The organism is Cyclobacterium sp. SOCE241 (assembly GCF_056867545.1).
In genome coordinates this window covers 4,786,723-5,017,408 of the sequence record NZ_CP149779.1, presented here as the reverse complement: position 1 = coordinate 5,017,408, position 230,686 = coordinate 4,786,723, and the positions used below count along the sequence as shown (strand labels likewise).

The window sequence follows — 230,686 nt, the reverse complement described above, 5'->3', positions numbered from 1 at the left end:
ATGAGGAAAAAGACGGAAAGGATCTTTCGTCTTTTTTAATGGGCGGAAATGCACCGGAAAGGGAGCTGCTGTTCTGGCATTACCCCCAATATCACGGAAGTGCATGGAAGCCGGGTTCTGCAATCAGGCAAGGCAATTGGAAGCTAATTCATGATTATGAAAGCGGAAGTAACCAATTGTTCAATCTAGAAACGGACCCCGGTGAAGAGCTAGACATTAGCCATGATTTTCCTGAAAAGACAATTGCGCTTGAAGAAAGGTTGATGGAAGAATTGAATAAAACAGGGGCTAAATTCCCTATCTTTAAATAAGGGCAATTGAACAATAGATCAAAACCACAGCACAAAGACCTTGGCACTTTCTGAGGTTCTTATGCAAACAAAATTGTATCATTTGAACCTTTCATGAATAAAGGGCTGTTAATGACAGGTTCCAAGTAAAATAATACCATGCTGGCAGAAAAAAAACAAGACATAAGAAAACTATCACTTCAAGAACTTGAAGCCTATTTTCTTTCTGTAGGAGAAAAAAGTTCAGGGCAAAGCAAGTATATGAGTGGTTGTGGAACAAGTCTTTGAAAAATTTTGATGAAATGAGTAATATTTCCAAATCAACCAGGGAAATATTAAAAGAGAATTTCACCATTAACCACATTCTTGTAGACCAATTTCAGCGGAGCACTGATGGCACCATTAAGAATGCGGTCAAACTATATGATAACAATATTGTGGAATCTGTGCTCATTCCGACATCCAAAAGAATCACAGCCTGTGTTTCTTCTCAAGTAGGATGTAGCTTGGATTGTAATTTCTGTGCTACTGCAAGGTTAAAAAGGATGCGGAACCTTAATCCGGATGAAATTTATGACCAAGTGGTAGCCATTCAGGAAGAAGCCAGTTTGTATTTTGACCGGCCCCTTACCAATATTGTATTCATGGGGATGGGTGAACCTCTTCTCAACTACCAGAACGTTCTTTCGGCTATTGAAAAAATATGTTCTCCGGAGGGACTTGGCATCTCTCCTAAGCGGATAACATTGTCCACAGTAGGTATTGGCAAAATGATTCGTAAACTGGCCGATGATGAAGTCAAATTCAATTTGGCCCTTTCTTTACACTCTGCCATCAATGAAACCCGAACAAGGCTAATGCCAATCAATGAAACCAACACTGTGGAAGATTTGGCCATGGCATTGAAATATTGGTATAGCAAAACCAAAAGGAAAGTCACCTATGAATATGTTATATGGGATGGTATCAATGATGACGAGAAACATGCCCGGGCATTGGCTAAATTCTGCAAACACATTCCTTCAAAGGTAAATATTATCCAGTACAACCCTATTGATGAAGGTGAATTTAGACAAGCTTCACAGGATAAAATTGATTTATACCTATCCATTTTGGAAGGGTCGGGTATCATCGCAAATGTCAGAAAATCAAGGGGACAAGATATAGATGCAGCTTGTGGTCAGCTGGCAAATAAAAATGAATTGTAAAGAAAATCTCAGAATTAATAAAAACACTCAGCCTCCTGCATTATAGGAACCAATCACGTTTGATGAAATTTAACTTTCATCGATTAAAAATTAACAAAAAACGGAATAATTTTTGTTTAAACCCATAAATTAGAGCAGTTGAAAAGGGTAGAATGAAAATTTCAAACTTCTTAATTTAAAGTAAAGTGATGCAACCCAATGAAATCATTGAGAAAGCTTTTCCAATAATAAATGAACAAGACTGCAGTAAATTGCAGTTGGAGGCTTTACTGGAAAAAGCTGAGATTTCTTTAGAAGAATTTTATCAATCTTTTGCTGACCTTGATGATTTTTTCGTCAAAGCTTTTTACAACTTTGTGAACATGCGAACGCATTGACTGAAGAAATAGATAAGCCCTCTTTTACCTTAGAAAAACTTTTTACTACAATAGTCAACATTTTCAAGTTGCAAATGAAGTACCGTTACTTGATGCTGAATTTATCCGCTCTGATCCAAAGCAATGAAACAATTAAAGACAAGTACCTGGAATTGACAGCTTTAAGAAAAGCACAGCTTATTCATCTATTTAGCACGTTGGAGAAGGAAGGTTATTTCTACAAAGAGAAATTCCCCGGTAATTTTGAAAATCTTTCGGTCCAAATCTTAATGTTATCGGATTATTGGCTCAGCCACAATTCAGCAGTCTTTGGACCCAATGACATTCAATTTTCCTATTACAGTAAATTGATTTTTTCTGCAGTACTCCCTTATTTGACAGATAAAGGATTGAAAGCTTTTAAGGGTACTTTAGGGTATGGCTAAATTCACCAATCTTTGTTAGCTGTCCTTATTGCTGAAATCAAAAAGCTTTCGTTTTTCCTCCTTGGTGAGGTTATCATAGCCTTTATCAGCAATCTTGTCTAAAATTCTGTCAATTTCTTCTTGCGTACTACTGCTAGATGACGCGCTTGATGAGGAATTTCCTCTTGTAGCTTTTTCTTGGTCGCGTCTGGGTCGCGTCTATAAGTAACCTTAACCTTCGGTTTTTGGGAAAATAATTTTTCAAAAATACCCCCACTGTCTGGACAGGTTTTCCGATATCAATGCCTTTATTCAATTGCAATATATAGACAAAACCCAAGGCTGCTCCTCCCAGATGCGCCAATTCTCCTCCCGCATTGGCTCCTGCTGAATTTGCAAAGGCTACCAACACATAAAAAATGGCTATATATTTGATTTTAACCGGGCCTAATAATAGCAAATGAAACTCTGTATCCGGACGTAACGTGGCCGCAGCCACAACTATGGCATATACTCCGGCACTCGCACCTAGCATTAAGGCTCCATCCACACGATCACTAAAATAAGGGGCGATATTATAAAGAACCATATAAAGTAATCCTCCGGCAATTCCACCTAGAATATACAAATTGACTAGCTTTCTGCTTCCCAAATACTCCTGAACCAACAAGCCAAACCAATACAGAAATAGCATATTGAAGATAATATGCAAAAACCCTTCATGCAAAAACATATAGCTGATGATGGTCCAGGGTTGCATAAGAAATTGAGGAATCGCTGCCGGCATCATAAAAAAAGATATAATGGAACGATAGGTAGTTTCGGAACCTCCTATGGTTAGAAATACCCGAAGCACCATCAATACCAAGAAAGCCAGTAAATTTATTGCTATAATCTTATACAGACCATTGTTTTTATGGTCAAATGCATGTCTGATATGGTACCAAAACCCTCCGTACATTTTTTCTCTTTTAATAAAAACTTTGCCTATCCTTTTTCCAAAAAGTAACCAAAACAGCTCCTATCAATAATCCTGATAGGTGGGCGAAATGGGCTACGTTGTCAGTGGGATTAGATACAAATATATTATAAACTGTGTATAGTCCATAGAACAATACAAGGTATTTTGCCCTTATAGGCATTGGGGGAAAAAGCAAAAACAACTGAGTGTTTGGGAAGAGCATTCCAAATGCGATCAGAACACCAAACAAGGCCCCGGAAGCTCCCACCATAGGGATATTTGCCTGCACATCTCTCACTCCCAGCATGCTTCTTTTTGCTCTGTCTACCAACTCAGGATTATCTGCATCACGGCTGTAATCATCGATAAAATCATAAATTACTGGATTAAAATAATGGCTATAGGCAGAGACGAATCTATTGAATTCCTCGGGATCGGGATCCTCACTAAAGGCTTCAATTCTATCATTTAATTGCCCCATATTATAAGCTACGTAACCCGAATACAATACCCCGGAACCTACCCCACAAACCATCCATAATATTAGCAGCTTTTTGGGACCAAGGAATTGTTCCAATAAGGGACCGAATATGAATAGACCAAACATATTGCTGAACAAATGCCAGAAATCTGCATGCATAAACATATAAGTCACAAACTGAAAAGGCATGAAATTTTTGCTCTCAATATAATATAAGGCAAAAAGCCCACTCAGTTGCGGAAGAAAAAAGGAAGCAATTACATGCATACCCACCGTAATTAACAATAGGTTTTTCACAATGGGTGTAAGGGCTCTAAACATAAATTCTTGTTTTAATTCAGGAATAAAAAAAGCGATCAATTTTATTTAAGTCCAACTTAATGAAGGTTTTGCTCCCTTCAGGACTATAATTTGGATTTTGACAAGCAAACAATTGGCCGGCGAGATTTTCCATCTCTTGGCTTTGTAGCTTGTCTCCTCTTTTATAGAGGTCTTTTTTGCCAGAGACCTGGCAAGGTTTTCTTTTTATTTAACGAAAGTTCATTTTTGAAATGCTTGAACTGCTCCAATAATTCTTCAAATAATATTTTTTCGCTAGTAATGTGAATATCAGCAGGCACCCCATTAATCAATATGGCATGCTGACCAAATTCTGACAGCTGAAAACCCAAGTCACTCAGCTCTTCTTTCAGATCCATCACCAGAGCAAAATCTGCAGGGCTAAGTCTGATGTTCTGAGGGAAGAGGCATTGCTGAGATGCTCCCTTGGACTGGTCCAATTGACTGGCGTACCGTTCATATAGGATGCGCTGATGCGTGGCCTGTTGGTCAAAGATCAGTAAACCGGAGGAGGTTTGAGTTACGATATAAGTTTGTTCCACCTGGAAGGTATTCCCACTTCCCAGGGTAGGTTTATTGATTTCACTTACAAGCGGTTCATCCTTGCTATTTACTTTGCTAGGAAACGTTTTAAGTTCCTGTTGCCCTGTATTGTTTTTTTCTGGATCAAAATTTATGGCTCGTTCCTCATGATCTTTTTGAAACAATTGCTCCCAACCTTTGGAATCTTTATTGGCCATCCCAGGCCCTCTATAAGTCCTGTAATTATTTTCTAAGCCTACCTCTTTTCTTTTTTCTGTATCTCTGCTCCAGGTATCCGTAAAGTTTACATCCAAACTAAAATCTATGGTGGGAACCACATGGTGCGCGCCTAAGGCTTGTTTTACCGCAGCCCTGACTACTCCATAGATGGTTCTTTCATCATCGAATTTAATTTCGGTTTTTGTGGGATGTACATTAATGTCAATATGCTTTGGGTCAATGTCTAAAAACAATACATAGAAAGGATGTTGATCCTGCCCTATTAACGATTCGAAAGCAGTACTGACCGCATGCCCTAAATAATTGCTCTTAATAAAACGGTTATTTACAAAGAAATACTGCTCTCCTCGAGATTTTTTTGCTTGTTCAGGTTTTCCTATATAGCCATGAATATTTATATGAGGGGACTCTTCCTGACAAACGATTAGTTTATCACGGTATTGTTTACCAAAAATCCCCACGATTCTTTTACTCAATTTCCCACCGGCCAATTTAAAAGCTCCATATCATTTTGATAAAATGAAAATGAAATCTTAGGATAAGCCAATGCCACCCGCTGAAATTCCTCTACCAGGTGTTTGGTTTCCACTGCGTTGGATTTGAGGAAATTTCTACGTGCCGGAACATTGCAAAACAGGTTTTTGACTGAAACAGATGTTCCTCTTTGGTAAACTATTGGCTCTTGTTTTTTAACCGTTGAGCTTTCCACCTGAATAAGTGTTCCCAACTCGTCTCCATCCCGTTTGGTTTTAAGTTCTACTTGTGCTACAGCTGCAATTGAAGCCATCGCTTCCCCTCTAAAGCCATGTGTCCGAATATTGAAAAGGTCATCTGACTTCCTGATTTTAGAAGTAGCATGTCTTTCAAAACACATCCGGGCATCTGTAATTGACATTCCAAGTCCATCATCGATTACCTGAATCAAAGACTTTCCGGCATCCTGTATCACCACCTGAATGGATTGGGCTTGGGCATCTATGGCATTCTCCAAAAGCTCTTTCAAGGCTGAAGCCGGTCTTTGCACCACTTCACCAGCAGCTATCTGGTTTGCAATGGCATCCGGCAACAACTGGATCATATCATTCATCTTTCTTTCTCCCTTTTAGCTTAAAAAAGCCAAACAATAAAGCTCCTCCGGTTGCAAAATAAAGTAGGTAATATAAAATTACAGGACCTAAATATATGTATCCGCCAAAGCCTCCCACCAGCAATACAATGATTATCATGCGGATCAATCCGGTATTGTCCATAATATTTGAAGGCTGCTTTTTTATCGGGCTTCCTCCGGTAAAAGCTCCCCTGATTCTTGAGGATCCTCCCGAAACTTGTCTTTCCAGTATTTGTTGTTCTTTAGGATTTAGCACACCTTCTATCTCCAAATCCTTCTTGATCATTTCCGTCCTGTTTTTTATTTCTTCCTTTACCGGATCGTAATGTCTAGGGTTGATATTAAACCTACTCGGCCGATTTATTCTGAATATGGATGGGAAATTCATAGTATTACATTTTAATTGTCAACTGCCTTTATGGCGCAAAACTTATCAACTGGGTTTCTATTGTTTTCAACAAAAGTCAAAAAAACAACTGAAACCTTCCTTATCTAACTATTGTTTTAAATAAAATTTCTCCTGTTCATCACTTTTACATAGGTAGAAGTAGGATATTTATGTAAGTTTGAATTAAACGTTGTGTGTTAACACAAAGTTATTCTTAAATTATTACCAATAAAATTTTAACACCCCCATGTGGCAAAAAGTTTACGTAATGTTTTTCTGCTGCCTCCTATTGATAGGTTTGGTATCCGGGCACGATGCTACAGAGCCCAGGGATCCTTTGATTAGTGATAACACTGTTGCACAGGAACACTGGGTAGACAGTGTTTTTAATAGCCTTAGCTTTGAAGAGCGCTTAGGACAACTTTTTATGGTTGCGGCCTATTCCAATAAAGGCGCAGCCCATGTAAACAGTATTTCAAAATTAATTGAGGAAGAAAACCTTGGAGGAATTATTTTTTTCAAGGAGGGCCTGTTCGCCAAGCAAACCTGACCAATCATTATCAATCCATTGCCAAAACGCCCTTGTTCATAGCAATGGATGCTGAATGGGGAATAGGCATGCGATTGGATAGCGTATTGAATTTCCCTAAGCAAATGACACTAGGCGCAGCTAAAAACGATGCTTTGGTTTACCAAATGGGAAAAGAAATTGCCCGACAGTTTAAGGAAATTGGAATGCATATAAATTTTGCACCAGTGGTGGATGTTAATTCCAACCCTCAGAATCCTGTGATTGGCTATCGCTCTTTTGGTGAAGACAAGCAATTGGTAAGTAATAAATCCCTAGCCTATATGCGAGGCATGCAAGACAATGGCATCCTTGCCAATGCCAAGCACTTTCCGGGTCATGGGGATACCAATTCAGACTCACACTACACTACCCCTGTCATCAATAACAGCAAGGCCAGAATAATGGATATAGACTTGCATCCATACAGAGAAATGATCGATGAGGGGCTGATGAGCATCATGGTTGCACACCTTCACATTCCAAGCTTGGGAAGCGAACCAAAACTTCCGACCACTTTATCCCCCAAGGTAGTAACCAATTTACTCAAGGAAGAAATGAAATTTAAGGGGCTTATTTTTACAGATGCGCTCAACATGAAAGGCGTCAGCAGCCTATACAAGCCCGGAGAAGTAGAACTCATGGCTTTGCTAGCGGGAAATGACGTATTGCTTTATGCTGAGGATGTCCCCAAGTCCAAGGCCTTGATAATGCAAGCCGTTCAGGACGGTAGGATAAGCCAAGAAGAAATCGACCAAAGAATAAAGAAGATTCTGAATGCCAAATACTGGGCCGGTCTCCACCAAAAGCAGGAGGTAAACACTCATAAACTTGTGGAGCGGCTTTCAAATTTCGGAACCAAAGCACTTATTGAACAAATGTATGCGGCTTCTCTTACAGTAGTAAGCAATGAAGATGAGGTAATCCCTGTAAAGCATTTGGATTTGGAAAACATGGCTTCGCTTACCATAGGCAGAAAAGGTGAAACCTTTAAAAAATACCTCAGTAAATACACTCAATTCAAACATTTCACTTTACGACCGAATAGCAACCAAAATAATTTTGCTGCCATGGAAAAAAACCTGGAAGGGTTCAGTACCATAGTGGTGGGTGTCATGGGCATGAGCAATAATTCCAGGCGAAATTTTGGATTAAAAGCTGACGAAATAGCTTTTATCAATCGCTTGCAAGAAAAGCATAAGGTAATAACAGTTGTATTCGGCAACGCCTATTCATCCAAAAATTTTAAGGATCAAAACAACCTGATTCTTGCCTATGAAGAAAATGATTTTACCGAAAGCATTGCCCCTCAAGTTATTTTTGGTGGTAGGGAAGGATCAGGAAAACTTCCCATAAGTCAAAAAGACGCTTGGCCTAAAGGGCATGGCATCGAAACTAACACGCTACATCGGCTCGCATATTCAACCCCTGAAGCTCAGGGCATGAGCAGTAGGGAATTAATGAAAATTGACACCATTATGGAAAAAGCCATTTCAGGTAAGGCTACTCCAGGTGGATCCATTTTGGTAGCAAAAAATGGGAAAGTGGTTTTCGAAAAAAATTACGGTTATTTTGATTATAACAAAGCGCAAGCAGTAGATGAGAAGACCCTGTATGACCTTGCCTCGCTAACCAAGGTAATGGCTACCACCCAAGCGATCATGTTTTTAAATAGTAGAGGAATAATAAATTTGGATGATCCACTAGAAAAACATCTCCCTGAACTAGAGGGAAGCAATAAGGGGAGCATCACCATACGAAATATTCTAACTCATGAGGCAGGATTGATACCATATATTCCCCATTTCACCAAGACTTTGGAAGGAAACCAATGGAAGACGGAATACTATAGTCCCCAAAAATCTGACAACTTCCCCATTGAGATTGCCGAGGGAATATATGGCAACAAAGCCCTTCCGGATAGTGTATGGAAATGGACCGTAGCTTCAAACCTTAGATACAGTGGCACCAAAAGCACCAAATACAGTTACCGTTATTCTGATGTTGGAATGTATCTCTTGCATCGATTGATCGAAAAAATGGTCAATCAGCCCATGGAAGATTTTTTGGAGCAACAATTTTATGCCCCTTTAGGAATGAATCGCTTTGGTTACCTGCCATTGAAAAAATTTAGTCCGGACCAAATTGCACCTACTGAGCAGGACAACTTTTTAGAAAAACCCTGGTGCAAGGGTATGTTCATGACCCGGGAGCAGCATTATATGGTGGAGTTGCAGGACATGCAGGACTTTTTGGCAATGCCAATGACCTGGCTAAAATGATGCAGATGATGCTTCAAAACGGGAAATATGGTACAGAAGAAATATTAGACCAAGCTACAATAGAGAAGTTTACCAACAAACAATCTTTCCGAAGCAGAAGAGGATTGGGTTGGGACAAACCCGACCCCAAAAAAGACAAAGGCCCAACAGGAAATCTTGCTTCTCCCGGTACTTTTGGACATACCGGCTTCACCGGAACGGCTGCCTGGGCTGACCCGGAACATCAGTTAATTTATATTTTTCTTTCCAATAGGGTCTATCCCAATGCCGGAAACAACAAACTTTTGAGGGACAATGTGCGTTCAGATATTCAAGACATCATCTACGAAGCGATAGAAAATAGATTTCTTTTGGCCAATAAATGAACAAAAAAGGGTAGATATCGTGTTTAAGGTTGAAATATTTAACCCACATCAAATATAATTAAAATGAAAATTGGGATTGTTTGTTACCCCACCTTTGGTGGCAGTGGAGTAGTCGCTACCGAATTGGGCAAAGCCCTGGCTGCTAAAGGTCATCAAATTCATTTTATCACTTACAAACAGCCCACTCGACTTGATTTTTTTAGTGAAAACCTTTACTACCATGAGGTAGACATAAAAAGCTACCCTCTATTTGATCATGCACCTTATGAGTTGGCCTTAGCCAGCAAAATGGTGAATGTAGTCAAGTACGAAGAATTGGACTTATTGCATGTCCATTATGCCATTCCACATGCTTCTGCTGCCTACATGGCAAAACAGATACTCAAAAAACAAGGAGTCATCATTCCTGTTGTCACCACACTTCATGGCACGGATATTACTTTGGTAGGCAAAGACCCAAGTTATGAGCCGGTAGTAACCTTTAGCATTAATGAATCGGATGGTGTAACAGCTGTTTCTGAAGATTTGAAAAAGAGCACATTGCTTCATTTTGATGTAAACACACATATTGAGGTCATTCCAAATTTTATTGACCTAAACCGGTTTAAACGACAAAAAAAGGAACACTTCAAAAAAGCCATCTGCCCTAATGACGAAAAACTAATGGTACATACCTCGAACTTCCGAAAGGTAAAACGAGTGCAGGATGTTATAAAGGTATTCTATGAAGTTAGAAAAACAATTCCTTCAAAATTATTGCTCGTTGGAGATGGTCCCGAAAGAGACAAAATGGAAAGGCTTTGCCGGGAGTTGGGCACCTGCGAAGATGTTCGATTTTTGGGTAAATTAGAAGCCGTTGAGGAAGTACTGTCTGTGGCAGACTTATTTATCATGCCTTCAGAGAAAGAAAGTTTTGGGTTGGCTGCCTTGGAGGCCATGGCCTGCCAAGTCCCAATTTTAACCAGTAATGTTGGCGGCATACCGGAGTTAAATATCGATGGAGAAACCGGATTTTTATGCGAGGTAGGAGACATTGACACCATGACAGAAAAGGCCAAATTTATTTTAGCTGACGAAAATTTAGCAAATTTTAAAAATAATGCTTTGGCCCGAGCAAAAACTTTCGATGTCACGGCCATACTTCCTTTATATGAAGATTTCTATCAAAAGACAATAAATAAAACTTATTCATCATTAAAAAACTGATATAAATCAGTGATAATTTTGATGCGAAAATGAAACTACTTGACGCATGAGAAACGTTAATTGAATAAATTATTACAAGTAGCCTTTCTTTTCCTTAAATTAGGCATCACATTTGAAAAAGATCTTTGGATAAAACCGCAGTCAAGAAATGAAAAAAATTGGAAGATTGGACCGGCCCGATAATAGCGGAACAGCTAAAATGTTCGCCAACCCAGTTTTGGAACGATTGAGTAGGACGCATATTAGTATCCCTATTGCTCTATTTTTAGGTGTAGGTATATACTCATTCTATGTCGGAATTTCCTCAACAAATATTCCTTTTGTTGAAGCACTTGGATTGTTTCTTGGAGGGTATTTTGTTTTTACATTGGTAGAATATCTTCTACACAGATACTTTTACCATATGATTCCAGACACCAAATTTAAGGACAAATTGCAATACAATGTCCATGGAGTTCATCACGATTATCCCAAAGACAAGGACAGGTTGGCCATGCCACCCTTTATTTCCGGATTGTATGCGGTGATATTACACTTTCTATTTAATTTTTTAATGGGGGAACTGTCTTGGTATTTTCTTCCCGGTTTCTTGGTTGGATATGCCTCTTATTTAGGAGTTCATTATATTGTTCATGCCTTCCAGCCTCCCAAAAATTTCTTAAAGGTGTTGTGGGTAAACCATGCCATTCACCACTATAAAGATCCAGATGTTGCTTTTGGGGTCAGTACACCTATTTGGGATTATGTTTTTGGAACAGCACCAAAGAATTAAACTAAAGAAAGTTTATTCCGGCATGCGGAATACCTAATTCCATAAAGCACCATAAAACCACCACATTTTGGTGGTTTTTGCATATTAAACTATGGACACTTAACTGTACTTTTATAATCTGATGATAAGAAGCCCTGAATAGCTCTTTTAAAACGATAAGGTTGTAAATTCTTAGTTTTAGAAATCATTGGGGATAAAAGCATTCGGTATTGTAAACAATATAAAAAGATGAAATGAAAGTTAGTATCATAGGAATGGGGTGGCTCGGGGTCCCATTGGCCGAGGCTTTAATAAAAGAAGGCATCACTGTAAAAGGAACAACCACCAATCCAGAAAAAAAGCATGCTTTAAGGAAACAAGGTTTTGATTGTGAGCAATTGCTGCTAAACCCTGAATTGGCAGATCCTGTTCCTAAGGGTGTTTTTGATACGGATATTTTATTTATAAACATCCCTCCTTCCACACGGAGTAAACCCATTACCTATCATCCAAGGCAAATTGAAATAGTCAAAGGGCTGGCCCAAGCGCAGGGGATAAAAAGAATAATATACACCAGTTCCACCTCAGTTTATCCCAACAAAAACCAAGTGGCCACAGAAGCAGAGCCAATCACATCAAGCAACACCGGAAATCCTGCCCTGCTAAATGCCGAAAATCTATTATGGGAAAACAAAACCTATGACCTGACCGTAATTCGCTTTGGAGGTTTATTGGGTGATGACAGAATCCCCTGCAAATATTTTAGTGGTAAAAAAAATGTTCCCGGACATCCTCCTGTCAACTACATTCATAGAAAAGATGCTGTTCGCGCTGTGCTATGGATTATAGAAAGGAATCTTTGGAATGAAACCTATAATATTGTATGTCCGAAACATCCGGCAAAAAAACTGTTATAGAAAAAAATGCTTTAGACTTAGGCTTTGCCCCACCTGTTAATTATGAAAATCCTGAAATGCAGCAATGGAAAGAAATTGCTGCTGACAAATGGTGCCAAACAAAATTTCAATTTATTTATGACAATCCCCTTGATTTCACCTATACTTCTAATGAATAGTTGATTCAAGCTTTTAGCGAACTATAAACTCCCTTTAGCTCCAAAAAAAGGCTGTTAAACTAAATTTTGAGCAAAAAAGAATAAAAAAATGGATGAATTTGCCCAATATCCTGAAAACAAGGGCCAATTAACCCGAAGCAACTTTCATAAATCGTAATGGATAAAAATTTTATTTTACTAGGTGTGATTTCACCATTCATTCTATGGTGGACGTTTATTATAAGTACTGATTATCAGCCTTATTCGCTTATCCGCATATACGGTTTTTATTAAATAACTTAATCAGCTAATTTTGCCCCCCAATAGAAAAATAACCCCATGGATAAATACTCTTATATTTCCAATGCCCATGTAGCTTATATCGATGAGCTGTATGAGGATTATAAAAAAGATCCGGAAGCTATAGATAGCAGCTGGAAAGCTTTTTGATGGATTCGATTTTGCCATAAATAAATTTGGTGAAGAAGAAAACGGAGGAGCCTCAGCAGTGGCACAAACTCCGGCAAACGGTAACTTGGCAACCAAAGGCACCATCATGGACATGGAGCAATTGCCAAAAGAGATTAAAGTAAGGGCATTGATTCATGCTTACAGGTCAAGGGGTCACCTCAGATCCAAGACCAATCCTGTAAGAGAGAGAAGAGATCGAAAAGCCTTATTGGATCTTGAAGATTTTGGCTTAGAAAAAGCTGATTTGGACACTGTATTTCAAGCAGGTAGCGAGATTGGTATTGGAGAAGCAAAACTTTCAAAAATAATTGACTCTCTTAAGATTATTTATGAAGGGTCTATGGGTTTTGAATACATGTATATCCGTGACCCGGAGATGCTAGATTGGTTCAGACTAATTATAGAGAAGGAGTCTTTAGAGTTCAACCCTCCACTGGAAGAGAAAAAAGAATTCTATTTAAATTAAATGAAGCAGTAGTATTTGAAAACTTTTTACATACCAAGTATTTGGGACAAAAAAGGTTTTCATTGGAAGGTGGCGAAAGCACCATTCCATTTTTAGATGCCTTGATCAACAAAGCCTCAGATTTAGGGGTAGAAGAAATGATGATCGGCATGGCCCATAGGGGAAGATTAAATGTCTTGGCTAACGTCATGGGCAAAACCTATGAGCAGATATTTTCCGAATTTGAAGGCACCGCTAAACCTGACCTTACCATGGGTGACGGGGATGTGAAATACCATATGGGCTTCTCATCTGAAGTCCCTACCACCAATGGGAAATTAATGATCTTGAAACTAGCACCTAACCCTTCTCATTTGGAGGCGGTAAATCCTGTGGTAGAAGGATTTGTAAGGGCTAAAATAGATGATCATTACAAAGGTGATGAGGACAAAGCTATTCCGGTACTTATTCATGGAGATGCCGCTGTGGCCGGACAAGGAATCGTGTATGAAGTAACACAGATGGCCAACCTCAAAGGGTACAATACTGGAGGAACCATCCATTTTGTAATCAATAACCAGGTAGGTTTCACTACAGATTTTGATGACGCCAGGAGCTCAATTTACAGTACTGATGTCGCTAAAATTATAGATGCTCCTGTCATTCATGTTAACGGAGATGACCCTGAAGCTGTAGTATTTGCTGCAAAAATTGCTGTTGAATTCCGTCAAAAATTCAACAGAGATATATTTATAGATATGGTCTGCTACAGACGACATGGCCACAATGAGTCTGACGAACCTAAGTTCACCCAGCCTGAACTATACAATTTGATCTCGAAACATCCTAATCCGAGAGAGATTTACAATAAGGCATTATTAGAAAGAGGCCAAGTGGATGCTAAACTTGCCAAACAAATGGATAAGGAGTTTCGTCAGCTTTTGCAAGACAGGCTAGCCATGGTAAAGGTAAAGCCACTCCCTTACACCATCTCTCCATTCGAAAAAGCATGGAAGGCTTTGAATTGGTCAAAACCTGAAGATTTCGAGAAATCACCTAATACTTCTATAAGTGAAGACGCCATAAAAAAGTGGCTGAGGCACTAACTGTACTACCTAAAGGATTCAAGCCGATCAAACAAATAGAAGCACAACTCAAACAAAGAAAGGAGATGTTCTTCCAAAACAAATCGCTCAACTGGGCTGCTGCTGAACTTTTGGCTTATGGTTCTTTATTGCTTGATGGGAAAACGGTAAGAATGACCGGACAGGATTGCGAGAGAGGCACTTTCTCTCATCGACATGCTGTCGTGCATGATGCAAGCACAAACAAACCGTATAACTCCTTAAAAGAATTAAAAGACAGCAAAGGACAATTCTATATTTACAATTCCCTTTTATCTGAATATGCAGTATTAGGTTTTGAATATGGTTATTCTATGGCCAATCCTAATGCCTTAAATATTTGGGAAGCTCAATTTGGTGATTTTGCAAATGGTGCCCAAACCATGATTGACCAGTTCATTACTTCAGGAGAATCGAAATGGCAAAAGATGAATGGTTTGGTAATGCTATTACCTCATGGATATGAAGGTCAAGGCCCAGAACACTCCAACGCTAGACCCGAAAGGTTTCTTCAACTGGCGGCTGAATACAATGTTATTGTGGCCAATATCACTGAACCATCTAATTTCTTCCATTTATTGCGTAGGCAACTGGCTTGGAATTTTAGGAAGCCTTGTATTGTCATGTCTCCTAAATCACTGCTTCGTCACCCTAAGGTATTTTCACCATTAGAGGAGTTTACAAGCGGTAATTTTAGAGAAATACTTTTGGATGAAACTGTTAGCCCTAAAAAGGCCAACAGGGTAGTACTTTGTTCAGGAAAAGTTTACTATGAATTAATTGAAATGAGGGAGAAAGAGAAAGTGGAAGACGTGGCCATCATCCGTGTCGAGCAGCTTCATCCACTTCCTAAGAACCAAATCCTTAAAGCCTTACAGTCTTACAAAAAAGGTATAGAAACTGTATGGGTACAAGAGGAGCCAGAGAACATGGGTTATTGGGCTTTTATCGTCAGGAATCTTTACAAAGATTTAGTGATGGATGTAATTGCAAGAAAGCCTAGTGCTTCACCGGCAACAGGTTACCATAAGGTACACTTGGAAGAACAAAAGCAAATTTTGGAAAAAGCTTTAAAAATAAATTCTTAATTTCCCATTTCTTTTATCATTTACACATAAAATATTGAAATTCTGACCTGGAAGCATTTTAACAACCGGGAAAAAATCAAATAACCGATGAGTATAGTAATCAAAGTCCCAGCAGTAGGAGAGTCCATCACCGAAGTAACCATTGGCCAATGGTTTAAAAATGATGGTGAATTTGTTGAAATGGATGAAGTCATTTGCGAACTGGAATCCGACAAGGCTACTTTTGAACTAACAGCAGAATCTTCAGGAGTGCTACACACAAAAGCAGAAGAAGGCGATACCTTAGAAATTGGCGCAGTAATTTGTGAAATCGATCCGGAAGGAAAAGAGGGAGACAGTCCTCAGCCTGCTGCAGCGATAGAAACTGAAAAGGCACCTGAAGAAAAAACTGCAAGTACATCTGAAGCCAAAAGCACCGGAGAAACAAAAGAAATGCATGTTCCTACTGTAGGTGAATCCATCACAGAAGTGACTTTGGCTTCTTGGATAAAAGAAGATGGAGACTATGTAGAGTTGGATGAAATAATTGCTGAAGTTGATTCCGACAAAGCTACTTTTGAGTTACCTGCTGAAGCAGCCGGAATCCTCAGACATGTAGCCGGAGAAGGGGACACCCTTGAAATCGGAGGCTTAATTTGCAAAATCGAAGTAATGGAAGGCGGGGCTCCCGAAGCTACTGAAGCAACAGAAAATACTACTGCTCAAGAAAGCAAATCAACTACTTCCTCCAACGAAACTTACGCAACGGGTCATGCCTCTCCTGCAGCAAGCAAGATATTGTCTGAAAAAGGCATTGATCCTGCCACTGTAAAAGGCACAGGAAAAGACGGCAGAATTACTAAAGAGGATGCTGAGAAAGCTGAAAAAACCAAGCCGGCGGCATCTGCACCAGCTAAACCCGCAGCAAAATCTAGCTCTGCAGAGACAAAAGACAGTCCTGCGAAGGGAGACCGTTCTGAGCGTAGAGAAAAATGACATCTCTAAGAAGAACCATTTCTCGCAGATTGGTGGCAGTAAAAAATGAAACAGCCATGTTGACTACCTTCAATGAAGTCAATATGAAGCCTATCATGGACCTCAGAAAGCAATACAAAGACAAGTTTAAAGAGCGATATGAAGTAAATCTTGGTTTCATGTCCTTTTTCACAAAGGCTGCTTGTATAGCTTTACAAGAATGGCCCGCGGTGAATGCTCAAATCGATGGAAATGAAATTATTTTCCATGATTATTGCGACATTTCCATAGCAGTATCTTCTCCAAAAGGATTGGTTGTTCCTGTCATAAGAAATGCAGAAAACTTATCTTTCTCAGGTATTGAGAAAGAGGTGGTTCGCCTAGCAGTAAAAGCCCGTGATGGCAAACTAACCATTGATGAAATGACAGGAGGTACCTTTACCCTTACCAATGGAGGGATTTTTGGATCCATGATGTCTACACCAATTATCAATGCTCCCCAGGCTGCAATCCTTGGCATGCACAATATAGTACAAAGACCAATGGCCGTGAACGGTGAAGTTAAAATCCTTCCCATGATGTATTTGGCATTGTCATATGATCATAGGATCATTGATGGAAGAGAATCTGTGAGCTTTCTCGTTCGCATGAAAGAGCTTCTTGAAGATCCCGCAAGATTAATGCTGGGAATTTAAACTTATTTGAAATAATTCCTTCCTATAATTTGAAACAGGAAAGGTTCTAAAATATGACAAACAATGTATGACCTAATTGTAATCGGATCTGGACCAGGAGGCTACGTTGCAGCTATTAGAGCAGCTCAACTGGGAATGAAAACCGCAATAATTGAAAAATATTCTACACTTGGTGGCACTTGCCTTAATGTTGGATGTATCCCTTCTAAGGCACTATTGGATTCTTCCGAACATTATCACAACGCTGCCCATACTTTTGAAAACCACGGGATAAACCTTAGTTCCTTGAAGGTCAATTTCAAGCAAATGGTAAGCAGAAAGCGTGATGTTGTAAAGCAAAACGTGGAAGGCATCCAATACCTGATGAAGAAAAATAAAATTGATGTCCATCAGGGTATCGGTTCATTCAAAGATAAAAACACAATAATCGTCACTAAAGAGGATGGAAAAACGGAAGAACTAACCGCCAAAAAGACGATCATTGCCACCGGTTCTAAACCGGCAAACTTACCCTTTATCAATCTTGACAAAGAACGAATAATCACTTCCACAGAAGCTCTTGAATTAAAAGAAGTCCCTAAACACCTGGTAATTATCGGTGGTGGAGTTATTGGGCTTGAGCTAGGTTCAGTCTATGCAAGACTGGGAGCGAAAGTATCTGTAGTAGAGTTTATGAATGGCATTATTCCAACCATGGATAAAACCATGGGCAAAGAACTACAGAAGTCCCTCAAGAAACTTGGTTTTGAATTCTATTTGCAGCATAAAGTAACTGGAGTAGAAAGAAAAGGTAAAGAAGTTACTGTAACTGCAGAAAACAGCAAAAACGAAACAATCAGCATTAAAGGCGATTATGTATTGGTTTCCATAGGAAGAAAACCATATACTGACGGATTAAATGCGGCTGCAGCCGGTGTTAAGATCAATGACAAAGGCCAAGTAGAAGTAGATGAAAACCTTAAGACTTCTGCGGACAATATCTACGCTATAGGTGATGTGGTAAAGGGGGCTATGTTGGCACACAAAGCTGAGGAAGAAGGCGTATTTGTAGCCGAAACTTTGGCCGGACAAAAACCCCATGTCAACTATTTATTGATCCCGGGGTAGTTTACACCTGGCCAGAAGTGGCAAGTGTAGGCTATACAGAAGAGCAACTCAAGGAAAAGGGGGTTAAAGTCAAAACCGGTAAATTCCCTTTTATGGCCTCCGGGAGAGCAAGAGCCAGCGGAGATGTTGATGGCTTGGTAAAGGTTTTAGCTGATGCTGAAACAGATGAAATTCTAGGTGTTCATATGATTGGACCACGTGCCGCAGACATGATTGCTGAGGCTGTAGTAGCCATGGAATACAGGGCATCTGCTGAAGATATCGCAAGAATGTCCCATGCACACCCCACCTATACAGAAGCTTTTAAAGAAGCATGTTTGGGAGCAACGGATAATAGAGCATTGCATTTATAATTGCATTGCATTCCATTTAATTTCACCCGAAATATTCAATAGATTATCAAATTAGCCTATTGTATATTACGGTCTTAAAGCCCTTTGATAGACATCAAGGGGCTTTTTTATTGGTAGTTTTTTGTCTTTTAATCTAAAGGAACGATTAGAACAGGTATTTTTGACTTTTTGATGATTTCTCCAGACACACTTCCCACAAAAGCCTTGTATAAAAACCCATGATCATGGTGACCTGCAATGATCAAATCAACATTCAGCTTTTTCGACTCTTCAATAATCATCTCTATAGTAGCTCCTTGAACCAGTAAACCCTCGGTATCCACTCCTCTGTTCTTGAGCGCCTCACTGTATTTTTGAATAAGTCTGTGCTCCTTTCTTAACTCAGAAGCCCTACTCTCCCTTATGTATTCGGGTCCAACATCATACCCTACAAAATCCGGATCAGGAGAAGCAATATGCATTAACCATAATTTAGAACCAAAAGCATTTGCCATTTGATATGCCTTCTCTATAATTAGCTCCTCACCTTTATCAAAATCTACTGTAACTAAAATATTTTTCATCTTATGTAAATTTAAAGTGCAATAAAGCTCACTTTGACCAAATTCCATGCTATAGTAGTGCTGCAAGGATTTAATCTCGGTATATTCACAGTTGGGTACGGCGTAAAGTTGGACCTAAGACCATAAGATAATAAGTAAAATCCATGAAAAGCACTAATGGATAACCAAGGGTGATTGCTAAACTCACCCCTGATTAAGCAATTGAATTTCTTTTACATAATCTGGATTTATAAAAAATTGAGCTACAATTAACCGAAAATTACATCGACTTATTGTAGCTCATTTTATAGGACGCTATTTATTTGAAGCAAGAGCGTTAACACAAATTAAAACAGATTGCCTGAGAATCTTTGGCCAACCTTACTTCTGAAGTTTTGTTGGGTTTGGAATTAAGGAACCAATACCAAATTGTTCAGATGTTTGTCAATAATTCCTACTTCTTCTTTGGTTAAACTTGCATCAGTAGATTTGGCATTCTGAATGGCTTGTTCGGCATTTCTAGCCCCAACCAAGGTTACTGAAATTCCGGGTTGTTCTAGGGTCCACAATATCACCAACTGAGCCAAGGTGATACTTTTTTCATCCGCTATAGGTTTAATTTTATCCAAAAACTCATTGGTACGTTTGAGGTTTTCATCTTTATAAAAAGCCCTGGTTGCCCGCTGATCTCCTTCACCAAATTTATACCCTGGCTTCATTTTGCCGGTAAGCAATCCTCTTTCCAAGGGACTATATGCCAAAATTCCTTTGCCATTTTCAAGACTATATGGCACAATTTCTTTTTCTATATCACGCAGAACCATGCTATATGGCACTTGATTAGATGCCAAATCAATGTATTTTTCAGCCTCACTCATTTGGGCAACATTGTAATTACAAACTCCTGCGTAACGCACTTTCCCTTGTTTGATTAGCTCAGCAACGGCTTCCATTGTTTCTTCTATGGGTGTGGTTACATCAGGCCAATGCAGTTGATAAAGGTCTATATAGTCTGTACCCAGTCTTTTCAAGCTATCTTCACACTCCTTAATTATGCTCTCTTTCCCGGCATACTTGTAAATGCCGATATCATTTCCATTTCCATCTTGGCTATTGAAAACCAATGTGCCCTTTTCCAAATCCCATCGCATTCCGAACTTTGTAAGAATCTGCACCTTGTCTCGGGGTAGATCTTTAATGGCATGTCCAACAATATCTTCACTTAAACCTTGACCGTAAATTGGGGCCGTATCAATGGAAGTCACACCCAAATCATAAGAGGCTTTGATGGCATCAACAGCAGCATTTTGCTCTGTACCTCCCCATAACCAACCGCCAATGGCAAAAGAACCAAAGGTTACAGCTGAAAGATTAAGATCCGTGTTTCCAAGTTTTCTGTATTTCATAAAGCTTTTAAAGTATAATAGTTGTTAATGATTACTCCATTTCAAATCCCATTGAAGAAATATGAAATGAACTTATGGTAAAAATGGGCTATTTGGGAGGTCTTGTGGGCTTAACTATTGCAAAAAATCATCAACCATAAGTGAAACACCTTTTGGGCTGTAATCATTCCTTATCTATCAATTAATTCCGGTGCAAAAAACAAAATAACTTTAACCTTGCTACTGAAATATATGTTGACGAATGCTATTCATTCAAAATGAAGCTTTTACAGCAATTCAGTATTTTAATGCTGTTTTTTCAAATTTATAATCTTTATTATCCTATCATAAAGAATTTCGGATAGACCTAAGGATAACCTTCAAAATCTGTAGGATTCACAACTTGTACCACAACCGAATCAATCTTCGGGAGGTATTTGGCAATACTTTGGTAGCCGGGAATCGGGCCGGTATGCTCCTACTTCCAAAGGGTTGAAGATCTCTTTTTGTATACATTGAAAATTATAGATTGCAAGTACCTTTTCCTTAATTTTAGTAACAAGTAGGTAGTTGGCATTTGAATATTCATAACTCTCCCCGGCTCAAAGTTAGCCGAGTGGTCAAAAATCAGATTCAAAGCTTCTTAACTATTTTTTGGTGGCTTCATCCAAAAATCTGGTGTATTGGTGTAATTGGGTATCCCACTCCTAAGCTCCACAAGCATCCGTAAGGTGGTTTTGCCTGCATTTTCAATTCTTACTAGCTCCGGCAAATAAATAGCCAACGACCCACCCAACGTTAAACGATTGGAATTAAACAGTTTAACTATAGTGACCGCATCATACAACTTATCTTTACTAGCGATTTTAAACAATGTCTTGGGATGGACTGGAATTCTCTTTTCCCTGTCCTGCCAACCTGCAGCACAAAACCCCGGTCCTTTACCTGCTTCATCCACCTAAACATTGATTCTTACAAGAGCATTATCTACCTCATCTTGAACTGTACCCTGTGATGGTGCCAAGCAAGAAATAAAGTCCAAGGCCTAAACCATAAAGAAATTAAGGTAACAACCGCCAATCCGATTCTCAGGATTGATTGAATGCTATTATTTTTCATGAAAGCTGTTATTCAAAGATTAGGTATTCCAAATATTTGAGCCCTGTCATTAGCAGGTTTTCTCTCTTCATGGCTTTATTTTTAAAGCTGTTAAGAACTTCATTGGACAGATATCTACCTTTAATTATCACGCTCTTTGGCTTACTTAATTCATCAAGGTCTATCAATGGGTTATTTTCTACCATAATCAAATTAGCTATTTTCCCCACCTCAAGGGTACCCACATTATTTAAAAAATCATGCGTTTGTGATGCATTTACTGTAGCTGTTTTCAAAACTTCAAAATTTGACATCCCTGCTTGCTTGTATAGATTAAGCTCTTCATGAATAGAAAACCCGGCAGGAGTAATGCCAATTCCGGCATCCGTGCCTGCTACAATATTCACCCCGGCCTTATGTAGTTTATTAATAGCCAATAAGTGAAAATTATGTTGGGCTTTAATTCTATTTACAATAGTGGCATCAGTCGATTTTGTTTGACTCCACCGATCAAACTGAGCTTTACTATCCACTTTCCTTATTAGTGGGTTCATAAAAGTTAGCTGCTTGGAATTTAATATTGAATCATCCATCAGCATTCGATAAATATTATGAAAGACAACCAAAGTAGGACAAAATGAAACATTCGGACCTGATTTAAACAGTGCAACTACCTCATTTAGTTTATTGGTATCTAAGCGATAATGCAATGGTTGTTGCACAATATCTTCCGCATGTTCTATCGTAACTACCTCATTCTCTATATGATAAAAATAAGGGACTTCTGAGCTGGGATGGGCCGCAATCTCTAGCCCTTGCTTCCTACTCTCTTTGATTACAGCATCATAAATATCTCTTGTTAGCCCATTGTAGGTTTTAATAAAATCATACCCTTTTAACTTATACTCCTTGACCTTATCAATGGCTTCTTGGGGGCTATTCATTTGGAGATTATCATCCCCAATATAAACAGGACCTGTTAATTTAGGACTAGAGGTAAAAAATAATGGGCCAATTATTTTTCTTCATTAATGGCTTGTTTCATCCTTAGATGCATGGGCTGTCCCCAAAGATTTCTAACTGCTGTCACTCCATTGGCCAAGTATACACCCAGTTCATATTCATCCCAAACATGGACATGCATATCAATTAATCCAGGCAAAATATAAGCCCCATCCCCATCGATAACCTTCCAATCACTTTCCGGGATATTTTGTGAAATATCTGAAATCTCCCCTCTTTAATCAATATCATTTGATTTCTTAGCAGGGTATCCGAGGACATTGGAATAACATTAACGTTTTTTATTAAATAAGTATTTTGATGAAAAAGGGCATTGTTTTCAATGTTTAGGTACATAAGATTATGTCTATCCCGTAAAAAGGTAAAAATCAAAATAGAAAGCAGAAGCAAAACCGCTACTCCAATCAATTGAAAAAATCTTTTAGTAAATTCATACCAATAACTCTTTTCTAAGTGACTCGGGAGTGCTACCTCCTTTAATAATTAACCAAAACCCTAGCCCAATTTCAGCCATTGCCATAGGTAAACTCAATATCAGCTCCACCATCATTATCCGCTCTCCCAATAATGGTAGGCTTATTTTCAGTAGATTGAGCAGCACGTAACATAAACCGGAAAAAATAATTAGATATCCAAATTTATTAAAATTACTTTTTAATTTAACCACAACAACACCTAATCCTATTAGATGAAATCCAAATATTATCAATGATTTTACCCACGTCAATTCAAAAGCCTTTAATTTCAACAAAACGGCTTCATGGTTATCTATATTGCCATTAAGGAGGGGAACAATATCCAATAAATGTAGGCTGGCATATGCCAGCCCAAAAGAGTACAATATTCTCAAGATTGATGAAAATAGGGATATCTTATAATTTAAATCTTTAAAAAAAACATATAGGGAACAGGCGACCAAAACATCCAAAAAAAATATGATCCCCCAACCAAAAATTCCTGCTACAAAAACACCATAAGCAGATTTCAGGTTGTTAAAAGTTTCAATTCCATTATTTTTAACAATCAATTTTTCAAATATATACCCATAACTAAACATGGCAATTACGGCCATCACCAAGACCGATGTGCCTGTAATCAATCCACAAGTTCTTTTACTTAAGTACATGACAATCTTTTTTAATGAATGAATAACTTTAAGCTTTTCTTAAATAATTAACCTCAGTTTTATTTACTCTTACAAAATTAAGATCAAGTCTTGTCTTAAATGTCCCGAAAAACTTATGATATATTCGGATTTATAAAATAGAACTTATTGCTACTTAATAGTGGTGATCCCTCAGTAGCTCGATTCCTCTTAAAGCAAAAAAAGGTTCAGGTAAAAAACCCGAACCTTTTTTCTGATTTACGGTAGACACTGACTACTAAAGGATCATTGTCTATGAGTGATTATTTTTAGTTTAATACCACATCATAATCGAAATGCATTTGGTTGTCCTTGTGATGCTCAGCCAAAGCATAATGTTCAAAAAGTGTTTTCGGTCCATCCTGATTTATCATCATGGCGAAAATACCATAATCTCCTCCATTGTCTGTTGTTGGATTGTTGGGTATTCTTGTAATGGTATGAACATGGTTGTAATCCGCTATGCTTCCCGAATTTGCCCCCGTTGATCCTTCAGTATTAAATTCAGCCCATAAATAGGGATTGTAAATTCTATAATAAAATTCTGAACTTGCTGTGGGACTGCTTCCTGAATCATTTATCCAGACAAAATAAGTATCATCAATATTGTCCATGATATCTTGCCACCATTCATCAGCAAAATTGTCAGATAAATTATATACATATTCTTTCATCACCAATAGCAAGTTGGCTTGCGCAGTGGCTGACATGTCAGAGTATTTCAAACCTGTCTCAAAACCCGAATAATCGTAAGCTCCAATATAGGGGTCTGGGTCTCCATTCCTATCTGCAGGACCAACCTCCAAAGATCTGGAAGTAGAAATTGAAGATGCCACTGTAAGCTCGGATTCGTCAAGGCTATTGTATAATGACAGCGCCAAATCTCTTTCATCGGAGAAAATATCAAAACGCTCTCCATTCCAAGTATCTGCTGCAGGCTCTCCGCCTAGAAATGCGGGGACGATGGAAACATTATCTCCATGAACCAAAAAATTTACCACACAATGGTGTCCATCAAGCTGAAATCCCCAAGAACCACTTGTCTCCGGATCCCCAAACATATCTATGGAGTAGAAATCAGGATCCCATACAGAACTCATTACATTGTGCAACCATCCTTCAGACAATTCTGTAATTTCATAAACTTTTTGATATCCGCCGGAACTTAAGAATTGTTGAAGAATATTCTTAAAAGCAATCAACTGGGCATCACTTAAATCCCCATAAGTTATCCCATCTCTATTTCCATCGTTGGCTGGTGTATTGTGCCAGAGATAAAATCTTTCATCGTCAAGGCAGTTTGAAGCTTCACTTAATAGAGAAGCTGAAAGGGTACTTCTAAAAGAAACCATTGCCTCCCTCATAGCTTCAATTTCAGAATTGGATGACTGATCTAAAGTACCTGAAGTAATACAGGTTTCATCAGTACTTACTGTATCAGGTTCGTCTTCCTCTTGCGTGCAAGAGGAAAAAGTCAATAAACTTACGGACGATACTGCCAGTAAAAAGTAATTTAATGATGACATTTTATTTTTGGTTTGGTTCAGTTTATTTAGACGATAAAAACCAAAACCATCCCTCGTCAACTAGGGTGATTTTTATTAATTATAATCGGATTATATAACAATATTCCTAGCGAAAGAAAACCTAAATATTATAAGGTTTTAACACAGCACGACAATCGTTACCCCTACAAATAGCATCGAGGTAAAAGATTCTACCAGGTAGTAGATGGTCTTCATATTCCGGATTAAACTAGTCCCCTGAAAGCAATACCGCTACTTTTGTGTTTTGCCCTTCAACTGTCCAAGCGGGAATTCGAATTTCCAATCTTTTCAAGTTGTCTTTTTTGAGATCTAAGTAAAAAGGAGGAGGGTTCAGTGAAATAACTGTAAAGCTAAACTCCGGATGCGAAAGATTTTTAATATTTAAACGCTTGCCTTCTTGAGTCAATATCGCTCCACCATCCACAATTTCTACATTGGCCTGCGTAATAAGTTGCCATGTTATCATCTCGGTTTCTTCGGACAATTTAACTTCATCTTCAATTAACAGGGATCTGGGGCCACTTTTTTTAAATCTTCTTTTAGCACTTTTCAATTGACCCTCAAAAACCGGAGACATATCAAATGTGGCTTCAGGGAAGCTTCCATTTTTGAAATCAATTATGCTTGCCTTCCCGTCTACAACATGAAGTTGATCATTTACGGAAAGAGTACTGTGTCCAAAATTATTTTTATTGATCAGTTTCCATCGGTCACAACCTTGGCACCTATCCCAGAGGTTAAAACCTGTCCTTTCAATAACTCCATAATGCTTGTTTTTCCCCAGGTCTATACTCCACCGCACACCATCTAATTCAAAAACAAAGGATCCGGCGTCCATATTCCCGTGACTGATATTTCCAAGACCTCCTTTTCCTCCAAAATAAAATTTATTGGGGTCATCTTCCTCGCCGGTAAAAAACACTACGGGGTTTGGTCCCCTGCCGGCCCATGCAGCAGGCACTGTTGACTCTCTCTTTTCCTCATACTGGGCTATCCAGACCAAGGCTGGGGCTAATAAACGTGAGAAATTACTATTTTCATCAATTGTCCGCAAAAATTTTCCCTCCTCAAAAAAGGTCTTATTCCCTGTCTTAGAGGCAAACCATGCCAACACTATATCCCCATTTTCACCACTGCTTTCACCACAGTCCCCAAAATTATAAAACAAACCCATGGGACTATCTGACAGCACTCTAAACATGGCACTCTCTTTAAATCCGGGATACTCAAGGATTCCAAAGTCTCTTCCAAACGCACTTTCAAACATTGCAGCGGTAAGTACGGAAAAAGAAGTACCATACCGCCAGTAGGTAGCTCCTTCAGGATATACCCCATCCGGTCCATATTGGCTTAAGGCATATCGCATACCATCAATGGCTCTGTAGATGGTTTTCGAGGCTAATTCTGGTTCCTCCTCAGCCACTACTATGGCAGCTGCAACCATTCCCCCATTGCATACCTGATTCCAATTATTACCTCCATAGACCCAGTTAAGAACCTTGCCATTTTCCGGCCAACTCGGTTTTAAGCCCTTTTCAATTAAGGCTGTTTTGCCCAATTTCACAGTAGAAGGTGGCAAATACTCCCCTACCCAATCGATGGCCAAAGCAACACCAAGTGACATTTCTCCTACATCAAGAAAATGTTTAGGGTTCCAAGATGGAAAATTGCAAGCTGCGATCAACTCTTCATTGATCCGATTTAAGACCTTAGCATCCTTCTCTATCCGATATACCATCGCTAGTATGCCCATTCTATGCAAAAGGTCTCTTGAAATGTCAAGCTGGTTATTCTGTGATCGTTCCTCTAATGGAATATCTAAATTTATGATAGGTTTATCAAAAATAGTTTCTACCCCAGCCTTTAAGCGCTTATAGACATGCTGCACTACCGGATCGGACCTAAGTTTTTGCTTCAAATTCTCCTCTATCTCCTTGTTTAGCACTAGCCTAGGTGAGTCCTTTCTTAAATTTTTCTTGAGATAAGTCTTAGAAATTGGATTATCTAATTTTGGAGGTAAATGCTGGGCATTTACTCTTAAGCCTAAAAGGATAAAAAGAAAATGGATGCTATGCAGCATAATTTATTGCAATCATATATTTTCATAAAAGGTTAGATTTGGGTTTAGGGTAATCGTTTTAATAGGCAAAATAATCATTGAAAAACAAAAGCTGATATTTGATTGAGTTGGCCCAATAATCCCAGCTATGACCTCCCGGACGTTCAGTATAATCATGCGGAATATTCCTTTCCAGCAATTTGGTATGCAATCGTTTATTGGCATCGAAAAAGAAATCATCTACTCCACAGTCAAAAATAAGTTTTAGATCGTCTCCCTTTAAAAGGTGGACCATATTGATCACTGTATTATTTTCCCAGTTCTCCTTATAAATAGCATAATCTCCCAGTCGCTTACTTAAATCCCAATTCTTTGGAAATGGACGTATATCTACCCCTCCACTCATACTTCCGGCCGCTCCCCACACCTCTTGGTGTCTAAAAGCAAGATAAAAGGCACCATGACCTCCCATACTAAGCCCTGTAATGGCCCTGCCTGATTTTTCGGCAATCGTATTGTAAGTATTGTCTATACTTTCTACCAACTCTTTAGAAAGATAGGTTTCATACCTCATTTTTTTATCGATAGGACTGTCAAAATACCAACTGGTGACATCACCATCAGGGCATACAATGATCATATCATATTGGTCAGCATATTCTTGGATGGCCGGCACTTTGGATAGCCAGTTCGTATGATCTCCACCTGCCCCATGAAGTAAATACAAGACAGGAAAACTTTCCTGGTGTCTAGAATAATTGTCCGGAACAATGACAATGTTAGCAATTGATTTGTTCATGGATGCACTGTTTACCATCACAGTATCGATCTGCGAGGCCTCAGCGAGTATACTTTGGCAGCAGATTAAAAGTAGAATTAATTTTAATTTCATTGTTTTCATTTAAAAGCTATCAGTAAGGTAAATCCTTTTGGTTTACCGTCTAAAACTACTTTTAAAAGTAACAATAAAAAAACAAAGAATCTGTCGCTCAAAATAAATCCAGGCCATTCAACCTAAGGGTAGCTAAAAACTTGAAACAGGGTTTACAATAATTGAAGAGCAATGTTTAACCAAGATCAGATCGGCTATCCTTAGCTTAGCATTGATCAAGTTCCGGTCCTTTTATTTGAGCCCCATAAAGCAAGCGTTGCCCACAAGACTCAATTGAGCCAACTCCCCTTTTAAAACAACTTGAGAGCAGTTTCAAATCGTTTGTATATCCCATTGCCTTTCGCAACAATCGTTTCTCATCTCTACTCCAAGGTTCATATGCTCTAGGATGTTTTTCTCGGGCAAGCTTTACATTTTCGGAAAGGTTTTCTATCTTATGTAGCCCTAAGGCATTTATTTTTTGCCTCAATTGGTCAATGGCCTTTTCAGATAAATTGCAAAAGGTAGGTTTTCGAAAAAAATCAATCTTTCTATAGGGATTGCTATCCTTATAATCTTTTTTGCCTAAAGGGTTCTCACTCAAATATTGAGTGAAAAAATCAAAAAGCTCTCCTTCTTATAGCGGTTTTGGTATTTTCCGTAATGCCTACTTGCATGGATTGTGTCATTTTTAAATTTTCTAATCCCGAGAAAAAAGCCAAGTAATTTGTTGGCAGTGACCAATTCTCCCTCTTTTTCAAACAGGTGAATTGCATCATCTAGGTCTTGTTTCTTAATGCTTATGTTTGAATTTCCCTGATGGATCTCCTTCTTAAGGTTATCTATAGCTATCTGTAGTGCACGGATTACCTTTCTCTCGTTTAGTACACTGTCATGGTCTATGATTTCTCCCGTTTCTGGAGATAATCCTGAAGCAAGGGTTTCTAAAATTTCTATCGTTTTATTTATATCCATCTTACTATCAAGCTAATACTAAGATAAAGAAAAAACTTAAAAAGGTCCAAAAAATGAATTGAAGGTGCGTGGCGCGGATTGCCAAACAGTACAAATTTCTATACCAAGTATAGCATAGAGAGCAAAAAAGTTATCCAAAAAAAGGCTGAATTCTGAATGCACTCCTATACTAGGAATGGCTTCAAAACTCAGCCTTTAAATTTATTCCTGAGGCAATGCTACTACTTTAGTAATTCATTACCAAACACTCTTTAAATTACTGACTTCCAACAGTTACACTTTTTCTTTTCGTATCAATACGAAAGAAGGTGGTTTGGTTTAGAAGTCATCTTTTTAAGCGGAGGCGCAAAATGAGTTAGTTTGATCCCCTTAACCGCAATCTTATACTCTTCAAGGGTAGGTGTTCTACCTAGAATAGCTGAAAGAATTACTACCGGAGTAGAACCAAGCAATGATTCTCCTTTTTTACGATCAGAATCCTTCACTACTCTTCCTTGGAACAAACGCGTAGAAGTGGCCATCACCGTATCACCTTTTTCAGCCTTCTCTTGGTTACCCATACATAAGTTACAACCTGGACGCTCAAGGTACAGAATATTGTCATACTCTGTTCTTGCACTACTTTTTGGAGCTGCATCATCAAATTCAAAACCGGAGTATTTTTGCAGAATTTCCCAGTCGCCTTCTTCTTTCAATTCATCAATGATATTGTAAGTTGGGGCAGTTACTACCAATGGTGCTTTGAACTCAACTTTTCCATAGTGATCTTCCATGTTTTTCAACATTTTGGCCACTATCTTGATATCTCCCTTGTGCACCATACACGAACCTACAAAGCCCAAGTCAATCTGTTTTTCTCCTTGGTAATAGGACAGCTCACGGATGGTATCATGAGTATAACGTTTAGAAACATCCTCATTGTGAACATCAGGATCCGCGATCATTGGCTCATCAATGATATCCAAATCAACTACAAATTCCGCATGGTATTTTGCATTCTCATCAGGAGTTAATGGAGGTTTTTTACCTGTTCTTATCTCCTCTATTCTTTTATTAGCTTTATCAATTAAACCTTGGAGTACTTGATTGTCATTGTCCATACCCTTGTCGATCATTATCTGAATACGACCTTTGGCTATTTCCAAGGATTCTATCAGCGTTTCATCCTCAGAGATACAGATTGAAGCTTTCGCTTTCATTTCTGCTGTCCAATCAGTGAATGTAAAAGCTTGGTCAGAAGGAAGCGTACCAATATGCACCTCAATCACTCTTCCTTGGAAAACATTCTCTCCTTTAAAAGCTTTTAGCATCTGAGACTGTGTAGCATGTACAACATCTCTGAAATCCATATGGTCTTTCATTTTACCTTTAAAGGTAACTTTTACTGACTCCGGGATTGGCATAGAAGCCTCGCCTGTGGCCAGTGCTAGCGCAACCGTACCTGAATCTGCTCCAAAAGCAACACCTTTAGACATTCTTGTGTGAGAATCTCCTCCAATGATAATGGCCCAATCATCAACAGTAAGGTCATTTAACACCTTATGGATCACATCCGTTAGGGGTGCATATTTATGTTTAGGGTCACGGGCAGTTATCAAACCAAAATCATTCATGAATTTCATCAATTTTGGTATGTTTTGTTGAGATTTTAAATCCCAAACAGAAGCGGTATGGCAGCCCGACTGATAACCGGCATCAACAATAGGAGAAATGACTGTGGCAGCCATCATTTCCAACTCTTGAGAAGTCATCAAGCCTGTAGTATCCTGAGATCCTACGATATTAACCTCCGCACGAACATAAGAACCTGCATGTAGAACAGCGCCAGTGGTACCAACAGCATTTGCATTGAAAATTTTCTCAACTGCTGTTAGACCTTGTCCTTTATGTGATATTTCTTTAGAAGGAGCATAAACTAATGGCAATTCTATGCCAAGAATTTTCGCGGAAATGGTTTGAAGTTTTTTACCAAATACTATGGCATATGAGCCTCCTGCTTTCATAAACTCCATCTTTTGTGGAGTAAAAGCAGATGAAATATCCATCAGTTCTTTATCTCCATCATAGAGTTTTTTGGTTTTAGTATTGATGGTCAATACAGTTCCTGTATCTACAGAATATACTTGCTCTAATACAGGCTCTCCATTTTCATCTACAATTAGATTACCTTCCGCATCGTATTTCTTTTTCCAATTTTTTAAGTCTAAGCCAATACCACCGGTAACACCAACAGTGGTAAGGAATATTGGAGAAATACCATTTGTTCCAGCCACTACAGGGGCAATATTGATGAAGGGGATATAAGGGCTGGCTTTTTCCCTATCCAAAGAGCAACATTGTTCACTCCGGACATTCTTGAAGAACCAACGCCCATGGTACCTTTCTCAGCTACCAACATCACCCTCTTGTCAGGGTGTTTGGCCTGTAGTTCTAGCAACTCTTTTTGTTGTTCTTTATTATGTTCGAACATGCATTGGCCATGCAATTGTCGATCAGATCTTGAATGAGCATCTCCTCCTGGAGACAATAAATCTGTTGAAATATCTCCGACACCTGCAACAAAAGTGACCAGTTTGATTTCCTCAGGAAGTTCAGGCAATTTCGTGAAAAACTCTGCTTTAGCGTAGCTTTCTAAAATATCCTTCGCAACAGGATTTCCCTCTTTAAAAGCTTTTTCTAAACGATCTGTATCTGCTTCATAAAGAAAAACCTGTGTCTTCAAGACTTTTGCAGCTTCTTCTGCTATGGAAATATTATCACCAAGTGCCAAATCCAGTAATACTTTTACTGAAGGACCACCTTTCATATGTGACAATTGTTCAAAAGCAAAGGCAGGTGAAATTTCCTCTAATACAGATTCACCAAGAATAATCTCTTTTAAAAACTTAGCTTTAACAATGGCTGCAGAAGTAGTACCCGGCAAAACATTGTAAATAAAGAAATTCAAAGAATCTTTCCTGTGCTCATGATGAAGATCTTTGATTTGTGCGATTATTTCAATTAATAAATCTGCACTATCAATTGGTTTCGGATCAAGATTATCCTTTTTCCTATCTTCTATCTCTTCTAGGTACTTACTATATTCACTCATAAATTTTTTTATCTCTGTTCACAAAGTTAAAAATTGAACGCTTTTTATCATAGGATTGCCCCTGTTATTTTTAATATGCTTAACATGCTTTTACTGTGTTAAATTCGTATTTGCTACATTTTTTTCAATAAACCCTTTTCAAGTAACCATTAGAAAATTATTTTGAGCAACATTTTACAACAGAGTGCTTGTTCGGGTCATGGGTGAAAGCTGCCCTTGCCATTCTTAAGTTCATGGCTTACACCCCATTCCTGCCCTTCATTTTTGGCGAACCCTAAATCGGGTCTTTTAAGCTCCCAAACATGAAAATTCGCCTTGATCAAACGGGCCATTTATTATTCTTTCTCCTTTGTACCCTCTTGTTGTTTTTTCCACTGCTCAAATGCTTCTCTATTTTCTTCCTTGGTAAGGGGATATAAACCTACAATGGTGTGTCCTGCCAATACCCTTTCTGTAACAAAATCTTCATAAAGAGTCATGTTTATGGCCTCCTCGGCTATTTCATCAGCCAAGTGGGCAGGAATAACCATTACCCCATCATCATCTCCGACAATCACATCTCCCGGAAAAACTGCCACATCCCCACACCCGATTGGCACATTGATGTCCATTGCCTGGTGTAATGTTAAGTTGGTGGGCGCACTCGCCCTATGATGATAGGAAGGCATATTCAACTTGGCAATTTCTGCGGAATCCCGAAACCCTCCATCTGTAACAATACCGGCAGCTCCCCTAACCATAAGGCGAGAAGCCAATATAGAACCGGCAGAAGCTGCCCTACTGTTTTTACGACTATCGATTACCAAAACCGCTCCTTTAGGGCAGGTTTCTACAGCCACCCTTTGAGGATGTTTGGGGTCTTGAAATACACTGATAGGGTTAAGGTCTTCTCTTGCCGGTATGTATCGCAAGGTAAAAGCTTCCCCAACCATGGTAGGTTTTCCCTTTGATAAAGGCTTAACCCCTTGAATGAATTGGTTTTTCAAACCTCGTTTGAATAAGGCTGTGGCAAGTGTGGCAGTACTAACAGTTTGTAATTTTTCACGTGTAGTGGCTAACATTGTCTATTTTTAATAAGGTTCAAATAATACTTTGGATTTTGGGCTGGTATCACCTATTTCTGTCATCCTTCTACCTTAAATTTCTGAGAGGGTAAGAGTCCTAGGCGAAAACAAAGTTTATGTCATTCCTTACTCTTTGTGATTCAATAAAAGTACTACAGAAAGCTAAACCTCAATAATGACTTTAAAAGTAATGATAAAGAAAGGAAACTATCTGCTTTCACACAAATTTTAAGGATTTCAGTTAAAATTTGGTTTACAACTGTAGCGCCTTCGGGTAGTAAAACAATCCCAAAATATGGAATTATTTTTTTTATCGGGGCATTGATTGACCAAAAGGATTTTTATAAAACTAAGCTTGTAATAAGAATATTTCTGTAAATTGCTTTCATAAATCTGACTGGATAAGCCTGATATTTAGCTCATGAATAAAAAACCATATCCCACTTTCACCTGAAATGAAAATCAGGCTTGGATTGACAGAGACTCAAGGGTTGCGTTGCTGTCTGTTTGTTTTGTCATGCTTTTTTCTTCGCCAATGGTTGTAAGCAAGAACTTGAACTAAAGGGCCCTACCAATCCCTTGGCGGAATTTGATCCCCAAGAAAGCACTTTCATCTGCTGGACACCTACCTTTCAGGAGATATCCCTCAAGCTTATCCAAGAGATAGCCAAAGTTGATCATGTCACACTTTTCTACAATCAACGTAACCAACAACCTGAAAAGCTGGAAGAATTATTAAAACAAAGAAAGATCAATTTAAAAAACGTCACTCTTACACCTTTTAAATTAGAAAACGACAATATCTGGATCAGGGATTATGGACCAATAATCATGCAGAACGATGAGGGCTACCATGAAATGGTATCTTTTAATTATCACCATGAAGAAAACCAAGAATACAACCTTTTCACTGAGCAGTATGCAACAAAAATGAGAATTCCGTTCATGAGAAGCCGCCTATTCAGCGCAGGAGGAGGTAGGGAGATCAATGGCAGGGGGACCATTATTTTAATTGAAGGACATGAAAAATACATTAACCCAAGCCTAAGTCTCAAAGAAATTGAAGAGGAATACAAACAAAAGCTGAATCAGAAAAATGTTATTTGGCTAAAAAAGGAATTCCGCAGGACGATCTTTTTGACAATGGGCCGGTGATTGACAATATTTATGGCAATGGCGTACATTGGCATGTGGACGAATTCTGTCGATTTGCTGACGCCCAAACCATACTTTTGGCCCAGGTAGATCCTGCAGATCTTGCTTTGGACCCATTTTACCAAGTAGTGCATGAAAGGTTGGAAGAAAGCTATCAGATTCTTAAAAATGCCAGAGACCAAAATGGTAAACCTTTTAAGATTATCAGGGTTCCTCAGGCTCCTATTATTTTTGATCAGGGCAACTACAAAGGCCAAGCAATTTTTTACACTCCAGTCACCAGTTATTTAAACTTTGTCTTAACCAATAACTTGGTAGTGATACCCTCTTATTATAATCCAGGTGACCCTGATTTTATACGCCAGAAAGACGATCAAGCCAGAAAAGCATTCCAGCAGGTTTTTGGTAGCAGAAAAGTGGTGATGATAAATGCCACTGAACTCAATTATAGCGGGGGTGGGCTACACTGTATCACCATGCACAAACCCAAAAAAAAAAACCTTCCAAGCTTAAGCTTAAATTGAATAATGCCCTCAAAAGATGGAAAGGTTAAACCCGCAATCAAAAAGTTTTCCAATAACGGGCCATTTAGAGGCAAAATGAAACCCAATCCCTAATAAGTAGAAAATAGACGTCAATAAAATTGGAGACTAATCTTCTAGCCAGCCAGGGGTTAAAGTTTAAGGAATATAAATTGTCCAAATAATCCACGAAAAAATTACCCGTGCGAAGGATTCTCTCTCACTCAGTCTAACCCGATTTACATTCCACCTGAGGAATTGGAATTAAATATAACTTTCCCGATTAGGCAGTTCTACCTTCAATTCAAAAAAAATAAGCAATTACCCTGTCACGAATCTTTCTTTGAATAAATGTAGGATAAAGGGAATGACTATTTCTACTTTTCATTTATTTCCAAGATTTAGCCATCAATCCCTCCCCTTTCCTGATTCTCTAATAGCATGGCAAAACAGCCTCCTGTCTTTACCTGTTTATTTTTCGAAAAATATTTAACTTAACTATTGACCTAATATTTTGAAAAACTCATTTCTATATTTTTCCTCTTCAAAACAGCCACCATATTCTATCGTTGTGGTAAAACTGTTTTTATCCTTAATCCCCCTTGATGAGACACAGAGGTGTTTGGCTGAAATCACCACAATTACATCTTCTGTCTCTAAAGCATATTGCAGGTCCTTTAAGATTTGCAAAGAAAGCCTTTCTTGAACTTGAGGTCGATGGGAATAATAATCCACCAGCCTGTTTATTTTCGATAAGCCGATTACTTTCTCTTTAGGAACATAAGCAATATTGGCTTCACCTGTAATTGGTAAAAAATGATGTTCACAGGAAGAGTCAATGGTTATGTTTTGCTCTACAAGCATTTTTTATAACCAAACTTATTCTCAAAAACAGATAGCTTTGGTTTTTTATCAGGATTTAAGCCGTAAAACAACTCTTTTACATACATTTTAGCAAACCTATAAGGTGTACCTGATAAACTGTCATCATTCAAATCAAGTCCAAGCTCTTCCATTATCTTTGAGAAATATTGCTGAATATTTTGAATTTTTCTTCATCAGATTTCTCAAATGCATCTGGGCGTAAAGGCGTTTGGACATTTGTTGAAAGATGATTATCACCTATATTTTCAATCTCATTTTTATCCATTCTGAGCACAACATGAGTTGGTTTTACATTGACAAAATTTTAAATTATATATATGGATTACTGCAAGTGAAATAGCTACTATATAGGTTATTATTTCTGGTAATGATAAAAAATGAAACTTTTCATTGATTATTAAAAAAACAAAACAGCCCAATTGATCCAAAGTAGGTATTTCAAAATCTGGTTTGCAGAATATTTAGCTGAGCGTGCAACAGCTAAAAATGAGATTATAATAAATAAATAATCTAAGTTTACCCACCAAAAAAAAGCCTCTTTAAACCCATTTTCTGGATAAGCTTGAGCTATAAAAATTAATGGTGTTGCCATGCAATGAATTAAACATAATGTACTTGCAAAGGCACCAAGAATGTCGGGTTTGTCTAAAATCATTCTCATAAAAACAAAACTATTAATGCAACCATGTTGCAAATTTAGTTTTTTAAATCATTAATGCAACAATGTTGTAGAAATATTGTTTTATGCAATTTTTAAATCAGCAGAGGCTCCTCTCATATTCACATGTATAATTCTTGAGACCTAAATATGCAATAGACAATTTATTTCGTGTTGAAATTTCGTAAACCTCAGTAGGAGAAAGTTTTAAAACAAAAATCTTTTATAGCTGAGATTGGGCGTCTACGTATCCATTCTTTTTTGAGAAAATGGCATGCTGTCGGTCTTCAAAAATCTTGTATACTATTTAGACTGCTTTCAGTTCAATTGACGAACTTTTAAATCAATAAAAATAGCTCCTAAAACTAGCTTAATAGCATTCAATGGGATTCCAAAAAGAATAAAGCATCAGCAGTTCTGCCAAATAATCGCTAGCTGGCAGAAAGAACAATACGCCTGTAGGAAGTAAGTGCCGGACTTCCTGAATCTGTCACTTGCAAGATTAAATGGATTTCTCCTGCTTTTATGTCTGAGGGAATTTCAAAAGTTAACTTAGCATCTTCCGGCTTATCTAAGGTGAGATTACCTGTATAACTACTGGCCTCCGGGTAATAAAACCATGAAAAATTTAGCTCTTGTCCTTCCGGGTCGTAAGATTTGGAGGCGTCAAACGCAACAAGCTGTCCTGCTCTTACTGAAGTGAGCATAATGAAGGTAGCGGATTAACGAATTCCCATCATCATGAGTCATGTCTGTCATGATTACAACTCGATACTTTTCAATTGTTTGCCCCCAAACCCAAGATTGACTTTTGAATAGAAAAAATAGAAAGGCAATCACCAATACGTATTTATTTAATTTCATATTACCTACTAAATATTAATTTTACCTTGGGCTGATGAATTTTCTAATTTACAAAATACACTAAAATTAATTCAAATATTCATAGAGAATAGATCATAAGATAGATTGTTACATTTTACTAAACGATCTTATATATAAATAGCTTTTGATTTCAACGCCCCTATTTAAACCATGTTAAAGTTTAATTTGTACCATAAAGTAGAAATAATATTGATACTGATAAGCCAATAAAAATCAGACACTTAAAAAATTTTAAGCGCTAATAGAATGTCGATAGCGTATTTCGAGCTTCATCACCCTACATCATTAAATAATGTTTTTTTTTACTCCACTAATCGTATTTATTGGGCAAAAAATCGTTTTTCTCCTCTTGCCAATTCGCTAGGACCTCTTTCAACTTGGATATTTCTTGGGAATATTCGGGGTTTTGAATTTGGTTGATAATTTCTAAAGGATCATTTTTAAGGTCATAAAATAGATATTCATCTGTACCATGCATCTCATTTTTTGAATAGTAGTGACGAATTAATTTAAATTGCTTGGTAGTAACGGATCGCTTTAAATCTGCCAAAGCTCCGAACATGTATTGATGTACAGCTGTTGAATCTCCTTTCAATATCGATAAAAAACTACTGGACTCAACTGTTTGTGGCACCTCTATTCCTACTATTTCACAAATCGTTGGGTAGAGGTCATATAGGTATACAAAGGCATCTGTTTTGGTGTTTTTAGGAATTCCTGACCCTTTAATAATCAAAGGAACATTTAAACTATGGCGATAAAAACTCATCTTACCAAGAAGTCCATGATGTCCCACTGCCAGTCCATTATCAGATGCATAAATAACAATTGTATTATCCGCTAACCCGCTATTGTCTAAAGCCTCCAAAATGCGGCCTATCTGTGTATCCATATGAGAAATCATCCCGTAATACAGCGCAATTTCATTCCTAACAGAATCTACATTTCTTGGGAAAGGCAGTAGTTTCTCATCTCGAATGTTTTTATACCCATCCTCATAAGGATATTCAGAATAAAAGTTTGCAGGCAAAGGCACTTCATTGGGCTTATACATATCCTTATATTCCTGAGGAGGAGTTCTAGGATCATGAGGAGCCGTAAAGGCAACTGTTAAGAAGAATGGTTTCGTTTGTTCTTCGTTTAAAAACCGGATGGCAGCATCTGCAAACAATTCAGAACTAAAGCCGGTAATGGATTCTCCATTTTCTTCAAAACTCATCATGTGAGGCCCCATTCCTCCCATATAAACCCTCGATTGCATATCGATTCCCCATCTTTCAGGACCACCATGAGCATTCCATTTTCCGGTCCAAAAGGTTGTGTACCCTGCGTCCTTCATTGTCTTGGGCCACTTTTCTAAACTTTCATTACCTGTACCTGAATACCTTGGATAGAAACTATTGTGCGTCAAAGAACTACAACCGGTCAATAAAGACGCTCTACTCGGAACACAAGTCGGAGTTTCTGTAAATGCCTGGGTAAAAGTTGTGCCTTCTTTTACTAATTTGTCTAAATGAGGTGTTTTAATGTATGGATTTCCCAACGCATTTATCAAATCCGATTGATGGTCATCAGAAAAGAGCAATAAAATATTAGGCTTTGTTTCAATATCTTTTGAGTCTCTTACCTCTTTGTTATTACAGCTAGCAGTAATAATTGCCAATAAAAATATAATTACATTAAAATGTCCCAACTTCATGATTTTTCGGTTATAAATAATTACCAATATAGCTATAATGAGGCTTATTTAAACCAGAAATTTGTTAAAGGCATTCTATTGGATGGTGTAATCAAAAGAAAAATAATACATTATTATGAATACTTTGGGAATCTATCCCTGAAAATATCCAAGTAGTAATTGCTTTCCTAACTGTAAACACACTTAGGCATGGTGCCCATTAATTCTTCAAAAATATTGGGGTTTTCCGATATGATGGCAACATTTTATTTTCTTTTGTATTATCATCATTTCAGTCCCATATCTCCGGGCGATCAATTTTCATTGCTCTTAAATACGAAAGGAAATGTCCAGCATGGACTGATTCGTGATACCCAATTCGCAACAAATATTTGGCAAGGATTTTCTTTTCTCCATTTCCTGGGTGAACAATTTCGGTTTCATTAAATTCCGTATCTGAAAAATGCCGAACACTTTCTAAAAACTGCCTCCTATAGGGCTTCGCAAATTCTAGCTCATCATCAACACTAATGAAAGGGCGATTTTTCCAAGGTGTTTTGTAATTTGACATATCTCCCTGATTAATAATAATATTCCAGCCATAATCAGCTTCCAAAACGTGCCTTATCATTGCTGACGCACTCATTGCTTTTCCGTCAGGTTTCCAATTATAATATTTCTCAGGTAGCCCTTTCCAAAGCTTAATGCTTCTTGTTCTTATTTCTTTGAAATTTAAAATAATAAGTTCAGATAGATTCATTTTATTTTTCTCGAGAATACAGTATTACATTACAAACATCGGTGTCTATTTAAAGCGCAACAGCTTTAGGTATGATTGATTATTCCTTGTTAATAGCAAGTTTCTTCTTCATTTGCAGTTTCTCTGTCAACAATTAATTAATTCATTGAAGCTCTAAAATTCACCCAAGTGAGAGATTCAAGGGGTTGAGCAATGTTCTTTGACTCTAATATTTATCTTACATTACAAGACACGGAAATACCACTAGCAGATACAGGCAAATCTATTAAGCCAGTTACTTCACTTTACACTGAGTTGGGATCGGAGGGCTTTTCAGCCCAAATTCCCACTCGGTGTACGGAACGCTCTCTAAACTCTTGCTTAAACGAAAGTAAGCAAGCCTTCCAACTTCATCCCCCTGCTTCCTTTGATTAGTATTTGGTAGTCTTCCAAATTGGAATCTCGGAGCCAGTTCCTTAGGGAAAAAGGATCAGGGAAATATAGGGCTTTAGGAGCCTTAGACAAGGCATATTGGGTATCCTTTCCTGTAAAACAGATTTTATCCAAACGCATTTGATTGACCAACTCTCCCACTTTCTCATGTTCAGCTTTGCTGTACTCGCCCAACTCATACATATCGCCAAGAATTACCATTTTATGTTTCCGTTTATCCAACTTATCGAAAGCCCTTAAAGCGGCTTCCATGCTGGAAGGGTTGGCATTGTAAGCATCCAATAAAATTATGTTGCTTCTTTTTCAATGACCTGAGATCGCATATTTTCAGGAACATAAGCAGCAATGGTCATTGCTGCCTCCTTTAATGACACTTCAAAATATTGGGCTACGCACAATGCTGCTGCAATATTGTCAAAATTATAGTGTCCTATCAGGTTGGACACATATATGGTCTGATCCGGAGGCAAGCTAAAAGTAACATGGGGGTTTGCTCCTTCAAAAGTTACTTGGCAAAAATCAGATGGTCCTGGAAATAGGACCGGCTGATCAAACCTTCTAATCATATTGGTAAAGATCTTCTGGGAGGAGTTAATAAATACTTGCCCTCCTGTTTCCAGCAAATATTGAAATAGCTCCGTCTTGGTCTTCAATACCCCCTCTGTTCCACCCATACCCTCCAAATGTGCTCTACCTATATTGGTAATCAGTCCATGAGTAGGCAATGCTATTCGACACAATTCATCAATATCCCCTTGCTTACTGGCACCCATTTCAATTATTGCCATTGAAGTCCCCGGTTTCAAACTCAATAAAGTCAAAGGAACACCGATGTGGTTATTGAGGTTACCATAAGTTGCTTGTACCACATATTTCCCGGACAGGGCCCTAACCAAAAGCTCTTTTGTAGTGGTTTTGCCATTGGAACCGGTCAATCCAATAACCGGTATATCCAATTGTTTCCGATGATGGTTCGCCAATTGTTGAAGAGCCACTAAAACATCTGCAACCAAAAAATAACGCTCGTCCACAACCACTTTCGGATCATCTACGACCACTGCCTTGGCCCCAGAGAGCAAGGCTTTTTCCGCATATTGGTTCCCATCAAAGGAAGGACCTTTTAAAGCAAAAAACAAGTCTCCTTTTTCAATAGTTCGGGTATCTGTAGACACACGTTTCGAAGACAGGTAAAGGTCATACAATTGCGCTATTTTATCCATTTTGCCTAATCATTTTTTTTGCAAAAAACAAACAAGTCCTTCTTTTACATTGAATACAAATTAAAGTAATGTATCTGTTTTCTACTAAATCTCGTTAAAGTTCAAAAATACCTTTCTTAATGGAAAGCAAAAAATTAATTTTAAGCCCTAAGAAGATTTAGCAGCCAAACCGCAATTATCCCCTATGTTGACAAAATCAATTCACCTGCTCTTGATGTTTATTTTCGTCACTCCTATGGTAAAGGCTCAATATGAATTTAAGTTTCAAACAAACCTTACGTTTCTGGATGAAAATGGGGAACCGCTACCCTTGGCTTTTACAGGGGGATAAACTCAGCTCAACTTCAGGAATTTGATAGCAATAATAATGGGGAAGAAGAATTGATAATCTGGGACATTAATTCTGAAACCATAAAAGTGTTTGAAAAAAGTGGTGCTTCCTACCGGTATCTTCCGGGAGGTAATTATATGTTCCCCGAAGATGTAAACGCTTTTTTGATCTTAGTGGACTTTGATGGGGATGGAAAAAAGATTTGTTTACAGGTTCTCCTTTTGGCATCAAAGCTTACAGGAATGTAAGTAATCAGGGCAGTACTATACCTACATGGGAAGTTGCCCAAAATTTTCTTCGATTGGAAAACGGCTCTAATCTAACAACCAATATATTAGATATCCCACTCATCGAAGACCTAGACAATGATGGCGATTTGGATGTACTTACCTTTAATTTTGCTTCAGGAGATTTTTTGGAATACTACCAAAATACCAGCATGGAAAGGAAGGGTACAGCGGATATTGACCAATTCAAAGCTTCTCAAAACCATTGGGGGAATTTTGAGTTTTGTGATTGTGGAGACATTAGCTTTGGTTTTAGTTGCGATGGAACACCGATCAAGAATGCTCGGATTTCTACTGACAACCTAAAAACCCTGCATTCGGGAGGACACAGTCTACTATATAAGGACCTTGATCGAGATGGGATAAAGGATCTTTTGATGGGAAGAGATGAATGCAATAGTCTTTATTTTTTATCCAATAAAGGGACAAATACTGAACCAATATTCAATACAATTAGTACCCACATACCTGAATTTGGCCCATTGCCTCAATTCCCCATTTTTCATGCCGGGTATGTATTGGATGAGGCATTGATCGTTTCTTCCCATTCTTCAGCCACTGCTTATACTTATACCATTGATTTTGCAAAAGCTTTGTATAGACTATCCCCTGAGCAAGAATCGGATGCTAGCCTATTTTTAAAAGAAGAAATGCTAGATTTTGGAGAAAATTCACGCCCTTTTTTTGTAGGCAATCAATACACCGGTGAGCTCTATATTGCGGCCAACACCAAGGTCGGAGATGAAATACAAGGTCGCATTTGGGCTTATGAACTAAGGGACAACCAGGCCCGATTGATCTCCAGCAACTACTTGAATATTGGGGAGCTTAACCTGACGGAACCAAGCTACCAAAGGTATACAACCAAAGACAATCAAACTTACCATATTGTTACAGGGGATTACTATGAAAACAATGTTCCTGAAAAGAAAATTTATCTGTCCACCATCTCTAACCCCGAGAACCGAACTGAATTAATCCTACCCTCGCTAATATTGAGAGGATTGGATCAGGTCCACTTTTTCCATGATGAGAGAGATGACTATTTACTTCTGGCAAGGCAGACGGGAGAACTTCTGCTTTTTTCATTTAACCCAAACAATGGTTATGGACTGGAATTGTTGAATAACGATTTCTTAGATTTCATCGACAATCCTGTGGCAAGAAATTTATCTGTTGCGGTACAATCAGGTGCATCTCCTTTTTTAATGGCCATCAACCAACAAGGTATTTTGTATGCCCTTGAGGATTTTATGAAAGAAACTGAGCGAGTTCAAGTATCTATTAATATGGGAGAGACCAGTTTTGAAGCTAGCAGGTTCGGTCGCAATACATCCATCACCTTTATACCAAACCTATTAGGTGAAGGTTTTGATCTGATACTTGGAAACAGGGCAGGTGGTTTGGAGTACCTGAGCCAGTTGGATGATGGAGGTACCGAACCCGGGGCTACTACTGAAATAGTACTGTTCCCCAACCCAACACATGGTCAGGAATTCAAAATTGTGATCAATCGAGCTGCTAAGCTGAATATCTACAGTACATCCGGAGCACTTATTATGGAAGGCATAGACTTGGTGAAAAATCAGGAAAATTTAATTAACGGCCATAACTTACCTTCAGGCTTGTACATGCTAGAAATTATAAATGACGCGAATGAAAGGCATTACAAAAAGCTGATTGTTAGCCCTTAACCGTACCTGTAACATTCCCTCCCTACTATGGCCGGGACATGCTTTGCTCTCTTTCCAAGGAGGAGTTGCGAATATTAGCAGAGAAGACAGAATCGGTATTAATGAATAGAAATGATCCAATTAAAATCCAGAAACATAGCTGCAATCTGAAAAGCACGAACTCCACCTTTTTTTAAAGGGGGATCAAGGGGGATTTTTACGAAATCTATTTTTTCACCAAATCAACCCAAAGAAAGCTTATCAGCATCCTTCCAAGCCGGAAACTTGGTTCTGTAATCTAATAGTGCTTTTCCATCAAGGGTAACAGTGGAAATCTTAGCTATTTCACCGCATTGAATCAATTCATCACCCTTGAATCCATAAGCCGCAGAATGTCCACAATAATTTACACCGTTTCCATCTTCACCTACACGATTCACCCCTACACAATAGCAAAGATTTTCTACAGCCCTTGCACGGAGTAAAGCATCCCATGCAGTCACTCTTGACGCCGGCCAGGATGCGATATAAAAAATCAAATCATAGTCCATCTCTCCCTCGGGGGTAGAGGCATTTCGGGACCATAAAGGGAATCTCAAATCATAACAGATTTGAGGTCTTATTTTCCATCCTTTACAAGTAAAGGTTTTATTTTCCATTCCCATGGAAAAGTAGTTGTCTTCACCGGCCATGCGAAAGAGGTGTCTTTTATCATAGTGGAGGAGCTCTCCTTCAGGAGTAGCCCAAAGTAGTCGATTATAATGCTTTCCACCTTCCTTAATGATCACACTCCCGGTAATGATCGATTTCAGTTGTGAGGCCATTTGGAGCAACCATTTGCTGGCATGAAGATTCATGGGCTCTGATTGATCCTCTGAATTCATGGTAAAGCCGGTGGTAAACATTTCCGGCAAGACAATGATATCCGCCTTTTCTTTTATCCCCCACAGCTTTTCCTCAAACATGGCAAGGTTAGCCGCACTATTTTCCCAATATATATCTGTTTGAACTAATGCTAAAGTAAGGTTTTGCATGTTAAAAATTAAGGGTGAGTAATCATTAAGGAAAAATCAAGGGTACATCATACGGTAGTCTGTAGGCACCTTCCCTTTGCTTATATCTATTAATTTACCCTTTACCATTCTTCTTTTAAGCCCTTTTAAATAATCAACAAAAAGTATGCCTTCTATGTGATCGTATTCATGTTGAATCACCCTTGCGGTCATTCCGGAAAATTCTTCCTCCTTGAGGTTCCAGTTTTCGTCAAAATATTCAATGGTCAATTTTTCTGGCCTTGTAATCTCTGCCCTCACTTCAGGAATGCTCAAACAACCTTCCTCGAAAACATACTTGTCACCATACTCATCTAGAATGATGGGGTTGATAAAAGCTTTCCTTATGCCTTTTTCTTCATCTTCCTCATCCAGCATAAGGTTACTATCAATCACAAAAAGTCGTATTCCTTTATTGATTTGCGGGGCTGCCAAGCCTACGCCGTTGGCTTTACCCATAGTTTCAAACATGTCATGAATTAACCCGCTCACCTCTTCTCCTTCATGAATTTCTTCTGCTTCTTTTTTAAGTACCGGGTGACCAAAAGCTACTATAGGGTATATCATTTTCTATCTAAATATGTTTGTAAAATTATAGCGGCACTAATTTTATCCAGATTGCCCGCTTTTTCTTTTCTATCTTTTTTCTTGCTTCCCATATTGATCATGGATTGCATGGCCATTTTGGAGGTAAAACGCTCATCTACCAGTTCCACAGGTATTGCAGGAAAAGTTTTCTTTAGTTTTTTTCCAATGCCAAGACCGGCTGGGTCATATTGGTAGCTGTCCCATCCAGAGATTTAGGCCATCCCAATACAATTGTTGATACCTCCTCGCTATTTGTATAGCGCTTCAAATATTCTAACAATTGATGCGTAGGTATAGTTTCTAATGGACTTGCCACAATCATCAATGGATCAGTGACGGCTAAGCCTGTACGCTTAGTCCCTAGGTCGATGGCCAAAACTCTACCCATCAATTGTTTTTTATTTGCAAACGAAGTCTTCTTAAAACTTCCCGCTCAAGTTCTACCGCCTTAGGGAACAGCAGGTCATTTTCAATTTTTGCGTGAATCATTAATTCCTTTTCCAGCTTTTGAAGTTCGATGAAAAGCACACGCATAGAAACACTTGCCTCACCTGATATTTCATAATCATTGGTGAGTTTTCGAATACCTATCATTTCATCGTCATGGGCATCATGTTCTTCTGCCATTTTCTGAATGGAGGGTAATTCAAACACTTTTATGGCTTCAACCAAGGGGATGGCACCGCCTTCTATTTCATGCAAGTAGGCGATCCTTTCAAACAAGGTATCTTCCTCTTCATGAATATGATGAATAAAATCATCAACAAACAGTGGAAACATCAGCCGAAGATCTGTAATCAAGCTTTTTTGGCTTTTTTCCATCTCTATGCCTTCCACCATACTGGTAAGAAAAGGCAAAGCTTGCCTAATAAAATGCCTATGCTTCTTCTTTAGGTAACCCACCAAAACCCCTATTGGGTGTAGAAAGAGCTCATCTTTGGTAGGCTCTACTCTACCGGCCCATTCTTCCAACTCAGCGATTACCTGAAAAGGACTCACTTTGTACTGTGCACATACTTCTTCTAAAGAGTGGTGCTCATGTTGAAAAAAACTTATTCCAAAATAGTGCAGCACTTCTGCTAAAACATGGTTTTCTGTAACCAATTCTGCAATGGATTTTCTATGTTTGTTTTTTGAAGAGTGCATTATCACAAAATTAAAAGAAATAAACGTAAAAAAGTAAGTTACAGCACCGATTTTAAAAATATTACGTTTATCTAAACGAAACGCCTTCAATACATGTTTAATTGTAATATTGGTAAAAAACAATTAAATTAAACGATGCTTTTCTTTGCATTAAAAATATAAATAGGAATAACGTGAGCATAAAGAAGAATACAAAATCACAGATACGACTACCCATTTTTTTGGCTTTGGGTATATCAGCAGGGATTTGGATAGGAGCTACCTTTGCGGCCCCCTCTTCAGACAGAAACGATCTAAAATCTGCAATTTATAAATTGCAGGAGATCATTACTTATATCAACAGGGATTATGTAGACAGTGTTGACACCAATGAGTTGGTAGAATTTGGGATAGAGCAAATGCTGGGAAAACTAGACCCACACTCAAGTTACATACCTGCAAAAGATGCGGCCTTAGCTAAATCTCAGTTAGAGGGTGAATTTGATGGTATAGGTATAGAGTTTGGTATTTTGAGAGACACCATTTACGTTGTATCACCGCTTACCGGAGGCCCCTCAGAAAAAATAGGATTACTGCCCGGCGACCAAATCATTAAAGTAGACGGCGAAACTGTAGCCGGTACAGGGGTTACCAACAGGGATGTATTTGATTTACTACGTGGTCCTAAAGGGAGTCAGGTAGAAATTGCCATAAAAAGGAAGCATGAATCGGAATTCCTTGATTTTAATATTACTCGGGACAAGATTCCACAATACAGTGTAAATGCTTCTTACATGATAGATGGACAAACAGGCTATATAAAAATCACTAGGTTTGCTGCCAATACTCATGAAGAATTTCGCAATGCATTGCAAGAATTAAAAGGCGAGGGCATGGAGCGTTTGATCATTGACCTTCAAGGAAATCCGGGAGGTTATATGGGTGCTGCCATAAACATAGCTGACGAGATGTTGAAAGACAAAGCGGTAATTGTTTCACAGATAGGAAAGCTTGACAGGTACAGCCAAGAGGCATTTGCCGTGCGGCCCGGAGCATTTGAAGAAGGCTCTGTAATAGTATTGGTCAATGAGGGAAGTGCTTCAGCCTCTGAAATTGTGGCAGGGGCAATTCAAGACAATGACAGGGGACTGATTGTCGGCAGAAGGTCTTTTGGAAAAGGGCTTGTTCAAATGCCTATTGACCTATCTGATGGTGCAGAACTGCGCCTTACCATCGCGAGGTATTACACTCCGTCAGGCAGATCCATTCAAAAACCTTATGGGGAGAATGATGAAGATTATGCCATGGATTACTTCAATAGATTGGAGCATGGAGAATTTTACAGTGCAGACAGCATTAATTTTAATGACAGTTTAAAGTACGAAACCCTTAAAGGAAGAACTGTTTACGGCGGAGGAGGAATCATGCCGGATTATTTTGTCCCAATGGATACCAGCATGTCAAGTTCCTATGTCAATAGGTTGTTCAGGTCCGAATCATGGAGAGAATACATTCTGGATTATTTGGACACCAACAAAAAGAAGTTTGATAAAATGCCTTTTGAGGAATACAATAAAAACTTTGAAATCTCTGACGCCATGTTGAACGACTTGGTGAAAATGGGAGAAAAATACAAGGTTGAATTCAATGAAAAAGATTTTAAAAAATCTAAACATTATTTACAGGTGCTCTTAAAGGCTCATATGGCAAGAAATATTTACGATGATGATGCCTTCTATAAAGTTATAAATGAAGTCAATGAAATCTATCAGCAAGCAATCAAGCTACTGGAAAATGCGGAATCATTGGCCTTCTTTGAAGAATAAGCTGTATTTCACTTAAAAGCCGGAGGAATAGAACCTCCGGCTTTTTTTATATTTTTGTTCGTTAAAAGGGTAATTTTCCCTTCGAAAACCGTTTATACTTAACTCAAATCATCCATTTTCCATGAGTGAATTTGCCCATTTAAAAGTCAATCACGTTGCGATCTATGCCAAAGACCTTGAGAAGACCAATCAGTTTTACGAGGAAATTATAGGACTACCTAAAATTGAAGACCCATTTAAAGACCACCTACATACGTGGTTTGGGATAGGATACGGGTTATCCATTCACGTAATCGCACGGGAGGTTCCTTGGAAGGAACAAAACATTGACAGAACCAACCACCTATGCTTTTGTGTCAAGGATATGGATGCATTTATCAAAAAGCTTCAAGAGAAAAATATACCGTTCGGGAACTCAGAAGGCCTCAATGGAAAAGTAAACCTGCGTCCTGATGGAATTCATCAAATCTTTTTCAAGATCCAAACGGCTACTGGATAGAAATCAATGATGATTTTATTTAAAAAAACGATAAATATAGGAACCCATTAATAAAGAAAAAAGGAGGAGCCTTGTAGCTCCTCCTTTTTCTTATTTATAAATTTCACTTGGCCATTTGTCATTGGCTATGTTGATATCCGGAAGGATTTTTCCGGATCAATCTCAACACCTACAAGCTGCTTATTAGATTTGTGTTGGTAATTCCAACTGTCTCCTCTTTGCCATATCTCTACAGGCAACACTATACTCTCTTTACTTCCATCTGCATAAGTAAGCCCTAACTTAACTGGCATTGGCACACCTCCTTTATTGCTAAGGATGACCACTTGATCATTGCCATAAGGCACCACATTTTCAATAGCCAAATCAATATTGTCAGTACCATAAAACCAAGATTTCCAGAACCATGAGAGGTTTTCTCCACCTACATTTTCCACAATATTGAAAAAATCATTGGGTTGTGGATGCTTGTAGGCCCATGCTTCTATATAGGCTTTAAAGGCGTTATCAAAACGCTCTTCACCCAAAATATATTCTCTCAACAACAATAAACCTATGGCAGGTTTCATGTAAGCAATCATCCCCAGATTAGATGTATTGGCTACATCAGGATAGGTGTCTATCCCTTCTCTGTCCTCACTGTTAAACCACTTGAGGTACTTTCTGGTTTGTTGCATAGTAGATCCATATTCTCCATCATTGAATGCTTCTGAACTGTAATGGTTGATAAAAGAATTAAAACCTTCGTCCATCCATGCATAACGTCTTTCATTAGAGCCAACAATCATAGGAAACCAATTGTGCCCAAACTCATGATCTGTAACGCCCCATAGCGACCCTTCCTTGCTTTTATAGCTACAAAAATTTAATCCCGGATATTCCATTCCATTAATATCTGCCGCCACATTTACAGCCGATGGATATGGGTAAGGATACCATTTATGGGAATAATGCTCTATGGATGCTTTACTGTATTCAGTAGACCTCGACCACGCATCTTGCCCATCACTCTCTTTAGGATATGCAGATTGTGCAATCGCTTTTTTACCTTCAGGCAAATTGATCCTTGCTGCATCCCAAATAAATGCACTAGATGAAGCAAAAGCCACATCCCTGGCATTCTCGATTTTAAAACGCCAAGTCAATGTTCCCTCTTGCTTGGGCCTGGTTAATTCCGGCTTGGTGACTTCATCAGGCTTTATCAATAAAACCGTTTCATCACTATTCTCAGCTTTTTCTAGGCGATCTAATACGGTTTTACTCAGCACTTCTTTGGGGTTTTGCAAGGCTCCCGAACCTACCACAATATGGTCATAAGGAACAGTAACTTGGTAATCAAAGTCCCCATACTCTAGGTAAAACTCACCTGCTCCGAGGTAAGGTTCTATGTTCCACCCCTCCACATCGTCAAATACAGCTACTTTAGGATACCATTGGGCTAAGGCATAAATGGTGCCGTCAGCTACATCCAATCTACCCATTCTATCCATTCCTTTAACAGGAATTTTAAACTCAAAATTCATAGAAATTGTGGCTTGCCCACCCTTTGCCGGAATGGGTTCGTCAAAAAAGACCTGCATTCTGGTATCCGAAATGATGTGCTTGGAAGAAACAGAACTTCCACGCTTGCTTAATTTTGCCTCTACATTATTGATAGCAAAACCTCCATCAACATCTCCTGAATACCTGTTCCCCTGTATTGGAGTAGTAAGCGTACCTCTTGAATCTGCTTTAAACCTGTTTTGCTCCAAATGCAACCAAACAAATGGAAGGCTTTCAGGGCTATTGTTCGTATAGGTAATATCTACTTTACCTGCAATAATATGTTCTACTTCATTCAGGGTTACTGCAATTTTATAGTCTGCTTTATTTTGCCAGTATTCTGGCCCCGGCTTTCCTGAAGCTGCCCTATAAGCTGAACCTTGCCTATAAGTAAATTCGTTGAAGTCACTTTGGTTATTTTCAGTCACCTGGGCAGAGACCCAATTGGCGGAAAACATCAAGGCTACAATCAGCCATTTGCTTAGATGATTATATTTCATAGTTCTTTTTTTGCTAAATTAAAAGAATCGCCCCACATAAATGGGTTTCAATCAAATAAATCCTTCTTCCCTCTACTTGAATTCACCCATAAACTGCTTTGATTCTCCCACATTATTGAAAGTTTATTTTGACAAAAAGTAGTCGTCTTCATCAAATTTTTACTTGACCTCCATAAACTCCTACAATCTTCGGATTTGTATTTGTGAATTTTTGAGGAGTAATTTGAAGCGCAAATAATTAATTTATGAAATACTTACTGTTTATCGCCTTTATATTCATTGCCACTTCGGCATCCTTTGCCCAAAATGACAGCACCATTCAAACCCTCAATGAGGTAATCATAAAAGAAAATCGGATGGAAATTCCATTTTCCAAAAGTTCAAGGAACATTAGCATTATCCATCGAAAGGATATTGAAACCGCCCCTGCCCGCAGTCTCCAAGAGATATTATCTTTCACACCGGGCTTGGATGTAAGACAAAGAGGAGTAAGTGGTGTGCAAGCAGATATCGGTATCAGGGGAGGCTCCTTTGAGCAAACCCTGATGTTGGTAAATGGCATTAAACTTTCAGATCCTCAAACCGGACACCATATGGTGAATATTCCTGTACCACTAGCAAGTGTACAGAGAATTGATATCCTTAAGGGACCTGCTTCTAGAATTTATGGGCAGAATGCCTATGCAGGAGCAATTAATATTATTACAGAGCTCCCTGAAAGTTTTAACCTACAGGCTGGACTTTACGGTGGTGACTTTGGCATGAGAGGTGGCTCTTTCCAAGTTTCCTTACCTATTGGGAAATTCAAGCAGAGCCTGGCTGTATCTCATAATGCCAGTGATGGGCACTGGCACAACAGTGATTATTCTATCAACACCATATTCTATGAAGCAGGCTTTGATGTGAATGCATTTCAGGAGATAAAAACCATACTTTCCTTCGCCAACAGAGATTTTGGTGCCAATGGTTTTTATTCAAGTTCATTCCCAGATCAATGGGAAAGCATACAGACCGGCTTGGCAGCCATCAGCCATACCCTCGAAAAGGGTAACACCTACGTTCAATCCAGAGCCTATTGGAGAAGCAATAAAGATGAGTTTCTATTGAAAAGAAACGACCCTTCTTTTTCCAAAATCAACACACTACGAATGTTTATGCACTTGAAATCAACGGGCGCCAAGAAACTAATTTCGGCACCTTGGGCTTTGGCGTGGAAGGAAGACAGGAAAAAATTGACAGCAATAATTTAGGGCTGAGAGAAAGGACCATTATGGGCGCCTTTTTGGAACACCGAACAAACTTCTCCAAGCATGGGGATATTAGAGCCGGACTATATTCCAACTATTACTCAGAATATGGATGGAAGCATTTTCCCGGTGCTGAGTTGGGCTATCAGCTCAATCCTTGGCTTAGGTCTTATGCCAATTTTGGGGTAAGCTTTAGAATTCCAACTTACACTGACTTGTATTATGTAGGGCCAACGAATATTGGCAACGACATGCTAGAACCAGAAAAAGCCGTTAATTATGAAGCTGGGTTTAAATTATCAAAAAATGGGTTCATAGCAGAATTGGTGTATTTCAACAGGCATACTGATAATCTGATAGAATGGACCAGAGAAGATTCCGAAGGCCCCTGGAAACCTCAAAATTTTAATGAAGTAACTTTTCAAGGTGTGGAAGCAGGTTTTCAGTACCGATTTGAAGGGACCCAAAATGATCTCCAGTTGCGAGAAGTAAGCTTAAGTTATAATTTCATTGATGCCAATCTCATTGAAAAGGAAGGTATTGAAACGAGGTACTCTTTAACAGCTCTTAGACACCAGCTAATATCCGGTTTTCAACTGGCCTTCAAAAACAATATTGAGTTGACAGCTAAAATGCGGTACATCGAAAGGATGAGCTTGGATCCATATTTTCTCTTAGATGCCCGATTGGATTTCAATCGTCTTAAGAAATTCAGCTTTTTTACCGAAGTTTCCAACATTAGCAATACCGATTATATTGAGGCAGGCACGGTACAAATGCCCGGAAGATGGGCAAGGGCTGGGATGAATTTCAGACTAAAATAAAATGCTATAGGCAAAACGAAGTTAAAGAATAGGATGGGTCAACCTGCCAAAAAGGGCCAATCGTTGACCTGAAATGTTTCCGGGACCGCAATCTTTGAGAGAGCGAAGCATTTCAGGATCCTTGTAATAATTATAAGCCATATACAATGCATTGATTCGGTTTGAGGTAAAACAGTGGGCCCCTTTGGGATTATTTATTACGAAATGGTAAGCTTTTCGCAGGGAACCGGAACCGTCTTTTTCAATATTGTCATAAATAGAATGATCCCCTAATCTTCTTAAAAATTCGGCGTGCGCTGTAAGGTGCTCGATATAGGTCATGGTATAATGTGTACCACTTCCTTCGGAAGGCAGATAATCACCATCTATGGGGTCATCCCCCTTCGGATTTCCTCTGGGATTGCTCCATTAGGTAAAATCCCCCAAAGATTCACTTTAGCATCTAACTTCCAATCGTCAGTCGTTTTCTGCCTGCCAATTTGTAACGCATTGTGTGCTGCAAAAGCCTCTTTGGGACTTAAACTTCGGTATTTGGGGCTAATTTCTTCAAGCTTCCAATCAGGATGATCCATCAGGTAATAAGCAATCAGAGCAGCAGAAAAAGAGCCTGCCACTCCCCAGTTGTTTTTCCTATAACGACTTGCCCAGGCCACTTTACTGTACATGACATCTCTTAACCAAACTTGGTAGGTTAATTTGTCTTTCACCGTCCATTGCTCCCAACCTTCAAGCAGGTCCGCTGCATAAATATAGGGTGTACCACCTCTGGCAAGATTAAGTATGCCCTGCGCTCCCCAGTCAAACCTCTTTTCTTCTGCATTTTGGTAATTGTAAGTAGAACTTAGATCTAAAATTAAGTCTCTGGCTTTTTGGGCATAAGATTCATCCCCTGTAAGGTGCCAAGCAATGGCCAAACCATAAACTAGCTTACCTCCGGTTGAACTTAGCTGGATAGGATGAGAGGAACTTCTCCCCACCACCTTCACTTCCTCCGGAAGTGGCTCCCATTGTTCTGACTCTTTGATCAGATCATCGATAAACATTAGAAATTCATCTAGGTTGGTGTGATAAGGTTCAATTCCTTTATTGGCTTTTTCTTTTATTTCCAATAGCTCTTTGGGAGAAACCAACACGCCAATCGGCTTATTGGGCAAAAGATTGGATTTAGGTCTCGATTTTATTCCTAAACACAAGGAAGCGGCAATCAATATCGCTAATAAAGAAATTCGTTTGGTGGCCATTTTAATTGAATTTAACTTTTAATCGACTAAAGATGATACAATATCGGTTTAAAAAAGAAAAACTATAAATCGAACAAAGCAAAAATCTCGAATGCATAGGTTTTAATGACAGGATAAAACCAAAAGCCCCAATCAACAGTATTCAACTATAGATTGGGGCTTTCTCAGTTCCAAAAGATGCTAATACTATTGCCTCATTTTATTTTTTTCGAGCTTCCAGGTACGCATCCAAGTATTTTTTATCATTGGCATCACTATCTCCATATTTTTCTCTTAGCTCTACCAGCCTTTCATGCATCATAGCCCTTACCTCTGCATATTCCGGATCATCGTAAATATTGTTCATTTCCGAAGGATCTTCTTTCAAATCATACATTTCCCATTCATCAATGTCATAGTAAAAATGAATCAACTTGTACCGGTCGGTAGCCACCCCATAATGACGTTTTACCATATGTACAGAAGGGTATTCATAATAAGTATAATAAACGGCATCACGCCAGTCTCCTGATTCCCCACTAACCAACTTACGGAAGGATTCTCCTTGCATTTCTTGTGGAGCATCAATTCCGGCATAATCAAGAAAAGTAGGCGCAAAATCTAAATTTTGAACCAGCTTGTCAATTTCAGTTCCGGGTTTAATTTCCTTAGGGTAACGCACCAACAAAGGTGTTCTAAAAGATTGTTCGTACATAAAACGTTTATCAAACCAACCATGTTCACCCAGATAAAACCCTTGGTCTGAAGTATAAACAACTATGGTGTTCTCTGCTAGGCCATTGGCTTCTAAATAATCCAAAACCTCTCCTACACCATCATCTACCGATTTGATAGTTCTTAAGTAATCTTTAATGTACCTGTTAAATTTCCAATGGGCGATTTGTTTCTTTTTGGCATCGCTAAAAGTGGACTCATCACCTTGACCAAAGGCCTTTAAAAAGGCTTCATTTTTAGGATCATAGGCAGCTTTCCATTTAGCCAACTGATCTGGATTGAGTCGTTTCAATTGATTGCTAAAACCGGTGCTGTCTCCATAGGGATCTATTTCCAATTTAAAATCATGGCCCCATTGCGCATGTCCGTCAATTTCCATTTCCTGGGTTTTGGCCGCAGTACCTCTATTTGCATAATTGGTTTCTTGGTCATAAAAATTTGCCGGTGGAGTGAAATCTCGATCATCATACAAAGTCAGGTATTCCTCCGCAGGTTTCCAGTTTCTGTGAGGGGCTTTTTGATGATACATTAAAGCAAAAGGTTTATCCTGATCCCTACCACTTTTTAGCCATTTCAAGGCTTCATCCGTCGTAATATCTGTTACATATCCTTCAAACCGTTTTTTTCGCCATTGACGAGAAAATCGGGATTGTAATAATGCCCTTGGCCCGGCAGCACCATGGAATAATCAAAACCCTGAGGCAAACCATTTAGATGTATTTTCCCGATCAATGCTGTTTGGTAACCATTGGCCTGTAAGATTTTAGGGAAACTCTCTTGATCCCAGTTAAAAGGCTGGACATTGTCTACCTTACCATTGATGAAACTGTGCTTACCGGTAAGCAATACGGCTCTACTAGGAGCACAGATAGAGTTGGTTACCGTGGCTCTGGTGAAGATCGCACCTTCATTGGCTATTCTGTCAATATTGGGTGTTTCATTCAATCCATGCCCGTATGCGCTAATGGCCTGATACGCATGATCATCAGACATGATAAACAAGATATTGGGTGGCTTTTCGTCTTCAATTTGCTTTTCTTTCGTTTGACATCCCATGGCAAAATAAGTAAGAGCCACTATGTAAAAGACTATTTTAAGTTTACAAAAATTCATTTTGTTTATTGTTTAATTTGATTTAATTCTTCCAGGTTCTCTTCTGTTTTCTCCGGTAATTCCCAATAAGTCATCACCAAGGTCTTTGCGTACCTCATTTGCTAATGCTGATAATTCCGCAACAATTTCTGGATTCTCTTCCTGAACATCATAACGTTCACCGGGATCTCTCCGCAGGTCATACAATGCCAGGTCGGTTTTGGCTTGTTTTGTGGGCCCATTCACGCCTTCCTTTCCGGGGGCAGACCCTTTATAGGTCCTGTGGACATGCGGAAACACCAGTTTCCAGTTGTCTCTCCTAATGGCTTCCAATGCATTTTTTGATAATAGTAGTTAAAAGTTTCTCTTGGTCTGGCTCCGGGTTTATTTTCCCAAAGTTCCAAAATACTTACCCCATCAATTTTTCTCTCAGGTAAAGGTACTTGCAAAATTTCCGCAAAAGTCGGGAAAAAATCAATTGTTGAGGCCAAATTATTATTTATTGTTCCTGACGGAATCTTTGCAGGCCATTTTACAATACATGGAACCCTTTGTCCACCTTCAAAACTAGTCCCTTTACCTTCTCTCAGTCCCCCAGCAGACCCAGCATGATCGCCAAAGTTTAACCAAGGGCCATTATCTGAAGTAAAAATCACAATGGTATTTTCTGACAATTCATTATCATCCAAGGCTTTGATTATTTCCCCTACCGACCAATCAATTTCCATGATCACATCACCATACAGCCCTTGATTACTTTTTCCTTTAAATTTTTCCGAAACCGCCAAAGGAACATGGGGCATAGAGTGAGGGACAACCAATAAAAAAGGACCGGATTGATTTTCTTTAATAAACCGAGTAGCTTCCTCTGTATATAGGGTAGTTAATTTTGCCTGATCCTCAAGGTTTTTGATATAAGCTCTTGTGGTATTCCCTTGCAAAAGGGGTAGTTCCGGATAACTTGCTTTTCTTGCATGGGTTTCAGGAGTTGCTAAATGCATGTCATAGGTCCATTTCCACATGTCGTTGGAATAAGGAAGACCAACAAATTCATCAAAGCCCTGTTGCAGTGGAAGAAAAGGCCTATGATGCCCCAAATGCCACTTACCAAATAAGGCTGTCTTATAATTACCGGCTTTTTTCACCAACTCTGCAAGAGTTTCTTCCGAAGGATTAAGTCCGATGATAGCGTGAGGATTCAATGCACCACTTAACCCTATTCGGTTAGGATAGGTGCCTGTCATGATACCGGCTCTTGATGCACTACAAACAGCCTGAGCTACTTCAAAGTTTGTGAAACGCATGCCTTCATTGGCTAACTTATCCAAGTTAGGGGTTTCAATATCAAGAGCTCCATAACTCCCTAAATCTCCATATCCTAAATCATCTGCATAAATCAATACTATGTTAGGAAGTCCAATCTCTTGGCCCCAAACATAAGAATGTAAAAACAGGCCGATAAATACAATTGTACACAAAAACTTATTATACATAATTTCGATTGGTAAAAGAAAAGAGAGTGCAAACCAATGCACTCTCCTATTCAGATAGGGTTAATACCCGGGGTTTTGGGTAAGTTCCGGATTTAAATCTATTTCCCTCTGAGGAATCGGCATCAATACCATATGGTCTTTAATATTTTGTGCCAATTCTACTTTGTTTGATTCGGCTACACTTGCTTCATATGCAGCATGGTCCTTCATTCGTTGGACAAACCTGCCTGTTCTAACCAAGTCAAACCAACGGTGTCCTTCCATAGCCAATTCCTTGTGTCGTTCCTCGTAAATAAGCGTCCTCATATCATCAGTGCTTAACCCAGAAACATTGTGTAAGGTTGAATTATAGGCTCTTTCCATGACTCTATTGAGAGGAATTGCAGCGGCCTCGGTCTGCCCTATTTCGTTCAATGCCTCGGCATACATTAACAATGCATCTGCGTATCGAATCACATTCATATTGGCATCGCTATTACTCGGATTGCTTTCATTTTCTTCCCAATATTTTGTGAAAATTGGAATGGTAGAGGTATGAATAGACCCATCAAGGAGACTTACAAAATCAGTCCTGAATGTCCCGGCTTTTCTCTCATCATCGTCAGTAAATCTATCATAAAGATCTCTTGTGGGGATATCTGCCTCATTTGAATTAACCAAACCTAGCACTGCAAAACCTCCGGGTAAAGAATACTTTGGTCCCTGTAACACCATCGCGGAATTCCCATTTCCCGGGGGATCCATAAACTCTATCCCAAATACCATTTCTTTTCCAGTCTCGGTGGCCGGACGCCAATTGTCTCTATAGTCTTCATGCAAACCATATCCATAATCTCCTTCATTATTGATTACCTCTGCCAATTTTTCAACTGATTTATTAAATTCTTTCATGGTCAGGTACACCTTTCCTAAAAGAATTTTGGCAGCTCCCTTTGTGGCTCTTCCTATATCATTTTCAGCATAAATTTCAGGTAAGCTACTCTCTGCATCCATCAGGTCATTGATAATTTGCTGATAAACCTCAGCACTCGCAACTCTGGGGCCTAAAGCATCTTCTACAGATTCAAGTTTTAAAATTAGCGGAACATCTCCGTAAAAACGTACCAAATTGAAATAATACAATGCTCTTAAAAATTTAGCCTCTCCAATTAGTCTGGCTTTTACGGTTTCATCCATCTCAATGGCAGGAATATTAAGAATGGCTGTATTTGCTCTAGCAATCCCATCATAGTTTTGTTGCCACATGGTACTCGTAAATTGATTTTCTGAGGTATGTCTCAAATATTCGAGGTTTTGAAGGTATTGATTTGGCATTCCCAAACCATTCTTTTCGGTATCTGCAGGGAGATCATTTAAGATGAACATATTTCGTTCATAGATGTCATATAATTTTCTGTAAACTGCTGTTACCGCCGCTTCAGCGTCTGACTGACTACTGTAGAAATTACCAATTACAAATCTATCTTCCGGAGCCTCTTTCAAGAACTCATCCATACAAGAAGTTGAACTTAGAAGTAGAAATAAAAATGCAATATGTTTTATATTTTTCATGTTTGTCTGCGATTTATTGGAAGTTAATTTTGGCCCCTATCATAAACGTTCTGGACTGTGGATAGCCTCCAAAATCTTCTCCTAACTGAAGGTTGGTTGCACCACGATAACTTACTTCCGGATCATAACCGGAGTAGTTGGTGAAAGTAAATAGGTTTTGACCTGTTATGTATAACTTTAATCCACTAAGTGCCTTGATTTCTGAAGCAGGGAAGGTATATCCTAAGGTTAAGGTTTTGATTTTTAGATAGGATCCATCTTCCATAAATACATCACTAAATACTGCCGACCTGTTGGTAGTGGCCTTGGGGTACTCATCACTAGGGTTGTTTGGGGTCCACCGGTTTACTAAATCACTGTAAACATTCTGCCCTCCGGAAGGTAACTCTAACTCCATGGCATTGTAATTAAAAATATCTGCTCCATATGAAAACTGTGTGAATGCATTCAATTCAAATCCTTTATAGGATATGGTATTGGTAAATCCTCCAAAAAATCAGGATTTGGATCTCCAATAATGGCTCTATCATAAGTGGCATTGACTACTCCATCAGGAACACCATTTGGCCCACTGATATCCAAGTACCTTCTTCCACCAATCCAATTGGTAGGACCTACAGGTCCGGCAGCCAATTCTTCAGCATTTTGGATAATCCCATCTGAAACATATCCATAAAACAAACCTATAGGCTGCCCAACTATTAAACGGTGAACGGATCCTGTTTTCAAGTGGCCGTCTCCACCTCCAACATCCTTGTAACTTTCACCACCCAATTCTAATACTTTGTTACGGTTAAAAGAAATGTTGAATGAGGAAGTCCATTTCAATTCAGTTTGTGCCAAGATATCTGCGCCAATCATTAATTCAACCCCTTGGTTTTGAATACTTCCTATATTTTGTAAAGAAGAACCAAATCCGGATACAAAAGGTACAGCTACATTATAAATCAAATCAATGGTTTTTTTGAAGTAGTAATCGGTTGTAAACCTTAACCTCTCATCAAAAAATCCAAAATCTAATCCGAAGTCAAATTGGGAGGTTTTCTCCCATCTCAAATTGGGGTTAGGAATTGAATTGGGGTAAAACCCTGTCGCCAATGCTCCTCCGATTGTATAAGTCGTATTCGTTAAGGTAGGCAAAGAGTTGTATAAACCTATCTCTTGGTTACCTGTTACACCATAACTTATCCTAGCTTTGAGGTTAGAGAAGACATTCATGTTTTGAATAAAATCTTCCTCAATTGCTCTCCAAGCCAATGCTCCGGAAGGGAAAAATGCATACTTGTTATTGTCACCAAACCTAGAGGAACCGTCTATTCGTCCATTTAGGGAAAGTAAATATTTTTCATTAAAGTTATAATTGACTCTACCTAAGTAGGATACCAAGCTCCATTCGGTTTTAGAAGATCCCGGCTGGTTGTAAACTGAACCTGAACCTAAGGCGTTTTCTTCCAGTGAATTATTTACGAAATCTTGCGAAGACGCCATTAAACTTTCATAGAAATTCTTCTGGAAAGTAATTCCCCCAAAAGAGACACACTGTGCAAATCACTAATTTTTTTATTCCAACTTAAAGTATTTTCATTCAACCAATTTGTTGTATACCCACCATTGACTGTAGCCTTTGCGATACCATTAGACTCAAAAATACTGGTAGGAATAAACGTATCAAATTTTGTATTTACTAGATCAGTACCGAAAGACACTTTTCCCACTAAGTTTGGCACAAATTCGTACTCCCCAAAAATATTACCTAAAACACGTAACATGGCACTTTCTCTAACTTGCTCGAGGGCAGAAGCAACCGGATTAGGGTAAATAATTCCCGGGCTGTTAACTTGGGTATAAATACCTAGTTCTTGGTTGGAGTATACAGGTAGAATAGGGTTAAATTTCATGGCTCCTGTTACCACGCCTCCAGATCCTCCGGCATCCGTTGGTACTGCATTCGACATGGTCTTACTTACATTAAAGTTGGTGCCTACCTTGAACTTATTGCTAATATTTCTTGCGATATTAACTCTACCGGAATAGCGTTTAAAACCCGAATTGATAATGACGCCTTCTTGGTTAAAATAATTTCCTGAAACCGCATAATTCGTCTTTTTATCCCCTCCTGAAAACGACAATTGGTAATTCTGCACAGGAGCAGCTCTAAATATTTCTTCTTGCCAATCTGTACCTTTAGGGTTGGCCTGAAGTTCAGCCATCTTATCTGCACCATATACGGGGCTTAAGCCATCGTTGGTATAAGCTTCATTGACCAAAGTGGCATAATCATAAGCGTTCATCACATCAATTTTCTGAACAACTTTTTGTACGCCATAATAAGCATCAAAAGTAACCTGATCACGCCCCTCTTTACCGCTCTTAGTCGTTATTAGTACAACTCCATTGGCAGCTCTTGCCCCATAAATAGCAGTCGCGGATGCATCTTTAAGTATTTCAATAGACTCAATATCTGCAGGATTGATGGTAGACAATCCACTCATCCGAGCATTACCTCCTGTTTCTCCAAAACCTGCCCCACTATAGACGGGGAATCCATCAATTACATACAATGGTTCATTTCCACCTTGAAGAGAACTTGAACCACGGATACGAATAGAGGCTACTGCTCCTGGCATTCCTGATGTTTGGGTCACCATTACTCCAGAGGCTCGACCGACAAGCCCTTGATCTATAGAAGTAATAGGTGTTTGTTGAATTTCACTGGCTTTAACAGAGGATACAGCACCTGTAAGATCACTTTTCTTGACGGCACCATAACCAATAACTACCACTTCATTCAGTGAAGCAAGGTTATCGGATAAAGTCACATTAATTTCTGTTTGTGTCCCAACGACTACTTCTTGGGGACTGAAACCTATAAAAGAAAATTCTAATACCGGGTTCTCTATATTGTCCGGAATAGTGATAGTATATGCTCCATCTAGATCAGTTACAGTTCCAATATTTGTCCCTTTCACCATTATTGTGGCTCCGGGTAATGGCTCACCACTCTCTTCAGTAATCACCCCTTTGATTACTGAATCAAAGCGCAGCTGGGAATGATCAATTTTATCTTCTTCATTCCCATTTTTTCTTCCCTTGAAAAAATAACGATATAATCTTTGCGGAGTTCTTTATAGCTCACACCTAAAGGTGCAAGCATCTCTTCTAGTCCTTTACCTTTATCTCCGGATAAACTAGGAGGGCTTACCAATTGGTGATCCAATAAGTCTTTGCGATACAAAAATGAAACCCCATAATGGTTTCCAAATTGCTCCATGGCCTTTTTGAAAGTCATGGTTTTTGCAGCTTCATTCGACTGCATATGATTGTCGAATTTGTTAAAAGAAAGCAACTCCTGCCCTAAGGAATATTGGTTGTTTCCTAAATTAAACAAGCACAGCAGTAATGCTATGGTGTAATAATAATTTCTCATAAATTGGGTTTTTATTGTTAATATTAATTGAGTAGTGCACGATTTGAGTTTGTCTCAATTGACAAATACAGTATCTCCTTCCATATGTATTTTAAGGTTTGTTGCCAATTTTAAGGCATGGATTAAAACATTGATTTCATTGGAAGGGACTTTCCCTTCAAGAATTATATCTTTGTCTGCATTATTTTTGAATACTACTTTCTTTCCGTAAACTGTATTGATGATCCGAGCAAGGTCTCCTAAGGTTTTGTTGTCAAGAATAATATAATTGTCCTTCCAAGAGGTATAGCCTTCTGTTACAACTGAGCCATGTTCCAGCTTATTATCAATTTTATTATAGCTCATGTACTCTCCCGGCAATAAAGGCAGCGTGGTCTCATTGGATAAAACCTTAACTTGCACACTCCCTCTTCCAATACTACTACTTCTTGATTAGACCTGTCTATAACATTAAATGCTGTCCCCAAAACTTCTACCTTCAAGTGCTCAGTAAATACTTGAAATTTCATATCCCCTTCCTTTGTCTTTCGTTTGACCACATCAAAAAAGGCTTCTCCTTTGAGGGCCACCTTTCTTTCCTCCATAAACCACCAATACAACCTTGAATACTTTAATTGGGAATTTCCATTGAGCGTTACTAAAGTTCCATCCGGTAATTGAACACTCGCAACCTCTCCGTAAGCTGTTTGATGCCTTACCTTATCTATGCTAAGGGCAGCCATCATACTTACAACCAATACGACAGCTGCCGCCGCATACCTAAAAATAGTGGTTCTCCAACTCTTCAATCCCACAGATTTTTTTCAAGGAGTGCATTATCGTTGGTTACCCTCTTTAGTAATTTATTTTTCTCTTGAGCAAGAACAGTTTTAGACAGTGTGCGTTTGGCAAAAACCATCTTGACAGGATTTTCGCCTTCTTTGGTCAGGTCCTCAAATATTGGTTTGGAATTCTTCAATTTTTTTGAATAATCAGTCTATCAATTACTTTAGCCAAAATCGTAGGCTTTTATATAAAGAGACTCATATCGTGCTCAGATACTCAAAAAATCAGAAAAAATTATGATAAATCTTATGCCAAACAAATAAATGCGAATATAGCCCATTCAAAAAGATTGACAATTAATGGGTTAGAACGTAGTGTATGTAGTGCCCTTTGTAAATTATTAAGGACTGACTGATAGGCAATTCCTTGGATTTGACTGATTTCCTCAAGATTTAACTTTTCATAATAACGCAAATAAATTGCTTCTTTTTGACGAGATGGAAGTCTATTAATCGCTGTTAAAAGCCTATCTTTTCTTTCCTCATTGGTTTCTATTTCAACTAAAAAATCTTCTTGTGAATATTGAAATAACATTCCATCTACCACTGTGGGAAAAGCCAAGTCAACAATTTGTTTTTTTTTATTGGACTTAATAAGATGATATAACTTCCTCTTGCCTGAAACAAATAGATACCCTTTGAGTGAATTGATTTCACCCAGCTTTGATCTTGACGCCCATAGGTCAACAAATAAATCCTGCACAGCATTCTGCACCAAATCTTTTTGAGAAGTGAACTTTAATAAATAAAAATATAGACCTTCATAGTATTGATCATATATCATAGATAGGGCTTCACTATCACCTTTCTTTAGGCCAAGAACAAGATCCTTTTCAGCTTTCATTGATTGAAGTAATGATTTGCATACAGCATGGGAATCAACAATTCTGGAAAAATTTCCGAAAAAATACATCCCTATTTAGTTGACCAGTCCTTTAGTTGAATGCCTTTAGCTATCTAACCCTAATTTAAACTTAGTTCCTTTTTTCCTAAAGATATTCAGGCAGACACTATTTGGACCTTCTCCTCGCGGATAAGTTACATACATTTTTTAAAAGGAAAAAAGGCCATTATTAAATGGCTTACCCTTCCAATGTTAAAAAAAGAAATTCCGGTGTTAATAAACCTTTCTTGTGGTTGGAATTATGCCTGCGAACTCTTTCTTTAAGTTCATCACAGGTCGCTCCGATATAATATCGATTTTTGCATCTGGAAAACAGTATATAAAAGTGACAGTGCATAAATGAAAAAGCCTTCTAAAAAGGCTTGTGGTGGGAGTTGAGGGATTCGAACCCCCGACCCTTCCGATGTAAATCGGAATGCTCTGAATCAAATGTCATGTTGAGCTTATTAGCGTCTCAATTTTCTTACGGCTTTTCCATTTTTTAACTTCCCGCTCTCTGGAGAAGGCTTCCTCCTTTGATTTAAAGTCTTCAGAATAAACCAACTCCCAGTCATTCACTGTTACCGTAAAGCCTTTCTTGTGGTTGGAATTATGCCTGCGAACTCTTTCTTTAAGTTCATCACAGGTCGCTCCGATATAATATCGATTTTTGCATCTGGAAAACAGTATATAAAAGTGACAGTGCATAAATGAAAAAAGCCTTCTAAAAAGGCTTGTGGTGGGAGTTGAGGGATTCGAACCCCCGACCCTTCCGATGTAAATCGGAATGCTCTGAATCAAATGTCATGTTGAGCTTATTAGCGTCTCAATTTTCTTACGGCTTTTCCATTTTTTAACTTCCCGCTCTCTGGAGAAGGCTTCCTCCTTTGATTTAAAGTCTTCAGAATAAACCAACTCCCAGTCATTCACTGTTCCCGTAAAGCCTTTCTTGTGGTTGGAATTATGCCTGCGAACTCTTTCTTTAAGTTCATCACAGGTCGCTCCGATATAATATCGATTTTTGCACCTGGAAAACAAAATATAAAAGTGACAGTCCATAAATAAAAAAAGCCTTCTAAAAAGGCTTGTGGTGGGAGTTGAGGGATTCGAACCCCCGACCCTTCCGATGTAAATCGGAATGCTCTGAATCAAATGTCATGTTGAGCTTATTAGCGTCTCAATTTTCTTACGGCTTTTCCATTTTTTAACTTCCCGCTCTCTGGAGAAGGCTTCCTCCTTTGATTTAAAGTCTTCAGAATAAACCAACTCCCAGTCATTCACTGTTCCCGTAAACCCTTTCTTATGGTTGGAATTATGCCTGCGAACTCTTTCTTTAAGTTCATCACAGGTCGCTCCGATATAATATCGATTTTTGCATCTGGAAAACAGTATATAAAAGTGACAGTGCATAAATGAAAAAAGCCTTCTAAAAAGGCTTGTGGTGGGAGTTGAGGGATTCGAACCCCCGACCCTCTGCTTGTAAGGCAGATGCTCTGAACCAACTGAGCTAAACTCCCAATATTTAAAACTTTTGACTATTATTCAGCCTTTCGCTTTCAAAGGCTTGTGGTGGGAGTTGAGGGATTCGAACCCCCGACCCTCTGCTTGTAAGGCAGATGCTCTGAACCAACTGAGCTAAACTCCCAATACTTTATTTCTTATTCTGAAATCACTTTAAATTTCAAACATTCCCATTTCGACTAATTTATACCGGATGAACAAGGTGCTCGATAAGCAATTGACAGCGGTAAATTCCCCGATTTGGATTGCAAATGTAGGGTTAAATTTTAATGTTGCAAAAATTAAACTGGGTTTTTTCTAATAAAAAATTCAACAAAAATGCTCCAGAACTACAAATCAATAGAAACTTCGCCACCAACTATCTGACTGGCTGATTTTTACCTATGGATTTATACTAAAAATACAACAACCCAAACCACATTAAATAAAAAGGCTACCAATCGGTAGCCTTTTTATCAATTATTGACTTACATTTTAAGAGATTATAGATCCAACTCGTAATAAGAGCGTTGACCATTTGGATAAACACCTAAAACAATTACTTCCTCGCCTTCATAGCTTTTAAGTGCTTTGACTACATCTTCACCATTAAGAATCTTTGTCCTACCTATTTTGGTGATAATAAAGCCTTCTTGCACTCCTGCTTCTCTCCACGCTTTGTTATCAATGGAGGTTATGGTTGCTCCACCTTCCAACTCAAGTCTTTCTTGGTATTCTACTTTCAGGTCTTCAAAAACCACACCTTCAAACTCAGTAATTTTTGGAATGACTTTAACCACTACCTTAGTGTCGCCTGAGGTATTCTTCAGCGTAGCAGTCGTTTCCATTTCCTTACCATCTCTAAGAAACTTAACAACAACTTTATCCCCGGGTCGCTTTCTGGCTACTCTTTCTTGCAAAGAAGAAGTAGTATAGGTGTCAACGCCATCAACACCTATGATAACATCCCCTCTCTTAAGACCAGCCTCTTCGCCACCACTACCTTCTCTAACCTCAACAACAAACACTCCTCTATCAGCTTTGATGTCTTCACCTAGCGTTTCTTCAAGGTCTGCGTTGACATCTTGGATGGTCACTCCTAAAAGCCCTCTTTGTACTGCGCCAAACTCTAACAAATCATCCATTACCTTCTTGGCAATGCTACTTGGTACTGCGAAGGAATAACCACTAAAACCACCCGTTCTGGAAGCGATAGCAGTATTTATACCAATAATCTCGCCATTAAGATTTACCAACGGCCCTCCGGAATTTCCGGGATTTACAGCTGCATCTGTTTGAATAAAAGATTCTACTTGTAAATTATTCTCATCTCTTAGAATACCAATATTTCGAGATTTAGCACTAATTATCCCGGCTGTCACCGTAGAATTCAACTCATACGGATTTCCAACTGCAAGTACCCATTCACCAATCTGTGCTTGGTCTGAATCCCCAAAAGGAATAAAAGGTAAGTTATTAGCTTCAATTTTTAATAATGCTAAATCCGTGGTTGGATCTGCTCCTATAACCCTTGCTGTATACCTACGGTTATCTTCCAAGGTAATTTCCACCTTAGATGCATTTTCTATCACATGATTATTGGTAACTATATAACCATCCTCAGAAATCACAGCTCCAGATCCTGAACTCCTTCCTTCTCTTGGAGTAGATTCACCTCTTGGAGACCTAAAACCAAATAACTCCTCCATTGGGTCTAAACCCTGTTGACTTCTACTCACCGAAACTGTACTTCTTACATGTACTACAGCAGGCGTAACCTGAGCCGCAGAGGCTACGAAATTTATCCCTTCAGGAACCACAAAACTTTCATCATTTAGCCATTTTACCAAACTAGCATTTTGCTTTTCTGTAAAATTGGTAGATGTATCTTGGTTGGTTTGCAATAACCCAACTCCAAGTACAGCCACCAAGCCCCCAATTAAAGAAGCAAGCACGATTCCAAGGAAAAATTGTTTTCTATTCATTGTATACCTTTCTTTTAATTTACATCAATTAATACCTAGTATTATTACTAAAATCACTTCTAAAACGATGCCACTTGGTCTTTAGGTTTAATATTTAACAGCATTTAACATAAAAACAGAAATTTCTTCTAACATATTCTATATTAAATAAAAGAAACCAAATAAAAACCTCATTCATTCAACCGTTAACCTCTTGTATATTATTAACATGATGTCATGTCAAAAGGTTGAAGCTTTGCATTACCTTTTGGTATTTTTTTCTAAAGCGTTCAATTAAACCTAATATATTAACAAAAACCCATAAAAATCAATTAAATCATTGAATGGAAAAACTAATCGATACCAAACCCCTCATTCAATTATAGACCTAGCTCATCATTGTAAAGGTTTCAATCCAAAACCATTCCAAATTTAATTATGAAAATGACTTATACGCGCAAAATGACAGATAGAACTGTCATTTTGGCAACATTTTAAGATCTACGGTATTTTAAGGAAGCATACGCATTAACTACTTCTTAATTATTGATTTGTAAGTAAGCCCTTTGGTCTGGCTTTTACTATCGGGAAAAATTAAACTAAAAATAAAACCTATTGCGACACAGCTTAACACACCTATTGCTCCATAGAGATAACCATTTACATCAGTAAATTTACTGACAAGAAAGGTTATACCTGCCCCTGAAAGCGTCCCAATCACCACACCTGTGGAATTGGCTCTTTGACTAAAAATAGCCAAAATAAAAACCCCGGCAAGGCAGCCACCAATCATCCCTAATAACTTTTGGAAAAAGTCAAAAATAAAACCTACTTCAGTAGCAGCTATCCAAATTGCTGTTAGGGTTCCAAAAACCCCCATGATGACGGTAATAGTTTTAGCCAATTTCAGGTATGCTCCATCTTTAAGCCCCGGCTTTAGGTACCGATGGATATCTGTTATGTATGCGGTTGCAATACTATTCATACTACTATCGAGCGAAGACATACTGGCGGCAAAAATTCCCGCAATTACCAATCCTGCTATCCCTAAAGGAAGCTCAGCTACAATATAATAGGGTAAAAGCTCTTCGGGATTGGCACTTCCTATTTTCTCCGGATTGGTAAGGTAATACACGAACAGCACCGTCCCCAACCCAAAAAATAAAAATATTCCGGGTATGGTAATTAACCCATTGGTCCAAAGACTTTTGGCTGCCTCCTTTTCATCTTTGACAGTAAGATAACGCTGTATCACCACTTGATCTGAGGAGTATGGGATTAAGTTTAAGAAAAAGAATCCAATAATTGCCACCCAAAACACCAGTTGGGTATAATCCCAAGACCAGTCTATAAGCTTGAATTTATCTAACCGCATCCCGACTTCAATAACAGTAGAAAATCCTCCATCAATATTGGCTATTGCAATAAATATGGAAAGCAGCGCACCTCCAAGTAAAACAACCACTTGAATTACATCCGTCCAAATAACTGCTTCCATGCCACCCAGTACGGTATAAATGGTACTAAATACACCCATTATAGCGATGCACAAGAAAATATCCATATTGGTTACGGAAGAGATGGCAATGGCCGGAAGATAAAGTACAACCCCCATCCGGGCAAGTTGTAGCAATATAAATGTCAAACTACCCAACAATCTTACACGAATATCAAACCTCAATTCCAAGTATTGATAGGCTGTTGTTATATTTAATCTTCTAAAAAAAGGCAGATAATATTTTACAATTAAAGGTACAATGGCAAGGATCATAAAGGAACCTACTGCCAAACGCCAATTGGTGGCATAAACGATGACAGGTATGGCCATAAAAGTAATCGCACTTAATTGTGTCCCGTAGATACTTAACCCGGCAGCCCACCAGGGTATCCTTTTCCCGGCCAGAAAATATTCAGTTGTGGTATTTTCTCTTTTTGAAAAGTAAAAGCCTATTCCCAACATGCAAGCCAAATAGGCTCCCAGTGTCAACCAGTTAGCCATTCCAAAGGGATTTTGTGTAGCCAAACCCATGACTTTAGGGGACCTTACTCCCGGACCTTTTTCCCCATTAGGAACAACCCAAAAACCTTTCCAAAAAGCAGATGGTGCTGTTACCCTTGAACTCCCTTCAGGCATATCTCCCATTTCTACCCATTTTTCAGCATTGGTATTGTAAGCTAACATTTTATCTAAAAAACCAGGATGACTTGCGGGGTCTGTGTGCTTTAAGGTTTCTTCATCTAAACCTCCGGCAATTAGAATATGGTCTCCACCTAGACTAAATGCGGGTGAAGGGGCGGCTGCAACTCCTCTAGGTAAATTATTTATTTGCTGCCATATACCCTCCTTTGGTTGCTCAGATGGAATAAACCTGTAGGCATCTTTTAGCAATTTCCTTCCCAAACTACCATCTGTATTATGATGAAGTGTAAAACCACTAAAAACATAAAAAACATCTTTGTGCGAAGCAGCTACAGCCTGTATTCTGGCCTTTCCCGGAAAAATAGGACCTTCAACCCATTTCATATCCTCTTTATTTCTATTTAAATCCAGGATATAAAATTTTGTTTCTGCCAAACCTGTAGGAGTCTGCTGTCCCCCAAAACGTATAAAATTCCGTTCACAATGGCTCCGGTCATATTGGCCAATGGGACCGGCAATTGAGGATAATCATTCTCAATTACGACTTCTCCGTTTTGGTAAGCCAAGCTGATCACCAAATCTGTATGCGCTTTAGCATCATTCCCACCAATCACCCATACCTTATTTTTATAGGTTCCGGAAACCATATAGCCCAACTTTTGAGGAAGTTTTTGCTTTGAAAGCTTCCAGCCGGTTTCAATGTCTTCCATAAAATAGATTTCATCATACCAAAACTTCTCTCCTCCTTCCCAAGGTCTCTTTTCAGGAAAATTAGCTCCTCCACCAACCAATAGCACTCCATTACTAGTTCCAGCAAACATCCCTGCAAATCCTTCTTTATCGGGAATAGCAGGTAACACCTCCCATACCACCTCCTTACCTACTGCTTGAAAAACGAAAAGAATTAAAAAAAAGCTGAGGAAAAAGGGTTTCTCTAAAGTTGAATACATTTTATTCTTTTGTTTTCTATTTTTTGATTTTAATTAAGCTTTATCGTCTTTCCGGAAGAAGCTGATTCAAAAGCTGCAAATAACACTTCCATCACTTTTAATGTTCGATTCCCGGAAGCCATTGGTTCTCTACCATTTAATATGGCCTCAGAAAATTCTTTCCATTGATTAACCAATCCTTCGTTCATCCAATCCCTTGAAAAAGAACCTGGTAGAAGTTGGTATTTTTGGTCTCTACCTAGAAATGCCCCCTGTGTATTGTCAAGCCTCAGACTCCCTTTGCTCCCATTGATATCAATGCTTATTTCATTTACTCCGTCTTTAAAACCGGTGTAGTGAAGTGAAGCCTTTTGACCATTCTTGAACCCCAAAAATATCAGTCCCCCATCGTCCACTTCATCTCCATGAAAAGCATTGGTCATGGAAGCGAATACAGAAGTAACCTCAGCAGGCACCAATGCGCATAGTGCATCTAATTGGTGAATGGCTACGGTGAGTAAATATCCTCCTCCTGATATTTTTTTTAAATGCCAGTCCTTCCTATCTCCATGTTTCCAAAAGGAGATTGAAGTAGCCTTTACCATTTGAATCTCTCCAATTTCCCCAGAGTCGATACATTTTTTTGCAACTTTGAACCCGGGAGAGAATTGCGCAACCTGCCCAATCATCAGAACTACTCCCGATTGATTACAGGCATCATTAATAGCTTTGCAATCAGCATACGTGGAAGCCATTGGTTTTTCCAGCAGCACATGCTTTCCAGCACCTGCTGCCTCTATAGCTATTTGGGTATGCAAGTGGTGAGGAGTAGCGATTAGCACTGCATCAATATCCCGATTGTTTATCAATTGACGATAATCTGTCTTCCCAACTAGCTTGTATTTATCCGTAAACATGGCCAATGCAAGTGGATCTCTTCTGCAAACTGCCTTGATTTCAATTGTCGGTATTTGATGAATTGCTTCAATATGCCTCGAGCTGAAATTCCTTGCGCCAATAATCCCAATTCTTATCATTCTTTCTCAGTTCCAATCTTTATATAGGCATCCCTTCGATGCCAACATGTATTCTACTAATTCTTCCCGGACCGGGCTCCCCAAACCACCTGTTATCCAAAGGCATCCATCTGAAAAGCACAGGTTACTGGTTAGAGGGATTCCTGAATCATAAGTAGCAAGCAGGTCTCCAGTTTCTGAAAGAACCTGAATGGCTTGCATTCCATAATGGGCTACCCACAACCTTCCATCAGCATCTATAGCCATACCATCAGGTAAATTTCCGGTAGCTCTGTTTTGATCATTGTAAGGGAGGTTGGCCAGCACTCTCAAGTAATTGGGGCTGGAAATAGGAAGTTCCAGATTAATGGCTAACACCCTATTTTTATAACTCTCTGCCACATACAAGCATTTTTTTCTTTATGGTAAACTATACCATTGGGAAAATCTATATCAGTAGCAACTGCATAAGCTTCCCCCATCCGACAAAATAAACCGCCCCTTTGTGTCGAATAGAGTCTGTAAAGTAAAATCCTTTATCTGTATGAACAGCAATATCATTGGGGCAATTGACCTTTACTCCATTTATAAATTCAGGGGAAACTTCTCCCAAAAATTCACCTTTAGCACTGTACCTTACCACTCTAGATGCTAGGCTGTCACAAAGCAAATGATCGCCATTTGCCATGATTGCTTGTCCGTTTGGCCTTTTTCCTTTTCCCCACACAATATAGCCCTTATCTTCATAGCGGCAGATCCCTTCTCCGGCTAGGGATGTAAAATAAAGGAAACCATCACCCCCTATAACAGGTCCTTCTGTATAATAATCCAAAGACAACATGATTTGAGGCTGGATGGTTTTTGGGTCAGGGAGTTGGTGGGGTTGGTGGTTTCCTATATTCATTTTACTTCAATTTTATCAAGCGGAAACAACGGTTTTCTTCTGTGTTTATAGTTCAAGCTTGCCATGTCTGCACGAGTCACGCCTGGAGTATTGGCTCTGATTATGGAATTGCATACAGGTTGGTAAGCCGCCAAAGGTGCATTTACTCCCTTTGCCACCAACACCCCATAGGTGGTAGGGTCTATATCAAAATGGATCAATTGCTGTAAGCTAAAAGGCACCATCCGTAAAGAGGTCAACATGATTGTATTGCCTGCTTTGCTGGTAACAATTGCCGTTTCCCCATATTGAAATTGACTTGCCCTCCATGTCGAGGTTCTTTTTCAGTAAACTTCCCATCTACTACCCTCTCAAGTTTCACCTCCACAACCATGGTTTCCCCATGTAAATCATCAGATTTCGCTCCTATTTTCACAGGGTAATAACCTTCAAAATCCTTGTTCTTTACTTCTGCTACAGCTTCCGGGTCATAGATACACATGAAACTTTTCACACCGGAACAAGTCTCCAAAACCTCCAATAAGAAAGTACTGTCTGCAGGTGATCCCCCACCTACATTGTCTCCCATATCCAATATCAATAAAGGTTTTTCAGCCTTGCTTATATGTTCTGGTAATTCTTCGAGTCCAATTTTATTTCCGGAAAAATCTTGATGATTTTTAAGCAGGTATTCATTTAATACATCAGCTTTATCATTTGCCAATTTTTCATCATTATTGGTAATCACAATGAAACTGGTACCCATTTCAGGTACATCCGCATATGGAAACCCCAAAACAACATTGGTAGACAATACTTCCGGTTCTTCTTGCATACTTTTCGCTAAAGCAAATAAACTCTGGCAAGGATCTGAACCTGTATGTTGCATCTCTATGCTAATGGCAACATTGGTTTGCAAAAGGACCATTTTAGGTTTCACCTTAGCATGGAGAGTATCTGCCATTATCCTAGCTGCCGACCTCCCTGCATCTCTTTGGTCAATATGTGGGTTGGTTTTATAAGCCACTAGCCCATCCAAAGCATCCACCATCTGATTACTCAAGTTACAATGCGGATCAATTGTCCCTATAATAGGAAGATCCGTTCCCATGATTTCTCTTACCGTGCGCAACCAATGTCCATCAAAATCTAAATAAGATACACTTACTGCCGCACCATGTGGCACCACCATCAAGCCATCTAAAGGAAGGCTTTCCTTTAACGTTCGGTTCAACTCATTTAGCAAATGTTCAGCAGTCTCTCTGGCAATTATCCCACCGGGAGTGGCCTCTGCATAGAAAATAGGAACAAGCTCAATGTCTTTTTCTGCACTCAAGACTTCTACTATTCCACCGATCTCATGGAAAGCAGTTTGGTATTCATCAATGATAGCCTGTCCATATAGCACATGCCCATTCTCAAAGTCTTCCCAGGTGGTTTCTTGGTCCAAAAAGTATTGGACTCATGGTATACACCAATAATCCCTATGCGTTTTTTTGGATCACCTTGCATGGGCCAATAAGTCTACTTCAAACTTCAGCAGTGTACCTAAACACCCAATTAAGGTTGTTCTTGCAGGATAAGGCTCTTGGAAATAATCTTTATAAATGACGTTAAATTCGGCCAAATCATCTTGATTAGCCACGTAATTCCTCACTTGGACCACATCACTAAAGTCCAAACCTGCTGCAGCCAATATCTTTCTGGCATTTTCAAATGATCTCCTTACTTCTCCTTCAAAAGTATCGTTAACTATTTTTCCATTTTCATCTACTGATGCTTGTCCTGAGACAAATACCAAATCATTCACTTTAAGCGCCGGAGAAAAAGGCAAGGCACTTTGTGGCACACCTTCACCGGAAACGATTTCTTTTTTTACCATAATATTAATGAATAGTTTTAAAATAATTTTTCACCTTTAAGAAAGGTGGTCGGTTTTCAAATTCAATTTACCAATCTAAAATGTCAAATAATGATTTTAAGCCATTTTATGTAAAAGAATCCCTTCGAAATTTTTACCAATGATTGATCTTAGCTTCCTAATTTGGAAGCTTTCACCACACGATCAATTAATTCTTCCACCTTCTTATCATCCCAAACTTTATTGGTATTTCCAACCGGGGCGATAGATGGACCAATATCCACACTGTACCTCATTTGAATAGCTTGCCTGAAAAAGGTCCATATATTGGGTAGAGATTCTGCGATAACCTCTTGGAACACCAACATAAAATCTGTTGCAAGTTTAACATTCCCCTTCACAAACTCATTCCGAACATGCTTACACTCACGTTCAAAAACATTGTAGTAAGACCCTATTGCACCTGTAGTGCCACACAAAGCAGCCTGACACATCAACTCATCTGCTCCACTAAAAAGCACCAACTTACCTTTTGAACTGTAAGAAACGGTACTAATTTCTAATAAATTATTGGTGGTTAATTTCATCCCCACCATATTAGGCATCTTTAGTAGTTTATTTATAAATTCTACCAAAGAAAAACTCGTTGACCCCAATTGGTAAGGGAAGAAAGGCAAGTCGGAGGCAGTGGCAATGGCTTCATAATGCGCTAAAGCCATTCCTGATGTTCCGTCTGTTGGTCCGTAATAGACAGGTGCCACAGAGGATATACCATCAACTTTGCATTTGGAAGCATGTTGGGCCAACCGTACTGATTCTGCAGTGGTCATGGATCCAACTTGAACCATGATTGGCACCTTACCTGCATTAACGCTTGCGGTAATTTCCGTTACCTTTTTCCTATCCTCTTCACTCAAGAGAAAGCCTTGCCCTGTAGAACCAAGTAGATACAAGCCATCTACCCCTTCGGATAATAATACTTCTACCCATTTCTCCAATTGCTTAAATGCCGGACGACCATTTCCGTCCATAGGCGTAAGCATTGCAGGCCACACCCCTTTCAAATTTTCATACATAATCTACTTGATTTATCTTTTACTTTCTAAAATATTGATCCATTTCATAATAATTCTCTAAATAACGTACCGGGTTTTTGTCAATCAAATTCTCTGTGGCTTCAGGGTCTTTAAAACCACTCCCCGATACAATACATACTGCATTGGAATTTTTATCCAGCTCTCCTGAAGTCACCGATTTCATAAAACCAGCCAAGGCCACTGCCCCTGCTGGCTCAGCATAAATGCCTTCCTTTATCGCCAATAATCGTTGGCAAGCAAATGTATCTTCATCCTTTACTAGGAAACCATTTCCTCCTGTATTTTTACAGGCCTGTAATGTTTCATTACCATCAATTACCACAGCTACCTGAAGACCACTCACTTTGGTGGTCGCATCATCAACCGCTTTTGCTTCAGTTAAACCTTTTCTCAGGTTTCCTGCTATGGTGTCATTACCATCCGGTTGCACACAATGCACCTTAGGCAGGCTGAAATCTGAATGCTTTTGCTTCCATGTCTGAAAACCTCTTGCAACAGCTAAAGTTAAGCCACCTCCACCAGTAGGGACAAACACATTGTCAACCTTACCCAAGTCTTCTGCCAATTCAAAACTGAGGGTTTGCACCCCTTCCATCCCTACCGGACTGTACTTGAAAGCACTCACTTGTAATTGGGTCTGATTTTCAGCAGCCACTTCTCCGAGCTTAGCAAACACCTTCTCTGTCACCTCTTTGTTTTTTCCAAAACCCTTGATAACATACAATGAGGCTCCATAGGCTCGCATTTGTTTTAATTTCCCTTCAGGGGCTCCATCCACTATGGCTATTTTACAAGGAATTCCTGCAGCCGCAGCATAAGCAGCAAGTGCCGCACCGGTATTGCCACTCGAGGTTGCCAAACAAAGTTTGCCATTATTTGCTTGGATATCTGCAAGGGCAAATGCTGCGAAGCGATCTTTATAGGAGCCCGATGGATTTGCTGATTCCAGTTTGAAATATAGGTTTGGAAACCCCAATTCAGGTCCAATTTTCCTTGATTTAATCAGTGGAGTATTCCCCTCCCTAAAGAAAAGGGCTCTATTCCATTTGGAAGATTTAATAGTTCTATGTATTTGTTGATACCTTTCAAAACTCGTTTGGAAATTGTTTCTTTTACTTTTATAACTATTGAAATTGTGGGCAAATCCCCCATCTATATCCAAGGAAGTACCATTGATAAATGAAGCTTTGTTGGAACTGAGCCAAAATACTCCCTCGGCTATTTCCTCAGGTGAGGCACTCCGCTGTAAAGGTGTCATATCCTCCATTTCTTCAACCAATAGTTGACTTATATTGCTTCCTTTGGAATCTTTAAAATCACTACTCATTGCGGTCGTTACATTTCCCGGGCAAACGGCCAATACCCTTATACCCGAAGGGCCGTATAATGCAGCCATTTCATAGGTTAAGCTTAGCAAAGCTCCTTTTGCGGCTATATAAGCCGGACTTGTTCCTCCTGCTCTGTTTGCCATTACACTACTTAAATGAATAATCACACCTCCCCTATTTCCGGATTTCATTTTTTTGCCGCCATTTTTGAAAGAAAAACGGGTGAGGTAAGACAAACCTTGAGGGTTTTCTCCCAATTTTCTCTAGAAATGGTATTTAAAGTCTCAATGGTTCGCCAGGCTGCGTTGTTGATCAAAACATCTATTTTCCCCCACTTACTGTAGGTTGCCTCTACAATTTCATCGACAAAATCATCGATAGCCAAATCTCCATCTAAAACCAATACATTATTCGGGTTAGAGACTGAAGCTGCTGTTTTTAGCAACTCATTCTTGTTTTCTGAAACCATTGCAACCAAATCGCCATTGTCCACAAAAGTTTCAGTGATTGCCTTGCCTATACCTCTGCATGCCCCTGTTACAATTATTACCCTTTGTCTATTATCTGCTTCACTTTTCATCATTTATTTTTTTATAGGTAAAATTCCGGCCAAAGCATCACCGGCTTTAGCCATAGGAACTGCCCTTTTTAAGAAAACCATTCCTGATTGTTGTGCTAAGACTTGTGTGCTTTTTTCACCCTTATCGTTTACAATATATCCTAATCCATCTCCCTCTTTAACAAAATCACCTAAGCTGACTTTTGCGATAAAAAAACCCCCTCATCAGGAGATGGATGCATCACTTGTAAATGCCCGCTTCCTGGCTTATCGTCTTCTATATTTACCATTGCTTTTTTTCTTTTTTTGTTGGGGCAACAACCCAAAAAGTTCCAAAACATTTTCACAACCATCCACCAACTCCTCCACCCCCTCTGTACGGTAAGCCCCTCCACCATTTTCAGTATAAATTGCAGGAATATTGCCATCTCTAGCCACGGATAAGGTCCTTCCTTCCAATTCAGGACTTGTCCCCCACACAATTGGCAAATTAAATGCTGCAGCCATCTCCCTTTGCTTTTGCAATACTGAAGGGTCATTGTGTAGCATATACCCTGATAAGGGAGAAATTTCAAACAAATTACCTCCGGTATGCATGTCAATAAAGAAATCTGCCTTTTTAATCAATTCACTAATTTTTGCAGCTACCCTTTCTGTGATGCTACCATTGGAATTACCGGGACAAGTTCTGGCGAGATCTAATCCGTCTTCTCCTACCCTACTTCCGGAAAAATACGCGTTTCTATTGGTTACAGGTACGAGGGTTATAGATCCTGAAATCAACCTCCCTTCCAATTTTTTTATTAATCGCATAACAGCCAATACAGGTTCGTATTCATCACCGTGAATCCCTGCTATAATAAGCCCATTGGGACCCTCTTTAGAGGATTTGATAATTTGGGAAGAAAATAATTCAGCCATTTTTTTTTAATATTTTACCCTTGTGATTTTCACTATTTCCTGGGTGATTTCACCTGCCATTAAAGCATGCCCCTTATCATTGGGATGCACCCCATCCAATAACAGCTCTTCTCCGGACTCATCCGTTTCATAATAGTCTGAAAAGAATTTAAAATTATCCACCAGCCCTGTTTTATATTTTTTCGATAATTTTTTCACTACTTCTACATATTGGTACAATCTCACATTTTGGAATTCCGGATATTCTCCTCGCAATCCATTAGGTGCTATTAAAAGCACGTCAATCCTTCTGCCCTGGAGCTCTTTTATCATAAATTTAAGGTTGCGTTGATACTCCTTTAATGGAATTCTTGATTTACCGTCAGGAATATCCTCATCGATATGTGCATCATTGGTCCCAAAACCTATGATGACCAAATCAGGGTTATGGGTCAATACATCGGTCTCGAACCGATCCATCCCATGTTTTATTTTAAATAAATTATGGTCTTTAATACTCCCCGTATGGCTGCCGGGAAGCCCGGAATTAATCACTTTTGCTTCGATACCTTCCGCTAGTAGAAGTGATGGCAATCTTTGGGCAAAAACCTGATCAATGGTATTTCTTGTTGCAGTTATGGAATTACCAAAGGCTACAATTGTTAGAATTTTTTCACCCAAAATAATCTTCCCATCTTCACCTGACTTCCCTGAATTGACCGGAAGTCCAGCCAAAAGCCTAAAGGAAATTATACATTGTAAAACCAAGACTATACATGTAATCTTTTGCATGGCAAGCTTAATGGACAAAATCATATTTCAAGACTTCTTCCCTTAATACATTCATTAATCCTCATAAACCCAGCCCAAATTTAATAGCTTTAGCCTAGTCACAGAAAGCCCAGTCCCAGCCGGTCTATTTCCGGCACAATAAGATAAGAGCATTTGATCCTCATTGACAAAATGAATAGCTGTATAACAATACCAGCCGTCAGGGTCATCCTCAAGTACTTTTTCTTTCTCCCAGGTTTTTCCTTCATCCTTGGAAATAGCAACGTTTAATGGGGTCCTTTTCCCTTTGTACAATCCTTCTTTCACCCCATTATTATTCCAAACCATAATTAGATCTCCGGTAGATGGTATCCTTGCGATAGTGGCAGGGGAGAGTGGTGATGCGATTTTTGTGGGTTTGGCGGGGGTCCATTTTTCTCCCAAATCTTTTGAGAAAGCGGCATATTGTACGCCATCATCTGTACGGATAATCATCATTAGTTTTCCATTTTTCAGTGCTATAAGGCCGGGTTCCTGGAAGATGACCTTTTTAGGATTCTTCACTTCTCTTCCCGACTTCCATGTTGCTCCATTGTCATCTGAAAAATAGGTAAATAATCGACCATTATTATTGAAATCCTCACCTTCGGATGTTCTATGTAAGGCAACAGGCATAATGAGTCTGCCATTATCCAATTGAAGCACCCTATTGTTGTTAAGCACAAAGTAACCTTCCCTATCAGTGATACAAGGGCTCGGTTCTGACCAAGTTTCTCCTTCATCTTTGGATATTCGCATTAAAGGAATGCAGTCACTTAAGCTATTTTTCCTGGCATAAAACAAGGCAATATCACCGTTTTGCAGCCTAAGTAAGGAAACCGACATAACATTCATTTTACCATCATTGGGTACGATGACCTTGTCCTGATCAGTCCAAGTTTGACCATTATCCCGAGAAAACCTTGCAGCCAAATGGGCAGAGCCAAAATCACTGCTTGAACTACCAGTGAAATGGGTGTAGATAAACATTATTCTCCCATCCTTCAAACGAATAAAATCTCCTTCACTGTTTCTAGGGTTGTTTTCTCCAGGATCCAATTGTAATACAGTTTTTATATTTTGCCCTGATACTTCTTCCAATAAATGAAAGCCAATGAATAGAAAAAGTAATAAAATTTTATAGCTAGTCTTCATATTAATTTTGTTCAGCATTTAATACATAATCCCCAAAATATTCCGGATAGCTCCAATGAAAAGCGGTGTCTTTTTGATAGGAGTGATTGGGATACAGCGTATTAATGGAGTCCACCTCTGCCTTGATCCTTTTAAACATTATTGGATCAATAAGTGGATCTCTAGTATTCATTCTCCAATTAGTAAGCACTAGCTTAAACCTCTCCATCTCCTCCTGATAATCGGGGATATCTGCTAAATTATTGAACTCCCAAGGATCAGTTTCGAGGTCGTAGAATTCATAAGCAGGAGGACTTTCCCATCTTTCATAAACTGCTTTAATTTCATCAGTGGATGAGGCAATTTCTGCCCTAGAAGATCCCGACAAGACTGTTGCATAAACATGATCTGTATATACTGTGAAATAAGGATCCCTCTCTCCACTATACAAATTGTGAATCAACTTATATTGTTTGTCTCGTACGCTTCTTTTAGGGTAAAAATATTTTGCCGTCCCTATCATTCCGCCAGCATAAATATAGTCATGCCCGGGCAGTTGATCCTTAGCAATTTTTATTAAAGACTTACCGGGAAGCTCTGCTTTTTCTTGAGATGAAACAGCGTCTACAATGGTAGGAAACAAGTCTACTACTGAAACCAATTCTTCACTTTTCAACTTTTTACTTTTTAAGCCCTTCGGCCAATTCATGATTAAAGGTATTTTCAGACCTGCTTCATAACTTGTGGTTTTACCCCTTGAAAACTGTGCTCCGTGATCACTGAGAAAAATCACTAAAGTATTTTCAGCCTTTCCTGAAGATTTTAGAGAATCCATAAGCATTCCAATTGATTCGTCGAGTCTATTAATTTGACTGTAGTAATCAGCAGTCTGTGCTCTCAATCGCTCTGAATCTACCCCCACAAATGGTAATGTGCCGGAGATCTGATTTTCATTAACTTCAATCGTAGGTAAACCGTCAACTTTCCTTAATAATGGAAAGTGCGCATCAGGAAAATTTACCATAAGAAAAAAAGGTTCCCCCCCGAAGAATTAATAAATTCAGCCGCTTTTATGGCATAATCCCCCATTTTTTCTTAGCAAAATTGGAGCTTTCAATTTCATGAAAGTCAAATGGAAATGAAGCTTCAGGGTTGACATGTAGCTTTCCTAAACAGCCTGTTTTATAGCCTTGATTTTTCAAATAAGAAGGGATATTCTCAAAGGACTTATACATTTCAAAGTCATGTGTAGCCAAACCAATTTGACCATTTTGATGCGGGTAAAGTCCTGTCAGAATTGAACTTCTCGAAGGGCTACAGACAGAATAGGTGGTATAGGCATTGAGAAACATTACGCCATTTTCAGCCAATAAGTCAATGTTGGGAGTTATCACAATCTCATTGCCATAAGCTCCTATATCTTGTCCGTGATCTTCCGAAACAATCAGAAGGATATTTGGTTTTACATCATCTGAGCTTTTAATCGCAGGTTGACATGAGAATCCTGCCATTAAAAGCAAAATGCCCAAACATAATATCCTTATTCTATTGTCTACCCCTTCTTCATCGCTTAATCCTCATAAAACCAGTCCGTTCCAAGCTTGGTAACCTTGGTAACCGAGAGTCCGGTACCTGCCGGTCTATTGCCTGCACAGTAGCCAAGTAAAACATCATCACCAATAAATTCCATAGCTATGTAGCAATACCAACCGTCAGGGTCGTTTTCTAAAGTCTTGTAGTTCGTCCACGTTTTACCTTCATCCTTTGAAATGGCCGAACTCAATGGTGTTCTTAACTTAGCTATATCTGGATCTTCAGACACATTATTGTTCCATACTGCCAACAAATCTCCTGTTCCTGGGATTCTTTCAATTGTGGCAGGAGAAACCGGTGAAACTAGAGTGCTTTCTTCTACTGCAGACCATGTTTTCCCATTGTCTTTGGAGTATGAATAGCACTGCACCCCTGCGTCGGTTCTAATAACCATTAATATTGATCCATCTGCTAACTCAACCAAGCCAGGTTCTTGTAAAACAATTTCTTTTGGATTGGGCACCATCTCACTTCTATCCCAAGTCTGTCCATTGTCGGTAGAGGAATAGGCATACAAATCAGCTCTACCTCTCCATTCCATGCCCGGACCGGCGTGTTTGGCAACCGCAAGCATTAATGTACCGTCCTCAAGCTGGACCACTCTGTCATTGTTTAAAACAAAATAACCTTCATCATCGGTAATACAGGCTATTGGGTCAGACCATGTTTGTGCCTCATCTTTAGAAATCCTCATGTAAGGAATGCAATCGTCAGTATTGTTTTTCCTTAAATAAAACATGGCAATATCCCCATTTTGCAGTCTAAGCAAGGATACAGACATCACATTCATACCTCCTTCATTGGGCAGAATTTCTACATCCTCATTTGTCCAGCTTTTGCCTTTATCTTCCGAATACCTTCCTGCCAAATAAGCAGTGGCATGATCACTGGATGATTCTCCGTAATAATGAGAATAAACAAAGAGGATTTTACCGTCTTTCAACTCAATAAAATCACCTTCGCTGTTTCTTGGATTGTTTTTTCCTGGATTGAGCACCAAATTTTTTGGGGCACTTACCCTTTCTTTATCAGGTAAGGTAGTTGTTTCATTCTGTTCCTCTACCGGCTTACCTCCACAGCCATAGCTTACGAATGCTATTAATAGAAGTATTTTGATTAGTCCGCTTATTTTGTTCATTGCCATATTCATATCATTTAGTCATAAAATTCATCCAAGCTTAATTTCCTAAGTACCAGAGGGATTTTCTCTTTTAATTTTTCACGTTCTGCAGCCATATAAGCAAGTAATACTTCACTGCCAATAAATGAAATTGCTGTATAGCAGAAGAAACCATCCGGATCATCTTCGAGTACTTTTAAATGGGTCCAACTTTTCCCTTCATCCTTTGAAATAGCCGCTGTAAGTGGAGTTCTATAAGCAGCTGTTTCTTTTACCAAACCTTTGTTATTGTTCCAAATCAACATAAGATCTCCGGTTTCAGGAATTCTCTTTAGGGAAGCTGGTGCCCTAGGTGAGGCAATATCTGAAGGATATACTTCTTCCCAAGTCAAGCCTTGGTCCTCCGATTTACTTAAGTATTGCACCCCTCTGTCTGTACGCAACCACATCAAAATCTTACCATTTTCTAATAAAACTACCCCCGGTTCCTGAACCACTACCCTATTTTTATTAGGCATTTCCATCCCCGAATGCCATGTTTTACCATTGTCATCAGAATAATAACAAAAAATTGATCCACGCATGCTAAAATCAACTCCTGCAGTTTTATGTAAGGATACAGGAGCCAATAATCTTCCTCCCGAAAGTTGTATTACTCGATCATTGTTCAGTACAAAGTACCCTTTCTTATCTGTGATTACGGGAACTGGATCAGACCAAGTTTTGGCCTCATCAGTAGAAAAACGCATATAGGGAATGCAGTCATCCAATGAATTTTTTCGCGCATAAAATAAAGCAATCGACCCGTCAATTAACCTCAGAAAGGAAACAGACATGACATTCATGCCTCCTTCATTGGATATGATTACCTCGTCTTTGCCGGTCCATGTATTCCCCCATCTTTAGAATAGCGGCCTGCAATCACCCCACTGGCGTGATCCCCTGAGCCTCCTTCAAATTTTGAATATGCAAACAATATCCTTCCATCCTTCAATTGGATAAAACTTCCTTCACTATTCCTCGGGGGATTACCGTCTTCTCCAATTTGAAGAACAATTTCTGATGTGTTTAACAATGCCTGGGCTTTGGAAAAACTCCCTAAACTCAGAAGAAATACACCTACTAATACTAATAACTTTGATTGTTTCATGATAATTGGTTGGTAGCTTGTCGTTTAATGTTCTCCTTCATAATAGGCACCTCCGCAGGTCGGAGCTGTAGGGTCAAAAATCCCTAAGGATTTAAACATTAATCTCGCTATTTCTGAATGGCCTCCACCATTCGGATGCAGAGGATCATTGAGCCATTCCTTAAAAACTTTTGCTCCATTTGGGGTTTCTAACTCTTCACTCCAACGACCATAATTATCAACTAATATCACCTGCTCTTTTTCAGCAATTGATTTTATAACCTTTACATATTCCTCTAGACTTTCTTTATTAGGATCTAAGGCTTCAATAATAGGATTAGGTGTATGTAGGATTGGAATGGCCCCTAGGCTTCTAAACTTCTCCACTAAACTGATAATATTTTTCTCATAATCTTCTAGGGTAACCCGCCCATTGGCACAGTCATTTGTCCCTATCATGATTGACACCACATTGGGCTTAAACTGCTTCACCCTCCATTCAAAATCGTCAAGGATATTCCTGCTTGTATTTCCACTGATTCCCGTATTGATGACAAGGTCTCTTACCCTACCTAATTCCCACCTTATCCGCTCCGAAAATATTTCAGGATAGGAGCGATACCCATGGGTATGTTTTGCGCCGTGAGTAATACTATCTCCTGTAAAAACCCAAATCAATGATGTTTTCCCCTTGAGCAATAGAGCAATTTTCTCTTTGTCGTTCTTTCCAGAATGAGTAAAAACAGAAACTGCCTTTTTCCTATAGAGCTTAGGTGAAAAAGATAAAATGGCCGGTATTGGCAGTAGACAAAGGCACCTTATAAAAAATCTTCTTCCTGAAAGTCTATTCATTCCTTCTATTATTACTGATTGATATCAAGCTATTAATTTCCAAGCCTATTTCTTTTTTATAAAATCCTTTTCATATAACCTGACCCGGAGCCCTCCTTGCATGGTAGTGACCCACAATTCACCGGGACTACGTTCAAAAACATAGGGATAGGAAATCCTTCTCAAAGGGGGATCCATTTTTTTACTGCTGTCAATTTTAGCAATTACTGAAGGAGCAGACCATGTTCTTCCCTCGTCTTCTGAAAAGGCTATTGACAGCTCATCTCTGTGGTTACTAGCGGCCACTTCTGACCATTGTTTATCCCCTCCAGTTAACGGGTAATAATCCGTGCCTTCCGGGAATCTCCTATTCCACACCAAAACCAACCTGCCACTTTCAAGCCTTTTAAGCAAACCGGGAGCAGAACTTGCAGGTATATCTGTTGGCCGGATACCATTCCATGTTTTTCCATCATCAGTGGAGAAGGCCTCCCAGAAAGTCCCCCAGTTGGTTCTCATTAACAGCCATAATTTCCCTTGAGGAAGTGATTCGAGCGTTGCTTCTGTCACCCCACTGTGATGCCCAATTCCTCCGAGATCGATAATATTAGACCTTTCCCAAGTCTTACCTTCATTACCCGACTTATAAGTCAACACCGTATGGTGTCCCGGGTGATGCCGCATCATCATGGAAGTAAAAACAATGTTTCCATTCTCCGTTTCTATCATGTCACGAATAGCACCGGTCCATTCATTATGGAGCTTTTGAACGTCTTGCCAAGTTTTACCCCCATCTAAACTCCTCACTGTATAAGTTGGCAATCTGGCACCGGGTGAATCGGAAATCTCTTCTTGCCAGTCCCAGTTTGCCCTTTCCTTTAAGTTCATAAATGCCAAAACGATTACACCATTACTGGTTGAAAGAATAGCACGCTCATCCGAAATCAAAAAACTTTCCGGGTTATCAAATACAGGAAATCTTTCCCAAGTCATCCCTTCATCCCTACTGATAATACAATCTGTTCCATCGACAGTTAGAATACCACCGTCAAACAATTTAACAAATGGCCCCATCATCATGCCTTTCAATTCATCAACCTCGGGGTAAACCAGTGCTCCAATTGAGATTGATTTACCATTGTTTGAATTTAAATAAGCATGCTGCGCCTTTCCGGAGTTGGAAAGGGCAGCCATGATCATGGTTAAAGCTAATACTCGGTGAATTATTAACATAGGCAAAAGGTTATTTATGGGTTTTTCACTGTCTTCTAATTACTGTTCGTAACCTGCATTTTGGCTTATTTTTGAATTCAAACTAATGGTTTCTAAGGTAATTGGCCAAACCAAAAGATAATCTTGCCCTTCTTTACCGTGTAAGGAAGGTACTTTCTCAAAGGCCTTGTCGAAACGAATCAGATCCCACCATCTTTTTCCCTCAAAAGCCAATTCAAACAACCTCTCCTGTAAAATAGCCTCGTCGTTTTCTTCTTGGGAGGAACTTACAAATTCAAAGCTAGAGAAATTCTCTCCATAAGCTCTTGTTCTTATCTCATTCATTTCAGCGGAAGGATCCTGACCCAGTGCATTTTTGGCTTCGGCGATAAGTAGTAATAATTCCGCATACCTATAAATAACAATATCATCCAAAAACCAACGGGTCCCTGATTCTGTATAACCATCCCCTTTCTTCACAATTGAAGTAATAAAGGTATTGTCCTCATCCGTGTCATAAATCTCGAAAAAGCTTCCATCTTTCCTACTGTCCTCATTACTAAATTGATTGCGCATGGTTGCTGATGGTGCCCACCAATTGAAACCTCCCGGAGTGCCAACAGTGGCAAGTGTTTCTTCACCATAAGACTCTTTTAAATCAAGAGAATTTATATACATGTCTGAATACATGTTATTGGAAACCTCAAAATCATTGAAATGTACTGAGAAAATTATCTCATTATTTCCCTTATTATCAAAATCAAAAATCCTGGAAAAATCATCCAAAAGAGTCAGGTCAGCAGATCTTACTTCGTTTAGCGCATTTAAAGCAACAGTTATATCAGATTCTCCACCCCCATGGTTTTGCCGGTCCACAAATAAACGTCTCCTTTAAGAGTATTAACAGCTGGTTTTGACCACATCGAACGGCCATTACCAAATACATTGTTTGGAAAAAGATCAATGGCCTTTTCCAAATCCGCTTTTATTAATTCAAATACGGAAGAAACAGCAGCCCTTTCCTGAAATGTAGTTTCTGCATCAAAACCTTCAACAGGTGTCGTAATTAAAGGAACACCCCCCAAGTCTTGGCAAGAATAAAATACATAAAGGCCCTCATGCTATAAGCCTGTGCCAGTAGATCATTTTTATTTTCTTCATTAGGGAAGGTAATATTGGGAACATTTTTTATTACCAAATTGGCATAATTAATCACTTTGTAAGACTGCAACCAATCGAGATCGGCATTACTTTCATTCATGTCATTTTCAAAATACTTTCTTCTATAATCCGCATTCTGAAGCCCCTCACTCATGATCTCGCTCCTTGATTCTCCCATAAAATAGAGTGTTCTACTTGACAGATCTCTAAACTGGTTGTACATCCCAATCAGTCCTCCGGTAGCATCTTGTTCAGATTGCCAAAAAGAGTTGGCACCTATCGAACTAATGGGGGCTAATTCCAAAGGCTCTGTACAGGAATAATTAAGCAGAAAAACAGTGATTCCTAGAAGGCATGTCTTTATATTAACTAATATTTTCATGATTTTTTATGTTTGATCAGGACTTAATTAAAGAGAAAGGTTGATACCTAACATGATATTGCGAGGAACAGGAAAACGCCCTCTATTCATTCCTCCTTCTTCAGGAGAAAGACCACTAAAATCAGTAAAATAAATCAAGTTGTTTCCTGTAAGATTGAGACGGATTCCTTCAATTCCAATCTTTCTATACCAGCCGGCTGAATAATCGTAACTTAAGGTAAGTTCCCTTAAAGCTAAAAAATCACCTTTCTCATAGTTCACAGAGCTTCCGGCACCATTGTCTAGGTTTCTTGGATCCCCTCTCCAATAGTTACTTTGGGCCACTTGATCTGCCCAGTAAAACTTAGGAACGTCGGTTACATCCCCTTGATTTTCCCAAGACCTCGCAATATTTGAGCTCATATTGGTATTTCCTACAAACTCACCATCCAAATTAGCCCTCACATAGTTATAAATAGTATGTCCGGTGGTATAGTCCATTCTCATATAAAGGTTAATCCCTTTATAATTTACATTATTCGAAAAGCCTCCGGTCCATTTAGGGAAAATATTGCCCATATAAACCCTATCTCTGGTATCGATCACATCATTACCATCCACATCCAACCAATTCACATCTCCACCATATCTGGTTCGGTCAGGACCGGCCATGATCAAATCCTGAGGTGCAGCAGCAGCTTCATCATCAGTGGCAAAAACCGACAAGTACTGATAGCCATACATTTCTCCAATCTGACCTCCTTCTTGTAAACCACCTTTCCAAACATAATCACCGACAGAAGGATCATAGACATTAAAACCTCCAATTCTATTGTTTTCATTGTCATTTTCCGGAAGCTCCAATATCTTATTTTTCACATACGAAGCATTGAATCCCAAATTCCACATCCAATCCTTTGTCTCTAGGATGTTAAAACTGACCTCTAGCTCTACACCTTTATTTTCTAAACTACCAAGGTTTGTCAACACACTGGTAAACCCGGTCAGTTTAGGCATGGCCAGAGTAGTGATTAAATTAGAAGTTTCTCTTTGATAATAATCAAACAATAAGCTGACGCGGTTATTGAACAAACTTGCATCAAAACCAATATCAAATGTTCTGGATTGCTCCCATTTTAGGTCAGGATTCGCAATGGTAGTATATTCCACAGCAGCGTTTCCTTGGTAAATGGCTCCCACACTATAACCGCCCTGGGCTTGAAAATCGCTAAGGTTACCCAGATTACCATTAAGGCCATAACTTGCTCTCAATTTGAACTTATCAATTGCTGCAGGAGCACTCCAGAAAGTTTCATTGTGTAAATTCCATCCCGCAGACACTCCAGGGAAGAAACCCCATTTGTAAGCAGAACCTAAGTTAGATGCACCATCATATCTGGCACTAACTGATAATAAGTATTTGTTGTCAAAATCATAATTTGCTCTGCCGAAATAACCCAGAATCAATTGCTTTCCTTTGGAACTGGAAACCTGTACTGGTTCTCCTGAAGCGTTTAATGTAGGTATAAGATCAGTAGCGGCTCCACGACCCTGAGCAAAAAGACTATAATTGTCTCTTTGATACATAGAATAACCGAGAGTAGCATTGAAGTTATGTAAGTCCGTAAAACTTTTCTCATAATTCAAAACTGCATCAAATTGTAATTGTTCCCAGTTGGTTTGACTTCCGGTAGCATTTCTATCTTCCACCAATTGAGTGGGTGAATTAAGATAGGACATCAAAAAGGTATTGGCCGTATTGGCTCGGGTAAACAACGAAGCAGAAGGCTCAAAACTCAGACCGGGGGCAAGTTCCCAATTTGCACCACCACTCAAGGTCATTAAGGTCAATGTATTGTCATTGGTACTGCGGTTTAAATGATAGGCAGGATTACCTAAAGAACGACTCACCCCCGGAGACAAGGTTCCATCTTCAAAGGTATACTTTGCAGTGGGAGGTGTGGCAATGGATCTTTCAAACAAGTTGTTTTCACTGTAAACCAAATTATCCGTGGACCGAGTAAAATTTAACCCTGCAAAAACAAATAATTTGTCACTTACTTGCAACCTACCGTTCATATTGGCAGTAAATCTTTTATAATTGGTAGTAATTGCTATCCCATCCATATCTGAGTAACCAACCCCTAAATTAAAGGTGGCTTTCTCCGTTCCTCCAGATAAGTTCAAATAATGATCTTGTGTCATGGCGGTTCTAAACAGCACATCTTGCCAATCTACCTCATCAAAAATAATGGTTTTGCTGGGGTCTACCGGATCAGGCATGCTTTGCCAGCCTTCACTTAGTTTGTATTCATTTTCAGGGGTTAAATATTGAGTAGTATAAGCCGTATTATTGGTAAGGTCATTCCCAATACCATAACCGAATGCTCCATCCAATTGAGCAAGCCTTGATGGAGATTTAATCCCTGTAGCAGCTACACCCAACCTTGAGTAATAGATATAATCCCTGGCAGATAATAAATCATATTTCTCACGTAGTTGTGAGGCTCCAATTGTATACCTATAGGTCACCTTTGTATCTCCTGCCTTTCCCGACTTAGTGGTCAAAATCACCACCCCATTGGAAGCTCTTGCACCATAAATGGCTGTGGATGCAGCATCTTTTAACACCTGCATGGATTCGATATCCATTGGATTGATCCCCTGTATATCGTCTCTAATTACACCATCTACAACGTATAAAGGTTCCGCTCCATTAGGATTGTTGATGGAAGTCCCCCTCTTACAATTATTCTTGGAGAGGCGCCGGGCTGTCCGCTCAAGGTTTGAACCCTTACTCCGGATACTGTTCCTTGTAATGCGGAAGCAGCATTTCCTAAAGGAATGTTTTCAAGTACCTTGGTATCTAATGTACTTACAGCAGATGTAAGTTTTTCTCTGGATTGTTCACCATATCCCACCACAATTATCTCATCTAAAGCCCCCAAGGCAGTTTCTAGTGTCACCTCAATATTGGTTTGATTGCCTACGGTGATTTCTTGTGTTTGGTAGCCTATGGCTGAAAATCTTAAAACGGTATTGTTACCGGAAATGCTAATGGAAAATTTACCATCCATGTCGGTTACAGTCCCCAATGCAGTGCCAACATTTATTATATTGACCCCGGGAATTGTCGTGCCATCTTCCTGGGAATAAACTGTTCCGGTTACAATCTCGCTTTGCGCCAACACAGTTTCGGTTTTGAAGGATAGGATCAGCAACATTATAAAAACAAATTGCCACCATTGTGTGTAGAGTTTCTTGATCATATTTGTCCTATTTTATTTTTATTTTGAAATTCATCAGCTATAAACAACTTATTTACAGCATTTAAAACACAATACAATATGTATTATTTATTCAAATATAATAAAAATTTATTCTCATCAAAATCCAATCATCCAAATCTTTGGCGATCCCCATCCATTTTCATTGATTCAAAACATTATTCTGCAAAAAATTAAATTATAAATGTAAAAAAACAGGTCAAAAAAATTATTATATGATAAAAACCTGAACAAACGAGATAATCCAATACGCAAAAATCACACACTAAACGCTGAAATATAAATACACCAATGGGTGCACCTATTTTTTATCAGACTTATCTTTATTTGATTTTACAATGACAATAACCATAAACTAGTAAACGGTTGGTCACTTTTTAAATACTTAAACAAAAGCATTTTATAGGATCAAACACATAGCTCCCTTTAAAATAAACCAGAAATGATTAATACATGAAAGCAACCAATCCACTATAAAAATATTTTATGTATTATTTATAGCTATTAAAACTATTATTTTTTGTAAATTTATCTTGACAGCGCTCGACAAGTCGTTTAAACCAAATGAATTAAGAGACATTTACCGTAATTCCATCCTTGTCTTTTTAGTGTTAACCGCCTTTTAAATGATCGGTTTAATATTACTTATTATATTTGTAACATTCGAAAATCAAAAACACACCAGTGAATACTTTCAATGTCAAGCCCAAACCTGTTCTAGACACATCTCTTTCTTTGGTAGATAGGGTAGAACAAAACCTTCGTGAATACTTTGCAGAAGCAAACCTTCAACCCGGAGATGCCATTCCAAAGGAATCAGAATTGGCCTTATCCATGGGAGTGAGCAGAACCGCCTTAAGAGAAGCTTTATCAAGACTTAGAACTCTAGGCTTAATAGAATCCAAGAGAAACAGGGGAATAATATTAACTCAGCCTGATATTTTAGGAAGTTTTGAACGTGTACTGAATCCAATGCTATTGGACAGTGCCACCCTTCAGGACATTTTTGAATTGAGGTTGGTTTTAGAAATGGGCATTACGGACCTCTTATTTATTCGAAAGTCCAAAGAAAACATTGAAAAGCTTGAATTACTTGTAGCAAAAGAAGAAGAAACCAAGGATAAGTTTCTAAAAAACAGGTATGATGCCGAGTTTCACTCCATGCTCTATGAGATTTCGGGCAACCAAACGCTTTTGAGGTTCCAGAAAATGTTACTCCCTATATTTAATTTGGTGCATAGCGGCCAGATCATAGGCAAAACAGAAGTTAAAAATGCTGTCACTCATCGTGATTTATTGACTGAACTACAAAAAGGGTCTCCTGCCTCTTTTAGAGAAAAAATGAGCGTCCATCTAAAAGTCTATCTTGACAAAGTTGATGAATAAAACACGGACAGAAATTTAATTCTACCCGTGTTTTTTTACTTATAATTTAAATTATCCTTGATAGTCTTCCGCAACTTGCTTAGATACACCTAAGCCATCAATTCCCAATTCCACAACATCTCCTGCTTTCAAATATCTTGGCGGCTTCAATCCCATTCCCACACCGGCAGGTGTTCCTGTACTGATGATATCACCCGGCAGCAAACTCATGTATTGACTGATATGGCTAACCAATTGAGGGATATTAAAAACCAAGTCAGAGGTATTACTGTCCTGCAACATTTCCCCATTCACCTTTAACCATAATCTTAAATTGTGCGGGTCAGCGATCTCATCTTTACTCACTAAGTTTGGCCCTAGAGGAGCGAAAGAATCTGCGCTTTTACCTTTTAACCATTGGCCACCGTGCCTTAATTGAAAGTCTCTTTCACTGACATCGTTGTGTACCACATAACCAAAAACATGGTCCATAGCATCTTCTTCAGAAACATAATTGGCTTTTTTACCAATTACTATTGCCAATTCAACTTCCCAGTCGGTAGCTTTAGAATTTTTCGGAATAACAATAGGATCAAAGGGACCGGAAAGCGCAAAGTGGCCTTCATAAACAAAACAGGTTGTTCAGGAACAGCCATACCACTTTCCTTGGCATGCAAGGAGTAATTTAAGCCTACACAAATGATCTTTGAAGGAAAAGGAACGGGGGACCCTAATCTGGCATCCGCAGAAATCTCAGGACAATCTGCAGCATTTGCTTCCAGCCATTCTTCCAATTCTTTTAGCTTACTGTCATCTCCTAAGAAATCAGCCGTCCAGTCTGAACCAAATGCTGAACAATCAATTTTTTTCCTTCTGAGGTTATTACTCCGGGCTTCTCCTGACCCACATTTCCAAATCTTATTAATTTCATCTTTTTATAATAGTTTTAAGTAATTACATTTTTAAGTTAGAGAACCCTCCATCTACCAAATAATCTGCACCAGTCAAAAACTTAGCCTCATCAGAGGCTAGAAAATAAGCCATACTGGCTACTTCTTCAGGTGTTGCCATTCTTCCGATTGGCTGAGTAGCTGCTAGCTGTTCAAACATCTCCTTCTCATTGCCGGGATATGTTTTTGAAATATAATTGTCTACAAAAGGTGTATGCACTCTTGCCGGAGAGATGGCATTGCAACGAATATTATCTTTTACATAATCCCTTGCAATGGTAAGTGTCATATTAAGTACTGCTCCTTTACTCATTGAATATGCGAAACGGTCTGGAATACCCACTGTTGCCGCTATTGATGCCATATTAATTATTACACCTCCACCGTTGGCTTTCATTCTACCAATCACCGCCTTGGAACAGTGGAAAACACCTTTAATATTTACAGCATATAAACGATCCAGATCTGCTCCCTCCGTAGACTCAAGATCCCCTATATGGGAAACCCCCGCATTGTTGATCAACACATCAATCTCGCCTGAAACTGAATCAATAACTTCTGTTACCTGAGATTGATTGGATACATCTGTCTGCTTAAAATAGACATCATAGCCCTTCTCTTTCAATTTTCCGGCTACTTCTTCTCCATTTTCTTTATTAAAATCCAATACATAGACACTGGCACCTGATGCAGCAAACTTCTCTACTATTGCCAAACCTATTCCACTGGCCCCGCCTGTGACCAAAACATTTTTTCCCTTCATTTATAGTAAAATATTATATCTTTTAATTGATCAATAGCCTAAATGGTCTATTTTCCTAACATTGGAAATAGTCGTTTTAATTCTTCTTCTGAAGGCTGAGTACCATATTCACAAACTTCAAAGGCCTCTGCATACTTTACCTGGGCTGCTTTGTTAGCCCCATACCATTTCACCAAACTTTCCCTTACAGAAGCATTGATCCTTCCACCTCTTTTTCCTTCAACCAAGCAATTCTTTCTTCTTTGCCTTCGGGAACTTCATCAGCATACCCTCCTATCCATGGCAACCACTCATAAAATTGCGATTCATGTGCGTCCAGTCCATGGATTTTTTTATCAATTACAGGTGTGATATCAATGGCAATATGTGGTTCGAAAGGGTTTGGTTTTTGGAAATGATCTTGGAAATACAAAAATACCGGATTTTTGTTAAGCGGGGGCGTATCGGCAGCCACATTGGGCACACCTACCATATAGGCCGCATCCTGCACCAACACCCCTGTATAACGATGGTCTGGGTGGTAGTCGTTAGGCCGTGGAGCAATGACTACATCGGCATCCCATTCTCTAATTTTACGAATAAGCTGAAGCCTGATTTCTAGCGTTGGCAACAATTCACCGTCGTGATTGTCCAGAACATCATAAGTTACTCCCAATCTTTTTGCCACTTCTTGGGTTTCTGCAATACGCCTTTTGGCTAGCATACCTCCTCCTTCTTCCATATGACCTGCATCACCATTGGTAACAGAAACGAACTTTACCTGATGCCCCATCTCCACAAAAAGAGACGCTGTGCCGCCACTTTTTATATCACAATCATCAGGATGGGCACCTATCATGATGATTTTTAAAGGTCTTTCTTGCGCCTCTACTATAGATACCGCAAATAGACAAAATAAAATTGCAATAAAACTTGATTTCATAATCAATATTTCTGTGGTTAAAATTTCAAGGTTGAAGATAGGCATTTAGGGCTGTTTTGCCAATCCACCCATCCAAATTATCAGTCATTCGCCCCCTTAACTCAGAACTTATTCCTTATCTTTGCATCCTAAAATCAAAACTTGCAAATCAAAGTATCAATATATGCTTCAGGTAAATGAAATAAGAGCAAACTTTGCGCATGCTTGCGAAAGGCTTAGCGCCAGGAATATTGAAAATCCTGAAGAATTGCTCGGGAATGTATTAAAGTTAGAAGACCTAAGAAAACAAATCCAACTCGACAGAGACAATCTTCAGGCTGAATCCAATACTATCTCAAAGCAAATTGGCCAATTAATGAAGGCCGGAAATAAAGCGGAAGCAAATAAGATAAAGGAGAGAACTTCTGAGATTAAGCAACAGGTAAAAACGCTTGAAGACCGTTATTCTCAGACAGAAAAAGAACTTACCCAATTACTCTATACCATTCCCAATATCCCTCATGCATCTGTCCCTGCCGGCAACTCAGAAACAGATAATGAAGTGGTGCTGGAAAATGGAACAATCCCCATTCTTGAAGACAGTAATAAAAGCCCACATTGGGATTTGATAAAAAAGTACGACATCGTAGATTTTGAATTGGGGGTCAAGATAACCGGTGCAGGGTTTCCTGTTTATAAAGGAAAAGGCGCTAAATTACAAAGAGCTTTGGTCAATTTTTTCTTGGATGAGGCAGAAAAAGCCGGTTATGCGGAGGTACAACCACCAATTTTAATCAATGAAGAAAGTGGCTACGCCACCGGCCAGCTTCTGACAAGGAGGGGCAAATGTACTTTGCCCAAGAAGATGGGCTTTACTTAATCCCTACTGCAGAAGTTCCCATTACAAATATGTACCGTGGGTCCATCTTGCAAGAGGAGGAATTGCCTATCAAAAACACAGGCTATACACCTTGCTTTAGAAGAGAGGCAGGTAGCTGGGGAGCCCATGTAAGGGGCTTGAATAGGCTACACCAATTCGATAAAGTAGAAATAGTACAGATAACTCATCCGGACAACTCTTACAAGACCCTTGACGAGATGAGCCTTCATGTACAAGGTTTGCTTCAAAAACTCGAATTACCATACAGGGTATTAAGGTTATGTGGGGGTGATTTGGGTTTTACTTCCGCCTTGACTTTTGACATGGAGGTTTTTTCTGCAGCGCAGGAAAGGTGGTTAGAGGTTAGTTCTGTTAGTAACTTCGAAACCTATCAATCCAATCGCTTGAAGTTGCGATTTAAAAATCAAGACAAAAAAAGTGTATTGGCGCATACGCTCAATGGTAGTGCCCTAGCTCTCCCAAGAATTATGGCAGCTATTCTGGAAAACAATCAAGGTGAAGAAGGAATCAAAATGCCTAAAGCTTTGGTACCTTATTTAGGATTTGACATCCTAAAATAAACCTTGTAGCTATCATGAAAATTTGGCCTGAATTTTCTAATTAGATTTGAAACGAGTGTTGTTATTAAAAGTAAATAAAGTGGTTTACCTCAGGTGATAGATTGTCTAAAACCTATTTCAGCATTAAGATTTAGATTAAAAAAAGGGCTTTCTCACAACAAGAAAGCCCTTTCCATTGGTTAATAGAGGGTTTGCTATATCGATAATTTTTGTTTCCAATCTTGAACTTCAGCATAACACTGATCAACAACGGCTTTTTGATCAGCGGTAAGAGGGTTTTTGGCACGCCTGCTAATCAACTCCAAATCTAAACCTTCCTTATTGAGGTAATACCGAGAAGAAATCATGTAATTTTTTGTTATCCTTGATTCCATGTCACGCAATTTTTCTTGCAACCAATCTACTTGCTCTTTTTTCCCTGAATTTTCAGCATATTTACATAGCCACGCTATAACCTCAGGGTAATAGTTTCCTGCAATAGGAGACAAACCTGCTCCTCCATTGCGAAGAGAAGCTGCAGCACTCCCCATATGGGCATTGTACAATCCAAGCTTACTTCCTTTGGCGGTTTCAAGTTTCGCTTTGATATTATCGATGTCCTCAGAAGTATCTTTATGGTATACAAACCTACCGGATTCCAATAAAAAGTTAAGAACCGGCTGTGATAGAATTCGCTTGTATGGCGAGGGACACTCATATGTTCCCAATGGAATATTTCCGGTCAAAGCCAGGTAGTCTTCCAGATTTTTGATTACCACATCATCAGATTCTCCTTTTTCTGCAAAGTGGGAAGTAATCATAATCACGGCATCTACGCCTGTATCTGCAATTTTTTTGTAAATTCAGCTTTCTCTGCTGCGGTATTACCAAAGGAACCTGTTGCTACTACAGGGAATTTCCCATTGACTTTTTTTACTACCGTTTTTGTCACCTTCAACCTTTCCTCCGGGCTAAGATCATACATTTCACTGCTCAGGCAATTGGCAAATAATCCTCGAGCACCTGATTCAAGATAATAATCTGTCAGTTTTTTCAACCCTTTATAGTCAACAGTCATATCTGGTTTATAAGGGGTTAGCATTACAGGAATAAAAGCTTTTTCTACTGCTTTTGCCTTAATTGGTGAGTTGGCCAATAAACTATTCCAAGGAGCCAGCCCTACCATCGTACCTAATGCCATTTTTCCTAAAAATTTTCTCCTGTCATTGTCAAAATTCATGGTTTTTTTAATTGAATTGAACCTAATAATCGGGATTCAAAAGGTTTACATATTAATTTCAGTGATAAATATACTTTTTAATAATAACCGTGAAAAGCCAAAAATAGACCAGTGGCAATTCATAAATTATCCTTATTGGGAGAAATTTTTATTCTTAGGTACCTATATTTGCTTTTACTATGTGGAAAGAAGTAGTATTACTGGTAAAAAAAGAAGCCCTATTGGAGTGGAGGCAAAAGTATGCCCTCAATGGAATACTTCTATACGTGACCAGTGCAGTATTCATCGCCTATTTAAGCATGGGAGCAGGCCAAGGCAAATTACAAGTTCCTATTTGGAATTCTTTGTATTGGATTATTATTTTATTTTCTGCAGTAAATGCAGTGGCAAAAAGCTTTGTTCAAGAACAACAAGGAAGGCAGTTTTACTATTTTATGATTGCTTCTCCGGAAGCAATTATTTTATCTAAAACCATTTACAATACCGGGCTCACCTTGGTATTAGCACTATTAGGCTACATTGTATTTGGAATTGTTTTTGGCAATCCGGTAGCCGACCAACCTTTTTTTCTATTAAACCTTTTGTTAGGAGCTATAGGGTTCTCAGCAGCATTGACAATGGTTTCGGCCATTGCCTCGAAGGCAGGCAATAATGGCACCTTAATGGCCATTTTGAGTTTCCCGGTGATGATACCCATTCTTTTAATGACCATTCAAGTTTCCAAAAGTGCAATCGATGGGTTAGACAGGGGTATAAGCGCAGAAAAGATACTAACATTGATGGCGATAAATGCCATCGTTACAGCTACCTCATACATCCTTTTTCCATATTTGTGGAGGAGTTAAAATTGCCAACCGCCGGCTGAGCTTGTCGAAGTCAGATGTGGTTTTTAATCGTCCATTTCCCCTCCAAATTTTGGTTAAAGCCTGATGAATTTACATTGCCCTTATAAATGGGCTACACCTAAACCTATTGAAGTAGTTTTTTTTTTAATCAATTGGTGAGGAAGGAAAGCTGGACTATTAAATGAATTTGAAAACATTCAGTTTTTTAGAACTAAGTTACGCTTCGCTAAATTTAGATCAGTACATCCCAATGCAGCACTGCAGACAAAAGTATTTCCTTTAGAGGACAGACAGGTCAAACTATCTGAAAGAAAACCAATCAATTCCACTTTTTAAAGAAATTTCCGCAACCAAATAAAATATCAGTATCCAGCACATTAACTAAAAAAGCAACCTTCCAAATGCTTCAAAAAGCAGTTTATATGCTTTCTCAAAGCCGCACTAAAAACGGCCCTATCATTTACATTTACCGGTAAGCAAATAAACGGGATAAAAGTAAATAAATCGCTTAATATGCCCTATTTTTGCGTGTTGATTCAATGAGGTCATAACTGATCCTCCAACCTGTACCCACTATTATTGTAAGGCAGGCATTCAATGTTTTAACTGAATGAAAGGAAGGGGAAAAACATGGCTCACTAAAAACACGTTTGCATATGAAGGCTTATTGGTGGAAAATACTAGCCATTGTACTACTGGCATATACCATTACCGCAGGTTTATTGATTGATGTTCCCAGACTTCCCATTCTGAATGAAACAATTAGAGGATTGTTCTTCCATGTAACCATGTGGTTTGGGATGTTATTAATGCTGATTGTAGCTGTTGTGTATGGGGTAAAACACTTGCGCTCCGGAAAACTAGAAGATGATGACATGGCAGTGGAATTTACCAATGCAGCCATATTATTTGGGGTAATAGGCATTACTACAGGTATGGTGTGGGCCAAATTCACTTGGGGAGATTTTTGGACAAACGACCCGAAACTGAATGCTTCTGCCATCGGCCTTTTGATGTATTTTGCCTATTTGGTTCTAAGAAACTCATTGACTGACGTTTATCAGCGAGCAAAGATTAGTGCTGTTTACAGTATTTTTGCATTCGCAGTATTTATCCCCTTGATATTTATCCTTCCTCGGTTAACTGATAGCCTTCACCCAGGTAATGGTGGCAACCCGGGATTCAATGCCTATGATATGGACAGCAACCTCAGAAAGGTTTTCTACCCTGCCATTATCGGTTGGACCCTACTAGGCGCTTGGATCAGCACGATCAGGGTAAGAATCAGGCGCTTGGAAAGAAATTTAGAAGACAAATTGATCAATCAGTAATATGAAAAAGTTCATTATCATTTTCCTGTTTTTTATCAGCTTTCTCGTAAAGGCACAGGACAAAATAGGGATTACAGAAGAGGATTACCAAAATTCGGATGTGCAGATGGCAGATAAAATGCGCGCTGAAGGAAAAATTTACGTATTAGTCAGCATAATTGGAATTGTTTTGGGCGGTATTCTGGTTTATGTGATACAAACTGACCGTAAAATCAGTGGTTTGGAGAAAAAATATAACGATTAAATCATGAAAAGAGGACATATTTTAGGCCTAGGCATTATCGCTGTTGCGATTGTTATTATTATCACTTCAATAGGTGATGCCAGCACATATGAAAGTTTTTCTACAGCCAAAACAATGGCTTTGAATGGAAAAACTGAAGCAATTCATGTGGTGGGTCAACTTAAGAAAGGTCAAAACGGTGAAGTAGAGGGTATTGAAGTTGGGGAAGACAAAACTTCTTTTACTTTCATTATGGTTGACAATGACGGAACAGAACAACAGGTCTATTACAATGAACCTGTTCCCGCAGACTTTAAAAGATCAGAACAAGTAGTGGTGATAGGCACTTACAAAACCAAAGAAATGTTTGTAGCGGAAAAAATCTTAATGAAGTGCCCTTCAAAATACCAGGAAACAGATGTAAAACCTAGTGCATCTTGATTACTTCCTGCACTATTATCCACTCAAAAAGAATCTTATAATGATAAATACCTTTATAGGTAACCTGGGGCATTTTATGGTAATTCTGGCTTTTGTCAGTGCCTTGGTCTCAGCTGTTTCCTACTATTATTACACCCATGCGAGTGAGTTGGATAAACCATCATGGAAAAATTTCAGTAGAATCACCTTTTACATTCACGGATTTGCTGCAGTTTCCATTGCTTTTTGTTTATTCGAAATAATTTACAACCATCGCTTTGAATATTTTTATGCCTACTCACATTCTTCAAAAGGCCTGCCAGTACACTATATGATTTCCAGTTTCTGGGAGGGACAGGAAGGGGCATTTATCCTTTGGATTTTCTGGGATGTAGTATTAGGACTGATTATAATCCATACCAATAAATTTTGGGAGGGGCCCGTAATGTTGGTATTTGCTTTAGTACAAGCATTTTTGGTATCCATGATATTGGGAATTGTAATTGGCGACCTGAAAATAGGCAGTTCTCCTTTTATGCTATTGCGGGATGTTTCGGAAGCTCCAATATTTCAAATCAATCCGGATTATATTCCTGAAGATGGTACAGGCTTAAATCCTTTGTTACAAAATATCTGGATGGTCATTCATCCTCCAACATTGTTTTTAGGCTATGCTTCCACCTTGGTTCCTTTTGCCTTTTTGATCGCTGGCTTGACACTCAAGCGATATTCTGAATGGATCAGACCCGCATTGCCCTGGGCAATTTTCTCTGCCATGATTCTAGGTATGGGTATCATCATGGGTGCCTATTGGGCCTATGTAACCTTAAATTTTGGAGGGTACTGGAATTGGGATCCGGTAGAAAATGCAGTCTATGTACCGTGGCTTATCATGGTAGCTGCCATACACACCATGATTACTTTCAAGAAAAGTAGTACAGCTTTGAAAACATCAATGGTGTTGGTAATTGCATCATTTATATTGGTTTTGTATGCCACCTTCTTGGTAAGAAGTGGCGTATTGGGAGATTCTTCCGTACACTCCTTTACTGACTTAGGGCTGTCCGGACAATTACTTATTTATATGTTGTTTTTCTTGGCCATTGCCATCTTTCTTACCGTTAAAGAGTGGAAAAACATTCCAACATCTGAGAAAGAGGCCTCGGTTTATTCAAGAGAGTTTTGGATTTTCATTGGAGCAACTACACTAGCCTTGATGGCCTTTCAGGTAATTGTCCCAACCTCTATCCCCGCATACAATGCATTGGTAGAAATATTTGGAGGGCTTTCAAACTTGGCACCACCGGCTGATCAAATAGGCTTTTACACGAAGTTTCAACTTTGGTTTGCGGTCGCGTTGGCTTTATTAACAGGGGTTGGACAGTTTTTCTGGTGGAATAAAATGTCGAAAGACGACCTAAAAAATGCTTTGGTCACCCCCTATATTATCTCTATGGTTTTTGCAGCCATTATTATTACCCTAGGAAAGGTTTACGACATTACTTATATCGTAATTGTTATTACGGGGGCTTTCACAATTGTAGCCAATGGGACCATTCTACTCAAATTGTTAAAGGGGAAAACATTCAAGTTGGCAGGGGGATCCCTTGCCCATATTGGCTTGGGTATGATTCTGATAGGCATTATGTTTTCTTCAGGGTATTCGGATACCATTTCTATTAATATGTCAGGATTGACATATAAAAAAGATTGGGAAGATGAATTGAATAAAGAAAACGTCCTACTATGGATCAATAAGCCCCTTCAAATGAAAGATTATGAAGTTATTTATAGAGGACGCTATAAGAAAGTAGTTGGCGTTCCGGGCTACGTAAAAGCCGATGCCATGGAATCCTTGGAAGGCATCAATGAAGCTTTGGCGCTTGAAAACATTGAAGTGGATGGAAAAACCTATTTTCAGAAAGGAGATACCTTGGATTTGGTCCTAGAGGAAAACTCTTACTTTAAAGTAGAGTATTACCAAGGTGAAGAATTAAAATTCACGCTTTTCCCAATGTCACAGCCCAATCCAACCATGGGCTTGATTTCTTCTCCAGATTCAAAAAGTATCTGACCAAAGACCTTTACACCCATGTATCTGCCATCAACGATTATGAAGAGCCGGAATGGAATGATGATCAATTCATTAATGCAGCTCCGGGTGAGCAGTTCTTTATCAATGACTTTGTAACCCAATTTGAAAGTGCAGATGTGGTCAATGAAATTGATGGAGTTGCTTTAGAGGAGGGAGACATTGCTGTAAAAGCGGTGCTTAGCATAATGGATTACGATGTTAGGAAGGAGCTTTCACCGGTGTTTTTGATTCGTGGAAATCAAGTCGGTAAAATTGATTATATCGACCATGACTTAGGTATCAAAGTGGAAGTGGATAATATTGTTCCAGAAGAAAATAAATTTGTATTTAAGGTCAATACCTATCAAAAAGACTACGTGGTAATGAAAGCAGCAGTAAAACCAATGATAAATGTGTTATGGCTGGGTACTGTCATTATGCTAATCGGTTTTTCGGTTGCTATCTACAGAAGGTTTGATGAATTTCAAAAAATGAAAGCAAAAGGCTTAGAGTAACCGCTTTTAAATAAAAAGTCTAAATTTTAACCCCTAACTAACATTAGGGGTTATTTTTTTATAAATTTATACACATGAAGCTTACGGTATCGGTCATTGGAACGGGAAATGTTGCTTGGCATCTGTCTTCTGCATTAGAAAATGCCGGGCATGAGATTTTGGAAATTTATGGCAGAAATATCCATAAAGCCAACCAGCTTGCCTCAAGGCTTTATGCCACAGAAGCACAAGATCATCTTGATTTTACAGAAAGCCATGCCAAGCTTTTTGTTATTGCGGTAAGCGACCAAGCCGTTCCTTCTATTGCAGAAGCTGTCCTGCTTCCTGAGGGGAGTATCTTGGTGCATACCAGTGGCACATTAGCTTTGGATATTTTATCCTATAGCTCTGCAGATTTCACCGGAATCTTATACCCTTTACAAGGATTTACAAAATCCAGAGAATTATCATTTGAAGACGTTCCATTTCTATTGGAGTCAGGAGATAAAGAGACTTTAAAAACATTAAAAAAGCTTTGCAAAAGCCTTAAATCTCCGGCATATGAAATCCGATCTAAAGAGCGCAAATCAATTCATGTAGCGGCTGTTTTTGCAGCCAACTTTACCAACCATATGGTCTATTTGGCTGAGTCAATAATGAAACGCCAAGATTTGGATTTCGAAATTTTAAGGCCGCTTATTGTTGAGCAAATGAATAAAACACTTCAATTAGGTGCAGCTGATGCCCAAACAGGACCGGCCATTAGAGATGATATCAATACGTTGGAAAACCATTATGACTTCTTGACCTATAATGAGCAGCTTGCAGAAATATACCGAAGTATCTCTCAAAGCATCATCGACAGGGGAGAAATTTAATTACTGATTATCAATTATTTACACCCATCAATAACCAATATAAAATTTGATCATAATTGCTAGATTAAACGTAATCTCATTAGTTTTGTAGCATGAAAAATCCAAAGGCGTCACCTGTATTTACTTTTGGTGGATTTATAAAAATTATCCGTCTAGAGAACCTCCTTATGGTTGCCTTTGCACAATTGATGACGGCATTCTTTTTAGTGGGTAAAACCAAAGCAGGACTACCTGTTTTAGAGGATTACCATCTCTATATGCTAATAATTTCTACCGTAATTCTTACCGCATCAGGTTATATGATCAATGATTATTATGATGTGAAAATTGATTATGTAAACAGGCCTAAAGCTGTGGTGATTGGCAAGGGCATGAAAAGGAGAATGGTGATGATTCTTCATACTGTAATGAATTTTATTGGTATATTGATAGGAACAGTGGTCCATCCTAAAATCGGGGCCATCACCTTTGTGGCTGCATTTCTATTATGGCTCTATAGTAATACTCTTAAACGCTTACCCTTTATTGGTAACTTAACTGTTGCATTCTTAACCGGCCTTGCAATTTGGATTGTTGGTATTTATTACCAAAAGTCTGAATTATTGATCCTCACTTATGCAATATTCGCCTTTTTCATTAATTTAATGCGTGAGATTCTAAAGGACATTGAGGACCGTAATGGAGATAGGAAGCATGGATGTAAAACCTTGCCAATAGTCTTGGGGTTTAGAAAAACCAAAACCGTAATATTTGTTATTGCTTTCTTTTTGTAGTATCAATTTTATTTGTCACTTTCAAAATTAATGAACCACTACTGTTTTTATATTTCGGTGGCTTAAGTTTATTTTTCACGTATTTTATGGTGAAAATATACAAGGCAGATCGTAAATCTCATTTTACTGAATTGAGTACCATTTCAAAAATACTTATGCTTACAGGTATTCTCAGCATGGGTTTCCTATAATCACTAATTCAAATTTTATTAACCATGAAAAACAACCTTCTACCTCTTTTTCTAATCTCCATCCCACTGCTCTTTTTTTCTTGTTCAGGAAAAGACAATCAATCAAACACCAATACACCTACCGAAGAAAAACCACAACTCTTCCCTGACGAGATCACTAAGTTTACCCCATTACAGGAGAACCCTATTTTTACAGCCGCAAAGGAGGGGGCCTGGGATAGTGGCATCAGAGAAAGGGGTTTTATCATGAAAGAAGAAGATGGCTACCATATGTGGTACACCGGTTTCGATAAATATGACGAAAATAGAATGCTTAAATTAGGCTATGCCTTCTCGGAAGACGGCATTGAATGGACTCGGTATAAAGACAATCCTATCTTTAGTGAAAGCTGGGTGGAAGACATGATGGTATGGAAAGAGGATGGAGTTTATTATATGTTTGCAGAAGGAAGAGGAGACATAGCCAAAATGCTAACCTCTACGGACCGAATCCACTGGGAAAATCAGGGTAATATTGATATAAGAAAAGTAGATGGAAGCCCAATAAGTGAAGGACCTTATGGTACACCCACAGTATGGGTAGAAGATGAAGTATGGTATCTTTTTTATGAAAGAGGAGATCTGGGAATTTGGCTAGCCACTTCTAATGATCGAAAGGTTTGGACAAATGTTCAGGATGACCCTATCATTAAAATTGGCCCCGAATCTTATGACAAATATGGTGTAGCCGTCAATAAAATCATTAAATATCAAGGAAATTATTATGCTTATTACCACGCCACTTCATTGGAGGACTGGAGTGACTGGACCATGAATATGGCGGTTTCGCCTGACTTAAAGACTTGGACTAAATACTCAGGAAATCCTATCATGGGTGAGAATAAATCCAGCGGTTTCCTGTACATGATGGTGAAAAATTCAGGTTTTACACCATGCATCCTGAAGTTGTCATCCATTATCCAAGTAAATAATATTTGTTTAAGTTCGCCTATTTAGAATTGAGATTAAACATTACTTTGTAATTTTAGAAAAAGGAATAAAACCAATTGAACATTGAAAAACATTGCCATCCTCGCTTCCGGTAGCGGTTCAAATGCGGAAAAAATAATCAATCATTTTCAGGGCTCTTCAAAAGCTAGGGTTACATTAATTGCTTCTAACAAAAAGACTGCCTACGTGCTTGAAAGGGCGAAAAAGTATGGCGTCCCCACACATACTTTCAACAAAGCGGAGTTGCAAAGCGGCCAACTTACTGAACTCCTAATCAACCAGAACATTGACTTTGTAGTTCTTGCAGGCTTCTTGCTTCAAATTCCCCAAGGCTTGATCAAAGCATTCCCCAATCGAATGGTAAATATCCATCCAGCCTTATTGCCAAAATACGGGGGTCGGGGCATGTATGGAGACAATGTTCACAAGGCAGTTAAAGCAGCTGAAGAAAAGGAAACAGGAATTACCATCCACCTCGTCAATGAACACTATGATGAGGGGAAAATAATCTTTCAAACAGCGGTTAAAATAGACAAAACAGATAGCCCGGACCAAATTGCTGAAAAAGTCCATGTTCTCGAACATAAATACTATCCAAAAATCATTGAAAGTCTGATTTAATGCCTTGATTTTCCTAACTTTGTCACTTCATAAAGTTAAGTTCAAAAGTAAACACCAAACAATCCCCTTTTCTATCGATTTATTTAAAATAAAAATTTAGAGATAGAACTGATTATAAAAAATTACTATAGTAATGGCTGAAAAAAAAATACAATCTGCGCTTATCTCGGTATATTATAAAGACAACCTGGAACCGATCATTGAACAGTTAAAAAACCAGGGTGTAACCATCTATTCTACCGGTGGTACCCAGAAATTTATCGAAGACCAAGGTGCTGATGTAATCCCTGTAGAGGAGTTGACAGGCTACCCTTCCATATTTGGAGGAAGAGTAAAAACACTTCATCCGAAAGTTTTTGGAGGCATATTGCATAGAAGAGACAATGAAGGAGATATAGGCCAAGCGGGAGAATATGGTATTCCCGCAATTGACTTGGTAATTGTAGACCTTTATCCTTTTGAAGAGACTGTAGCCTCAGGAGCATCTGAAGCTGAGATCATTGAAAAGATCGACATTGGAGGAATAGCCTTAATCAGGGCTGCTGCGAAAAACTTCAAGGATGTAACTATCATTGCTTCAAAAGCTCAATATGGTGAGCTAGAGGAAAAGCTCAAAAATCAAGACGGAGCACTTTCATTAGCTGATCGAAAATATTTTGCTGCGCAAGCTTTTAAAGTTTCTTCCAATTATGACACCCATATATTCAATTATTTTAATCAGGAAGAAAATATTCCGGCATTAAAAATTAGTGAGGAATCTGCCAAAGATTTAAGGTATGGAGAAAACCCACACCAAGAAGCGCGTTTCTATGGAGACATCAATGCATTGTTTGATCAATTAAATGGAAAAGAATTGTCCTTCAATAATTTGGTGGATGTGGACGCTGCTGTTTCCTTAATTGCTGAATTTCAAGAAGAAACTGCTTTTGCTATCCTTAAGCACACCAATGCCTGTGGCGTTGCCCTTGGAGAGAGTGTAAAGGAAGCCTATGACAAAGCCTTTGCTGCTGACACTATTTCTGCTTTTGGAGGAGTATTGATCACTAATAAAACGGTTGACTTGGCAGCTGCAGAAGCCATGCATGGGTTGTTTTTCGAGGTATTAATAGCACCGGATTTTGACCAAGATGCTTTGGATTTGCTTAAAGGGAAAAAAATAGAATCCTTCTGAAGCAAAAGATGAATATTACAGGAACCAAGCAAGTCAAAACATTATTGAATGGCTTTGTTGAGCAGGACAAGGATCTAAAAACAGAAACCAAAGATCAATTTAAGGTAGTGACCAAGATCTCTCCCACCGAAGCAGAAAAAGACGCTTTAGCCTTTGCTTTAAAGATCTGTAAACATACCAAATCAAACACCATTATTCTTAGCAACCACGACCAGCTATTTTCTAGTGGCGTAGGCCAAACAAGTAGAGTAGATGCATTGAAACAAGCCATAGAAAAAGCAAAAGCTTTTGGCTTTGACCTTAAAGGGGCAGTAATGGCTTCCGATGCATTTTTTCCTTTCCCTGATTGTGTAGAAATCGCAGGAAATGAAGGAATCTCAGCCGTGGTCCAACCAGGTGGTTCTATCAAGGACAAGGACAGCATTGCTTATTGTGATGCCCATGGAATGAGTATGGTGATGACGGGAGTCAGACATTTTAAACATTAATAGACCATACTACTCTTGGTATTGAATGCCAAGAGTAGTATTTATTGGATTCAATTGGAAAATACAATTTTCCAGTATTTTTCCTTTTAGATTGCCGGTAAATTTAGACTGGTATTTACAATTGGAAAAACGAATTTAAAATAAGGCTTGAAAGCTTCTGAAATTAGCCTATATTAAGGTTGAGTGATGAAAAAATAAGGAGGGGTAGAAAATAGCAGTTTTCCCAGTTAATCATAGCATAACTATTGCTTAATTCGTGATAAATCTGAAAACAACGCCTCGCCGGATCTTGGAACTTAAGCCGGCTTCGGATATTTATTCGGATTATATTGCGTTAGATTTAAAGTAACAATAAACATTTAATTTAGAACAGATCAAAATGGGATTATTCGACTTTTTCTCAAGTGACATCGCCATTGACTTAGGAACAGCCAATACGCTGATCAACATAAAGAAAAAATTATTGTGGATGAACCATCCATAATCGCTATAGATAAAACTACCAATAAAGTATTGGCAGTAGGTCGTGAGGCCATGAACATGCATGAAAAAACCCATGAAAATATCAAGACCATTCGCCCATTAAAAGACGGAGTGATTGCAGATTTTTATGCGGCTGAGCAAATGATCCGAGGATTAATTAAAATGATTCCGGGTCACAACAAAGGCATGTTCCCTCAGTCCCATAGAATGGTGATTTGCATCCCATCGGGCATCACTGAGGTGGAAAAACGAGCGGTAAGAGACTCGGCAGAACACGCCGGTGGTAAAGAGGTTTATATGATATATGAGCCTATTGCGGCTGCCATAGGTATAGGTATAGACATAGAAAAACCAATGGGTTCCATGATAGTGGATATCGGAGGAGGTACTACCGAAATTGCACTTATTGCCCTTTCCGGAATAGTTGCAGACCAATCCATTAGGGTTGCCGGTGACACTTTCACCAAAGACATATTGGATTATATGCGTAGACAACACAACTTGCTTATTGGAGAGCGATCCGCAGAAAAAGTAAAAATTGCAATAGGCTCTGCCCTAACAGAACTTGATGATCCGCCGGAGGATTATGAAATCAGAGGTAGAGACTTGATGACAGGTATTCCTAAGGTGATTAAAGTTTCTTATTCAGAGATCGCGTTTGCCTTAGACAAATCTGTATCTAAAATCGAAGAAGCTGTACTTAAAGCCTTGGAAATAGCACCGCCTGAGCTTTCAGCAGACATTTATGACAATGGTATCCACCTAACAGGAGGAGGGGCTTTGTTGAAAGGTTTAGACCGAAGGTTACATCAGAAAACCAAGTTACCTATACACATAGCAGAAGATCCATTAAGAGCTGTGGTAAGGGGTACAGGAAATGCCTTGAAAAACATCAACCAATTCAGAACTGTTCTCATGACTTAAAAAGAAAATGCAACAAATCTTTCTATTTTTATATAGACTAAGGGCATTTATTCTTTTTCTGATCCTGGAATTACTGGCATTGGGGATTATTTTCACGCATAATTCTCCACAGGGAGCAGTTTATTTTAATAGTAGCAATAAATTTACGGGACGATTATTGTCTTCAAAAAACAATTTTGTCTCTTATTTTACCCTAAATTCTACCAATAAAGCTTTGGCTGAAAAAAATGCCTCCTTGCTTAATCGGTTGGATAGGATGACTACTATTAGAGATTCTGCTCATTTCACATTAGACAGTTCCTTTAGTAATAATTTCAACTTCTGGTCGGCCAGAGTGATCAATAACTCTATCAACCTTAGTCAAAATTACATCACACTAAATAAAGGCAGTTTAGACGGTGTGGAAGAAGGTATGGGTGTTTTCAACGAGCAAGGAATTGTAGGTAGGGTAAAAGGTACGAGCAGTCATTTTTCCTCTGTTATATCTGTATTGCACACAGACCTTCTAATTTCATCCAAAATAAAAAATTTGGAAGTTTTTGGTTCTACTAAATGGGATGGATTAAACTCCAATGAAGCAAAACTACTCTACGTCCCTCGGCATGTAATGGTGGAGCCGGGGCAAGAAATTGTAACTTCCGGATACAATGCAGTTTTTCCCGAAGGCTTGCCCATAGGAAAAGTGAAGGAAGTTTCCCAAGGAAGCGAGACCAATTATTTAGACATTACGATAAGTTTGGGAGCAGACTTTAGTAAGCTTAACTTCGTATATCTGGTAAAAAATGATCTCCGGGAAGAAATAGATAGTTTGGAAATGGAAATGGTGACCCCTAATCAATGACAACAGTAAAAATACTCAGGTATAGCTTAAGCTTTTTTATTTACTTCCTTATTCAGGTATTTATCTTGAAGGATTTGGTGTTATTCGGTTATGCATTTAGCTTTTTATATGTGTTTTTCCTTCTAAACCTACCTCATGAAGTACCCACCATCCCTTTGTTACTGATTGGGTTTTTCTTAGGTTTTTTTATTGATTTATTTTACGACAGTATGGGCATTCATGCTGCTAGCACTGTTTTTCTGGCCTTTATTCGCAATACCTGGATTAAAATGATTATGCCCACTGGGGGATATGATGACAATGTTCCTCCTACTTTATTAAATATGGGAATAGGTTGGTACATTTTTTACAGCCTTCCATTAATCCTTATTCATCATTTTATATTTTTTTATATAGATAGTTTAGGAACACATTTGTACTTACCTCTCGTTATAAGAGTATTGAGCAGCATGGTTTTCACATTTCTATTGGGATCCATCGTTCAGGCTATATTTTACAAAAAAGAAAGGGTAGTATAAATGTACACAGGTAGGTCTTTAGTCGTTGCCATCACCATTGGGGTAATTGCTTTAATTTTATTGGGCAAATTATTTTTGATACAAGTAACGGATGATAGCTATCTAAGAAAAGCAGAGAGAAATGCCATTCAGAGAGTGGTAGACCATCCATACCGAGGCTTGGTGTATGACAGGAACAATTCTTTGATGGTATTCAATGATCCTGTATTTGACCTTATGGTGATACCGAAAGACTTCAGTCTAAAAGATACCACTAGGTTTTGTGAGTTATTTGAAATAGAGAAAGAAAGCTTAATAGAGAATTTCACCGCTGCTAAAAAATATTCTTGGGTCAAGCCTTATCCTCTAATTAAGCAAATTTCCAAGGAGGATTTTGCCAAGGTGCAGGATTTCCTCATTGATTACAAAGGCCTGTTTGTAATGACTAGGTCTGTGCGTTCCTATCCGAGATCTTCGGCAGCCAATGTGTTGGGGTATATTGGAGAAATAAGCGGTTCTCAACTTTCTCGAGACAGTAGTAACTACTATGTCCAAGGTGATTATGTAGGTCATAGTGGAATCGAAGCCTATTATGAACCCGAGCTACGGGGCAAAAAGGGAGTAAAATACAAATTGGTCAACGTAAGAGGAATAGAAAAAGGTGCATTTAAAAATGGTGACTTAGACACCCTTTCTATGCCCGGTGAAAACCTTCAATCTACCATAGACTTAAACTTGCAACTATATGGTGAATACTTAATGGAAGGCAAGCGTGGATCTGTTGTGGCGATAGAGCCAAAGACCGGAGAAATTCTCTCCATCATATCAGCACCCTCTTATGATCCAAATGTACTTACCGGAGCAAAGTTTGGGGAAAACTATGAGGTCCTGAACAAAGATCCCGACAAACCTTTATTCAATCGGCCAATTATGGCGATGTATCCTCCAGGTTCCATTTTTAAAATTGTACAGTCTTTGATCGGCCTTCAAGAGGGAATCATTACCCCAAACACAACCTTTGCCTGTAATAAAGCATTGGTTAATTGCCATAACCACCCTTCTCCTGTAAACCTATTTGGAGCCATCAGAAATTCATGCAACCCCTATTACCATCAAGCATTCAGGCAAGTAATCAATCAGGAAATTTCTTCCAACACCTATACGGATACTCAAATAGGATTAGACAAGTGGAGAGAGTCTGTACTTAAATTTGGGTTGAGTAATCGGCTTGGAATAGACACGCATGGTGAAAAGTCAGGCTCAATCCCTTCAAGTGCACTTTATGATAAAATATATGGCAAAGGCCGTTGGAAATATTCCACTATCTACTCCTTGTCTATCGGCCAAGGCGAAATGCTGGTAACACCTCTTCAAATGGCAAATCTTGCAGCTATATTTGCCAACAAGGGTTATTATTATACGCCTCACCTTATCAAATCCATCAACGATGATCCTTCCAGAATCCCGGATAAATTTAAAGAAAAAGAGATTCCGGAATTGATGCCAAACATTTCGATTTAATTCAGGATGCAATGGCCGAAGCATTGTATGGTACTGCAACAAGAGCCATTATGAAGGACATTGAAATCGCCGGAAAGACAGGAACAGCCCAAAATCCGGCAGGAGAAGACCATTCGGTGTTTATTGCTTTTGCTCCTAAAGATGATCCAAAAATAGCCATTTCAGTCTATGTGGAAAATGCAGGATGGGGAGGAAGAGCAGCTGCTAGTACTGCAAGTCTTTTGATCGAAAAGTACCTAACAGGGGAAATCAATAGACCGGAATTGGAGGAATATGTGCTAAAAGGAGATTTTATTTACTAAGTGAGACAGAAAGATACCAATTTACATAAAATAGACTGGGTAACCATAGGGCTATATTTTGCACTTGTTTTCATCGGCTGGCTAAACATCTATGCAGCCGTTTATGACGAACAAAATGCTACCTCCATATTCGACTTTTCCATTAATTCAGGAAAACAATTGATTTGGATTGGAACAGCAGTTTTATTGATCATTATCATTATGGTAGCAGATTACCGGCTATTCCATAATCTTAGTTTGGTCTTGTATGCCATATTTATCCTTATACTTTTGCTCACCCCTTTTATAGGAAAGGAAATCAATGGCCAAAGGGCTTGGTTTGAACTGGGGATTTTCAGGTTACAGCCTGCTGAATTCACCAAATTTGCCACAGCATTGGTTTTGGCCAAGTTAATGGAAAACCCAAGCTTTGATTTAAGTAAGCTTAAAGATCAAATGAAGGCTGTAGGACTGATCTTTTTACCCATCGCGCTTATCTTACTTCAACCGGATACAGGTACAGCCATGGTCTATAGTGCTTTTTTTATCATGCTATACAGAGAAGGCATGCCACAGAAGTACTATGTTATCGGGCTGGCTTTAGTGGGGCTGACAATCCTTACCCTCGCCATTGAAAACAATCTTTACCTGTTTGGTAGTATTGCTGCACTAATTCTTTTGCTGATAATATTGAGTAAAAAGTCTTGGAAAAATGCATTGGGATTTCTCCTTTTAGGCTGCATAATGACCGCCTATGCTTTAAGTCTGGACTATGTAGTAGAAAAACTCCCCGATCACCAACAAAACAGAATCATGGTATTGTTTGATCCGGGGGTAGACCCTTTGGGTGTAGGTTGGAATGTTACTCAATCTAAAATCGCCATTGGCTCCGGTGGACTATTTGGGAAGGGTTACCTTGAAGGTACCCAGACAAAGTTTGACTTCGTTCCTGAACAACATACGGATTTTATTTTCTGCACATTAGGAGAGGAATTTGGATGGATCGGCAGTTTGGTTATGATTTCATTATTTGTGGCTTTATTGCTTCGGCTGGTGTTTTTGGCAGAAAGACAAAAAACACGCTTTTCAAGGATATATGGGTATTGTGTTGTAAGCTTATTGTTTTTCCATTTCACCATAAATATAGCCATGACCATCGGCCTGTTTCCTGTGGTGGGTATTCCCCTTCCATTTTTTAGTTATGGAGGATCTTCCCTTTGGTCTTTTACCATTTTGCTATTTATCTTTATTAAACTGGACTCCAATAGAATTCAAATCTTAGGAAGGAGTTACTAGTTGAAAAACTAAACCTTGACACCCCAACTCTTAAATTAAACCTGAATGTCTTAGGTTCGCTAAGGGTGTATTACTCGCTAAAATATCAGCCTGTTTAAAATTTATATTACAACACCATCGTTTGGGTGAAATTGAATCGGCAACGAAGTGGCAGATTTTGAAGTAATCTCAGCAAATAACAGAATGTCTATTGTTAATTTTGGGCTAAAGACGCTTACTACCTCGGATTACTCTCTGACCTACAAATGATTTACAATTTGACGGTATTGTTGAAGAAGCAATACCGTCAAAATTAATCCAAACCTAGGGTTAGCTATTCCACCCATTGACCTTAAAATCCTTTATTTAGGTTGCTGGGGTGTTACCCAGAAGTAAAAATAGTCCTCCGGCTAAAGCAGCCCCTACGAGCGGTCCAACAATAGGCACCCAACTATAACTCCAATCGGAGCTACCTTTCCCCTTGATAGGAAGTAACTGATGCATAAACCTTGGACCCAAATCTCTGGCCGGATTGATGGCATAACCAGTAGTACCGCCTAAGGAAAGGCCAATAACCCAAACTAAAAAGCAACTGGCAATGCACCTATGGAACCCAAGCCAATAGGTGTTGCATTTCCATCATCTATCACCGGACCTGTAGAATAAAGGATAACAATAATAAGTACAAAAGTACCAACTACTTCAGATATAAAGTTTGAAGACAAGTTTCTAATGGCAGGCGCTGTACCAAAAGGGGCAAATTTTAACCCCGGATCATCTGTTATGTCAAAATGGTCTTTGTAGATCAAATAAGCTACTCCGGCTCCGAGCATAGCGCCCAAAACCTGGGATATAATATAACCTGGCACCAACTCCCATCCAAAATCTCCCACGACTGCCAAAGCCAGACTAACTGCGGGATTCAAGTGAGCCCCACTATGAGGTCCGGCAACTACCACTCCTATAAATACGCCTAAAGCCCATGCAGTGGTGATAACTATCCACCCTGAATTTTGACCTTTGGTTTTATTCAAAACTACATTAGCTACTACTCCTGACCCCATAGCCAAAAGCAAGGCTGTTCCAATAAATTCAGCTATATAAACGTTCATATTTAATCATTTAGCCAATTTAATGAACGCTCTACTGCTTTGTGCCAGTAGTTTAAAGTAGGAAGCATGCTTGTAGCATCCTGTTTGGGTTCAAAAGATTCATCCGCCTTCCATAAACTTCTTATTTCATCCAAATCATCCCAATAGCCTACCGCAAGTCCGGCTAAATAGGCTGCACCCAACGCTGTAGTTTCGATGATTTCAGGCCTCTTAATCGAACATTGATTTAGATCTGCTTGAAATTGCATTAAGAAATTATTAGCAGTGGCCCCACCATCTACACGCATTTCTTTGGTTTCTTCGCCTGCATCTTTTTCCATTGCCTTTAATACATCATGCACTTGAAATGCTATGGCTTCTAATCCGGCCCTGGCCATATGTGCTTTAGTGGTCCCTCTGGTGATACCAAAAAATGCTCCTCTGGCTTCTTGATCCCAATAGGGTGCTCCCATCCCAGTTAAAGCGGGAACAAAATACACACCGCCATTGTCCTCCAAACCTGATGCCATTGCTTCACTGTCTTTGGCATCTTGAAATAAGGAAAGCCCGTCTCTGAGCCATTGAATCCCTGCCCCTCCAATAAATACGCTTCCTTCTAAAGCATAATTGACCTTATCTCCTATTTGCCAAGCCACAGTGGTCAAAAGTTTATTATTGGATTTCACAGGCTTTTCCCCCGTATTCATTACCAAAAAACAGCCGGTCCCATAGGTGGTCTTGGCCATTCCCGGATCTGTACACAGTTGGCCAAACAGCGCTGCTTGCTGGTCACCTGCAATGCCTGCAATAGGTATTTTTGCAGACAATAAATTCCCAGAAGTATGCCCATATACTTCACTACTTGATTTAACTTCAGGCAAAATAGCAATCGGTATATCCAAAAGTTCTAGCAATTCCTCATCCCATTGTCTTTCATGAATATTGAAAAGCATGGTTCTGCTGGCATTGGTAATGTCTGTAATGTGCTCTTTCCCGGCGGTCATTTTCCATACAAGCCAGCTGTCCACAGTACCGAAACACAGCTCTCCTTTTTGAGCTTTCTCCCTAGCGCCGTCTACATTGTCAAGTATCCATTTAATCTTTGTCCCTGAAAAATAAGCATCGATTATCAAACCTGTCTTGCTTTGAACCAAGTCCGAATGACCTTCCTCTTTTAGCTTATTACAAAAAGCAGCCGTTCTCCGATCCTGCCATACAATGGCATTGAAAACAGGCTCTCCAGTCTCTCTGTCCCAAATAATGGTCGTTTCTCTTTGGTTGGTGATACCTATGGCTGCAACTTGACTCGAAGTTATATTGGCTTTGGTGATGGCTTCGGTGGCCACTGAGGCTTGCGAAGTCCATATTTCCTTTGGATCATGTTCAACCCAGCCTGTTTTAGGAAAAAATTGTTCGAAATCTTTTTGAGCAGAGGCCACAATCTGGCCTTCTTTGTTGAAAATTATGGCCCTTGAACTGGTGGTTCCCTGGTCCATCGCCATTAAATATTGATTATTTGGGTTCATTGAATTTTAGCTATTTTATTAAGTACTTCTTGGCTAATTTATTAAATTCTTCCAACTCTTCAGTTATCCAAACCTCATCTTTCTCAAGTTCTTTTGCCATAATTTCGGCAACTTTGGGCGCCATTTGCATGGAAGCTTTGGCGTCGAGTAATAATATCCTACAACGTCGCGAGAGGAAATCCTCGATTTTGAAAGCCATTTCTTTCCTAACAGCCCACACCACTTCCGCACCGGTATAAGGATAACCTTCATGCAATCGTTCGGCCAATTCAGGCCTTTGCTTTTGCAAATCTAAAACCAATGCGGCATCTGTTCCATATAACTGTAAATGACCCTTAATTCTCTCTTCGCTATAGCCGTGAAGATGCTGGTCTGCAGATGTGCTTTCTAATTTTTGTAAACCATGATTTTTAAAATGGATATCTACCGTGTCTTCACCCATTTTCCTAAAGGTGGTCCACTTGCCACCTGTAATGGTAATTAAATTGCTTTTTGAAACAATAACTTTATGGCTTCTGGAAATTTCTTTGGTTTTTGTGCTTCCCTCTTTTGGGGCAGCAAGTGGTCTCAAGCCTGCAAAAACTGAAAGTACATCCGATCTTTTTGGTGGTCTTACCAAATAATTTTTGGCTGTTTCCAATATAAAAGTTATTTCAGAAGCCAAAGGTTTTGGTTCCATCTTAGGCTTTTTCACCAAGGTATCGGTAGTACCCACAACCAACTTCCCTTCCCAAGGCACTGCAAACAATACCCTTCCATCAGAGGTCTCCGGAATCATTAAAGCATCCACTCCACCCAAAAATGAGCTGTCCATGACCAGGTGGATTCCCTGACTTGGTTGGATCATTTTTCTGGCATCAGGGTTATCCATTTGCAGGATTTTGTCAGCAAACACCCCGGTTGCATTGACAACAGATTTGGCAGAAATCCTATAATTGGTTTTACCAATTAAATCCCTAAAGACCAAACCATTAATTTTTCCATCTTCACCTTTGGTCAATTTATTAACCCTGGCATAATTAAGAATACAACCCCCATTTCAATACAGGTCTGTGCAATGGCCAAGGCTAACCTTGCGTCATCGAACTGACCATCATGGTACAAAATCCCCCTTTTAAGCCTTTCTGTTTGATTTGAGGCAGCCTTTTTATTGTCTCTTCCTTAGAAACGAACTTGGATTTCCCCAAGCGTAAACTACCTGCCATCCAGTCGTAAATTTTAAGACCTACCCCGTACTTTAGGCGGTCAAAATAGGTGTAAAGTGGGATTACAAAGGGCTGATTAATGGTTAGATGCGGCGCATTTTTCAATAACCTCCCACGCTCTTTTAAGGCTTCTAACACTAACCCCACTTCTCCCTGAGCCAAATAGCGAACACCGCCGTGCACCAATTTTGTACTTCTGCTGGAAGTCCCTTTAGCAAAATCTGATTTTTCTAGCAATAAGACTTTTAATCCTCTGGACAAAGCATCCAAAGCGACCCCTAACCCGGAGGCTCCCCTCCAATAATTACCAGGTCCCAACTCCCCTTTTCCTCTTTGATTCTCGATAAACTGTTTTCTCTATACATTGCCGGCTATTTACCCCACTAAAGTAACACAAAGAGAAATAAAAAGAAACAAAAGGAAATCATTTTCGTATATTTGAACCTCATTATTTCTCGAATTATGATTATTGCTAAAAGACACAAATACATATTAGACAAGCTTAAGGAAGCAGGTTATGTAAGTGTAGCTGCTTTGAGTAGAGAAATGGATGTCACAATGGTCACGGTGAGGAAAGACCTTAGAATTTTGGAAGAAAAGGGCTTGCTATTCAGGACACATGGAAGTGCCACTCCTGTATCTCCCTATGTCAATGATAAACCTGTCACCGAAAAGCGGCTGGTCCAAGTCAGCCAAAAGAATGCCATAGCTAAAAAGGCATCCGAATTGCTAGTTCAAGATGATGTCATAATTATTGGCTCCGGCACAACGGTTTTGGCCTTTGCCCAATCCATACCAAGGACACTTTCTCTTACCGTTTTAACTGCGGCGATGAATGTTAGCATGGCATTAATGGATGTTCCTAAGGCTGAGGTTGTACAGTTGGGCGGTGTGGTGCGTAAGAGTAGCAGCTCAGTCGTTGGTCATTTTGCCGAAAACATGATAAAGGATTTTGCCTGCAGCAAATTATTTATCAGTGTAGACGGTATTGATCCAGAATTTGGGCTGACTACTTCCAATTTATTGGAAGCGCACCTAAACAGCATTATGATTGCTTCTGCCCAAAAAACCATAGTTTTAGCAGACAGCAGCAAATTTGGTAAAAAAGTTTTGGTAAGATTGCCAAGATTGAAGACATAGACACATTAATTGTAGACAAAAATTTATCCGCACATTATGTAGAAATGCTTGAAGAAAAAGGAGTTGAAGTGATTCTGGTATAGATGATTCGCTTACAAGTGAAATAAAATTCGGTATTTTTTAGTTACTCACCTCAAAAACATCTGTTCTTATTACCATCTCACTTAAATCAGAAAATTTAATATCAAAGGTGAAGGTTTGATTGATGGTACTATCAGGTTGCTCTAATAGTTGGAAATTAATAGTTGAGCCTATATTTCCAAAAAGCTCAATATCATTTTTTTGCTTGGTGATATGCTCAGCTATCGTTTGGTTTCCATTTATTTTAAATAGCTCATTCAGTTGTTCCCCAGGCAAGAATTCATGCCCTTGAGCATACACAGTTGATTGAGAGGTGATGACCATTGATTCAATTGCCTGTGTAGGTTCAGGTAAGCGGGGACTGCAAGCTATGGCTGCATTAATAAAGGAAAATCGAGGCCGAGCAATGGATGCCATGACTTCGGTATAATCCAGGTCAGCAATCCCAATTTGAATGGCCGCTAGTCCAAAGTCAGTCGATTTTGTTCCTCTAAAACCAGAAGAAGTTAAGCTACCTACTAAGACATACAATTCGGTGATTTTGGACTCCAAGGGATTAAAAGGCCCACAATCATCAACACATGAAAACGGAATATTTGTTAGAATAACAAGGCTGAGTAAAACTAAAAATCTTTTCATATCGTAAGAGGCCAAATCGACTAATACCTAACAAAAGATGGCTTATCACAAGTTAATTAAACCCGAAGTATCAATTTCCATAATTGGCATCACATGCATTTTCTTTAGGAATATGGGTAGGTAAGAAATAAAGTGATTTTATTTCCCCCAATCAATCAAGTGAATCATAGGATTTGGTTCTTCACCTTTTATTTCAGAAACTCCCTCCGTCATTAAATAAGAAATTCCATTTGACTTTGGGAGATAATAGCCTTCCAGGTTCTTTACCCTCAATCCATCCTTTACCAGCCAAGAATTACCCTTTTTCCTATCGTAACCAAAGAGATAATAATTTCCTTCATAATGATAGGTCACCAAGTAGTAGGCTTCATTGACTTCCATCTTTTCAATGAAAAACACCCTCTTCCCTTCTTCATTGATTACATTTTCTGAGAATTGGAATTTTAAATGGGGAATAAAATCACCGTTTTGGTTTATCTGAAACAGTGTATCTCTTTCTATCTGTTCATTGAACGGGCCAATAGGGAAAAATAGAAAATTTATGGAATCTGACCGTGTAATAAAGGAAGGATGACGCCAAATGGATCCACCAAAACTTTCTACCTTTGACATTATAGGTTTTAAACTATCTAATTTTACAAATTCCCTGTCTTGAATAAAAAAATTATTAATTGAAAGAATGCTCGAATTTTCATCTTTAATAATGTCATCTGTTATTATCACATAACCCTCAGGTATTGATGCAATAAAAATGGGTGGAGATGACAAACTTTCAGATTCAGCCAATAACTTACCATTCTCATTGAATTTCAAGCTCTTTCTCAATACATAATCTGTAACAACAATTGACTGATCCGCCGGATCTATAATCATGGACCTTACCTGTCTGTAGTTTCCAGGAGCTTCCCCATTTTCTCCTATGTTTTTGATATACTTCCCTGCATGGTTAAATTGAAGTATACCTTTTGCATGATTGACATAAATGAAATTTTCAGAGACTGCAATATTGTCTATATAACCTATTAAACTTTCTTCAGTCATCTCTAAAGGAATGCTGGTGTAATTTGCTGCAACATCCTCTAGAAACAGCTCTGTTTGATTGTCATGTTCAATCCGGATGATTTGCAAACCACCCGCTTGTTCAATCCCTTCTTTGTCCTGACAGGCATTGAATAAGCCTAATGCAAAAAAGACAATTACCATTACCTTCCTACTTACCATTGTTTATTTGGTTTTAGAGTCGTTATACAATATACTTTCTATACGTGCTGAAATCACTTAAAAATCAGGCCGCTTTAACCTAGAAGTAGTCCGGGCGATAAACCCACTACCAATGTAGTGATAACCAGTAGTTATAAAAAATAATTGGGGTTTTATGCAGAGCTTTATATGTTTTTGAAACTTGTTTATAAAATCTGGCTCGACTTATATAAAAGCAGAATGCATGAAATTCAGGAAATAAATTATCCTCTCAAAAGCTTACCATCACCCAGTTCAATGATGCGTGATGTTTTATTTGCAAAATCCATATCATGAGTCACCACCAAAAGTGTTTTGTTATAAGCCTCGGTAAGTTCTTTAAATATGTTAAACACAATGTCAGCATTTTTGCTGTCCAAATTACCTGTGGGCTCATCACACATGATAATCAGCGGATCATTGATCATGGCTCTGGCTATGGCCACCCGCTGTTTTTCTCCACCAGACAATTGATAAGCCATTTTATGCGCCAATTTCTCTATGCCTAAATCTTTCAGGTATCCATAGGCATTGTGTTCTAATTCTTCTTCACTTAATTTATCCAACTTAAAGCCCGGTAACATCACGTTCTTCAAGGTCGAAAACTCATTTAACAAGTAATGAAATTGAAACACAAAGCCGATCTTCTCATTTCTTATAGCAGCCAACTGTCTTTCAGATTTGCCTTTGACACTTATTCCATCTATTATAAGGTCCCCTTTAAAATCCGAATCCATGGTGGAAAGAATATAGAGGAGAGTGGATTTTCCACTGCCTGATTTACCAATAATAGAAGCATACTCCCCTCTGGAAAGGCTGAATGAAACATCTTTCAATACATCAACCTTTACGGGGTTTAAAAAGGATTTGCTGATGGTCTTGGCCTCTAAAATAATATTGTTTTCCATTTATTTTCCTCTAATAATGACCACAGGGTCAACCTTACTTGCTTTTTTGGCAGGGAACCAGCCAGCAAAAAAGTAGTCACCAAGGCGAATATTGCGGCTATGGAATAATATTGAATACCATAGTCAATCGGATAAGTAGTTACCATCGGCATCGTTGGAGAGTCAAAGGGGATGGCATCTATGGTTAAGGAAAGCAAGAAACCAAAAAGCACACCTACAAATCCGCCAACAACACCAATACTCAGAGAAATTGAAATGAAAATCTTCTTCACATCATTACCGGCAAATCCTGTAGCCTTAAGTATGGCAATGGTATCCATTTTTTCATATATAAGCATATTAAGAATATTATAGATACCAAATCCCGATACTATCAATAAGGTAACCCCTACAGCGTAGGAAATAATAGACCGCACTCCGCTTCCAGTTTCAAACTGAGCATTGGCCGTTTGAATATCCTCTGCATCAATTTTAAAGAAGTGCTCATATTCTTTGGCAATTGCCGGCGCCCGGTTTAAGTCCTTTAGTTTTACTTGAATGTCACTGATGTAATTATTATTTTCACCAAGTATTTTCTGAGTAGTTGACAAGCTGGCAAAACTCTGTACTTTGTCTATCTCAGAGATACCGGACTGAAAAAACCCAATGACTTTTAAGGAAAACTGCTCTCCTTCTGTGCTTGTGACCGTGACAATATCACCAACCTTAGCCCGCATGGTATTGGCAGCTCCTTGACCCAAAATTATGCTATTGTTTACATGATTGAGATCCAAAGAATTTCCAGCAAAGACATAATCATTGAAGGAAAAATAAGCTGCTTCCTTCGCGGGATCTATCCCATTTATTATCCCATTCAAATCTATATTGCCTAAGTTATAGAAAACTTGAGCAGTTACTTTGGGGGCCACTCCCAATACCCTGTTATCCATAGAAAGCTTATTGATTATTTGGGGAGCATTGTATATTTCTTTTCGCGAATTGGTAGGTTTTACTGAGCTTATAAAGTTATAATGGCCTTTGAAATCTTCACTCAACTCAATAGGCTGTATTTTGGAAGGAAGGATATCGTTGTAAAGTCTTACATGTGGGGTTCTATTCAACACTATCCCATCCAATAATTGGTTTAAACCCTCCATAAAACCCAATAAGGAAATAAACAAAGCTATGCTGAAAGTCACACCCACAGCAGCAACAAATGTCTGCTTCCATCTGGCTCTCATCAAGGCTCCGGAAATCTCTGTGATGTGTTTGACCTTCATTATTCCGGCAATTCTATCCTTGTATTTCCATCAATACCATTTTTAATTTCTACCAAATCATAATCCATTAGGCCTGTTGAAACCGTCCGGACTCCCCCCTTCCAGTATCACAGAAGAGTCATTGAATAAATAATTTCTTGGGATGGTTAAAACCTTTTCTTTGGTTTGGATTATAATACTGGCCTCTACTGTCAGGTTGGGGAAAAGTTGGGCAGGCCTTTTGATAAACTTCGCCTCTGCCTGAAAAGACCTTGTACGTGAATTCATCATTGGATCAATGGAAATTATCTCAGCTTCGAAAACTTGAGACTGGTAGCTATCCATTCTAATAAAAACCCGCTGACCTTTATTCACTTTTACTCTATCAAATTCATCAATATTCAGTTCAATTAAAAAATCAGCACCCCCAATCACAGCCGCTGCCTCTGAACCATTGATTAGGTCCCCCTCTTCTCTATTTACCTTATAAACCCGTCCATCTACCTCACTTTTAATGACATAATCATTTTCCAATAATTTCGCGATCTCTAAATTATTTTTGCTTTGTTCGGACTGTAGTTCAAGTTGTCTCTTGACCTCCTCATAATTGGTGCGGGCAGTAGCTAGGTTCAATTTTGCATTTTCATAGTCCAATTGCCTTTTTTCTAAAGTCACTTTAGTCCCAATACTTTTGCTCCACAGCTTTTTTGTCGCAGATACAATAAGGAGTCATTGGTCAATTTCTTTTTTGCAAGAGCTATGGCATTTTCTGCATCAAGCAATTTATTTTCGTTAACCGAAAAATCAGCGGCCACCGATGCAAGCCTCGCATTTTCAGTAGCAATTTTTGTGTTTTCATTATCCAATTGAAAAATAGGATCCCCTTTTTTTACCAAAGAGCCTTCCTCTACAAATACCTTTTCAATAAGACCATTTATCTTTCCCTGAACTTCATATTGATGTTCACTCTTTATAAAGCCTGAGGCATAGACACTTTCCGTTATGTTTTTTAATTCAGGACTAATGACATCGCTCTTATTGCTGCAGGAGAACAATGAGGAAACAAACAACAGCAATACAACTAGAGTACAATTATTCATTCATTTGTTTTTTTGTTCTATTCAATTCTCATTTCACCCCTTATATTATGCCAAATATGAAATTTTGAATGGAGGTCGATAACATGCTTTATACCCTAGCAACAGATAATATCTTACCTAATCCTGGTAAAAAATATTTATTAAAGCAATTATCTGAACCTCCCTATTGATTTAGTAAGTATAGGTAAAAGAAATATTAATATCAAACCGTTTTAGCAATTATAAAACAATCTAAATATAGTCCGTAGAAATAAAAAAGTGGCAACCATAACTAAATAGCATTCTAAAAATTGTGGCGAGAGCTATTCAGCTGGTTACAAAAAATTCGAATAACTATAAATGAGAAAACTAGGCTTTCCCGGTAGGTTTGATCAATAATTCATTAACATTGACTGTGACTGGCTGATTTAAGACATATAAAACAGCCTGAGCAATGTCTTCCGGTTGAAGCTTGGCCTCATCTCCCCCATAATCTTTGTCCTCCAGCAATTCTTTGTCGGTTATATCATCTCTTAGATTCGTGGCTACAGTTCCCGGCTCAATAGAGGCTACCCGAATATTAAATTCCGGAGACAACTCCATTCGCATGGCTCTTGACAGGGCAATAAGCGCAGCTTTTGACGCCCCATAAATGGCTCCTCCCTGATACAACTCTTTGCCATCCACGGATGTAATGTTTACAATATGTCCGGACTTTTGGCGCTTCATTTCCGGCAATACTTCATAGATACAGCGAAGCACTCCCTTTACATTTACATCTATGGTCTGCAACCATTCCTCAAGGTGCCTGTTCTTCATATAGCTCAAAGGCATTACACCGGCAGCATTTACCAAGATATCAATACGACTGTATTTGTCCTTGATTTTCTTAAAACCCTGGGACACGCTTTGACTATTACTTACATCCATTTCCACCGCCATGCTTTTATGAGGCAATTTTGCTTGGATATTTTTTAACTTTTCAATGCTTCTACTTGCCAAAATGACCGTACATTCATTTTCGGAAAGCGTGGTAGCTATTGCTTTGCCAATACCACTACTGGCTCCAGTAATTACTGCAACTTTATTTTCAAATTCCATAATTCTTCGATTTAGCTAAAAATTTATTTGGAATAACAGGTTCAAAAATCAAACCATTCTATTTAGAAATTAACTAAATCCACAGTCTTTGAGGTTATTATTCCTTGTCGGACAGTTAAGGGCATTTCATATTAGGAAGAAAATAAAGTAAGCTATCAGCTCAGTGAGTTTTAATTTTTATCCTCTCTTTTTTCTGTATTGATAAATGCATCCAGACGCTTCTGATAGGCAGCCTTATCATCTTCATAAACAGGCATCAGCCCCTTTTTCTCAGGAAAGGTTTCCATATGTAATGTTTGCGTTGGAAAAGCAAACCTAACCCCTAATTCATTGGCAAGTCGAATTGCCGATAGAATCAAATCCTCTCTTGCCTTTAGTTCTTCCGGCCAAGTAGGCACCTTAAAAAAGACATAGAACATAATATCCAAACTATAAGCTGAAAGATTGTTCAAATAAATATTGTAATAGTCTTTTCTAGTCTTAGGGTGATTTTGAACAATCTTACGTAAGCCACTTAAGTAAACCTCTATCAACTCTGGAGGAGTATCATAGGTGATGGTAATATTGGTATAAAACCTCCGATATTTTCTCAGTCCATGGTTATCTACGGTGGCATCAGCAATTTTACCATTAGGTATATAAACCAATGAGTTTCTAAAAGTCCTGACCCTGGTTGAACGAAAGCCTACTTCTTCTACTGTCCCATCTACTTCCCCACTAGTAATCCAATCACCTACCTGAAATGGTTTGTCTATAAAAATCATAACGGAACCAAAGAAATTTTTAATGGTATCCTGTGCGGCCAAAGCAAAGGCAAGACCACCAATTGACAACCCGGTTAGGAATGGTACAATATCAATCCGTAAACCATATTTCAATATAAATAACGAACCAATTACAATGACAAAGGTCTTAAGGGTCTTTCGCACCAAAGGCACCAACTGGTCATCAAGGGTAGAAGTTGTCTTATCAGCCATCCTAGCCATATAAGCTGATAGTACATTGACCAACTTATAAAAGATGACCGTAACGATAAAAGGTTCTGCAGCATTCAGGAGTATGGTAACCCAAGAGGCCACACTAATCGGAAGTTGTAAAACCCGAATAAAAATAGCCAGGAGCAAAATTATTATGTAAATACTTATTATTCTCGCTACTGGCAATAAGTACTGTTTAGCAATTTGCCCATAACCGGATTTAATAAGAAAGTAATAAAAGAGTCGATCGATCAGCAGCGTGAAAAGCTTATGGCTTGTAAAAACCATCAAGACTAAAAAGAAAATACCTGTTAACTGCCATAAGTAAAGACCAAAATAACTTTGGCTACCTATTCTAGGCAATATATCAAGCAATTTAGCTGTCCCCAAGGGATAGGTTTCTTGGTGTAATGCTTTTATATTTTTAACAGTGGCCGAAGAAAACTTCCAACGATCTCCGACTTTCTCTAAATAAACTGAAGGGAGTATTAACTCATCAAATACAAATACATGCTGTCCATTTCTCAGGGTATCTCTATATTCAGCTGTATTTGGTACGGTATTCATTCGAACATAAACACCTTTACCATCAAAAACCTGCTTTAGTTTGACTGCCAAAGCTGCGGCATCTTGCCCTTCACTCCCCTCCATATTCAATGCCTTGGCAGCGATTTCCGGATTATAATTGGGTTCATTCAGGTTATAAAAAAAGTATAGGTTGTGTGGTAAGGAGAACTGAAATTATTGTGATCGGTGGTATCTTCCAATATAAGAGAACCGGAATCGAATACTTGTGCTTGCAAGGATGAAACAAAGCCTAAAAAATAAAAAATAAATTCCTATAGTATTTCGCATGCAATTATTCATTGTTAAAATTCTCTCTTTATTAAAACCAATCATTGGTCAGGTATTATAATGGTATTTTGTATTCGTAAAGTTTATCTCCAAAAAGGGTCACCAGCGTATAGGCATTATCACTTCCGGAAAAATGGATCCAAAGGCTCTGACTAACACTTATTGGTTTCTGATTAATCAATTGGCCTTTGGCATTATAAAGATAGGCGAATTCCTGAACCTTATCTAAAACCGCAAAAATCTCATTCCCTTCCCCAAAAGAAAAATATTTATATTCCATATCATTTGAGGGAATGCTCATTTCAAATAATTGCTGTTCATTTGGCCGAAGCACCTTGAGTTTGTTATACTCCTCTACCACCCATACATATTCGTTCTTGCTCTGGTCATTCACTAGGCTAAACCGAGTATCCGTATCAGGACGAAGCAGTTGGTTCCTATAAGTAATTTCCCCTTTGAAGTTTAGCTTAATCACTTCCCCCTCCTCATTAATGGTTACAAGTTTAGAAGGCTCATTATTAATTCCTTCCTCAATGGCGAATCCTGTATTTACACCATTACCGAGGAGCACGCCTCCTCCAATTCTCAATTCTCCTCTGCGATTGTACAAGTTTAGCTTTCCATTCGAATGAATACTTATCATAAAATCGCCCAAACCGGCTTCCCTATGGTGGCTAGGTAAATAACTTAATGGCCCACTATTGTTGTCATTGGGGTTCCAACCTTCCAAAAGATTGCCTTTCTGATCAAATAATAACAAGTCCCCGTCTTTAGTGCCTACAAAAAATCTGTAATTCCTATTATTGTCATAATCCAAAACGTTTAAATACGCAATTTCTTTACCGGCTTCCACAGGAATAGGATATCCTGGTAACAAATTCCCATACCTGTCCAAGGCATAAATAAAGTCTTGGGTAGCAAAAACCAACTGAAGCTTACCATTTTTATAATAGTCTATTTGATGTACTTCGCCTACAATCGCTCCCGGAATTTGTTGAGCGAATACCTTCTCTCCTTCCTCACTAACCAAATGAATATAATGATCCTCATCCTGAACCAAGAAATCAGTACTTTTATCATTAAAATTCCGAATACCGGAAGGCCCATATATCAGCGGTTTACCGAAGTCAGTACTATTGGATTCTGTAAGCACCAATTGCTTGTTAGCATCTGCTTTTCCCAAGTTAATATTTAACTTGATCTCAGCATTACCCTCTTTAAATATAGAAATATTAAGCCAGTCGAAAGAACGAAATACAGGTTCATATTTTTGAAACACAGGGCTCCAAGAAGGATCGCTATTTCTTATTAAAATAGGGTAAAAACGGTCATTGTTTACAATTATCCGGACAGGTGCCCCGTTATTTTGATCTTTTAAAATATCTTTATATGATAGAGACTTACCCCAAGTATTGTCATTGTAATGGTCTTCCAAAAGGTTTTTTACAGTCTTAAGACTATTGCCAATAATTAGGTGCCCTCCTGCCATGGAAATATAACTTTTAGAAAACCCGGTGAAGTTCCCTTTAAAAATATGGGCAGGGAATTCTTCTATGTCAAGCATAAATATTTCCTTGCCCATAAAAAACTCTTTGAAGAGTTTAGTACTATCATCCTGACTAACTTCCAAAGCAAATTTTTCTAAATTCTTGTACCTGCGCTCAGTATTTTCAGGGTTAAGCAACAGGATTTGATTGGGATTTTTATCAAATAGATTTTCCTCAAGAACCATGGTTGCCTCTCCTCCAAGTCCATTGATAAAGGCTTTTATTTCTTCACTTTCTTCTAGGGTTGTGGCAATAAGAGGTCTAGGCGAAAAAGCCCTATTTGGCACTTGGTTGAACCCACTGAAATTTGGAAACAGATACTGGGTAATCCAGGCTGCCCTATTGCTAATGACCGGCGCAAAGGACATGCCATTAGGGGTGTCTCCAATGGTCTGCATGACACCGGATTTGCCATCTGTGAAAAATTGGCCACTAAATGACAGGGATGAATCCCTAAAGGAAGGAATTAAATTAGCAGACAATTTATTTTCCCTTAATTTTCGCAACAATAATTCTGCATTGTTAGCAGTCAATTCATTTACTAACGCGGCAAATCCTTCTCCGGATAGTCTCAATACTCCTTGGGAATTCAATGGTTTGGAGGGCTGAAACAAATGAGGATAGGATTGCTTGAAGTTTTTTAACTCAAGGGATTTGGCATATCTAATACCATCTTCTACCAAAAACGAAGTATGGCTTCCCATCAATACATTCTCATAAAGGGCGAATGTAAAAGCCTGAGATTCTGCCTCAGATTGTATTTCGTAAAGCTCTACTCCACTGTAAAGTCTCTTTCTCAATCCTTTACCTTCTTGGTTTGGGCTAGACTTTAGCTTTTCAATAAATTCTAAAAACTGCTCATTGTTAAATGCAACGGCAATTAGAAAACCAAAAGCTCCTTTGCCTGTGGGGTGCATAGATAACCTAAACCGTTGTCCTTTGAGGTATTTGTCCAGATTTCCATTTTTACCTGTAACACTGTCTAATAAAATCAATTGAGACTCCACCGTCGCCAGAGCAGGGATATTGTGAAGTTTCTCCCACACAGGCTGGTTGACCAAATTGTTCCAATAGCCTACCGGGTCATTTGTCTCAAAAACAAAAATGGCGTTTGGAGGAATTACTTCCATCCCATTTAATTTTGAGTTAAAAAAATCGCTTTTTACCAGCAAAAAGCCAATAAATCCAAACACCAAAACTAATAAAATTACCAGCAGATTTTTCAATAGGCTATTGTCTTTTAATATGTATCAACTACTCTCAAAACAACAAAAAAATCCCAACTAATCAAAGTTGGGATTTCCATAAAAAGCTCAATTACTTAATTATTTGTTGCCGATTTTATCCAAAACCGACATCACTTCTTTTACATGATTTCTCGAAACTTCTAACAATGCTTTTTCATCATCATTCAAATCCAATTCAATCACTTTCTCAATACCATTCTTACCAAGTATTACCGGCACACCTAGGTAACAGTCGTCAATTCCATATTCTCCTTCAAGCTTAACACAAACAGGGAATACTCTTTTTGATTTTTAACAATTGCTTCTACCATTTGGGCAGCTGCAGATCCCGGTGCATACCATGCGGAAGTCCCCATCAACTTAACAAGTTCTCCTCCTCCTGATTTTGTTCTTGCGATGATCGCGTCTAAAGTATCCTTATCGATCAATTCAGTAACAGGGATACCTGCAACCGTCGTGTATCGAGGCAATGGCACCATGGTATCACCATGTCCACCCATTAATATCGCTTGGATTTCTTTAGGGAGATGTTAAGTGCTTCCGCCAAGAAAGCTCTGTATCTTGCTGTATCAAGGATACCGGCCATACCAATCACTCTTGTTCTTGGTAATTTAGATACAATATGTGCTTGGTAAGTCATTACGTCCAATGGATTTGAAACGATAATGATAATGGCATCCGGAGAATGTTTGATTACATTTTCTGTAACCATTTTCACAATACCTGCATTGGTTTCGATCAAATCATCTCTGGTCATCCCCGGCTTACGTGGTAAACCTGATGTTATCACAACCACATCTGATCCGGCAGTTTTAGAATAATCATTGGTACTCCCTACAGTCCTACTATCATATGCATTGATAGGGGCTTTTTGCCAGATGTCTAGAGCTTTGCCTTCAGCCACACCTTCTTTGATGTCTACTAAGACAATTTCCTCTGCTATTTCTCGGTAAGCCAATACATCAGCACATGTGGCACCAACATTTCCGGCTCCGACTACGGTTACTTTTGTCATCTTTTATAATCGATTTAGATTAATGTTTTATCAAAATTTGCGCTAAGATATTAAAGAATGTGCTTTATATGAAGGAATCCTCATAATTATTCAAACATCTGTCCAAGGTTAAAAAACCCATAGGACTTCTTGTAAGAAGAAAAAGCTGTTGGTTTCTGCGGTCATAGAAAGTGGCAAGAGAACTCATCATTTTTGCCTTTACCTTTTGATTGCTGTGAAAGATATCCAAAATGGCATAATTTGGAATCACCCATAACACAGCCTCCTCAGTGCTTACTATAGCTGTATATATTCTTTTGGAGTTCTCGAGCAGAGAATTCTCCCAAAAGGCTCCCCTTCATTGATTTTAATAATTGTTTCAAAATCTGTCCGAATATCGATATTCAGTGTCACTTCCCCTTTTTCAAGGATATACAGTGCTTGGCTCGGATCATTTCTAAAAAACACCACCTCATCTTGCACATACTTTCTTTGATGAATAGCCGGTAAGAATTGTGACATTTCATCAAAAGTTAAATCCTCGAAAAAATTAACTTTTCCTAAAAAGGTAAATTTTTTCTGCTCTGACGGACTATAGGTTTTCTTAAAAGGATTTATCATGGTTTAATTTTTTTACATAAAACACCTTCTTGGTTCGATTGCTGATTTTGAACCTGTCATCAATTCTAAAGCCCACTAGCCAAACGATGCTGTCACCAGAACACATAACTTTCACCTCATTTTTTTGATTAGTGGTACTTTTCTATCAATCAAAAAATCACTTACTTTTTAAAATTTCGCATCCCTAGTGGCATGAACTTATCCCCCTTTTCCCAGTTTCTTATGATCAAAGGAAAGTTAAGCAAATCAAAATCCAATAAGGCATTTTGAGCTGAGCGATCCAGTGCTACTGAATGGTCAAGTCGGGTACAATTGTAGCTGTACTTATTATCCAAGACAAACCCTTCATCAGTCAGGTCAATTTTGATAAGTTTTCTCTCTTCATATTGTTTTCCTAAAATCAAACCCTCCCTATCGATATTTAATAGCCAACCTTCTGAGAGAAATTGTCTACCTGATTCTTGACGTTCTACAGCATACAAGATATCCTCAATCTGTGCATATACAAAACCTTTTCTTCTTAACCAATAAAAAAGCAGTGATGATTTCCCCGGCAGACCTGCTATACTTGAAAATGACAATACCTCAAACCCATCATTTAAAACAACATTTTCATCCACCCACCGGTCAAAAAGGTAAAAAAATGCCTTTCCTGTATCTTTCAGTCTGTCAAAACTATATTGGATTAACTCGGCCCCTTTAGGATCAAACTCAAGAAGCAAAGGCAAAAATTTGTGCCTAATAAAATTTCTTTTGTAAATGGTTTTGGCATTGCTCTGGTCTTCCGTCCAATGCAGGTTATTCCTTTCCAAAAATGTCTTTATTTCCTTTCTAGAAAAGGGAAGCAAAGGCCTTCGGATAAAATCCCTTTTACTGCTCATGCCATACACACCCTCTATCCCTGTTCCACGCAATAGGTTGAGCATTACTGTCTCTATTTGATCATCAGCATGATGGGCAACTATCACCCCACCAGTACCCATACAGGAATTAAGCTCTTCAAACCAATTGTACCTTAAATCTCTGGCCCCCATCTGTAGCGAAACCCCATGTTTATCCATATAGGCATGGGTATCAAAAGTTTTGGTGTGCACAGGCACTCCCAATTGTATGCCAAGCTCAATTACAAAAAGCTCATCCGCATCACTAGCTGCTCCACGCAATTGAAAATTGCAATGAACTATTGAGATTTTAAACCCTGCCAAAGTAAGCAAGTGGGCCAAAACGACACTATCTACCCCTCCACTTACAGCAACAAGATAGGGTAATTGCACATCTAAAATTTTATTTTTGCGTACATGATTGATAAATCGTTCCAGCATAAACCAAAAGTACTATTTTATATTAATTTTGCCTCGGAAATAAATTCGAATGACAAATATCAGAATTATTTTATTTTGCTTACTAACTAGCTTGAGTCTTTCAAAGACAATGGCTCAGGAGAATAATAGTCGTGTGGAAATCCTACAAGCCGACTCACTTTTGGGAGGCAAAGGTTTTGAAAGGTTAATCACAGATGTAATTATGAAACACAAGTCTTCCTTGATTTATTGTGATTCGGCGCATTTCTATTCTGAGGAAAATATTGCCAAACTTTTCGGCAATGTAAAAATCGATGATAAACAAGATTCAGTTACCGTCACTAGTCGTTATGCAGAATATGATGGTGATACTCAGCTTGCGCTGTTAAGAAACAATGTGGTTTTAGTCAATGAGGGCACAACGCTTTATACAGACTTCTTGGATTACAACAGAGCTACAGGAGAAGCAATTTATTTCAATTCAGGGATGGTTAAAGACAGCACCAATGTTCTAACCAGTGAAAAAGGGTTGTATGAAACAAAAATTGAAAAAATTACTTTCAATAAAAAGGTGGTCTTGGAAAATCCTGACTACACCATGAAATCAAATACACTCTATTACTACACTACTACCAAAATTGCAGAAACAGAAAAGCTTACCAACATCCTATCCAAGGATGGCAATAAGCTAAATGCACAAAAAGGAAGTTTTTATGACACTGAAAATAAAATTTTTCGCTTTTATGATGGGGATGTAGAGTCCGATAACAGCGTTGTGTATGGAGAGACACTTTTCTTTGATGAAAAGGCTCAATATTATGAAGCCAAAAAGAATGTAAGCATTCTAAACAAGGAAAGGAATGTAGAAGTTTTCGGTGATGAAGGTAAGTATTGGGAGGACAGACAGTATTCTGAGGTTTATGGGAATGCCCTGGTAAGAAAGTATTTTGAGACGGATACTTTGCTTATGATTGCCGACACACTTATCACCCAAGATGGGGAAAATGCAGAAGAAAAGTATACCCTAGCCTATCCTAACATGCGTTTGATTAAATCTGAGCTGGCTGGAAGGTCAGATTCTATGGCTTATATTTATGCCGACTCAACTGTTCATCTGTATTCTGACCCTGTACTTTGGAGCAATAAAAGCCAAATAACAGCTGACAGTATTAATTTTTTGATTGCAAATCAGGAAATAGATAGGGCTTTTTTAAGGAATAATGCCTTTGCCATCACTCGAGACACCATAGGCAACTTTAACCAAATTAAGGGAAGAAAGATGACCGGGTATTTTATAGAAAGCGAAATGGATAAGTTGGATGTGGAAGGAAATGGGGAGTCCTTGTATTTTGCAGTAGAGAACGACACTACAATTAAAGGTTTAAATAAGCTGTTGTGTGGAAGGATAATCATGGAATTTAAAGAGGGAACCGTTTCAAGGATTAGCCATACTATAAAACCTGAAGCATCTTTTACACCGCCACATTTATTTGAAGAAGGAGATCAAAGTTTAGAAGGGTTTACATGGAGAGCTGACGAAAGACCCAGTCGAAAAACTATAAATGACTGGAGAACGCCAAAAATCAGGGACAAAAACCGGTATAGCTTTTTTGATGAACCCGATGTAAAGCTCCCCTACCCTGAAAATGATGAAATACAAATTATTACCGATAATTAATTCGATTTACTGTACATCTTACATTTTTTTGAAGTTTGAGTTTTCGGGAAAATTTTTTCAACGGTGATTTGTAAAAAAATTTTATGATTGTTAACATTTTTTAACCCAAACCTACCGATAAAGTGGAACCAATTTGGTATTTTTATACGTATATACTTCTAAACGAGGGAGAAAATCTTTGTTAACGAAACAAAAAACTTATTGAACTAGACTTTACATGAAATTATTTTTATCACTTTTTATCACCTTACAGTTGTTTGCGCTACAGTTTGTAGCTGCAAATCAAGTACGTGTGTTGAGCGATAAAATTGAATTTAATGGTAAGGTAAATACTACCCAAAGAAAAACGCTCATCCTTCAGAATGATGCTAAAGAAAGTGCCACTTACTACCTTCGCTACTTGCAAGGGAATGTTGGTTCTTCACAGAACATTCTTATTTGTATCGGAGATAACTGCTTTGACCCGAGAAAGGATCTTTCGCAAATTAGGTTTACACTAGAGCCGGGGGAAGTAACAACAAATATTTATATAGAATTTGAATTAGGAATCACAGCCACAAAAGGAACCTTTGATTTACATTTCTTCAATACTTCTAACAACAGAGATGCATTTATAGTTGAAAATGTTTACAATGTAGTTTCTGATCAACCTTCAGATAATTTCAGTCATAAAGATGTGGATTTGGATGAAATCTACCCTAATCCAAGTGTAAGAACTGCACAATTGGATTATAAAATAAAAAATTCAAGCGCAAATGTTCGCGTAGTAATCAATAGTTTCATAGGGAATCCCATTTATGATTTTAGGCTCGATCCTTCACAAGAATCTTTAATAATCCCCGTTACAGACCTGAACCCAGGTACTTATTTCTATACTTTGATCGTTGACAATAAAAATATTGTCACAAAAAAACTCTACGTCAAAAGATAAGTATAGGCATTCGCGTAGAAACCTCCTTGATAACCAATTATTAATCCATTATATTTGCAGGTCAAATGATAAAAGCACACCATTACATATTAATATTCTTTGCTTCACTGCTAACTTTTAGCTGTGGCGAATTTTACAAATTAGAGAAAAGTACCAATTGGGACGAACTCTATGAAGCCGCCAATCGCTATTATGATGAAGGGGAGCACAACAAAGCCATTATCCTATATGACAGAGTTTTACCTGTAATAAAAGGAAGTGGAAAAGCAGAATTGGCTGAGTTCAATTATGCATATGCTCATTTTAGGACCAAGAGATACATTGAAGCAGCAGAATATTTTAAAACATTTTTCGACACCTATAACCGTTCACCTTTGGCTGAAGAGGCACTGTTCATGAATGCTTATTCGTTGTATTTGGATGCCCCTGATTATAATTTGGATCAAAGGAGTTCGAAAGAGGCTGTCAATGCGATTCAGTTGTTTATGAACAGATTTCCTGAATCTGATTCTTATGAGCGCGCAATTTCCATGATCGATGTTCTCCAGAAAAGATTTGAAGAGAAGGCTTATACCGAATCAAAAATGTATTACCGTCTTACTGAAGGCTTATTTCCAGGTGAATTTTTCAGGGCTTGCATAGTCAATTTTCAAAATTTCGCTAAATCCTATCCGGATAGTGACTACAATGAGGAACTTGCATTCAAATTGGTAGAAGTGAGTGCGGCATATGCTGAAAGAAGCGTATTCGATAAAAGAGAAGAAAGATTTGAACAATCACTTGGCTTTGCAGATGATTTTAAGAAAAAATATCCCGAAAGCGAATACTTAGAAGAAGTGATAGAAATTCAATCCGAAGCCAAGGAAAAGCTGGACGACCACTATGCTTTAAAAGCACAGTATGAAGCCAGAACAGCGGAGGCACTTAAAAGGAGAGAAGAAGAACAAAAAAACCAAGAAGCTACTGAAGCTTTAAAAAATGTAGGCAATTAAAAACCGATTAAATATGGCAATCAATCCGTCAATTATTACAAGAGATTTGGACAAAGTAGCTGAGAAATCAGGAAACCTTTACCAATCTATTTTCACAATTTCACAAAGAGCAAAGCAAATTTCATCCACAATGAAGGAAGAGTTGAACAACAAACTTTCTGAGTTTGCTTCAACTGTTGATAATCTTGAGGAAGTATTTGAAAATAAAGAGCAAATTGAAATATCAAAATTCTATGAAAGAATGCCTAAGCCTAGTACTTTGGCTATGGAGGAATTCATGGAAGACAAAGTAATGTTTAGGTTCCCGGAAGAAGAGGAAAGCAAATCATAACATGCCGCTAACAGGCAAACGTATTCTATTAGGTGTAACCGGGGGAATTGCTGCTTACAAAGCCGCACACCTTGTTCGCTTATTGGTAAAGTCAGGGGCAGAAGTTAAAGTTATAATGACAACTTCTGCTTCTGACTTTATTACACCACTTACCTTGGCCACCTTATCCAAAAACCCGGTTTCTATTGATTTTTTTAATCAAAAAACGGGGGAATGGACCAACCACGTAGCTTTAGGGGCTTGGGCTGACTTATTGGTGATCGCTCCATTGTCAGCAAATACCCTTTCCAAATTGGCTAGTGGGCAGAGTGACAGTTTATTGTCCTGTACCTATCTTTCATGTACCCACCCGGTGCTTCTAGCCCCGGCAATGGATTTGGATATGTACCAACACCCTTCTGTAAAACAAAACCTTGCCACCCTTGAGAGCTATGGCAACCATATCATGGAAGCTACAAGCGGGGAATTGGCCAGTGGATTAATTGGTCAAGGACGGATGCCTGAACCAGAAGCGATCTTCGCCGCAATTCATGATATCTTAAATCCTGACCTTAGTTTTCAAGGTAAAAATATACTTATTACTGCAGGCCCTACGCAAGAGGCCATAGATCCTGTGAGGTATATCAGTAATCATTCAAGCGGTAAGATGGGCATTGCACTGGCAGAGAAAGCCGCAGAGAGAGGAGCTAAAGTAACCTTGATTTTAGGACCAACGGCCTTAAAGCCCAAACCCCATCCTAACATAAAAATCATTCCGGTGACGAGTGCCTTGGATATGTTTGAGTCCAGCCAAAACCATCATAATGAAGCAAAGGTGGTCATATTTTGTGCTGCAGTAGCTGATTATAGATCAGAAAAACCTTCTGTTGAAAAAATAAAGAAAAAGGATAGTGCCCTTCAAATCAAATTGGTTAAAAATCCTGACATTGCTAAAACACTGGGTGCCAATAAAAAACAGGGACAGTTGCATATCGGTTTCGCCTTAGAAACAGATGAAGGTGTATTGAGTGCAGAGAATAAACTTAAAGAAAAAACTTTGATTTTGTGGTCTTAAATTCACTTCTTGACTCCGAAGCAGGATTTCAAAAAGACACTAACCAGGTAACTATACTGTCAAAAAATAAAGAAAATATTAAAACTCCGGTAATGTCTAAGGAATTGCTGGCCATTCAGCTTCTGGATCGGATTGGTTCGCTTCTAGAAAACAAGTTTGACAATACTGACGTTTAAAATGGTATGATGCAAACCTTTGGGTTAATCATTAAAGGTTTTTGAGAAAATAAATATTAACAGAAGCAGTTGATAGTTAGGTTAATATTTCAGCAGGTAACGAAAGGATTAGAACCTTTCGGGTTTTAAGAGTTTCCATTCAGCTTACAAAAGGATCAAATGGTACGCCCCACAGTTTTCATATTGCTTTTTGGGCTTTTTTTAAGTCCCATAAAGTTGCTTTCTCAGCAACTTAATTTCACTGTAACAATAAATAGTGAACGTGCAAGAACCCAGGATACAGATATTTTCGATCAGATGAAATCTGCTTTTGAGCAATTCCTTAATGGGCGTAACTGGACGGATGCAGAACTCAAGCCTCAGGAAAGAATAAAAGGCAACCTATTGATCACAATCAATGACATGCCTCAAGTAGGCATATTCAATGCCACAGTCCAAGTCCAAACGGTTAGGCCCATATATGGATCCAATTATGAAAGCTTGATCCTGAACTTTGCAGACCGGAATTGGACCTTTGAATATACAGAATCCCAGCCATTGGAATTCAATCAGTTCTCTTATTTAAACAATATTACTTCACTCTTGGCCTATTATGCCTATATAGCCATAGGGATAGACCATGACTCATTTTCACCAAGAGGAGGAGATCCCTATTTTGAAGTTGCCAACAATATTGTAGCCAATGCACAACAATCGTCAAGTTCGGGATGGAATCAAAACCCTTCAGATAAGAGAAATCGGTATTGGCTGGCCAATGACCTTTACAACTCCCAAGTGATGGTGCCTGTTAGGGATGCCTATTATTTGTACCACAGAATGGGGCTTGATTTGTTAACTACGAAACCATCTGAAAGTTATCAAAACATAGTAGAGGCAATAAAAATGGTGCAGGAAGCCAACAAGGTTCAACCAAATAGTATTCTAACGATTAGTTTTATGGATGCTAAATCGGATGAAATTAGCAAGATACTTAAGGCTGCTCCTATGGAATTGAAGGAAGAAGCCGTAGAAGTATTGCTCAAGGTAGACCCTAACAATGCCAGAAAATACAATGATATTTTGAAAGGATAATCCTCAATTTTGGTTAATTTTGACACCTTAAACGAAACCAAAGCAACATGTTAACCAACCTTAGCATTACCAACTATGCTTTGATAGAAAAATTAGAAATGGAGCCCTGTGCCGGTCTCAATATGATCACCGGTGAAACAGGAGCCGGAAAATCCATTATGCTTGGGGCAGTGGGCTTACTATTGGGAAATAGGGCTGATTCCAAAGCATTATTTGATGAGCAAAAAAAATGCATTATTGAAGGCGTATTCAATATTCAAAATTATGGTTTAGAAAGATTCTTTGAGAAGGAAGAGTTGGACTATGAACCTGCATGCATTATTCGGCGGGAAATTTCTCCATCAGGAAAATCTCGTGCTTTCATTAATGACACACCAGTAAGGCTGGAAAACCTGAAGGTCTTGGGGAAAATTCTGATGGATGTTCATTCCCAAAATGAGACCTTATTGTTGGGAGCTTCCTCCTACCAGCTCTCCCTGATAGATGCTTTTGCTAAGGTTAGCAAAGAGAAAGAAGCTTATTCTATACAGTATCATGACTATATAAAAACGCAAAGAAAGGTGCGTTTGCTAGAACAAGAAAAGCAGCAATACCAACAGGAAGCAGATTACAATCAGTTTCAGTTGGAAGAGTTGTCAAGTTTAAACTTAGAAGAAGGGGAACAAGCCTCTTTGGAAGCAAAGGAAGAATTATTAAACCATGCAGAAGAAATAAAATCAAGAGCATCCCAAGCACTGGACCACCTTGAAAACGAGGAATTGGGTGCAATGCAACAGTTGGCTGCAGCCAAGCAACACTTTCAATACCTACAGAAATTCGGAAAGAATTTTGAAGATTTAAATCAAAGGTTTGAAAGTTTGCTAATAGAGCTAAATGATATTTTAGAAAGTCTTTCTTTGGAAGAGCAGGAAATCGAAGTAGATTTTGAAAAGTCTGAGTGGGTAAGGGAAAGATTAAGTAAAATCTACCAGCTTCAGAAGAAACATGGCGTACAAAGTGATAAAGAGCTCTTGGAGCTGGCCTCAGCTCTTGCAGACAAGGTTTTTAAAGGCGATCACTTAGAGGAGGAGTTGGCCAATCAACAAATTTTACTGAATGAAACCAAAGAGAAACTTAGTGCAATGGGCCAGAAGTTGTCAAAAAAGAGACAGGCAATCTTTAATGGTTTTAGCAGAGAAATACAATCCTTATTGGCACAGTTGGGAATGGAAAATGCCAGGGTGGAAATCCTTCGAAAAGAAGTCACAGCAAATGAATCAGGTATCGATGATATTGATATCCTATTTTCTGCCAACAAGGGCATTCAGCCTCAACCCATTGGACAAGTAGCCTCAGGGGGTGAATTTTCACGACTAATGTTTGCCATCAAATATGTCATGGCAGATAAAATGGCCTTGCCTACTCTTATTTTTGACGAGATAGATACAGGGATATCCGGAGAAATAGCCCTACAAATGGTCCGGATGATGCAAGAAATTGCTACCAAACATCAGGTTATCTGCATAAGCCATTTGCCGCAGGTAGCCGCAAAAGGAGAAAAACACTATTTTGTTTTCAAAGACAATAGCTCTAAGAAAACAATTAGTAAAATTAAATTATTAAACCCAGAAGAAAGATTACTTGAAATTGCTAAAATGATTTCCGGGTCAAACCCCTCCACTACGGCCTTTGAAAATGCAAAAGAATTGCTCACGAAATAGACAATCGCATCTCTTTTCTAGAAGCCACGTGGAAAATGTTTCACCCATAATTAGTTAATTTTATAGAATATTATTTAATTGAAGTTGTAAAATCAAAATAATACAATGCCTGAAAATTTATTAAAAGGAAAAAAAGGAATTATTACCGGTGCACTTGATGAAAATTCTATTGCCTGGCATACGGCCTTAAAAGCAAAAGAACAAGGGGCAAAATTTGTCCTTACCAATGCCCCAATTGCGATGCGTATGGGCGCCATTCAGGATTTAGCTGATGAATGTGGAACCATAGTTATTCCTGCAGATGCTACCTCTGTCGAAGATATCGAAAAATTATACGATGAAGCAAAGGAATATTTGGGTGGGAATTTTGATTTCTTACTCCACTCAATAGGTATGTCTCCCAATGTACGGAAGGGAAGATCTTATGGAGACTTGAATTATGATTGGGTACAAAAGTCATACGATGTGTCAGCAGTTTCTTTTCACAAAATGCTCCAAGTGGCAGAAAAGAAAGACGTCCTAAATGAATGGGCTTCTGTGATTGCATTAAGTTATATTGCCGCAGAAAGAGCATTCCCTTTTTATAGTGACATGTCTGAAGCCAAAGCCATACTAGAAAGTATAGCTAGAAACTATGGCCTAAGGTATGGAAAAAACAAAAATGTAAGAGTAAATACCATTTCTCAATCCCCTACAAAAACTGTAGCAGGTTCAGGAATTGGAGGCTTTGATGATTTCTTTGATTTCGCAGCCCTAGCTTCTCCTTTGGGTAATGCTTCAGCAGAATCCTGTGCAGAGTACATTGTCACCATGTTTTCCGATTTCACCAGAATGGTAACCATGCAAAACCTGTTTCATGATGGAGGCTATTCTACTACAGGCATTACGCAAGAATTAATTGATGCCTACGTAGCAAGTAAAAAATAAATTGTATACCAACTAAAAAAGCCCCTAAAGCTATTAACTAGCAGTAGGGGCTTTCTTTTGTATGTAATATAATTTTTACATTTTTTCAATTTGTTCGGCCAACCAATCTCCTACTTCAGAAGTCTTATAGGATTTCTCCCCTTCTGAAAGATCTTCGGTTACCACGCCTTTTTCCAAAGACAGATTTACCACGTCTGAAATAGCTTTAGCTTCATCCATTAAATCAAAAGCGTATTCAAACATCATAGACGCTGACAAAACCGCTGCCAATGGATTAGCAATGTCTTTACCTGCTGCTTGTGGGTATGAACCGTGGATAGGCTCAAAAGCTTGGTTTTAAGCCCAATGGAAGCAGACGGCATCAATCCCATTGAACCACTAATTACAGACGCTTCATCTGTAAGAATATCTCCAAACAGGTTTTCTGTGATCAAGACATCATAGGCTTTAGGCCATTGAACCAATCTCATGGCTACAGCATCCACAAATTCATATTCAACTTTGACATCAGGGTATTCAGGGGCCAGACGTTGTACAGTTTCTCTCCAAAGACGAGAAGTGGCCAAAACGTTAGCCTTATCCACGCAGGTCAATAGTTTCCTTCTTTTCCTTGCAAATTCAAAGCCCATTCTAGCCAGTCTTTCAATTTCCTCTACGGAATAAACACAAGAATCAAAAGCCTTTGTTCCTTGTTCATTTCTACCTCTTGGTTCTCCAAAATAGATGCCCCCTGTAAGTTCCTTAAAAAAACCAAATCTGTACCTTCAATTCTTTCTTTTTTCAAAGGGGACTTGTGGAGCAAGGAAGGAAAAGTAAAGGTAGGACGAACATTTGAAAATAGCCCTAATTTTTTCTCATTTCCAATAACCCTTGCTCAGGCCTTACTTTTGCACTTGGGTCGTTGTCAAACTTAGGATGACCAATAGCACCAAAAAGTACTGCATCTGCTGCAACACAGGCTTCGTGTGTGGAGTCTGGGTAAGGGTTACCTACTGCATCAATAGCGGCAGCACCTGTGATGGCTTCATTGTAAGTGATTTTATGTCCAAATTTCTTAGCGACAGCATCTACAACTTTTACTGCCTGAGCGATTACTTCAGGGCCAATTCCATCACCAGGTAATAGGGCTATATTCATTTCCATAAGGATTCTTTTTTTCAGTTTTGTTACTATTTTTGATTTGTTCTATGATATTAAGCATTTTTTCGGTGGCCATCATGGCCGCAATGGTTTGGTCACTATCCAAACCTTTGGTCTTGAAGATCCTTCCATTCAAATCCCAAGTAATCACACATTCTACAAAAGCATCGGTCTTCCCCCGGGGGATACTTATATGAAAATCCGTCAGCTTTGGTAGCTGCATGTCCAGACCCTTGTAGATTTTCTTTAGGGCTTTCATAAATGAATCATACTGCCCATCACCGGAGGCATTCTGTTCATAATAGTTATCGAATATTTTGACTCGCAACTGAACAGAAGGTTTTAAGCCTTTGGAATGCACCATATGGTATCCATCAATAACAATGTCTTTATTAATGGAATTATTTTGAAGTACATCTGAGATTATATAGGGAAGATCTTCAGTTGTAACCCGCTCCTTTTTGTCTCCTAGCTCAATGATTTTTTGTGTCACCCTTGTCAATTCTTCGGGCTCAAGGGAAATACCCAGCTCTTCCAGATTTTTGGAAATATTGGCTTTGCCTGAGGTTTTTCCCAAGGCATATTTTCGCGTTCTCCCAAATCGCTCAGGAAGCAAATCGCTAAAATACAGGTTCTTTTTATTGTCCCCATCAGCATGAACACCAGCTGTTTGGGTAAATACATTTTCCCCAACCACCGGTTTATTCGCAGGAATTCTCAAGCCTGAAAATTGCTCTACCAGCTTACTTATTCTGTAGATTTTACTCTCGTTAACATTGAGATGACAAGGTGTAAAATCCTTTATTACTGCTACGATGGACTCAAGAGGTGCATTACCGGCCCTCTCACCCAAACCATTTACTGTGGTATGTATGCCTTTGGCGCCGGTATTTACCGCATGAAGGACATTGGCAACAGACAGGTCATAATCATTGTGCGCATGGAAGTCAAAATGCACTTCCGGAAACTTATCACAAATAAGTTCCAGAAACTCCTTTACTTCATCAGGACAGAGCAGCCCCAAGGTATCCGGAAGCATAATTCTTTTGACCGGCTGCTGGGAGAGAAATTCGATCATTGAGAGGGCGTAATCCCTAGAATTTCGCATACCATTGCTCCAATCCTCAAGATAAACATTCACTTCAATGCCATGAGTTCTTGCATAGGAAATGCACTTTTCTATCTCTGCAAAATGAACTTCAGGTGTTTTTTTAAGTTGATGGGTTAGATGATTTAGGGAACCTTTTGTAAGCAAATTCATTACTTTGGCACCGGCTTCCACCATCCAATCTACAGATTTTGGAGTATCTACAAACCCTAAAACCTCAATGCTCCCTAAAAAGCCTCTCTCCTCTGCCCAATTTGTGATCCTTTTGACTCCTTCCATCTCTCCTTCTGAAACCCTGGCAGAAGCAACCTCAATTCGGTCCACTCTAAGCTCTTCCAGTAAAAGCTTCGCAATCTGGAGTTTTTCTGAAGGAAGAAATGACACCCCAGAGGTTTGCTCTCCATCCCTCAGGGTGGTGTCCATGATTTCTATATTCTTTTCTCTACGCATTCCCTTACCATTAACCTGACACAATTGAAACTTCGAAACTCAGAGCAAAGTTTACCTTTTGGCTTCGAATGCCACTATTTCTTCTTTAAGGTTCAGCAAATAATCGATATCATCAAACCCATTTTTCATGTTTTGCTTTTTGTAAGAATTGATATCAAAAGATTCTGAATTTCCTGTAGAAAGTAAAGTAATGGTTTGTTTATTGATATCTACCTCTACTTCTGCTTCAGGATTCGCTTCCACAGCTGCAAATAATTCTTCTGCAAATTTCGGAGATACGGTAACTGGAAGCACGCCAATATTCAAGCAATTATTCTTGAAAATATCAGCAAAGAAACTTGAAACCACACATCTAAATCCATAATCATAAATGGCCCATACCGCATGCTCACGACTTGAACCTGATCCGAAATTTTTACCTGCTAAAAGTATTTTACCACTATATGTCGAGTCATTTAAAACGAAATCCGGTTTAGGATTTCCTTCTTTATCATATCGCCAGTCTCTAAAGAGATTGTCTCCAAATCCCTTTCGTTCTGTAGCTTTTAAAAACCTAGCCGGAATAATTTGGTCAGTATCTACATTTTCTGAGGAAAGCGGAACCACCCTACTGGTCAAAACATCAAATTTATCGTATGCCATGATATTATTTTTCTTGTACTAATTCTTCTATTATATCCCTTGGGTCTGTAATCACGCCTGTAATGGCTACAGCCGCTACAGTAAGTGGAGAAGCAAGTAGCGTTCGGCTTCCTGGTCCTTGACGTCCTTCAAAGTTTCTGTTTGAAGTTGAAACAGCATATTTTCCGGAAGGGATTTTATCATCATTCATTGCCAAACAAGCAGAACAACCCGGTTGTCTTAATTTAAAACCGGCCTCTTCAAGGGTCTGAACAATTCCTTCTTCGATTGCTTTTTTCTCTACTTCTCTAGAACCTGGAACAATCCAAGCAGTGATATTGTCTGCTTTCTTTTTGCCTTTTACAAATTGAGCGACAGACCTCAAATCTTCTATACGTCCATTGGTACAACTACCCACGAATACATAGTCAATTTTTTTGCCTTCCATAGCCTCTCCAGGCTGGAAGCCCATATAATCCAAGGATTTGATATAAGATTTATTTTCACTCTCATTCATCCCGTCTGTTGTTGGGATATTTCCTCTCACCTTCACTCCCATACCCGGATTGGTACCATAGGTAATCATCGGCTCAATGTCTGCAGCATCATATTGGTATTCTACATCAAATGTAGCACCCTCATCAGTTTGAAGTGTTTTCCAATGTGCAACAGCCTTGTCCCATTCTTCTCCTTTAGGGGAATATTGTTTCCCTTTAAGGTACTCAAAAGTAGTTTCGTCAGGAGCTATCAAGCCACCTCTTGCCCCCATCTCTATGCTCATATTACAGATGGTCATTCTTGCTTCCATGCTCAAAGACCTGATGGCACTTCCTGCATATTCAATGAAATACCCCGTACCACCACTGGCGGAAATCTGAGCAATGATGTACAATATAATATCCTTAGAGGTAACCCCTTTGCCTAATTCACCATCAATGGTTATACGCATTTTTTAGGTTTTGCTTGCATGATGCATTGAGTAGCAAAAACCATTTCAACTTCTGAAGTACCTATACCAAAAGCAATGGTACCAAAAGCTCCATGTGTAGAAGTATGACTATCTCCACAAACTATGGTCATTCCCGGCTGGGTAATGCCAAGCTCGGGGCCAATTACATGGACTATACCATGATGGTCCGTACCTAGATCGTGAAGATCTATTCCGTGCTTCTTACAATTTTCCCTTAATTTTTCAACTTGCATACGGGAAAGTTGATCCTTGATCGTTTTGTCCTGATCAACAGTGGGTACATTATGATCGGGAGTAGCAATGGTCCTTTCAGGAAACATAACCTTGTTTCCTCTTTTTTCAAGATTAAGGAATGCAACCGGGCTGGTTACTTCGTGGATAAAATGCTTATCTATGAAAAACACATCCGGACCACTTGGGATAGACTGGATCACATGCGCATCCCAAATCTTATCAAATAATGATTTCTTCTCCATTATATTTAGATTTTTGCCAAATTTATTTGACAGGTAATTTATTTAAAGCATCAATAAATGCCTTGGCCGAGGCCAATACTATGTCTGTTTCGGATCCGAACCCATGATAGGGACGTTCATTATGCATCAATCTCATATGTACTTTACATACATCGTCACTCCCCTTTGTGATTGCTTGGATCAAGAACTCATCCAATATAACCTGCTGAGGAATTAATTTCTTGATGGATTTAATGACTGCATCTACAGGGCCATTTCCGTCGGATTCACTTCTCTTTTCTTCTTCACCAATGGCAAGAACAACTTTTGCATGACCTCCTGCTCCTTCACTGCCTTCGTAGAAAACCTCTTTCATTTCAATGAAGGGAGCGTTTTCCAAATGTTCACCTAATAAAGACAATAGGTCTTTTCTTCCTATATCTCTTTTTGAGTCTGCAAGGGTCAAGAAATCAGCGTAAATTTCATCCAATTTTTCTTTGTCAAATTCAAACCCCAATAATTTCAGGTGATGCTTTAACGCTGCCCTTCCGCTTCTTGCTGTAAGGACAATGGATGATTCTTCTACACCTACATCTTTGGGATCTATAATTTCATAATTCTCCCTGTTTTTTAAGACACCGTCTTGGTGTATTCCGGATGAGTGTGCAAATGCATTTCTACCTACAATAGCCTTATTTGGTTGTATAGGCATGTTCATGAGTTTGGAAATAATCCTACTCGTTTCGTAAATTTTCTTGGTATTGATTCCGGTATATACCGGTACCTCTTTGTGACTTTTTATGGCCATCACCACTTCTTCCAATGAGGTGTTGCCGGCACGTTCACCTATGCCATTCATGGTCACTTCTACTTGTCTGGCCCCATTTAGTACGCCCGAAAGGCTATTGGCTGTGGCCAAACCAAGGTCATTGTGACAGTGGGTAGACAAAATGGCCTTGTCTATATTTGAGACATTTTCTTTGAGAAAACGAATGATATTTCCGTACTGCTCTGGAAGACAATAGCCTGTAGTGTCCGGAATATTGATGACTGTAGCTCCTGCTTTGATCACTGCTTCAACAATTTTCGCAAGGAATTCAGGATCTGCCCTTCCGGCATCCTCAGCATAAAACTCCACTTCTCCTACAAGGTTCCTTGCAAACTTCACTGCCTTGACAGCTTTTTCAAGCACGGCATCGGGAGTACTCCTAAACTTATGCTCAATGTGGTAACCGGAGACACCTATACCGGTGTGGATCCTGCTTTTTTTGGCATACTTTAATGCCTCAGCTGCCACTTCTATGTCTTTCTCCACCGCTCTGGAGAGGGCACAGATGATAGGGTCTTCTACTGCCTTTGATATTTCCACAACAGAATTGAATCCCCGGGGCTGGATACAGGAAATCCAGCCTCAAGGATATCAACTCCCAATGCTTCCAAAGCCTTGGCTACTACAATTTTTTCCCTGGTATCGAGTTGGCAACCCGGTACCTGTTCTCCATCCCTAAGGGTGGTATCAAATATCCAAAGCTTTTCTGACATCGTTATTTTTTAATTGTTTTCTGGTCTTAATTTACGGACAGTTGCTCCCGCTTGCCACATTTCAGAATCTCTCAATTCTTTCAATTCTTCTTCCAATTTCACCCTATAGTCAGGCTTACTATTGGCTTCAATAGACTTGGCTGCTTCTTTTCCTGTCTTTACACTATTGTATAAGTCTTCGAATACAGGTTTGGTTGCATCTCTGAAAGGTTTCCACCAATCCAATGCACCTCTTTGAGCTGTAGTTGAACAGTTGGCATACATCCAATCCATTCCGTTTTCAGCTACTAAAGGCATCAAACTTTGTGTCAATTCTTCAACAGTTTCGTTGAATGCTTCTGAAGGAGTATGACCATTGGCTCTTAATACTTCGTACTGAGCTGCGAAAATACCCTGAATAGCACCCATCAAAGAACCTCTTTCTCCTGTAAGGTCAGACGTTACTTCTTTGTAGAAATCAGTTTCGAATAAATATCCTGAACCTACACCAATACCTAAAGCAACTACTCTCTCTTTTGCTCTTCCTGTCGCATCTTGGAAAATAGCGAAAGATGAGTTCAAACCTCTACCTTCAACAAACATTCTCCTCAATGAAGTTCCTGAACCTTTAGGGGCAACCAAAATCACGTCCACATCCGCTGGTGGAACGATACCTGTTTGCTCTTTGTAAGTAACACCAAAGCCATGAGAAAAGTAAAGTGCTTTTCCTGGAGTCAAATGTTTCTTAACTGTTGGCCATAAGGCAATTTGTCCGGCATCAGACAACAAGAACTGAAGAATTGTTCCTTTTTCACAGGCTTCTTCCAACTCAAAAAGTGTTTCACCGGGAACCCATCCGTCAGCGACAGCTTTGTCCCAAGTTTTGGAATCTTTTCGTTGTCCAACAATGACATTGAAACCATTGTCTTTAAGGTTTAGCGCCTGTCCTGGGCCTTGAACCCCATATCCTAATACGGCGATAACTTCGTCTTTTAGGACTTCCTTGGCTTTTTCAAGAGGAAATTCTTCTCTTGTCACTACGTTTTCTTCAACTGTACCGAACTTCAGTTTCATAACTATAAATTAAAATTGATTTTAAATTGGTATTATAAATATTTATCAATACTCACCATTGGCTTGGCCACAGCTACCCTGCCGGACCTAACAAATTCCAGAACATTGAATTCTTTTAAAACTTCCAGCAAATCCTGGGTGTCTTCTTTATGGCCTGTCATCTCTACGACCACAAAATCCTTCTCGGCTGAAATAATCTTCGCGTTGTACTGGCGAATTACTTTCTCCAAACCTGGATCTATACTGTCAATTGGAATTTTGTACAAAGCAATTTCTTGAAAAACCATTTCATCATCCAAGTAATAAAAAGCTTTGATTACGTCAATGATTTTTTCGATTTGCCTTGACAACTGAATCACTTGCTCTTCAGTTGTATTCACCTCAATGGTGATCCTGTAAATCCCCTCTTCTCTACTTTCTGAGGCAGTAAAACCATCAATATTGATTCCCCTTCGGGTAAATATTAGGGTAATTCTACTGAGTATTCCTATGAAATTTTCTGTAAATACAGAAATTGTGTATCTTCTTTTCATCTGAGTTATTTAAGTCTAACTTCTTCTACAGAACTGCCGGTGGCAATCATTGGAAAAACATTGTCCTCTTTTTCTACTTTCACCTCAAGGAAATAAGGTCCATCATGTACAAACATCTCAGCTACAGCCTGACGTAATTCAGCTCTTTCATCTACTTTTTGAACCTTAAAATTATAAGCCTCTGCAATTTTTATAAAGTCAGGGTTATCAAGTTCCGTAAAAGAGTAGCGCTTGTCAAAGAACAACTGCTGCCACTGTCTTACCATGCCCAAGAAATTATTGTTCAGCAAAACAACTTTCACTGGAGCCTTGGTTTGCATAATGGCCCCTAGCTCTTGAATGGTCATCTGAATTCCGCCATCTCCTACTACACAGATTACTTCTTTGCTGTAATCATGGAGCTGAGCTCCTAAGGCGGCAGGAAGAGAAAAGCCCATGGTACCCAAGCCCCCGGAGGTAACCTGTGTTCTGGAGTTTTTGTATTCAAAATACCTCCAAGCGACCATTTGATGCTGACCTACGTCAGTAACCAGAATCGCATCGTCTGCTTTAAACTCATTGATATGTCGAATCACTTCACCCATGGTCAGGCCATTCTTGGTCGGTGACAAATCATTGCCCACAACCACTCTTTTTTCCTCTGCTTCAAGCTCTCTGAATTGCTTGAACCATTCCGGATGTTCTTTCTTGTCTACTTTCTCAACAAGCTTTTCCAAACTGACCTTACAATCACCTAAAATAGGTACTTCAGCTTTTACAATCTTGTTAATTTCCGCAGGATCCAATTCAAGATGAATCACCTTGGCCTGTTTGGCATAACGCTTTACATCTCCCGTTACTCGGTCATCAAACCGCATCCCCACACTGATCAAAACATCGCACTTGTTGGTAAGCATATTCGGCGCATAATTGCCATGCATACCCAATTTCCCTACATAATTTGGATGTTCCTCTGACAAGGCACCTGTTCCCAATAAGGTACAAGCTGCAGGAATTCCTGTCTTATCTAAAAATGCCTTTAACTGACTTTCAGCTTTACCCAATATTACACCCTGTCCATATAAAAGATAAGGCCTTTTTGCATTATTGATTAGCTTAGCTGCCGCATCAATCACACTGTCTTCCACCTTTGGATAAGGTCGGTAAGAGCGAATATTTAGACAAGGCACATAGTTATAGTCCCCTAGGGCTACCTGAGCATCCTTTGTAATGTCTATCAATACAGGCCCAGGTCTTCCGGATCTGGCAATATGAAAACCTTTAGCAATAGCTGGTGCGATATCCTCCACCCTTCTTACTTGAATATTCCATTTAGTGGCAGGCATAGAAATCCCTACCACATCGGTCTCTTGAAAAGCATCTGTTCCCAGAAGCGGTGACAATACCTGTCCTGTGATACAGACCAGAGGTGTACTGTCAATTAAGGCATCAGCCATGCCTGTTATTAAATTGGTTGCTCCCGGGCCGGAGGTGGCCATACAAACCCCTACTTTTCCGGAAACTCTGGCATATCCTTGGGCAGCATGAATTGCCCCTTGTTCGTGTCGGGTGAGGATATGCTGGATTTGATCCATATAATCATAGAGTGCATCATACACCGGCATGATAGCCCCTCCCGGGTAGCCAAAAATAAATTTGGCATTTTCTGCTACCAGGGATTTGATTACAATTTCTGCCCCTCTTATCTGTGAATCATTCATAGTCGTTAATCTTTATCCGTAACGCATCCTTCAGATGCCGTAGAAACTAACTGAGAATATTTTTTTAACGTTCCATTTAAATGGCTCAAGTCTTTATTTACCCAAGTTTTCTTTCGCTCTGCAAAAGTTTCTTCAGATACATCACAAGAGATTTCAAGTGTTTCTCCATTGATGGTAACCATATCGCCATTTTGTAAAAGTCCTATTGGACCACCTGTATATGCTTCCGGCGTAACATGACCTACGACAAAGCCATGGGTGCCTCCTGAAAATCTTCCGTCTGTAATGAGCGCTACATCAGCTCCCAATCCTGCTCCAATAATTATTGAGGTAGGTTTAAGCATCTCAGGCATTCCGGGTCCACCCTTTGGACCTACAAACCTGATGACGACCACATCACCTTTTTGAACTTCCATGTTTTTCATGGCATCATTGGCCTCTTGTTCTGAGTTATAAACCTTTGCAGGTCCGGTAAAAGAGACACCTTCTTTTCCTGATATCTTGGCCACTGAACCTTCAGGTGCTAAGTTTCCTGTCAATATACAAAGGTGTCCTGTTTCTTTTACAGGAGAATCAATAGGGTTGATTACACTTCCTTTAGCAACTTTAATTGGCGCAACGTTAGCCAAATTTTCAGCAATAGTTTTGCCAGTAACCGTCATGCAATCACCATGTAGGAGTCCATTGTCTAGAAGGTACCGCATAAATGCCGGCAATCCTCCTTGATCATGCAAGTCTTCCATCATGTATTTACCACTAGGTTTGAAATCACCTAATACAGGAGTGGTGGCATTAATCTTCTTGAAATCTTCCAAACCAAAGTCAATTTCAGCAGTTCGGGCAATGGCCAACAAGTGCAATACCGCATTGGTACTTCCTGCAAGTGCCACAACCACCCTTACAGCATTCTCTAAACTTTTCTTGGTGACAATATCTTTCGGCTTCAAATCCATTGCCAATAAGTTGGCTATAAACTCCCCAGCGGCCTCACATTCAGCTGCTTTTTCCTGAGAATTGGCAGGGTTGGATGCACTGTAGGGAAGTGAAAGCCCCATGGCTTCTATGGCAGAAGACATGGTATTGGCGGTATACATCCCACCACAAGCACCTGCTCCGGGACATGCATTTTTGATTACGCCCGTGTAATCCTCATCAGAAATTTCATTTTTGATTTTCTTTCCATAGGCTTCAAAAGCCGAAACAATATTCAGCTTTTCTCCTTTATATTTACCGGACCTAATGGTGCCTCCATACACCATGATGGAAGGCCTATTGACCCTTAGCATACCCATGACTGCACCCGGCATGTTTTTATCACAACCAGCTACGGTAATTATCCCGTCAAACGAATGACCTAGAATAAATGACTCTACGGAATCAGCGATGATCTCTCGGGAAGGAAGACTATATCGCATTCCTGAAGTCCCCATTGAAATCCCATCACTAATACCTATTGTATTGAATACCAATCCAGTCAGTTTTGACTTTCTAGTAGATGCCTTTATGGCTCTTGCAAAGTCATTAAGGTGCATGTTACAAGGATTACTTTCATACCCGCAACTAGCTACCCCCACAAAAGGTTGCTTCATCTGCTCATCCGTCAGCCCTGTTGCATACAACATGGCCATTGACGCCGGATTCTCTTGATTATCGCTTACCTCCCAACTATTCTTTTTGAATTGCTCATTATAACTGAATTATTTTTAACAACTGGCTTATAAAAAAAGTGCTTCACTCGAATGAAGCACTTTGATTGATTTTTTCTATTGGCAATAGATCAGCGCTTCATCACTTACTAAATGATAATGACAATTAGGACGACAAGGCTGACAACTACTAACATATCTCTTTTGAGCGTATTATTTCTGACTTTATTTTATATTATTATAATGCAATATTAAAACCCTTAATCCACACTTACAATATTTTAATTCTTTTTTTAATTTCTCAAAAATAAGAAAATAATGTAAATGAAATTAAATAAAAAATTAAAGCCTTAAATAGTAGATTATCAAAAATTTTATTTTAAAAAAATTAATTAAGGTAAAAAAATTCAAAATTTTATTCTGATGCAAACTTTTGTTAAATTTTCCTCAAAAAAACCGACTTTCAAGTGATCCTTATCAACTTTAAACAGAAGTAAGCCAATATCTAAAAAAATGAATTAAAATGCTTCATAGAAAATCCACAGCTTTGTTTTAATTTTAGAACCTAAAGCTATACAAATATGATCATTTTTCCCAATGCCAAAATTAACCTTGGCCTACATGTTCTCAGGAAAAGAAACGATGGATTTCATGATATCGAAACCTGCATGTACCCCATTCCTTTAAAAGAAGCTTTGGAAATAATCCCTTCCAAATCCTTCTCTTTCAGTCATAGTGGCATCTCTATTCCAGGTGATTCAGACAACAACTTGATCGTAAAAGCTTACCAACTATTAGCCGAAGATTTTCCTGAATTACCCACCGTAGCAATCCATTTACATAAAAGCATTCCTATCGGTGCAGGCCTGGGAGGAGGCTCTGCAGATGCAGCCTTTACCTTAAGTCTTTTAAACCAACTATTTTCATTAGGGCTAACTACAAAACAATTGGAAAACTACGCCTCACAATTGGGTAGTGATTGTCCATTTTTTATCCAAAACAATCCACAGATGGCAGAAGGAAGAGGTGAAAAATTAGCCCCCTTGCACCTCGATCTGTCCGGGAATTGGCTATGCCTGATTCACCCGGGAATCCATATCGGCACAAAAGAAGCCTATGGAGGCATACAACCCAAGCTTAGTGGCAAGAATTTGAGAGCCATTCTTTCGGATCAATCAACTTGGAAATCTCAGCTAATCAACGACTTTGAGAAGGGAATTTTCGACAGCCACCCGGAAATTGCCACGATCAAAGAAAAACTATATGAAGCAGGTGCGTGGTATGCGGCTATGTCCGGTTCCGGTTCTGCTGTTTTTGGATTATTCAAAGACTGCCCAACAGCCATGGATTTGCCGGAAAATTATTTCGTATTTACTGAAAAATTACCTTAAAGCATCAACGAACTTGTTGTGTAAGGATTCGGCCCAAAGACCATTATCCTACTTTTATTCCTAGTGGATTTTCCTCATCATGCCCCCTAGTTTTCTTTTTTGAACATAGCGAATCAAAGGATAAATACAAACCGAAGCCATAATAATCAGGGTTCCCAAGTAAAATTCCGGAGTCATTTTCTCTTTTTCGCCAAAGATGATAAAAGCCAAAAGAATCCCATACACAGGTTCCATATTCACTGTCAAATTCACTGCAAAAGCTGTTAATCTTTTCATTAAATTCACCGACAGAGTAAAAGCAATCACTGTACAAACTTGAGACAAAACCAGCAGCCAAAACCAATCTAAACCTTGTGGAACCCAAGAAAATCCATCTTCTGTAAACCAATGGATATAAAATGGGATAAAAGCTGTGGTTAGGATAAAGGCACCAATCATTTCATACAAAGTAATAATAAAAGGACTGTGATTTTTAGTCAACCTTCCATTAATCACTGTGAAACAGGCACTTAATAACGCAGAAAGGACTGCCAAGAAGAGCCCTAAAGCATAACCCGATTCAAACTTAAAAATCACTATTAACCCAAGAATTACAACCAAGCCCAATAATACCTCATACCATTTTATCGCCTGTTTATTTACTAGGGGTTCAATAATAGCGGTCCACAAAGTACAGGTAGCCATACCGGCCAAACAAACAGATGCTGTAGACACTTGCGCTGCCCAAAAAACAATATCCAATGTGCTCCGATTAGGCCTCCGGTAACCAAAAATTTAAGCAAAGCATTCCACTTAACCTTTATATTTCTCCTCTTAATCTTTAGCAAGAAATACAGGCCGATACTAGCCAGCAAGGTTCGATAAAAAACGATCTCAACAGCAGGAAGACTTATCAGTAAGCCCAAAATCGCCGTAAATCCCCAGATTAAAACCACAAGATGAAGCCATAAGTAATCTTTTACCATAAGCCATTTTTATCTTGGAACCGTTTTGTATAGCACAAGACCGGTAATTCCAAATACAATATTTGGCATCCACACGGCTAGGACCGGATAGGCAGTGCCTGCTTCCGCAAATGTTCTTGAAAGTAAAAAAGTATGATATACACAAAAGCAAGCATAAAGCCCAAAGCAATTTTAAAACCTGATCCTCCTCTGGTTTTACGGGCTGAAACAATGACCCCTATAAAGGTCAGTAAAATCGCTGCAAACGGAGACATGAAACGCACATATTTTTCTATTTTATAAAAACTTACATTGTCCGCTCCCCTATCTTCAAGAATCAAAATTTGTTTGGATAGATCAGGTAGGGTTAGGGTTTCATGATGGTTGAGGGGAAGGTCAAAATCATTGGGAGTAATTGACAGGGTGGTATCCATGGCATCTCCAGTAGTCCAGGTCTCCCCATTTCGTTAAACTCTCTCAACCTCCAGTTTCGTGCATTCCAGACATGTTTGGCTGTATCCCAAACAATCCTTTCTGCTGAAAATTTGGAGATAAGTTCCCCGTCTTTAATATTTTCTAAAGTGAAATCGTGCCCTGAATTTACAGAGGTAAAATACCTCCTCATATAGGCAAATAAATTCGGTGCCACCTTAATATGAATATTTTGTTGGTTGACATCTTGACCTTTGTCCAAGTATTCAACCCTAAATTTTGAAACCCCTCTGTGGCAACCGGCAACACCCAGCCATTGAGAAAGAAACTTACTACAGCGATCAAGAAAGCGGAAAAGAGGAAAGGTACAAGCATTCGTAAAAAACTTACCCCACTACTGAGAATTGCTATAATCTCAGTTCTCCCAGCCATTTTAGAAGTAATGAAGATTACAGAGATAAAGACAGTAATTGGTGTAAGTAAATTATTAAGATAAAGCCCATAATTAAGCATGTATTGTAAAATCTCAGAAGCGGGCACATCATTTCGAATATAGGTATCATTCTTTTCGGTAAAATCTAGTACCAAAACGACCAAAATCAACATCAAAACCACAAACAAATAGGTTTTGAGAAAATCTTTAATGATTAACTTATCCAATAACTTCATACCAATTGGTCTTTCTCTAGTCTTTCAAATGAAACGGCTACTTTAAAAGAAATCTTATAATCTACGGCTTACTTTTTCAACCATCGCATTTTTCCAAGAAGTAAAATCCCCTGCTTGGATTCGTTCTCTAGCTTGTGTCACCAACCAAAGATAGAAGGATAAATTGTGAATGCTTGCGATTTGAGCAGCAAGCATTTCTTTACTTATGGTCAGGTGCCTTAGATAAGCTTTCGAGTAAAAATTACTCACATGAGAATGAAAGCCACTATCAATGGGTGAGAAATCCATTTTCCACCTTTCATTCCGAATATTGATAATACCTTCCGTGGTGAAAAGCATGCCATTCCTGGCATTTCTGGTAGGCATCACACAGTCAAACATATCTATCCCAAGCGCTATGGATTCCAAAATATTTGCTGGTGTTCCTACACCCATCAGGTACCTGGGCTTCTCTTCAGGCAATATATCAGTTACCAAATCTGTCATCTCATACATCATCTCGGCCGGCTCCCCTACAGACAATCCTCCAATGGCATTTCCCTCCCTATCCTGATCACTTACAAACCGGGCAGCATCCTGACGCAGGTCTTTAAAAGTACTTCCCTGAACAATAGGAAACAAAGATTGACTATAGCCATATTTCCCTTCTGTACTATCAAACCGCTCAATACATCTTTTCAGCCACCTATGAGTAAGATGCATGGAGTTTTTGGCATAACTCCATTCACAAGGATAAGGCGTACATTCATCAAAAGCCATGATGATATCGGCTCCAATGGTACGCTGAATATCCATCACAGATTCCGGGGTAAAATGATGTTTAGATCCATCAATATGTGATTTGAAAACCACCCCTTCTTCTTTTATTTTTCTATTCCCTTCTAAGGAGAAAACCTGATACCCTCCACTGTCAGTTAGGATAGGGCTAGACCAACCAATAAATTTATGCAGACCTCCGGCTTTTTCAAGCACTTCCAAACCCGGTCTTAAATAAAGGTGATAAGTATTGCCTAAAATAATTTGAGCTTTCACATCATAGGTCAATTCTCTTTGGTGCACAGCCTTTACAGAACCTGCAGTCCCTACCGGCATAAAAATTGGTGTTTGAATGGTACCGTGATCCGTTTGAATTTCTCCGGCTCTGGCTTTTGACTTTTTATCCTTACTTACAAGTTTAAATTTCATTCCTCCCTTTCATTGAAATATCCCTCATTTACTTATTATATTTGAATCCGAATTAGGCAGTAGTGAAATTCTTAGGCATTGAAAATATTCAGAATAAGATAATATTTAAAATTTTGCCATAATTTGGCCTTGCTATATTTCGATCTTCAGCTATTCAGTTCTCTTTTTAATTGAGACAAGCATCAAGAAAGTTAATGCTTGCCCCAAATGGAACACAAAAATAACTGCAATAAAACAAAAATTTGAGCTTTTTGAATTAATCTTATAGAACTGACAGTAAGCATAAATATGGAAAACACATTATGGTGGATATTTTTTTTGGCTTCGGGGCTACAATTTACTTACTTGATGGTAGTCTTTGGCAGGTTTGCTTTTTTTCATAAAAGACAAGAAGAAATCGGTGAAGATTTAAATTTGAGTGGTGTAAGCGTAATTATTGCTGCAAAAAATGAAGCTGCACATTTGAATGACCTTATCCCATTACTAATGGAGCAAGACTACCCCATCTTCGAGGTATTGGTAGTTAATGATTGCTCCACTGATGAATCTGAGGATTTATTAAGGTCACTTTCCGGCAAATATGACAAGCTAAAAATCGTAAATATTAGGTACACCCCCAACATGTAACAGCCAAAAAATACGCACTTACCCTAGGAATAAAAGTTTCTAAATACGAGACAATCCTATTGACAGATGCAGATTGCAGACCCGTTTCCTCACAATGGATTAGAAGGATGTCTGCACCTATCCGGAATGAAGGTAAAACTTTTGCACTGGGGCATGGATCTTACCTGACATTACCCGGTTTATTGAACAAAATCATTCAATATGAAACATTACTGACAGCTATTTACTATTTTTCTTTTGGCTATTGGAAATCACCCTTTATGGGTGTAGGCAGAAATCTTTGTTATCGTAAGGATTTTTTCATGGAAAAGAAAGCTTTTAAATCACTCTGGCACATAGAAGGTGGCGATGATGATCTGTTCGTAAATAAATATGCAACTGCAACCAACACTGCTATTGTTGCACAGCCAGATAGCATTACAATTTCTCAACCAAAGACCAATTTCAAGGACTATTTTACCCAAAAGAAAAGGCATTTTCATGCCGGCAAATATTATCGTAACCGCGATAAACTAAAATTGGGTTTATACTCGTTAAGTCATTTAGTATTCTGGGCTTCTGCTATAGGAATTGTAATTCTTGAAAGCACTTGGGAACCAATTGCCCTAGTATTGGGGTTAGTTTTCTCTAGAGCAATGCTCCAGTATTTAATTATTCACCGGGTTAGAAAAAATTAGAGGGGACTGGGAAGGTAATATGGACCATATTTTTTGATTTGATGTACATGATTTATTTTTGGACCTTAGGAACAAAAGGTTATCTGTCAAAAACAGTTAAATGGAAATAAACGAAAGAAGTTTTTCAGATAAAGCGTTAGAAGATTTCGAATTGATCGACAAAGCGGTCAATGACAAAGACCAGCAAGCGTACGCTTCGCTCATGAAGCGGTACAAGAAGGCCGTGTACTTTATGATCTTAAAAATGATCAGAGGTGCCGACGATGCCGAAGACCTCACCATGGAAGCTTTTGCCAAGGCTTTTAAGAATCTTCATAAATTCAAAAAGATTATACATTTAGTACGTGGCTCTTTAGAATAGCGACCAACAACACCATTGATTTTATACGGAAGAAAAAACTCAAAACCATGAGTTTGAACAACACCATGACTGATGATGGTGGCAATGCTGTAAATATCGATGTGGAAGATGATGACAACAATCCTCAGGATGAGTTTATCAAAACCCAAAGAAAAGAAATGGTGCGAATCTTTGTGGACAAGCTACCTGCAAAATACCGAAAACTAGTAAAGCTCAGGTATTTTGATGAGTTGTCCTATGATGAAATTGCTGCCGAACTAGACAAACCCCTTGGAACAGTAAAAGCGCAACTTCACCGCTCAAGGGAATTGCTCTTAGAGATCGCTGAAGGAAAAAACAAACATATCTAATTTCAATGAATCCAGACCACAAGCTGATCCAGCAATATTTCCCTGATTTGAACGCCCTACAAATGGGACAGTTTGAACGAATGGGAGAACTATACCTTGATTGGAACAGTAAAATCAATGTTATCAGCAGAAAAGATATGGACAGCTTTTATGTGCACCATGTCCTGCATTCACTTGGTATCGCAAAGACGGTTTCCTTCAAGCCCGGAACCAAAATTCTTGACATCGGTACCGGAGGAGGTTTTCCTGGAATTCCTTTGGCTATTCTTTTTCCAGAAGTACAGTTTCATTTGGTGGACTCAATAGGAAAAAAATATCTGTAGTAAAAGATGTGGTCAAGCAGCTGGGTTTAAAAATGTAGAGCCTCAACAAGTTCGTGCAGAAAACTTAATGAGTAGAAAATACCATTTTATTGTGAGCCGTGCTGTAACTCAAATGGAGAAATTTTATCCTTGGGTAAAGGGTCGCTTCAGGAAAGAAGATGTACACGATGAGTTTCAGAATGGAATACTGTACCTAAAGGGTGGCGATGTCGATGAAGAACTGGAGGCCTTACATTTAAATTATGTTTGCTACCATCTTGAAGACTACTTTAGAGAGCCGTTTTTTGAGACCAAAAAGGTAGTCTATATTCCTTTTGAAGGTAAAAGGTGAAAATTAAAACCTGGGTATCCAATTAATTAAAAACCCGAAAAAGAGGTCGGTAATCACTCCTTTTCGGGTTTTAAATTTCTAATACTAACTAGATTTACTTTACCAAAACAATTTCTATACTGGATTCACTAACAGTAAGTCCCTCTTCTTGAAAGCTTTCAAAATCGGATGCATCAATAGCTCCATTTAGTTTGAGCATGGTTTCAGAATTGTCAACAATATCCAGTCTTACCACCTCTTCATTATCAGTAATCACCAACTCATCACCAAGTAATTCCCAGTTTCCTGAAAAGATTTCCACGCCTTGCACAGGTATCCTCTCACTTTGAAGAGGCACACCCAATGCACTTACTGAGACATCGAATACAAATCTTCCGGTGGCAGCAACCAGCTGATCACCATCACTAAAGGTCAAACTCATGTCATAATCTTGACCAACTCCATCTATATTTACAGGTACTCTAGTAGAAGAGCCGGGCACCTCAACAGTTCCTCTTCCGATTAGGGTGGCCTCAAGAAGCTCCCATTCGGTATTCGCCAATACTAGCACAGGTTTTTCACTGTCTGCGTCGCTCGTGCAACTCCCAGTCAATAGAAGCGCCAATAAAAAGATAGAATATAGAGAAGTTTTCATGAGTATAGTTATTTCTTTTTGTAGGTAATTTTAACTGGCACCCCAGTAAAATCAAAGTTCTCCCTCAACCTATTTTCCAAAAATCTGGTATAGGGTGATTTAATATATTGAGGCAAATTACAGAAAAAGGCAAATACCGGATTTTTGGTAGGCAATTGAGTTATGTATTTAATTTTTATATACTTCCCTTTATTTGCCGGTGGTGGGTATTTTTCTATTTCCGGTAATAATAATTCATTCAATTTCGAAGTAGGTACTTTTCGATGTTTATTATCATAAACATTCATCGCAAGTTCCATGGCCTGGTATATCCTTTGCTTGGTGAGTGCGGAAATAAAAATGATGGGTATCCATTTATTTTCACCTAGCTTTTCGGTCATATTGTCTTTAAACTTCTGCATGGTTTTGTGGTCTTTCTCCACCAAATCCCATTTGTTTACCATGATCATCAGCCCTTTATTATTTTTGATTGACAAAGAGATAAGATTGACATCTTGAGCTTCCAGTCCTCTTGTAGCATCCACCATGATTATGATCACATCTGAATCTTCAAGGGTTCTTAAAGATCGCATGACAGAATAAAACTCAATGTCTTCTTTTACTTTGGCTTTTTTCTAATGCCTGCAGTATCCGTAAGTATATAATCCTTCCCATACAATTGGTAACGGGTATGAATCGCATCTCTTGTTGTCCCGGCCTCATCTGTGACAATGGACCTTTCTTTTCCTATTAAGGCATTTAAAAAAGAGGATTTCCCTACATTAGGCCTACCCAAAATCGCCAATTTAGGGATTCCCTCATCCGGATCTCTTTCACCTTCATCGGGAAATTTCTGTATTACTTCGTCCAATAAATCTCCTAAACCGCTTCCACTGGTTCCGGTGGTAGGATAAATTATTTCCTCTCCTATCCCCAGTGCATAAAATTCATTGGCCATAAGCATACTTTCCAGATTATCTGCCTTATTGGCAACGATAAAAATAGGCTTATCCGTACCCCTTAGCTCTTTGGCAAACTCTGCATCCAGATCAGTTAGCCCAACCATACAGTCAACTACAAATAAAATCACCGATGCCTCTTCTATGGCCAATTTTACTTGTTTACGAATTTCCTTTTCAAAAACATCCTCAGAGCCTTTAACATATCCTCCGGTGTCAATGACGGAGAAAAACTTACCTCCCCACTGAGCATGCCCATAATGCCTATCCCTTGTAACACCACTTAGGTTGTCCTCAATGGCCTTCCTTTCTTCTACAAGTCTATTAAAAAGTGTGGACTTGCCCACATTAGGTCTCCCTACAATTGCTACTATATTAGCCATAATTTTATTTATTATTGGTCGTAACCAAATTTCCTCAATTTATTTTTATTTTTTCGCCAGTTGTCCTCCACCTTTACAAAGGTTTCAAGAAAAACTTTCTTTCCAAAAAATTTCTCCATCTCAATCCTAGCTTGAGTTCCCACTCTTTTCAGTGCTTTCCCTTTGTCTCCTATGATTATTCCTTTTTGGCTATCTCTTTCCACAAATATCACAGCACGCATGCGGATCAAGTTTTCAGTTTCTTCAAAATCTTCTATGCGGACTTCTGTGCTGTAAGGGATTTCTTTTTTATACTGAATAAATATTTTCTCACGAACAATTTCAGAAGCAAAGAAACGCTCCGGACGGTCACTTAGTTCTTCTTTATCATAAAATGGTGGATGCACAGGCAACCGATCCAAGATTTCCTGCAAAATCTTTTGAAGGTTAAATCCTTCTAAGGCCGAAATAGGAATAACAATATCTGCATTTATTTTTTCTGTCCAGTATTGGGTTACTTCCGCAAGCTTTTCTTCTTTGTTCAGATCAATTTTATTGATGATCAGTAAAACAGGAACATCTGCGGCATTTATTTTTTATAATATCTTCAATTTCTTCGTCATTCTCAAAAAGGTCGGTTACAAAAACAATTACATCTGCATCTTCAAGGGATAGGTTTACAAAGCCCATCATGCTTTTGTGTAATTCATATTTCGGTTTTAGCATACCGGGGGTATCAGAGAAGACGATCTGATACTCAGGCTCATTCATTATCCCCAAGATCCTATGACGTGTAGTCTGGGCTTTGGATGAAATGATAGAAAGCTTTTCTCCGAGCAGGGCATTCATAAGTGTAGATTTGCCCACATTGGGTTTACCTATAATATTTACAAAGCCTGCTTTATGTGTGTTTTCCGACATGGTCTCAGATTTTTTTACAAAGGTACTTGATTTTTCATAATATGTCCTTACCTTTGTACCACAATAAAGGAAAGGGCAACAAAAAACGTTTGTAGTCGTAAACTTTAACAGAGCGATAATAATAAAATTCAAAGATATATCGCGGGATGGATTCGCCAAGCCGAAATCGTTGGACTCATATCCGCCGCGGCGGACTCAGGTTCGAGTCCTTAAAATTGAAATGTTGAATTGAAAATATATCGCGGGATGGATTCGCCAAGGCGTAATCGTTGGGCTCATATCCGCCGCGGCGGACTCAGATTCGAGTCCTCAAAATTGAAATGTAGAATTAAAAATATATCGCGGGATGGAGCAGTTGGTAGCTCGTTGGGCTCATAACCCAAAGGTCACAGGTTCGAGTCCTGTTCCCGCTACTAGAAACCCCTTATACTTCACGTATTTGGGGTTTTTCTTTTTCAGTAGGCCGTACAGTAGGCTGTTTGCATGTATTTAGTTACTTATTAGGAACGGATGTTTATTGATAAACGCCAATCCTAAGTTTTTCGAAAAAAGGTAATTCAACCTCTAAAAGTTTGTATTGGTGTTTTATTTTAAGTTTTTAACGATTTTTTCACGTATTTTTTTTCAATTTAGTAATTAATTATCCCCTAAAAAAACTCGTTTTTACTTTATTTTATCTTGTACTAGTAATTTTAGTGCTCTCTGATCCTGTGGGCTTAGGTTTAGCCTCTGTTTTAGAACCTCCACTACCTCCTGTGGGCTGTTTCTTATCGCTAGAACCCTGGCCATCTGTCTTAAAATCTCCTGATCCTTGCTATCCTGGAACCTCTTTTCCATTGCCTTCAATAGCATCTCCATTGACGGGAGAATCTTTAAATCCTTCATTTTTGCTTCCTTCAACTCTTTGATTAGATTGATTCGAAACATTTTTCTTGCTTTCTCTAGCTTATTCATTTTGCTCTACATTATAGTTTTGGTATTCTTCTGAATTTACAAATTCATCGTAACTCTTGTCTAATTGCCCTACATCCTAATCTTCTAAGAAGTCAAGAATAGCGTTTGTCTCTCTTCTTTATAAGAATATGTTAGCGTATCACAGGGGTTCATTTTAATTTAATAATATTGTTCTAAGCTAATGGATTATATAAATTTACTGGACTAAACTCTTATTATTTTCTGATTCTAATAAACCTAATATTATTTTTAATGCAGTTACTTTATCGAACAAGTTAATACTGAAGCCTGTATCTGTAACATGTAAAGATTTAATGGCACCGGATTTTTTTGCTCTATAGAATCCAAGTCTTTAATTTCAAAATCCTTATCCAAGTAATCAAATACGTTCCCAAAAGCAATAGTAGCCAGCTCCCTTAAAGCCATTTTTTGGCTAATACCCATATCTTCCAGAATTGGCCTAGATTTATATTGTATGTACTTTTTTATATCAGGTTTTTTCAGGTTTTCATACCCTTGCTGATATGCTGATCTTTCACTATACCCTGCAAATTTAGCTGCATCTGTGGCGTTGAATTTGGCTTTTCCAAGGTAGTATTCTACAAAAAGACACTCCTTGTTGGTGAGACTAATTTGTTGATTCCCAATATTTAAATACCGCTTCATAGTCAAATTTAAGAAATACATAAATATTAACTTCTATACTCGCTAAAAAATGCAATGTAGAAGAAGGGAAGAAAAATAACCTAATTATGGAAATAATCGAAGCAAGAGGTGTAAATGTGAAAATCCACCAATCTATTGATTGGATTTTGGCACTATACTTTCATAATGAGGTTTTCAAATATCTTACTTACATAATCTTTATTAACCTCAATAAATAGCACCTTGTTTTCAGAAAATTCATCTCTAGTGGTTCCTAAGCCGTCTCCCCAACTCTTTCTAACTTTTTCAAAGGGTGTGACTGATAAAATAAAGCCTGAGATAGAAACTTCTACTTCCCTATTATCTCTATCTAAATCTTTTTGAACTTTGGCTTCGAGGGTTTTTACATCTTCCTTGCACCATAGTATTTTAGGATTGTTGAAGTGATTGTCACCTAATAATATTCCTTTCGGATCAAGGAAGTAGATGTATTGCTTTTTACCATCAATAACCCAAAGTATGAAGTCTGGGTAAAATGATGAGCTTTCCATGAAAAAACCAATGCCCTTTACTGACAGGTTTCTGAGAACAAAAAGCTGTTTACCTTCAAATTGCTTTGATTCTTTCACATATTCTCGCAGGTGGTTTATGAAGTCTCTTTCGCCTTCATTTAACCTTACTGGCACAGTCTTTATTTCTTTAAACTTCTTGCCATCTGCAATCGATGCTATCGGAGAATACAAGTGCTTATCAAAATGAATGGATGGCAAAGTTTTATCGTCCTTCTCATAGATGTCTTTGATTTTGGCTTCTAGTTCTTTAATAAATGTTTCGTGCTTTTTAGGCACTTTTACAATCATGGTATGCGAAGCGGGGAACATGGTTGAATGCGAAGCGTGATCCAGCATATCGTACGTTAAATACTTTGAGAGAAAAGCCTTTTCTTTATCAGCATAAAACTTGTTGATATAGTCTTTCACCAAGCTAACAGCTACATTCTGAATTTTACCTGAGATAGCTTCATTGATACTAAATTGACCTTTATGGCTGTACAGGTTGAAATTACCACCTTCTATGAGTTGTGAAATCGTATCGGCTTTAATAATGAGATTTTGGTAGCCTTTTATGAGCTTGTATCTGTTTGCTTCTAGTACTAGACCATTATAGTCCAGAAAGTCCCCAAATCCCTTCAAAAAGTTTTCTTGGTATTCTTCTGCATCTTTGGCCACCTGGCTATTGAAACCACCTGCTGCAATGCTGATTTTATTACGCATGTCAATAGTGACCCTTTTCGCCACGTCTGCGCTATATTTCAATTCAATCAGTTCATCCTTAAAGGATTTTCCTTCTTGTTTTTTGAAGGTCATAATTTGCCCATCCCACAGCTCTTCATGGTTGAGTTTGATTTCTATTGGGATATTGGTGTAATCAGGTACTTCCTTTTCTATTTCCGTTAAGAAACGATTCATGTAAGAAGCGTTCAAGCCCATTATTGAAATGGTCTGTAATGCCCGGATATGGTAAGGCGCATTGGCTTCTTCCCGTTTTAGGGATAGGTTTTTACCCTTTAGACGAACACCACGACCAAAGAGCTGAATGATCTGGGCACCTTCACTTTTTCCCATGTTCATCAGTCCCATACTTGAAACTCTCCATGAGTTCCAACCTTCGATGAACTTCTTAGATCCAATGAGAATATTGATGGTAGAGTTAGTCTCTGAAATGGCTTGAAATAATGAGTTGGAAAAATTATCATCTTGAATGGTCAATTCTCCTTCGGTATCTGCTTCAAGTGTTTTGGCATACTTCGGTACATCACCAATATTAATGACGGCAAAGTACTGATCACTGGTTTTTGTCTTTAACGCAATTTCACCTTCTGCCTGTTTTACTTGAAATGCTTCTATGTTTCCGATACCATTGAATACTTTGCTAAGGATAGATTCAGCTATGGGTTTAGATGTTCGAAGGTGTTCAAAGTGTCCTTTGAAAATGTCATTTCCATCTGCATCTCTTAGCCCTGTACTGTCATTAAGTATTTTATCAATATCCACTTGTAAAGAAGCAGGTGATGAAAGTGCATACTTAAAGAACTTTATAATCCTAGATACATCAGAAACACTTTCCTTGTCTCCTTTGGTTAAGCTGCTTGAATTGGAGCTAATAACACGGCTTCCAACAAATACCCAAAGGGGCTTCTCGATGTTGTATTGGCGCAGCTCTTTTTCATATTTCTCAAACAGTTCAAGCTGCTCGTAATAACCTAACAAACTGGCTGTAAGAAGTAGCTTATTTTGTTCTTCACTGTATTCGTTTTTGGTGTCAAGATTGAATACACTAAAGTCTTTGCCATAACCATCTGTATAGAAATGGCGATAGGAGTAGTCAAAAATGATGGACTTGCCGTATTCCTGCAATAAGTCCTTAGTGCTGTTGGTGATGATCTGACCAAAGGTTGCTGAATACTCGAAGGTGAAAGAACCTTCGCCACGAGTCAAATGCTCTCTCAGATTCTTCCATGCTCTTTCTTCTGACTTTTGCCCCTTGTGTCCTTCATCTATGAATACTAAGTTCTTTGACTCTGAGAAGTAATCTACATCAACACTTACACCTTCTCCTTCCTTGTCTTTAACCAATTTTGTAATCTCCAATATGAGTATTTCACCTTCTTTGGTTTTTAGGCTTTCTTCACTACCTGAATAGAGCTTTACTGGAATACCACTTTCAACACAACTTTCATAATGTTGCCTGCTTAAACCTTCATTTGGGGTTATGAGAATGATGTTCTCCCATTCTTTGAAGTACTTGGTGATTTGCCAATAGTTGCAATGCATCAAAAGGGTTTTACCGCTTCCGGTAGCCATCCAATACGCCAATTTCTTCAAGTCATTTTCTGTGTAGGCTTCTATTTGCTTAAAGTCGTTACTCTTTTCAGCATAGTCATTCAGCTTGGCAATTAGTTGATTTGCATTGTTGCTGTATTGGTCAAAAAAGTACTCGGTAAATAGCAAGGCAAACCATTGGTAGTATTTGAAGGTGAGAAACGGTTCAGCTCGGTTTTCACGGAGTTTTTTCTCATAGCCTTGGATGGCTTCATCGTATTGCTGTATCGCTCGATCTTCAATGCGTTTGTCTGAGTTAGACATTAAAGCACTGGCAAAATAGGTGTAACCCGTTGAGCTGGTGCCTGACTCTTTGTTGTTAAACTCATCTCGCAAGTCTTCAAAGGCTTCATAACCCAACTGATGCAAGATGTACCTGAAAAGGACAAGTTGTTTTTCTAGTTGCATGGTTATGAGAGCATTTTGTTTTTGAATACTTCTTCAATGGGTTGATAGCCTTCTATATGCGCTTGGTCATTGATATAGAGCAGGTCATACTCAAAGGCTTTGAGTTCTGTTTTTAATGTAGCTGCATCTGCTTTGAAATCATCTACAGTCCAATCTTTTACGGAACGCCATACCACCAAAATGTTTTTATTGGCATTGTTATGCCCGTAAATGAATTGGTACTTTTTACCATTGAGTTCTTTGGTGATGCATTTCTGCATGTGTAGCCCTATGAGGTAGCTGAAGGTTTCTACCAGATCAACGGCTTGCTCGGTATCATAAGTAAAGCCATCCCATACCTTGAGTTTGTAATCCCAAGGGTCTTGCATGGCGCCTGTGTTTACTAGAGTCTGGCTGCCTTTGGTTTCAAACTCCAAGAAGTACTTAGGGATGTACTGCTCAAATTCCAAAGCCTTTTGTACTGCATCTTCTGAGGCGTTGAAGGCAATGTTTTCTAAGGCTTCTTCATACTGCTCTAGGCGTTGGTACTTGAAGAATACCCCAAGCCCATTCATGCTGCCATCTTTTGGTTTGCCATCCTTCCAATCGAAGGTGTAGGCGATTTTTTTGATGCGGGGAATAATTACAGAGTAAGTATATGCACCCTGTTCAGTTAATATACACTTCCTAAGTCCTTTATCATTTCTATTTAGTTCCTGTACGGCATGGAATGTAGTCCCGGAACCTGGAAAAAAGTCAAGTACTATATCGTCTCTCGTGGCTGATATATGAATTGCATCTAAAACTGTTCCCATTGCTTTAGGATAACTGAAAGGGACTTGACGACCAAATAATGATTTTAGAACCATGATTCCGTTGGCCGAAGCATCGTACCTTGGGTCATGCCAAATAGTTTTTGGCTTTTTCCCTGTGTCCACAAGCCTTCTCTTTTATATAATCGGAGTTCACCACCAACTTCTTTCACGAATAATTCTGTATCCTTTTTCTCTAGGAATGTGCTTTTCCCCCAACGCCATGTCTTTTCTTCATTCGATGAATTGATAGGTAGAAGTTCTACAAAATCTTCTGATTCCTTTTCAAGGCTGAGAGATTTGGTTTTTGGATTAAAGAAAATACTGTAGAAGAGGTTAGGACGTGTTACTCGATCTGAATTGTTTCCTGTACGCATAAATGAAGTTTCGGCATATTTTGAAATATCATCTTCTTTATTATACTGCTTTAAATCATCTTCAGAATAGGAGAAATTATTGAATGTGGTAAATTCCCGTTCTTTCCCAAAAACTAGCATATATTCATGTGCTGTTCCATAGAATTTATCATCATTACGACCCCTTGGATTATGGATTACTGGAATATTAGCAATGAAGTTTTCACCACCATAAATAGATTCAACTAACGGGTGTAAATTCTTATATTCATAATCGTCAATTGCTATGTTGAATGAGCCTGATTGTGATAAAAAGTCTTTTGATAAAGGGATTGTATTATTCATTAAACTGAGCCAAGAAGAATGCTTGAAAGTATTCTTATAAATAATTTCGCTACTCTTGGCATTATAAGGAGGGTCGGTGTATACTGAGCCAACCTGACCTAAATACAAATCTCTAAGAGTAATAAGCCCGTGGTAATTGTCAGTATTTATTACTAAACCATCACTCATTGCTTTTAAGTCAATCTTTGAAGAAAGTGTATTCAGTAATTCATATTTAAAATCATTACTGAAATGCTGTGTGTCGATTGGGTGCTTTTTCCAATCAGGGGTTTTACCTATATCAGTTACTCCAAATAAATCTTTCCACTCAGCTACCTGCCTTTCATTTTTAACTACTTCTTCCAAAATGGATTTGGCAGCTTCTTCTCCCACATAATTCACCAAGCGGTCAATGGTAATCACCCATTCAGTACTCAGCACAAACTTCTTTTTCTCCCAAAGCTTTTTTTGGAAATCTTCAATCTGGCTAACAAAGGCAATGATGGTATCGGCAATAGATTTGAATACCTTAATGGTTTTCAGGTTATGCTTTAGTCGGTCAAAATGTGAATCTGTGTCGGTTACATAGAGGTCGTCTACATTCACCAATTCACTCTTGATGTAATAATCCAACTCACGCTCTAAGAAACCTTTCAGGTTTTTATGAATAAAGAAATCGTGCTTGTTCTTTCGGGTGTAGTGCTGGAGCTTCTTTAAGAGTAGGGGTTTGCCTTCTTGTTCTTTCCATAGATTGGCAAATGTTGGATTGGTGCCAAATTCTTTTTCAAGAAATCAAACGCAATTTCATCTAAGGTGTCTTGCTTGCTATTGCCTTTAACTTTCTTCTTCTCATCATCACCTAATGGTCTGTACTCAAAATAGATGGTGATTTCTTTTTCGTTTACATCTGGCTGCTTGTTGGCCAACACAAATTGCAGGTCGCTATCATCCTTCTCCTTGATTTCAGGTGACTTATCAGATAGCATAAAGAAGTTGGTTTCTTCGGCTTTTACATTGCCTTGCTCCAATTGTGCATTTTGCAATTTGAAGTTCACCACCAAGTTGCAATCTGCTGTTTGCACCTTGAAGGCATAATGGTTGAATGTCTCAGATGACTTGATGTAGTATTGACCCTGATTAGCCCAATGAAAGTGGGTTTCTTCTCCGTTGTACGGCACTACGTATTTTTCATTCTTTCCAAACCTTCGTTTGCTGATAAAGTCGCCCTTATCATAGTAGCGGGAGAAAAACAAGGTTAGGTGGTTGTAAATCTGATTCTCCGTTTCAACGGACACGGAAGATTCAGTGGCTTTGGCCTTTAGCTCTTGATATTGGTTGATTTTGTCTTTACCAAACTTCTCAAGAGTTTTCTTTTCACTTTCGTCTGCTTCCAACCATCCTTTGATGATATCGTCCTTTTCGAACTCTGAGATTTGTTCTTGTATCTGCTTGGCTTCATCGGCAGATAAAGTCTGCAATTCTGCCTTTACCTTGTCTACCAATAGTTGGTCAATGAAGGTGGCAATCTCTTTCTTTTTGTAATGGAGAATTTTATAAACACCAAAATCCAAGTCCTGAGAATCAAACTGAAATAGTTGATTGAGGAAGGATTTTAGTTGTTCAAGCGATGTATTATTATTTGCCATAGTGCGGACATTATTTGAGCTATTTCATTATTCTATTGCTAAATTTAATGCAAATTGTTCTACATCTTCGTTTTTTCAAGGTCATTTGTGTAATATGAATACCAATCGTTGCCAAGTCTTTGACTTCCAATAGTTCTACCAGATGTATTTGTTTCAATTGTTTTATATTCGATAACCTTAATCAATCTACTTTAGGTCGGTAAATTTTACCTGCTTTTTATGCTATATTACAAGTTCTAAATCCCTGAATTCACGCATATAAGCATGACCTGAACTCCTATTAAATACTGTGCTAAGTATATATATGGGACTTTGCTAAATTTGTGGTAAATTTTACCCTGTATTTTGGCCTGCCAAATATATCATTTTGTCTTCAACCATTTGAGATAGGCACTCTCCAATGTTTTCTTGTTGACATTCCTTCAAAAATCCCTCATATATTTTTGCTCTTTTCCTATAAGTCTTAGGAGTTGCTTTGGCTTTTATGACTTCCCTAAACCTGGAAGTTCCCATTAATAATTTAATTTCTGCCTCAGCCAATGAATCTGAAGACTCAATTGGCAATTCTGAGCTGTACACAATTCTTTCAGTTTGTACGACAAGTTCGAAAATCACTTCAGTAAGCCATCCTTTTTGAAGCAGATCACCGGGAGTATTAACCCTAATTGATGTTCCTTTTCTATTCCTGATATAATTCATCTTCATTTCCTGTTCTACCCTCAAAGTAGGAGGAATAATAATCCGTTTATGAACCTTGGCTTCATGCTGCTTGTCATAAAGTTTGAGTTTTAGGTTGGTCTGTTTTGCATACTGACCATAAGCTTTGTGGATATTTCCCATTCTCATTTCCTGGAAAAAGGTAGCTCCTAAAGAAATACATCTGGAATAAAACTTTTCAGCGTTACAGGACAAATTGCAGCCTATAGTCATTTTATTAATAGAAGCACCTAAGAAATTCTGACCAAATTTCTCTACAAATAGTTGTATGGTTTGCAATATATCCTCATAGCTGTAATCCCCATAATTATTACCATGATAGAACTTGTGCCAAGAATTTTTAATTTTCAATTTGTCATACCATATTTCTAGTCTAAGGTTTTTCCAAGATGCAACGTATTTAAGCACCCTATCTTGTCTGTATTCTGGTGCAAAAATTAAATCCTTCCAAATAAATGGCTCCCTTATTTCATTAATTACATTGTCAGGAGGATTAATTTTCATGGTTAGTTCAACATCATCCAGCATATGAACCCCCTTTCAATTTGCTATACTCTTTTTGCTCATCAGGAATTACTTTAAAGCAAAGTAAAAATCCTCCACATTCATCATTGAAATGGATATTTCCATCATGTTTTAAACCAACTAAAGACTTGAAAAGATTCTGGCAAAAGAAGTAAACATAAACATGCTTTAATGATGACAGTAAAAAGAAAAACGGCCTGCTTTCTGATCTTACACGTACACTTTGAAGTAAATGTTTACCTTTAAATCTACTTGTTGTGAACTTAATCTTCTTATTAAAAAGGTATATTAATTGATAGGCACCCAAGGTATTAAAACCATAATAGCTGCATCCTTTAAATTCAAAAGATGTACCTCCTTTACTGTATATTACCATTACATAGGAATTGTGGCAGCCATTGCATGTTAATTGCATAACTCTAAGGCCCCCAACCCAATTAAAATAAACAATTCAGAATGTGGGTGCAATATGTAAAGCAAAAAATAGGTAAATTTGATTACTGCTTTTGATTGGATACCATAAGTGGTATTGGTGCCAGGTGAAGCTACTTCTCTTGGCACCATGATTTTTATACCTCTCATGCCTTTAGTATTTTACCGTTCGCACTTCATGTAAAGAGGTCTCTATCTCACTTTCTTTATAAAGCACTCTGCCACCTATAACATAGGATGTAATAAGCCCAGCTTTAGTCCAAGAATTTAAAGTTACAAGGGAAACTTTTAGTTTTTTTGATGCTTCTTTTCTTGTTAGGAAATGTTCTGAAATAGGAATAGGTTCAGGCAAAGCCCTGAATTTTAAAAGTGCTTTATTCAAAGATTCCTGAATAATACCAGTAAGTTCTTCTTGTGTAATTAAAATTATTTTGCTCATAACTTAACTTATTTTGTTTAAGATTGAGCAATTTTAATAGGGGATTAGCTAGGGGATTAAAGATAATCCCCCTTTTTAACTTTATTTATCAATTCAGTTGCTTTGTTTGTACTTTCTGCTTTGACGTATTTTTTTCTCCATTTTTATATCCTTTTGTAGTCCGACTATCTTTTTCAAGAATTATTGACAGTAATTTGATTATCCTATTTTGACTGAGATCTTTAAACTCTTTTTTTAGTTCAAAGAACTCGTCAAGCACCAAATATCGGGTTGAACCAGTATATTTCTCCTCCTTAATTAGAATGTTCTCTATTTGTTTTTCATTCTCACTCTCAATTTTCTTTTTAACCTGTTTAATTTTTTTATCTACCCATGTAGCAAAAAAGTCCTCGACTTTCTCTGAACTTTTTCCACTCTTTAATTTTGAAGCCTTACCCATCAAACTTTTGATGGCATATTCCTCCAAGTGTTCATACCCTGTGCCTGAAGGCACTCTGCCCTCAATTTTCGCCTTAAACCATACGTATTCTACCTCTTCTAAAATCCTCAATGCCTCTTGGTAATTTCCTTTATATAGAAAAAAATTCACCTCTTTATCTATTAGGTCAACATTAAAATTAAAAGGGTAATTATTCAAATTTAATTCTCTGTTCATATTAACTAACTTTTAATTCCGACTTTTTCCAATGCTCCAAAAGCTTATAGGCATTCTCCTCAGGAGTTACTTTGATGTAAAGCAAAAGGCTTTTTCAGTCTTATGACCTGTCATTTTCATTAAACTGATTGCGGGAAAACCACTTTTGTAAACGTTGGTGGCAAAAGACCTGCGGGCGGTGTGGGTCGTTACCAGTTCCCATTTCTGTTTATTAGTGTTTATTTTCAAACCTCCTTTTATTCCTTCAACCTCCACACTTACTTTTAGGCTGTCCACTTGGATTGCAATTTCTTTTAGGTAAGCATTCATTTTTTGATTGGCTATGGCCGGGGGTAAACTATTGGGGTACCTGTCTTTGTATTTTGCCATTATTTCTTTTAAAGTCCAATGGATTGGAATAATCACCTTTTCCCCTGTTTTAAAAGTGGTGATTTTTAAAAGGTCCCCTTCAATGTTTTGGGGCTGTATATTGGTGAAATCTGAGAATCTGAGACCAGTCCAACAACCAACTATAAAAAGGTCTCTTACCCGCTCCAAATGTGGCTTACTGCTTAAATCTAGTTCGTAAAGGTCATTTACTTCCTTTTCATTTAGGTAAATGGAAAAGCCGGGTACTTTATGGGCTTTAAATTGCTTAGATTGAAAAAACATGTTGGTATTGTAACCGTTTTCAGTAGCATAGGTTAAAAAGGTTTTGACTACCTGGATATACTTTCCAACATTGTTTAATGAATACCTTTCCTTATTAAGGAAGTTGACAAACTTGGTATAAAAATTTTTGTCTATGGTATCAAAAGTTAGATGATACTTTTTACCAAACAATTCCAACTTGTCATATACTGTATTGTATTTTTGGATTGATCGTTTATCAAACCTTTTTCCGCTTGCTGTAAGCCTTAAACCCTGTTCTGATTCATTTATAAACCTTTTGAATAAACCCATGAATGTGGGCTTATTTTCGGCACCTGTGGAGGTGTCACAGTGGAGGTCTTTTAATTCTTTGTCAAGTTCTGATTTGATTTCCCCGGGTATGGGGCTTCTTTCAAGTCTAAAGGTCAAATCCTCAAAGATCTTATAGGCCGTATCAACAATAAATTTTAGGTTACTGTTAAAAACCTTAGCATTAGGAAAGTCTTTTACTTGCTTTGCAAATTGGGTTTTCTCATTCCAAAAGCTGGATGAATAAATTTCCCGGTTGAATAGATTAGCCGTTTCCCCCATGCCTAATGTACAGGTGAATGGGGGTTTCCTTTTTGCAGATTTATCTTTAAGGTAAAGATTGAATTTCGCCATGAGTACTCACTTTTGATTGGATACTTAAAGTTAGTAAAATATATTTCAGTAGGCTGTACAGTAGGCTATTTTCCTTTATCTAATTGTATTTATTTTAATCTTACTTAATTCGTTGTAAACATATTTACCTGATTTACAGTTATTTTAAATAAAATGAAGCAAAACCAAATCAAGGGGTAATTAGCCCTGTTCCCGCTACTAGAAACCCCTTATACGTCAATTATTTGGGGTTTTCTTTTTTGGGGGACAGTATAATATATCCTCACAAAGTAATTAAAAAATCCTTCTTAGGAACTCCGAGGCCCTGCGTGCAATTTTTAAATTTTAATTAGCTCAAAATCCTCGCTAAGACGCTAAGGCGCAAAGATTTTAAAGATCCTTCTTGGCGGCTCCGCGACTTTGCGTGCAATTTTTACCACCATTTCATTAATAATTCTCGCTAAGGCACTAAGGCGCAAAGGTTGTTTTTTACACACCCTCCTGGGGACTCCGCGACTCTGTGTGCAATTCCTTACCAATATTTTATTAATAAACCTTCTAAGGCGCTAAAGCGCAATGATTTTAAAGATCCTTCTTGGCGACTCTGCGTGCAATTTTTTACCACCATTTCATTAATAATTCTCGCTAAGGCACTAAGCCGCAAAGGTTGTATTTCACACACCCTCTTAGGGACTCCGCGACTCTGTGTGCAATTTTAACGATTATAAATTATTTACCACTCTTGTTACTCCTTCTTTTATTAAGGACTCATTGAAATTAATTAGCAATCCAAGCTTAAGCCCAGTGAGCTTTAAGTAGGTCAACACTTGTTTAAAATGAACTGGTGCAATTGCACTTATGGATTTTATTTCTATCAAAACTAAGTTCTCAACAATCAAGTCCGATCGAAAACCTGGCCCCATTTGGACACCTTTCCAAATTACGGGAATGGTTTGTTGCCGTGAAACAAGTAAGCCTTTCTGACTTAGTTCATAGTACAAAATCTCCTCATAAACTGACTCGAATAAACCCGGGCCAAGCGTCACATGAATCTGATAACAAGTATCTACTATTATTTTGGAAAGTTCGTTTTCGGTCATCTTTTTACGGGTTTGATCCTCGCCATTGCGTCAAGGTTTTGCCCCCCTCTTACAGGCTCCATGTTTCTGCATGCAATTGTTAAAGTTAAATTAACTCAAAATCCTCGCTAAGGCGTTAAGGTTTTTACCCCCTTCTTAGCGACTCTGCGGCTCTGCGTGCAATTTTAAAATTTTAATTAGCTCAAAATCCTCGCTAAGACGCTAAGGCGCAAAGGATTAATACACCCTTCTTTGCGACTCCGCAGCTCTGCCCACAATTTTTATTGTTTATTTATATCTAATTCTTCGCTAAGGCGCAAAGATTTTAAAGATCTTTCTTGGCGGCTCCGCGACTCTGCGTGCAATTTTTAAATTTTAATTAGCTCAAAATCCTCGCTAAGACGCTAAGGCGCAAAGATTTTAAAGATCTTTCTTGGCGGCTCTGCGACTCTGCGTGCAATTTTTTACCACCATTTCATTAATAATTCTCGCTAAGGTGCTAAGCCTCAAAGGTTGTTTTTTACACACCTTCTTGGCGGCTTTGCATGCAATTTTTAATGTTTACCCTTTAAGTTAGCATTTTTTCGAGCTCATTCAAAAAACTTGAGAGGCACCATACCTAGGTTTAAATTAATTCGATCTCCCCCGAGTTATCCAAAGCATATTTTGCTGATTTTTAAATCTTAGCGCATACGAGCCCTATACGCGACTTTATTTTTGGCATGGTATTGGAAAATACATGTTTTTTAACCAAAACTTTATACCCACATTGAATAAAGGATTAGTGAAGATCAATTGAACCAAATAAAGAACTCAACATGGAAACTACTACCAAAGAACAGAAATACAGATTAAAAGACACTTGGTCTTTATTGAAGGCTACTTATAAAGAATGGTCGGATGATGACGCTTTTGGAAATGCCGCTTCTGTAGCCTATTATGCAGTATTTTCATTGCCGGGACTGTTGCTGATAATCGTATCTATTATAGGCCTTTTTATGGATAGGACTGACACTGTCGCTGAAATCACTTCAGGTTTAACAAGTATGATAGGCGCTCAATCTGCAGAAAGTATCGCTGAAATCTTAGTCAACGCAAATATTGCCGATCAATCAGTCTTTATGAGCATAGTGGGTGTAGGTACTATGTTATTTGGAGCTACCGGGCTTTTCGTCCAATTACAAAAATCTTTAAATTCTATTTGGGAAGTCAAAAAAAACGAAAATGCCGGTTTCATAACCTTATTGAAAGACAGGGCAACTTCTCTTGGAATAATCATTGTAATCGGTTTCCTCTTGCTTCTTTCATTGGTGCTGAGTACAGTAATTGCCTCACTGGGAAATTGGCTTACGCGAAATTTCAGTGAAAGCCTATATTTATTGGCATATATAGCCAACATCATATTATCAATAGTTATTATTGCTTTGCTATTTGCTGCGATATTCAAGATTTTGCCTGATGTAAAAATTAAATGGCGAATGGTATGGATAGGTGCTATTTTAACCTCTATTTTATTTACCATAGGTAAAGCCCTTATTGCACTTTATTTAAGTGAGTCGAATCCGGGTGCTACATTTGGTGCCGCAGGAGCCATTATTCTTTTTCTACTGTGGATTTCCTATTCCTGTCTAATTCTCTTTTTCGGTGCGGAATTTACTCAGGTTTTTGGCCGAAGATATGGTTATCAGTTTGAACCATCCAGCCATGCAGTTAGAACTTCTGATTTTGAACAGAAGAAAGATAAACTAAGCAAAAGGGAAAAAGGAGATAAAGAAGTGCTTTGAAAGCAAGGTTATCCGAAAGGAATTTTCACAGATTATTTACAATTCTTGTTAGGTTATTGGTTCTCGCTGAGTCGCTAAGACGCAAAGGTTCTAAAAATACTCCTTTTCTATTTTGTAACATTCTAAAATTCATAATAATATTAACCCTTTTTAAAGAAACCAAATTCATTGCTTTGCGACTCTACGTGAAGTATTTTAATGATATTACTCAGATCTCATTTCTTTGCCGCTCTCCATGTAGTTAATCCTTTAAGTTGACAACTTTTCAAATCAGTCCAAAAGAATAAAACCCGCCCACTTTTCATATATTTACCTGGTAGTCACAAATGACCCAAAGCTGTATAACTTATACCATGAAGTATCTGAGAAGCATTGTCTGTATTGCCCTACTTTTTATTACGCAACACTTAATGGCGCAAGAGCCATGGAAAAACCCAATCCAGAAAGAAGAAAGACTAGGGTCACCCTTAGTGGAAACTTCTCCTTTTGTTTTTCAGGAGAAGTTGTACTTATTGGAAAATAACCAACGGTTTTGGGATATTCCGGGGGCAAAACCTGGGGACAATTTCCATGAGGACGAGGTAAGAATCCGTGACCTGCAAACAAATCAGATCATTTCCACTCCGCTGAAAAACCATGGATTCGGTACAGTATTGGTCTGGGAAGGCAAAGTATATGTTTTTGCAGGGGATTATGGAGAAGGAAAACCCTGGCGAAAAATGACAGAAATCACAATGACCAGCTCTGAGGATCTTGTTAATTGGAGCAAGCCAAAGACCATCCTTCAGGCAAATGACAATGAGTATTTTTTTAACACCGCGGTTACTAGAGGAAAAGATGGCTTTGTACTGCTGTATGAAACCAGTGACAAGCAGTGGAAACCTTTTACCTTTAGGTACATGAACTCTTCGGACCTGGTGCACTGGAAAGAGATTCCGGGTGCGGTTTACGGAGTGGACAAATATGTTGGCGGACCTGCCCTTTATTATGAAGGAGGTTGGTACTATACACTTTATTTGGAATCACTCAATCCGGGCTATGAAACACGTATTACCCGTTCCAAAGACCTTGTCCATTGGGAAGATGCACCAGAAGACAGGCCTTTTGTCACCTTTAATCCGGAACATAAAAACATCCCTTTAATTAATCCTAACATCTCCGAGAACAATGCTTCTGATGTGGAACTCTGCTATTTTCAAGGCAAAACCATCCTTTATTTCACCGGAAGCGATCAAACTACAGCAGGAGATTTACAGCGGGCTACTTACGACGGCACCCCAAGAGAATTGTTCGAGCATTTCTTCAAAGCCGAAGGGCAATCAGATGTGGCACCAAAACACCAAGGAGACTGGTTACCGGTATTGGAAGCAGGCACAGAAGGCAATGGAACAGCCATTTTCTCTACTGAACCATTACGGACTCGCCCCACAGAAAGCCAATTGGCTTATCAGGAAAGACAGTTGGGAGCCTTTATCCATTTTGGGCCTGCCACTTATATAGGCGCTGACATGATGAGTGTCCCCGCTGCGGAAATATTTAATCCCCGCAGACTTGATGCGGATCAATGGGCCCAAACAGCCAAATCTTTTGGCGCCAAACACATCGTATTAACGGCAAAGCACCACAATGGCTTTTGTCTCTGGCCAACGGAAACCACGGATTATTCGGTGAAGAATGCTACCTGGAAAAAGGGTAAAGGAGATGTTGTCAGGGAGTTTGTAGATGCTTGTAGAAAGTATGACCTGAAAATTGGCCTCTATGTCTCCGGTGGAGACAAGCATTTTGGATGTACCAGCACACCCGACCCACAAGGGGAACGGAAAATTGTAGGAGATGTACACAAGTACTTTCCTGTTTTTTTGAGCAGCTCAGAGAGTTGCTGACCAACTATGGGGAGATCTCCTACCTTTGGTTTGATGGTGCTTATGATCCGTTTGGATGGGATGTCATGGATCCAGAAACCCAGCAACCATTGGGTACTGCCTATGGCGACGCGATACACAATATGGTGCGGCTTCTACAACCTAATGCAATTGTAATGGGAGGAACCAAACCGGATGTCCGCTGGTCGGGCAGTGAGCAGGGATGGGCAGCTTATCCCTTGTCAAATACCGTTCAGCCGGGTGAAGGATTTGATAAGTGGGTGGGCCCTCAAAGTGCAGGATGGATTCCTGCCGAAGCCAACCTCCACACCAGATCAACCTGGTTTTGGAAGCCCGATTCAGACAAAACCTTACGTGACCTCCCTTTTATGATGAACGTGTATTCCGAATCCATAGGTCGGGGAGCAAATTTACTGGTAAACATGACACCCGATACCTGCGGTCTGATTCCAGCGGCTGAAGTAAAGCGACTTGAAGAATTTGGAGAAGCCATTGCGCAAACTTTTTCAAATCCCGTGGCCAATTATGACAAACCGGAGAACAATGGCAATCCTATTTTCACCCTGTCAATTCCTGAAAACCAGGCAACCAACCTTATGGTTTTAGAAGAAAACATCGCCAATGGACAACATATCAAGCAGTACAATCTTGAAAGCTTTGACGGGACCAATTGGCAAACAATAGCTGAAGGATTGACCATAGGAAGAAAGCGGATTCACTATTTTGACAAGGTGAAAACTGATAAACTCCGCCTTACTTTAAAAGGCGATAACAGCAAATTAGAATTGAAATCATTTACAGTGTATCAAGCGAATTAACTAAATTTATTTTGTTAAGTCATTAATTTCCAGACAGTAAAATTCTGAAAGGAGCCATTGGTAAGCCTTTTTGATTAAATATGCTAATCGCTGGGTAATCGCCCCAAGCATACCTTAACCATTTGGCTTGTATATTTTCGGGTATTTGAAGGTGAATTTCATTGTCCCTTAGACTAACTGGTACCGGGTAATAATTACCTGAATCGTCCGATATTTCGAAACCCGATTTCGACGCACTTCTATTCAGCACTAACTGTTGACTTTGGTCTTTCACCTTAATTTTCAATTGCTTGCCCTTAATTTCATAACTTTTGAAAAGGGGGCCATCAGCTACAACATCTTTACCATAAACCTTCTTTAATGCCTGAAGCGCGAGGCGATTTCCGAAATCTTGTTTGTTTTTTGGGTGTACATCAAATGGGTCACCGATATCCACTGACACTACCATTCCGGTTGCCGGAAGCTCTAGTGCCTTTTCCTGAGCTTCTCTAAGATGGCTTCTGGTAAAAGTTCTTTCTGTAAAATGATGATTGGCATAAGTTCCGGTATTCTGAACAAACAAAAAAGGCAGTTGATTATTTTGCCATAGGCCCCTCCAATCGCTGATTAACCGTTTGAACATCGCCTCATAGAGTAATGGCCTAGCGGCATCTGCACCCCCTTGATCCCAAATAAAACCTTTGATACCATAAGGTATTATAGGGGCCACCATTCCATTAAACAAGTAGGCAGGTCTATTCACAAAGGTAGGCAAGGCTTCAGGAATAACTTCAGTATTCTCAAGAACCCTCCATTCTCCAACTAAGGACAATACTACTTCTTCACGTTCATTGTTAAGAGAAAATGGTTCTTCAGGATTGTCATAAACGCCCCCATTTCCCCAGGGGCTGGCCACTCTTATTGTGATCGTATTCTTTCCTGCATTCACCAAACTATCGGGCACTAAAGCTTTTACTGGGGAAGGATACTGAAAATAGCCGAGAGATGCTCCGTTCCAATAGACATGACTCTGTCGATTAAGAAATCCCAAATGCAAAATCAAATAACTATTTAATGAAGTTTTATCAAGAAAAACCTCTTTTTGAAACCAAGTGACATGGTCAAGCTTCAAATTCTCATCAGGTAGGTTAATTTTCTTCCATTCAAGTGCCGGCCCCTTCCCTGATAAAACGTTTGACATTACCTCAACATTGGGGTAACTTATGGTATTGCGCCTGAGTTTATGGTTGGCAATAGAGGTAGAGATTTTTCTTCCCAGGTTGAAGTCTCATAATTGTCCGGCGTGGGCATTAATTGCAGAGAATCCTTGAAATCCTCAAGTGCTGCCTGATTGGTCCAGGTACGAATGGATGTTCCTCCCCAGGAGCTATGAATGACACCTATCGGGACCCTCAATTCATCGTGCAATTGCTTAGCAAAAAACCATGCAGATGCTGAAAATCCTGCCAGTGAGGTTGCATTGGCTTTCTCCCATTTACCTTCAGACAAATCATTTAGAGGTACCGGTGACGGAAAAATGGGGACAGAAAATAAACGTATGCCATCAACCTCAGCTTCTTCCAATACTTGCTCTGCATTCAGTATTGAGGACTGAGGAATCCATTCCCATCCCGAAACAGCATGTTCCATATTGGATTGCCCGGAGGCAAACCAAACATCACCAATCAGAACATCAGTGAATTGGAGTTTTTTTTTGAATCCTGCACCAAAAGCTTGAAGGGTCCTCCGGCAGTCAATGGTGACAAAACTACATTCCAACGACCATTTTGACCTATTTCAGTTTTTACGATTTCGTCCTTCAATTGAACACTTACCTTCTCGCCTGGTATCCCCGTTCCCCATACTGGAATGGGTTGATTGCGCTGTAAAACCATATGATCTGAAAACATCTTAGCAGCACTTAATTCCTGAGAGGCGGCTACAGGCAAAACAGTCGTAATGGTAACAGGTCCTAAAATTCCCGAAGGAATCAGTGGCGCATTTTCCCAGGTAACCCTAAAATTAGGCATACCCTTAATAACCGTATTATTAACATGGGTTTGAGTATAATCTTTCCCTGTAATTGCATCACCCGTCAATCTATTGGACCAAGTATTGGCTACTTCTATTTTTAGTGTATTAATCCCGGGCTTTATAGCTTCTGTCACATCAAATCGATAAGGCTTTGACCATGTTATCCCCAATGGTTTATCATTCAGCCAAACTTCAGCAACATGAGAAAGGTCTCCTAAATCCAGGTAGATTTTTGCCTCAGGATACTCAGAAGCATGCATTTCATGGATAAAATTCTTTTCATAGCGGGCAGTCCCTGAAAAATATTTGATCCCCTCATTTTCAGATTCCGTCCAGGATTTTAACTCTGGGAAAATAGCTTTATCAGGAGCACCCCAGCCTTCAGGAAAATAGATCTCCCAGGCTCCCTCAAGGGCTTTTACATTTGGAAAATTGTTAAGAATTAAAGTATCCTCACCATGTCCCAAACCAAATTCACCTTCCTCCCAGAACTCAATGCCCTGATCACTGTAGCGAACTTTAGGGGGATGAATACCTCCATGGGCTATTTTTGTGAAATGAACTGGTTTAATTCCAGGTTTAAAAACGACAAATGCACTTTCATGCGGAGCGAGGGAGAGTGGAAGCGAAATTCCCTCTGCTGTTTCCTCATAAATAGGAATAGGACTTATGTTGCCATTTTCAGGATTCCATAACTCAGGAACTTTCCCTTCTTGCCGAAAGATCAAATCTCTGGACAACCATTCTCCAGTGGTATTGACAATAAAATAAAAATCCATATCACCTTTTTGGTAATGGGTGTAATCAAGTGTATAAAACCCATTGTCTTTGTAACTAAAGTCAGGACTGACATCTAATGCTTTGAGAATTTCTCCAACTGATACATTATAATAAATGGCTTTACTTCCTGGTTTGAAAGATTGCTTGCTAAAAGGTTTCCATAAATTATCCAGCCATCCATTCATGTTAGGTAGCTCCTTCATGTTTCTTTCCGGAGCGATCCTATTAGGCTTGGGTCCAGTAATAATGGCGCCACTGCTCGCCATTTGTTCCAGCTTTGACAACACTTTTGGATTAATCTCATGTTCTTTAGTCAAGGCCAATGCCTTAAATTCAGCACCATTCCTGGGGTTTATAATTTTTCCATTTTTTACCTCGAGACCAAAAAGTATTTCAGTATTCAATAATTCAAAATCATAACCCTCTCCGGGATTAAAGCGGCTTCGCTTGTGACCCCCGTAATTCGGAATCGTGTCTCCATAATAATACAAAACATCCGCTTGGAAATCAGCCTCCTGCAAAACATAAGAAATCCTTGCCAGGTAGTCATTAAAAGGTCGGACTTTCTTCCACCATACCCTTTTGTCATTGTAATGCGTGCCAGCATGGTATACGATGCCTGGGTTACCTGTCCCTTTGGGATTATGAGTAGATCCATGGACTACCACCCTGTTCATGCCCTCTGCGAAGGCCCTGTCCCCCATTGGTTTCATTTCATAGGGACCTTCCTGCCACTGTTGAAAAGTGGTAAATGCTTCCATCTCCACCATTCCCACCCCATAAATATTGGAGGCAGAAGATACTTCCTTCACAACTCTCAACACATCCATCCCTTCTTCACTAAAATTATGATGATTGATCCAAAACTCTCCTCTGGGAATATCCAGTCCTTTACCCAAGGCCTTTAAAGGTTCCACAGGAACATCATGCAAGGGATAACCGGGTCCTCCGGCTTCACTGTTGTTTTTTAATCCATGGGCATTGCAGATCTCTTTGGATTTCATGTAGAAGTTCTTGATCATCAATTCTGACAATGTCCTTTGGAAACCAGCTCTGAAAGCAGCGGTAGCCTCTTGAGAAAGGGAAACTTCCCCAAATAAAATAGGTAAGAATTTCTTTATATCATAGCCATTCAATTCCTGGAACTCCTGTGGTAAAGTAGGTGTCCAATTGAATCCCCTGGCTTCATAACTGGCCATGTAAAGGTTTTTCAAAGACGTCTTACGCAAATCCCCCAGTTTCGACTCCAAACGATCAATAATATAGTTGAAATGAAAGGCTGTTGCGTCAGCATCAAAATGATCTACAATTGGGCCCGCAGAATACTTGCTTGGTAGCACCAAATTTTCACCGGAATTGGAACTGACATAACGTACAATTTTCCAATCTCCTTCAGGCACATCCCAATTCAATACTTCTTTATTGGCATCAAAATAAATAGAAACATCCTTTATAAGACTGGTGTCTATTGCTGCGTTTTCACCGACAAGAGGAATAGCCAAAACCGCTATTTCTTCCGAATACACCGGCTTCCCATCTTTGCCATAAGCTATGATTCGAGTTCTACCTCTTGGATCTTTCTCTGGAATTTCAGGGAAAGGCAATTTGATTTTCTCCTTCCCTCCGCCGGAGACATTAACCTTGCGCTGGTAAATGGATTTAGCAGCATGTTTTGGTGTAAGCCAATTGCCACCTGCATTCCAGCTACTCGCAGTGTTTAACCCGACTTCCATGCCATATTTACCGGCTTCCTCCACGGCAACTTTTATCGTCTCAAGGGATGCTTCACCCAAAAATTCCGGACCAGCACCTACAAATACCGTGTCCCTGGAACCTATTTCAAATATGGTAAATCCTGCTATTCCTGCCTTATCGAAAGAGAGTATTTCCTCTTTTAACCTAACAGTATCCACATCACCACCCAACCACCAATGGTAAACAGTAGGCTTGGCAGTATTTGGTGGTTGCAGAAAATTTTGTCGCATCTGTTTGTAAATTGCACTCTCCTGAGCGTGCAGCCCAAAAGTAAATAGGCTACATAGTCCGGCAATTAAACAAAAGTAATAAGTTGTTAACTTCATGGTTTATGGCTTAATGTTAATTGTCTAAAATCGATATTACGGATATTTCTCAGTACTATTAGGTAAAGTGCTCCATTCATAAAAATCATCTCCTGTGGCAGCAATCCATTCATCCAATGCCATATGCATTTTATTTTTGATCGATTGGTAAGCAGCTACATATGCGAGGTTGTGCTGCTCTCCGGGATCTTTCCACAAATCAAACAATTGTTCATTGCGTTCCCCCTGATTGTATAGGTTGTATTTGTATCGTTCATTTCTGATCAATCTGGCCTGTCTGCTGGAATCCAACTTATCATCGGCCAACTGTACCACCAAATACTCTCTCAATTTTTCTCTGGGGTTTTCTAATACCGGCTTGAGGCTTTTGCCTGTAAAATTAGTGGAAGAAGACAATCCTGCATAATCTACAATTGTAGGTGCAAGATCAATCCCTGAAACCAACTGATTTCGGTCAATGTTTTGGGCAGGCACTCGTCCTTTATACCGAATAATAAAAGGCACAGTCGCTGCTTCTTCGTACAGGCTTAACTTGGCGGCCCATTTATGAGCGCCTCCCCCATCCCCATGTTCACTGGTAAGCACCACAATTGTATTCTCGTCAAAACCATTTTCCTTCAGGGCCTTCATGATTTTTCCAATTTCATTGTCTACCATTTCGGTAAAACGATAGTAATGGTACAAGTAGGCTTGCCAATCCTCATCTGTATAGTCAAGGGTCTTCAACAATTCATCTCCATAATGATCCATTAATCGCTTTTCTTCAAGGAATTGAGGTTCATTGGGATCTATTTCATAATTATTGGGCAGTGGCGGTAAGTTCTCCAATTCATGGGCTTTGGCATATTCACCAGGCCTTCTGGGAACATGGCAGATGTCATGAGGGTTGTGAAGTGAAACTGTCAATAAAAAGGGTTGATCTTTATTATAATTATTGAGGTAATTTACCGTGGCGTCTGCAATGGGCCCATCCGTATCTTCTCCGAGATCCCATTCTTTATCCAAAGATTGAAACGGAACCACTGCAAAACCTGCTACGGAATCCATTTTATTTTTGGCAGGGTAAGCTTGAGGAAGATGCCATTTTCCTGCCCATGCGGTATTGTATCCGGCTTCTTTAAATACCTGACCGATGGTTGGTACTTCTGATCGGATATTTGTGGAATTCCAAACCACACCAGTTTCATGAGGCATCCTTCCTGTGATCAAGCTACTTCTTGCTGGTCCGCAAACTGGCGAGGTACAATAAGATTCCGTAAAAAAGGTACCTTCAGCTGCCAACTGATCCATTGCGGGTGTCTTTAGGTGTGGGTTTCCCAAATAACTTAATGCATCATTGGTGTGCTGGTCGGTAAGAATAACCAAAACATTGGGTCTTTCGTCCTCCTTTTCAACTTTACCACTTTGACAACTTGCCAGCAGCGCTAGAGTTAAACATAAAATAAGAAGCATTGCACTTAAAAACTTTAGTTTTTTCTCATTTTAGTCAATTTACCATGAAAACACCACAGTACCTGTCACATCTTTTATTTCAAAATACCGTTCATTGCCATCCTTCACCTCAGTAAAAGGAATCATATTGGTTTTCCAAGGATATTTTGAATTCAAGTATACATTTAGTTTGTCTTTCTTAATCCCATCGGAGGGATATATTCGGAGGGAGCCATTTTTTAATCCGCTTACACTATAACGTTTGCTTATTCCTTTTTCACCGGAGTGTAATTCTTTGAAGGAGATCATTCCTGAAGTCTGGGAAATAAACGCCCTACACTCCCTATGCCAAGCTGTTGGCATGGAGTAAGTAGAATAACCATCTTCCAGATTTGTTTCAAGACCTAACATCAATGGAGCTCCTTGCTCAAACTTAAAGGATTGTTTTACTGTAGAATTTGGGTTATATCCGGAAAAAACAAAAGCATTGTCAGAACGATTGATGGTAAGAACAGGGTCTTTGACACCCACATGAGTTTTTTCTATTTTCAATTTCATGCCCAAATCTCCCAACACATGTCTTAGCAAGGAAGGTACAATTTGATATTCCTCAGGATTATCAGGGGTTAATAATCTTCTCCCCGTAAAGCTACTAGAATTGGTACCTCTTATATAAATGACTTTTCCTCCATCCCAATCCGGGTGCTGTCGTAACCATGCCATGTCTCTCAATTTATTCCCCTGTTTTACTCTTGCTAGGGCTTTTGTATAAGCATCCTTTGGATCATCAATAATGGTACGAAACCCTCCACCTGAAAACAAAGGCGAATGCTTTATTTTTGTTGGAACTACACCTTTAACAAGGTCCATATTTACATTGGATATCAACTCCATTTCTCCCGATAATGGCCCTGTGTTTGCAAGGTTAATAAAACCCATAAAGGTACTACTTGTGTGATCCATTGGGCCGAAAATGATAAGTTTCCCTCCATTTTCAACAAAATTCATGAGAGCCTTTTCATTCTCTGACCCCTTATCTGGAGCAATGGTAACAAGTACTGATGCATTAAAAAGTTCCGAATTATTGGTTATCGCACTTCTTAGGTTTGTCGTAGAAATGACGGTATTCATTGGAAGTCCACTATTAATCGCCTGCCTCATGAACCAGTCTCCATAGTAAATCTCCGGTAGCCTGTCTGGGTAATCCCGTGCCCAGTCATGGTATTCATCAAAGGGATAGACCCAAACCAAAGGTCCCGGGGCTGTAGGCATATCGTATCGTGCCTTCAAAATATTGGGGATGACTTCATCAGGAACTTGTGTTGGCATATTACCATAGGTATCATCAATGGTTAAAAAGTTCAAGTGAGTAGGCACTCCAATTTCACCTTTTTCATCGATTCTAGCCACTGCCAAAGGTAAATAAATGTCATGAGGTTCTCTCCCATACCTGTCTAACCATGGGCTATTGATCCACCATGGGTCATGGGTATAGTAACGAAACGGAAATCTATTGTCAGGCAACATGGCCATTCGTGACATATAGCCGGCCAACTCCAAACCAAAATCACCATCCAATGCTGCCCATGGAGAATTAGGTGGAGGCAACATATTGAATCCACCGTTGTATATGTTTCTTAAGTCTACTGCATCTCTGGCTAGATCAGCTCCTACAGAAAGATTTGTGCCTCTAGTTTGTATGGGATAGTCGGGACATTCTTTCCTAAACAATTTCCAGAACCCTATCACTTTATCAGCAGAGGAAGCTAATTTTTCTTGAGCAAAACTCTCCCCATCAAAGATGGCTCCTGTAGCAGACCAGCCTTCGGCACCAAAACCAAAACCATTACTTAACCACAAATAGTCAAAACCCAAATCATCAAGAAAATGCTGACTTTGTCTACCAAAGAAGGTTCCAAAGGGTGTTTGGTCAGGAATACCATCCGGGTACCCAGCATAGGCTTCGCTGTCTCCCTTCAAAATGGAATAAGAACTTACAAATGTCTTGTGGCCCATTGCATTTCCCCAAGAATTTCGGGGTGCTTTTCATATTTAAATGGTGACTTTGCAAATTCAGGTCCCGGATCAAAAGTGGCCCCTACTTTTATTGGCTTTCCGGTTACCTTTCTTCCTTCTTCCTTCAACACTTTCACAATAAAAGCAAGGTCACCGTAAGTAAAGTCAGGAGCATCATCTCGATACACATAGGCTCTCTGATGTAAAGATAAAGATTTCGGGCCAGAGCCTACTTCATGTTCAGTATTTGGGTTGCCCATGTACTTTGCCCATTCAAGCGGTTGATCCATGTGGCCTTTGTAGTCAAGAATTTCCGAGCCATCGCTGGTCCAAAGCATCATTGACACTGTGTCTGTATGTCTCAATAATGAATGCCATTGAATAAACATCTCATGAGCCACGGCCCTGATATAGGCTTTGTCCTTTTTCTTAAATGGCTTCAAAGAAGATTCCAGCGTGATATTTTGAAAATTCTTACCTTTAAGATTGTCCTGCGCCTGACCTGGTAAACAAACCAAGCAGAACAACATAAACAGGTAGTATTTTCGAAATAGAAGCATAATAATTTTCATTAATAACCAGTGTTTTGTCCCAAATTAGGATTGATATCAAGCTCTCTTAATGGTATTGGAAATATCTTATTGTACTCCTGAACATCAAAGCTCATATTATTCCGTTCGAAATAAGCATTCATTTCAGGTAATAATTGCCCTGTTCTCACCAGGTCATACCAGCGATGACCTTCCAAAAACAGCTCCACTCTACGCTCATTTGCTAGTGCATTGGTCAAGGCTAGTTGATCTAAACCAGTTAGACCATTTAAACCTGCTCGTTCCCTAACTAGGTTAAGGTATACCATAGCCTCATCTTGTAAACCGTTTTGGTTAAGTGCCTCTGCATACATCAATAGTGCATCAGCATACCTTAAAGCAGTAAAATTTATTCCTCCATCTCCCTGAACGCCTGTAGTAAAATCTACAAACTTCAGTCCATACAACTCCTTTTCATACCCACCTGAAAGCACCTTTACAGAATCTCCAATAGATGCAGGTCTCCTAAGGTCTCCCGGCTCATAAGCTGCTGCCATTTCCGGAGTTGGCAATATTCTTCCGTTACCCTGCATTTGATTAGGAAATATATCCATATCAAATCTTGCAGGAGTAAAATAGGTGGAATAACCATTCCCTACACCCAAATTACCTGACATGTATTTAATTTCAAAAATAGACTCAGCCATTTCATCATTCCCATTTGTAAACAGGTTTTTGTAATCCTCCTCAAGAGAAAAATCATTGCTTTCCACAACTGTTTTCAATGCATTTTCTGCATTGGTAAATTCCTTCTTAGTTAGATAAACTTTACCCAACAATGTGTTGGCTGCAGCATTTGAAGCCCTTGATTTACTTAAACCTTCCACTCCAGACAACAGGTCTGCTGCCAGAATTAAGTCGGCCTCAATCATTTGATAAACCTCCGCCTCTGGTTTTCTGGACATATCATATTCAGATATTTCACCCGGACTTCGAAAAGCCACATCCACAATGGGTACTTCACCGAATGTTCTTACCAAATTAAAGTAACCTAAAGCCCTTAAAAATAAAGCCTCGCCTTTAAGTTGACCTCTAATTTGAGTCTCCATGTCTACTTCATCAATTCTTGAGAGAATGTTGTTCGATTGAGAAACCAGGTTGAAACTAATTTGCCAAATGGAATTCAAGAAAGTATTGGAAGGCGTAAAGTTAACTTCATCCAATTCGACCTCCGATATAGAAGGCGAGGTCCATTGGATTTCAGCATTGTCCGAAGTCAGTTCACCAACATATATTAAATTCACATCATACAAATTTTGTAAACTTGAATAACTACCTATTAAAGCCGTTTCAAAATCATTGGCGTTTTTATAAAAGGAGCCATCACTGATTTGATGTTCAGGCTGCAATTCCAGAAAATCTGAGCAAGATGTCCCGGCCAATAAGGTCAGGATATATAAAATATACTTTTTCATGACTCAATTGTTTTAGATTATAAGGTTATTTTTAGGCCCAAAGTAAAAGTCCTTGGCAAAGGATAATTTAAATAATCAATCCCAGCATTAACTACATTATCGCCGGTGGTGCTAGATTCTGGATCATAACCAGGGTAATCCGTAAAAGTGATTATGTTGGCAACGCTCGTATAAACATTCATACTTGTCAACTTGAACCTGGAAACAAGTTCCTGTGGCATGTCATACCCGAGCGTCACATTTCTGATACGAATAAAAGATGCTTCAAACAAGAAGTTTGAGGAGGTTCCAAAACCAAGGGCGTGGTTACTTCTGATTGCTCTAGGAATGATACCATCACCAGGATCTTCTTCTGAGCGCCATCTTCTATCTTGAAGTGCCAATCCATTTTGGACACCATTCGACCCCATTAAAGCCCCTCCTGACTCTAGATAAGTTTGGGCTCCTTGCGATCCTACTATCGAAATGTTCAAATTAAAATCTTTCCACTTGAAGTTGTTGGTCATTCCCCACACAAAATCCGGCCATGGGTTTCCTACAATTTTTCGGTCATTTTGATTAATTACTCCATCGTCATTGACATCTTCGAATTTGATATCCCCAGCCTCTGTGTCAGGATGAAATAAGGCTGCCCCCTCCAATTCATCACTATTCATAAAAATCCCCAGCTTATTGATCAAATAAAAACTGGATACCGGTAAACCTACTTGAGTAATTTGATAGGGTGAGTTTGAAATTCTCCCTCCCTCTGTGGCCAGTTTGAGCACCTTATTCCTATTGGCTGTGAAGGTCAGGTTCGTATTCCAAGTAAAATCATTGTTTTGTATATTTACTGTATTCAGTCCTAACTCTAACCCCTTATTTTCAATGTCTCCAATATTTTGAACTGAACTATAAAAACCTGAAGCTGCAGGTAGTTGAACGGCCAATAATAAGTTTGTCTTCAAATCTCTATATATATCAGCAGTAAGATTAATCCTATCTTGAAATAAACTCATATCTATCCCAAAATTGGTTTGTTTAGAGATTTCCCAAGTCAAGTCATCATTTGCCAGACTACTTGGTACCAAACCAGGTATCAAACCACTCTCATTGATATACCTTCTTGCGGATAATAAGCCGATATGTGTGTAGTTCCCTATTTGATTGTTACCCGAAACCCCGTAGCTAGCCCTGATTTTGAGGTTACTCAAAAATCAGCACTGCTCAAAAACTCCTCTTCAGAAATATTATACCCCAAAGAAAAAGAAGGAAATGATCCCCACTTGAAGTTGCTTCCAAACCTAGAGCTACCATCTCTTCGAAGAGTAGCTGTAAATAGGTACTTACTGTCATAGGAGTAATTCATCCTTGTCATGACAGACAATAAAGACCATTCACTAAGCGTTTGTGTACCTGCGTTAACTATTCCCCCTGAAAGATAAGTGACATAGTTTGTAGGAAAATCAGATGCTCCGGCAGAAAGCCGATCCCCACTATTTTTTGTGCCGAAAACCCTGCTACCGCATTTAAAAAGTGCTTGGTACCAAATGATTTATTATAAGTTAAGGTGTTTTCATTCAACCAATTGATATTGTCCATTTTAGTGGCACCAGCAGTTGCAGGATAGTTTAATGAAGTGTACTGGGGAACAGCATTAGATCTCCAAAGCCGAATGTTATTTGAGGTATAGTTGACACCAGCAGATGATCTAAACATTAGGTTTTCATTGATATCTACTTCTATATAATTATTGGTATAAACATTCATCACATTTCTTTTATCAACAGACCCCTCGCTTACAGCAAGTACATTCGCTAAAAAGCCTAAGCCATCAGTTACATCTGCCTGATTGAAATAATAGTTTCCTTCACTATCATAAACCGGAATTGTTGGAGAGGCTGCAAGCGCATTGGAAAGCAATCCACCTTGTCCATAGTGGGACTCAGTATTGGCAAACCTACCATATCCATAAGAACCATAGGTGGAGGTGCCAATCCTTACTTTGTCAGTAATTTGTGCATCAACATTCACCCTTAAATTAAATCGGTTATAGTTAGAATTGATCACCACTCCTTCCTGAGAAAAATATCCTCCTGAGATAAAAAAGCTTGTTTTGTCAGTTCCTCCTCGGGAAGACAATTGAAAATTTCTGACAGGAGCTGTTCGGAAAATCACATCCTGCCAATCGGTGTCAGTGGTAATGGAGGAAGGGTTTCTAAACTCTGGTCTTACTCTACTAGCAGCATTTCTAATCTCATTAGGATCGTCAGCAGATCCACCCTGGAAAATCCATGCATTGTCTCTGCCATCTGCTACAAAATCGGCATATTGTTGCGCATTCATCATGTCCAATTTGTTGGCAACTTCTTGGTACCCATAAGACATATCTAGGCTTATCTGAGCTTTTTCGTAGTCTCCTCGTTTAGTTGTAATGATCACAACACCATTGGATCCTCTTGAACCATAAATGGCGGTTGCAGATGCATCCTTAAGAATTTCAATGGATGCAATGTCTGAAGGGTTAATTGAATTAAGTGGGTTAATCCTATTGGCAGTATTGGAGGCCATGTCAGCTGATGAAAAAGTATCTCCACCGTAGCCACGCATATTGGAATTTGAGCCACCATCTACAGGAAAACCATCAATTACATAAAGGGGTTGATTACCTCCTGAAATAGAACTTACACCTCTGACAAGAATATTGACATTCCCTCCAGGCGCTCCGGTTGTCTGATTGATTTGTACCCCTGCTACCTTACCCTGAAGCATCTGGTCAAAACTCCCGGTGGAAGGTTGCAAAAATTCATCGCTCGTAATTCTCGAAATAGAACCACTCAGATCTTTCCTTTTCTGTGTACCATACCCTACGACAACCACCTCATTCAATTGTTCCATATCCATTTGAAGTTGGACATCCAAAGTGTTTCGGTTTCCTGCCTGAAATTCTGCTGTAGCAAATCCCACATAAGAAAACACCAATGTTGCATTTTTAGCCGAAAGATTGATTTCATATCCTCCATCAATGTCCGTGATAGTTCCGTTGGATGTTCCTTTCTCCAAAACGGTAACACCGGGTATCGTTGTCCCATCTTCTGCAGATGTAACTGTACCCTTAACAAGCAGACCAGCGTCTGATTGTGCCAATAGCTCTAAATGGCCCGTACAAAAGCAGAGGACCATTACAAAAACAATTCTTTCAATGCGTGTTTTCATAAACAGTTATTTTGGGTTATTTATTAATTTATGCGACAATTACTGATTCTATATTGAGGTAATTGGCAATTTTTTGGATGCTTTTGGCATGATGGCCTATTCCCAAAGCAAAGTGATGAGTAGGTCCTTCTTTGATCCAATTTGTCAAAAAGGTGCGTACATCGGGTTTGAAAAAACCTCTTGTATTTGTATTTCCTGTAGGCGGTATTGGCCCTTCTACTGATTCTCCCTCAGCAATCACAAATTTAAATTTACCTTCATAATTGGAGCTGATACTCAGCATGGTGATAGGGCCCTCTTTGATTTTAAACTCAACGCCAGCCCCAAATCCTGGTTTGCCGTGGTATTTTTTTAACTTCGAAGCACTGGTTTGCCCTGAGCGATCGAAATATTGTGGGGGCCATCATGCCCTACCAATACAAAGTTTTCTTTAAAGTCAACCGGGTGAAACTCAGCAAAGCTTCCTCCGATTCCAAAGCGATCCATGATAAACATGGCCATGCAGCATTTCAAATCAGACTCTCCACACATAGGAAAACCGGAACTTGTCAATAGTGAATTACCAACAATTAGGTTTGACATCACCAATTGGGTTTCACTATTGTCCTCACCATTGTAATAATAGGCCAGTCCATCAAGGTTTTTATCTTCAACGAATTTCTTTAAGGCTACAGAAACTCCTGCTGCTACATTTAAATCTTCCTTCTTTAACTTCTCAGAGATAGGATCAGAAACAGGATCGGGGGTATCGAAGAAAGATAAAATACGCTTCTCTTCTTCAGTTACTTCAGCCTCAGAAACCTTATTGGAGTAATTGCCTACAATCTCATTGGCTTCACATTGCACTATATGTACCCCGAAATGGGCAGTAAGCATGGTTGAATCGGTATGCATGTCCAGCATGGCTTCTATAGGATGACCTATATGTCCAATTCTAGCTGTTTTCAAACCATGTAATACGTTAGCCATTCGACAATAATCACCAATCATTCGCTCAGATTCGGGATCATCATGGAGGGTACCGATAATAACATCAGGCACTTTTTTTCCCATTCTTACTGCCACACCCGCAAATTCAGGCAATGAGCATACATCATCATTGTAGAGCTGCATATAGGTAGAAGCCTTACTGTAATCCATTGCCTTGTCCGGCTGCAGGGCTACCAGCACTATAGGCACATTTATATTTTTAATGATTGTCCCAAAAGTGCTCGAGGTAGCATAAGTAAGCATGTCACAAAATATCAAGTCGAGATTTTCAGCTTGTAACTTAGGCACTAGGTCATAGGCCGATTGTGCATCATCTACCAATCCAAAATCAATTACCTCTGCATTGTTCTTTTCAACTTTTTCTATGAGCACTTTTTGCTTTGCCATTAAGGCATCCAATAGCCCCTCAAACTGTGCCCAATATTTGAAATAGCCCACACCAAAAACGCCAATTCTAGGCAAAGAGGATTCTCTTCTTTCTATTTTATAATTTCCCTCTGCTGGGTTGCCACTTCCATTTATTTCCTTCATTGTTTTAAGTTTAAGATTAATATTTTTTCTTAACGCACTATGTTAAATTTGACAAATTGATACAATCCCAATTGCTAAATGAATTTTATTTACCGAATTCGATTGTTCTAATTTTTGGTATAAATACTATCAGAATGACAAAGGCCAGAGGATACATTATTCCAGAGACCAACCAAAGTGGCCCATAAGAATAATTCTGGGCAACCCATCCAATCAATGGATTAATGATCATCCCAGAAATAGCACCCGCTGTCCCGGATAAGCCTACCACTGATGAAGTCGCATATTTACCAAATACATCTGCTATGGCGGTTATGTAATTGGTAATCCAAAAACCATGAGCCAACATCATTAATGACATCAATAGTACGGCTACTTCTACCGTAGAAACCGTAGAAATAAAAGGAGCCACCAAAGTCAATGCCGCAGCAAAACCCATCACCCACTTTCTAGCAGCATTGATACTGAAATTCCTGGCTACCAATTTATCTGAACACCAGCCACCCAGAATATTGGAAAGACCCAAAGCAAGAAAAGGGATCCAAAACAATTCACCTATCCGTTCGAATGATAAATCTCGCTCTTGGTTAAGGTATTTAGGGACCCAAAACATTAAAAAGTAAAATACCGGATCTAAGAGAAACCTAATTAAAATAAATACCTGCACGGTCTTATTTTGAAGCAGCCTTTTAATAGAAATTTGCACTACAGGTTCATCGATAGTGGCCAATGCTTTAACCTCTCTTGCATGAAGGCTATTTTTCCAGGATTGGCTAAACCAAAGTACAATCCACACGAACCCAATCAAACCGGGTATAATAAAACTCCATCGCCAACCATATTCCCCTGCAATCAAGATGGTCAAAGGTGGCGCCGCTACTGCTCCAATTGCCGCTCCTCCTATCGCTATCCCATTGGCCAAGGCCCTTTCTTTTTCATCAAACCATTCATACACCGTCTTGGCTGCTCCGGGAAAACAGGCTCCTTCACCCACACCGAGTAAAACCGGAATCCCAGCAATTGAGAAAAACTGTTCATAACACCATGCAACACACTGGCAAAGGACCAAATCCCAACTGATAAGCCAAGCCCTTTTTTCCTCCAAATTTATCGATTAAGCGACCCCCAACGGTGAACATCAGGGCATAGCTTACCAAAAAGCCAGTGTTCACCCAGCCATATTGTACATCGGAAATGGAAAGTTCTTCTTGAATTTTTATTATGGTCATGGAAAGGACCTGCCTGTCTAAAAAATTAAGACCTGTAGCAATGAAAACCATTGCTAGAATATACCATCGGATTTTTGGGTTCATTATTCTTAACGCTCTAAGTTAATTAAACAATGATATAACCATATAAATTAAAATGCAAGTTATTATCTGTTTTTTACTCAATAGACTACTTATTATCAGAACTTACGGAACATAGAAGTAAATTAAAACAAAATTACAAAATTTATCTTAACGCTCTAGGATAACAATTTAAGGTAAAACAAGGTGATAAAATGTTTTTAAGAAAAATAATAATTAAGGAAAACTCTCCGTGACAAGGACCAGTATTGGACTTAATTCCCATTGTACTCTGGGTGGGCGATGATAGCAAATTTATATTTATCTCCTCTGTAGAGAGATTTCTCTAATTCAAGTACTGCGTCTTTCCTACTCAACACCACACTGTCGAGCACAAATACAGGTAATGCACTTTCATATTCAAAATTATTTGTTGGATCATCCGGAGGAAGAATGATTGCACTTAAATTCTGTTTGATATCGGAAATTTTAAGCTGGTATTTGTCTTCATACACCTTAAAATAGGACAGGTCCGTGGAAAGCATATTGATTTTTGGACAAAGCTTTAATGAGATGTACTTTGTTTCATCTTTTAGCAACATCTCATCAGCATATCTTAATTGATGTACTTTTAGAACAGGCCCTTCAATAATATAACTTTTTCCACTTATCTCTGCTGAAACACCATGATCCAATACGGTCTTTTCGAGCACAATTGTTTTTGGTTTGAAGCCTTCCACTTTCAAACCTTCATCAACCCCCTTCTAGTGGCATCGATTGAGCCCAAAGTCCTGACCAAGTGATGGTCTTCTGTTTTATTAAGCACAAAGGTACCTTTACCTTTTATCCGCTGAGCATAACCACGGGACTCAATTTCCTGCAAGCTCTTTCTGGCGGTAGTATTGCTAACTTGAAAGTTATGAATCAATTCATTTTCAGAGGGCACCTTTTCTCCCGGCAACAATTCTCCTGAGATTATTTTACTGATGATTTGCTCACTTATGACAATAAATTTGGGTTTTTTGCTCTGGTTCCGATTTTTCATAAAAGAGAATTTAATGGCCTATTAGGTGGCGACCACTTAATTAATGAGTTAAAACCAATAGGAATTCTTGTAAATTAAACGATTTTAACCCTTAAAAGTAAGGGAAAAAGAGCCAAAACCCAGTTCATTCCCTTTAGAATATAAAAATAGAACAGTTAATAGACTATAATACTACTTCTCTAAAATGGCCGGATTACCGCGATTCTATCAATTAAAACAAATACTGTATACCGGCATAAAAACCAGCATGTAAGGAATACCTACCGTTGGTTGTAGTTCTCTCCGATATCACATAACCGAAAGTTGGGTCAGACCAGTTTTTGTCAAAAGCAGTGAACCCAATAGACGGACCTGCAGCAAGCTTAAAATGATTTCCGAACTTATACCAAGGGATTAATCTAAAAAAACTTGAATTGTTTGTCAAACCAGAAAAGTCTGTTGTTTGTCTATTAACAAATTCGAAATCCATTCCTGTTTTCTCTTTCTTAAAAATATGCAATCCTAACCCAAAATCGAACCCGTACATGATTTTCTCAGACTGCTCCATAATACCTGTCCCAATTAAGCCGTATAATTTCCCACCTCCAGATCGAAAAATAATTTGTCCTAACCCTGTCTCATCGATACCCACAGACAAACTTTTTTGCCCATCTTCTATGAGATTAATCAACCCGATAGGGTAATCACTAGACTTGGCAATATTAATTAATCCTGAAAATTGAGCACCAGTTACGTTCTCTGCCTTATTTACCAGACCAGCGATCTGAAAACTCACTTCTCCTTGTGAATAATTATACAATCCTGCTACTTGGAATGCCCCGGTACTATGGTTGGCCTGATTTGATAAACCTGCTATTTGTAAAACATTAGTTTGGTTGGTTTTATTGAGCAGACCTGCTATTTGAATATCAGAAGAACCATGACTGAAATTATAAATCCCTGCAACCTGTCCTCCATTAATATCCTCCTTTACGTGATTGTAAATCCCCCCACTTGAAACCCATTTACCTTACCATACACAAAATTGTGAATGCCGGAAACTTGAAAACCATCAACATCCCCACCTGTCATATTGAAAATCCCTGCTACCTGAAATGCTTTTACATCTTTTTGGTTTATATTAAAAATGCCCGCAATTTCCAAACCCTCTACACCGGCAGTATAGCCTCCAAAAATATTCAGGGAAAAATTGTTTATCATCTGGCTATTAAAGACCCCTTGCGAGCTCAGTCCTGGTGTAAGAGATACCTGCATGGGACTTTCTGCAAAAAAACCTCCCAAATTAAGCCTCTGAACCCTCTGTCTAAACCCGATCAATAGACGCCCAATAGCACTGTTTTCCATTGCTTCAGCAGCTCCATCTTCCGGGTAAAACCGTAACTTTCTCGGTTTTCCTCTTAAGCCTACATCCACTGATGGTAAAATAACAAAAGACGTGTCCCGATACTCCTCCTTGCTAATGGCCAGCCACACCAAGTCATCAGGTTCTCTTTTATATTTTAATTCAAAGTCACCATTTTTATCCGACAAAGAAGATACCATAGTGTTTTTTCATAAACACTAGCAAACGGAACTGCTTCCCCACTACGCAAATCTCTAACTTTACCTCTAAGGATTGATCGCTTTTTCCCTTCAATTAAATCCACATCCAGTTTACCCGGTGCATATTTTATAATTAGGTATTTGTCATGCTCTTTAAATTCATAGTCCTCTCCTAAAATCACTCGAAGAAAACCTGCTACCTGCCCTTCGTAAGAAGGAATGGTTACCATTTCATCCAGATCAATTAGGCTACTCTGATAAGAAAAATAAAAGCCCTTTTCCTGAGATAACTCGTCCATAATTTGCCCTAAGGGAACTTGGTTAGAAGCCTCAAAATTCACCTCATGCAAAAGAAAATCCTGCGCACTTAAATACTTTTGAGGTACCAGAAAGATGGTCAAAAAAGCAAAAAACAACAAAACTTGAAAATCATAATAGTACTCGACAGCCTCTTCGAAGGTAAAGAATTATTCAATAATTATTGCATCGTCACGTTGAGTGATGGATACCCCCAAGGTTTGACGGATGATTTCAAGGTTATCTGAAAGGGATCCATATGGCAATGTGGTAGTAATGAACAAGCTTCGGGCCCGCTCCGATACTAGTTTAATATTACTCCCATAAGCCTCATTCAATCCTTCGGCAAGTTCTTCTAAAGCAATATCCTTGGCTACAAATTCTTTACTAACGTAATATTTGAACAATTGATTTTCTGACACCTCCTTCCGAATCTTTTCTTCAGTGGTAAATATGGTAGCTTTTTCATTTTTTGTTAGGAATAATTCATCCTTTCCGGTACTCACCTGAACAAGGCCTTCGTCTACTATAATGATGGTTTTGCCTAGAGTTTTCTTAATATTAAATGAAGTCCCTAATACTTTTACCCTTACCTCATCGACTGAAATAATAAAGGGCTTTCGAGGATTCTTTTGGACTTCAAAATAAGCTTCACCTTCCATTAATTCTACAAAACGGCCTTCTCCTAATAATTTCTGACGGTAGGAAAGTTTGGTGTGTTTATTAAGCGTTAGTTGAGAACCATCAAGTAATACTTCTTCTTTGGACTCTTCTAAAGAAGTAAGGTTCACACTGGCATAATACGCCTTGCCCGAATGGGGTAGAAAGGAAAAAGCCATGGCAGTCACCCCCAACAACAGCACAATCGAAGCAGCTACCTTAACCCATGGCAACGAAAAAAATGGTTGGCTACTAAAAGGCCCGGAATTTAGAAGTTTTGATTCTCTATTCTTTTTAAACTGCTCCCATGCTGCATCCACATCTATCTCTTCGGTACTGGCTATCGCTATGGATTTTTTCCATACCCAACAAAAGTCATTGTAATATTTTTCATTCTCTTTTCTTGACTCAATCCAACTTTTCACAACAAGAGACTCTTCTTTACTGGTTTCCTTGAGCAGGTATTTTATAAGTAAGCTATCTTCCATCACTCAAAATTTATCTACCAAAATGATCACAAATAAGGGAAGAAATTCCGCCAATTCCATCCTTAAGGTTTTCAACGCTTTCCCCATATGTCCCTCCACCGTTTTTATGGAAATGCCCATTCTTTCAGCAATTTCCGCATATTTAAGTTCCTCAAACCTGCTAAGATGAAACACTTTCCGGCATTTGTCAGGCAAAGCCATTAAGGCAAGGTTCAATCTGGTTTGAATTTCTTTCTCCTCCACGGAATTGTCAACAACAGTCCCAATGGACTGGTCACCGGCATATTCATGATGTTTTCTTTCCCTGTGCTTCATTTTTACTTTTTCATGTTTGAGGTAATTCAAGGCATCATAATAAACTGCTTTATAGAGATAGGCTTTTATTGAAGAAGTAATTTCTACAGTCGTCCTCTTTTCCCATAGTTTTAAAAAAACAGTTTGTACAACTTCCTCTGCAACTACTTCATCTTTTAAAAGCACACGGGCATAGCCATACAAGCCTTTAAAGTGATTTTTAAAGACCTCTTCAAATAACTTGTCATCCACCTTCAATGGTGGTTCCTCCTTTACATTTGAACTTACCCTCACTTACAATTGGTATTATATCACTGCATTCATTAAAAGGACAACTCAAACTCAGTTTACCCTTGATCAATTTGGAAATTCCTCAAACAATTTGAAATCAACAACCAATTACTTCAACTTTTTTCTAATAATGACTTTTTAAGAAACCAATTGAGCATATAAAAAGCATTCTTATCCATTCTTTTATTGGGTTGCATGGGGTTATCAGCATAAGTTTTTATCCCGCAACTTTTCCTGTATGAATACATGCTAAATTAGTTTATTTTAAAGTTAATTCCTGCAGACAGCCCCAAATGAATCGCCTTGTAAACATTTCTCCTTTCCCTATTCCATAAGCTCATCTCAGCCAATTCATCCCCTATAGCATACTTAGTATGCATATAATTTATGCTAGGACCTGCAAAAATCTCTACTTTATCGGAAAGGACGAGGGCAGGAAGCACTTTAAGACCCGACCTGGAATACTCCCCCTCCGCTTAAAATTCGTAATAAATAGGTTGGTTCCTTCCACATCTAAACGAAAACCGCCCCTATCCAAAACTTTTAACCCAATCCCGGCCTCTAAGGCATAAGGTAATTCAGAGTATTGGAGATTTGAGCCTAAGCCTACGATCCCGTACAATTTCTTTCCTCCGGATTTTAAGGTAATCATAGATGTAAGGTTTTCATCTGCATAAAGACCTAGCCTTATTTCCCCATCTTTGATAAGGTTTATTATTCCTATAGGATAATCACTACTTTCGGCAATATTCACTATCCCTGCAATCTGAACTCCTTTTACCTTTTTAGCCCGATTCACAATCCCTGCAACCTGCACACCATTTACACTATCTGCATTATTCATTATGCCTGCAACCTGTATACCGCCTGCCGCTTTGGAAAGATTGGCAATCCCGGCCACTTGAGCACCTTTTGTAGATTGAGATAAGTTTAAAATCCCCGCGGTTTGAAAACCTTGCACATGTCTGGCCTTATTAAATATTCCGGCCACTTGTACCGGCACATCCATTTCCAATAAGTTAACTATTCCAGCTATTTGTATGGCATGATTCGCATTCTTTGCTTCATTCATAAGCCCTGCAATTTGAACCCCATCCACCTCACCTCTTACTTTTGACCACAACCCGGCAACCTGCAGACCAATTACATTTCCATGTACCATACCTGCTAGTCCATAGATAGCTAAACCATTCTCCCCGGAGGAAAGTCCACCCAAAGCATGAAGGCTAAAGTTGTTTTTTAAATCAGGTGCATCAAGCCCGTTGGTACTGATAGGGTAAATAAAGCCAATATGCACCGGCCGTGTGGTCTGGCTTCGAACAGCAGTATAAGAGCTAAAGATCAGCAAAATCAAAGTTGTGCAAATTTTAAATCTATGGTAATAAATTTTCATGGTTTAAGTATTTTATCGATTCATAAGTTTGACAACTCAATCAACTTATACCCTTACTTGCAATTCTATTTATTTTTAAACCAAGGGTAAATCATGGTTTTCTTGTCTTAACCATAGAAGGCAAACATTGCCTCATTTAAAATTTTAGAAAGTATGAAATTTATATTATTTAGCATTTCCTTGTACATTTTTTCCTCGTTCTCGATTTTCGAAAGTAGGCACATGCCACCTGAATTTGAATTGATAAAAGAGGGTAACGGCTTATCTTTTTATGAAAGATGGATCAACATGGAGGATGGTACCAAAAGTAGAGAAGTAAAGTTTATTATAAGCATCAAAGCTCCTTATGAAAATGTTATTGAAGTATTGACAAAGGAGAAATATGGAATGCTTTGGAATGACAACACCTTGGCATATAAAATTAAAAGCACAGGCCCTCAGTCATGGATCAGCTACATGAGATACAGTTTCCCTTTTCCATTATCTGACAGAGAGTGTTATTTAAAAAATCGATTAGAGGAGGGAAAGGAGAGTACGAAAATCTATTTTAATTCATCGAATAGCAGAATATTCTCGGAAGGAGAAGAAATGGTACAAATGACAGGTTTAGAAGGCAGATGGATTGTTACTAAAAAACAAGGTTATACCCTTTTGAGATACCATATCATTTCTGTACCGGAAAAAGGATTGCCTAGATGGATAGTAGACCCTATCATCAGAAGGAACTTATGGAATACCATGCAAAACCTAAAACAGACCATAGAGAAAATCTAATCTTGTGGCATTGTACTCAGCTAAAACCTTCAATAAACATGATTCGCTAGCTACTAAAACCCTTCCTGAGAAATCTCAGGACTCCCTATTACATAATCATGGATAAAGTCTATAAGCCCATCATTAAAAAAGCCATTCAAGAAAATTCTTGAATGGCTTTTTTATCTGCAATTGATATTGCTTATTCTCTTACAAAAGGATAATCATCCTCCACATAAACATCCTTGAATGCATCTTCTCCGTCAGGCCAAGGAGACTCCTCAGCGAATTTAACAGCATCAGCAACTTTTTGCTTCACCTCTTTCTCAATTCCTTTGATATCATCTTCGGAAAGAATATTATTCTCTAAAATGGTAGCTCGAACCTGCTCGATTGGGTCTCTTTGTTTGTACTCTTCAACCTCCTCTTTAGTTCTGTACTTCTGAGGATCAGACATAGAGTGACCTTTGTACCTGTAAGTTCTGAATTCAAGCAATGTGGGCCCATCTCCTTTTCTTGCCCTTTCTGCTGCTTCTTTTACAGCTTCATGTACTTCTTCCACATTCATGGCATCCACAGGGAAAGAAGGGATATCATAAGACTCACCCAATTTGTAAAGCTCATCTACATTCGAAGAACGCTTGACAGAGGTTCCCATGGCATAACCATTGTTTTCTATCACAAAAATAACCGGGGTTTTATAAAGCATGGCCAGGTTAAGGGATTCATGAAACGCCCCTTGTCTTACTGCACCATCACCCATAAAGCAAATGGATAAATTTTTGGTCCCCAAATACTTTTCTGCAAAACCAAGTCCCAAGCCCATAGGAATTTGCGCGCCTACAATGGCGTGTCCTCCGGCAAAGTTTTTAGATTTATCGAAAATATGCATGGATCCACCTTTACCTTTGGTAGTACCTGTGGCTTTTCCAAAAAGTTCAGCCATAATGGCTCCAGGATCTGTACCTAGACCTAAGGGTGTGCATGACACCTATAGGCGGTTATCCATTTATCCTCTTTTTCGAGGGCAGTGATTGCTCCTGCAGCACAGGCCTCCTGACCTATATATAAGTGGCAAAAGCCTCTTATTTTCTGTTGTCCATAAAGCTGTCCTGCTTTTTCTTCAAAACGCCTCATAAGCAACATGCTTTCAAACCAATACTTATAGGTTTCTTTGGAATATTTTACTTTAGATTTACTTGTACTAGAACTCTTCTTTGCCATACCGTATTCTATAAAATATGCTAACTTTGGCCTCAAATATAGTGAAATCAATGCAATATTGAGGCCTTTTGCGAAAATAGTAAAAAACATCCTGTGTATAAGCCATGTATTTAAAAAACTTAAAATTAATTCAATTTAAAAACTTCCAAAATTTGGATTTGGTTTTTAATCAAGGTGTTAATTGTTTTTTTGGTACAAACGGGGCAGGAAAGACAAATCTTCTGGACGCTATTCATTATTTATGCCTAACAAAAAGTGCATTTATACCTACAGATAATCATCATATAAAGCACGGTGAAGCATTTTTTACCATCAAAGGTGAGTTTGAACTACAACAAAAAGAACTGGGAATCAATTGTTTTTTTGAGGGAGGTAGAAAAAAGCGGATTGAAGTAAATGGTAAACCTTACACCAAACTAAGTGATCATATCGGACTCCTTCCCCTTGTTATTATTGCACCGGACGATACTGAGATTATCAATGGAGGAAGTGAAGAAAGAAGAAAATTTTTTGATAGCATGATCTGCCAAGCAGATCAAAACTACCTACAAACATTGATTCGTTACCAACAAAATTTAAAACAGAGAAATGCATTATTAAAAAGGTTTGCCGAAGAAAAACGGTTAGACAAACTTCAATTGGCTCCTTATGATGAACAACTCTTAAAGCTTTCAAGAGAAATTAATCAAACAAGACATGCCTTTTTAAGCGAGTTCCTAATTCATTTCCAGGCGCACTACGCTTCAATTTCCGGGTCTAAAGAGCTGGTTAACATTGAATACCTAAGCCAGGTTGATAGAGAGAGTTTCGGTATTGATTTTATTAACAACCTCAACAAAGACCTTTTACTTAAAAGAACTGGTTTTGGCACCCATAAAGACGACTTTAATTTCACTTTCGATGGACAGCCAATAAAAAAATTTGGCTCTCAAGGTCAAAAAAATCTTTTTTAATCAGCCTAAAACTAGCTCAGTTTTATATTTTTAAAGAATTAAAAAGCACCAAGCCAATCTTATTATTGGATGATATTTTTGACAAACTGGATGACTTTCGCATTCATCATTTGATGAATGCTGTAGCTAACAAGGAATTTGGCCAGTTATTTATTTCTGATGCAAGACCTGAAAGATCCAAAGAGATTCTTACCCAAATCACTTCTGATTACAAGTCCTTCACAATAGCCAATAATACTGTGGTGGAAATAGAATAGGTTTAATACCTACTTCTTCTTTTCAAAATTGTCCCATCTAAAGAAATTTTACCGGGACCTAATAACATTAATACTATAAAAACAAGAAGATAAATCAATGAAAGTTCTTGTTTACCAAATTCACTTCCCCCATGAACAATAAAAGCTATAACAGCCATATTTATTATCATAGGAACAAGTATGATTCGGCTCATAAAGCCCAAAATCAAAAAAATGGCACAAAAAAACTCAGCAAAAATTGCCAATTGCAAAGAAACCGCAGGGCCTAACCCAATGGGATCAGCAAAACTATTGAGTCTTTCACTGAAGTGGATCACCTTGGACCATCCATGAGACACCAACATCAGGGAGGCGCCGACCCTTAATAGGAGCAAACCAAAATCTAAAACAAACGGCTTGTTTGAAAAGACAATCTTTTTCATGGATAGCTAGTCAACTATAAATTCAAACTAATAAGTGGATAAAGTTAAATAAAAAATAAAAGCAAAAGTAGCTGAGAGTGACATAAGACAACCTACAGCTACTTTTTTTAGACTTTTTGACCTTTTAGATTAAAAAAATCGTCATTACCCTATTTACACTCACTTTCTTACCAAAGTTTCGCCGGATATTCTCCTTCTGCATGAAGTTTTTTCAATTCTTTCATAACATGTTCCTTATCTTGAGCATAGGTAACTCCAAACCAAACTTTACCACCCTCAAGAATTTTAACCTTTCCTATACCTTCTGTAATAATGGAGTTGGCTACTTTAGGAATGTAAAATTCAGATTTTAAATTTTCTTTATTCTCTTTCAAGAAACTAAGCCAAAGCTTCTCTGTTTGTTCAAATATGGATTGATGAAAACCCCAACAGTTCATGGAAACCGGGTTTTCGGCATCTATTTTTAACTTTTCTCCATCGGCTTCATGGAAAATCCCACCTTCCTTTTTCGAAATGGCTGTTCGCTCTATCATACCTGTAAGCATGCCCTCAGGAGAGACATCGCAGACACCTCTACTAACGGTCCCATAATCTGATAAAACATTTTTAATCGCATAGCCTACCATACAATGTAAATCCGGTTTAACATCATGGGTTAAAAATTCCCTAAGGCTTGAAAAGCTTCTTGTCCATAAAAGTCATCTGCATTGATAACGGCAAAAGGCTCGTTGATCACCTCCTTGGCACAAAGCAATGCGTGGGCAGTACCATAAGGTTTTTCCTATCCGGATGCTGATATTCTTCGGGCACTCCATTTTTTAAAGATTGAACAACAAATTCGATTTGAATCAATTCACCAAATCTCGGAATAAAGATTTCTTTACTTTCCCCTAGAATTTCTTGCCTTACAACAAATACCACCTTTCCAAATCCAGATCGTATGGCGTCAAAAATTGAATATTCTATAATTGTTTCGGCGTTCGGTCCAAAGGCATCAATTTGCTTGTCTCCACCATACCTGCTGCCCATTCCAGCAGCTAAAATTAAAAGTGTCGGTTTATTCATTGTCTTTAAAATAGTTAATGGCAATACTTTACAAAAGGTAAAATTCCTTGCAAAGTTAATTTTTTAAAAAACATCATCAGAGAAATTCCTCCATTAATTTGCTAAAAGACTTTAGATCTTCTTAGAATATTTAGGTTAACTAATAAGCATATAAAAATAATATTTATGCAAAAAACGTATTATCCATCATTTTTCATCCATAATGATTAATTATTTGGCATTTTAACCACTTCTCACCTTCATTTTTACCCATTTTCACCATTTTTACCATCTTTTTACATTTTTTAGTTGTTAAATAAGTTCATGATTATTATTTTTGCAACAGATAAATTTTTTAATTCTATAATTATTAATGGAATATTAATCCTGTTAAAAAAATGAAAAAAATTGAAGCTTTAATTAGAACTTCGAAATTTGACGAAATCCACAAATGCCTTTCTGGCTTAGGTGTTAAATTTCTGACCTTTTATGAAGTGAAAGGTATGGGCTTGCAACATGCAAAAATGCAACACTACCGTGGCGTGGCTTACGAACCAACATTTATCCCCAGAACAAAACTGGAAATAGTCGTTCAGGATGACTTAGAGGACAAAGTGGTTGCCTGTATTCTCAATGAAGGCCGAACAGGAGAAGTAGGAGACGGGAAAATATTTGTTTACGATGTTGAAAAAGCATTTAGAATTAGAAATGACGAAACAGGGGAGAGCGCACTTTAATTTTTACCTCTCCATATCATCAGAATTAAAAAAACTTATTAAACATATTAATTAAATGACTCAGGAATTATTTACCATTAACAACCTTTGGATTATGGTGGCGACCATTTTGGTCTTCATCATGCACTTGGGTTTTGCTGCACTGGAAGCTGGACTTACCAGAGCAAAAAACACTGTTAACATTCTATTTAAGAACACAATCATCCCAGCCATTGGCTTATTAACATATGCCTTTATCGGATTCAACTTAATGTATCCGGGCGAAATGTTTGCCGGAGGTTTCTTTGGATTTGGTGGTTTAGGACTAAGTTTGCCTGAGGGCTGGGACACTTCTGCCTATAGCGAAGGTTACACCTTTTTTACAGACTTTATTTTCCAAGCAATGTTTGCTGCTACCGCTGCAACAATCGTATCTGGAGCCGTAGCTGAGCGTATCAAATTGGGCCCATTCATTTTCTTTTCCATTCTATACGTAGGAATTTGTTACCCTATTGCAGGCATGTGGAAATGGGGCGGAGGATTTTTAGATACTTTATCTACTCCATTTTATGACTTTGCCGGTTCCACTATCGTTCATTCAGTTGGTGGATGGGGAGCCGTAATTGGCGCATACTTATTAGGTCCAAGGATTGGCAAATACACCAATGGCAAAACCAATGCAATCCCAGGTCACAATATACCTTTGGCCGTTTTTGGGGTATTTTTGTTATGGTTTGGTTGGTTTGGTTTTAATGGAGGATCTGTATTATCTGCTGACCCGGGAACTGTTTCATTGGTATTTGTAACTACTGCTCTAGCCGGTGCTGCAGGTGCATTTGGAGCCTTACTTGCTTCTTACCTGAAATTTAAAGCATACGACATTACGATGGTACTGAACGGTATCTTGGCAGGTCTTGTAAGTATTACCGCCGGAGCAGATTTAATGTCTCCAACCGAAGCAGTAATCATTGGTTTCATAGGTGGTATCCTAGTCGTATTTGGTGTTATCTTGTTTGACAATATTAAAATTGATGACCCGGTAGGTGCCATCTCAGTACACCTTATATGTGGAATATGGGGAACACTTGCAGTAGGTATTTTTGGAGACCTTGCCAGTGGATCCCAGATAGTATCACAGTTAATTGGAATAGTATCTATAGGTGCACTTTGTATCGTATTCAGCTTTGTACTTTTCTTCCTTCTGAAGAAAACCACAGGTATTAGAGTTGACGAACAAGAAGAAACCGAAGGACTTGATATCAATGAGCATGGCATGCATGCTTACCCTGATTTTGAAACTAAAGAATAACTCGGACTACAGCTATAATAAAAGTGTAAAAACAGGCAGATAGTATCTGCCTGTTTTTTTATCCCCTTGTTTCACTTTTTTTAATCGCCTATTGTACCCCAACCTACCGGGAATTTCGCAACAGGAGATGCTCAAAGAGCTGACCTAATATGCAAGCGGCCTACTTTTTAATTATTTCATTACATATATCCAATATTAATTATCCTCATCCATTTTTCATCCACCTCTCTATTGGCTTATAGCTTCGTAGGATTATAGGGTTCAATTTTTACGATGATAAAATCACCCAGAAAAGAATGGGAGCATTTAGAAAACAGACGGTTACCACCAGTGAAAGAGACAAAAAAAGAGTGACTTTCGCCACTCTTTCTTTTACTTATAATTACTTTATTTCTTTTCTTTCTTCATAGGATTCGGCCCGGAAGAAGTTCCCCTACCGGCAGCCCCTTGTTTGAACATTTCAAACTTAGAAGGTATAAATTTTTGAGGCCAATAATTATTAGACTCATCAATATCAGCAGTTTCTCGGTATGGATCCAAAACGATCTGTACAACTTCTTTATCTTTGGCAAAAACCTTGGTTACCTTATACTCATCCATTCTCCAAATTTGAGCAGGAAGTGTTTCTACTTCACTTGTGCCATCTGCATAATGAAATTGAATAATTATAGGCATTACCAACCCTCCCAAATTTTCAAAAGATATTTCGTAAAAGTTGAGCCCACTGTCTAACATTTCCAGCTCTTCACTTCTCAACTGACTTCTAAAGTCCTTGTATGCTTTCTCTTCCTCAGGCCATACTTTAAATCTTTCAAATTTATTGTAAAAATCACCCACAGTAGGGTCCGCTTCCAAATAAGTCTGGTCAATATCCTCTTTATTTCTAGTTCTTGAAATATAGGACTCTTCATGTTCGTAGGCTACTTTAGCATCTTGCTTAACCTCGGATGGTTTTTTGCTATCAATCTTATACCATTTGACATTTTGTATGGCTATATCCACAGGTTCAGTTCCAAAAACCAACCCCTCCAAAACCAGTCCAAATCAATGGCAGAAGCATCCTCCATTGTCCTGAAAAAATCATCTGGAGTAGGATGTTTAAACATCCACCTTTGTGCATACTTTTTAAAGGCAAAATCGAATAGTTCCCTACCCATAATGGTTTCCCTCAAAATATTAAGAGCTGTTGCCGGCTTTGCGTAAGCATTAGCTCCAAATTGTATGATGTTTTCAGAATTGGTCATGATCGGCTCTAACAAATGTTTCTCCCCTTTCATATAAGGGACAATTTTGTGAGCTGGACCTCTTCTCGAAGGATAATCCCTTTGCCATTCCTGTTCTGCCATAAACTGCATAAAAGTATTCAAACCTTCATCCATCCAGGTCCATTGCCTCTCATCGGAATTAACAATCATTGGGAAAAATTATGCCCTACTTCATGAATAATCACTGAAATCATCCCGTATTTTATGGCTTCAGTATACGTGCCATCTTTGTCCGGTCTTCCATAATTAAAACATATCATTGGATATTCCATTCCATTAGATGCTTCCACGGATATGGCCTTTGGGTAAGGATAATCAAAGGTTTTAGCAGAATAAGATTTTAAGGTATGAGCCACTACTTTCGTGGAGTATTGTCCCCATAGCGGATTGGCCTCCTTTGCATAATAAGACATGGCCATTACCTCTTTACCATTCTCTAGTCGAACTGCCATGGCATCCCAAATAAACTTCCTTGAAGAAGTCCAAGCAAAGTCCCTTACATTTTCGGCATGGAAAACCCATGTACGCTTATCACTGGACCTTTTCTTTTCAAGTTTTTCCGCCTCAGCCTGTGTGCGAATAACAACAGGTTGATCAAAAGTAGTTTTGGCCTGCTCCCAACGCTCCATTTCTTTCGGGCTTAGAACCTCAGTAGGATTTTGGAGTACTCCTGTGGCACCCACCATATGGTCTGAAGGCACAGTAATAGCTACTTTATAATCTCCAAACACCAATGCAAACTCTCCCCTACCAACAAATTGTTTGTTTTGCCAACCTTCAAAATCTGAATAGACTGCCATTCTGGGGAACCACTCCGCTACCGTATAGATATAGTTTCCATCTTCTTCAAAATATTCATACCCCGGTCGGGTAGCCAAAAAACCGGTTCTGTCGTGACTATTAAAACTCCAAGCCATATTGAACTCAAACTTTTCACCCGGCATTAATGGGGTTGGCAAGTCTAATCTCATCATGGTTAAATTTACCGTGGCGGGTATATCTTTCCCATTGGCATCTGTAACAGAGTAAATTTTAAGCCCTAAATCCATATCATGCCATATGATATCTTCCAATTGACCTAAATTCATTTTTGGGTGAATTTTATTGGATGCGATTTTTGGAGTTTCGGAATCTTTATCTCTTTGATTTTGATCCAATTGTATCCATAAGTAATCCAAAGGATCAGGAGACTGATTGTAATAGGTCACTTTTTCTTTACCACTGATGGATTGATTTTCATCATTTAATTCCACCTCTATTTCATAATCCGCCCTTTGCTGCCAATATTCATGCCCGGGCGCTCCGGAGGCTGTTCGATAAACATTTGGCGAACGAAGATCCGTACCCAATTGCTCAAACCTATTGCCATGTCTTTGCTTATCGACTTGTGCATAAGCCCCGATATTACTCGTTATTATTAGCAGAAAAAAGAATACAGCTTGCTTCATAACATACAAATTTCTCTTATTAAATTGATTATAAACCCTATCCGATTAAAGATAAATTTACTTAAATTACATTAAAATTACTTGAAAAAAAGGCATTAATGTATAGAATTCTACCAATACACGCTATCTAATAATATCATAAAAGACATACCCAAAATAATGGATGATATCACCAATACCCATTCTTTTTTATTGACCCTAAATATGCCGGTAATCAATGTAGATACCAGCAAAAACAGCACTACTATTACTACTTGTCCTACTTCAAGGCCCAAATTGAAAGCCAATAATGGAGTAAATATCGATTGCTCTTTTCCTAATAATGTTCTCAGGTAATTTGAGAATCCAAGACCATGAATCAAACCAAAACATAGGGCAAATAAATAATTGATCTGTACCCCCGTCCAGAAGCTGATTTGGGTTTAAAAATATTCACCAAAGCAGTAATGGCAATGGTTACCGGTATCAAAAACTCCACTAAATCTGTATTTATACGAATCACATTCAGTGTCGCAAGTGCCAATGTCAAGGAGTGCCCTATAGTAAAGGCCGTAACCAACACAAGGATTCTCCCCAGTCTTTCATCATGTAAACAACTGCCAATGCCAAAACAAAAAGAATATGATCAAAACCTTTTAAATCCAAAATATGCTGGATACCCAGATTAAAATACAATTGAAATTGGTTCATAAGAATAAGGTGATTTATTTACTATAGGTTTTAAAATTTTGTTGTAATATTAACGCATTATTCGCACAATATTAAAAAAACACCCCCTATTAATGCTTGTAATTCAACTATTCTTGGTTCTGTGTTCTTTCGAGTTGGAAGCCCATCCTTTCTATATTAGCCTTACAGACATGGTGTATAACGATGATCGGAAGCGAATAGAGATTGCTCAAAAGATTTTTTGGAATGATATGGAGGTTGCTCTTGCCAATGCCTCCGGTCAACAAGTAAATTTTCTCCGTCCTGAAAACCCGGAAGAGTTGGAGCAAATAATTGAAAGCTATGTTCTTCTACATAATAAGGTAGAGGTAAATGGGGAGGCTATAAAACTCAGCTATCTGGGTCATGAAATAGAAGAAGATGCTGCTTGGTTTTATATGGAATCGGAAGAGATAACAGAACCGAAAGAAGTCACTATTTTTAATTCTTTGTTAATCGCGGATTTTCCAACGCAACAAAACATTATTAATTTTTACAAAAACCGTAAGCCGAAGAGCCTTATAACGAGGCAAGACAAAACCAGCGGACAACTAAAATTGGATTAAAAAAAAGGTCACTCCCACTATGAGAGTGACCTTTTTTAAGCACATTAAATTATTCGTAACCGGGGTTTTGCACCAATCCGGTATTGATATCCAATTCCCTTTGTGGGATCGGTAGAATCGTTTTGTTTTCTCCCGGCTTAGATTCATCAAAATAAGTGTCACCTTCAGGTCTAAGAGGTAAATTATTTCTTAATAAATCCATCCTTCGGTGTCCTTCAAATGCCAATTCCTTTCTTCTTTCTTCAAGAATTTGAGCAATAAAGGCTTCTTCTGTATCAAAATCTCCGGCACTTAGAAGATCAAGACCGGCTCTTTCTCTTAGCTCATTGATCAATTCCAAGGACTCATCATTGATACCATTAAGTTGCGCCAAGGCCTCTGCCCTATTCAGCACAATTTCTGTAGTCCTAATGATAGGTGAGTTATCAGAATGCGTAACCACGTCAGGGAATTTAGTTGTATAGATTAAGGATACCCCCTCAGCATTTACATTTTCCTTCGAAAGCTCTGCTAACCTTTTATCGGTTGCAGCGTAGGCATCCAATAGGTAGTCAGAAAAAGGTGCATCTCCTCTTCCGCCATCTTCGGCAGAATTGTAATATGACCCCCAACCACCTGAGCCGGTTCTTCCATTATCAATTTCTGAGTTCTGTATTGAAAATACATATTCGCTATTGTTCTCACTCCAAAAGTTAAAATTACTAGCGAGACCATAGATATCATCAGCATCAAGTACAGCTTTGGCTCTCTCTGCAGCCAATTGCCACTCACCTCTATAAAGGTGGATTCTGGAAAGCAATGCATTGGCTGCTCCTTTTGTAGCCCTTCCTCTAGTGAAAGCAGAAGTAGCATAGGTGTCAGGCAAATCAGCTACAATTTCATTTAGTTCATTGATAATGAACGCATGAACTTCTCCTACAGTATTCCTGGAGTAATTAGTAATTTCTCCGGAAAATGCGTCTGTTACAATCGGAATACCTAAAGCATCTTCACCACCTATATTAACAGGTTGAGCATAAAGATTAACCAATTGAAACATCAATAATGAACGCATAAACTTTGCCTCAGCTACAAACTGATTTCTTTCCTCAGTTGTGAGTGTTTCATCCGGAGAGTCAGGGGTAAAGGTTACTACTGCATTGGCAGCTAAAATAGCACGGTAATGTGCTTTCCATACATCCCTTAAGGTTGCATTATCTGCCTGGGTAGTAAAGATACTGACTTCTTGTAGTGTAGGAAAAGAACCTATAAATCTCACATTGTCAGCCTGAAAATCAGCAATCACCTGAGGCAAAGAACCAAATACTTCCAATTCTTGAGTCAAAGAATAAACACCTAATAGAGAACCCTCAACCGATTGTTTGTCAGCAAATGCGAGCTCTGTTGAAAGGGATTGCTGGGGATCAATGTCCAGATTCTCACAAGAGAAAAGACTGCCCAACAAGCCTATAAATAATATTGTTTTTAAATTTTTCATCGTTAAGCTTTTTTAGAATCCTAATGAAACACCCAAAGTGAATGATTTTGCCTGAGCAGGAGTAAAGAAGGATTCACCTTGAATTTGGTTATCACTTCCATTTCCACTGATCTCTGGCTCTAGACCCTCCTCAAGATTTGAGAATGTAAGTAAGTTTTGCGCCATTCCATATATCCTAGCACTTCTAAGTACCTTTGTTCTTTCAAGAATTTCAGTCGGAACATTGTAAGTAAGCGATAGGTTTCTAAGCCTGATGTGATCACCTTTTCTAATGTGAATCGTAGATCTTTGTCCAAAATTAGATTGAGTGGTTCCATCTAGGCGAGGGGCAAAACTATTTGGATTGTCTTCTGTCCAATAATCCAACAATTGCGGATCCAAGTTAAAGGAGTTTAGGTTATTTGGATTATACAAGAACCTAAGGTCATCAAACATGATATAGTTTCCCTGTGTAAAAGTAAACAAAGCAGAAAGGTCAAAGCCCTTGTAAGAAAGCGTATTGGTTAACCCTCCAGAAATTCTTGGAATCGCTGAACCGATTATCTCCCTGTCATTGGTACTATAGGTAGTTGTTGGTTCTCCATCTCCATTCAGCCATTCTGCCTCTCCTGTTTCTGGGTTAATCCCATTGTATCTCACCAAGTAAAAGGTATTTACTGAATAGCCTTCAATTGCTCGCTGACTGGAAGAACCTTGAACAAATCTTCTTCCCTCATTGTCTTCCGAAGCTCCAGGAAGTTCCAAAACTTCATTTTCAAGCAAGCCAACATTTAAAATTGTTCTCCATTCAAAACCGGAAGTTTGGACATTTAGGGAATTGATCATTAAATCAATTCCTCTATTTCTCATAACACCTGCATTTTGCGCATAGCTTGCGTAACCTGTAGTATAAGGAATTGGAACATCTAAAAGCAATCCAGTGGTTCGTTTGTTCCAAACAGAAGCTTCAACATCCAGTTTATTGTTGAACATTGTAGCATACAAGGTAAAGTCAAACTGAGCTGACTCTTCCCATCCTAGTGTCGGGTTTGCCGGCTGGCTCGGATAGATACCGGGACTTCCAGCATAATCTCCCAAACTACCTGCTTGATACAAGCCTAAAGAAGCAAAATTATCTACCCGATCATTTCCTGCCGTACCATAACTTGCATTGACTTTTAGAAAATCCAAGAAACTATTGTTTTGCAAAAACTTCTCTTCGGAAAGAACCCATCCACCGGATAAGGCCCAGAAATTACCGTAGCGGTTGTCCATTCCAAATCGAGAAGATCCATCCCTTCTTGCACTACCTTCAAACAACAATTTATCCTTATACCTATAATTTACCCTCGCAAAATAAGAAGCAAGTCTCCACCCTGTACCTGTTGCACTTGTGATGGTTGGGGTAGCAGCTGAAGCCACGTTTGGTAATTTATCACTAACAAATCCTGATCCTTCCACCGTCATGCTGGCATAGTCGGATTGCTCATAAGAATACCCCAAAAGCGCACCAAGGTAATGGTCGTTTCCAACATACTTCTGATAATTAAGCGTATTAGTGCTTAACCATTTATAATCCTGAATTATTCTTTTGTACCCTTGTCCGGTAGGCTCAATAATATCAGGATAACGCATGGTCTCTTCCGTCTGAATTTGATCAATCCCCCAATCAGTTTTGAAAGTCAGGTCAGGAAGAATATCAAACTCAAAGTAAGTATTTGCAGTAGTTCTTCTTGTTATATATTCAGTCTGAGCCAAATCCGCTAGCGCAAGTAAATTTGGAACGAAGCCCAGCCTGGTATAATTGCCATTTTCATCAAACGGTTGGTTATATGGCAAGTGAAGAAAGGCAGAAGTTAAGGGTGCGAAAGTACTATTGTCTGAATTGATTCGATCATTAAAGGTCTTTGCCAATCCTACATTTGCTCCAAATCTTGCCTTTTCAGAAAACTTATGGGTCATGTTTAACCTTCCGTTAAACCTATCCAATTCATTTCCTAAAGCATAGGTATCTTGCATAAAGTAAGTACCTGAAATAAAATAAGTGGTATTATCGCTTCCCCAGAAGCACTTACGTTAAGGTTAGAAATTTTACCTTGTTCGATCACTGCATCAGGCCAATCAAAGCCGGTTTGAGGAAAACTACTTACCGGATCTCCTGTTCTGGCAGAACGGTACTGATTGTATTGATCTAAAGACATATAAGGTCTGACAGTTGTTGGTGTTTGAACACCTCTATAAAAATCTACATTGATTGTAGATTTACCACTTGTTCCTTTTTTGTCTTGATAAGAATTACACCATTTGCGCCCCTAGAACCGTAAATTGCTACCGCAGAAGCATCTTTTAAAACGGAAATAGATTCAATTTCATTAGGGTTTAGCTCCATCAGTGGATTAAGTGTCACTGCCCCTGATTCATTGGAGTAATTTCCACTACTTCCGTCATTTAATGGAACGCCATCCACAACAAACAATGGTGAACCTCCTGCTGTTAAAGAAGCAACACCTCTAATTCGTATGTTTTGTTGGGCTCCACCTACACCGGAGGTTCCTGTTAGCTGTACACCTGCAGCTTGCCCCTGTAAGGCTTCTTGAGCTGTAAAGATTGGCATTCGCTCAATTTGAGAATTGTCCAAACTCGAGATGCTTTGTACGGACATTTTTGCAGATTGAGTACCATAACCAACAACTACAACTTCTCCTAATGTCTTCACATCAGGCATCAAAAATACATCAATTTGACTTTGATTATCAATCATCTTTTCTTGGGTCTCAAACCCAACAAAGCTAAAAGACAATACATTTGATCCTTCAGGAATCGATAAAGTGTAAGTACCATCAATAGCTGTAATGGTACCCACCATCGTTCCTTTCACGCTAACATTCACTCCTGGTATCCCATTGGGTTCATCTTCAGAAGTAACCGTACCGGTTACTGTTCTGCTTTGAGCCATCACTGAGATTACCGCCAACACCGAAAATGCTAAGCTAAGTAAAACTCTCTTCATAGTTAATAGTAGATTAAGGTTTTTTAACAATGTTTATAATGCAAATTTCCATCAATTTATTAATAAATAAAAATATTTATAATCTGATAATACAAACCACCATCCTAAATATTTTGTAAAATTTCAAGACACAAAAATTTATTTTCTGAATAAAAATAATAAATAGAATAATATTATTTATTTATTATTTTTTCATTACTATTAAAAAAATATATAACTTTAAATTTTATTTTTATAATTATATATACTTACATAGAATTTATACCGTTAATGTAATTTTTATTTTATTTCGTATTTTAATTCTTTAGTATTACAAAATATGGCCTATTATTTTATAGGAAAAATATTTTACGGCTGAATCTAACCATGCGGTCACCTTATAAATACCACTTTCAAAATAAAATTAGCGCGACAAACAAATAGTCAGAATATTATTTTTTTACCTGTTTTGAAAAAAATTAAAAAATCACAGGATTCACAAGCAATAAATACCAATATTGGTTGACTAAGGATCAATTAGTCAATTGAAAATCAGCAATCCTTAACCAACGTCCATCCACTTTTTTTAGTAATGAAACCTGATGAACCTGTAACGATTGTTTAACCTTAGCATCCTTTACAAAAGCCATTACATCTTCAAACTGACCTTTCTTAAAATCTTTAAATGCCACAGTAAGATGAGGGTAATAATTGGTGTCGCTGAGCTCAAGGTTCTTTTTTAATCTTCTTTTAAAAAAATCAACAAGGCCATGCTGAAAAACCTTTAGCTCAGGTGGGTATCTTAATTTAAGAAAGGCCACACGACTCCCAAAAGACCCCACCCCTCTAATAATCAATGGGAAGGACTTTACATTATTAATATAGGCTTCCAATGCTTTTATCAATTCCCCTTCTTTTTTCATTATGAACAAAGGGCATTTTTAATGTAATGTGTGGTGGTGACCTCAACGCATATTTTAATCCAAAAGAATCACGTAACTGTTCCTTCAAAATCGTCACCTCATCACAAATCGCTTCATCAGGCACAATTGCCAAAAAATATTTTCCCATTTTTCCGGACATCTTATTATCGTATCTAAATCAGCAGAATCTACTTTATTACTCTAAAGAACAAACTCCCCTAAGACCGAGCATCGTTTCTAGACTGGATATTGAATTTGAATGCCTAGTCAAATCCAAAAACAAAGTTTAGGTACCAGTTGTGTTTAAATTTTATTATTTGAAGGAAAACTTCTTTCAAAGAAGCAATCAAAAAGTTAAATTCATAAAAATTTACCAAATACACAATTTAAAAAGCAAAACGGATTAAAAGGCACGGTCAATGGAGCAATTCAAAAAAGTTATGGTTGGCTTGGATTTATCTCAGTTAGATGAGGTATTGATTTCCAACATCAAAATATTTGTCCCAATTTTGGATATAGAAAAGGTATACTTTATTCATTTTTCAAAAAGCCTAATACTTCCGGAAGAAGTTACTACAGCGTACCCGGATTTATTGGCTCCTATGGACGAAACCATCGAAAGTCAAATTCAATTTGAAATTGATAAAAGCAAACCTACTTTAGATTTTAATTATGAAATCATTGTGAAGGAGGGAAATGCTCAGGAAAGCATGCTTCGTTGGTGTAATATTAAAGAAACTGACCTTTTAATATTGGGCAGAAAAAAGGAAAAACGCCTTCAGACTCCTAGTCAAAAATTTATCGCAAAAGTATCCACGACCTGTTCTTTTACTTCCTGAAACACCACCAAGTGGGGAGATCAATAGTATTCTACTTCCAATAGACTTTTCCAAACACTCAAAAGTAAGTATTCAAATAGCGCTGGAAATCAGTAAAAAAACCAATGCAACCATACAGTGTTGTCATATGTATGAGGTGCCAAGTGGCTACAGTAAAACCGGCAAATCTTTTGATGAGTTTGCTGAAATCATGCTTGAAAATAGTAAAAAGGATTTTAATAAATTTCTGAAGGAAAATAATTTACCTGAACTCCTTTGTACTTTTATTCTACATGACAAAAAGGACGAAGCTGAAAACATACTTGAATTTGCGCACTCCATTCAAACCGACCTATTGATCGTAGGAAGTAGGGGAGATCAAAGTCTGCTGCCGTATTGCTGGGAAGTGTTGCTGAAAAACTGGTAAACAACAATCAAGATATCCCCATGCTGGTAATGAAAGAAAAAGGAGAGAATATGAGTTTTCTAGAAGCTCTATTAAGAATATAAGGCCAACTGTTGATGCCTAATTTTAGGAGACCTTATCCTCAAAACCAAACAAGGTTCTCGTATTCATCAATAGGCTGTCTCGCCTGCCCTAAACATTTGATTTAGGGTTTTCAAGACTATCTTTATATCTAATAGAAAGCTCCAGTTACGCACATAAAAATAATCCAGTTTTACTCTTGACTTGATTTGCCAGTGGTTGATGATTTCACCACGGTAACCCAACACTTGTGCCAAACCTGTTATTCCGGGTTTGATACAATGTCTATTGTTGTATTTCTCTAACCTTTGTTTGAAATCCTCATTCATTGGAACGGTGTGTGGTCTTGGTCCAACCACTGACATGTCATTTTTTAGCACATTGATAAACTGTGGCAATTCATCCAATGAAAACCTACGCAAAACCTTACCAACCCTAGTCACTCTTGGATCGTCTTTTGATGCCTGCAAGGTGTCTGAAAATGGGTTTTCAAACATGGTTCGAAATTTAATACAGGTAAACTCTTTATTGTTTACCCCGGTCCTTTTCTGAAAGAAAAAACAGGCCCTCTGGATTCCAATTTGATTAGGAAAGCAATGATTGGCATCAACCAACTAAAGACAAAAACAATGACAAACAAAGAAAAAATCACGTCAAATACTCTTTTAAAAATCTGATTCCCCAATCTATCCAAAGGGATCTCATTAAGGTTGACAACTACAAATTGTCCATAACTACTAAAAGTTAGTTTTTTATTCCACTGCAAGGCCGGCCCGGGAATAATTTTAACCTTAAAATGATGTTCATCTGCATGGTCTACTATTCTTTGCACAAGCTTACTTGGCATTTCTTGGCTTAGATAGACGATATCCAATGAACCGATACCAAATGAATTAAAAAAAGAATCAAAGTCCCCAAGCACCTGATTGTCTAACACCTTATCATCGAAAAAGCCAAGTAACTTAATTCCATAAGCTTTATTTTTGATTAAGGTCCGAGCCAATTGGCTACTCCATTCATTTTTTCCCAAGATTACAGCTTTGCGATAATTTCTTCCACTAATCCTATACCTTCGCAAAGCCATATGAACAGCTACTCTAAAAACCCTACAAGAAATAACGCCAGTGGGTACAGATAAAAATCCAGTTTGTTTGCGTCAGAAAAACTTAAATGCTCACGCAAGATAAAGAACACCAGCACCCCCATACGTAAGACACAAGGAATTGCTTTAGGGTATCCCAATAGACGGAAGTTCTGGCCAATTTATAGTCTTTTCTAACCCAAACAACCATCACCCATACTAATCCTAAAAGCCCTAAATCAAACCAAAAACCGGAAGAAAAAACACTACCCCGGAATTTGCCCAAGTAAGGAGTCCCAATAATATGAAAATAAATAAAAGCTCTACTGCGATAAACAGCCAAGGGAAATATTTATAAAAGCGTTTTGCCATGAATACTCTTCAATAAAAAAAACATTAAAAAACTAACCCTCAATCAATAATTAAAGGGGCCAAATTCCTCACCCCTTATCAACTTAGTTGGACCGTTAGATCCAAATACAAAAATACTATAAAATAAAGCACATACCGCAGATTTTCCACTAATATTAATTATTGATGTATTTTTAGAATTTAATGCTAACAACGATTTTCCTTTTGGCCAAATAAGGCTCCCACCATTACCGCATAACCTCCTACTGTCGACGACTATAGCCCTAATTCTGAGTAAGGTTTACAGTATTCTGTTTTACATCCGAATTAAACCCTGATTATGAATATCCTCAGCTTCCCGAAAAAATAAAGCCTGTTTGAAGATTTTAACACCGCAATGCTATAGTGAAATTATTTAAACAGCAACGAGGCCGATGTTTTTGAATAGGTTCAAGTAATAGACCGCCTATTTCCGGTAAAAAAAGCAAAAAAAAACCGGATAAAATCCGGTATATTTTTTTATAATTAATATTAAGGGTAAAGTTCAGGACAAACTAAAAATACAATCATTAAAAACCTTATTGATTAATAGTTAATTTCTACTAAATTCTCTTTTATTTTTCTTTTACACAAAGATTTAAATAAGGCTTCATATTCATCGGTCACTATTTCCCAATTGTACTTGTCTGTTAATCCCTCTCTGGAATGTTTCCTTAAATTTTCAACTTCCTCGGGTAAATTTTCTGCACGCTCGGTTATTTCCTTTACTGAAGCTGCATTTTTTTCAAAATACCAACCATACTTACCTTGTTGAAGCATTTCCTGATTAAATCGAGTATCCAATGCGAGAATGGCACATCCATACCCCAAAGCTTTTAACATGGCCGGATTGGTTCCTCCATATTCATGGCCATGATAATAGGCAAAGCAATTGTGATACAAAGCAGCCAATTGCTCTTGGTCTCTTACATACCCTGTGAACACCAACCTTTTATCGTCGATTTTTTTCATCATCTGGGCAAATTTATCATGATAAGGAACATCCCCAACGATCACCAATTTTCGTTTAGATTTTGATTTCACAAAACCTTCAACAATTAAGTCAGCATTATTATCAGGAATTAACCGGCCAACTATTAAAAAATAAGATTCTTTTTGAAGTCCCCATTCTTCAATCAAACTGCTATCTGATGACAATCTAGGATTGGCTCCATAGGCAATCATTTTAGAAGGAGCATTGAATTTCTCCAAATAAATTTTTTCCATCTCATCAGAATCAGTGATTAACTGATCATAAAGCTTAGTGGCAAGTCGGGATGCAAACAAATAATACCTTGCTCCCAAGCCTTTCCATTTAGGCCTTAACCATTCTAAACCATCAACGTTTATCGTGGATGGTTTTCCAAACAGTTTAGTAAGAATTCCAAAAGGTCCATTGGCACTATTTACTACAAATACAACATCCACCTTTGAAAAACAAACGTGGAGCATTGAGAGTAAAGAATTGGTCAATTGACTTAGGGATTTGGTTTCTACACATGGAATATATACCAGGTTGATTCCATTTACCTTTTTTGGTTTTTTTCAAACAATGGCGCATGACAATATATGGTAACTTCTATTCCCCTTTGCACCAACCGCTCGCCCATTTCCTTTACAAAAGTTTCGTAACCTCCGTAAACGTAAGGATACCCTCTTGTTCCTACAATGGCAACATGCAACGGCTTGTTGTTTTTTGACATACTCTATTTATTTACTTCTCAAGAAAAAATATTCAAAATTTCCTGCCTGTATTTAGGCAAGGAAAAATTCCCCACAACGCTTTTTCTAGCCTCTTTTCCTATTTTATTTATTTGGCTTTTACTATCAATCAAATCACCAATGATGTTGGCTGATTCCGACGCTTTATGCAAAGGTATATGGTACCCTGTTTTACCATGATCTATCATTTCTAAAGCTCCGCCCTGAGCTGTAGCTACCACCGGTTTAGCAGCAGCCATGGCTTCTAAAATTACTGTGGGAAACGGGTCCGGCAATAGAGATGGAAGAATAAAAATATCCATAGTAGCCAAAACATCGGATATATCTTTTCTAAAACCTAAATTATAAATTCTATCGCTAAATTCTTTTTCCAAAATCCTTTGTTCTAACCCTTCAAACAAATGTTCCTCTCCAGGAAATGCGTCTCCAATTAAAAGAAAATATAAATTTAAAAACTTTTTATTTAATTCTTCCGAAATTTCCAAAAAGTATTCCTGCCCTTTCCAACTGTTGACCCTCCCAATCATCCCAATTACCCTCGCGTCATCAGGAATTCCTAACTCTTTTCTCAACCCCACAGATTGGCAAAGGTAAGGATTATAATCTATCCCATTATAAATCAATTGCAGTTTATTTCCGCTTACATATTTTTCCCAATGCTTTTTAACTGCCTGTGATACTACTATAACCGTATCAGAATTGTACTGCACTAGCTTTCCCAGCCATAGAGAGAAAAATTTGGGTTTCACAATTATCTCATGGAGATGCCAAATATGGGTATAGCCTTTTATCTTGGAAAGAAATGCGCCTACCCACACCGCCGCTGTGTTTGAATATATATGAGTGATATTCTCCGCTTTAGCGAGGGCCCCAAGTTGCTTATAAGCTTTATAGGTTACTTTAACCCTATTAATCAATCCTTTGACATTAAAATATTTCCGTCTAATGATTCCTAACCTTAACAATTTTACTTTTATGCCTCGTTTCTTTAATTCATCAGCAAGTGGCCCATCTTCAGATAAAATAACAACAACGTAAAAACCCCCTCTTGCAAAATGGAAGCCGTAAATAGAAATATTTTGCTAGCCCCATATAGATCAGATGATCCATGCAACATCATCACACGCTTTGTCTTTGGTTTACTTTTCATTTATTATAATAATTCTGAATCGTTTGAGCTGTTAAAGCTTATTATTTCTATGGTATTTGCTGCTTTATTTCAACTCCGGATTACCTATAACTTACTCCCTTTAAAAAGTTTTCATCAGCAGGTTCTCTGTGATTCGTAATTCATTCTCCGCGACAATTCAATTCATACAGGCTCTTTAATCCTTACCTTGATTTTATCAATTTTGCCGGATTCCCTCCTACAACACTGTTGGGCGGCACATCTTTGGTTACAATACTCCCGGCCGCAACCACCGAGCCTTTCCCTATGGTTACCCCTGCTAATATCACTGCATTGGAAGCAATCCAGCAATCATCTTCAATTTTCACAAAGGAACGTTTTACCCCTTGTTCTATCATGGGTACCTCAGGATTTGCAAAAACATGATTTTCTGCATAAATACTAACCCTGGGCGACATCATTACATTGTTTCCTATTTCAATATATCCCGAGCAACCAATATACGCATAGGGGCCTATACTTGAATTGTTTCCTACCTTTAGTCCCTCCCCAAGCTCACCTCCATATAGGTTGGTGGGCCGAATCATGGCATAACTTCCTACCGTCACCTTATCCCCGAAAATAATGCCGTTTTGGGAAAGACAATTAATTTCACAATGATCTTGAGCCACAAAATTTCGCCCAACTTGAAAGCTACCGGCTTGTCTGATGGTTACCCCTTTACCTACCAATAACATACCTTTAGAAGATTTCATTCGAAGTCTTAAGAATAATCCCCGAAGCCACCATACTCCCATTCTCAGCAATACCGTAAAGGTAGACACCTTATCCCAACCGGGCCCAAACCGATCTGAAAAGTCCAAACCTGAAATCTTAGAAATAAATTTCCCGGGAAAACTACTCATTGGTTATGTGATTAAAATAATCCGTCAAAGATAGTAAAAACTTCTGCCCTGTAAATAATGATAGCCGTTCATAGCCCAATTGCTTTAAGGACTCTCGTAATTGGGAATCCTCTATTATTTTAAACATAATGGATGCAAAATCTCTTGCCTCAAAACTTTTACTTACCAATACAGCATCACCTCCAACTTCCTGCAAGGCTCCTTGAGGTCCGATCAGCACCGGCAAGCCAAAAGAAAAAGCTTCCAATACCGGCAGACCAAACCCCTCATTTATTGAGGGAAAGACATAGGCCTCAGCATATTTGTAGTACCTAGAAAGCTGTTCTTTACTCAGGTATCCCGTAAATATAACCTTATCTTCTAATTGATATTTTTTTACCATCGACAATATGCCATCATGATCATCAAGCGCTTCACGAGGTCCTCGTTGCCCTACTAAAACGAGAGAATAGTCGGATGGCTGCCTTTCTAAAAATACAGCAAATGCTTCAATTAGCATCTTGAGGTTTTTCCTTTTTTCCATCACTCCAACATGTAGAAAATAGGGAGTGTGAAGTGGAGGCTGCTCCAATTCATCAAGGTTTTTAATCTTGAGATCCAAGCCGGTAGGTATGGCTGTTAAGGGCAAGGCGGAGACTAGGTATTTGGAAACTGTTGTTTTGGCATAATGGCTAACTGTTATTACGTTAGTTCCCAACCTAACACTCGTCTGTAATAGGAAAAGATAAAGCTTTCTCCATAACTTATTGTAATGCTCTGGAGTCTCCCAAAAAAATGCATCATGGATCACAGAAACCCGTTTTCCTCGGGTCCAGATTGGAGAAAGAATGTCCGGTGAAAAAACGATATCTGTTTTGTACCAAATAGATAAAACAGGTAGAACTAATAATTTATGGAAAAAATAGCGCAATTGGAACCACAAATTTTTCCACCGTGCCGTCTTACCTTTAAACATTTTACTCCTCTTGATACTTTCTTTGGATGGAAAAACTATAAAAGTAAACGTATCACCTTGATACTTTTCTATTTGAATCAGAAGGTTATCTGTATAAGTTTTAATACCTGTTTGGGCCAGGTGTTGAAAAAAATATCAACAAGCACAACCTTCTTTTTTTGTTTTTCATGTTAAAGGTTGTGAAAGATTGACGCGAGAAGTTTCTCCTTCAGAAAAAATCCGATTGTATTCTGCTAAGGTGTAACCCATCATCCACCAAGTAGTAAGAGAAACATAAGTATACAACTCTGCATTTGCTGTAAATAAGGGTAGCAACAAGCCGAATTTAGTAGCTGCAGTCACAAAAGCAATACGGGCAGCATTTCGATTTTCAGTTTTTCTAAAAACTATTAAACTCTTATAAATACCGAAACCCAGAATAGCAATGTATAAAAACATACCAAGCACCCCCAATTGAACACCATAAATCAAGAATTGGTTTTCACCCCCCACTCGAACTTCATCAGTCACACTGCCTGTATTTCCACTCATGGCTAAGCCTATCCCTTCAGGATTGCTGATGATTGAATCCAAAGCAAGGAACCATTCAACCAAATGCCCTACACTGGATGCATTTTGAAAAGTAATTGTATCATAAATAAAATAATAAAACTCATCTGATGCGAAAAACAGAACGTAAGCCCCAAAGCAAATAAAAATTGCAAAACCCAACCCTAATAATTTATAAAGTCTAAACACCAAGGCAATAAAAACCAACATTACAAAGAAGGCTCCAAAGGCTGCTCTTGAGGCTGTCATCATCAAACTTCCGAAAGCAGCCATCATCACAAGTACGTACACCCAACTTCCATCTCTCTTATTGCTCAAATACCAAATCAATCCTGTAGAAAACGCCAACAAACAGGAGCTGGCCAGCTCCAAGGGATCAGAAAAAAAGAAGCCAAACGCATCCCGGAAGTCTGAGTTTCAAAGGTCCAAGATAAGCCGTAATTACCTGTAGGTTCTATCTTGTTTACGGCGAAATTAAACAATGCATAACCGGAGATTTGCTGAAAATGAAGCCCTAAAGTTTTTTCTACTATATTTAGAAGGAATGCAGCAACACCAATCAGCATAATCAAACCACACAACCTGCTGATGGAGGCTGACCCCATGCCAGAGTTTCTTCCCAAAAAATAGAACAAAGGAATTAATAGAATTCCTTTGAGGTATAACAATTTACTAAGAAAAGTAGCTTCACCTAAAGGTAAAAACGAATACATGGTGGACAAAACAGTAAAAGCAATGAACAACTTGTCCACCAAATTAAGGCGAATGGAATAATTCCATATACTTCTCTGGTAAAAGACAAAGCCCAAAAGCGCCAAAAAGAGAATTAGTTCTTTGATGTACTGGAAAAACGCCACCAAAAACTCAGAGCCTGTGGCTTGGTAAACTATGCTTAAGATGGAGGTATAAAAGGGCAAGTAAAGTACCATGAAGAATAGGATATAATCCCAATCACCCTTGAATGCTATTTTCTCCACTGTAATGAATAGCAGTAGGAACACATAAACTACCACAAGAATGAACAGTAATAACCCTATCATTTGCTAGCCCTCAATGGTGTTTTCAATCCTTCCCATATTCCTTTCATCACTGCTTTACTTTTACTGTGTCGTCCTTTTAATGTAAAGAAAAAATAAATAAGCTAAACTTAGCAAAGTGAAATGGCCAGGCCAACCATTGCTTAGGGCCAATACAATATTTTCTAAGCTGAAAAACCTGATTTCTTACATTCAGAAAGTGAACTTTGGGATCTAAAAAACCCTGCCTTCCTTTGGTCTTACTTTTGAAGCGGCCCCGGCTTCATGGTAAATAATCGACTTGGGGTGAACTTTAAGTTCAAAGCCTTGACTTCTCATCCTCAGAGACCAATCCACATCTTCAAAGTAGGCAAAATAATTATGATCCAGCAAGCCTATTTTTTCAAGTACAGTAGATCTGACCAAAATCGCACAACCACTAATCCACTCTGTTAAGTAAGGTTGGGCACTTTGTATCTGATAATTTGTTTGCGAATAGCCCAACCAAGCATGGTAATTCCCTCCGGCATTCCAAATTTCATCCTTATCTCCCATACAGTAAATCAAAGGTTGTATTGCAGCCAAATCACCCGAAATCTTCATCTCTTCAATCAGGAATTCTAAAAATCCGGGTAAAACTTGGGTATCATTATTCAGCAACATCACATATGCATAACCTTTCGTCAAAGCATATTGAATACCTCTGTTGTTTCCTCCTGTGAAACCTTCATTCTTTGCATTCTGTATAAGGTGGGCCTTGGGAAAGTGGCTTTTGATATTGGGTATTGAACCATCAGTTGAGGCATTGTCTACAATTATAAGATCACCTTCCGAATACCCCGCCTCCAGCAGAGACGCTATGCATGATTGAGTATACTCCCAACCATTCCAATTAAGAATAACTATGGCTACTGAATACTGCACGGTAAAATTGGGATACGTTGGAGGGTTCTTTTCTTTTTAGAAGAAGAGTAGTGACAATAAATATAATTAATTCGGTAGAAATCAAAGCGATGGCAAGTCCTACTCCCCCATAGAATTCTGTGAGGAAAAAAGAAGCCACCAACATATAAACAGAAAAAACCCAGGTAGAATGAAAAAGCACTTTCTTCTGTTCTGTAACTAAAATCATTAGCATATTCCCCAGGTTAAGACCTGAAGCTAAGGGTATAAACGATAAAATCTTTAAGAAAAGCACGGCATTTCCCAATGTTTCTCCCGCAATAAGTTGAATGATAAAAGGGGCGGTTAATTGGACTCCCAGAATGATCAATATTCCTACAGCTAAAGTTGCCATTTCTACTTTAGCGAGAGAAAAAGAAAAACTTTTTCCTTTCTTCATAATATAAAATGCTTGCCCTTGGGTATACTGCTTGACTAATCAATACAGGCGCCATTCTCAATACCATTGTTATTCGTTCGGCTATACTGTAAGGCCCCAAAACCGCGGCAGAAGCAAAAAAACTCAATATAATTAACCCTCCGTTAATGGCTATATGTGAAGCGAGGCTAGATAGAAACAAAAGAAAGTTTGCTTTTATAGACCGAATAATCGTATAAAACTTAGGTCTTATCAATCTAATTTTCATTCCATTATGAATGAAAATTAGCAAACCAATATTCCCTGCCAATGCTGTTAGTCCAAGGAAAAAATTTGCCAAATAACTGTCATTCGCATTCTGTACACACCAAATTATCAATAACAAATAAGTAAGTTTCGCAAAAACATTAATGACTGATACCCATTGCAAGCGTTCTTTACCTTGAAAAAACCAAACGCTGGCAGTAGCCTCACTAAACAGTAAAACCGTGGACCACCAAAGAATCAGGAAAAAATCTTCGAAGAAGCCAAATACAAAACCCAGCAAACCAAGAATGATAAGTGAAATAAAGGCCAAGAAAAGCTTGCTCCACAGAATTTCAGAAACCTTGGCGCTTAAAGCCGATAAATTTCCTTGGTTAAGTGCTACACTTTTAGGAGCGCTCAGGCTATACCCAAAACCTACCAAAACATTTACTAATAAAATGACTGAAAAAGCCAAGTTGATTCTTCCAAATTCCTCCACCCCCACTGCCCTTATTAATACAGGCATCGCAATGATCGAAACAAGAATATTTGAGGACTGAATTAGGAATAAAAATATAAGATTTAATAAAGATTTATGCCTTAATAAATGATAAAAGGAAAAAGGAGGCTTATCCGACATGTTTAAAAAAATACTCAAGATTTGAGATGTGTCACATACAAAGTGTTCAAGTACACCCATACAAACCCTAAAACAAAACATATAAATGCTCCAAGAACGATACCTACTATAAGTTTTATTTCAGCCCGCTCCAGCGGATACCT

At 38.6% G+C, this 230,686-nt stretch carries 191 protein-coding genes, 3 tRNA genes and 40 pseudogenes (2 of these 234 running past the window's edge); 65 read left to right on the top strand and 169 right to left on the bottom strand.

Features of this window, described 5'->3' with window-relative positions; translation table 11 throughout:
* The 4 genes and pseudogenes from WG932_RS25460 to WG932_RS25445 all read left to right on the top strand — a co-directional run.
* On the top strand, positions 1 to 311 hold the end of the coding sequence (locus WG932_RS25460) for a sulfatase (RefSeq protein ID WP_483085845.1). Its footprint begins 1,126 nt before the window's first position; the window shows 311 of its 1,437 coding nt (coding positions 1,127-1,437); its start codon lies beyond the left edge, outside the window; its stop codon occupies positions 309 to 311.
* A gap of 138 nt (positions 312 to 449) precedes the next feature.
* Positions 450 to 1,498 (top strand): annotated as a pseudogene (gene rlmN / locus WG932_RS25455) (dual-specificity RNA methyltransferase RlmN).
* A gap of 185 nt (positions 1,499 to 1,683) precedes the next feature.
* Positions 1,684 to 1,875, top strand: coding sequence for a hypothetical protein (locus WG932_RS25450; protein ID WP_483085844.1), 192 nt, complete (start codon positions 1,684 to 1,686; stop codon positions 1,873 to 1,875).
* Entirely contained in the window at positions 1,872 to 2,300 is a 429-nt protein-coding gene (locus tag WG932_RS25445; RefSeq protein WP_483085843.1) for a TetR/AcrR family transcriptional regulator, read from the top strand. The genes WG932_RS25450 and WG932_RS25445 overlap by 4 nt, the downstream gene beginning before the upstream one ends.
* A gap of 15 nt (positions 2,301 to 2,315) precedes the next feature.
* Here WG932_RS25445 and WG932_RS25440 read toward each other — a convergent pair.
* The 4 genes and pseudogenes from WG932_RS25440 to WG932_RS25425 form a co-directional block, all read right to left on the bottom strand.
* A pseudogene (locus WG932_RS25440) lies at positions 2,316 to 3,240 on the bottom strand (rhomboid family intramembrane serine protease).
* A gap of 10 nt (positions 3,241 to 3,250) precedes the next feature.
* Positions 3,251 to 4,042 (bottom strand): rhomboid family intramembrane serine protease, encoded by a 792-nt coding sequence (locus tag WG932_RS25435; protein ID WP_014020544.1) that lies wholly within the window; start codon positions 4,040 to 4,042, stop codon positions 3,251 to 3,253.
* Between the two features lie 16 nt (positions 4,043 to 4,058).
* Positions 4,059 to 5,909, bottom strand: a pseudogene (gene mutL, locus WG932_RS25430) (DNA mismatch repair endonuclease MutL).
* Positions 5,902 to 6,318 (bottom strand): hypothetical protein, encoded by a 417-nt coding sequence (locus WG932_RS25425; protein WP_014020542.1) that lies wholly within the window; start codon positions 6,316 to 6,318, stop codon positions 5,902 to 5,904. Before WG932_RS25425 ends, mutL begins: the two are co-directional and overlap by 8 nt.
* 247 nt (positions 6,319 to 6,565) lie before the next feature.
* Between WG932_RS25425 and WG932_RS25420 the strand changes: the two genes are divergently transcribed.
* The 10 genes and pseudogenes from WG932_RS25420 (at position 6,566) to lpdA (ending at position 18,781) form a co-directional block, all read left to right on the top strand.
* Entirely contained in the window at positions 6,566 to 6,868 is a 303-nt protein-coding gene (locus WG932_RS25420) for a hypothetical protein (RefSeq protein ID WP_483085842.1), read from the top strand.
* 32 nt (positions 6,869 to 6,900) lie between these two features.
* Complete coding sequence (locus tag WG932_RS25415) at positions 6,901 to 9,168, top strand: serine hydrolase domain-containing protein (RefSeq protein WP_483085841.1); 2,268 nt, start codon at positions 6,901 to 6,903, stop codon at positions 9,166 to 9,168.
* Positions 9,072 to 9,533: a serine hydrolase domain-containing protein gene (locus WG932_RS25410; RefSeq protein WP_483085840.1), complete on the top strand. Its 462-nt coding sequence runs from the start codon at positions 9,072 to 9,074 to the stop codon at positions 9,531 to 9,533. The genes WG932_RS25415 and WG932_RS25410 overlap by 97 nt, the downstream gene beginning before the upstream one ends.
* Before the next feature lie 63 nt (positions 9,534 to 9,596).
* Positions 9,597 to 10,739 carry an N-acetyl-alpha-D-glucosaminyl L-malate synthase BshA gene (gene bshA / locus WG932_RS25405; RefSeq protein WP_149393370.1) on the top strand — a complete coding sequence of 381 codons (1,143 nt, stop codon included), beginning with the start codon at positions 9,597 to 9,599 and terminating at the stop codon, positions 10,737 to 10,739.
* A 148-nt stretch (positions 10,740 to 10,887) separates the two neighbouring features.
* Positions 10,888 to 11,511, top strand: coding sequence for a sterol desaturase family protein (locus WG932_RS25400; RefSeq protein WP_014020539.1), 624 nt, complete (start codon positions 10,888 to 10,890; stop codon positions 11,509 to 11,511).
* A gap of 233 nt (positions 11,512 to 11,744) precedes the next feature.
* Positions 11,745 to 12,407 (top strand): NAD(P)-binding domain-containing protein, encoded by a 663-nt coding sequence (locus WG932_RS25395; RefSeq protein WP_483085839.1) that lies wholly within the window; start codon positions 11,745 to 11,747, stop codon positions 12,405 to 12,407.
* On the top strand, positions 12,374 to 12,565 hold the full coding sequence (locus tag WG932_RS25390; protein ID WP_483085838.1) for a hypothetical protein: 192 nt from the start codon (positions 12,374 to 12,376) through the stop codon (positions 12,563 to 12,565). Before WG932_RS25395 ends, WG932_RS25390 begins: the two co-directional genes overlap by 34 nt.
* A 318-nt stretch (positions 12,566 to 12,883) precedes the next feature.
* Positions 12,884 to 15,672, top strand: a pseudogene (locus tag WG932_RS25385) (2-oxoglutarate dehydrogenase E1 component).
* Between the two features lie 87 nt (positions 15,673 to 15,759).
* Positions 15,760 to 17,321, top strand: a pseudogene (odhB, locus tag WG932_RS25380) (2-oxoglutarate dehydrogenase complex dihydrolipoyllysine-residue succinyltransferase).
* Between the two features lie 63 nt (positions 17,322 to 17,384).
* A pseudogene (gene lpdA / locus WG932_RS25375) lies at positions 17,385 to 18,781 on the top strand (dihydrolipoyl dehydrogenase).
* A gap of 128 nt (positions 18,782 to 18,909) precedes the next feature.
* Here lpdA and WG932_RS25370 read toward each other — a convergent pair.
* From WG932_RS25370 to WG932_RS25310, 13 genes and pseudogenes are all read right to left on the bottom strand, one after another.
* Positions 18,910 to 19,344 (bottom strand): universal stress protein, encoded by a 435-nt coding sequence (locus WG932_RS25370; RefSeq protein ID WP_483085837.1) that lies wholly within the window; start codon positions 19,342 to 19,344, stop codon positions 18,910 to 18,912.
* Between the two features lie 389 nt (positions 19,345 to 19,733).
* Positions 19,734 to 20,729 carry an aldo/keto reductase gene (locus WG932_RS25365; protein WP_014020532.1) on the bottom strand — a complete coding sequence of 332 codons (996 nt, stop codon included), beginning with the start codon at positions 20,727 to 20,729 and terminating at the stop codon, positions 19,734 to 19,736.
* Positions 20,730 to 21,351: 622 nt separating this feature from the next.
* On the bottom strand, positions 21,352 to 21,666 hold the full coding sequence (locus WG932_RS25360; RefSeq protein WP_483085836.1) for a serine hydrolase domain-containing protein: 315 nt from the start codon (positions 21,664 to 21,666) through the stop codon (positions 21,352 to 21,354).
* 169 nt (positions 21,667 to 21,835) lie between these two features.
* Positions 21,836 to 22,750, bottom strand: a complete 915-nt coding sequence (locus tag WG932_RS25355) for an amidohydrolase family protein (protein WP_483085835.1) — start codon at positions 22,748 to 22,750, stop codon at positions 21,836 to 21,838.
* A 71-nt stretch (positions 22,751 to 22,821) separates the two neighbouring features.
* Positions 22,822 to 22,968 carry a hypothetical protein gene (locus tag WG932_RS25350; protein ID WP_483085834.1) on the bottom strand — a complete coding sequence of 49 codons (147 nt, stop codon included), beginning with the start codon at positions 22,966 to 22,968 and terminating at the stop codon, positions 22,822 to 22,824.
* Between the two features lie 291 nt (positions 22,969 to 23,259).
* Complete coding sequence (locus tag WG932_RS25345) at positions 23,260 to 23,955, bottom strand: DUF4386 domain-containing protein (RefSeq protein ID WP_483085833.1); 696 nt, start codon at positions 23,953 to 23,955, stop codon at positions 23,260 to 23,262.
* A gap of 287 nt (positions 23,956 to 24,242) precedes the next feature.
* Positions 24,243 to 25,499, bottom strand: a complete 1,257-nt coding sequence (locus WG932_RS25340) for a DUF3500 domain-containing protein (RefSeq protein WP_339676274.1) — start codon at positions 25,497 to 25,499, stop codon at positions 24,243 to 24,245.
* A 229-nt stretch (positions 25,500 to 25,728) separates the two neighbouring features.
* The gene (locus WG932_RS25335; RefSeq protein ID WP_483085832.1) at positions 25,729 to 27,600 is read right to left on the bottom strand and encodes a heparinase II/III domain-containing protein; all 1,872 of its coding nucleotides are present in this window, start codon (positions 27,598 to 27,600) and stop codon (positions 25,729 to 25,731) included.
* A 58-nt stretch (positions 27,601 to 27,658) separates the two neighbouring features.
* Positions 27,659 to 28,471: an alpha/beta hydrolase gene (locus WG932_RS25330; RefSeq protein ID WP_483085831.1), complete on the bottom strand. Its 813-nt coding sequence runs from the start codon at positions 28,469 to 28,471 to the stop codon at positions 27,659 to 27,661.
* A 205-nt stretch (positions 28,472 to 28,676) separates the two neighbouring features.
* Positions 28,677 to 29,054 carry a hypothetical protein gene (locus WG932_RS25325; protein ID WP_483085830.1) on the bottom strand — a complete coding sequence of 126 codons (378 nt, stop codon included), beginning with the start codon at positions 29,052 to 29,054 and terminating at the stop codon, positions 28,677 to 28,679.
* A complete protein-coding gene (locus WG932_RS25320) occupies positions 29,051 to 29,425 on the bottom strand; it encodes a hypothetical protein (RefSeq protein ID WP_483085829.1) in 375 nt (124 codons plus the stop codon). The genes WG932_RS25325 and WG932_RS25320 overlap by 4 nt, the downstream gene beginning before the upstream one ends.
* A 296-nt stretch (positions 29,426 to 29,721) precedes the next feature.
* A pseudogene (locus WG932_RS25315) lies at positions 29,722 to 32,441 on the bottom strand (hypothetical protein); the annotation flags it as partial.
* A 410-nt stretch (positions 32,442 to 32,851) separates the two neighbouring features.
* Positions 32,852 to 33,577: a ribonuclease activity regulator RraA gene (locus tag WG932_RS25310; protein WP_483085828.1), complete on the bottom strand. Its 726-nt coding sequence runs from the start codon at positions 33,575 to 33,577 to the stop codon at positions 32,852 to 32,854.
* Positions 33,578 to 34,087: 510 nt separating this feature from the next.
* Between WG932_RS25310 and WG932_RS25305 the strand changes: the two genes are divergently transcribed.
* Positions 34,088 to 34,735: an agmatine deiminase family protein gene (locus WG932_RS25305; RefSeq protein ID WP_483085827.1), complete on the top strand. Its 648-nt coding sequence runs from the start codon at positions 34,088 to 34,090 to the stop codon at positions 34,733 to 34,735.
* Positions 34,684 to 35,259 carry an agmatine deiminase family protein gene (locus WG932_RS25300; protein WP_483085826.1) on the top strand — a complete coding sequence of 192 codons (576 nt, stop codon included), beginning with the start codon at positions 34,684 to 34,686 and terminating at the stop codon, positions 35,257 to 35,259. The genes WG932_RS25305 and WG932_RS25300 overlap by 52 nt, the downstream gene beginning before the upstream one ends.
* 495 nt (positions 35,260 to 35,754) lie before the next feature.
* Here WG932_RS25300 and folE read toward each other — a convergent pair.
* The 6 genes and pseudogenes from folE to WG932_RS25270 all read right to left on the bottom strand — a co-directional run bounded on the left by folE (position 35,755) and on the right by WG932_RS25270 (position 41,774).
* Positions 35,755 to 36,406: pseudogene (folE, locus tag WG932_RS25295) on the bottom strand (GTP cyclohydrolase I FolE).
* A 132-nt stretch (positions 36,407 to 36,538) separates the two neighbouring features.
* A complete protein-coding gene (locus WG932_RS25290) occupies positions 36,539 to 36,796 on the bottom strand; it encodes a MerC domain-containing protein (protein WP_483085825.1) in 258 nt (85 codons plus the stop codon).
* 434 nt (positions 36,797 to 37,230) lie between these two features.
* Complete coding sequence (locus WG932_RS25285) at positions 37,231 to 37,506, bottom strand: hypothetical protein (protein ID WP_187770914.1); 276 nt, start codon at positions 37,504 to 37,506, stop codon at positions 37,231 to 37,233.
* A gap of 488 nt (positions 37,507 to 37,994) precedes the next feature.
* Positions 37,995 to 39,383: a sulfatase family protein gene (locus WG932_RS25280; RefSeq protein WP_483085824.1), complete on the bottom strand. Its 1,389-nt coding sequence runs from the start codon at positions 39,381 to 39,383 to the stop codon at positions 37,995 to 37,997.
* A gap of 271 nt (positions 39,384 to 39,654) precedes the next feature.
* A complete protein-coding gene (locus WG932_RS25275) occupies positions 39,655 to 40,122 on the bottom strand; it encodes a DinB family protein (RefSeq protein WP_483085823.1) in 468 nt (155 codons plus the stop codon).
* 360 nt (positions 40,123 to 40,482) lie between these two features.
* A pseudogene (locus tag WG932_RS25270) lies at positions 40,483 to 41,774 on the bottom strand (UDP-N-acetylmuramoyl-tripeptide--D-alanyl-D-alanine ligase).
* 381 nt (positions 41,775 to 42,155) lie between these two features.
* Between WG932_RS25270 and WG932_RS25265 the strand changes: the two are divergent.
* Entirely contained in the window at positions 42,156 to 42,353 is a 198-nt protein-coding gene (locus WG932_RS25265) for a hypothetical protein (protein WP_483085822.1), read from the top strand.
* Positions 42,354 to 42,406: 53 nt separating this feature from the next.
* Positions 42,407 to 44,086 carry a T9SS type A sorting domain-containing protein gene (locus WG932_RS25260; RefSeq protein WP_483085821.1) on the top strand — a complete coding sequence of 560 codons (1,680 nt, stop codon included), beginning with the start codon at positions 42,407 to 42,409 and terminating at the stop codon, positions 44,084 to 44,086.
* Positions 44,087 to 44,307: 221 nt separating this feature from the next.
* On the opposite strand, the gene WG932_RS25255 is transcribed toward WG932_RS25260, so the two are convergent.
* The 4 genes and pseudogenes from WG932_RS25255 to WG932_RS25240 form a co-directional block, all read right to left on the bottom strand.
* Positions 44,308 to 45,099, bottom strand: coding sequence for an amidohydrolase (locus WG932_RS25255; RefSeq protein WP_483085820.1), 792 nt, complete (start codon positions 45,097 to 45,099; stop codon positions 44,308 to 44,310).
* A gap of 36 nt (positions 45,100 to 45,135) precedes the next feature.
* Positions 45,136 to 45,684 (bottom strand): peptide deformylase, encoded by a 549-nt coding sequence (gene def / locus WG932_RS25250; protein ID WP_339676302.1) that lies wholly within the window; start codon positions 45,682 to 45,684, stop codon positions 45,136 to 45,138.
* Positions 45,681 to 46,093 (bottom strand): annotated as a pseudogene (gene ruvX / locus WG932_RS25245) (Holliday junction resolvase RuvX). The gene def and the pseudogene ruvX overlap by 4 nt, the downstream one beginning before the upstream one ends.
* Entirely contained in the window at positions 46,093 to 46,851 is a 759-nt protein-coding gene (locus WG932_RS25240) for a hemerythrin domain-containing protein (protein WP_014020500.1), read from the bottom strand. Before WG932_RS25240 ends, ruvX begins: the two are co-directional and overlap by 1 nt.
* Before the next feature lie 173 nt (positions 46,852 to 47,024).
* On the opposite strand from WG932_RS25240, the gene WG932_RS25235 reads away from it, so the two are divergent.
* Positions 47,025 to 48,656 (top strand): S41 family peptidase, encoded by a 1,632-nt coding sequence (locus WG932_RS25235; RefSeq protein ID WP_483085819.1) that lies wholly within the window; start codon positions 47,025 to 47,027, stop codon positions 48,654 to 48,656.
* A 121-nt stretch (positions 48,657 to 48,777) separates the two neighbouring features.
* On the top strand, positions 48,778 to 49,155 hold the full coding sequence (locus WG932_RS25230; protein WP_483085818.1) for a VOC family protein: 378 nt from the start codon (positions 48,778 to 48,780) through the stop codon (positions 49,153 to 49,155).
* A 90-nt stretch (positions 49,156 to 49,245) separates the two neighbouring features.
* On the opposite strand, the pseudogene WG932_RS25225 reads toward WG932_RS25230, so the two are convergent.
* Positions 49,246 to 51,197 (bottom strand): annotated as a pseudogene (locus WG932_RS25225) (M1 family metallopeptidase).
* A gap of 245 nt (positions 51,198 to 51,442) precedes the next feature.
* On the opposite strand from WG932_RS25225, the gene WG932_RS25220 reads away from it, so the two are divergent.
* Together WG932_RS25220 and WG932_RS25215 are read left to right on the top strand one after the other, a co-directional pair.
* Positions 51,443 to 52,447, top strand: coding sequence for a TonB-dependent receptor (locus WG932_RS25220; protein WP_483085817.1), 1,005 nt, complete (start codon positions 51,443 to 51,445; stop codon positions 52,445 to 52,447).
* Positions 52,396 to 53,268: a TonB-dependent receptor plug domain-containing protein gene (locus WG932_RS25215; RefSeq protein ID WP_483085816.1), complete on the top strand. Its 873-nt coding sequence runs from the start codon at positions 52,396 to 52,398 to the stop codon at positions 53,266 to 53,268. Before WG932_RS25220 ends, WG932_RS25215 begins: the two co-directional genes overlap by 52 nt.
* 21 nt (positions 53,269 to 53,289) lie before the next feature.
* Here WG932_RS25215 and WG932_RS25210 read toward each other — a convergent pair whose 3' ends face one another.
* The 47 genes and pseudogenes from WG932_RS25210 to WG932_RS24980 all read right to left on the bottom strand — a co-directional run bounded on the left by WG932_RS25210 (position 53,290) and on the right by WG932_RS24980 (position 91,290).
* A complete protein-coding gene (locus WG932_RS25210; protein WP_483085815.1) occupies positions 53,290 to 53,589 on the bottom strand; it encodes a hypothetical protein in 300 nt (99 codons plus the stop codon).
* Positions 53,590 to 53,633: 44 nt separating this feature from the next.
* Complete coding sequence (locus WG932_RS25205; RefSeq protein WP_483085814.1) at positions 53,634 to 54,509, bottom strand: alginate lyase family protein; 876 nt, start codon at positions 54,507 to 54,509, stop codon at positions 53,634 to 53,636.
* Positions 54,510 to 54,708: 199 nt separating this feature from the next.
* Positions 54,709 to 55,800, bottom strand: coding sequence for a sulfatase/phosphatase domain-containing protein (locus tag WG932_RS25200; protein WP_483085813.1), 1,092 nt, complete (start codon positions 55,798 to 55,800; stop codon positions 54,709 to 54,711).
* A gap of 23 nt (positions 55,801 to 55,823) precedes the next feature.
* Positions 55,824 to 56,336, bottom strand: a complete 513-nt coding sequence (locus tag WG932_RS25195; protein WP_483085812.1) for a sulfatase-like hydrolase/transferase — start codon at positions 56,334 to 56,336, stop codon at positions 55,824 to 55,826.
* Between the two features lie 12 nt (positions 56,337 to 56,348).
* The gene (locus WG932_RS25190) at positions 56,349 to 56,615 is read right to left on the bottom strand and encodes a hypothetical protein (protein ID WP_483085811.1); all 267 of its coding nucleotides are present in this window, start codon (positions 56,613 to 56,615) and stop codon (positions 56,349 to 56,351) included.
* Positions 56,558 to 57,808, bottom strand: a complete 1,251-nt coding sequence (locus tag WG932_RS25185; protein WP_483085810.1) for a sulfatase family protein — start codon at positions 57,806 to 57,808, stop codon at positions 56,558 to 56,560. Before WG932_RS25185 ends, WG932_RS25190 begins: the two co-directional genes overlap by 58 nt.
* Positions 57,809 to 57,868: 60 nt before the next feature.
* Positions 57,869 to 59,359: a RagB/SusD family nutrient uptake outer membrane protein gene (locus WG932_RS25180; RefSeq protein ID WP_339676320.1), complete on the bottom strand. Its 1,491-nt coding sequence runs from the start codon at positions 59,357 to 59,359 to the stop codon at positions 57,869 to 57,871.
* Between the two features lie 13 nt (positions 59,360 to 59,372).
* Positions 59,373 to 59,810 (bottom strand): hypothetical protein, encoded by a 438-nt coding sequence (locus tag WG932_RS25175; RefSeq protein ID WP_483085809.1) that lies wholly within the window; start codon positions 59,808 to 59,810, stop codon positions 59,373 to 59,375.
* On the bottom strand, positions 59,807 to 60,847 hold the full coding sequence (locus WG932_RS25170) for a TonB-dependent receptor domain-containing protein (RefSeq protein ID WP_483085808.1): 1,041 nt from the start codon (positions 60,845 to 60,847) through the stop codon (positions 59,807 to 59,809). Before WG932_RS25170 ends, WG932_RS25175 begins: the two co-directional genes overlap by 4 nt.
* Positions 60,847 to 62,376 (bottom strand): SusC/RagA family TonB-linked outer membrane protein, encoded by a 1,530-nt coding sequence (locus WG932_RS25165; protein ID WP_483085807.1) that lies wholly within the window; start codon positions 62,374 to 62,376, stop codon positions 60,847 to 60,849. The genes WG932_RS25170 and WG932_RS25165 overlap by 1 nt, the downstream gene beginning before the upstream one ends.
* 8 nt (positions 62,377 to 62,384) lie before the next feature.
* Positions 62,385 to 62,786 (bottom strand): hypothetical protein, encoded by a 402-nt coding sequence (locus WG932_RS25160; protein WP_483085806.1) that lies wholly within the window; start codon positions 62,784 to 62,786, stop codon positions 62,385 to 62,387.
* 54 nt (positions 62,787 to 62,840) lie between these two features.
* Entirely contained in the window at positions 62,841 to 63,131 is a 291-nt protein-coding gene (locus tag WG932_RS25155) for a FecR domain-containing protein (protein WP_483085805.1), read from the bottom strand.
* Positions 63,128 to 63,574, bottom strand: coding sequence for a FecR family protein (locus tag WG932_RS25150; RefSeq protein WP_483085804.1), 447 nt, complete (start codon positions 63,572 to 63,574; stop codon positions 63,128 to 63,130). The genes WG932_RS25155 and WG932_RS25150 overlap by 4 nt, the downstream gene beginning before the upstream one ends.
* Positions 63,571 to 63,744: a hypothetical protein gene (locus WG932_RS25145; RefSeq protein WP_483085803.1), complete on the bottom strand. Its 174-nt coding sequence runs from the start codon at positions 63,742 to 63,744 to the stop codon at positions 63,571 to 63,573. Before WG932_RS25145 ends, WG932_RS25150 begins: the two co-directional genes overlap by 4 nt.
* Before the next feature lie 113 nt (positions 63,745 to 63,857).
* On the bottom strand, positions 63,858 to 64,454 hold the full coding sequence (locus tag WG932_RS25140; protein ID WP_157466703.1) for an RNA polymerase sigma factor: 597 nt from the start codon (positions 64,452 to 64,454) through the stop codon (positions 63,858 to 63,860).
* Between the two features lie 238 nt (positions 64,455 to 64,692).
* On the bottom strand, positions 64,693 to 64,851 hold the full coding sequence (locus WG932_RS25135) for a GIY-YIG nuclease family protein (protein ID WP_483085802.1): 159 nt from the start codon (positions 64,849 to 64,851) through the stop codon (positions 64,693 to 64,695).
* A gap of 95 nt (positions 64,852 to 64,946) precedes the next feature.
* A complete protein-coding gene (locus tag WG932_RS25130; RefSeq protein WP_483085801.1) occupies positions 64,947 to 65,201 on the bottom strand; it encodes a GIY-YIG nuclease family protein in 255 nt (84 codons plus the stop codon).
* Positions 65,202 to 65,297: 96 nt separating this feature from the next.
* Positions 65,298 to 65,552: a GIY-YIG nuclease family protein gene (locus tag WG932_RS25125; protein WP_483085800.1), complete on the bottom strand. Its 255-nt coding sequence runs from the start codon at positions 65,550 to 65,552 to the stop codon at positions 65,298 to 65,300.
* Between the two features lie 96 nt (positions 65,553 to 65,648).
* Positions 65,649 to 65,903, bottom strand: coding sequence for a GIY-YIG nuclease family protein (locus tag WG932_RS25120; RefSeq protein WP_014020486.1), 255 nt, complete (start codon positions 65,901 to 65,903; stop codon positions 65,649 to 65,651).
* 29 nt (positions 65,904 to 65,932) lie between these two features.
* Positions 65,933 to 66,010 (bottom strand) — tRNA-Val (locus WG932_RS25115).
* A 50-nt stretch (positions 66,011 to 66,060) separates the two neighbouring features.
* A tRNA-Val gene (locus WG932_RS25110) sits at positions 66,061 to 66,138 on the bottom strand.
* A 358-nt stretch (positions 66,139 to 66,496) separates the two neighbouring features.
* The gene (locus tag WG932_RS25105) at positions 66,497 to 67,978 is read right to left on the bottom strand and encodes a Do family serine endopeptidase (RefSeq protein ID WP_483085799.1); all 1,482 of its coding nucleotides are present in this window, start codon (positions 67,976 to 67,978) and stop codon (positions 66,497 to 66,499) included.
* A gap of 511 nt (positions 67,979 to 68,489) precedes the next feature.
* Positions 68,490 to 70,481, bottom strand: coding sequence for a sodium:solute symporter family transporter (locus tag WG932_RS25100; protein ID WP_483085798.1), 1,992 nt, complete (start codon positions 70,479 to 70,481; stop codon positions 68,490 to 68,492).
* A 17-nt stretch (positions 70,482 to 70,498) separates the two neighbouring features.
* Positions 70,499 to 71,047: a hypothetical protein gene (locus tag WG932_RS25095; RefSeq protein WP_483085797.1), complete on the bottom strand. Its 549-nt coding sequence runs from the start codon at positions 71,045 to 71,047 to the stop codon at positions 70,499 to 70,501.
* A 29-nt stretch (positions 71,048 to 71,076) separates the two neighbouring features.
* Positions 71,077 to 72,063, bottom strand: a complete 987-nt coding sequence (locus tag WG932_RS25090; RefSeq protein ID WP_483085796.1) for a Gfo/Idh/MocA family protein — start codon at positions 72,061 to 72,063, stop codon at positions 71,077 to 71,079.
* Positions 72,064 to 72,069: 6 nt separating this feature from the next.
* Positions 72,070 to 72,444 carry an SMP-30/gluconolactonase/LRE family protein gene (locus WG932_RS25085; protein ID WP_483085795.1) on the bottom strand — a complete coding sequence of 125 codons (375 nt, stop codon included), beginning with the start codon at positions 72,442 to 72,444 and terminating at the stop codon, positions 72,070 to 72,072.
* Positions 72,445 to 72,490: 46 nt separating this feature from the next.
* A complete protein-coding gene (locus tag WG932_RS25080) occupies positions 72,491 to 72,946 on the bottom strand; it encodes an SMP-30/gluconolactonase/LRE family protein (protein ID WP_483085794.1) in 456 nt (151 codons plus the stop codon).
* Positions 72,943 to 74,333: pseudogene (locus tag WG932_RS25075) on the bottom strand (M81 family metallopeptidase). The gene WG932_RS25080 and the pseudogene WG932_RS25075 overlap by 4 nt, the downstream one beginning before the upstream one ends.
* Positions 74,334 to 74,426: 93 nt before the next feature.
* Positions 74,427 to 74,807, bottom strand: a complete 381-nt coding sequence (locus WG932_RS25070) for a RidA family protein (protein WP_014020476.1) — start codon at positions 74,805 to 74,807, stop codon at positions 74,427 to 74,429.
* Between the two features lie 149 nt (positions 74,808 to 74,956).
* The gene (locus WG932_RS25065; RefSeq protein WP_149394235.1) at positions 74,957 to 75,862 is read right to left on the bottom strand and encodes a dihydrodipicolinate synthase family protein; all 906 of its coding nucleotides are present in this window, start codon (positions 75,860 to 75,862) and stop codon (positions 74,957 to 74,959) included.
* A gap of 19 nt (positions 75,863 to 75,881) precedes the next feature.
* Positions 75,882 to 77,045 (bottom strand): pyridoxal-phosphate dependent enzyme, encoded by a 1,164-nt coding sequence (locus tag WG932_RS25060; RefSeq protein ID WP_483088720.1) that lies wholly within the window; start codon positions 77,043 to 77,045, stop codon positions 75,882 to 75,884.
* Positions 77,046 to 77,084: 39 nt separating this feature from the next.
* A pseudogene (locus WG932_RS25055) lies at positions 77,085 to 77,791 on the bottom strand (SDR family NAD(P)-dependent oxidoreductase); the annotation flags it as partial.
* A gap of 246 nt (positions 77,792 to 78,037) precedes the next feature.
* Complete coding sequence (locus WG932_RS25050) at positions 78,038 to 78,691, bottom strand: M14 family metallopeptidase (protein WP_483085793.1); 654 nt, start codon at positions 78,689 to 78,691, stop codon at positions 78,038 to 78,040.
* Between the two features lie 6 nt (positions 78,692 to 78,697).
* Complete coding sequence (locus WG932_RS25045) at positions 78,698 to 79,486, bottom strand: SGNH/GDSL hydrolase family protein (RefSeq protein WP_483085792.1); 789 nt, start codon at positions 79,484 to 79,486, stop codon at positions 78,698 to 78,700.
* 30 nt (positions 79,487 to 79,516) lie between these two features.
* Positions 79,517 to 80,635 (bottom strand): sialidase family protein, encoded by a 1,119-nt coding sequence (locus tag WG932_RS25040; protein ID WP_014020470.1) that lies wholly within the window; start codon positions 80,633 to 80,635, stop codon positions 79,517 to 79,519.
* Between the two features lies 1 nt (position 80,636).
* Positions 80,637 to 81,638 carry a sulfatase-like hydrolase/transferase gene (locus tag WG932_RS25035; protein ID WP_483085791.1) on the bottom strand — a complete coding sequence of 334 codons (1,002 nt, stop codon included), beginning with the start codon at positions 81,636 to 81,638 and terminating at the stop codon, positions 80,637 to 80,639.
* Between the two features lie 46 nt (positions 81,639 to 81,684).
* Entirely contained in the window at positions 81,685 to 82,143 is a 459-nt protein-coding gene (locus tag WG932_RS25030) for a sulfatase-like hydrolase/transferase (protein ID WP_483085790.1), read from the bottom strand.
* Between the two features lie 41 nt (positions 82,144 to 82,184).
* Complete coding sequence (locus WG932_RS25025) at positions 82,185 to 83,345, bottom strand: sialidase family protein (protein ID WP_041935120.1); 1,161 nt, start codon at positions 83,343 to 83,345, stop codon at positions 82,185 to 82,187.
* 17 nt (positions 83,346 to 83,362) lie between these two features.
* Positions 83,363 to 84,172, bottom strand: coding sequence for a sialidase family protein (locus WG932_RS25020; RefSeq protein WP_483085789.1), 810 nt, complete (start codon positions 84,170 to 84,172; stop codon positions 83,363 to 83,365).
* A 20-nt stretch (positions 84,173 to 84,192) separates the two neighbouring features.
* A complete protein-coding gene (locus WG932_RS25015) occupies positions 84,193 to 84,477 on the bottom strand; it encodes a sialidase family protein (RefSeq protein ID WP_483085788.1) in 285 nt (94 codons plus the stop codon).
* Between the two features lie 24 nt (positions 84,478 to 84,501).
* Entirely contained in the window at positions 84,502 to 85,308 is an 807-nt protein-coding gene (locus WG932_RS25010) for an SGNH/GDSL hydrolase family protein (protein WP_483085787.1), read from the bottom strand.
* Between the two features lie 45 nt (positions 85,309 to 85,353).
* A complete protein-coding gene (locus tag WG932_RS25005) occupies positions 85,354 to 86,520 on the bottom strand; it encodes a sialidase family protein (protein WP_483085786.1) in 1,167 nt (388 codons plus the stop codon).
* Between the two features lie 39 nt (positions 86,521 to 86,559).
* Positions 86,560 to 87,375, bottom strand: a complete 816-nt coding sequence (locus WG932_RS25000) for a RagB/SusD family nutrient uptake outer membrane protein (protein ID WP_483085785.1) — start codon at positions 87,373 to 87,375, stop codon at positions 86,560 to 86,562.
* A complete protein-coding gene (locus WG932_RS24995) occupies positions 87,336 to 87,584 on the bottom strand; it encodes a hypothetical protein (protein WP_483085784.1) in 249 nt (82 codons plus the stop codon). The genes WG932_RS25000 and WG932_RS24995 overlap by 40 nt, the downstream gene beginning before the upstream one ends.
* A complete protein-coding gene (locus WG932_RS24990) occupies positions 87,566 to 88,042 on the bottom strand; it encodes a RagB/SusD family nutrient uptake outer membrane protein (protein ID WP_483085783.1) in 477 nt (158 codons plus the stop codon). The genes WG932_RS24995 and WG932_RS24990 overlap by 19 nt, the downstream gene beginning before the upstream one ends.
* 27 nt (positions 88,043 to 88,069) lie before the next feature.
* Positions 88,070 to 90,703: a SusC/RagA family TonB-linked outer membrane protein gene (locus WG932_RS24985; protein ID WP_483088719.1), complete on the bottom strand. Its 2,634-nt coding sequence runs from the start codon at positions 90,701 to 90,703 to the stop codon at positions 88,070 to 88,072.
* Positions 90,704 to 90,711: 8 nt separating this feature from the next.
* Positions 90,712 to 91,290, bottom strand: a complete 579-nt coding sequence (locus WG932_RS24980; RefSeq protein ID WP_483085782.1) for a carboxypeptidase-like regulatory domain-containing protein — start codon at positions 91,288 to 91,290, stop codon at positions 90,712 to 90,714.
* A gap of 702 nt (positions 91,291 to 91,992) precedes the next feature.
* Between WG932_RS24980 and WG932_RS24975 the strand changes: the two genes are divergently transcribed.
* Entirely contained in the window at positions 91,993 to 92,694 is a 702-nt protein-coding gene (locus WG932_RS24975) for a FadR/GntR family transcriptional regulator (RefSeq protein ID WP_014020462.1), read from the top strand.
* Positions 92,695 to 92,745: 51 nt separating this feature from the next.
* On the opposite strand, the pseudogene WG932_RS24970 reads toward WG932_RS24975, so the two are convergent.
* The 4 genes and pseudogenes from WG932_RS24970 to WG932_RS24955 form a co-directional block, all read right to left on the bottom strand.
* Positions 92,746 to 93,604: pseudogene (locus WG932_RS24970) on the bottom strand (fumarylacetoacetate hydrolase family protein).
* Between the two features lie 23 nt (positions 93,605 to 93,627).
* Positions 93,628 to 94,386: an SDR family NAD(P)-dependent oxidoreductase gene (locus WG932_RS24965; protein ID WP_483085781.1), complete on the bottom strand. Its 759-nt coding sequence runs from the start codon at positions 94,384 to 94,386 to the stop codon at positions 93,628 to 93,630.
* 47 nt (positions 94,387 to 94,433) lie between these two features.
* Positions 94,434 to 94,613 (bottom strand): hypothetical protein, encoded by a 180-nt coding sequence (locus tag WG932_RS24960; protein WP_483085780.1) that lies wholly within the window; start codon positions 94,611 to 94,613, stop codon positions 94,434 to 94,436.
* Positions 94,571 to 95,308 (bottom strand): PIG-L deacetylase family protein, encoded by a 738-nt coding sequence (locus WG932_RS24955; RefSeq protein ID WP_483085779.1) that lies wholly within the window; start codon positions 95,306 to 95,308, stop codon positions 94,571 to 94,573. The genes WG932_RS24960 and WG932_RS24955 overlap by 43 nt, the downstream gene beginning before the upstream one ends.
* Positions 95,309 to 95,471: 163 nt before the next feature.
* On the opposite strand from WG932_RS24955, the pseudogene serS reads away from it, so the two are divergent.
* Positions 95,472 to 96,748, top strand: a pseudogene (gene serS / locus WG932_RS24950) (serine--tRNA ligase).
* Positions 96,749 to 96,942: 194 nt separating this feature from the next.
* Here serS and WG932_RS24945 read toward each other — a convergent pair.
* Positions 96,943 to 97,805 (bottom strand): annotated as a pseudogene (locus tag WG932_RS24945) (dihydrodipicolinate synthase family protein).
* 341 nt (positions 97,806 to 98,146) lie between these two features.
* Here WG932_RS24945 and WG932_RS24940 point away from each other — a divergent pair.
* The 15 genes and pseudogenes from WG932_RS24940 to rodA all read left to right on the top strand — a co-directional run bounded on the left by WG932_RS24940 (position 98,147) and on the right by rodA (position 114,309).
* Positions 98,147 to 98,812: a heme exporter protein CcmB gene (locus WG932_RS24940; RefSeq protein WP_014020456.1), complete on the top strand. Its 666-nt coding sequence runs from the start codon at positions 98,147 to 98,149 to the stop codon at positions 98,810 to 98,812.
* Positions 98,813 to 99,468: 656 nt separating this feature from the next.
* Complete coding sequence (gene ccsA, locus WG932_RS24935; protein ID WP_149394223.1) at positions 99,469 to 100,143, top strand: cytochrome c biogenesis protein CcsA; 675 nt, start codon at positions 99,469 to 99,471, stop codon at positions 100,141 to 100,143.
* A 1-nt stretch (position 100,144) separates the two neighbouring features.
* A complete protein-coding gene (locus WG932_RS24930) occupies positions 100,145 to 100,387 on the top strand; it encodes a CcmD family protein (protein ID WP_014020454.1) in 243 nt (80 codons plus the stop codon).
* A gap of 3 nt (positions 100,388 to 100,390) precedes the next feature.
* Positions 100,391 to 100,807 (top strand): cytochrome c maturation protein CcmE domain-containing protein, encoded by a 417-nt coding sequence (locus tag WG932_RS24925; RefSeq protein ID WP_483085778.1) that lies wholly within the window; start codon positions 100,391 to 100,393, stop codon positions 100,805 to 100,807.
* A gap of 40 nt (positions 100,808 to 100,847) precedes the next feature.
* Positions 100,848 to 103,375: pseudogene (ccsA, locus tag WG932_RS24920) on the top strand (cytochrome c biogenesis protein CcsA).
* 74 nt (positions 103,376 to 103,449) lie between these two features.
* Positions 103,450 to 104,232, top strand: a complete 783-nt coding sequence (locus WG932_RS24915) for a Rossmann-like and DUF2520 domain-containing protein (protein WP_483085777.1) — start codon at positions 103,450 to 103,452, stop codon at positions 104,230 to 104,232.
* 92 nt (positions 104,233 to 104,324) lie between these two features.
* A pseudogene (locus tag WG932_RS24910) lies at positions 104,325 to 105,196 on the top strand (geranylgeranylglycerol-phosphate geranylgeranyltransferase).
* 24 nt (positions 105,197 to 105,220) lie between these two features.
* Entirely contained in the window at positions 105,221 to 106,192 is a 972-nt protein-coding gene (locus WG932_RS24905; RefSeq protein ID WP_483085776.1) for a glycosylase, read from the top strand.
* 57 nt (positions 106,193 to 106,249) lie between these two features.
* Positions 106,250 to 106,807, top strand: coding sequence for a phosphoribosylglycinamide formyltransferase (purN, locus tag WG932_RS24900; RefSeq protein WP_483085775.1), 558 nt, complete (start codon positions 106,250 to 106,252; stop codon positions 106,805 to 106,807).
* Between the two features lie 133 nt (positions 106,808 to 106,940).
* Positions 106,941 to 108,466: pseudogene (purH, locus tag WG932_RS24895) on the top strand (bifunctional phosphoribosylaminoimidazolecarboxamide formyltransferase/IMP cyclohydrolase).
* A 379-nt stretch (positions 108,467 to 108,845) separates the two neighbouring features.
* Positions 108,846 to 109,873 (top strand): annotated as a pseudogene (locus WG932_RS24890) (rod shape-determining protein).
* 7 nt (positions 109,874 to 109,880) lie between these two features.
* A complete protein-coding gene (gene mreC / locus WG932_RS24885) occupies positions 109,881 to 110,714 on the top strand; it encodes a rod shape-determining protein MreC (RefSeq protein WP_014020445.1) in 834 nt (277 codons plus the stop codon).
* On the top strand, positions 110,711 to 111,232 hold the full coding sequence (locus tag WG932_RS24880) for a rod shape-determining protein MreD (protein ID WP_483085774.1): 522 nt from the start codon (positions 110,711 to 110,713) through the stop codon (positions 111,230 to 111,232). The genes mreC and WG932_RS24880 overlap by 4 nt, the downstream gene beginning before the upstream one ends.
* Positions 111,233 to 113,034: pseudogene (mrdA, locus tag WG932_RS24875) on the top strand (penicillin-binding protein 2).
* Complete coding sequence (gene rodA, locus WG932_RS24870) at positions 113,035 to 114,309, top strand: rod shape-determining protein RodA (protein WP_014020442.1); 1,275 nt, start codon at positions 113,035 to 113,037, stop codon at positions 114,307 to 114,309.
* Between the two features lie 345 nt (positions 114,310 to 114,654).
* Here rodA and WG932_RS24865 read toward each other — a convergent pair.
* The 3 genes and pseudogenes from WG932_RS24865 to WG932_RS24855 form a co-directional block, all read right to left on the bottom strand.
* A pseudogene (locus tag WG932_RS24865) lies at positions 114,655 to 115,400 on the bottom strand (MIP/aquaporin family protein).
* A 2-nt stretch (positions 115,401 to 115,402) separates the two neighbouring features.
* A complete protein-coding gene (gene glpK, locus WG932_RS24860) occupies positions 115,403 to 116,905 on the bottom strand; it encodes a glycerol kinase GlpK (protein WP_483085773.1) in 1,503 nt (500 codons plus the stop codon).
* Between the two features lie 10 nt (positions 116,906 to 116,915).
* Positions 116,916 to 118,475: pseudogene (locus WG932_RS24855) on the bottom strand (glycerol-3-phosphate dehydrogenase/oxidase).
* A 97-nt stretch (positions 118,476 to 118,572) separates the two neighbouring features.
* Here WG932_RS24855 and WG932_RS24850 point away from each other — a divergent pair.
* Positions 118,573 to 119,333, top strand: a pseudogene (locus WG932_RS24850) (DeoR/GlpR family DNA-binding transcription regulator).
* 37 nt (positions 119,334 to 119,370) lie between these two features.
* Here the strand turns inward: WG932_RS24850 and WG932_RS24845 are convergent.
* The 12 genes and pseudogenes from WG932_RS24845 to tilS all read right to left on the bottom strand — a co-directional run bounded on the left by WG932_RS24845 (position 119,371) and on the right by tilS (position 133,098).
* Positions 119,371 to 119,970 carry a hypothetical protein gene (locus tag WG932_RS24845; protein ID WP_483085772.1) on the bottom strand — a complete coding sequence of 200 codons (600 nt, stop codon included), beginning with the start codon at positions 119,968 to 119,970 and terminating at the stop codon, positions 119,371 to 119,373.
* A 138-nt stretch (positions 119,971 to 120,108) separates the two neighbouring features.
* Positions 120,109 to 121,191 carry a 6-bladed beta-propeller gene (locus WG932_RS24840; RefSeq protein ID WP_483085771.1) on the bottom strand — a complete coding sequence of 361 codons (1,083 nt, stop codon included), beginning with the start codon at positions 121,189 to 121,191 and terminating at the stop codon, positions 120,109 to 120,111.
* Positions 121,192 to 121,433: 242 nt separating this feature from the next.
* Positions 121,434 to 122,117, bottom strand: a complete 684-nt coding sequence (locus WG932_RS24835; RefSeq protein WP_339676401.1) for an ABC transporter ATP-binding protein — start codon at positions 122,115 to 122,117, stop codon at positions 121,434 to 121,436.
* Positions 122,096 to 123,376: an ABC transporter permease gene (locus WG932_RS24830; protein ID WP_483085770.1), complete on the bottom strand. Its 1,281-nt coding sequence runs from the start codon at positions 123,374 to 123,376 to the stop codon at positions 122,096 to 122,098. The genes WG932_RS24835 and WG932_RS24830 overlap by 22 nt, the downstream gene beginning before the upstream one ends.
* Positions 123,377 to 123,433: 57 nt before the next feature.
* Positions 123,434 to 124,030, bottom strand: coding sequence for an efflux RND transporter periplasmic adaptor subunit (locus WG932_RS24825; RefSeq protein ID WP_483085769.1), 597 nt, complete (start codon positions 124,028 to 124,030; stop codon positions 123,434 to 123,436).
* Complete coding sequence (locus tag WG932_RS24820; protein ID WP_483085768.1) at positions 124,027 to 124,455, bottom strand: HlyD family secretion protein; 429 nt, start codon at positions 124,453 to 124,455, stop codon at positions 124,027 to 124,029. Before WG932_RS24820 ends, WG932_RS24825 begins: the two co-directional genes overlap by 4 nt.
* A gap of 348 nt (positions 124,456 to 124,803) precedes the next feature.
* Positions 124,804 to 125,535, bottom strand: a complete 732-nt coding sequence (locus tag WG932_RS24815; protein WP_483085767.1) for an SDR family oxidoreductase — start codon at positions 125,533 to 125,535, stop codon at positions 124,804 to 124,806.
* A gap of 170 nt (positions 125,536 to 125,705) precedes the next feature.
* The gene (locus tag WG932_RS24810; protein WP_483085766.1) at positions 125,706 to 127,163 is read right to left on the bottom strand and encodes a mechanosensitive ion channel family protein; all 1,458 of its coding nucleotides are present in this window, start codon (positions 127,161 to 127,163) and stop codon (positions 125,706 to 125,708) included.
* 259 nt (positions 127,164 to 127,422) lie between these two features.
* Positions 127,423 to 130,044, bottom strand: a complete 2,622-nt coding sequence (locus tag WG932_RS24805) for a hypothetical protein (RefSeq protein WP_483085765.1) — start codon at positions 130,042 to 130,044, stop codon at positions 127,423 to 127,425.
* Between the two features lie 195 nt (positions 130,045 to 130,239).
* Positions 130,240 to 131,176 (bottom strand): annotated as a pseudogene (gene mdh, locus WG932_RS24800) (malate dehydrogenase).
* A gap of 276 nt (positions 131,177 to 131,452) precedes the next feature.
* Positions 131,453 to 131,776, bottom strand: coding sequence for a cyclic nucleotide-binding domain-containing protein (locus WG932_RS24795; protein WP_483085764.1), 324 nt, complete (start codon positions 131,774 to 131,776; stop codon positions 131,453 to 131,455).
* Positions 131,777 to 131,937: 161 nt separating this feature from the next.
* Complete coding sequence (gene tilS / locus WG932_RS24790) at positions 131,938 to 133,098, bottom strand: tRNA lysidine(34) synthetase TilS (protein WP_483085763.1); 1,161 nt, start codon at positions 133,096 to 133,098, stop codon at positions 131,938 to 131,940.
* 109 nt (positions 133,099 to 133,207) lie between these two features.
* On the opposite strand from tilS, the gene WG932_RS24785 reads away from it, so the two are divergent.
* The 8 genes and pseudogenes from WG932_RS24785 to WG932_RS24750 all read left to right on the top strand — a co-directional run bounded on the left by WG932_RS24785 (position 133,208) and on the right by WG932_RS24750 (position 141,937).
* A complete protein-coding gene (locus WG932_RS24785; RefSeq protein ID WP_339676418.1) occupies positions 133,208 to 134,755 on the top strand; it encodes an OstA-like protein in 1,548 nt (515 codons plus the stop codon).
* Between the two features lie 217 nt (positions 134,756 to 134,972).
* Positions 134,973 to 135,686, top strand: a complete 714-nt coding sequence (locus tag WG932_RS24780; RefSeq protein WP_014020425.1) for a T9SS type A sorting domain-containing protein — start codon at positions 134,973 to 134,975, stop codon at positions 135,684 to 135,686.
* A gap of 65 nt (positions 135,687 to 135,751) precedes the next feature.
* Positions 135,752 to 136,678 (top strand): outer membrane protein assembly factor BamD, encoded by a 927-nt coding sequence (locus WG932_RS24775; RefSeq protein ID WP_014020424.1) that lies wholly within the window; start codon positions 135,752 to 135,754, stop codon positions 136,676 to 136,678.
* A gap of 13 nt (positions 136,679 to 136,691) precedes the next feature.
* Entirely contained in the window at positions 136,692 to 137,009 is a 318-nt protein-coding gene (locus WG932_RS24770) for a DNA-directed RNA polymerase subunit omega (RefSeq protein ID WP_149394206.1), read from the top strand.
* Between the two features lies 1 nt (position 137,010).
* Positions 137,011 to 138,239 (top strand): annotated as a pseudogene (gene coaBC / locus WG932_RS24765) (bifunctional phosphopantothenoylcysteine decarboxylase/phosphopantothenate--cysteine ligase CoaBC).
* 159 nt (positions 138,240 to 138,398) lie between these two features.
* Entirely contained in the window at positions 138,399 to 139,310 is a 912-nt protein-coding gene (gene porD, locus WG932_RS24760) for a type IX secretion system protein PorD (RefSeq protein ID WP_014020421.1), read from the top strand.
* A 47-nt stretch (positions 139,311 to 139,357) separates the two neighbouring features.
* Positions 139,358 to 141,010, top strand: coding sequence for a DNA repair protein RecN (recN, locus tag WG932_RS24755; protein ID WP_483085762.1), 1,653 nt, complete (start codon positions 139,358 to 139,360; stop codon positions 141,008 to 141,010).
* Positions 141,011 to 141,115: 105 nt separating this feature from the next.
* A complete protein-coding gene (locus tag WG932_RS24750) occupies positions 141,116 to 141,937 on the top strand; it encodes an enoyl-ACP reductase FabI (protein WP_014020419.1) in 822 nt (273 codons plus the stop codon).
* Between the two features lie 75 nt (positions 141,938 to 142,012).
* Here WG932_RS24750 and leuB read toward each other — a convergent pair.
* The 9 genes and pseudogenes from leuB to ilvD form a co-directional block, all read right to left on the bottom strand.
* Positions 142,013 to 143,080: pseudogene (leuB, locus tag WG932_RS24745) on the bottom strand (3-isopropylmalate dehydrogenase).
* Positions 143,049 to 144,635 carry an alpha-isopropylmalate synthase regulatory domain-containing protein gene (locus WG932_RS24740; protein WP_483085761.1) on the bottom strand — a complete coding sequence of 529 codons (1,587 nt, stop codon included), beginning with the start codon at positions 144,633 to 144,635 and terminating at the stop codon, positions 143,049 to 143,051. Before WG932_RS24740 ends, leuB begins: the two are co-directional and overlap by 32 nt.
* Positions 144,636 to 144,686: 51 nt before the next feature.
* Positions 144,687 to 145,277 (bottom strand): 3-isopropylmalate dehydratase small subunit, encoded by a 591-nt coding sequence (gene leuD, locus WG932_RS24735; protein ID WP_483085760.1) that lies wholly within the window; start codon positions 145,275 to 145,277, stop codon positions 144,687 to 144,689.
* 4 nt (positions 145,278 to 145,281) lie between these two features.
* Positions 145,282 to 146,702: pseudogene (gene leuC / locus WG932_RS24730) on the bottom strand (3-isopropylmalate dehydratase large subunit).
* A gap of 22 nt (positions 146,703 to 146,724) precedes the next feature.
* Positions 146,725 to 148,223, bottom strand: a pseudogene (locus WG932_RS24725) (2-isopropylmalate synthase).
* Between the two features lie 9 nt (positions 148,224 to 148,232).
* On the bottom strand, positions 148,233 to 149,276 hold the full coding sequence (gene ilvC, locus WG932_RS24720) for a ketol-acid reductoisomerase (RefSeq protein ID WP_014020413.1): 1,044 nt from the start codon (positions 149,274 to 149,276) through the stop codon (positions 148,233 to 148,235).
* Positions 149,277 to 149,308: 32 nt separating this feature from the next.
* On the bottom strand, positions 149,309 to 149,809 hold the full coding sequence (gene ilvN, locus WG932_RS24715) for an acetolactate synthase small subunit (RefSeq protein ID WP_014020412.1): 501 nt from the start codon (positions 149,807 to 149,809) through the stop codon (positions 149,309 to 149,311).
* 5 nt (positions 149,810 to 149,814) lie between these two features.
* Positions 149,815 to 151,509: a biosynthetic-type acetolactate synthase large subunit gene (ilvB, locus tag WG932_RS24710; RefSeq protein ID WP_014020411.1), complete on the bottom strand. Its 1,695-nt coding sequence runs from the start codon at positions 151,507 to 151,509 to the stop codon at positions 149,815 to 149,817.
* Between the two features lie 5 nt (positions 151,510 to 151,514).
* Positions 151,515 to 153,137, bottom strand: coding sequence for a dihydroxy-acid dehydratase (ilvD, locus tag WG932_RS24705; protein WP_483085759.1), 1,623 nt, complete (start codon positions 153,135 to 153,137; stop codon positions 151,515 to 151,517).
* Positions 153,138 to 153,736: 599 nt separating this feature from the next.
* On the opposite strand from ilvD, the gene ispE reads away from it, so the two are divergent.
* Positions 153,737 to 154,546, top strand: a complete 810-nt coding sequence (gene ispE / locus WG932_RS24700) for a 4-(cytidine 5'-diphospho)-2-C-methyl-D-erythritol kinase (protein ID WP_483085758.1) — start codon at positions 153,737 to 153,739, stop codon at positions 154,544 to 154,546.
* A 60-nt stretch (positions 154,547 to 154,606) separates the two neighbouring features.
* On the opposite strand, the pseudogene WG932_RS24695 reads toward ispE, so the two are convergent.
* From WG932_RS24695 to tgt, 4 genes and pseudogenes are all read right to left on the bottom strand, one after another.
* Positions 154,607 to 155,511, bottom strand: a pseudogene (locus tag WG932_RS24695) (DMT family transporter).
* A 9-nt stretch (positions 155,512 to 155,520) separates the two neighbouring features.
* Positions 155,521 to 155,924 (bottom strand): annotated as a pseudogene (locus WG932_RS24690) (LptF/LptG family permease).
* Between the two features lie 187 nt (positions 155,925 to 156,111).
* The gene (locus tag WG932_RS24685) at positions 156,112 to 156,591 is read right to left on the bottom strand and encodes an LptF/LptG family permease (RefSeq protein WP_483085757.1); all 480 of its coding nucleotides are present in this window, start codon (positions 156,589 to 156,591) and stop codon (positions 156,112 to 156,114) included.
* Between the two features lie 54 nt (positions 156,592 to 156,645).
* Entirely contained in the window at positions 156,646 to 157,776 is a 1,131-nt protein-coding gene (gene tgt, locus WG932_RS24680) for a tRNA guanosine(34) transglycosylase Tgt (protein ID WP_149394201.1), read from the bottom strand.
* Between the two features lie 288 nt (positions 157,777 to 158,064).
* Here tgt and WG932_RS24675 point away from each other — a divergent pair, with 288 nt between their 5' ends.
* From WG932_RS24675 to rsmG, 4 genes and pseudogenes are all read left to right on the top strand, one after another.
* A complete protein-coding gene (locus tag WG932_RS24675) occupies positions 158,065 to 158,403 on the top strand; it encodes a glycosyltransferase family 2 protein (protein WP_483085756.1) in 339 nt (112 codons plus the stop codon).
* 59 nt (positions 158,404 to 158,462) lie between these two features.
* A complete protein-coding gene (locus WG932_RS24670; RefSeq protein ID WP_483085755.1) occupies positions 158,463 to 159,080 on the top strand; it encodes a glycosyltransferase family protein in 618 nt (205 codons plus the stop codon).
* Between the two features lie 100 nt (positions 159,081 to 159,180).
* Positions 159,181 to 159,791: pseudogene (locus WG932_RS24665) on the top strand (RNA polymerase sigma factor).
* A 5-nt stretch (positions 159,792 to 159,796) separates the two neighbouring features.
* A pseudogene (rsmG, locus tag WG932_RS24660) lies at positions 159,797 to 160,445 on the top strand (16S rRNA (guanine(527)-N(7))-methyltransferase RsmG).
* 94 nt (positions 160,446 to 160,539) lie between these two features.
* Here rsmG and WG932_RS24655 read toward each other — a convergent pair.
* The 3 genes and pseudogenes from WG932_RS24655 to era all read right to left on the bottom strand — a co-directional run bounded on the left by WG932_RS24655 (position 160,540) and on the right by era (position 163,300).
* On the bottom strand, positions 160,540 to 161,079 hold the full coding sequence (locus tag WG932_RS24655) for a hypothetical protein (protein ID WP_483085754.1): 540 nt from the start codon (positions 161,077 to 161,079) through the stop codon (positions 160,540 to 160,542).
* Between the two features lie 8 nt (positions 161,080 to 161,087).
* Positions 161,088 to 162,400 (bottom strand): annotated as a pseudogene (der, locus tag WG932_RS24650) (ribosome biogenesis GTPase Der).
* Positions 162,401 to 162,411: 11 nt separating this feature from the next.
* Positions 162,412 to 163,300: pseudogene (gene era / locus WG932_RS24645) on the bottom strand (GTPase Era).
* 340 nt (positions 163,301 to 163,640) lie between these two features.
* Here era and WG932_RS24640 point away from each other — a divergent pair.
* A tRNA-Met gene (locus WG932_RS24640) sits at positions 163,641 to 163,713 on the top strand.
* A 250-nt stretch (positions 163,714 to 163,963) separates the two neighbouring features.
* Here WG932_RS24640 and WG932_RS24635 read toward each other — a convergent pair.
* The 12 genes from WG932_RS24635 to WG932_RS24580 form a co-directional block, all read right to left on the bottom strand.
* Positions 163,964 to 164,254 (bottom strand): hypothetical protein, encoded by a 291-nt coding sequence (locus WG932_RS24635; protein ID WP_483085753.1) that lies wholly within the window; start codon positions 164,252 to 164,254, stop codon positions 163,964 to 163,966.
* Between the two features lie 258 nt (positions 164,255 to 164,512).
* The gene (locus tag WG932_RS24630; RefSeq protein ID WP_483085752.1) at positions 164,513 to 164,920 is read right to left on the bottom strand and encodes a terminase small subunit; all 408 of its coding nucleotides are present in this window, start codon (positions 164,918 to 164,920) and stop codon (positions 164,513 to 164,515) included.
* A 152-nt stretch (positions 164,921 to 165,072) separates the two neighbouring features.
* On the bottom strand, positions 165,073 to 168,189 hold the full coding sequence (locus WG932_RS24625; protein WP_483085751.1) for a DEAD/DEAH box helicase family protein: 3,117 nt from the start codon (positions 168,187 to 168,189) through the stop codon (positions 165,073 to 165,075).
* A gap of 2 nt (positions 168,190 to 168,191) precedes the next feature.
* Positions 168,192 to 169,106 carry a DNA methyltransferase gene (locus WG932_RS24620; protein WP_483085750.1) on the bottom strand — a complete coding sequence of 305 codons (915 nt, stop codon included), beginning with the start codon at positions 169,104 to 169,106 and terminating at the stop codon, positions 168,192 to 168,194.
* Positions 169,028 to 170,293, bottom strand: a complete 1,266-nt coding sequence (locus WG932_RS24615) for a DNA methyltransferase (RefSeq protein WP_483085749.1) — start codon at positions 170,291 to 170,293, stop codon at positions 169,028 to 169,030. The genes WG932_RS24620 and WG932_RS24615 overlap by 79 nt, the downstream gene beginning before the upstream one ends.
* An 80-nt stretch (positions 170,294 to 170,373) precedes the next feature.
* Positions 170,374 to 171,306: a hypothetical protein gene (locus tag WG932_RS24610; RefSeq protein ID WP_483085748.1), complete on the bottom strand. Its 933-nt coding sequence runs from the start codon at positions 171,304 to 171,306 to the stop codon at positions 170,374 to 170,376.
* Between the two features lie 333 nt (positions 171,307 to 171,639).
* A complete protein-coding gene (locus WG932_RS24605) occupies positions 171,640 to 172,551 on the bottom strand; it encodes a hypothetical protein (RefSeq protein ID WP_483085747.1) in 912 nt (303 codons plus the stop codon).
* A 402-nt stretch (positions 172,552 to 172,953) separates the two neighbouring features.
* A complete protein-coding gene (locus WG932_RS24600; protein WP_483085746.1) occupies positions 172,954 to 173,130 on the bottom strand; it encodes a hypothetical protein in 177 nt (58 codons plus the stop codon).
* Between the two features lie 4 nt (positions 173,131 to 173,134).
* Complete coding sequence (locus WG932_RS24595; RefSeq protein WP_483085745.1) at positions 173,135 to 173,419, bottom strand: helix-turn-helix domain-containing protein; 285 nt, start codon at positions 173,417 to 173,419, stop codon at positions 173,135 to 173,137.
* Positions 173,420 to 173,507: 88 nt separating this feature from the next.
* Positions 173,508 to 174,074, bottom strand: coding sequence for a hypothetical protein (locus WG932_RS24590; protein WP_483085744.1), 567 nt, complete (start codon positions 174,072 to 174,074; stop codon positions 173,508 to 173,510).
* 66 nt (positions 174,075 to 174,140) lie between these two features.
* Positions 174,141 to 175,367: a tyrosine-type recombinase/integrase gene (locus WG932_RS24585; RefSeq protein ID WP_483085743.1), complete on the bottom strand. Its 1,227-nt coding sequence runs from the start codon at positions 175,365 to 175,367 to the stop codon at positions 174,141 to 174,143.
* 701 nt (positions 175,368 to 176,068) lie between these two features.
* Positions 176,069 to 176,446: a GxxExxY protein gene (locus tag WG932_RS24580; protein ID WP_014020389.1), complete on the bottom strand. Its 378-nt coding sequence runs from the start codon at positions 176,444 to 176,446 to the stop codon at positions 176,069 to 176,071.
* A 797-nt stretch (positions 176,447 to 177,243) separates the two neighbouring features.
* On the opposite strand from WG932_RS24580, the gene WG932_RS24575 reads away from it, so the two are divergent.
* From WG932_RS24575 to WG932_RS24565, 3 genes are all read left to right on the top strand, one after another.
* Positions 177,244 to 178,209: a YihY/virulence factor BrkB family protein gene (locus WG932_RS24575; protein ID WP_014020388.1), complete on the top strand. Its 966-nt coding sequence runs from the start codon at positions 177,244 to 177,246 to the stop codon at positions 178,207 to 178,209.
* A gap of 353 nt (positions 178,210 to 178,562) precedes the next feature.
* The gene (locus WG932_RS24570) at positions 178,563 to 180,092 is read left to right on the top strand and encodes an alpha-L-fucosidase (RefSeq protein WP_483085742.1); all 1,530 of its coding nucleotides are present in this window, start codon (positions 178,563 to 178,565) and stop codon (positions 180,090 to 180,092) included.
* Positions 179,996 to 180,910, top strand: a complete 915-nt coding sequence (locus tag WG932_RS24565) for an alpha-L-fucosidase (RefSeq protein WP_483085741.1) — start codon at positions 179,996 to 179,998, stop codon at positions 180,908 to 180,910. The genes WG932_RS24570 and WG932_RS24565 overlap by 97 nt, the downstream gene beginning before the upstream one ends.
* Before the next feature lie 22 nt (positions 180,911 to 180,932).
* Here the strand turns inward: WG932_RS24565 and WG932_RS24560 are convergent, their stop codons facing one another.
* The 23 genes from WG932_RS24560 to WG932_RS24450 form a co-directional block, all read right to left on the bottom strand.
* Positions 180,933 to 182,090 carry a sialate O-acetylesterase gene (locus WG932_RS24560; protein WP_483085740.1) on the bottom strand — a complete coding sequence of 386 codons (1,158 nt, stop codon included), beginning with the start codon at positions 182,088 to 182,090 and terminating at the stop codon, positions 180,933 to 180,935.
* Between the two features lie 20 nt (positions 182,091 to 182,110).
* Positions 182,111 to 182,539, bottom strand: a complete 429-nt coding sequence (locus WG932_RS24555) for a hypothetical protein (protein WP_483085739.1) — start codon at positions 182,537 to 182,539, stop codon at positions 182,111 to 182,113.
* Positions 182,540 to 182,574: 35 nt separating this feature from the next.
* A complete protein-coding gene (locus tag WG932_RS24550) occupies positions 182,575 to 185,784 on the bottom strand; it encodes a glycosyl hydrolase (RefSeq protein ID WP_483085738.1) in 3,210 nt (1,069 codons plus the stop codon).
* Positions 185,785 to 185,820: 36 nt separating this feature from the next.
* Positions 185,821 to 187,236 (bottom strand): sulfatase family protein, encoded by a 1,416-nt coding sequence (locus WG932_RS24545; RefSeq protein WP_483085737.1) that lies wholly within the window; start codon positions 187,234 to 187,236, stop codon positions 185,821 to 185,823.
* A 39-nt stretch (positions 187,237 to 187,275) separates the two neighbouring features.
* Positions 187,276 to 189,231 carry a hypothetical protein gene (locus tag WG932_RS24540; protein ID WP_483085736.1) on the bottom strand — a complete coding sequence of 652 codons (1,956 nt, stop codon included), beginning with the start codon at positions 189,229 to 189,231 and terminating at the stop codon, positions 187,276 to 187,278.
* Entirely contained in the window at positions 189,210 to 189,791 is a 582-nt protein-coding gene (locus tag WG932_RS24535; protein ID WP_483085735.1) for a hypothetical protein, read from the bottom strand. Before WG932_RS24535 ends, WG932_RS24540 begins: the two co-directional genes overlap by 22 nt.
* An 11-nt stretch (positions 189,792 to 189,802) precedes the next feature.
* Positions 189,803 to 191,236 (bottom strand): RagB/SusD family nutrient uptake outer membrane protein, encoded by a 1,434-nt coding sequence (locus WG932_RS24530; RefSeq protein ID WP_483085734.1) that lies wholly within the window; start codon positions 191,234 to 191,236, stop codon positions 189,803 to 189,805.
* A gap of 17 nt (positions 191,237 to 191,253) precedes the next feature.
* Positions 191,254 to 192,429 (bottom strand): SusC/RagA family TonB-linked outer membrane protein, encoded by a 1,176-nt coding sequence (locus tag WG932_RS24525; protein WP_483085733.1) that lies wholly within the window; start codon positions 192,427 to 192,429, stop codon positions 191,254 to 191,256.
* The gene (locus WG932_RS24520) at positions 192,426 to 192,593 is read right to left on the bottom strand and encodes a hypothetical protein (RefSeq protein WP_483085732.1); all 168 of its coding nucleotides are present in this window, start codon (positions 192,591 to 192,593) and stop codon (positions 192,426 to 192,428) included. The genes WG932_RS24525 and WG932_RS24520 overlap by 4 nt, the downstream gene beginning before the upstream one ends.
* A 47-nt stretch (positions 192,594 to 192,640) precedes the next feature.
* A complete protein-coding gene (locus WG932_RS24515; protein ID WP_483085731.1) occupies positions 192,641 to 194,431 on the bottom strand; it encodes a SusC/RagA family TonB-linked outer membrane protein in 1,791 nt (596 codons plus the stop codon).
* A gap of 28 nt (positions 194,432 to 194,459) precedes the next feature.
* A complete protein-coding gene (locus WG932_RS24510; RefSeq protein WP_483085730.1) occupies positions 194,460 to 194,714 on the bottom strand; it encodes a hypothetical protein in 255 nt (84 codons plus the stop codon).
* A gap of 68 nt (positions 194,715 to 194,782) precedes the next feature.
* Positions 194,783 to 195,952: an L-fucose/L-arabinose isomerase family protein gene (locus WG932_RS24505; protein WP_483085729.1), complete on the bottom strand. Its 1,170-nt coding sequence runs from the start codon at positions 195,950 to 195,952 to the stop codon at positions 194,783 to 194,785.
* A gap of 85 nt (positions 195,953 to 196,037) precedes the next feature.
* Entirely contained in the window at positions 196,038 to 197,057 is a 1,020-nt protein-coding gene (locus WG932_RS24500; RefSeq protein WP_483085728.1) for an MFS transporter, read from the bottom strand.
* On the bottom strand, positions 196,987 to 197,265 hold the full coding sequence (locus WG932_RS24495) for an MFS transporter (RefSeq protein WP_483085727.1): 279 nt from the start codon (positions 197,263 to 197,265) through the stop codon (positions 196,987 to 196,989). Before WG932_RS24495 ends, WG932_RS24500 begins: the two co-directional genes overlap by 71 nt.
* 251 nt (positions 197,266 to 197,516) lie before the next feature.
* Positions 197,517 to 197,954: a UTRA domain-containing protein gene (locus WG932_RS24490; protein ID WP_483085726.1), complete on the bottom strand. Its 438-nt coding sequence runs from the start codon at positions 197,952 to 197,954 to the stop codon at positions 197,517 to 197,519.
* 29 nt (positions 197,955 to 197,983) lie between these two features.
* Entirely contained in the window at positions 197,984 to 198,286 is a 303-nt protein-coding gene (locus tag WG932_RS24485) for a GntR family transcriptional regulator (RefSeq protein WP_483085725.1), read from the bottom strand.
* Between the two features lie 211 nt (positions 198,287 to 198,497).
* Positions 198,498 to 199,085 (bottom strand): hypothetical protein, encoded by a 588-nt coding sequence (locus tag WG932_RS24480; RefSeq protein ID WP_483085724.1) that lies wholly within the window; start codon positions 199,083 to 199,085, stop codon positions 198,498 to 198,500.
* A 170-nt stretch (positions 199,086 to 199,255) separates the two neighbouring features.
* Entirely contained in the window at positions 199,256 to 199,828 is a 573-nt protein-coding gene (locus WG932_RS24475; protein WP_483085723.1) for a hypothetical protein, read from the bottom strand.
* Positions 199,786 to 200,244 carry a hypothetical protein gene (locus WG932_RS24470; protein ID WP_483085722.1) on the bottom strand — a complete coding sequence of 153 codons (459 nt, stop codon included), beginning with the start codon at positions 200,242 to 200,244 and terminating at the stop codon, positions 199,786 to 199,788. The genes WG932_RS24475 and WG932_RS24470 overlap by 43 nt, the downstream gene beginning before the upstream one ends.
* A gap of 51 nt (positions 200,245 to 200,295) precedes the next feature.
* Positions 200,296 to 201,273 (bottom strand): FecR family protein, encoded by a 978-nt coding sequence (locus WG932_RS24465; protein WP_149394187.1) that lies wholly within the window; start codon positions 201,271 to 201,273, stop codon positions 200,296 to 200,298.
* A 3-nt stretch (positions 201,274 to 201,276) separates the two neighbouring features.
* Positions 201,277 to 201,861, bottom strand: a complete 585-nt coding sequence (locus tag WG932_RS24460; RefSeq protein ID WP_149394186.1) for an RNA polymerase sigma-70 factor — start codon at positions 201,859 to 201,861, stop codon at positions 201,277 to 201,279.
* Between the two features lie 251 nt (positions 201,862 to 202,112).
* Positions 202,113 to 202,238 (bottom strand): hypothetical protein, encoded by a 126-nt coding sequence (locus WG932_RS24455; RefSeq protein ID WP_483085721.1) that lies wholly within the window; start codon positions 202,236 to 202,238, stop codon positions 202,113 to 202,115.
* Between the two features lie 29 nt (positions 202,239 to 202,267).
* Complete coding sequence (locus WG932_RS24450) at positions 202,268 to 203,251, bottom strand: hypothetical protein (RefSeq protein WP_483085720.1); 984 nt, start codon at positions 203,249 to 203,251, stop codon at positions 202,268 to 202,270.
* Positions 203,252 to 203,473: 222 nt separating this feature from the next.
* Between WG932_RS24450 and WG932_RS24445 the strand changes: the two genes are divergently transcribed.
* Positions 203,474 to 204,025: an SRPBCC family protein gene (locus tag WG932_RS24445; protein WP_483085719.1), complete on the top strand. Its 552-nt coding sequence runs from the start codon at positions 203,474 to 203,476 to the stop codon at positions 204,023 to 204,025.
* Positions 204,026 to 204,206: 181 nt separating this feature from the next.
* On the opposite strand, the pseudogene pdhA reads toward WG932_RS24445, so the two are convergent.
* A pseudogene (pdhA, locus tag WG932_RS24440) lies at positions 204,207 to 205,228 on the bottom strand (pyruvate dehydrogenase (acetyl-transferring) E1 component subunit alpha).
* A 152-nt stretch (positions 205,229 to 205,380) separates the two neighbouring features.
* Between pdhA and recF the strand changes: the two are divergent.
* Together recF and WG932_RS24430 are read left to right on the top strand one after the other, a co-directional pair.
* Positions 205,381 to 206,181, top strand: coding sequence for a DNA replication/repair protein RecF (gene recF / locus WG932_RS24435; RefSeq protein ID WP_483085718.1), 801 nt, complete (start codon positions 205,381 to 205,383; stop codon positions 206,179 to 206,181).
* A gap of 65 nt (positions 206,182 to 206,246) precedes the next feature.
* The gene (locus tag WG932_RS24430; RefSeq protein ID WP_483085717.1) at positions 206,247 to 206,438 is read left to right on the top strand and encodes a hypothetical protein; all 192 of its coding nucleotides are present in this window, start codon (positions 206,247 to 206,249) and stop codon (positions 206,436 to 206,438) included.
* A 2-nt stretch (positions 206,439 to 206,440) separates the two neighbouring features.
* On the opposite strand, the gene WG932_RS24425 is transcribed toward WG932_RS24430, so the two are convergent.
* Both WG932_RS24425 and WG932_RS24420 read right to left on the bottom strand, forming a co-directional pair.
* Complete coding sequence (locus WG932_RS24425; protein ID WP_014020373.1) at positions 206,441 to 206,860, bottom strand: DoxX family protein; 420 nt, start codon at positions 206,858 to 206,860, stop codon at positions 206,441 to 206,443.
* A 167-nt stretch (positions 206,861 to 207,027) separates the two neighbouring features.
* Positions 207,028 to 207,925: pseudogene (locus WG932_RS24420) on the bottom strand (nucleotidyltransferase family protein).
* 377 nt (positions 207,926 to 208,302) lie between these two features.
* On the opposite strand from WG932_RS24420, the gene WG932_RS24415 reads away from it, so the two are divergent.
* Complete coding sequence (locus tag WG932_RS24415) at positions 208,303 to 208,641, top strand: P-II family nitrogen regulator (protein WP_014020371.1); 339 nt, start codon at positions 208,303 to 208,305, stop codon at positions 208,639 to 208,641.
* A 55-nt stretch (positions 208,642 to 208,696) separates the two neighbouring features.
* Complete coding sequence (locus WG932_RS24410; RefSeq protein ID WP_014020370.1) at positions 208,697 to 209,929, top strand: ammonium transporter; 1,233 nt, start codon at positions 208,697 to 208,699, stop codon at positions 209,927 to 209,929.
* A gap of 387 nt (positions 209,930 to 210,316) precedes the next feature.
* Here the strand turns inward: WG932_RS24410 and WG932_RS24405 are convergent.
* The 3 genes and pseudogenes from WG932_RS24405 to WG932_RS24395 form a co-directional block, all read right to left on the bottom strand.
* Positions 210,317 to 212,642: pseudogene (locus WG932_RS24405) on the bottom strand (M1 family metallopeptidase).
* A gap of 110 nt (positions 212,643 to 212,752) precedes the next feature.
* Positions 212,753 to 213,004, bottom strand: coding sequence for a HupE/UreJ family protein (locus WG932_RS24400; RefSeq protein WP_483085716.1), 252 nt, complete (start codon positions 213,002 to 213,004; stop codon positions 212,753 to 212,755).
* Positions 213,001 to 213,332, bottom strand: a pseudogene (locus WG932_RS24395) (HupE/UreJ family protein). Before WG932_RS24395 ends, WG932_RS24400 begins: the two are co-directional and overlap by 4 nt.
* A 92-nt stretch (positions 213,333 to 213,424) precedes the next feature.
* On the opposite strand from WG932_RS24395, the gene WG932_RS24390 reads away from it, so the two are divergent.
* Positions 213,425 to 213,916, top strand: a complete 492-nt coding sequence (locus WG932_RS24390; protein WP_014020367.1) for a DUF6702 family protein — start codon at positions 213,425 to 213,427, stop codon at positions 213,914 to 213,916.
* Between the two features lie 49 nt (positions 213,917 to 213,965).
* Here WG932_RS24390 and WG932_RS24385 read toward each other — a convergent pair whose 3' ends face one another.
* The 5 genes from WG932_RS24385 to WG932_RS24365 form a co-directional block, all read right to left on the bottom strand.
* Positions 213,966 to 215,393, bottom strand: coding sequence for a RagB/SusD family nutrient uptake outer membrane protein (locus tag WG932_RS24385; RefSeq protein ID WP_014020366.1), 1,428 nt, complete (start codon positions 215,391 to 215,393; stop codon positions 213,966 to 213,968).
* Positions 215,394 to 215,405: 12 nt separating this feature from the next.
* A complete protein-coding gene (locus tag WG932_RS24380; RefSeq protein WP_483085715.1) occupies positions 215,406 to 217,391 on the bottom strand; it encodes a SusC/RagA family TonB-linked outer membrane protein in 1,986 nt (661 codons plus the stop codon).
* Positions 217,370 to 217,573: a hypothetical protein gene (locus WG932_RS24375; RefSeq protein ID WP_483085714.1), complete on the bottom strand. Its 204-nt coding sequence runs from the start codon at positions 217,571 to 217,573 to the stop codon at positions 217,370 to 217,372. The genes WG932_RS24380 and WG932_RS24375 overlap by 22 nt, the downstream gene beginning before the upstream one ends.
* A gap of 44 nt (positions 217,574 to 217,617) precedes the next feature.
* Positions 217,618 to 218,382 (bottom strand): TonB-dependent receptor plug domain-containing protein, encoded by a 765-nt coding sequence (locus tag WG932_RS24370; RefSeq protein WP_483085713.1) that lies wholly within the window; start codon positions 218,380 to 218,382, stop codon positions 217,618 to 217,620.
* 512 nt (positions 218,383 to 218,894) lie between these two features.
* Complete coding sequence (locus tag WG932_RS24365) at positions 218,895 to 219,284, bottom strand: 2'-5' RNA ligase family protein (protein WP_483085712.1); 390 nt, start codon at positions 219,282 to 219,284, stop codon at positions 218,895 to 218,897.
* 419 nt (positions 219,285 to 219,703) lie between these two features.
* Between WG932_RS24365 and WG932_RS24360 the strand changes: the two genes are divergently transcribed.
* Positions 219,704 to 220,123, top strand: a complete 420-nt coding sequence (locus WG932_RS24360) for a hypothetical protein (RefSeq protein WP_483085711.1) — start codon at positions 219,704 to 219,706, stop codon at positions 220,121 to 220,123.
* A gap of 19 nt (positions 220,124 to 220,142) precedes the next feature.
* Positions 220,143 to 220,529 carry a universal stress protein gene (locus tag WG932_RS24355; RefSeq protein WP_483088718.1) on the top strand — a complete coding sequence of 129 codons (387 nt, stop codon included), beginning with the start codon at positions 220,143 to 220,145 and terminating at the stop codon, positions 220,527 to 220,529.
* A gap of 149 nt (positions 220,530 to 220,678) precedes the next feature.
* On the opposite strand, the gene WG932_RS24350 is transcribed toward WG932_RS24355, so the two are convergent.
* The 12 genes and pseudogenes from WG932_RS24350 to WG932_RS24295 form a co-directional block, all read right to left on the bottom strand.
* Positions 220,679 to 221,203: a sugar transferase gene (locus tag WG932_RS24350; protein ID WP_483085710.1), complete on the bottom strand. Its 525-nt coding sequence runs from the start codon at positions 221,201 to 221,203 to the stop codon at positions 220,679 to 220,681.
* Positions 221,122 to 221,673: a hypothetical protein gene (locus WG932_RS24345; protein WP_483085709.1), complete on the bottom strand. Its 552-nt coding sequence runs from the start codon at positions 221,671 to 221,673 to the stop codon at positions 221,122 to 221,124. Before WG932_RS24345 ends, WG932_RS24350 begins: the two co-directional genes overlap by 82 nt.
* A gap of 933 nt (positions 221,674 to 222,606) precedes the next feature.
* A pseudogene (locus WG932_RS24340) lies at positions 222,607 to 223,763 on the bottom strand (DUF1972 domain-containing protein).
* Between the two features lie 18 nt (positions 223,764 to 223,781).
* Complete coding sequence (locus tag WG932_RS24335; protein WP_483088717.1) at positions 223,782 to 224,807, bottom strand: glycosyltransferase family 4 protein; 1,026 nt, start codon at positions 224,805 to 224,807, stop codon at positions 223,782 to 223,784.
* 307 nt (positions 224,808 to 225,114) lie between these two features.
* Positions 225,115 to 225,816, bottom strand: a complete 702-nt coding sequence (locus WG932_RS24330; RefSeq protein WP_483085708.1) for an acyltransferase — start codon at positions 225,814 to 225,816, stop codon at positions 225,115 to 225,117.
* Positions 225,809 to 226,843 carry a glycosyltransferase family 4 protein gene (locus WG932_RS24325; RefSeq protein WP_483088716.1) on the bottom strand — a complete coding sequence of 345 codons (1,035 nt, stop codon included), beginning with the start codon at positions 226,841 to 226,843 and terminating at the stop codon, positions 225,809 to 225,811. The genes WG932_RS24330 and WG932_RS24325 overlap by 8 nt, the downstream gene beginning before the upstream one ends.
* A 93-nt stretch (positions 226,844 to 226,936) precedes the next feature.
* The gene (locus tag WG932_RS24320; protein ID WP_483085707.1) at positions 226,937 to 227,638 is read right to left on the bottom strand and encodes an O-antigen ligase family protein; all 702 of its coding nucleotides are present in this window, start codon (positions 227,636 to 227,638) and stop codon (positions 226,937 to 226,939) included.
* 8 nt (positions 227,639 to 227,646) lie between these two features.
* Positions 227,647 to 228,360: a hypothetical protein gene (locus tag WG932_RS24315; RefSeq protein WP_483085706.1), complete on the bottom strand. Its 714-nt coding sequence runs from the start codon at positions 228,358 to 228,360 to the stop codon at positions 227,647 to 227,649.
* A gap of 210 nt (positions 228,361 to 228,570) precedes the next feature.
* A complete protein-coding gene (locus WG932_RS24310; protein ID WP_483085705.1) occupies positions 228,571 to 229,260 on the bottom strand; it encodes a glycosyltransferase family 2 protein in 690 nt (229 codons plus the stop codon).
* Entirely contained in the window at positions 229,229 to 229,678 is a 450-nt protein-coding gene (locus WG932_RS24305; RefSeq protein WP_483085704.1) for a hypothetical protein, read from the bottom strand. Before WG932_RS24305 ends, WG932_RS24310 begins: the two co-directional genes overlap by 32 nt.
* Positions 229,641 to 230,543, bottom strand: a complete 903-nt coding sequence (locus WG932_RS24300) for an oligosaccharide flippase family protein (RefSeq protein ID WP_483085703.1) — start codon at positions 230,541 to 230,543, stop codon at positions 229,641 to 229,643. The genes WG932_RS24305 and WG932_RS24300 overlap by 38 nt, the downstream gene beginning before the upstream one ends.
* 14 nt (positions 230,544 to 230,557) lie before the next feature.
* Positions 230,558 to 230,686, bottom strand: partial view of a hypothetical protein gene (locus tag WG932_RS24295; protein WP_483085702.1) — the final stretch only. Its footprint extends 246 nt past the window's final position; only the last 129 of its 375 coding nucleotides appear in the window; its start codon lies beyond the right edge, outside the window; the stop codon is at positions 230,558 to 230,560.

Coding starts and splice junctions, on each gene's coding strand:
- WG932_RS25435 (WP_014020544.1), bottom strand. CDS start 4,042: ATGTTTAGAGCCCTTACACCCATTGTGAAAAACCTATTGTTAATTACG.
- WG932_RS25425 (WP_014020542.1), bottom strand. CDS start 6,318: ATGAATTTCCCATCCATATTCAGAATAAATCGGCCGAGTAGGTTTAAT.
- WG932_RS25420 (WP_483085842.1), top strand. CDS start 6,566: ATGTGGCAAAAAGTTTACGTAATGTTTTTCTGCTGCCTCCTATTGATA.
- bshA (WP_149393370.1), top strand. CDS start 9,597: ATGAAAATTGGGATTGTTTGTTACCCCACCTTTGGTGGCAGTGGAGTA.
- WG932_RS25400 (WP_014020539.1), top strand. CDS start 10,888: ATGAAAAAAATTGGAAGATTGGACCGGCCCGATAATAGCGGAACAGCT.
- WG932_RS25395 (WP_483085839.1), top strand. CDS start 11,745: ATGAAAGTTAGTATCATAGGAATGGGGTGGCTCGGGGTCCCATTGGCC.
- WG932_RS25390 (WP_483085838.1), top strand. CDS start 12,374: ATGTCCGAAACATCCGGCAAAAAAACTGTTATAGAAAAAAATGCTTTA.
- WG932_RS25370 (WP_483085837.1), bottom strand. CDS start 19,344: ATGAAAAATATTTTAGTTACAGTAGATTTTGATAAAGGTGAGGAGCTA.
- WG932_RS25365 (WP_014020532.1), bottom strand. CDS start 20,729: ATGAAATACAGAAAACTTGGAAACACGGATCTTAATCTTTCAGCTGTA.
- WG932_RS25355 (WP_483085835.1), bottom strand. CDS start 22,750: ATGAATAGCCCCCAAGAAGCCATTGATAAGGTCAAGGAGTATAAGTTA.
- WG932_RS25345 (WP_483085833.1), bottom strand. CDS start 23,955: ATGTACTTAAGTAAAAGAACTTGTGGATTGATTACAGGCACATCGGTC.
- WG932_RS25340 (WP_339676274.1), bottom strand. CDS start 25,499: ATGTCATCATTAAATTACTTTTTACTGGCAGTATCGTCCGTAAGTTTA.
- WG932_RS25335 (WP_483085832.1), bottom strand. CDS start 27,600: ATGCTGCATAGCATCCATTTTCTTTTTATCCTTTTAGGCTTAAGAGTA.
- WG932_RS25330 (WP_483085831.1), bottom strand. CDS start 28,471: ATGAAATTAAAATTAATTCTACTTTTAATCTGCTGCCAAAGTATACTC.
- WG932_RS25320 (WP_483085829.1), bottom strand. CDS start 29,425: ATGGATATAAATAAAACGATAGAAATTTTAGAAACCCTTGCTTCAGGA.
- WG932_RS25310 (WP_483085828.1), bottom strand. CDS start 33,577: ATGTTAGCCACTACACGTGAAAAATTACAAACTGTTAGTACTGCCACA.
- WG932_RS25290 (WP_483085825.1), bottom strand. CDS start 36,796: ATGATTTTAGACAAACCCGACATTCTTGGTGCCTTTGCAAGTACATTA.
- WG932_RS25285 (WP_187770914.1), bottom strand. CDS start 37,506: ATGCTCACTTCAGTAAGAGCAGGACAGCTTGTTGCGTTTGACGCCTCC.
- WG932_RS25280 (WP_483085824.1), bottom strand. CDS start 39,383: ATGAAGTTGGGACATTTTAATGTAATTATATTTTTATTGGCAATTATT.
- WG932_RS25275 (WP_483085823.1), bottom strand. CDS start 40,122: ATGAATCTATCTGAACTTATTATTTTAAATTTCAAAGAAATAAGAACA.
- WG932_RS25255 (WP_483085820.1), bottom strand. CDS start 45,099: ATGCAAAACCTTACTTTAGCATTAGTTCAAACAGATATATATTGGGAA.
- def (WP_339676302.1), bottom strand. CDS start 45,684: ATGATATACCCTATAGTAGCTTTTGGTCACCCGGTACTTAAAAAAGAA.
- WG932_RS25240 (WP_014020500.1), bottom strand. CDS start 46,851: ATGCACTCTTCAAAAAACAAACATAGAAAATCCATTGCAGAATTGGTT.
- WG932_RS25230 (WP_483085818.1), top strand. CDS start 48,778: ATGAGTGAATTTGCCCATTTAAAAGTCAATCACGTTGCGATCTATGCC.
- WG932_RS25220 (WP_483085817.1), top strand. CDS start 51,443: ATGAAATACTTACTGTTTATCGCCTTTATATTCATTGCCACTTCGGCA.
- WG932_RS25210 (WP_483085815.1), bottom strand. CDS start 53,589: ATGACCTATATCGAGCACCTTACAGCGCACGCCGAATTTTTAAGAAGA.
- WG932_RS25205 (WP_483085814.1), bottom strand. CDS start 54,509: ATGGCCACCAAACGAATTTCTTTATTAGCGATATTGATTGCCGCTTCC.
- WG932_RS25195 (WP_483085812.1), bottom strand. CDS start 56,336: ATGAATTTTTGTAAACTTAAAATAGTCTTTTACATAGTGGCTCTTACT.
- WG932_RS25185 (WP_483085810.1), bottom strand. CDS start 57,808: ATGTATAATAAGTTTTTGTGTACAATTGTATTTATCGGCCTGTTTTTA.
- WG932_RS25180 (WP_339676320.1), bottom strand. CDS start 59,359: ATGAAAAATATAAAACATATTGCATTTTTATTTCTACTTCTAAGTTCA.
- WG932_RS25170 (WP_483085808.1), bottom strand. CDS start 60,847: ATGGCGTCTTCGCAAGATTTCGTAAATAATTCACTGGAAGAAAACGCC.
- WG932_RS25160 (WP_483085806.1), bottom strand. CDS start 62,786: ATGAGAAATTATTATTACACCATAGCATTACTGCTGTGCTTGTTTAAT.
- WG932_RS25155 (WP_483085805.1), bottom strand. CDS start 63,131: ATGAGCTATAATAAAATTGATAATAAGCTGGAACATGGCTCAGTTGTA.
- WG932_RS25140 (WP_157466703.1), bottom strand. CDS start 64,454: ATGAAAGCTGAAAAGGATCTTGTTCTTGGCCTAAAGAAAGGTGATAGT.
- WG932_RS25135 (WP_483085802.1), bottom strand. CDS start 64,851: ATGCACTGTCACTTTTATATACTGTTTTCCAGATGCAAAAATCGATAT.
- WG932_RS25130 (WP_483085801.1), bottom strand. CDS start 65,201: ATGCACTGTCACTTTTATATACTGTTTTCCAGATGCAAAAATCGATAT.
- WG932_RS25125 (WP_483085800.1), bottom strand. CDS start 65,552: ATGGACTGTCACTTTTATATTTTGTTTTCCAGGTGCAAAAATCGATAT.
- WG932_RS25120 (WP_014020486.1), bottom strand. CDS start 65,903: ATGCACTGTCACTTTTATATACTGTTTTCCAGATGCAAAAATCGATAT.
- WG932_RS25105 (WP_483085799.1), bottom strand. CDS start 67,978: ATGAATAGAAAACAATTTTTCCTTGGAATCGTGCTTGCTTCTTTAATT.
- WG932_RS25100 (WP_483085798.1), bottom strand. CDS start 70,481: ATGAAATGGGTTGAAGGTCCTATTTTTCCGGGAAAGGCCAGAATACAG.
- WG932_RS25095 (WP_483085797.1), bottom strand. CDS start 71,047: ATGTATTCAACTTTAGAGAAACCCTTTTTCCTCAGCTTTTTTTTAATT.
- WG932_RS25090 (WP_483085796.1), bottom strand. CDS start 72,063: ATGATAAGAATTGGGATTATTGGCGCAAGGAATTTCAGCTCGAGGCAT.
- WG932_RS25080 (WP_483085794.1), bottom strand. CDS start 72,946: ATGAATATAGGAAACCACCAACCCCACCAACTCCCTGACCCAAAAACC.
- WG932_RS25070 (WP_014020476.1), bottom strand. CDS start 74,807: ATGGTAAAAAAAGAAATCGTTTCCGGTGAAGGTGTGCCACAAAGTGCC.
- WG932_RS25065 (WP_149394235.1), bottom strand. CDS start 75,862: ATGTATGAAAATTTGAAAGGGGTGTGGCCTGCAATGCTTACGCCTATG.
- WG932_RS25050 (WP_483085793.1), bottom strand. CDS start 78,691: ATGGCTGAATTATTTTCTTCCCAAATTATCAAATCCTCTAAAGAGGGT.
- WG932_RS25045 (WP_483085792.1), bottom strand. CDS start 79,486: ATGATTTTGTCCATTAAGCTTGCCATGCAAAAGATTACATGTATAGTC.
- WG932_RS25040 (WP_014020470.1), bottom strand. CDS start 80,635: ATGAAGACTAGCTATAAAATTTTATTACTTTTTCTATTCATTGGCTTT.
- WG932_RS25035 (WP_483085791.1), bottom strand. CDS start 81,638: ATGGTAAATTTTCCTGATGCGCACTTTCCATTATTAAGGAAAGTTGAC.
- WG932_RS25025 (WP_041935120.1), bottom strand. CDS start 83,345: ATGAACAAAATAAGCGGACTAATCAAAATACTTCTATTAATAGCATTC.
- WG932_RS25020 (WP_483085789.1), bottom strand. CDS start 84,172: ATGAATGTCATGTCTGTTTCCTTTCTGAGGTTAATTGACGGGTCGATT.
- WG932_RS25015 (WP_483085788.1), bottom strand. CDS start 84,477: ATGAAACAATCAAAGTTATTAGTATTAGTAGGTGTATTTCTTCTGAGT.
- WG932_RS25010 (WP_483085787.1), bottom strand. CDS start 85,308: ATGAATAGACTTTCAGGAAGAAGATTTTTTATAAGGTGCCTTTGTCTA.
- WG932_RS25005 (WP_483085786.1), bottom strand. CDS start 86,520: ATGTTAATAATTCACCGAGTATTAGCTTTAACCATGATCATGGCTGCC.
- WG932_RS24990 (WP_483085783.1), bottom strand. CDS start 88,042: ATGAAAATATTAGTTAATATAAAGACATGCCTTCTAGGAATCACTGTT.
- WG932_RS24980 (WP_483085782.1), bottom strand. CDS start 91,290: ATGATCAAGAAACTCTACACACAATGGTGGCAATTTGTTTTTATAATG.
- WG932_RS24965 (WP_483085781.1), bottom strand. CDS start 94,386: ATGAAGGGAAAAAATGTTTTGGTCACAGGCGGGGCCAGTGGAATAGGT.
- WG932_RS24955 (WP_483085779.1), bottom strand. CDS start 95,308: ATGAAATCAAGTTTTATTGCAATTTTATTTTGTCTATTTGCGGTATCT.
- WG932_RS24940 (WP_014020456.1), top strand. CDS start 98,147: ATGTGGAAAGAAGTAGTATTACTGGTAAAAAAAGAAGCCCTATTGGAG.
- ccsA (WP_149394223.1), top strand. CDS start 99,469: ATGAAGGCTTATTGGTGGAAAATACTAGCCATTGTACTACTGGCATAT.
- WG932_RS24930 (WP_014020454.1), top strand. CDS start 100,145: ATGAAAAAGTTCATTATCATTTTCCTGTTTTTTATCAGCTTTCTCGTA.
- WG932_RS24925 (WP_483085778.1), top strand. CDS start 100,391: ATGAAAAGAGGACATATTTTAGGCCTAGGCATTATCGCTGTTGCGATT.
- WG932_RS24915 (WP_483085777.1), top strand. CDS start 103,450: ATGAAGCTTACGGTATCGGTCATTGGAACGGGAAATGTTGCTTGGCAT.
- WG932_RS24905 (WP_483085776.1), top strand. CDS start 105,221: ATGAAAAACAACCTTCTACCTCTTTTTCTAATCTCCATCCCACTGCTC.
- mreC (WP_014020445.1), top strand. CDS start 109,881: ATGCAACAAATCTTTCTATTTTTATATAGACTAAGGGCATTTATTCTT.
- WG932_RS24880 (WP_483085774.1), top strand. CDS start 110,711: ATGACAACAGTAAAAATACTCAGGTATAGCTTAAGCTTTTTTATTTAC.
- glpK (WP_483085773.1), bottom strand. CDS start 116,905: ATGAACCCAAATAATCAATATTTAATGGCGATGGACCAGGGAACCACC.
- WG932_RS24845 (WP_483085772.1), bottom strand. CDS start 119,970: ATGAAAAGATTTTTAGTTTTACTCAGCCTTGTTATTCTAACAAATATT.
- WG932_RS24840 (WP_483085771.1), bottom strand. CDS start 121,191: ATGGTAAGTAGGAAGGTAATGGTAATTGTCTTTTTTGCATTAGGCTTA.
- WG932_RS24835 (WP_339676401.1), bottom strand. CDS start 122,117: ATGGAAAACAATATTATTTTAGAGGCCAAGACCATCAGCAAATCCTTT.
- WG932_RS24830 (WP_483085770.1), bottom strand. CDS start 123,376: ATGAAGGTCAAACACATCACAGAGATTTCCGGAGCCTTGATGAGAGCC.
- WG932_RS24820 (WP_483085768.1), bottom strand. CDS start 124,455: ATGAATAATTGTACTCTAGTTGTATTGCTGTTGTTTGTTTCCTCATTG.
- WG932_RS24815 (WP_483085767.1), bottom strand. CDS start 125,535: ATGGAATTTGAAAATAAAGTTGCAGTAATTACTGGAGCCAGTAGTGGT.
- WG932_RS24810 (WP_483085766.1), bottom strand. CDS start 127,163: ATGGAGGGGAGTGAAGGGCAAGATGCCGCAGCTTTGGCAGTCAAACTA.
- WG932_RS24805 (WP_483085765.1), bottom strand. CDS start 130,044: ATGGAAGTAATTCCTCCAAACGCCATTTTTGTTTTTGAGACAAATGAC.
- WG932_RS24795 (WP_483085764.1), bottom strand. CDS start 131,776: ATGATAAATCCTTTTAAGAAAACCTATAGTCCGTCAGAGCAGAAAAAA.
- tilS (WP_483085763.1), bottom strand. CDS start 133,098: ATGCTGGAACGATTTATCAATCATGTACGCAAAAATAAAATTTTAGAT.
- WG932_RS24785 (WP_339676418.1), top strand. CDS start 133,208: ATGGCTCAGGAGAATAATAGTCGTGTGGAAATCCTACAAGCCGACTCA.
- WG932_RS24780 (WP_014020425.1), top strand. CDS start 134,973: ATGAAATTATTTTTATCACTTTTTATCACCTTACAGTTGTTTGCGCTA.
- WG932_RS24775 (WP_014020424.1), top strand. CDS start 135,752: ATGATAAAAGCACACCATTACATATTAATATTCTTTGCTTCACTGCTA.
- WG932_RS24770 (WP_149394206.1), top strand. CDS start 136,692: ATGGCAATCAATCCGTCAATTATTACAAGAGATTTGGACAAAGTAGCT.
- porD (WP_014020421.1), top strand. CDS start 138,399: ATGGTACGCCCCACAGTTTTCATATTGCTTTTTGGGCTTTTTTTAAGT.
- recN (WP_483085762.1), top strand. CDS start 139,358: ATGTTAACCAACCTTAGCATTACCAACTATGCTTTGATAGAAAAATTA.
- WG932_RS24750 (WP_014020419.1), top strand. CDS start 141,116: ATGCCTGAAAATTTATTAAAAGGAAAAAAAGGAATTATTACCGGTGCA.
- WG932_RS24740 (WP_483085761.1), bottom strand. CDS start 144,635: ATGCGTAGAGAAAAGAATATAGAAATCATGGACACCACCCTGAGGGAT.
- leuD (WP_483085760.1), bottom strand. CDS start 145,277: ATGGCATACGATAAATTTGATGTTTTGACCAGTAGGGTGGTTCCGCTT.
- ilvC (WP_014020413.1), bottom strand. CDS start 149,276: ATGAAACTGAAGTTCGGTACAGTTGAAGAAAACGTAGTGACAAGAGAA.
- ilvN (WP_014020412.1), bottom strand. CDS start 149,809: ATGAAAAGAAGATACACAATTTCTGTATTTACAGAAAATTTCATAGGA.
- ilvB (WP_014020411.1), bottom strand. CDS start 151,509: ATGAATGATTCACAGATAAGAGGGGCAGAAATTGTAATCAAATCCCTG.
- ilvD (WP_483085759.1), bottom strand. CDS start 153,137: ATGGCCATGTTGTATGCAACAGGGCTGACGGATGAGCAGATGAAGCAA.
- ispE (WP_483085758.1), top strand. CDS start 153,737: ATGATCATTTTTCCCAATGCCAAAATTAACCTTGGCCTACATGTTCTC.
- WG932_RS24685 (WP_483085757.1), bottom strand. CDS start 156,591: ATGAAGTTATTGGATAAGTTAATCATTAAAGATTTTCTCAAAACCTAT.
- tgt (WP_149394201.1), bottom strand. CDS start 157,776: ATGAAATTTAAACTTGTAAGTAAGGATAAAAAGTCAAAAGCCAGAGCC.
- WG932_RS24675 (WP_483085756.1), top strand. CDS start 158,065: ATGGAAAACACATTATGGTGGATATTTTTTTTGGCTTCGGGGCTACAA.
- WG932_RS24655 (WP_483085754.1), bottom strand. CDS start 161,079: ATGAAAACTTCTCTATATTCTATCTTTTTATTGGCGCTTCTATTGACT.
- WG932_RS24635 (WP_483085753.1), bottom strand. CDS start 164,254: ATGAATAAGCTAGAGAAAGCAAGAAAAATGTTTCGAATCAATCTAATC.
- WG932_RS24630 (WP_483085752.1), bottom strand. CDS start 164,920: ATGAAGCGGTATTTAAATATTGGGAATCAACAAATTAGTCTCACCAAC.
- WG932_RS24625 (WP_483085751.1), bottom strand. CDS start 168,189: ATGCAACTAGAAAAACAACTTGTCCTTTTCAGGTACATCTTGCATCAG.
- WG932_RS24610 (WP_483085748.1), bottom strand. CDS start 171,306: ATGGCAAATAATAATACATCGCTTGAACAACTAAAATCCTTCCTCAAT.
- WG932_RS24605 (WP_483085747.1), bottom strand. CDS start 172,551: ATGCTGGATGATGTTGAACTAACCATGAAAATTAATCCTCCTGACAAT.
- WG932_RS24600 (WP_483085746.1), bottom strand. CDS start 173,130: ATGAGAGGTATAAAAATCATGGTGCCAAGAGAAGTAGCTTCACCTGGC.
- WG932_RS24595 (WP_483085745.1), bottom strand. CDS start 173,419: ATGAGCAAAATAATTTTAATTACACAAGAAGAACTTACTGGTATTATT.
- WG932_RS24590 (WP_483085744.1), bottom strand. CDS start 174,074: ATGAACAGAGAATTAAATTTGAATAATTACCCTTTTAATTTTAATGTT.
- WG932_RS24585 (WP_483085743.1), bottom strand. CDS start 175,367: ATGGCGAAATTCAATCTTTACCTTAAAGATAAATCTGCAAAAAGGAAA.
- WG932_RS24580 (WP_014020389.1), bottom strand. CDS start 176,446: ATGACCGAAAACGAACTTTCCAAAATAATAGTAGATACTTGTTATCAG.
- WG932_RS24575 (WP_014020388.1), top strand. CDS start 177,244: ATGGAAACTACTACCAAAGAACAGAAATACAGATTAAAAGACACTTGG.
- WG932_RS24570 (WP_483085742.1), top strand. CDS start 178,563: ATGAAGTATCTGAGAAGCATTGTCTGTATTGCCCTACTTTTTATTACG.
- WG932_RS24565 (WP_483085741.1), top strand. CDS start 179,996: ATGTACCAGCACACCCGACCCACAAGGGGAACGGAAAATTGTAGGAGA.
- WG932_RS24560 (WP_483085740.1), bottom strand. CDS start 182,090: ATGTCAAACGTTTTATCAGGGAAGGGGCCGGCACTTGAATGGAAGAAA.
- WG932_RS24555 (WP_483085739.1), bottom strand. CDS start 182,539: ATGGAACATGCTGTTTCGGGATGGGAATGGATTCCTCAGTCCTCAATA.
- WG932_RS24550 (WP_483085738.1), bottom strand. CDS start 185,784: ATGAAGTTAACAACTTATTACTTTTGTTTAATTGCCGGACTATGTAGC.
- WG932_RS24545 (WP_483085737.1), bottom strand. CDS start 187,236: ATGCTTCTTATTTTATGTTTAACTCTAGCGCTGCTGGCAAGTTGTCAA.
- WG932_RS24540 (WP_483085736.1), bottom strand. CDS start 189,231: ATGGGCCACAAGACATTTGTAAGTTCTTATTCCATTTTGAAGGGAGAC.
- WG932_RS24535 (WP_483085735.1), bottom strand. CDS start 189,791: ATGCTTCTATTTCGAAAATACTACCTGTTTATGTTGTTCTGCTTGGTT.
- WG932_RS24530 (WP_483085734.1), bottom strand. CDS start 191,236: ATGAAAAAGTATATTTTATATATCCTGACCTTATTGGCCGGGACATCT.
- WG932_RS24520 (WP_483085732.1), bottom strand. CDS start 192,593: ATGACAAGGATGAATTACTCCTATGACAGTAAGTACCTATTTACAGCT.
- WG932_RS24515 (WP_483085731.1), bottom strand. CDS start 194,431: ATGAAAACACGCATTGAAAGAATTGTTTTTGTAATGGTCCTCTGCTTT.
- WG932_RS24510 (WP_483085730.1), bottom strand. CDS start 194,714: ATGCTGAGTATCAGCTCCAATTATGAAGGTAAATTTAAATTTGTGATT.
- WG932_RS24505 (WP_483085729.1), bottom strand. CDS start 195,952: ATGAAGGAAATAAATGGAAGTGGCAACCCAGCAGAGGGAAATTATAAA.
- WG932_RS24495 (WP_483085727.1), bottom strand. CDS start 197,265: ATGAACCCAAAAATCCGATGGTATATTCTAGCAATGGTTTTCATTGCT.
- WG932_RS24485 (WP_483085725.1), bottom strand. CDS start 198,286: ATGAAAAATCGGAACCAGAGCAAAAAACCCAAATTTATTGTCATAAGT.
- WG932_RS24475 (WP_483085723.1), bottom strand. CDS start 199,828: ATGGTATCTTCTTTGTCGGATAAAAATGGTGACTTTGAATTAAAATAT.
- WG932_RS24465 (WP_149394187.1), bottom strand. CDS start 201,273: ATGGAAGATAGCTTACTTATAAAATACCTGCTCAAGGAAACCAGTAAA.
- WG932_RS24455 (WP_483085721.1), bottom strand. CDS start 202,238: ATGCATACTAAGTATGCTATAGGGGATGAATTGGCTGAGATGAGCTTA.
- WG932_RS24450 (WP_483085720.1), bottom strand. CDS start 203,251: ATGAAAATTTATTACCATAGATTTAAAATTTGCACAACTTTGATTTTG.
- WG932_RS24445 (WP_483085719.1), top strand. CDS start 203,474: ATGCCACCTGAATTTGAATTGATAAAAGAGGGTAACGGCTTATCTTTT.
- WG932_RS24425 (WP_014020373.1), bottom strand. CDS start 206,860: ATGAAAAAGATTGTCTTTTCAAACAAGCCGTTTGTTTTAGATTTTGGT.
- WG932_RS24415 (WP_014020371.1), top strand. CDS start 208,303: ATGAAAAAAATTGAAGCTTTAATTAGAACTTCGAAATTTGACGAAATC.
- WG932_RS24410 (WP_014020370.1), top strand. CDS start 208,697: ATGACTCAGGAATTATTTACCATTAACAACCTTTGGATTATGGTGGCG.
- WG932_RS24390 (WP_014020367.1), top strand. CDS start 213,425: ATGCTTGTAATTCAACTATTCTTGGTTCTGTGTTCTTTCGAGTTGGAA.
- WG932_RS24385 (WP_014020366.1), bottom strand. CDS start 215,393: ATGAAAAATTTAAAAACAATATTATTTATAGGCTTGTTGGGCAGTCTT.
- WG932_RS24380 (WP_483085715.1), bottom strand. CDS start 217,391: ATGCAAGATACCTATGCTTTAGGAAATGAATTGGATAGGTTTAACGGA.
- WG932_RS24375 (WP_483085714.1), bottom strand. CDS start 217,573: ATGTCTTTAGATCAATACAATCAGTACCGTTCTGCCAGAACAGGAGAT.
- WG932_RS24370 (WP_483085713.1), bottom strand. CDS start 218,382: ATGAAGAGAGTTTTACTTAGCTTAGCATTTTCGGTGTTGGCGGTAATC.
- WG932_RS24365 (WP_483085712.1), bottom strand. CDS start 219,284: ATGAAAAAAGAAGGGGAATTGATAAAAGCATTGGAAGCCTATATTAAT.
- WG932_RS24360 (WP_483085711.1), top strand. CDS start 219,704: ATGGAGCAATTCAAAAAAGTTATGGTTGGCTTGGATTTATCTCAGTTA.
- WG932_RS24345 (WP_483085709.1), bottom strand. CDS start 221,673: ATGGCTTTGCGAAGGTATAGGATTAGTGGAAGAAATTATCGCAAAGCT.
- WG932_RS24330 (WP_483085708.1), bottom strand. CDS start 225,816: ATGAGTAGTTTTCCCGGGAAATTTATTTCTAAGATTTCAGGTTTGGAC.
- WG932_RS24315 (WP_483085706.1), bottom strand. CDS start 228,360: ATGATAGGGTTATTACTGTTCATTCTTGTGGTAGTTTATGTGTTCCTA.
- WG932_RS24305 (WP_483085704.1), bottom strand. CDS start 229,678: ATGAAGAAAGGAAAAAGTTTTTCTTTTTCTCTCGCTAAAGTAGAAATG.
- WG932_RS24300 (WP_483085703.1), bottom strand. CDS start 230,543: ATGTCGGATAAGCCTCCTTTTTCCTTTTATCATTTATTAAGGCATAAA.